The organism is Chitinibacter sp. FCG-7 (assembly GCF_040047665.1).
Classification (GTDB): domain Bacteria; phylum Pseudomonadota; class Gammaproteobacteria; order Burkholderiales; family Chitinibacteraceae; genus Chitinibacter; species Chitinibacter mangrovi.
Window position 1 is genome coordinate 2,003,020 of the sequence record NZ_CP157355.1, and the last position, 230,686, is coordinate 2,233,705.

At 53.9% G+C, this 230,686-nt stretch carries 210 protein-coding genes, 5 tRNA genes, 4 rRNA genes, 1 riboswitch and 1 other annotated feature (2 of these 221 running past the window's edge); of the genes, 132 read left to right on the forward strand and 87 right to left on the reverse strand.

Features of this window, described 5'->3' with window-relative positions:
• On the reverse strand, positions 1–9 hold the start of the coding sequence (locus tag ABHF33_RS09520; protein WP_348943746.1) for a hypothetical protein. 198 nt of this gene lie to the left of the window's left edge; 9 of the gene's 207 nt are visible here — the first part of the coding sequence; its start codon is at positions 7–9; the stop codon falls past the left edge of the window.
• A 293-nt stretch (positions 10–302) separates the two neighbouring features.
• Here ABHF33_RS09520 and ABHF33_RS09525 point away from each other — a divergent pair.
• The 6 genes from ABHF33_RS09525 (at position 303) to rrf (ABHF33_RS09550) (ending at position 5,915) form a co-directional block, all read left to right on the forward strand.
• A 16S ribosomal RNA gene (locus tag ABHF33_RS09525) occupies positions 303–1,836 on the forward strand.
• 119 nt (positions 1,837–1,955) lie between these two features.
• Positions 1,956–2,032, forward strand: a tRNA-Ile gene (locus ABHF33_RS09530).
• 38 nt (positions 2,033–2,070) lie between these two features.
• Positions 2,071–2,146: transfer RNA gene (locus tag ABHF33_RS09535), tRNA-Ala, on the forward strand.
• A 381-nt stretch (positions 2,147–2,527) separates the two neighbouring features.
• A 23S ribosomal RNA gene (locus tag ABHF33_RS09540) occupies positions 2,528–5,414 on the forward strand.
• Between the two features lie 160 nt (positions 5,415–5,574).
• Positions 5,575–5,688, forward strand: a 5S ribosomal RNA gene (rrf, locus tag ABHF33_RS09545).
• Positions 5,689–5,801: 113 nt separating this feature from the next.
• Positions 5,802–5,915, forward strand: a 5S ribosomal RNA gene (gene rrf, locus ABHF33_RS09550).
• Together the 16S, 23S and 5S rRNA genes with 2 tRNA genes alongside form the textbook arrangement of a ribosomal RNA operon.
• Positions 5,916–6,024: 109 nt before the next feature.
• Here the strand turns inward: rrf (ABHF33_RS09550) and ubiT are convergent.
• Together ubiT and ABHF33_RS09560 are read right to left on the reverse strand one after the other, a co-directional pair.
• A complete protein-coding gene (gene ubiT, locus ABHF33_RS09555) occupies positions 6,025–6,456 on the reverse strand; it encodes a ubiquinone anaerobic biosynthesis accessory factor UbiT (protein WP_348943747.1) in 432 nt (143 codons plus the stop codon).
• On the reverse strand, positions 6,453–7,334 hold the full coding sequence (locus ABHF33_RS09560) for a U32 family peptidase (RefSeq protein WP_348943748.1): 882 nt from the start codon (positions 7,332–7,334) through the stop codon (positions 6,453–6,455). Before ABHF33_RS09560 ends, ubiT begins: the two co-directional genes overlap by 4 nt.
• Positions 7,335–7,601: 267 nt before the next feature.
• Here ABHF33_RS09560 and ABHF33_RS09565 point away from each other — a divergent pair, with 267 nt between their 5' ends.
• Positions 7,602–8,225 carry a hypothetical protein gene (locus tag ABHF33_RS09565; protein WP_348943749.1) on the forward strand — a complete coding sequence of 208 codons (624 nt, stop codon included), beginning with the start codon at positions 7,602–7,604 and terminating at the stop codon, positions 8,223–8,225.
• Here ABHF33_RS09565 and ubiU read toward each other — a convergent pair.
• Entirely contained in the window at positions 8,222–9,229 is a 1,008-nt protein-coding gene (ubiU, locus tag ABHF33_RS09570; RefSeq protein WP_348943750.1) for a ubiquinone anaerobic biosynthesis protein UbiU, read from the reverse strand. The two genes, ABHF33_RS09565 and ubiU, sit on opposite strands and share 4 nt — an antisense overlap.
• Before the next feature lie 325 nt (positions 9,230–9,554).
• On the opposite strand from ubiU, the gene gnd reads away from it, so the two are divergent.
• From gnd to ABHF33_RS09590, 4 genes are all read left to right on the forward strand, one after another.
• Positions 9,555–10,466, forward strand: coding sequence for a phosphogluconate dehydrogenase (NAD(+)-dependent, decarboxylating) (gene gnd / locus ABHF33_RS09575; RefSeq protein ID WP_348943751.1), 912 nt, complete (start codon positions 9,555–9,557; stop codon positions 10,464–10,466).
• A 126-nt stretch (positions 10,467–10,592) separates the two neighbouring features.
• Positions 10,593–11,108: an AAA family ATPase gene (locus ABHF33_RS09580; protein WP_348943752.1), complete on the forward strand. Its 516-nt coding sequence runs from the start codon at positions 10,593–10,595 to the stop codon at positions 11,106–11,108.
• Between the two features lie 105 nt (positions 11,109–11,213).
• On the forward strand, positions 11,214–12,212 hold the full coding sequence (locus tag ABHF33_RS09585) for a succinylglutamate desuccinylase/aspartoacylase family protein (RefSeq protein WP_348943753.1): 999 nt from the start codon (positions 11,214–11,216) through the stop codon (positions 12,210–12,212).
• Positions 12,213–12,389: 177 nt separating this feature from the next.
• The gene (locus ABHF33_RS09590) at positions 12,390–13,130 is read left to right on the forward strand and encodes a hypothetical protein (protein WP_348943754.1); all 741 of its coding nucleotides are present in this window, start codon (positions 12,390–12,392) and stop codon (positions 13,128–13,130) included.
• Positions 13,131–13,185: 55 nt separating this feature from the next.
• Here ABHF33_RS09590 and ABHF33_RS09595 read toward each other — a convergent pair whose 3' ends face one another.
• A complete protein-coding gene (locus ABHF33_RS09595; RefSeq protein WP_348943755.1) occupies positions 13,186–14,442 on the reverse strand; it encodes an Hsp70 family protein in 1,257 nt (418 codons plus the stop codon).
• Between the two features lie 234 nt (positions 14,443–14,676).
• Between ABHF33_RS09595 and ABHF33_RS09600 the strand changes: the two genes are divergently transcribed.
• Both ABHF33_RS09600 and ABHF33_RS09605 read left to right on the forward strand, forming a co-directional pair.
• Complete coding sequence (locus tag ABHF33_RS09600) at positions 14,677–15,366, forward strand: metallophosphoesterase family protein (RefSeq protein WP_348943756.1); 690 nt, start codon at positions 14,677–14,679, stop codon at positions 15,364–15,366.
• 116 nt (positions 15,367–15,482) lie between these two features.
• Positions 15,483–15,911, forward strand: coding sequence for a hypothetical protein (locus ABHF33_RS09605; RefSeq protein ID WP_348943757.1), 429 nt, complete (start codon positions 15,483–15,485; stop codon positions 15,909–15,911).
• Here the strand turns inward: ABHF33_RS09605 and ABHF33_RS09610 are convergent.
• Both ABHF33_RS09610 and ABHF33_RS09615 read right to left on the reverse strand, forming a co-directional pair.
• Complete coding sequence (locus ABHF33_RS09610; RefSeq protein ID WP_348943758.1) at positions 15,908–16,768, reverse strand: lipid A biosynthesis lauroyl acyltransferase; 861 nt, start codon at positions 16,766–16,768, stop codon at positions 15,908–15,910. The two genes, ABHF33_RS09605 and ABHF33_RS09610, sit on opposite strands and share 4 nt — an antisense overlap.
• Positions 16,765–17,667, reverse strand: coding sequence for a lysophospholipid acyltransferase family protein (locus tag ABHF33_RS09615; protein WP_348943759.1), 903 nt, complete (start codon positions 17,665–17,667; stop codon positions 16,765–16,767). Before ABHF33_RS09615 ends, ABHF33_RS09610 begins: the two co-directional genes overlap by 4 nt.
• A 59-nt stretch (positions 17,668–17,726) precedes the next feature.
• On the opposite strand from ABHF33_RS09615, the gene metK reads away from it, so the two are divergent.
• The 8 genes from metK (at position 17,727) to ABHF33_RS09655 (ending at position 24,085) form a co-directional block, all read left to right on the forward strand.
• Positions 17,727–18,899, forward strand: a complete 1,173-nt coding sequence (metK, locus tag ABHF33_RS09620; RefSeq protein WP_348943760.1) for a methionine adenosyltransferase — start codon at positions 17,727–17,729, stop codon at positions 18,897–18,899.
• Between the two features lie 48 nt (positions 18,900–18,947).
• Positions 18,948–19,268 carry a hypothetical protein gene (locus tag ABHF33_RS09625; RefSeq protein ID WP_348943761.1) on the forward strand — a complete coding sequence of 107 codons (321 nt, stop codon included), beginning with the start codon at positions 18,948–18,950 and terminating at the stop codon, positions 19,266–19,268.
• 9 nt (positions 19,269–19,277) lie between these two features.
• Entirely contained in the window at positions 19,278–19,733 is a 456-nt protein-coding gene (locus tag ABHF33_RS09630) for a hypothetical protein (RefSeq protein WP_348943762.1), read from the forward strand.
• Positions 19,734–19,792: 59 nt separating this feature from the next.
• A riboswitch (S-adenosyl-L-homocysteine riboswitch) is annotated at positions 19,793–19,879 on the forward strand.
• Between the two features lie 95 nt (positions 19,880–19,974).
• A complete protein-coding gene (gene ahcY / locus ABHF33_RS09635; RefSeq protein WP_348943763.1) occupies positions 19,975–21,411 on the forward strand; it encodes an adenosylhomocysteinase in 1,437 nt (478 codons plus the stop codon).
• Between the two features lie 280 nt (positions 21,412–21,691).
• Positions 21,692–21,964, forward strand: a complete 273-nt coding sequence (locus ABHF33_RS09640) for a Rho-binding antiterminator (RefSeq protein WP_348943764.1) — start codon at positions 21,692–21,694, stop codon at positions 21,962–21,964.
• Positions 21,965–21,979: 15 nt separating this feature from the next.
• The gene (locus tag ABHF33_RS09645; protein ID WP_348943765.1) at positions 21,980–22,798 is read left to right on the forward strand and encodes a dienelactone hydrolase family protein; all 819 of its coding nucleotides are present in this window, start codon (positions 21,980–21,982) and stop codon (positions 22,796–22,798) included.
• Between the two features lie 111 nt (positions 22,799–22,909).
• Positions 22,910–23,272, forward strand: a complete 363-nt coding sequence (locus tag ABHF33_RS09650) for a VOC family protein (protein WP_348943766.1) — start codon at positions 22,910–22,912, stop codon at positions 23,270–23,272.
• Positions 23,273–23,341: 69 nt separating this feature from the next.
• On the forward strand, positions 23,342–24,085 hold the full coding sequence (locus ABHF33_RS09655) for a helix-turn-helix transcriptional regulator (RefSeq protein ID WP_348943767.1): 744 nt from the start codon (positions 23,342–23,344) through the stop codon (positions 24,083–24,085).
• A gap of 34 nt (positions 24,086–24,119) precedes the next feature.
• Here ABHF33_RS09655 and ABHF33_RS09660 read toward each other — a convergent pair whose 3' ends face one another.
• From ABHF33_RS09660 to ABHF33_RS09695, 8 genes are all read right to left on the reverse strand, one after another.
• Positions 24,120–24,977, reverse strand: coding sequence for an iron-siderophore ABC transporter substrate-binding protein (locus ABHF33_RS09660; RefSeq protein WP_348943768.1), 858 nt, complete (start codon positions 24,975–24,977; stop codon positions 24,120–24,122).
• Positions 24,974–26,923 carry a Fe(3+)-hydroxamate ABC transporter permease FhuB gene (gene fhuB, locus ABHF33_RS09665; RefSeq protein ID WP_348943769.1) on the reverse strand — a complete coding sequence of 650 codons (1,950 nt, stop codon included), beginning with the start codon at positions 26,921–26,923 and terminating at the stop codon, positions 24,974–24,976. The genes ABHF33_RS09660 and fhuB overlap by 4 nt, the downstream gene beginning before the upstream one ends.
• Entirely contained in the window at positions 26,920–27,684 is a 765-nt protein-coding gene (locus ABHF33_RS09670) for an ABC transporter ATP-binding protein (protein WP_348943770.1), read from the reverse strand. Before ABHF33_RS09670 ends, fhuB begins: the two co-directional genes overlap by 4 nt.
• 317 nt (positions 27,685–28,001) lie before the next feature.
• Entirely contained in the window at positions 28,002–28,721 is a 720-nt protein-coding gene (locus ABHF33_RS09675; RefSeq protein WP_348943771.1) for a siderophore ferric iron reductase, read from the reverse strand.
• Positions 28,722–28,736: 15 nt separating this feature from the next.
• Positions 28,737–30,554 (reverse strand): IucA/IucC family protein, encoded by a 1,818-nt coding sequence (locus ABHF33_RS09680; RefSeq protein ID WP_348943772.1) that lies wholly within the window; start codon positions 30,552–30,554, stop codon positions 28,737–28,739.
• Positions 30,551–31,159: a GNAT family N-acetyltransferase gene (locus tag ABHF33_RS09685; protein WP_348943773.1), complete on the reverse strand. Its 609-nt coding sequence runs from the start codon at positions 31,157–31,159 to the stop codon at positions 30,551–30,553. Before ABHF33_RS09685 ends, ABHF33_RS09680 begins: the two co-directional genes overlap by 4 nt.
• Positions 31,146–32,318 (reverse strand): MFS transporter, encoded by a 1,173-nt coding sequence (locus tag ABHF33_RS09690; protein WP_348943774.1) that lies wholly within the window; start codon positions 32,316–32,318, stop codon positions 31,146–31,148. Before ABHF33_RS09690 ends, ABHF33_RS09685 begins: the two co-directional genes overlap by 14 nt.
• The gene (locus ABHF33_RS09695) at positions 32,309–33,616 is read right to left on the reverse strand and encodes a lysine N(6)-hydroxylase/L-ornithine N(5)-oxygenase family protein (RefSeq protein ID WP_348943775.1); all 1,308 of its coding nucleotides are present in this window, start codon (positions 33,614–33,616) and stop codon (positions 32,309–32,311) included. The genes ABHF33_RS09690 and ABHF33_RS09695 overlap by 10 nt, the downstream gene beginning before the upstream one ends.
• 169 nt (positions 33,617–33,785) lie before the next feature.
• Here ABHF33_RS09695 and ABHF33_RS09700 point away from each other — a divergent pair, with 169 nt between their 5' ends.
• The 3 genes from ABHF33_RS09700 (at position 33,786) to ABHF33_RS09705 (ending at position 38,795) form a co-directional block, all read left to right on the forward strand.
• Positions 33,786–35,918 carry a TonB-dependent siderophore receptor gene (locus ABHF33_RS09700; RefSeq protein WP_348943776.1) on the forward strand — a complete coding sequence of 711 codons (2,133 nt, stop codon included), beginning with the start codon at positions 33,786–33,788 and terminating at the stop codon, positions 35,916–35,918.
• A gap of 288 nt (positions 35,919–36,206) precedes the next feature.
• Complete coding sequence (locus tag ABHF33_RS17015) at positions 36,207–36,380, forward strand: helix-turn-helix domain-containing protein (protein WP_432803932.1); 174 nt, start codon at positions 36,207–36,209, stop codon at positions 36,378–36,380.
• A gap of 42 nt (positions 36,381–36,422) precedes the next feature.
• Positions 36,423–38,795 (forward strand): DNA polymerase II, encoded by a 2,373-nt coding sequence (locus tag ABHF33_RS09705; protein WP_348943777.1) that lies wholly within the window; start codon positions 36,423–36,425, stop codon positions 38,793–38,795.
• A 408-nt stretch (positions 38,796–39,203) separates the two neighbouring features.
• Here the strand turns inward: ABHF33_RS09705 and ABHF33_RS09710 are convergent.
• From ABHF33_RS09710 to ABHF33_RS09735, 6 genes are all read right to left on the reverse strand, one after another.
• Positions 39,204–40,423, reverse strand: a protein-coding gene (locus ABHF33_RS09710) for an IS3 family transposase (RefSeq protein ID WP_348943778.1) whose coding sequence is annotated in 2 segments (ribosomal slippage) — positions 39,204–40,144 and positions 40,144–40,423 — 1,221 coding nt in all. Because the reading frame shifts where the segments join, the coding sequence is not laid out codon by codon here.
• Positions 40,032–40,148: a sequence feature (AL1L pseudoknot), on the reverse strand. It overlaps the preceding gene by 117 nt.
• Before the next feature lie 47 nt (positions 40,424–40,470).
• The gene (locus ABHF33_RS09715) at positions 40,471–41,040 is read right to left on the reverse strand and encodes a hypothetical protein (protein WP_348943779.1); all 570 of its coding nucleotides are present in this window, start codon (positions 41,038–41,040) and stop codon (positions 40,471–40,473) included.
• A 239-nt stretch (positions 41,041–41,279) separates the two neighbouring features.
• A complete protein-coding gene (locus ABHF33_RS09720; RefSeq protein WP_348943780.1) occupies positions 41,280–41,984 on the reverse strand; it encodes an SIR2 family NAD-dependent protein deacylase in 705 nt (234 codons plus the stop codon).
• Between the two features lie 550 nt (positions 41,985–42,534).
• A tRNA-Met gene (locus tag ABHF33_RS09725) sits at positions 42,535–42,610 on the reverse strand.
• 89 nt (positions 42,611–42,699) lie between these two features.
• A tRNA-Met gene (locus ABHF33_RS09730) sits at positions 42,700–42,775 on the reverse strand.
• 105 nt (positions 42,776–42,880) lie between these two features.
• A tRNA-Met gene (locus ABHF33_RS09735) sits at positions 42,881–42,956 on the reverse strand.
• 105 nt (positions 42,957–43,061) lie between these two features.
• Here ABHF33_RS09735 and ABHF33_RS09740 point away from each other — a divergent pair.
• The 3 genes from ABHF33_RS09740 to ABHF33_RS09750 all read left to right on the forward strand — a co-directional run bounded on the left by ABHF33_RS09740 (position 43,062) and on the right by ABHF33_RS09750 (position 45,091).
• Positions 43,062–43,919, forward strand: a complete 858-nt coding sequence (locus ABHF33_RS09740; protein ID WP_348943781.1) for a threonine/serine exporter family protein — start codon at positions 43,062–43,064, stop codon at positions 43,917–43,919.
• Positions 43,920–43,930: 11 nt separating this feature from the next.
• Entirely contained in the window at positions 43,931–44,389 is a 459-nt protein-coding gene (locus tag ABHF33_RS09745; RefSeq protein ID WP_348943782.1) for a threonine/serine exporter family protein, read from the forward strand.
• A 96-nt stretch (positions 44,390–44,485) separates the two neighbouring features.
• Positions 44,486–45,091 (forward strand): histidine phosphatase family protein, encoded by a 606-nt coding sequence (locus ABHF33_RS09750; protein WP_348943783.1) that lies wholly within the window; start codon positions 44,486–44,488, stop codon positions 45,089–45,091.
• A 121-nt stretch (positions 45,092–45,212) separates the two neighbouring features.
• Here the strand turns inward: ABHF33_RS09750 and ABHF33_RS09755 are convergent, their stop codons facing one another.
• The 11 genes from ABHF33_RS09755 to ftsY all read right to left on the reverse strand — a co-directional run bounded on the left by ABHF33_RS09755 (position 45,213) and on the right by ftsY (position 59,071).
• A complete protein-coding gene (locus tag ABHF33_RS09755; RefSeq protein WP_348943784.1) occupies positions 45,213–52,094 on the reverse strand; it encodes a putative Ig domain-containing protein in 6,882 nt (2,293 codons plus the stop codon).
• A 121-nt stretch (positions 52,095–52,215) separates the two neighbouring features.
• On the reverse strand, positions 52,216–52,779 hold the full coding sequence (locus ABHF33_RS09760) for a hypothetical protein (protein ID WP_348943785.1): 564 nt from the start codon (positions 52,777–52,779) through the stop codon (positions 52,216–52,218).
• A 60-nt stretch (positions 52,780–52,839) separates the two neighbouring features.
• Positions 52,840–53,364 (reverse strand): phage tail protein, encoded by a 525-nt coding sequence (locus ABHF33_RS09765; RefSeq protein ID WP_348943786.1) that lies wholly within the window; start codon positions 53,362–53,364, stop codon positions 52,840–52,842.
• Between the two features lie 11 nt (positions 53,365–53,375).
• On the reverse strand, positions 53,376–53,909 hold the full coding sequence (locus ABHF33_RS09770; protein ID WP_348943787.1) for a phage tail protein: 534 nt from the start codon (positions 53,907–53,909) through the stop codon (positions 53,376–53,378).
• Between the two features lie 9 nt (positions 53,910–53,918).
• Positions 53,919–54,437 carry a phage tail protein gene (locus ABHF33_RS09775; protein WP_348943788.1) on the reverse strand — a complete coding sequence of 173 codons (519 nt, stop codon included), beginning with the start codon at positions 54,435–54,437 and terminating at the stop codon, positions 53,919–53,921.
• Positions 54,430–55,014, reverse strand: a complete 585-nt coding sequence (locus ABHF33_RS09780) for a GNAT family N-acetyltransferase (RefSeq protein WP_348943789.1) — start codon at positions 55,012–55,014, stop codon at positions 54,430–54,432. The genes ABHF33_RS09775 and ABHF33_RS09780 overlap by 8 nt, the downstream gene beginning before the upstream one ends.
• Positions 55,015–55,018: 4 nt before the next feature.
• Positions 55,019–55,498 (reverse strand): DUF6916 family protein, encoded by a 480-nt coding sequence (locus tag ABHF33_RS09785; RefSeq protein ID WP_348943790.1) that lies wholly within the window; start codon positions 55,496–55,498, stop codon positions 55,019–55,021.
• Positions 55,499–55,650: 152 nt separating this feature from the next.
• Positions 55,651–55,983 (reverse strand): DUF6916 family protein, encoded by a 333-nt coding sequence (locus ABHF33_RS09790; RefSeq protein ID WP_348943791.1) that lies wholly within the window; start codon positions 55,981–55,983, stop codon positions 55,651–55,653.
• Positions 55,984–56,023: 40 nt separating this feature from the next.
• Positions 56,024–56,926 carry a permease-like cell division protein FtsX gene (ftsX, locus tag ABHF33_RS09795; RefSeq protein WP_348943792.1) on the reverse strand — a complete coding sequence of 301 codons (903 nt, stop codon included), beginning with the start codon at positions 56,924–56,926 and terminating at the stop codon, positions 56,024–56,026.
• A 12-nt stretch (positions 56,927–56,938) separates the two neighbouring features.
• The gene (ftsE, locus tag ABHF33_RS09800) at positions 56,939–57,592 is read right to left on the reverse strand and encodes a cell division ATP-binding protein FtsE (RefSeq protein WP_348943793.1); all 654 of its coding nucleotides are present in this window, start codon (positions 57,590–57,592) and stop codon (positions 56,939–56,941) included.
• Positions 57,593–57,841: 249 nt separating this feature from the next.
• A complete protein-coding gene (gene ftsY / locus ABHF33_RS09805) occupies positions 57,842–59,071 on the reverse strand; it encodes a signal recognition particle-docking protein FtsY (RefSeq protein ID WP_348943794.1) in 1,230 nt (409 codons plus the stop codon).
• A gap of 65 nt (positions 59,072–59,136) precedes the next feature.
• Between ftsY and rsmD the strand changes: the two genes are divergently transcribed.
• From rsmD to rpoH, 8 genes are all read left to right on the forward strand, one after another.
• Entirely contained in the window at positions 59,137–59,709 is a 573-nt protein-coding gene (gene rsmD, locus ABHF33_RS09810; RefSeq protein ID WP_348943795.1) for a 16S rRNA (guanine(966)-N(2))-methyltransferase RsmD, read from the forward strand.
• 88 nt (positions 59,710–59,797) lie between these two features.
• Complete coding sequence (locus ABHF33_RS09815; RefSeq protein ID WP_348943796.1) at positions 59,798–60,049, forward strand: YfhL family 4Fe-4S dicluster ferredoxin; 252 nt, start codon at positions 59,798–59,800, stop codon at positions 60,047–60,049.
• A 150-nt stretch (positions 60,050–60,199) separates the two neighbouring features.
• Positions 60,200–61,261 carry a tetratricopeptide repeat protein gene (locus ABHF33_RS09820; protein ID WP_348943797.1) on the forward strand — a complete coding sequence of 354 codons (1,062 nt, stop codon included), beginning with the start codon at positions 60,200–60,202 and terminating at the stop codon, positions 61,259–61,261.
• A gap of 266 nt (positions 61,262–61,527) precedes the next feature.
• Complete coding sequence (locus ABHF33_RS09825; RefSeq protein WP_348943798.1) at positions 61,528–62,478, forward strand: sodium-dependent bicarbonate transport family permease; 951 nt, start codon at positions 61,528–61,530, stop codon at positions 62,476–62,478.
• A 9-nt stretch (positions 62,479–62,487) separates the two neighbouring features.
• On the forward strand, positions 62,488–62,790 hold the full coding sequence (locus tag ABHF33_RS09830) for a P-II family nitrogen regulator (RefSeq protein WP_157314434.1): 303 nt from the start codon (positions 62,488–62,490) through the stop codon (positions 62,788–62,790).
• Positions 62,791–62,873: 83 nt separating this feature from the next.
• Positions 62,874–63,623, forward strand: coding sequence for a GntR family transcriptional regulator (locus ABHF33_RS09835; protein ID WP_348943799.1), 750 nt, complete (start codon positions 62,874–62,876; stop codon positions 63,621–63,623).
• An 11-nt stretch (positions 63,624–63,634) separates the two neighbouring features.
• Positions 63,635–64,981 carry a GGDEF domain-containing protein gene (locus ABHF33_RS09840; protein ID WP_348943800.1) on the forward strand — a complete coding sequence of 449 codons (1,347 nt, stop codon included), beginning with the start codon at positions 63,635–63,637 and terminating at the stop codon, positions 64,979–64,981.
• A gap of 153 nt (positions 64,982–65,134) precedes the next feature.
• A complete protein-coding gene (rpoH, locus tag ABHF33_RS09845; protein ID WP_348943801.1) occupies positions 65,135–65,992 on the forward strand; it encodes an RNA polymerase sigma factor RpoH in 858 nt (285 codons plus the stop codon).
• Between the two features lie 98 nt (positions 65,993–66,090).
• Here rpoH and ABHF33_RS09850 read toward each other — a convergent pair whose 3' ends face one another.
• The 3 genes from ABHF33_RS09850 to ABHF33_RS09860 form a co-directional block, all read right to left on the reverse strand.
• Positions 66,091–68,043 carry an EAL domain-containing protein gene (locus tag ABHF33_RS09850; protein ID WP_348943802.1) on the reverse strand — a complete coding sequence of 651 codons (1,953 nt, stop codon included), beginning with the start codon at positions 68,041–68,043 and terminating at the stop codon, positions 66,091–66,093.
• A 17-nt stretch (positions 68,044–68,060) separates the two neighbouring features.
• Positions 68,061–69,581: an O-antigen ligase family protein gene (locus ABHF33_RS09855; protein WP_348946628.1), complete on the reverse strand. Its 1,521-nt coding sequence runs from the start codon at positions 69,579–69,581 to the stop codon at positions 68,061–68,063.
• A gap of 122 nt (positions 69,582–69,703) precedes the next feature.
• Positions 69,704–70,249: a hypothetical protein gene (locus ABHF33_RS09860; RefSeq protein WP_348943803.1), complete on the reverse strand. Its 546-nt coding sequence runs from the start codon at positions 70,247–70,249 to the stop codon at positions 69,704–69,706.
• A 574-nt stretch (positions 70,250–70,823) separates the two neighbouring features.
• On the opposite strand from ABHF33_RS09860, the gene ABHF33_RS09865 reads away from it, so the two are divergent.
• The 9 genes from ABHF33_RS09865 to ABHF33_RS17020 all read left to right on the forward strand — a co-directional run bounded on the left by ABHF33_RS09865 (position 70,824) and on the right by ABHF33_RS17020 (position 78,931).
• Positions 70,824–72,179: an undecaprenyl-phosphate glucose phosphotransferase gene (locus tag ABHF33_RS09865; protein ID WP_348943804.1), complete on the forward strand. Its 1,356-nt coding sequence runs from the start codon at positions 70,824–70,826 to the stop codon at positions 72,177–72,179.
• Positions 72,180–72,192: 13 nt separating this feature from the next.
• Positions 72,193–72,891, forward strand: coding sequence for a WecB/TagA/CpsF family glycosyltransferase (locus tag ABHF33_RS09870; RefSeq protein WP_348943805.1), 699 nt, complete (start codon positions 72,193–72,195; stop codon positions 72,889–72,891).
• Positions 72,892–72,893: 2 nt separating this feature from the next.
• Positions 72,894–74,093, forward strand: coding sequence for a hypothetical protein (locus tag ABHF33_RS09875; protein ID WP_348943806.1), 1,200 nt, complete (start codon positions 72,894–72,896; stop codon positions 74,091–74,093).
• Positions 74,083–75,027, forward strand: a complete 945-nt coding sequence (locus tag ABHF33_RS09880; protein ID WP_348943807.1) for a glycosyltransferase — start codon at positions 74,083–74,085, stop codon at positions 75,025–75,027. Before ABHF33_RS09875 ends, ABHF33_RS09880 begins: the two co-directional genes overlap by 11 nt.
• Positions 75,028–75,050: 23 nt before the next feature.
• On the forward strand, positions 75,051–76,277 hold the full coding sequence (locus ABHF33_RS09885; protein WP_348943808.1) for an O-antigen ligase family protein: 1,227 nt from the start codon (positions 75,051–75,053) through the stop codon (positions 76,275–76,277).
• A complete protein-coding gene (locus ABHF33_RS09890) occupies positions 76,270–77,091 on the forward strand; it encodes a glycosyltransferase family 2 protein (RefSeq protein ID WP_348943809.1) in 822 nt (273 codons plus the stop codon). Before ABHF33_RS09885 ends, ABHF33_RS09890 begins: the two co-directional genes overlap by 8 nt.
• 68 nt (positions 77,092–77,159) lie before the next feature.
• Positions 77,160–77,951 (forward strand): nucleotide sugar dehydrogenase, encoded by a 792-nt coding sequence (locus ABHF33_RS09895; protein ID WP_348943810.1) that lies wholly within the window; start codon positions 77,160–77,162, stop codon positions 77,949–77,951.
• A complete protein-coding gene (locus ABHF33_RS09900) occupies positions 77,882–78,439 on the forward strand; it encodes a UDP binding domain-containing protein (protein WP_348943811.1) in 558 nt (185 codons plus the stop codon). Before ABHF33_RS09895 ends, ABHF33_RS09900 begins: the two co-directional genes overlap by 70 nt.
• Before the next feature lie 141 nt (positions 78,440–78,580).
• Positions 78,581–78,931, forward strand: coding sequence for a VanZ family protein (locus ABHF33_RS17020; RefSeq protein ID WP_432803979.1), 351 nt, complete (start codon positions 78,581–78,583; stop codon positions 78,929–78,931).
• A gap of 190 nt (positions 78,932–79,121) precedes the next feature.
• Here the strand turns inward: ABHF33_RS17020 and ABHF33_RS09905 are convergent, their stop codons facing one another.
• The 6 genes from ABHF33_RS09905 to ABHF33_RS09930 all read right to left on the reverse strand — a co-directional run bounded on the left by ABHF33_RS09905 (position 79,122) and on the right by ABHF33_RS09930 (position 85,921).
• Entirely contained in the window at positions 79,122–79,835 is a 714-nt protein-coding gene (locus tag ABHF33_RS09905) for a transglutaminase-like cysteine peptidase (RefSeq protein ID WP_348943812.1), read from the reverse strand.
• A gap of 13 nt (positions 79,836–79,848) precedes the next feature.
• Positions 79,849–80,493, reverse strand: a complete 645-nt coding sequence (locus tag ABHF33_RS09910; RefSeq protein WP_348943813.1) for a hypothetical protein — start codon at positions 80,491–80,493, stop codon at positions 79,849–79,851.
• A complete protein-coding gene (locus ABHF33_RS09915) occupies positions 80,490–81,212 on the reverse strand; it encodes a tyrosine-protein phosphatase (RefSeq protein WP_348943814.1) in 723 nt (240 codons plus the stop codon). Before ABHF33_RS09915 ends, ABHF33_RS09910 begins: the two co-directional genes overlap by 4 nt.
• 372 nt (positions 81,213–81,584) lie before the next feature.
• Positions 81,585–83,762, reverse strand: a complete 2,178-nt coding sequence (locus ABHF33_RS09920; protein WP_348943815.1) for a GumC family protein — start codon at positions 83,760–83,762, stop codon at positions 81,585–81,587.
• Positions 83,763–83,825: 63 nt separating this feature from the next.
• Complete coding sequence (locus ABHF33_RS09925; protein WP_348943816.1) at positions 83,826–84,494, reverse strand: polysaccharide biosynthesis/export family protein; 669 nt, start codon at positions 84,492–84,494, stop codon at positions 83,826–83,828.
• A gap of 137 nt (positions 84,495–84,631) precedes the next feature.
• On the reverse strand, positions 84,632–85,921 hold the full coding sequence (locus tag ABHF33_RS09930; protein ID WP_348943817.1) for an outer membrane beta-barrel protein: 1,290 nt from the start codon (positions 85,919–85,921) through the stop codon (positions 84,632–84,634).
• A 371-nt stretch (positions 85,922–86,292) separates the two neighbouring features.
• Here ABHF33_RS09930 and ABHF33_RS09935 point away from each other — a divergent pair, with 371 nt between their 5' ends.
• Entirely contained in the window at positions 86,293–86,601 is a 309-nt protein-coding gene (locus ABHF33_RS09935; protein ID WP_348943818.1) for a hypothetical protein, read from the forward strand.
• A gap of 62 nt (positions 86,602–86,663) precedes the next feature.
• Here the strand turns inward: ABHF33_RS09935 and ABHF33_RS17025 are convergent, their stop codons facing one another.
• Positions 86,664–86,828, reverse strand: coding sequence for a protein MIGRI (locus tag ABHF33_RS17025; RefSeq protein WP_432803933.1), 165 nt, complete (start codon positions 86,826–86,828; stop codon positions 86,664–86,666).
• Between the two features lie 346 nt (positions 86,829–87,174).
• Between ABHF33_RS17025 and mraZ the strand changes: the two genes are divergently transcribed.
• The 19 genes from mraZ to msbA all read left to right on the forward strand — a co-directional run bounded on the left by mraZ (position 87,175) and on the right by msbA (position 108,271).
• Positions 87,175–87,612 carry a division/cell wall cluster transcriptional repressor MraZ gene (gene mraZ, locus ABHF33_RS09940; RefSeq protein WP_348943819.1) on the forward strand — a complete coding sequence of 146 codons (438 nt, stop codon included), beginning with the start codon at positions 87,175–87,177 and terminating at the stop codon, positions 87,610–87,612.
• Positions 87,609–88,553: a 16S rRNA (cytosine(1402)-N(4))-methyltransferase RsmH gene (rsmH, locus tag ABHF33_RS09945; RefSeq protein ID WP_348943820.1), complete on the forward strand. Its 945-nt coding sequence runs from the start codon at positions 87,609–87,611 to the stop codon at positions 88,551–88,553. Before mraZ ends, rsmH begins: the two co-directional genes overlap by 4 nt.
• Positions 88,550–88,852 (forward strand): cell division protein FtsL, encoded by a 303-nt coding sequence (gene ftsL, locus ABHF33_RS09950; RefSeq protein ID WP_157314412.1) that lies wholly within the window; start codon positions 88,550–88,552, stop codon positions 88,850–88,852. Before rsmH ends, ftsL begins: the two co-directional genes overlap by 4 nt.
• Positions 88,853–88,899: 47 nt before the next feature.
• On the forward strand, positions 88,900–90,702 hold the full coding sequence (locus tag ABHF33_RS09955; protein WP_348943821.1) for a peptidoglycan D,D-transpeptidase FtsI family protein: 1,803 nt from the start codon (positions 88,900–88,902) through the stop codon (positions 90,700–90,702).
• The gene (locus tag ABHF33_RS09960; RefSeq protein WP_348943822.1) at positions 90,699–92,207 is read left to right on the forward strand and encodes a UDP-N-acetylmuramoyl-L-alanyl-D-glutamate--2,6-diaminopimelate ligase; all 1,509 of its coding nucleotides are present in this window, start codon (positions 90,699–90,701) and stop codon (positions 92,205–92,207) included. Before ABHF33_RS09955 ends, ABHF33_RS09960 begins: the two co-directional genes overlap by 4 nt.
• Positions 92,207–93,658 carry a UDP-N-acetylmuramoyl-tripeptide--D-alanyl-D-alanine ligase gene (locus ABHF33_RS09965; protein WP_348943823.1) on the forward strand — a complete coding sequence of 484 codons (1,452 nt, stop codon included), beginning with the start codon at positions 92,207–92,209 and terminating at the stop codon, positions 93,656–93,658. Before ABHF33_RS09960 ends, ABHF33_RS09965 begins: the two co-directional genes overlap by 1 nt.
• Positions 93,659–93,660: 2 nt before the next feature.
• Positions 93,661–94,734: a phospho-N-acetylmuramoyl-pentapeptide-transferase gene (gene mraY, locus ABHF33_RS09970; protein WP_432803980.1), complete on the forward strand. Its 1,074-nt coding sequence runs from the start codon at positions 93,661–93,663 to the stop codon at positions 94,732–94,734.
• Positions 94,735–94,831: 97 nt separating this feature from the next.
• Positions 94,832–96,277, forward strand: coding sequence for a UDP-N-acetylmuramoyl-L-alanine--D-glutamate ligase (murD, locus tag ABHF33_RS09975; RefSeq protein WP_348943825.1), 1,446 nt, complete (start codon positions 94,832–94,834; stop codon positions 96,275–96,277).
• On the forward strand, positions 96,277–97,464 hold the full coding sequence (ftsW, locus tag ABHF33_RS09980; protein ID WP_348943826.1) for a putative lipid II flippase FtsW: 1,188 nt from the start codon (positions 96,277–96,279) through the stop codon (positions 97,462–97,464). The genes murD and ftsW overlap by 1 nt, the downstream gene beginning before the upstream one ends.
• Positions 97,461–98,534, forward strand: coding sequence for an undecaprenyldiphospho-muramoylpentapeptide beta-N-acetylglucosaminyltransferase (murG, locus tag ABHF33_RS09985; RefSeq protein WP_348943827.1), 1,074 nt, complete (start codon positions 97,461–97,463; stop codon positions 98,532–98,534). The genes ftsW and murG overlap by 4 nt, the downstream gene beginning before the upstream one ends.
• Positions 98,535–98,599: 65 nt before the next feature.
• Complete coding sequence (murC, locus tag ABHF33_RS09990) at positions 98,600–100,003, forward strand: UDP-N-acetylmuramate--L-alanine ligase (protein ID WP_348943828.1); 1,404 nt, start codon at positions 98,600–98,602, stop codon at positions 100,001–100,003.
• Positions 100,004–100,005: 2 nt separating this feature from the next.
• Complete coding sequence (locus ABHF33_RS09995; protein ID WP_348943829.1) at positions 100,006–100,911, forward strand: D-alanine--D-alanine ligase; 906 nt, start codon at positions 100,006–100,008, stop codon at positions 100,909–100,911.
• A 192-nt stretch (positions 100,912–101,103) separates the two neighbouring features.
• A complete protein-coding gene (locus tag ABHF33_RS10000) occupies positions 101,104–101,856 on the forward strand; it encodes a cell division protein FtsQ/DivIB (protein ID WP_348943830.1) in 753 nt (250 codons plus the stop codon).
• 90 nt (positions 101,857–101,946) lie between these two features.
• Positions 101,947–103,179 carry a cell division protein FtsA gene (gene ftsA / locus ABHF33_RS10005; protein ID WP_198314463.1) on the forward strand — a complete coding sequence of 411 codons (1,233 nt, stop codon included), beginning with the start codon at positions 101,947–101,949 and terminating at the stop codon, positions 103,177–103,179.
• A 44-nt stretch (positions 103,180–103,223) separates the two neighbouring features.
• On the forward strand, positions 103,224–104,396 hold the full coding sequence (ftsZ, locus tag ABHF33_RS10010; protein ID WP_348943831.1) for a cell division protein FtsZ: 1,173 nt from the start codon (positions 103,224–103,226) through the stop codon (positions 104,394–104,396).
• A 210-nt stretch (positions 104,397–104,606) separates the two neighbouring features.
• Complete coding sequence (lpxC, locus tag ABHF33_RS10015; protein WP_157314401.1) at positions 104,607–105,521, forward strand: UDP-3-O-acyl-N-acetylglucosamine deacetylase; 915 nt, start codon at positions 104,607–104,609, stop codon at positions 105,519–105,521.
• Between the two features lie 4 nt (positions 105,522–105,525).
• A complete protein-coding gene (locus ABHF33_RS10020; RefSeq protein WP_348943832.1) occupies positions 105,526–105,711 on the forward strand; it encodes a hypothetical protein in 186 nt (61 codons plus the stop codon).
• A 5-nt stretch (positions 105,712–105,716) separates the two neighbouring features.
• The gene (locus ABHF33_RS10025) at positions 105,717–106,448 is read left to right on the forward strand and encodes a 16S rRNA (uracil(1498)-N(3))-methyltransferase (RefSeq protein ID WP_348943833.1); all 732 of its coding nucleotides are present in this window, start codon (positions 105,717–105,719) and stop codon (positions 106,446–106,448) included.
• 80 nt (positions 106,449–106,528) lie between these two features.
• Positions 106,529–108,271 carry a lipid A export permease/ATP-binding protein MsbA gene (gene msbA / locus ABHF33_RS10030; protein WP_348943834.1) on the forward strand — a complete coding sequence of 581 codons (1,743 nt, stop codon included), beginning with the start codon at positions 106,529–106,531 and terminating at the stop codon, positions 108,269–108,271.
• 256 nt (positions 108,272–108,527) lie between these two features.
• Here msbA and ABHF33_RS10035 read toward each other — a convergent pair whose 3' ends face one another.
• Positions 108,528–109,295, reverse strand: coding sequence for a glycosyltransferase family 2 protein (locus tag ABHF33_RS10035; RefSeq protein ID WP_348943835.1), 768 nt, complete (start codon positions 109,293–109,295; stop codon positions 108,528–108,530).
• A 75-nt stretch (positions 109,296–109,370) separates the two neighbouring features.
• Between ABHF33_RS10035 and ABHF33_RS10040 the strand changes: the two genes are divergently transcribed.
• The 10 genes from ABHF33_RS10040 (at position 109,371) to ABHF33_RS10085 (ending at position 118,214) form a co-directional block, all read left to right on the forward strand.
• A complete protein-coding gene (locus tag ABHF33_RS10040; protein WP_348943836.1) occupies positions 109,371–110,234 on the forward strand; it encodes a hypothetical protein in 864 nt (287 codons plus the stop codon).
• Positions 110,235–111,500, forward strand: a complete 1,266-nt coding sequence (locus ABHF33_RS10045) for an O-antigen ligase family protein (RefSeq protein WP_348943837.1) — start codon at positions 110,235–110,237, stop codon at positions 111,498–111,500. It begins immediately after the preceding gene.
• Positions 111,501–112,460 carry a glycosyltransferase gene (locus ABHF33_RS10050; protein WP_348943838.1) on the forward strand — a complete coding sequence of 320 codons (960 nt, stop codon included), beginning with the start codon at positions 111,501–111,503 and terminating at the stop codon, positions 112,458–112,460.
• A 33-nt stretch (positions 112,461–112,493) separates the two neighbouring features.
• Positions 112,494–113,627, forward strand: coding sequence for a homoserine O-succinyltransferase MetX (gene metX, locus ABHF33_RS10055; RefSeq protein ID WP_348943839.1), 1,134 nt, complete (start codon positions 112,494–112,496; stop codon positions 113,625–113,627).
• A complete protein-coding gene (gene metW, locus ABHF33_RS10060) occupies positions 113,627–114,247 on the forward strand; it encodes a methionine biosynthesis protein MetW (RefSeq protein ID WP_348943840.1) in 621 nt (206 codons plus the stop codon). Before metX ends, metW begins: the two co-directional genes overlap by 1 nt.
• 159 nt (positions 114,248–114,406) lie before the next feature.
• Positions 114,407–115,366: a Gfo/Idh/MocA family protein gene (locus tag ABHF33_RS10065; protein WP_348943841.1), complete on the forward strand. Its 960-nt coding sequence runs from the start codon at positions 114,407–114,409 to the stop codon at positions 115,364–115,366.
• Positions 115,367–115,400: 34 nt separating this feature from the next.
• Positions 115,401–115,754 (forward strand): DUF2185 domain-containing protein, encoded by a 354-nt coding sequence (locus ABHF33_RS10070; RefSeq protein ID WP_348943842.1) that lies wholly within the window; start codon positions 115,401–115,403, stop codon positions 115,752–115,754.
• 16 nt (positions 115,755–115,770) lie between these two features.
• Positions 115,771–116,334 carry a hypothetical protein gene (locus ABHF33_RS10075; protein WP_348943843.1) on the forward strand — a complete coding sequence of 188 codons (564 nt, stop codon included), beginning with the start codon at positions 115,771–115,773 and terminating at the stop codon, positions 116,332–116,334.
• Between the two features lie 28 nt (positions 116,335–116,362).
• Positions 116,363–117,505 carry a M14 family metallopeptidase gene (locus ABHF33_RS10080; protein WP_348943844.1) on the forward strand — a complete coding sequence of 381 codons (1,143 nt, stop codon included), beginning with the start codon at positions 116,363–116,365 and terminating at the stop codon, positions 117,503–117,505.
• Between the two features lie 184 nt (positions 117,506–117,689).
• Positions 117,690–118,214, forward strand: coding sequence for a hemerythrin domain-containing protein (locus tag ABHF33_RS10085; protein WP_348943845.1), 525 nt, complete (start codon positions 117,690–117,692; stop codon positions 118,212–118,214).
• Here ABHF33_RS10085 and ABHF33_RS10090 read toward each other — a convergent pair.
• The 9 genes from ABHF33_RS10090 to purE all read right to left on the reverse strand — a co-directional run bounded on the left by ABHF33_RS10090 (position 118,211) and on the right by purE (position 124,681).
• Complete coding sequence (locus tag ABHF33_RS10090) at positions 118,211–118,609, reverse strand: protease inhibitor I42 family protein (RefSeq protein ID WP_348943846.1); 399 nt, start codon at positions 118,607–118,609, stop codon at positions 118,211–118,213. The genes ABHF33_RS10085 and ABHF33_RS10090 overlap by 4 nt on opposite strands.
• A 223-nt stretch (positions 118,610–118,832) precedes the next feature.
• Positions 118,833–119,570, reverse strand: coding sequence for a dienelactone hydrolase family protein (locus ABHF33_RS10095; protein ID WP_348943847.1), 738 nt, complete (start codon positions 119,568–119,570; stop codon positions 118,833–118,835).
• A gap of 34 nt (positions 119,571–119,604) precedes the next feature.
• Positions 119,605–120,426, reverse strand: a complete 822-nt coding sequence (locus ABHF33_RS10100; protein ID WP_348943848.1) for a hypothetical protein — start codon at positions 120,424–120,426, stop codon at positions 119,605–119,607.
• A gap of 70 nt (positions 120,427–120,496) precedes the next feature.
• Complete coding sequence (locus ABHF33_RS10105; protein WP_348943849.1) at positions 120,497–121,375, reverse strand: phosphoribosylaminoimidazolesuccinocarboxamide synthase; 879 nt, start codon at positions 121,373–121,375, stop codon at positions 120,497–120,499.
• A gap of 105 nt (positions 121,376–121,480) precedes the next feature.
• Complete coding sequence (locus ABHF33_RS10110; protein WP_348943850.1) at positions 121,481–121,981, reverse strand: GNAT family N-acetyltransferase; 501 nt, start codon at positions 121,979–121,981, stop codon at positions 121,481–121,483.
• A 126-nt stretch (positions 121,982–122,107) separates the two neighbouring features.
• Entirely contained in the window at positions 122,108–122,794 is a 687-nt protein-coding gene (locus ABHF33_RS10115) for a DNA alkylation repair protein (RefSeq protein WP_348943851.1), read from the reverse strand.
• The gene (locus ABHF33_RS10120) at positions 122,795–123,940 is read right to left on the reverse strand and encodes a 5-(carboxyamino)imidazole ribonucleotide synthase (RefSeq protein ID WP_348943852.1); all 1,146 of its coding nucleotides are present in this window, start codon (positions 123,938–123,940) and stop codon (positions 122,795–122,797) included.
• Entirely contained in the window at positions 123,924–124,196 is a 273-nt protein-coding gene (locus ABHF33_RS10125; protein WP_348943853.1) for a hypothetical protein, read from the reverse strand. Before ABHF33_RS10125 ends, ABHF33_RS10120 begins: the two co-directional genes overlap by 17 nt.
• Positions 124,193–124,681: a 5-(carboxyamino)imidazole ribonucleotide mutase gene (gene purE, locus ABHF33_RS10130; RefSeq protein ID WP_348943854.1), complete on the reverse strand. Its 489-nt coding sequence runs from the start codon at positions 124,679–124,681 to the stop codon at positions 124,193–124,195. Before purE ends, ABHF33_RS10125 begins: the two co-directional genes overlap by 4 nt.
• Positions 124,682–125,204: 523 nt before the next feature.
• Here purE and ABHF33_RS10135 point away from each other — a divergent pair.
• Genes ABHF33_RS10135 through ABHF33_RS10145 form a run of 3 tightly spaced genes read left to right on the forward strand, consistent with a single transcriptional unit; the run spans position 125,205 to position 127,741 of the window.
• On the forward strand, positions 125,205–126,077 hold the full coding sequence (locus ABHF33_RS10135; RefSeq protein WP_348943855.1) for a TIGR02285 family protein: 873 nt from the start codon (positions 125,205–125,207) through the stop codon (positions 126,075–126,077).
• A gap of 12 nt (positions 126,078–126,089) precedes the next feature.
• Positions 126,090–127,175: a PAS domain S-box protein gene (locus ABHF33_RS10140; protein ID WP_348943856.1), complete on the forward strand. Its 1,086-nt coding sequence runs from the start codon at positions 126,090–126,092 to the stop codon at positions 127,173–127,175.
• A 17-nt stretch (positions 127,176–127,192) separates the two neighbouring features.
• Entirely contained in the window at positions 127,193–127,741 is a 549-nt protein-coding gene (locus ABHF33_RS10145; protein ID WP_348943857.1) for a diguanylate cyclase, read from the forward strand.
• 115 nt (positions 127,742–127,856) lie between these two features.
• On the opposite strand, the gene mnmE is transcribed toward ABHF33_RS10145, so the two are convergent.
• The 7 genes from mnmE to rpmH form a co-directional block, all read right to left on the reverse strand.
• Positions 127,857–129,203: a tRNA uridine-5-carboxymethylaminomethyl(34) synthesis GTPase MnmE gene (gene mnmE, locus ABHF33_RS10150; protein WP_348943858.1), complete on the reverse strand. Its 1,347-nt coding sequence runs from the start codon at positions 129,201–129,203 to the stop codon at positions 127,857–127,859.
• 67 nt (positions 129,204–129,270) lie between these two features.
• Positions 129,271–129,774, reverse strand: a complete 504-nt coding sequence (locus ABHF33_RS10155) for a DUF6803 family protein (RefSeq protein WP_348943859.1) — start codon at positions 129,772–129,774, stop codon at positions 129,271–129,273.
• Positions 129,775–129,945: 171 nt separating this feature from the next.
• Positions 129,946–130,266 carry a hypothetical protein gene (locus ABHF33_RS10160; RefSeq protein WP_348943860.1) on the reverse strand — a complete coding sequence of 107 codons (321 nt, stop codon included), beginning with the start codon at positions 130,264–130,266 and terminating at the stop codon, positions 129,946–129,948.
• Between the two features lie 218 nt (positions 130,267–130,484).
• Positions 130,485–132,137 (reverse strand): membrane protein insertase YidC, encoded by a 1,653-nt coding sequence (gene yidC, locus ABHF33_RS10165; RefSeq protein ID WP_348943861.1) that lies wholly within the window; start codon positions 132,135–132,137, stop codon positions 130,485–130,487.
• Between the two features lie 38 nt (positions 132,138–132,175).
• Complete coding sequence (gene yidD / locus ABHF33_RS10170) at positions 132,176–132,385, reverse strand: membrane protein insertion efficiency factor YidD (protein WP_348943862.1); 210 nt, start codon at positions 132,383–132,385, stop codon at positions 132,176–132,178.
• The gene (rnpA, locus tag ABHF33_RS10175; RefSeq protein ID WP_157314375.1) at positions 132,358–132,735 is read right to left on the reverse strand and encodes a ribonuclease P protein component; all 378 of its coding nucleotides are present in this window, start codon (positions 132,733–132,735) and stop codon (positions 132,358–132,360) included. The genes yidD and rnpA overlap by 28 nt, the downstream gene beginning before the upstream one ends.
• 33 nt (positions 132,736–132,768) lie before the next feature.
• A complete protein-coding gene (gene rpmH / locus ABHF33_RS10180; RefSeq protein WP_081986631.1) occupies positions 132,769–132,903 on the reverse strand; it encodes a 50S ribosomal protein L34 in 135 nt (44 codons plus the stop codon).
• Positions 132,904–133,142: 239 nt separating this feature from the next.
• Between rpmH and dnaA the strand changes: the two genes are divergently transcribed.
• The 3 genes from dnaA (at position 133,143) to gyrB (ending at position 138,391) form a co-directional block, all read left to right on the forward strand.
• Positions 133,143–134,561: a chromosomal replication initiator protein DnaA gene (dnaA, locus tag ABHF33_RS10185; protein ID WP_348943863.1), complete on the forward strand. Its 1,419-nt coding sequence runs from the start codon at positions 133,143–133,145 to the stop codon at positions 134,559–134,561.
• Positions 134,562–134,767: 206 nt separating this feature from the next.
• A complete protein-coding gene (gene dnaN, locus ABHF33_RS10190) occupies positions 134,768–135,874 on the forward strand; it encodes a DNA polymerase III subunit beta (RefSeq protein ID WP_348943864.1) in 1,107 nt (368 codons plus the stop codon).
• Positions 135,875–135,973: 99 nt separating this feature from the next.
• A complete protein-coding gene (gene gyrB, locus ABHF33_RS10195) occupies positions 135,974–138,391 on the forward strand; it encodes a DNA topoisomerase (ATP-hydrolyzing) subunit B (RefSeq protein ID WP_348943865.1) in 2,418 nt (805 codons plus the stop codon).
• 218 nt (positions 138,392–138,609) lie between these two features.
• On the opposite strand, the gene ABHF33_RS10200 is transcribed toward gyrB, so the two are convergent.
• The 3 genes from ABHF33_RS10200 to ABHF33_RS10210 all read right to left on the reverse strand — a co-directional run bounded on the left by ABHF33_RS10200 (position 138,610) and on the right by ABHF33_RS10210 (position 142,383).
• Positions 138,610–139,479, reverse strand: coding sequence for a DNA adenine methylase (locus tag ABHF33_RS10200; RefSeq protein ID WP_348943866.1), 870 nt, complete (start codon positions 139,477–139,479; stop codon positions 138,610–138,612).
• Positions 139,480–139,500: 21 nt separating this feature from the next.
• On the reverse strand, positions 139,501–141,411 hold the full coding sequence (locus tag ABHF33_RS10205) for an ATP-binding protein (RefSeq protein WP_348943867.1): 1,911 nt from the start codon (positions 141,409–141,411) through the stop codon (positions 139,501–139,503).
• Positions 141,412–142,182: 771 nt separating this feature from the next.
• The gene (locus tag ABHF33_RS10210) at positions 142,183–142,383 is read right to left on the reverse strand and encodes a hypothetical protein (RefSeq protein ID WP_348943868.1); all 201 of its coding nucleotides are present in this window, start codon (positions 142,381–142,383) and stop codon (positions 142,183–142,185) included.
• A gap of 391 nt (positions 142,384–142,774) precedes the next feature.
• Here ABHF33_RS10210 and ABHF33_RS10215 point away from each other — a divergent pair, with 391 nt between their 5' ends.
• On the forward strand, positions 142,775–144,007 hold the full coding sequence (locus ABHF33_RS10215) for a Fic family protein (protein ID WP_348943869.1): 1,233 nt from the start codon (positions 142,775–142,777) through the stop codon (positions 144,005–144,007).
• A 134-nt stretch (positions 144,008–144,141) separates the two neighbouring features.
• Here the strand turns inward: ABHF33_RS10215 and ABHF33_RS10220 are convergent, their stop codons facing one another.
• Positions 144,142–145,593, reverse strand: coding sequence for an MFS transporter (locus tag ABHF33_RS10220; RefSeq protein WP_348943870.1), 1,452 nt, complete (start codon positions 145,591–145,593; stop codon positions 144,142–144,144).
• 143 nt (positions 145,594–145,736) lie between these two features.
• Between ABHF33_RS10220 and ABHF33_RS10225 the strand changes: the two genes are divergently transcribed.
• From ABHF33_RS10225 to ABHF33_RS10320, 20 genes are all read left to right on the forward strand, one after another.
• Positions 145,737–146,639 carry a LysR family transcriptional regulator gene (locus ABHF33_RS10225; protein ID WP_348943871.1) on the forward strand — a complete coding sequence of 301 codons (903 nt, stop codon included), beginning with the start codon at positions 145,737–145,739 and terminating at the stop codon, positions 146,637–146,639.
• Positions 146,629–147,282, forward strand: coding sequence for a nucleotidyltransferase family protein (locus ABHF33_RS10230; RefSeq protein WP_348943872.1), 654 nt, complete (start codon positions 146,629–146,631; stop codon positions 147,280–147,282). The genes ABHF33_RS10225 and ABHF33_RS10230 overlap by 11 nt, the downstream gene beginning before the upstream one ends.
• Before the next feature lie 297 nt (positions 147,283–147,579).
• The gene (locus tag ABHF33_RS10235; protein ID WP_348943873.1) at positions 147,580–148,746 is read left to right on the forward strand and encodes an efflux RND transporter periplasmic adaptor subunit; all 1,167 of its coding nucleotides are present in this window, start codon (positions 147,580–147,582) and stop codon (positions 148,744–148,746) included.
• Positions 148,746–150,701 (forward strand): MacB family efflux pump subunit, encoded by a 1,956-nt coding sequence (locus ABHF33_RS10240; protein ID WP_348943874.1) that lies wholly within the window; start codon positions 148,746–148,748, stop codon positions 150,699–150,701. Before ABHF33_RS10235 ends, ABHF33_RS10240 begins: the two co-directional genes overlap by 1 nt.
• A 12-nt stretch (positions 150,702–150,713) precedes the next feature.
• Positions 150,714–152,117, forward strand: coding sequence for an efflux transporter outer membrane subunit (locus tag ABHF33_RS10245; RefSeq protein ID WP_348943875.1), 1,404 nt, complete (start codon positions 150,714–150,716; stop codon positions 152,115–152,117).
• Between the two features lie 121 nt (positions 152,118–152,238).
• Positions 152,239–152,874, forward strand: a complete 636-nt coding sequence (locus ABHF33_RS10250) for a HugZ family protein (RefSeq protein ID WP_348943876.1) — start codon at positions 152,239–152,241, stop codon at positions 152,872–152,874.
• Positions 152,871–153,599: a two-component system response regulator RstA gene (rstA, locus tag ABHF33_RS10255; RefSeq protein WP_157314364.1), complete on the forward strand. Its 729-nt coding sequence runs from the start codon at positions 152,871–152,873 to the stop codon at positions 153,597–153,599. The genes ABHF33_RS10250 and rstA overlap by 4 nt, the downstream gene beginning before the upstream one ends.
• 187 nt (positions 153,600–153,786) lie before the next feature.
• Positions 153,787–155,091 carry an ATP-binding protein gene (locus tag ABHF33_RS10260; RefSeq protein WP_348943877.1) on the forward strand — a complete coding sequence of 435 codons (1,305 nt, stop codon included), beginning with the start codon at positions 153,787–153,789 and terminating at the stop codon, positions 155,089–155,091.
• A gap of 149 nt (positions 155,092–155,240) precedes the next feature.
• On the forward strand, positions 155,241–155,756 hold the full coding sequence (locus ABHF33_RS10265; protein ID WP_348943878.1) for a hypothetical protein: 516 nt from the start codon (positions 155,241–155,243) through the stop codon (positions 155,754–155,756).
• Positions 155,757–155,842: 86 nt separating this feature from the next.
• Entirely contained in the window at positions 155,843–156,646 is an 804-nt protein-coding gene (locus ABHF33_RS10270; protein ID WP_348943879.1) for a trypsin-like serine peptidase, read from the forward strand.
• Between the two features lie 104 nt (positions 156,647–156,750).
• A complete protein-coding gene (locus ABHF33_RS10275; protein ID WP_348943880.1) occupies positions 156,751–158,007 on the forward strand; it encodes a glutamate-5-semialdehyde dehydrogenase in 1,257 nt (418 codons plus the stop codon).
• Positions 158,007–158,282, forward strand: a complete 276-nt coding sequence (locus ABHF33_RS10280; protein WP_348943881.1) for a chorismate mutase — start codon at positions 158,007–158,009, stop codon at positions 158,280–158,282. The genes ABHF33_RS10275 and ABHF33_RS10280 overlap by 1 nt, the downstream gene beginning before the upstream one ends.
• A gap of 10 nt (positions 158,283–158,292) precedes the next feature.
• Complete coding sequence (nadD, locus tag ABHF33_RS10285) at positions 158,293–158,919, forward strand: nicotinate-nucleotide adenylyltransferase (protein ID WP_348943882.1); 627 nt, start codon at positions 158,293–158,295, stop codon at positions 158,917–158,919.
• A 10-nt stretch (positions 158,920–158,929) separates the two neighbouring features.
• Complete coding sequence (gene rsfS, locus ABHF33_RS10290) at positions 158,930–159,316, forward strand: ribosome silencing factor (RefSeq protein ID WP_157314356.1); 387 nt, start codon at positions 158,930–158,932, stop codon at positions 159,314–159,316.
• A gap of 190 nt (positions 159,317–159,506) precedes the next feature.
• Positions 159,507–160,433: a sulfate adenylyltransferase subunit CysD gene (gene cysD, locus ABHF33_RS10295; RefSeq protein WP_348943883.1), complete on the forward strand. Its 927-nt coding sequence runs from the start codon at positions 159,507–159,509 to the stop codon at positions 160,431–160,433.
• A 231-nt stretch (positions 160,434–160,664) separates the two neighbouring features.
• Entirely contained in the window at positions 160,665–162,098 is a 1,434-nt protein-coding gene (gene cysN / locus ABHF33_RS10300; RefSeq protein WP_348943884.1) for a sulfate adenylyltransferase subunit CysN, read from the forward strand.
• Between the two features lie 254 nt (positions 162,099–162,352).
• A complete protein-coding gene (gene gspL / locus ABHF33_RS10305; protein ID WP_348943885.1) occupies positions 162,353–163,396 on the forward strand; it encodes a type II secretion system protein GspL in 1,044 nt (347 codons plus the stop codon).
• Entirely contained in the window at positions 163,393–163,866 is a 474-nt protein-coding gene (gspM, locus tag ABHF33_RS10310; protein WP_348943886.1) for a type II secretion system protein GspM, read from the forward strand. Before gspL ends, gspM begins: the two co-directional genes overlap by 4 nt.
• Positions 163,863–164,606 carry a type II secretion system protein N gene (gene gspN, locus ABHF33_RS10315; RefSeq protein WP_348943887.1) on the forward strand — a complete coding sequence of 248 codons (744 nt, stop codon included), beginning with the start codon at positions 163,863–163,865 and terminating at the stop codon, positions 164,604–164,606. The genes gspM and gspN overlap by 4 nt, the downstream gene beginning before the upstream one ends.
• A gap of 116 nt (positions 164,607–164,722) precedes the next feature.
• Positions 164,723–166,555 carry a hypothetical protein gene (locus tag ABHF33_RS10320; protein ID WP_348943888.1) on the forward strand — a complete coding sequence of 611 codons (1,833 nt, stop codon included), beginning with the start codon at positions 164,723–164,725 and terminating at the stop codon, positions 166,553–166,555.
• A 480-nt stretch (positions 166,556–167,035) separates the two neighbouring features.
• Here the strand turns inward: ABHF33_RS10320 and ABHF33_RS10325 are convergent, their stop codons facing one another.
• Complete coding sequence (locus ABHF33_RS10325) at positions 167,036–168,004, reverse strand: polysaccharide deacetylase family protein (RefSeq protein WP_348943889.1); 969 nt, start codon at positions 168,002–168,004, stop codon at positions 167,036–167,038.
• A 210-nt stretch (positions 168,005–168,214) separates the two neighbouring features.
• On the opposite strand from ABHF33_RS10325, the gene ABHF33_RS10330 reads away from it, so the two are divergent.
• Positions 168,215–170,548, forward strand: a complete 2,334-nt coding sequence (locus ABHF33_RS10330) for a hypothetical protein (protein ID WP_348943890.1) — start codon at positions 168,215–168,217, stop codon at positions 170,546–170,548.
• A gap of 92 nt (positions 170,549–170,640) precedes the next feature.
• Here the strand turns inward: ABHF33_RS10330 and gspE are convergent, their stop codons facing one another.
• From gspE to ABHF33_RS10345, 3 genes are all read right to left on the reverse strand, one after another.
• Positions 170,641–172,110 carry a type II secretion system ATPase GspE gene (gspE, locus tag ABHF33_RS10335; protein ID WP_348943891.1) on the reverse strand — a complete coding sequence of 490 codons (1,470 nt, stop codon included), beginning with the start codon at positions 172,108–172,110 and terminating at the stop codon, positions 170,641–170,643.
• Between the two features lie 2 nt (positions 172,111–172,112).
• Positions 172,113–174,143 (reverse strand): type II secretion system secretin GspD, encoded by a 2,031-nt coding sequence (gspD, locus tag ABHF33_RS10340; protein WP_348943892.1) that lies wholly within the window; start codon positions 174,141–174,143, stop codon positions 172,113–172,115.
• An 83-nt stretch (positions 174,144–174,226) separates the two neighbouring features.
• A complete protein-coding gene (locus tag ABHF33_RS10345) occupies positions 174,227–175,042 on the reverse strand; it encodes a type II secretion system protein N (RefSeq protein WP_348943893.1) in 816 nt (271 codons plus the stop codon).
• A gap of 235 nt (positions 175,043–175,277) precedes the next feature.
• On the opposite strand from ABHF33_RS10345, the gene gspF reads away from it, so the two are divergent.
• From gspF to gspK, 7 genes are all read left to right on the forward strand, one after another.
• Positions 175,278–176,480 (forward strand): type II secretion system inner membrane protein GspF, encoded by a 1,203-nt coding sequence (gene gspF, locus ABHF33_RS10350; RefSeq protein WP_348943894.1) that lies wholly within the window; start codon positions 175,278–175,280, stop codon positions 176,478–176,480.
• A 105-nt stretch (positions 176,481–176,585) separates the two neighbouring features.
• Positions 176,586–177,086: a GNAT family N-acetyltransferase gene (locus ABHF33_RS10355; protein ID WP_348943895.1), complete on the forward strand. Its 501-nt coding sequence runs from the start codon at positions 176,586–176,588 to the stop codon at positions 177,084–177,086.
• 61 nt (positions 177,087–177,147) lie between these two features.
• The gene (gspG, locus tag ABHF33_RS10360; protein ID WP_348943896.1) at positions 177,148–177,564 is read left to right on the forward strand and encodes a type II secretion system major pseudopilin GspG; all 417 of its coding nucleotides are present in this window, start codon (positions 177,148–177,150) and stop codon (positions 177,562–177,564) included.
• A gap of 409 nt (positions 177,565–177,973) precedes the next feature.
• Positions 177,974–178,483 (forward strand): type II secretion system minor pseudopilin GspH, encoded by a 510-nt coding sequence (gene gspH / locus ABHF33_RS10365; protein WP_348943897.1) that lies wholly within the window; start codon positions 177,974–177,976, stop codon positions 178,481–178,483.
• On the forward strand, positions 178,480–178,848 hold the full coding sequence (gene gspI / locus ABHF33_RS10370; RefSeq protein ID WP_348943898.1) for a type II secretion system minor pseudopilin GspI: 369 nt from the start codon (positions 178,480–178,482) through the stop codon (positions 178,846–178,848). The genes gspH and gspI overlap by 4 nt, the downstream gene beginning before the upstream one ends.
• Before the next feature lie 4 nt (positions 178,849–178,852).
• Entirely contained in the window at positions 178,853–179,461 is a 609-nt protein-coding gene (gene gspJ / locus ABHF33_RS10375; protein WP_348943899.1) for a type II secretion system minor pseudopilin GspJ, read from the forward strand.
• Positions 179,458–180,351: a type II secretion system minor pseudopilin GspK gene (gene gspK / locus ABHF33_RS10380; RefSeq protein ID WP_348943900.1), complete on the forward strand. Its 894-nt coding sequence runs from the start codon at positions 179,458–179,460 to the stop codon at positions 180,349–180,351. Before gspJ ends, gspK begins: the two co-directional genes overlap by 4 nt.
• Positions 180,352–180,481: 130 nt before the next feature.
• On the opposite strand, the gene ABHF33_RS10385 is transcribed toward gspK, so the two are convergent.
• Complete coding sequence (locus ABHF33_RS10385) at positions 180,482–182,728, reverse strand: alkaline phosphatase D family protein (protein ID WP_348943901.1); 2,247 nt, start codon at positions 182,726–182,728, stop codon at positions 180,482–180,484.
• Positions 182,729–183,014: 286 nt separating this feature from the next.
• Between ABHF33_RS10385 and ABHF33_RS10390 the strand changes: the two genes are divergently transcribed.
• Both ABHF33_RS10390 and ABHF33_RS10395 read left to right on the forward strand, forming a co-directional pair.
• Positions 183,015–183,518 (forward strand): glycine cleavage system protein R, encoded by a 504-nt coding sequence (locus ABHF33_RS10390; RefSeq protein ID WP_348943902.1) that lies wholly within the window; start codon positions 183,015–183,017, stop codon positions 183,516–183,518.
• Positions 183,515–184,477, forward strand: a complete 963-nt coding sequence (locus ABHF33_RS10395) for an ABC transporter substrate-binding protein (RefSeq protein WP_348943903.1) — start codon at positions 183,515–183,517, stop codon at positions 184,475–184,477. Before ABHF33_RS10390 ends, ABHF33_RS10395 begins: the two co-directional genes overlap by 4 nt.
• 90 nt (positions 184,478–184,567) lie before the next feature.
• Here ABHF33_RS10395 and ABHF33_RS10400 read toward each other — a convergent pair whose 3' ends face one another.
• A complete protein-coding gene (locus ABHF33_RS10400) occupies positions 184,568–185,740 on the reverse strand; it encodes a class I SAM-dependent methyltransferase (RefSeq protein WP_348943904.1) in 1,173 nt (390 codons plus the stop codon).
• Positions 185,741–185,858: 118 nt separating this feature from the next.
• Between ABHF33_RS10400 and ABHF33_RS10405 the strand changes: the two genes are divergently transcribed.
• Entirely contained in the window at positions 185,859–186,707 is an 849-nt protein-coding gene (locus ABHF33_RS10405; RefSeq protein WP_348943905.1) for an FAD-dependent oxidoreductase, read from the forward strand.
• 143 nt (positions 186,708–186,850) lie between these two features.
• Here ABHF33_RS10405 and ABHF33_RS10410 read toward each other — a convergent pair whose 3' ends face one another.
• On the reverse strand, positions 186,851–188,956 hold the full coding sequence (locus ABHF33_RS10410; protein WP_348943906.1) for an Ig-like domain-containing protein: 2,106 nt from the start codon (positions 188,954–188,956) through the stop codon (positions 186,851–186,853).
• Positions 188,957–189,236: 280 nt separating this feature from the next.
• Between ABHF33_RS10410 and ttcA the strand changes: the two genes are divergently transcribed.
• From ttcA to ABHF33_RS10450, 8 genes are all read left to right on the forward strand, one after another.
• Entirely contained in the window at positions 189,237–190,205 is a 969-nt protein-coding gene (gene ttcA, locus ABHF33_RS10415; protein WP_348943907.1) for a tRNA 2-thiocytidine(32) synthetase TtcA, read from the forward strand.
• On the forward strand, positions 190,205–190,993 hold the full coding sequence (locus ABHF33_RS10420; RefSeq protein WP_348943908.1) for a fused MFS/spermidine synthase: 789 nt from the start codon (positions 190,205–190,207) through the stop codon (positions 190,991–190,993). Before ttcA ends, ABHF33_RS10420 begins: the two co-directional genes overlap by 1 nt.
• A 131-nt stretch (positions 190,994–191,124) precedes the next feature.
• On the forward strand, positions 191,125–191,628 hold the full coding sequence (locus ABHF33_RS10425; protein WP_157314332.1) for an RNA pyrophosphohydrolase: 504 nt from the start codon (positions 191,125–191,127) through the stop codon (positions 191,626–191,628).
• A gap of 117 nt (positions 191,629–191,745) precedes the next feature.
• Entirely contained in the window at positions 191,746–193,329 is a 1,584-nt protein-coding gene (locus tag ABHF33_RS10430) for a sensor histidine kinase (RefSeq protein ID WP_348943909.1), read from the forward strand.
• Positions 193,313–194,689, forward strand: a complete 1,377-nt coding sequence (locus ABHF33_RS10435; RefSeq protein ID WP_348943910.1) for a sigma-54-dependent transcriptional regulator — start codon at positions 193,313–193,315, stop codon at positions 194,687–194,689. The genes ABHF33_RS10430 and ABHF33_RS10435 overlap by 17 nt, the downstream gene beginning before the upstream one ends.
• Before the next feature lie 55 nt (positions 194,690–194,744).
• The gene (gene ampD, locus ABHF33_RS10440; RefSeq protein ID WP_348943911.1) at positions 194,745–195,344 is read left to right on the forward strand and encodes a 1,6-anhydro-N-acetylmuramyl-L-alanine amidase AmpD; all 600 of its coding nucleotides are present in this window, start codon (positions 194,745–194,747) and stop codon (positions 195,342–195,344) included.
• A gap of 107 nt (positions 195,345–195,451) precedes the next feature.
• Complete coding sequence (locus ABHF33_RS10445) at positions 195,452–197,344, forward strand: potassium transporter Kup (RefSeq protein ID WP_348943912.1); 1,893 nt, start codon at positions 195,452–195,454, stop codon at positions 197,342–197,344.
• Between the two features lie 224 nt (positions 197,345–197,568).
• Positions 197,569–198,624, forward strand: coding sequence for a porin (locus ABHF33_RS10450; protein ID WP_348943913.1), 1,056 nt, complete (start codon positions 197,569–197,571; stop codon positions 198,622–198,624).
• Between the two features lie 78 nt (positions 198,625–198,702).
• Here ABHF33_RS10450 and ABHF33_RS10455 read toward each other — a convergent pair whose 3' ends face one another.
• The 3 genes from ABHF33_RS10455 to argB all read right to left on the reverse strand — a co-directional run bounded on the left by ABHF33_RS10455 (position 198,703) and on the right by argB (position 200,938).
• Positions 198,703–199,335 carry a pyrimidine 5'-nucleotidase gene (locus ABHF33_RS10455; protein WP_348943914.1) on the reverse strand — a complete coding sequence of 211 codons (633 nt, stop codon included), beginning with the start codon at positions 199,333–199,335 and terminating at the stop codon, positions 198,703–198,705.
• A gap of 53 nt (positions 199,336–199,388) precedes the next feature.
• Positions 199,389–199,835, reverse strand: a complete 447-nt coding sequence (locus tag ABHF33_RS10460; RefSeq protein ID WP_348943915.1) for a CBS domain-containing protein — start codon at positions 199,833–199,835, stop codon at positions 199,389–199,391.
• Positions 199,836–200,059: 224 nt separating this feature from the next.
• Entirely contained in the window at positions 200,060–200,938 is an 879-nt protein-coding gene (gene argB / locus ABHF33_RS10465) for an acetylglutamate kinase (RefSeq protein ID WP_157314324.1), read from the reverse strand.
• Between the two features lie 185 nt (positions 200,939–201,123).
• On the opposite strand from argB, the gene ABHF33_RS10470 reads away from it, so the two are divergent.
• From ABHF33_RS10470 to ABHF33_RS10500, 7 genes are all read left to right on the forward strand, one after another.
• Positions 201,124–201,756: a TetR/AcrR family transcriptional regulator gene (locus ABHF33_RS10470; protein ID WP_348943916.1), complete on the forward strand. Its 633-nt coding sequence runs from the start codon at positions 201,124–201,126 to the stop codon at positions 201,754–201,756.
• A gap of 2 nt (positions 201,757–201,758) precedes the next feature.
• A complete protein-coding gene (locus ABHF33_RS10475; RefSeq protein WP_348943917.1) occupies positions 201,759–202,859 on the forward strand; it encodes an efflux RND transporter periplasmic adaptor subunit in 1,101 nt (366 codons plus the stop codon).
• Positions 202,852–205,923, forward strand: a complete 3,072-nt coding sequence (locus ABHF33_RS10480; RefSeq protein WP_348943918.1) for an efflux RND transporter permease subunit — start codon at positions 202,852–202,854, stop codon at positions 205,921–205,923. The genes ABHF33_RS10475 and ABHF33_RS10480 overlap by 8 nt, the downstream gene beginning before the upstream one ends.
• Positions 205,924–206,149: 226 nt before the next feature.
• Positions 206,150–207,481, forward strand: a complete 1,332-nt coding sequence (locus ABHF33_RS10485) for a TolC family outer membrane protein (protein WP_348943919.1) — start codon at positions 206,150–206,152, stop codon at positions 207,479–207,481.
• Between the two features lie 92 nt (positions 207,482–207,573).
• Positions 207,574–207,891 carry an H-NS histone family protein gene (locus ABHF33_RS10490; RefSeq protein WP_348943920.1) on the forward strand — a complete coding sequence of 106 codons (318 nt, stop codon included), beginning with the start codon at positions 207,574–207,576 and terminating at the stop codon, positions 207,889–207,891.
• Between the two features lie 225 nt (positions 207,892–208,116).
• Positions 208,117–210,270 carry a UvrD-helicase domain-containing protein gene (locus tag ABHF33_RS10495; protein WP_348943921.1) on the forward strand — a complete coding sequence of 718 codons (2,154 nt, stop codon included), beginning with the start codon at positions 208,117–208,119 and terminating at the stop codon, positions 210,268–210,270.
• Positions 210,271–210,333: 63 nt separating this feature from the next.
• Positions 210,334–212,025 carry a response regulator gene (locus ABHF33_RS10500; RefSeq protein ID WP_348943922.1) on the forward strand — a complete coding sequence of 564 codons (1,692 nt, stop codon included), beginning with the start codon at positions 210,334–210,336 and terminating at the stop codon, positions 212,023–212,025.
• Between the two features lie 262 nt (positions 212,026–212,287).
• Here the strand turns inward: ABHF33_RS10500 and ABHF33_RS10505 are convergent, their stop codons facing one another.
• The 14 genes from ABHF33_RS10505 to ABHF33_RS10570 form a co-directional block, all read right to left on the reverse strand.
• Positions 212,288–212,935, reverse strand: a complete 648-nt coding sequence (locus tag ABHF33_RS10505; RefSeq protein ID WP_348943923.1) for a DsbA family protein — start codon at positions 212,933–212,935, stop codon at positions 212,288–212,290.
• Entirely contained in the window at positions 212,932–213,375 is a 444-nt protein-coding gene (locus ABHF33_RS10510; protein WP_348943924.1) for a disulfide bond formation protein B, read from the reverse strand. The genes ABHF33_RS10505 and ABHF33_RS10510 overlap by 4 nt, the downstream gene beginning before the upstream one ends.
• A 118-nt stretch (positions 213,376–213,493) precedes the next feature.
• Positions 213,494–214,522, reverse strand: coding sequence for a hypothetical protein (locus ABHF33_RS10515; RefSeq protein ID WP_348943925.1), 1,029 nt, complete (start codon positions 214,520–214,522; stop codon positions 213,494–213,496).
• A 92-nt stretch (positions 214,523–214,614) separates the two neighbouring features.
• A complete protein-coding gene (locus tag ABHF33_RS10520; RefSeq protein ID WP_348943926.1) occupies positions 214,615–215,871 on the reverse strand; it encodes an ABC transporter permease in 1,257 nt (418 codons plus the stop codon).
• Positions 215,864–216,565 carry an ABC transporter ATP-binding protein gene (locus ABHF33_RS10525; protein WP_348943927.1) on the reverse strand — a complete coding sequence of 234 codons (702 nt, stop codon included), beginning with the start codon at positions 216,563–216,565 and terminating at the stop codon, positions 215,864–215,866. The genes ABHF33_RS10520 and ABHF33_RS10525 overlap by 8 nt, the downstream gene beginning before the upstream one ends.
• Before the next feature lie 55 nt (positions 216,566–216,620).
• A complete protein-coding gene (locus tag ABHF33_RS10530; RefSeq protein WP_348943928.1) occupies positions 216,621–217,121 on the reverse strand; it encodes a ZrgA family zinc uptake protein in 501 nt (166 codons plus the stop codon).
• A 27-nt stretch (positions 217,122–217,148) separates the two neighbouring features.
• On the reverse strand, positions 217,149–217,808 hold the full coding sequence (locus ABHF33_RS10535; RefSeq protein WP_348943929.1) for a DUF3299 domain-containing protein: 660 nt from the start codon (positions 217,806–217,808) through the stop codon (positions 217,149–217,151).
• A gap of 97 nt (positions 217,809–217,905) precedes the next feature.
• Positions 217,906–218,571 (reverse strand): hypothetical protein, encoded by a 666-nt coding sequence (locus ABHF33_RS10540; protein WP_348943930.1) that lies wholly within the window; start codon positions 218,569–218,571, stop codon positions 217,906–217,908.
• A 65-nt stretch (positions 218,572–218,636) separates the two neighbouring features.
• Entirely contained in the window at positions 218,637–219,401 is a 765-nt protein-coding gene (yaaA, locus tag ABHF33_RS10545) for a peroxide stress protein YaaA (RefSeq protein ID WP_348943931.1), read from the reverse strand.
• Positions 219,402–219,477: 76 nt separating this feature from the next.
• Positions 219,478–220,095: a response regulator transcription factor gene (locus tag ABHF33_RS10550; RefSeq protein ID WP_348943932.1), complete on the reverse strand. Its 618-nt coding sequence runs from the start codon at positions 220,093–220,095 to the stop codon at positions 219,478–219,480.
• Positions 220,085–222,400 carry a PAS domain-containing sensor histidine kinase gene (locus tag ABHF33_RS10555; protein ID WP_348943933.1) on the reverse strand — a complete coding sequence of 772 codons (2,316 nt, stop codon included), beginning with the start codon at positions 222,398–222,400 and terminating at the stop codon, positions 220,085–220,087. Before ABHF33_RS10555 ends, ABHF33_RS10550 begins: the two co-directional genes overlap by 11 nt.
• A gap of 69 nt (positions 222,401–222,469) precedes the next feature.
• Positions 222,470–223,465 carry a 2-hydroxyacid dehydrogenase gene (locus tag ABHF33_RS10560; protein ID WP_348943934.1) on the reverse strand — a complete coding sequence of 332 codons (996 nt, stop codon included), beginning with the start codon at positions 223,463–223,465 and terminating at the stop codon, positions 222,470–222,472.
• A 4-nt stretch (positions 223,466–223,469) separates the two neighbouring features.
• Positions 223,470–223,730: a hypothetical protein gene (locus ABHF33_RS10565; RefSeq protein ID WP_348943935.1), complete on the reverse strand. Its 261-nt coding sequence runs from the start codon at positions 223,728–223,730 to the stop codon at positions 223,470–223,472.
• A 384-nt stretch (positions 223,731–224,114) separates the two neighbouring features.
• A complete protein-coding gene (locus ABHF33_RS10570; protein ID WP_348943936.1) occupies positions 224,115–226,124 on the reverse strand; it encodes a lytic transglycosylase domain-containing protein in 2,010 nt (669 codons plus the stop codon).
• A gap of 205 nt (positions 226,125–226,329) precedes the next feature.
• On the opposite strand from ABHF33_RS10570, the gene glyQ reads away from it, so the two are divergent.
• The 5 genes from glyQ to ABHF33_RS10595 all read left to right on the forward strand — a co-directional run.
• Positions 226,330–227,238 carry a glycine--tRNA ligase subunit alpha gene (gene glyQ / locus ABHF33_RS10575; RefSeq protein ID WP_348943937.1) on the forward strand — a complete coding sequence of 303 codons (909 nt, stop codon included), beginning with the start codon at positions 226,330–226,332 and terminating at the stop codon, positions 227,236–227,238.
• A gap of 19 nt (positions 227,239–227,257) precedes the next feature.
• On the forward strand, positions 227,258–227,749 hold the full coding sequence (locus tag ABHF33_RS10580; protein ID WP_348943938.1) for a surface-adhesin E family protein: 492 nt from the start codon (positions 227,258–227,260) through the stop codon (positions 227,747–227,749).
• 65 nt (positions 227,750–227,814) lie between these two features.
• Positions 227,815–229,893, forward strand: a complete 2,079-nt coding sequence (gene glyS / locus ABHF33_RS10585; RefSeq protein ID WP_348943939.1) for a glycine--tRNA ligase subunit beta — start codon at positions 227,815–227,817, stop codon at positions 229,891–229,893.
• 104 nt (positions 229,894–229,997) lie between these two features.
• Positions 229,998–230,534: a D-glycero-beta-D-manno-heptose 1,7-bisphosphate 7-phosphatase gene (gmhB, locus tag ABHF33_RS10590; RefSeq protein WP_348946629.1), complete on the forward strand. Its 537-nt coding sequence runs from the start codon at positions 229,998–230,000 to the stop codon at positions 230,532–230,534.
• Positions 230,535–230,577: 43 nt separating this feature from the next.
• Positions 230,578–230,686 carry the 5' end (the start) of a lysophospholipid acyltransferase family protein gene (locus tag ABHF33_RS10595; RefSeq protein ID WP_348943940.1) on the forward strand. 629 nt of this gene lie beyond the right edge of the window, so 109 of the gene's 738 nt are visible here — the first part of the coding sequence; it begins with the start codon at positions 230,578–230,580; its stop codon lies beyond the right edge, outside the window.

The window sequence follows — 230,686 nt, forward strand, 5'->3', positions numbered from 1 at the left end:
ATCAATCACTTAGCACCTTTGTTGGATTTTCTTCGCCGATAGGTGTTGACGACTTCTAGGGGCGTGGGTATAGTTCGGCCTCTCTGCTGATGACGCAGCGAAACGAAGTAGTCGTTTCTCTGGTTGTTCAGCCCGATCTTTAACAAATTACAGCCGATGAGTGTGAGTGCTTGATTCGTAAGTCAAATCAAGTGCTTGCACTCAATTGAAAAGAAAATTGAAAGACAAATTCTTCGGAATTTATCTCGCAGTTTCTTTGAGTATTGAAGTACAAGCCAAGTAGTACATTTAGCTTAGAGATTAAACGAAAGAGTTTGATCCTGGCTCAGATTGAACGCTGGCGGCATGCTTTACACATGCAAGTCGAACGGCAGCACGGACTTCGGTCTGGTGGCGAGTGGCGAACGGGTGAGTAATACATCGGAACGTACCCAGTAATGGGGGATAACTATCCGAAAGGATAGCTAATACCGCATACGCCCTACGGGGGAAAGAGGGGGATCGCAAGACCTCTTGTTATTGGAGCGGCCGATGGCTGATTAGCTAGTTGGTGAGGTAAAGGCTCACCAAGGCGACGATCAGTAGCGGGTCTTAGAGGACGATCCGCCACACTGGAACTGAGACACGGTCCAGACTCCTACGGGAGGCAGCAGTGGGGAATCTTGGACAATGGGCGCAAGCCTGATCCAGCAATGCCGCGTGCGTGAAGAAGGCCTTCGGGTTGTAAAGCGCTTTTGTCAGGGAGCAAATCCTTGTGGCTAATACCCACCGGGGATGAGAGTACCTGAAGAATAAGGACCGGCTAACTACGTGCCAGCAGCCGCGGTAATACGTAGGGTCCAAGCGTTAATCGGAATTACTGGGCGTAAAGCGTGCGCAGGTGGTTTGTTAAGCACGATGTGAAATCCCCGAGCTCAACTTGGGAATTGCATTGTGAACTGGCTAACTAGAGTACGGCAGAGGGGGGTGGAATTCCACGTGTAGCAGTGAAATGCGTAGAGATGTGGAGGAACACCGATGGCGAAGGCAACCCCCTGGGCTGATACTGACACTCATGCACGAAAGCGTGGGGAGCAAACAGGATTAGATACCCTGGTAGTCCACGCCCTAAACGATGTCAACTAGTTGTTGGGCTTTTCGGAGCTTAGTAACGCAGCTAACGCGTGAAGTTGACCGCCTGGGGAGTACGGTCGCAAGACTAAAACTCAAAGGAATTGACGGGGGCCCGCACAAGCGGTGGATGATGTGGATTAATTCGATGCAACGCGAAAAACCTTACCTGGTCTTGACATGTACGGAATCCTTGAGAGATCGAGGAGTGCCTTCGGGAACCGTAACACAGGTGCTGCATGGCTGTCGTCAGCTCGTGTCGTGAGATGTTGGGTTAAGTCCCGCAACGAGCGCAACCCTTGCCACTAGTTGCTACCATTCAGTTGAGCACTTTAGTGGGACTGCCGGTGACAAACCGGAGGAAGGTGGGGATGACGTCAAGTCCTCATGGCCCTTATGACCAGGGCTTCACACGTCATACAATGGTCGGTACAGAGGGTCGCTAACCCGCGAGGGGGTGCCAATCTCACAAAACCGATCGTAGTCCGGATTGCACTCTGCAACTCGAGTGCATGAAGTCGGAATCGCTAGTAATCGCGGATCAGCATGTCGCGGTGAATACGTTCCCGGGCCTTGTACACACCGCCCGTCACACCATGGGAGTGGGTTTCACCAGAAGTAGGTAGGCTAACCGCAAGGAGGCCGCTTACCACGGTGGGATTCATGACTGGGGTGAAGTCGTAACAAGGTAGCCGTAGGGGAACCTGCGGCTGGATCACCTCCTTTCAAGAGAAAGACCTGCGGGTCAAGTACTCACACTCATCGGCTGTAGATTTTGAAGATACAGAGAAAGTAGCTGAGCAATGAAGCAATTCATTGTTGGGTTACGGACTTGGTTGGAAGCTGGGTCAGTAGCTCAGTCGGTTAGAGCACCGTCTTGATAAGGCGGGGGTCGCTGGTTCGATTCCAGCTTGACCCACCATTGATTCATCAGTGGAAACAGCTTAGTAATGCCAGATTGGGGGATTAGCTCAGTTGGGAGAGCACCTGCTTTGCAAGCAGGGGGTCGTCGGTTCGATCCCGTCATCCTCCACCAATCAAACTGTGAGGTGTTAGGCGTGAAGAGTAAGGTGTAAAACCTGTTCCAAACTAGCTTAAACGAGATATCACAATTGAAGCAATTAACACCGTTAGTTGTTTGAATTCTGATTTCTTAAATCAGCGGCGATTTAATTGGCTGTATCGTTCTTTAACAAAATAGAAGAAGTAATATCTCCTAATTAAACAATGTAGGAGTGAAGTTGGGTTTGAGGTTTACGCCTCACGCCTTACGCCTCACTCCTTACAGTATGAAATTGGGTTGATTGTATCTGCTAGTCGAAAGACTAGCCGTTGAATAGCCTGAGAAACTATTCAACAAGTCGTAAATACCGATACTCTAAACCGAGATCACGGTAAAACGTGTTTGAGGTTATAGGATCAAGCGAATAAGTGCATCTGGTGGATGCCTTGGCGATGATAGGCGACGAAGGACGTGATAGCCTGCGATAAGCGTGGGGGAGCTGGCAAAGTGCTTTGATCCCACGATTTCCGAATGGGGAAACCCGGCCCTTTTGGGTCATCCTTGACTGAATACATAGGTCATGTGAAGCGAACGCGGTGAACTGAAACATCTAAGTAACCGCAGGAAAAGAAATCAACCGAGATTCCCAAAGTAGTGGCGAGCGAAATGGGAAGAGCCTGTACGTGATAGCAGTCGTGTTAATAGAAGGCAATGGAAAGTGCCGCCATAGTGGGTGATAGCCCCGTATATGAAAACACAATTGTGGTACTAAGCGTACGAGAAGTAGGGCGGGACACGAGAAATCCTGTTTGAAGATGGGGGGACCATCCTCCAAGGCTAAATACTCATCATCGACCGATAGTGAACCAGTACCGTGAGGGAAAGGCGAAAAGAACCCCGGGAGGGGAGTGAAATAGAACCTGAAACCGGATGCATACAAACAGTGGGAGCGGACTTGTTCCGTGACTGCGTACCTTTTGTATAATGGGTCAGCGACTTACGTTCAGTAGCAAGCTTAACCAAATAGGGGAGGCGTAGGGAAACCGAGTCCGAATAGGGCGCACAGTTGCTGGGCGTAGACCCGAAACCAAGTGATCTAGCCATGGCCAGGATGAAGGTGCGGTAACACGCACTGGAGGTCCGAACCCACTGACGTTGCAAAGTCAGGGGATGAGCTGTGGCTAGGGGTGAAAGGCTAAACAAACTTGGAAATAGCTGGTTCTCCTCGAAAACTATTTAGGTAGTGCCTCATGTATCACTGACGGGGGTAAAGCACTGTTATGGCTAGGGGGTCATCGCGACTTACCAAACCATGGCAAACTCTGAATACCGTCAAGTGCGAGCATGGGAGACAGTCCTGGGGTGCTAACGTCCTGGGACAAGAGGGAAACAACCCAGACCGCCGTCTAAGGTCCCAAATGATCAATTAAGTGGAAAACGAGGTGGGAAGGCATAGACAGCCAGGATGTTGGCTTAGAAGCAGCCATCATTTAAAGAAAGCGTAATAGCTCACTGGTCGAGTCGTCCTGCGCGGAAGATGTAACGGGGCTCAAATTGATAACCGAAGACGCGGATATGTACCATGTACATATGGTAGAGGAGCGTTCTGTAAGCCTGTGAAGGTGTCTTGAGAAGGATGCTGGAGGTATCAGAAGTGCGAATGCTGACATGAGTAGCGATAAAGGGGGTGAAAAGCCCCCTCACCGAAAACCCCAGGTTTCCTGCGCAACGTTCATCGGCGCAGGGTGAGTCGGCCCCTAAGGCGAGGCAGAAATGCGTAGTCGATGGGAAACAGGTTAATATTCCTGTACTTGGTATTAGTGCGATGTGGGGACGGAGAAGGTTACCTCAGCCAACGGTTGGAAGAGTTGGTTTAAGTGTGTAGGCGTGTGGCTTAGGCAAATCCGGGCTGCTTTAACGCTGAGGCATGATGACGAGTCTACTTGTAGACGAAGTGAGCGATACCCTGCTTCCAAGAAAAGCCACTAAGCTTCAGCTAATATCGAACCGTACCGCAAACCGACACAGGTGGGTAGGATGAGAATTCTAAGGTGCTTGAGAGAACTCGGGAGAAGGAACTCGGCAAATTGACACCGTAACTTCGGGAGAAGGTGTGCCTCTAGTCAGTGAAGGTGTACAACCGGAGCTAAATGAGGCCGCAGAGAAATGAGGGCTGCGACTGTTTATCAAAAACACAGCACTGTGCTAACACGAAAGTGGATGTATACGGTGTGACGCCTGCCCGGTGCTGGAAGATTAAATGATGGGGTGCAAGCTCTTGATTGAAGTCCCAGTAAACGGCGGCCGTAACTATAACGGTCCTAAGGTAGCGAAATTCCTTGTCGGGTAAGTTCCGACCCGCACGAATGGCGTAACGATGGCCCTACTGTCTCCTCCCGAGACTCAGCGAAGTTGAAGTGTTTGTGAAGATGCAATCTCCCCGCTGCTAGACGGAAAGACCCCGTGAACCTTTACTGTAGCTTTGCATTGGACTTTGAAGTGGTTTGTGTAGGATAGGTGGGAGGCTTTGAAGCTGGAACGCTAGTTTCAGTGGAGCCGTCCTTGAAATACCACCCTGACCCCTTTGAGGTTCTAACCTTGGTCCGTTATCCGGATCGGGGACCGTGCATGGTAGGCAGTTTGACTGGGGCGGTCTCCTCCCAAATTGTAACGGAGGAGCTCGAAGGTCGCCTAGGTACGGTCGGACATCGTACTGATAGTGTAATGGCAAAAGGCGGCTTAACTGCGAGACCGACAAGTCGAGCAGGTGCGAAAGCAGGACATAGTGATCCGGTGGTTCTGAATGGAAGGGCCATCGCTCAACGGATAAAAGGTACTCCGGGGATAACAGGCTGATTCCGCCCAAGAGTTCACATCGACGGCGGAGTTTGGCACCTCGATGTCGGCTCATCACATCCTGGGGCTGTAGCCGGTCCCAAGGGTATGGCTGTTCGCCATTTAAAGTGGTACGTGAGCTGGGTTCAAAACGTCGTGAGACAGTTTGGTCCCTATCTGCAGTGGGCGTTGGAAGTTTGAGGGGGGCTGCTCCTAGTACGAGAGGACCGGAGTGGACTGACCTCTGGTGTACCGGTTGTCACGCCAGTGGCATTGCCGGGTAGCTAAGTCGGGAATAGATAAGCGCTGAAAGCATCTAAGCGCGAAACTAGCCTCAAGATGAGACTTCCCTAGGTCTTTAAGACCTCTAAAGGATCGTTCGAGACCAGGACGTTGATAGGTCGGGTGTGGAAGCGCAGTAATGCGTTAAGCTAACCGATACTAATTGCCCGTGAGGCTTGATCCTATAACCTGAGACGCGTTATGCGATGAAGGTGCAATCGACCCGATTGCGAATTGTTGAATAAAGAGATGAACCGGAAGCATGCGAATGCGACTGATGAAAGATTACTTCTTCTATTGATTTCGAGTAGTTGTTTGAAAAAACAGCGACTCACCCAGTTTTGTCTGGTGACCATAGCGAGGTGGTCCCACTCCTTCCCATCCCGAACAGGACAGTGAAACGCCTCAGCGCCGATGATAGTGCGGATTGCCCGTGTGAAAGTAGGTCATTGCCAGACTTCCCTATTCAAGTACCCAGCTCGGTGAGCTGGGTACTTGTTTATTTGTGAAATACCCAGAATTTGGTGTTTTGTGAGCCAGTCCAGCGGACACAAAAGACTTACCAGTTTTGTTTGGTGACCATAGCGAGGTGGTCCCACTCCTTCCCATCCCGAACAGGACAGTGAAACGCCTCAGCGCCGATGATAGTGCGGATTGCCCGTGTGAAAGTAGGTCATTGCCAAACTCCCCATACTGACCCAGCTCGAAGAGCTGGGTCTTTTGCTATCTACGGTATAAAGATGTATGGAAAAAAGCCCAACTCGCTGAGTTGGGCTTTTTGTTTCATGCGAATATTAAATGCCGAATCGCAGGCGGATTGGCTGCGGGATTCTTTCGAATAGCGGTGAGAAATCGGTGGCATCCATCAGGTTTTTCAGCTGTAAACCCAGCTCGGTATCGCCAGCAATGGTCAGGCGGCGTTGGAAAAACAGCGTGTCGGGGTCTTCCTGTCGTCGGGCGATAATCCAGTAATCTGCCAGACTCGCGCCAAAGATCACATCTGGCGTTTGCGTGCTGGTGACAAAGCGCCCGCACTGAAAACTATACGAGAGCCCGCAGCCGATGTCGCTGGCTTGCAGGCGTACCGTACGACCTTCCAGCCAGCCGAAGTCTTCTTCTGGCCACAATTGATGGTGTACCAAGTTCAGCGTCGTCACTACCCCTAAGGCTGGCGGGGCTTCCGGTAGTCTTTGCAAAACACGAATTATGGCTTGGGGGATTTTCATTGCGAGGCTCCCTGCATGGATCGGATACCTGCCTGGCCATGCCAGTAACCATTGACTAGGCCTTCCGGATTGATCTGCGTCCAGTTTGCAGTATTTGCATGGGTATTGATCTGTGAATAATAAGCAGCAATGATTTCAGCTGTATACCCTGCTTGTGGGCTAATGCGCAGATAGTCGATATTGCGTAGTTGTGGCACATCGTTAATCAGCGCATGACAGGCTGCCGATTGGGTTTGAATGCCATTGATGCGTAGGAAATCCTGCCCCTCGCGGGTTTTTAGCAACATGCCATCGGCGTGTTCGATGCATTTAAACTCACACGCATCCTTGCTTAGATCAAAGTGACGGGCAGTGAAGCAGCGGGCTGAAAACGCCAGTGGTAAGCGGCCATGCGCAAAAATCTCGGTTTCAATCGCCACTGTTTTTTCGGCCAGAATTGCAGCTACAGTGTTTGCACTGGCTTCCAATGGGGCTACCCAGCGCGTTGCGCCTGCATTGGCGTGCCAATCGAGCGCCGGGCCGTTGTAGATATTCAAGTGCGGCCCGGCGATGTAGGCGATACCTGCCTCACGGGCGATGCGGATCGCGCCCAAATCATTCGCTTCCAATAAGCCGCCAGCTTGGGCGAGTTTGCGCAGGCTGGAGAGATCAGAGCCTGATTCCAGTACGGCTTGCGAGCTGTAGATAACTTGCTTGCCGCTTTGCGCCAGCTCGGTGCCCAGCGCCAGCCAGTCGGCAGTGCGCAATTCATGCCGCCGTGCGCAGACGACTTCACCTAAATAAATGCTGAGCACTGGCCAATCGGCTGCTTGGGCGTAAAAATCGAGCACCTGTTGTTTGGGCCAGTAATAGAGTAAAGGACCTAGGGTCAATTGCATATTGGTACCAATTGTGTGGGTTTATGGACTTTCTACAACAGTAATATTGGATGCGATTTCTACATGGCGAAGATTCGCCGTTATTTCGGTGGAAAATTAACGATATAAATCAATTGGATATATTTCAGTTTCCTGTGCAATACTCGAAAACCTGCATGTAATTTATGTTGAGTGAACTACGTCACACAAAATCCGCTGCGGCTTGCACTGCTGAAATGTTTTAATTTTGCAAAGCATGTGCTTAAAAAAACAGTAATGAGAAAATAAATGAGTGAAAGTTCATTGCGCGTCCTGGTGTTATTCCCGCATTTACTAGCTTGCTGCGTTGCCTTGGGTGCCATTTTATTGTCCGATGCCAAATTCCTGCTTAAACGCGGTGTACTTAATGATCAGGAACGTGCCGCATTGCATGATTTAAGCCGCGTTGCCTGTATTGCGCTGGGTTTTCTCTGGCTGACGGGTTTGAGCATTATTGCGATTGATTTTGGACATTTTCCTTCCTGGGCCGAATTAGTTAGCAAGCCTAAACTCATCGCCAAATTAACCGTGGTGATTATTTTGAGCATCAATGGTTATTTATTACATCGCTTTGTCCTGCCACATTTTGTGCAGAAAACCGATCTGAATCAGCTAGCGCACCGCCGTATTTATCTGATGCTAATGCTGGGTGCATTATCAGGTGCATCGTGGGTGTTTGCCGCTTTCCTGGGGATTGCCCGTCCTTTGACTGCCATCTTGGGTTACTCCGGTTTTATGGTGACTTATCTGGTGATCGTGCTGGGCGCAATCGCTTCGGCCTCACTGTTTGCCAAACATATCTTTATTCCATCCATTCCTACCAAGCCCGTGCGTCAGGCTCGCTCACGCAAAGGTCAAAGGGCTACCGCTTAGCGCCATGGCCGGCTATAGGCACCCAGTGTTTGCTGGTGGCCTTCTGACACCTTGTCCAGTGCCTGTTGCCACGCGGGCTTGACCGTGTAGCGCGGGTCAGCGGCGGCATCAAGCGCGGCGCGCAATGTTTTGGTGACTTCAGCGGTATAGGCCGGACTGCGCTGGCGGCCTTCCACTTTGATCGCACGCACGCCAATCCGTAATAGCTCTGGCAACACCGATAAGGCGTTCAGGCTGGTCGGTTCTTCCAGTGCATAATAAGTGGCGTCGTTCACTTCAAAACGCCCTTTGCACAGTGTTGGATAACCGGTCGGCTCACCAGCCTCGAAATGATCGATCAATATGCCATTGAGCCGTGTATCCATAGTATTGCCCTGCGGAAGCCATTGCACATGGCTTGCAGGCGAACACACCCCATGGGTATTTGGTGACTCGCCCGTTGCATAGCTCGATAAAATACAGCGCCCTTCGGCCATGACGCATAAGCTACCAAAGCCGAAAACTTCAATCTCAACCGTCGTGTTTTTAATCACGTATTCCACCTGCGGTAGCATCAGCACGCGTGGTAGCACGGCGCGGCGAATGCCAAAATAATCCTGCGCCAGATTCACCGCTTCAAAATTGGTTGCCGAGCCCTGCACCGACAAATGGCGATTGAGCTGCGGATGCACGCGCATTGCATAGTCAAGCAAGCCCAAGTCGGCCAGGATGACCGCATTAGCACCGGCGTCGGCGGCGGCATCAATCGCGGCATGCCATTCTTTGACGCGGCCTGCCTGTGCGTAGGTATTGATCGCCACCAGTACCTCTCGGCCACGCGACTGGGCGTATTCAATGCCGCTGCGGATTTGCGTATCGGTGAAATTGAGCCCGGCAAAATTGCGCGCATTGGTGGCATTTTTAAACCCCAGATACACCGCATCGGCACCGTGATCGACGGCGGCTTTCAGTGCGGGCAGGCTGCCGGCAGGGCAAATCAGTTCAGGCAGTGTGGCAGCGGACATCGCAATATCCCGATTTTCTAGCTGTATGCAGAAAGTGCAGCTTAGAGCCTGCGCGCCAGCATGGCTTTAATGCAGGTCAAATTTTGTGTCACTGCTTTTGGCTGAAAGGGAGTAGTTCCAAAGTGATGCATGGCCGATCAGCTGCAGGGATTTCGTGCCTATTTGCGGCAAAAACGCTGAATTCAGTAAATTAATTAGGCAATTAGTGCAAAACTGGCTTGGCGTGCGGCCTGTCTTGCTAGAAAATACGGGTACGAATGATTACTGGCTACAGGCACACTACGGGCTATCCGTCCGCAGTTGGACACCTAGAAGGGATTACACAATGAATATCGCAATGATCGGTTTGGGCAAAATGGGCGGCAATATGGCGCGCCGTCTCGCGCGTGGCGGAGCCAATGTGTTTGGCTTTGATGTCAGCGCTGAGACGCGTGAAGGCTTGGCAAAAGAAGAAGCCAACTTCCGTGCCTTTGCTTCTGTGCCTGAATTGATCGCTGCGCTGCCAACGCCGCGCGTGGTGTGGCTGATGCTGCCATCGGGTGATATTTCTGAAGCCGCGTTTGCCGAAATGAAAACCCTGCTCGCGCCTGGCGACTTGATCATCGACGGCGCGAACGCCATGTATAAAGACAGCCAGCGCCATGCGGCTGAATTGGCTGAGCTGAATATCAAATTTGTTGATGCTGGTGTTTCTGGCGGCGTTTGGGGCTTGCAGAATGGTTATTGTTTGATGTTTGGTGGTGATAAAGATGCCGCTGAAATCGCCACGCCATTTATGAAAATCTTGGCTCCCGATGCGACTCGCGGCTGGACGCACACCGGCCCTGCTGGCTCTGGCCACTACACCAAAATGCTGCATAACGGCATTGAATACGGCATGATGCAAGCGTTTGCCGAAGGCTTTGCAATGCTCAAGGCGAAGAAAGAATTCGATCTGGACGTGGCTGAAATCGCCGAAACCTGGCGCCATAGCTCGGTCGTGCGCTCATGGTTGCTCGACTTGGTGGCAGAATCATTCTCGCATGACGTTGAATTGGCCGATTTGAACGCCTACGTGCCTGATTCTGGTGAAGGTCGTTGGTCGGTGCTGGAATCGGTTGAGCTGGGCGTACCTGCCCCAGTGATGGCAACGAGCTTGTATGCGCGCTTTGCTTCACGCGGCAATGACGACTACGCAATGAAAATGTTGTCGTTGATGCGTAATGCCTTCGGCGGCCACGCCATGTCGAAAAAGTAAGCGATTACGCTTATTGAAAAGCCTGCGCGGGACTTCACCGCGCTGAGCTATCAGCCCCAAACGCCGTCTTTGACGGCGTTTTTTTACAAATGAATATTTAACTTAGCCACTATCGAGATTTCTGAGATGCCTATTGTTCGACTTATTGAAGGGCCCGTAGGTGCAGGCAAGTCTACCTTTTCAGGTTCATTAGTGACCGACACTAACGGCGTACATATTGCCCTTGATGAATGGTTCGCAAGACTGTTTAGTTCAGACCGTCCGGAGGGTGATTTCATTCCTTGGTATATTGCTCGGAAAGAACGCCTTTTGGAGCTCATCTGGACTCATAGCAAAACCATTCTCAATTCTGGCGCAGATGTGATTCTCGAGCTTGGGCTTATCCAGAGGCAGCAGCGAATGGACTTCTGTCGTCAGGTAATCTCTGAAGGTTACGCTCTAGTGATGTACGAACTCGATGCTCCTAGAGAGGTACGCAGAGCCCGAGTTCACGATCGCAATTTAAATCGAGGAGCCACGTTTTCTATGGTTGTCCCGGATCATATTTTCGAAATTGCCAGCAATATGTGGGAGCCTTCGGATGAGTTTGAACGCGATGAGTATGCAATTGAATATGTATCGTCAACTGTTGGTGATGAATGATGACCAACTCTCAATGAGGCAAGAATTTTCCGCCCCTCTTCTCGCCATTTCGCCGTAATACCGCGATAATTGCGACTCTTTGATTTTCTTTTTGGAATCTGCGCCATGCATCATCAGCACATGCTCAAATCTTATATATATCACGGCCTGACCGCTGGCCCCAAGCTGGTGGTGCTCGGCGCGGTGCATGGCAATGAGATTTGTGGCCCGATCGCGATTGAGCGCATCATGCGCGAGCTGGACGCGGGTGAATTGGTGCTGCAGCGTGGTCAGATTACCTTTATCCCCATCACCAATCCGCTGGCGCATGCCAAAAACGAGCGCAATGGTGATCGCAACCTGAACCGCAATCTGCGCCCGAATGCCTTGCCGCATGATTTTGAAGATCGCATCGCCAATATGCTGTGCCCGATTCTGGAGCAGCAGGATGTGCTGCTTGATCTGCATTCAACGACCAACCCGCCGGGCGAGCCGTTTATCATGCTCGGGCCAGAAAACAATGATGGTGAATTGTCGCCATTTTCCCGCGCCGCCGAAGAAGAAGCGCTCGCCGTGCGTCTTGGGCCAAAACGTATCGTTGAAGGCTGGCTGGAAACTTACGCCGAAGGCGTGAAAAATCGCCTCGCCCATAGCAATGCCAGCGAGCGCGCGCAAATGCTCAGTACCGACCCAAGCTACGGCGTCGGCACCACTGAATACACGCGCGCCCATGGCGGTATTTCGCTGACTTTGGAATGTGGCCAGCATCTGGATGCCGATGCGCCTGAAGTGGCCTACCAAGCCATTCGCAACACCATCGCCCAACTGCATTTGGCCGATTTGCCCGCGCCTGCGGTACAAACCGAGTTTGAGTTACTCAAACTCACGCAAGTGATTGATCGCCACGATGCCGGTGATGCCTTTGTGAAAACTTGGGCGAGCTTCGATAAATTACACGCTGGCGATGTGATCGGCCACCGCGCCGACGGCAGCGCCGTGACCGCGCCAGCTGATGGCTACATCCTGTTCCCGAATCCGGCTGCCAATCCGGGTAATGAGTGGTTCTACTTCGCCCAGCATAGCGACCGGCTGGTCGATGGGATGAAATCAACGCGGTATGCATGATGAGGTATTGCTCGCTAGGCCATATACAAATTGGTTTTGCGTGATATACATCAAAACCGCCAGTTCGCACTGGCGGTTTTTTTTGCGCACTCAGATGCAGCCTTCCAACACCCCGCGCTAAATCCTTCGTTTACGCTGGATGTAATGGTCTAATCATGTCATTCAAGGAGGGGATATATGCCAATTCTGCTATTGGGCTGGGTGGTACAGATTTTTCTAATTATCCACGTCGTGCGCACTGGCCGCCCTAACTGGTGGATTTGGGTGCTGTTCGCTGCGCCCTTTATTGGCGGGCTGGCGTATTTTGTGGTCGAAATCCTGCCGGGCAGCCGTACTGAACGCCAAGTGGGTAAGATCGGCAAGAATATTGTTAAATCAATCAATCCCGACCTTGATTTGCGCCGCCGGGCGCAAGAACTGGAAATCTGCGGCAGCGTTGATAATAAACGCAAACTGGCCGAGGAATGTCTTGAACGCGGCATGCCGCAAGATGCGGTGGCGCTGTATGCCAGTACGCTCAATGGCCCGTATAAAAATGACCCCCATCTGATTTTTGGTCTGGCACGCTCGCATTTTGCCAACACCGATGTGGCAGCAACGCAGCGTTTATTGAGCCAGTTGCAGCTGGAACATCCGCAATTTCAACGCGAAGAAGTGCAGTTGTTGCAAGCGCGCAATGCCACGTATGGCGACGATGTCGCAGCGGCTTTGCAGCAGCTTGAGGCCGTAACGGCGATTTATTCGGGTCTGGAAGCCGCGTTCCGGTATGGCGAGTATTTACTCCGTCAGGGGCACAATGCCAAAGCCAGCGAAGTATTAAATGGCCTGATTAATAAAGCCAAGCTATTCAAAATCCAGCATGAAGAAGAATTGTATTGGCTTAAGCAGGCGAAACGCTTGCTGGCTTCAATTAAATAATTAGCCAGGTATTGCCCTGCAGGTCAATTCCAGATTGACCCACAGGGCAATACATCTAACCATATCGCTGCTGTGCCACGACCGCCAAGCCACAGCCCACACTGCCAAAATGATCGCCCTCGACCGCGCGGGCGGCGGGGAAGGCGGCCGATAGCGCGCTGCGCAGCGCCGGTACGGCTGACGAGCCGCCGGTGAAAAACAACGTTTGCACGGCTTCAGGCGCGACGCCGGCCTGCTTTAAGGTATCGAGCGCCGAGGCGCACACGCGGCGGGTTTCTTGTGCAATCGCGTTTTCAAATGTGTCGCGGCTGATATTGGACAGCAGGCCTTTTTCGGCTTCGACCAGATCGAGCGCGACGCTAAGCTGATTCGATAAGCCGATTTTAGCTTCCTCAACCCGCATCGCCAGATGGTGACCTGCTTGCTGGCGAATCACGTTCAGCAGCCGCTCAAAGCGCACTTTATCGACCACTTCGGGCGAAATATCTTGGAAGGTGCGCCACATTTTGCGCGTGTAGGCAAAGTTGATCGTGTGCCAAGTGGCGAGCTGGAAAAACACGCTATTGGGAAATTCGGCGTTGTTCGTCAGCAAGCTACCCATGCCCAGCTCGGGCATCACGCCAGCGAGTGACAGGCGCTTGTCAAAATCAGTACCCCCGATATGTACCCCGCCACTCGCCAATAAATCCGAGCTACGGTCGGCCATACCCCGGAGTTCGGGCGAGAGGCGCACCAAGGAGAAATCGGACGTACCGCCGCCAATATCGACAATCAGCACCAATTCTTCTTTTTCGATGCGCTGCTCGTAATCATGCGCGGCGGCGATGGGTTCGAACTGGAAGCTGACTTCTTTAAAACCCAAACCGCGCGCGATTTCGGCCAGCGTGGCTTCAGCCTGATCGTCGGCGGCCTTGTCGTCGTCGACAAAATGCACCGGGCGGCCGAGCACGACGGCATCGAATGACGTGCCTGCCGATTGTTCGGCGCGGGTTTTTACCTCACCGATTAGATGACCGATCAGGTTTTTAAACGATAAATGCCGCCCGCCGATTTCAGTGCCTGCATCCATCAGACTGCTGCCGAGCAGGCTTTTCATCGAGCGCATCAGGCGGCCTTCATAGCCTTCCAGATATTCGGCCAGCGCGGCGCGGCCATAGGCCATGGTGTCTTCTTCAACATTGAAAAACACGGCGGAGGGCAGGGTGAGCTTGCCGTCTTCCAGCGCCAGCAGTTGCGCCCCGGTAGGCCTGACAATACCTGCGGTGGAGTTGGAAGTGCCAAAGTCGATACCGCAAGCGGATAATTGAGTCATGAAAACCTGCGGTTTGAGGGGCTAAGGAGGGCGTGGAAGACTACGCGGATTGGCAGCTGGCGTCAAATTGAGCGGCGCAATGCGCCGACTGCTGGCACAAAAATCCGCTTCGTTGGGTATAAAAAGACGTTCTGGCTGCCTTGAGCAGCGCTTGGGGCGCGAAAACGCACTCTTGGTAGGGGCGTTTTGCAATACAATGTAACTTGATTCCTATTTCGATTTTTTGGGCGAGCAATGATTTTTTTCTGTGGCGACACGCATGGCCGGTTTGAGCATGTGATCCGCGCGGTGCAGCAGCACCGGCCGGACGCCATTGTCTTGCTCGGCGATATTCAGGCGCCCAAGCCACTGGATGAAGTCCTGGCCGAGATTCTGGATCTAACCGAGGTGTGGTATATCCACGGAAACCACGATACAGATACCTTCTACGACTATACCCACCTGTTTGAATCCAAATTAGCCGATCGTAATCTGCATGGCCGCGTGGTGGAAATTGCTGGCAAACGCGTTGCTGGCTTGGGGGGGATTTTCCGTGGCCAGATCTGGATGCCGCCCGCGCATCCGAATTACCCGAGTCAGGCGCATTATCTGGCGCATTGCGGGCAAAGCAATTACTGGCGCGGCGGCTTGCCGCGCAAGCATCGCAGCACGATTTTCTACACCGATTATCAGGCACTGGGTCTGGAGCAGGCCGATATTCTGGTGACGCATGAAGCGCCGAGTTGCCATCCCTATGGTTTTCACGCGCTCGACCAGCTGGCGCACAAGCTGGGTGTGAAGCAATCTTTTCATGGCCACCAGCACGATTGCCTCGACTACCGTCCGCACGATCTGCGACTGGGTTTTCAGGCCTATGGCGTGACCTTGCGCGGCATTACCGATGAAAACGGCCAGATTATCGACGCCGGTATCCTGCCCGAATAAGCTACTGCCATCCCGGCCACCACAATTTTCTCCTTGGCCATCCGCACATTTTGCGGTTCATCTCTGATTCAGCTTGGCTCCTTGATAATGGGGCCATCTAACTCAGGAGAACGGCAATGTGGACTTTATCTATTCAGGCCAGTCTGGCAGCGCTGGCGCTGTCAGCCATCAGCTGGAGCGCGCAGGCGGCTGATGTAGGGGTGTCAATCCGTGTGGGCGATCCTGATTTTTACGGGCAGATTGAAATTGGCGAGCGTTTCAGACCCCGGGTGATTTACGAGCAGCCGCAAATCATCCACCGTACGCGCTATGTGTACGAGCCGGTCTATCTGCGGGTGCCCCCGGGCCATGCACGGCACTGGTCACGCCATTGCGGCCGCTATCGCGCGTGCGCACGGCCAGTTTATTTTGTTCAGGATGGCTGGTACCGAGACACCTATCGCCATCGCGGCCACTGGCGTGATCGCGACGATTGGCATAAGGATTATCGAGGCCGCCGTGATGACGCTCATCCACGCCACCACGGTCGTCATCACGATGATTAATAAGGGCTGGCTTCACCCTCGGGCCGCGTTTTAAACCGGCGGTGAAGCCAGAAATACTGGCTTGGATGGGCCAGCACGCGCTCTTCGATAAACTGGTTCATTCTGAGTGTGTCAGCTGCCATATCGCTGCTAGGGAAGTTTTCCCAAGCGGCTTCAAAACGTAGCAGAATGTGGTTTGCCTGCAATGTAGCAATCATTGGGATGACCGCCGCCTTGCTCATTTGCGCGATGCGCGATAGCGCAGGAATAGTCGCAGTTTGGACGCCGAAGAAAGGTACAAAGATCGATTCTTTGGGGCCCAAATCCTGATCTGGCAAATAATAAAACGCAATGCCTTGTTTTAACGCACGAATGATGGGGCGAATGCCTTCGGCGCGTGGCACCAGCAAGGGCTGGCGAAAACGGCGGCGGATACGTAGGCTGATTTCATTAAATGCCCCGCGTTGTGACGCCAGATAAGCCGAACCGTCATGTTCCATGGCATAGCGCACGCCGCCAAAATCAAGTGCCAGAAAATGGGGCGAGAGTAAAATCACTGGTCGCCCCTGATGGGCTTGCAGGTGATGCTCTCCCTCCACCTTCACTAGGCGACGAATCCGCTGCTCGCTGCCCCAGTACAAAATGCTATAGGCCAGAAACAGCTGGGCGGCCTGACAGAAATGCTGACGTAACACGCGGCTACGCTGGCTGGACGGCCAATCGGGAAAGCATAAGGCCAGATTGACCGCGCCGATTTTTCGGCGGCGCTTGAGCAGTAAATACAATGCATAACCGATGGGTTGCGCCAGCCAGCCCATGACGCGAAACGGTATCCAGTGGATGATCCAGAGCAAACCTGCCAGCAAGCGGGTGCTCATGGCTGCTGCTCCGGTGGTAGCGGCGCGCCAGCAGGGTGCTTGTAGCGGCTATAGCTCCAGAAATACTGTTCGGGTATCTGGCGGATCAAATCTTCGATGTTCTCATTGAGCAGGGCTGCATCGTGTTCGGCATCCCCAGTTAATTCGCCGGCAAAAGGCTGGACATGAAAGCGATAGCCACGGCCAATACCGAGCCGTTCGGTGTAACAGGGCAGCACGATGGCATTGCTGGCTCGAGCCATTTTGGCGAGCAGACCCATGGTGTAGGCTGGCTTGCCAAAAAAGGGTGCCCATGTGCCATCCCCATTACCCGGTACCTGATCCGGGAGCAGGTAAGCAATGCCGCCCTGTTTTAAGGTCTTCAATAAAATTCTGACGCCAGCGGCGTTGGCCGGGGCGGGCTCTGCACCGCCGCGCGAGCGGGAGTAGATCATCAATGGTTCGAGATAATTCTGTTTTGGAGGGCGGTATAGCCCTGAAAAGCCCTTCCCAGTTGAGCCAAACACATATACCCCGGTTAATTCCAGTGCACCCAGATGGGGTGACATAAAGATGATCGGCCGCCCTGTCGCTAGCGCCGCTTCGACATATTCCCAGCCGCGTTTTTCTTTAACCAGTGGCAGCAGCTCATTAATCGGCCTCATCCAGTGTGGCAAAAATTCTAATGCGGCAATGCCGTGCGCAGGAATACTTGACTTGATTAATCGGTTATAATCGGCCTTATTTTTTGCGATCGCACTTTGTTTTAGATTGGTTCGTAGCACGCGGCGGTGACGGGGGGAGCCCCACCAGACCAGCCAGCCGACGATCCAGCCTAGCGCTTGCAGCAAGGGCAGTGGCAATCGGGCCAATAATTTTGATAGCGTCAGCAGCATCTTGGTGTTGTGAATGTTTTTCAAATTCCGATTGTAGCTGCGATTGGCCCACAGGGGTCATGTAACCGAGGGTAATAACAGCAATGAAAGATTTTTTATTTACATCCGAGTCGGTATCCGAAGGCCATCCGGACAAAGTTGCAGACCAGATTTCCGATGCGATTCTGGACGCGATTTTAACGCAGGATAAAACCGCTCGCGTGGCGGCTGAAACGCTGGTCAACACCGGTTTGGTGGTGCTGGCGGGTGAAATCACCACCAACGCCAATATCGACTACATCCAAATTGCTCGCGATACCATCAAGCGCATTGGTTACGACCATTCCGACATCGGTTTTGATTACAAAACCTGCGCGGTGCTGGTGGCTTATGACAAACAATCTCCGGATATCGCGCAAGGCGTAAACGAAGGTCAGGGCCTTGATCTGGACATGGGCGCTGGCGATCAGGGTTTGATGTTTGGCTATGCGTGCGATGAAACGCCACAATTGATGCCAGCGTCAATTTACTACGCGCACCGCTTGGTACAACGCCAAGCCGAATTGCGCAAAGACGGCCGCCTGCCATGGCTGCGCCCCGATGCAAAATCGCAAGTGACGCTGCGTTACGACGGCGAAACCGGTAAGGTCAAAGAAGTTGACACGATTGTCCTGTCGACTCAGCACCACCCGGATGTGTCACACGCGCAATTGTCGGAAGCGGTGATCGAGCATGTGATCAAGCCCGTGCTGCCAGCCGAATGGATTACGCCGAATACCAAATTCCTGGTGAATCCAACGGGTCGTTTCGTGATCGGCGGTCCAATGGGCGATTGCGGTCTGACTGGCCGTAAAATCATCGTTGATACCTACGGTGGTGCCGCGCCACACGGCGGCGGCGCGTTCTCGGGTAAAGACCCGTCGAAAGTGGATCGCTCGGCAGCGTATGCAATGCGTTATGTCGCGAAAAACATCGTTGCAGCGGGCATCGCCAAACAGTGTCTGGTACAAGTGTCTTACGCCATTGGCGTAGCGCAACCGGTGTCGATCATGGTCGATACCTGGGATACCGGCGTGATTTCCAACGACAAAATCGTTGAATTGATCAAAGCGAACTTTGATCTGCGCCCGAAAGGCATTATCCAGATGCTCGATTTGCAGCGTCCGGTCTACAGCCGCACCGCAGCATACGGCCACTTCGGTCGCGAAGAGCCCGATTTCACATGGGAACGCACTGATAAGGTCGAACAGCTCAAAGCAGCGGCCGGTTTGAAGTGATAAAAAGGTGGACTTAGGTCCACCTTTTTTATTGCAAGCAACACGTGTGTGTCATTGCTGATGCCCCGTGTAGTTCAGTTGCTTGAATTGGTGGTTTTAGTGAAAACGACAATCAAATTTTTACTCGGTTTGGTGCTGATCTTTTTGGTCTTTGCGGGTGTGATTGCGCAACGAATTTATACCCGCGCAATTGAAGTCTCACCATTAGGTCGTGACATCGACTTTAATGGCGATAGCCAAATTTCATTCTTCGAAGCAATTGATGGTGCAGAGATTAAGTACAGCAATATCATCGTGAATGGTAAAAAATGCAAAGACTATTCAGAACCAAAAACAGGATCGACTTGGCGAGTAATTTGTGAAAAGTAAGAGGTTCCTATGCTGATTTCAACAAGACTGGCTTCGCCCCCCGAATACCGCAAACTGGCCAGTTGGTTTGCCGACGCAGGCCAAGCTGCACCGACGCTGGCTGATATGGTGTTGCTCGCGGAACAGAATGCCGAGTTGTGTGGCGCGCTGCGCGTGGTGATGGCGCGTGGCTTCATCCGGCTCGATAGTGTGATTGCGCGCGATGATGAGGTTTTGCAGCTCTTATTGCAGCAATCAACGCGCTGGGTCGGGCGCGAGGTGTGCTGGTCGCTGGCGTCTGTACAAGCGTTGCCGATGTATATGGCTACAGGCTTTATCCAACAAGACTCAGCGGCAGATACCCTGATGGTCGAGGCGAATGAGCGTGGTTTGCTGATTGTGATGCGCCCTGTGCCACCGGAAGCCGAAGCGACCGAAGAGATCGCCGTGGCCGCCAGTGCTGGCTCGGCCTTGCCGCCGGTCTGATGACAGGCAATTCACCACGACCGGGCTGCCAGACGCCGATTTTTACGCTAGAATTCGCCCACACCGAGGGGCGCTGCAGCCGCCGGCCTGATCAAGGCTAGGCGTTCAGGCTCGGTACTATCCAAACCCAACTGCGCTCACCTATCGTTAAACCCTGCCGGGTTCGATGACCGTCGCTACAGCTAATCAACATGCTGCCGACTCAAGGTGAGCATCGACCCGGCCACATGGAGTATTAATCGTGGCCGCTTCTCAAAACGTTCAAAACAGTTTCAAAGACTTTCACGTAGCCGATATCAGCCTTGCCGCCTGGGGCCGCAAAGAGCTGAACATTGCCGAAACCGAAATGCCGGGTCTGATGACCGTGCGCGACGAATACAAAGCGCAGCAGCCACTCAAAGGCGCGCGCATTGCCGGTTCATTGCACATGACCATCCAGACTGGCGTGTTGATCGAAGCACTGCAAGCACTCGGTGCTGAAGTGCGCTGGGCGTCGTGCAATATTTTCTCGACGCAAGATCACGCCGCAGCGGCGATTGCCCTGAATGGCCACAACGGCCAAGGCACGCCAGTATTCGCATTCAAAGGCGAATCGCTGGAAGAATACTGGCAATTCACGCACCAGATCTTCGAATGGCCCAATGGTGAACACGCGAACATGATTCTGGATGATGGCGGCGATGCAACCTTGCTGCTGCATCTGGGTGCGCGCGCTGAAACCGATCTGAGCCTCGTTGCCAATCCGACCAACGAAGAAGAAACCGTGTTGTACGCGGCGATCAAGGCGCAAATCGCCAAAGATCCAACATGGTACTCAACACGTTTGGCTGCGATCAAAGGCGTGACTGAAGAAACTACGACTGGTGTACATCGTTTGTATCAAATGCACGAGCAAGGCAAACTGGCTTTCCCGGCAATTAACGTCAACGACTCGGTGACCAAGTCCAAATTCGACAATCTGTACGGCTGCCGCGAGTCTCTGGTTGATTCGATCAAACGCGCGACCGACGTAATGGTAGCGGGTAAAGTGGCGCTGGTATTGGGTTACGGCGACGTGGGTAAAGGTTGTGCGCAATCATTGCGTGGCCTGGGCGCGACCGTGATGGTGACCGAGATCGACCCGATTTGCGCGTTGCAAGCAGCAATGGAAGGCTACCGCGTGGTGACGATCGACGACGTGGCTGACCAAGTGGATATCTTCGTAACGACGACCGGTAACGTTAGCGTGATCGCGCACGAACACCTCGTTCGCATGCGTAACAACGCGATCGTGTGCAATATCGGTCACTTCGATTCTGAAATCCAAGTTGCCAGCCTGCGTCAATACGAGTGGGACAATATCAAGCCACAAGTCGATCATATCGTCTTCCCGGACGGCAAACGCATTATCCTGCTGGCCGAAGGTCGCTTGGTGAATCTGGGCTGCGGTACAGGTCATCCATCATTCGTGATGTCAAACTCGTTTGCGAATCAAGTGTTGGCGCAAATCGAGTTGTTCACCAAGCTGGATCAATACCCGGTTGGCGTGTACGTGTTGCCTAAGCATCTGGACGAAATGGTTGCGCGTCTGCACCTGAAGAAAATCGGCGCGAAGCTGACGGTGTTGACCGATGAGCAAGCCGCCTACATCGGCGTACCGAAAGAAGGTCCTTACAAGCCTGCACACTACCGCTACTAATCGACTCGCTTTTTAAATCAAAACGCCCCTTGTGGGCGTTTCTGATTGATGACAAGCCCCACTCGCGAAGCGAGGCTCCCCTCAAGGAGGGGACGGGAGGGGTGGGAATAAAACATAAAGGCTGCGAATTCAAAGTCTTGTTTCCTAGGCTCGGCTTTGCCGAGACTTGAAAAATGTCAGAACCCACTTTGTCAGCAGCCTGAAACGCCCCTTGTGGGCGTTTTTGCTTTTTGGCGTGTCTGGAGCCAAACTGGAAAGCCACATTGTGAGTGGTCTCAGTATGAACTCAAACTATGTCCCGATTGCCTGCGATATTTATGATTATCTGGAAATTGCCGCCATGCATCGCGAGCCTTTGCGCATCGTGCTGCACAATGGCGCGGTATTTGAGGCGCAGGCTTGCAATGTGCTTGTGCGTGAACATATTGAGTATTTTGAAGTCAATTGTGCAGGTGTGCAGCGGCAGATCCGCCTTGATGAAATCAAGACGATAGAGTCAATTGCGTCTCCGCCGCACTTTGCACGTATCAGCATCAGCCCCCAACCCGAGTAAAGCTAAAGGATTGCCATGAAGATCGATACCCGTCGTGATTTTCTCAAGATCAGTCTGGCCAGCGGTTTTGCGCTGGCGGTGCAGCCGGTGGCTGCAAGTACGATTCAAACCGATAGTGAAGGCTTGCTGGCGGGCGAAATCCGCATTGGCGATATGCCGGGCTATCGGGCGCAGCCAGCGGGCACATCCGCTGCTTTGCCGACCGTGATTGTGATTCAGGAGATTTTCGGCGTTCACGAACATATTCAGGATTTATGCCGCCGTCTGGCCAAGCAGGGTTATCTGGCGATTGCGCCCGAGCTGTATTACCGGCAAGGCGATCCACGGACTTATACCGATACCAATGAGCTGGTGAAAAATCTGGTTAGCCAGGTGCCGGATGCACAAGTGATGAGCGATCTTGATCAGGTGGCACAGTGGGCGGCCAGTCATGGTGGGGATGCCAATCGTCTGGCGGTGACCGGCTTTTGCTGGGGCGGACGCATTACCTGGCTGTATGCCGCGCACAATCCGAAATTGAAAGCCGGGGTAGCCTGGTATGGCCGATTGATCGGGCAGGCCAGCGCCAATACGCCCAAACAGCCGATTGATGTCGCGCGGGAACTCAAAGCACCCGTACTCGGCTTGTATGCCGGGCAGGATAAAGGTATTTCGCTCGATAGTGTTGAGCAGATGAAAGCCGCACTCAAGCAGCAGCGCCAGCCTTTTGGCATGTCGGTCTATGAATCGGCCACGCACGGCTTTAACGCCGACTACCGGCCTAGCTATCATGAGGCGGCAGCGCGCGACGCGTGGGAGAGCATGCTCAAATGGTTCAGGCAGTTTGGTGTTTAAGCGTTAAGATGATAGCACCTTGGCTTCACCCTACTGACACGACGGTGTCAGTAGGGGGCTGGCATGCTGTGGGTACTGCAATCGGCAGTGATTTTCTCAAGGAGAAATACCATGCATGCACTGAACTGGTTTGAAATTCCTGTAGTTGATCTGGCGCGCGCCATCTCATTTTACGAGCAACTGCTGGCCAGCACGCTGCAGCGCACCCAGTGTGGTGGCGAGCGGGTGCTGCTGCCGCATCAGCCTGGTGCGGTGGGTGGCGAGCTGACAAAAACCGACGGAGTAAGCCCAGCAGCAGGCGGCGTTTTGCCTTATCTGAACGCCAATGGTCAGCTTGATGTGTTGCTTGAGCGCCTGCAAACAATGGGCGCGCAGATTGAGCTGCCCAAAACCGAGATTTCACCTGAAATCGGCTCGATTGCCATTTTCATCGACAGCGAAGGCAACCGCATCGGTTTGCACTCCGAGCCATGATGGATGCGGCATAATCCTTAGGTTCTATTGATGTATCGGTCTGTTGATGCTTAGGTCTGCGGATTGCGCTTGGCCATCAGCCCATCATCAGCAGACCATTCCCTCTACTTCAAAGCCGTATTTATGCGCCGCGCCGACCGTTTATATCAGATCACGCTTTTTTTGCGCAGCCGCTCGCTCACCACCGCGCGCTGGCTGGCGCAAACGCTCAGCGTGTCCGAACGAACCATTTACCGCGATATTGCCGATCTGCTGTGCACGGGGCTGGATATCGAAGGCGAGGCGGGCGTCGGTTATCGACTGCGGCAGCGTAATGAGCTGCCGCCGCTGAGCTTTGGTGCCGCCGAGCTCGATGCGCTGCGTCTGGGTTGCCGACTGGTCGCCCAGTGTGCAGATCCATCGCTGGTGCTGGCGGCCAGACAGGCTTTGGCGCGGATCGAGGTGGCGCTGCAGGATGCAGGCCAGCGCCTGCCTGAAACGGCAATTTTTGTTCCGGCCAGCGACGAAATGGCAAGCTTGCCTGCGCTGGGTTTGCTGCGTGAAGCCATCGCGCGGCGTCTGCTGGCGCATTTTGCCTACACCCGCGCTGACGGTGCAGACAGCGAGCGCCGGGTTCAGCCGCTGGGCCTGTTTTACTGGGGAAGCGGCTGGACGATGGTGGGCTGGTGCGATTTGCGCAATGATTACCGGCAGTTCAGGCTTGATCGCATGCTCTCGCTGGTGCTGACCGACCAGCCCTTTGCGCAGGTGAGCGGGCGCAATCTGAGCGATTATTTCCGCCGCGAAGGCATTCCAGCGGACTGCTTTCGTTAACTTCATTAACTATTCGCGCGCTCCGACGATTGCTTCAGTCCCGCTGGCTGCTTTGCAGCTGCGCGCTGATCTGGCGTGCCAGTCGCGAAATCGAATACATTCCGCCATTGGTCCACACAGGCGGCATGGCATAAACCCGCCGCTCCCGCACCACAGGCAACGCCTGCCATAATCGGCTGCGTTCCAGCTCGGCTTGCCGGGGAAATGGTGCAATATGCAGCAGCAAGCCCTGATCCAGCGCGGCCAGATCGGGGATTTTTCGCAGCCGGGTGCCCCAGGCGGTGCGCTGCTGCGGGCAGGCATTTTGCAGCCCCAGCGCGTGCATTGCCGCCTCGGGCAGCGAGTTTTCGCCGTAGACCCAAAAGCTGGCCGGTGAGGCAAAGCGGATCAGGCATACCGCGGGCGGCTTGGCGCCAAAACGCTGCCCAATCGTCTGGCGCAGCCTAGCCAGCTCAAGACCTTGCTGGCGCACAAAGGCTGCATGCTGCGCGAGGCGATCAAGCCGGACTGCCAGACGGCGCTGCAATTGCTCGGCGGCGCTGGCGTTATCGTGCTCGGCTCGGAATGCGTCGAGCAGCAAGGTGGGGGCAATCTTTTCCAGATTGGCCTGCATGCCCGCCAGCGCCGGGTTGATGACGATCAGATCGGGTTTCAGCGCGTAAATGCGCTCCAGATTAGGCTCCAGCCGGCTGCCCGCGTCCAGCACTTTGCTGGGTAGCGCCGGTTCAACGACCCATTGCTGATAGTCAGCACGGTCGGCGACCGCAATCGGCGTGACACCCAGTGTCAGCAGGTATTCGGTGGCTTCCCAGCTCAGCGCAATCACGCGGCTGGGCGCGGCCTGCAGCAGACTGCTCAAGACCAGCCCCAGTACCAAGGCAATGATTTTCATGTTCTGCTCCGTGGCGAACTCAAAAGGGCCAGCAGCAGCAAGCTGCCGCAGGCCAGCGAGCCCAAAGCACCTACCGGTAGCTGGTTGGGGAAAAACGCCGTGCGGCTGGCCAGATCGGCCAGCGCCAGCATCGCTGCGCCCAGGAGCGTGGCCAGACCAAGCTGGCTGCCCAGCCTGCGTGCGCCCAGCTTGATGGCCAGCTGGGGCAGAACCAGGCCGATAAACGCCATCGGGCCAAACTGGCTGCTGATCACCAGACTGAGCAAGCCCGCCAGCAGTAGCAATACCCAGCGTGCGTGGCGCACATCCAGCCCGGTGGCGCGGGCGTGCGCTTCACCCAGCGACAGGAGCGTCAGCACGCGCGCCGTGCCCAGCGTGATCAGCCCCAGCAGGGATACCAGCCCGAACAGGCTTGCCGCCTGTGCGGCCGTGGTGTGGTAGGTTGAGCCAGCCAGCCAGTTCAGCAGTTGAAAACTGTCGTTATTGCCCTGCGCGAGCACAAATTGCAGCACCGCTTCAAGCAGCGACGACAAGCCGATTCCCAGCAAAATCAGCCGTGCTGGGCTTTGGCGTGGTGCCAGCCAGCACAGCGCCAGTAATACCAGCGCCGCGCCTGCGGCAGAAAACAGCCACGGTGACAGGCTGGAGCCCAGCAGCAGACCAGCCAGCATGCCCAGACTGGCACCCGAAGAAATTCCGAGCAAATCGGGGCTGGAGAGCGGATTATTCAGCAAGCGCTGCAAAATCAGCCCGGCAATCGCCAGCCCCATGCCTGCGGCACACGCGGCCAGTAGCCGTGGCCAGCGCAAAGACCAGATGGCCGCTTCGGGCCAGCCCAGCACCCATGCGCCCCCGGCATCACGGCTGCCGAGCGCGCACAGCAGCAGGATCAGCAATCCGGCCGCCAGCCAGAAGGCCAGCGGCAGCAAACGGCGCGATTTGCCAGGGCTCGATAGCAGGGCGACGCCATCGGCCAGCGGCTGCTTCAGGCATAGCCAGATCAGCACTGGCGCACCCAGCAAGCCAGCCGCCGCGCTGCTGGGTAGTATGTCCGACAGCCATTGCGATGCATACATAGCCAGAGTATCGGCCAGTAGCAAAGTAATAGAGCCGATCAGCGCGGCATACCTCATATTGTCGGCCGGGCGGCTGGCACCGAGCAAACGGGCTAGCGCCGGAGCCAGCAGGCTGACAAAGCCGATCAGGCCCACCGCACTAATCGCCAGTCCATTGAGCCACAGCGCCAGCAGGCTGCCCACCAGCGCCAGCCGCAGTACATTCAGCCCGGCGGCGGCGGCGGCTTCGCTGCCCAGCTGCAAGAGCTGCAGCGGGCGGCAGAGCAGCGGCAATAGCAGCAGCGCGGGCAATAGCCGGGGTAGTACCCAGTGCACCCAGTACCAGTCATTCTGCGCCAGATCGCCTGCGCCCCAGACCAGTAGCGAGCGGCTGTATTGATCGTTCATCATTACCGCAATCGCCGCCACGCTGCCCAGCAGCAAATTCAGCGCCGTGCCCGCCAGCAGCGCGCCCAGACCGTGCAATTGCCGCCAGCCTGCCAGCGCACCCAGCAGCAAAAAGCTCAGCAAGCTGCCGCCCAGCGCCAGCCACTCGATGCCGATCGCGCTCCCCGGCCACAGCAGGCCGCCGAGCACAATGGCGCACCATGCGCCTGCCGATGTACCCAATGTCATCGGCGAGGCCAGCGGGTTGAGCGTCAGTTGCTGCAGCAGGCTGCCCGATAAAGCCATGGCTGCGCCGAGCAGCATCGCCAGAATTGTCCGGGGTAGATGGGCGTGCAGAAAGATCATCTCCTCGATCTGCCCGTCGCCAGGTTGGCGGATGGTCTGCCATTGCTCGCCCAGCGACAGCGGCGTGGCCAGTTGCAGGTGGCTGAACGCCAGCACGATCAGCGCCACGCCCAGCAGTGTCAGGCTAGGGCGCTTCATGCCACCACCGCCACGGCGTGTTTGCCCGCGCGCGGCAAAATATCGAGCGCGATGCCGTATAAATCGTGCAAATCGGCGTGGGCGAGCAAAGCCGCTGGCGTGCCGTCAAACCAGACTTGGCCGCGTTGCAGCGCGATAATCCGATCGGCGTAGCGCAGCGCCAGATTCAGGTCGTGCAGGATGGCAATGACGGCACAGGACTGGCTTTCCACTTGGCTGCGCAGCAATTGCATGAGCTGATACTGATGCGCCAGATCAAGCGCCGAGCTGGGCTCGTCCAGCAGCAGCATCGGCGAATTTTGTGCCAGCAGCATCGCCAGCCACGCACGCTGGCGCTCGCCGCCTGAGATCTCATCCAGCGCATGGCTGGCCAGATGTGCCACATCGGCCGCGCGCAATGCCGCGTCGACCTGCGCCTTGTCATCGGCCTGCCAGCGCGAAAGCCAGCCGCGCCAGGCAAAGCGCCCCAGCTCGACCAGCTCGCGCACCTGCATCAGCGCCGCTTGCGGAATCTGCTGCGGCATATAGGCCACCTGCCGCGCCAGCTCGCGCGGCGCATAGCGCATCACCTCGCGCTGATTCAGCAGTACCTGCCCCTGATCGCTTTTGAGCTGGCCCGCCAGCAGCTTGAGCAGTGTTGATTTGCCCGAGCCATTGTGGCCCAGAATCACCGTCAGCCCTTGCGGCGGGATACAGAGCTGCTCGATCTGCAGCAAGGTGCGGCCATTGCGGCTGAGTTTGACGTCTTTAAGTTGATACATGCGTTGGTATGCTTCTGAAGTTATTAGTAGTATTGGTCTGTATGGCTATACCCTAGGTGGGTTGGCAATGCTCTCAATTTGTGTTGATCATTTTTAGCGCCTTCGGCGCGATGTTTCACAGTCGCAATCCGCGACGGGGACTCACTTTTCTTGCTCCGCCAAGAAAAGTAAGCAAAAGAAGGCGGCCCCCGCCTGCGGCCCTCCGGGCTTCCCTCGGTCGGTCGTGAGCCAAACGATAAAACTGTTTGTCTCGCTCCACTCTCTCGGCGATGGGCGACAGGGGATTTCAAGCCTTAGATCCACCAGCGAAGCTCGGATCAACACGTATTAAGAACATCGTCGGTAGGCTCTAGCTCAAAGCTGATTTTTTCCAGCCGGGTTGCCATTGGCCAGCGCGGGCAGGTGCTGCAGGCTTCTGCACCAGGTAGGCGAAAATGCTGGCAGCAGCCCTGACGGTTCAGCGCCGGAACGCAAGCACCGGACGGTAGTTGCACCTGCATCAGCTTGCCGTGTTGCTGCCATTGCAGTGCGTCCAGCCAGAGATAGGTTTGTTCATCAAGCTGGTCTGCGCTCCAGTTGCAATGCCGTGCCGCTAGCAGCAGCGCCGACAGCACGCAATCGACACTCATGCAGGCCGCCTGTTTGGCCGAATAGCGGCTGAGCTGAACGAGCTGCTGGTAATGCTGCTGGTGATAGCGCAGCAAGGATTGCGCCGCCTGCGTGATCAAGGGCGTGCCCGCCTCGCTAATCACCGCGTCGGCGGGCAAGCTCCACGCTTGTGTGACGCCAGCGCTCGCCGTTTGCCAGAAATGCTGCAAATCCAGCGCGCGATGGGCGCAATGCACCGCCAGCACACTGGCGTAAGCCGGTTGCCACATCAGCATGCCCCAGCTGCGCGCACGCCAGTAATGCACCCCGGCCGCAGGCGTGCTGCTTTGCCAGTGTGCGTACAATTCGCCCGCCAGCGAATGCTGTTCGCCACGCGCAGGCCCGGTCTGCCCGTGCAGATACGGGCAAACGCGGGCTATCTCACTCAATACCGCCTGTAGCAATTACACCTCGCCCATGCTGGCCGGATCACGCCAGCGCGCCAGCGGATTGACCAGACGACCGGCCATTTGCAAGCCGCTGGCTGGGTCTTCCAGATTGAGCATGTGCTTGTTATTGGCCATTTGCAGACGATTCAGGCACGAATGCGCAAAGTCGGCGGCAAATAGGTCGTAGCGGGCAAATTGCGTGACCAGTTGCGGGTGTTCGGCCTGATAGCGATGCGTGCAGCGCGCGACGGCATGCCAGAATTGCTCGACGCTATAAGCGCATTGGTCGTGCAGAATGGCCGCGACATGACGCAGATAGCCGTCAAAGACGTCAATAAACAGGCACAGTGTCTTCATGTCGTCCGGGATACTCGTCGAGATGCGCTGGGCGACTTCCGGTAGCTCGACGGCTGGGTTGAGGATGGCGACTTCTTCGGCAATGTCTTTCATCAGCACGCGTGCGACGCGGTGATCTTTCAGAATCATGATCAGGTTTTCACCGTGCGGCATATAGATCAGATCGTGCTGGTAGAAGCAGTGCAGCAGCGGCGCAAAATAGGCGTCCAGATATTCGGCGACCCATTGATCGGTGCTGATGCCCGATGCGGAGATCAGCTCGGCGATCAGCGCACGGCCCTCGTTGTCCAGATGCGCCAGCGCTGTCATCGTCATCAGCTTTTCGCCCTGCTGCAGATGTGTGCTCGGGTTTTCGCGCCAGAGCGCGGCCAGCATTTTCTTGAAGGCGTTGTTTTCCTTGATTGCCGCTTCGTAATACGGGTTGCGATAGCCGATGGCGGCGACTTCGCGCAGGATATGAAAGCCTTTGCTTTGCAGATAGGCGTCGCCCTCGACCAGCGCATACACCCAGTCGTTGATCGCCGGCGTTGCCAGCATGTAATACGGCGACAGGCCGCGCATAAAGCCCATGTTCAGCACCGATAGCGCGGTTTTGACGTAGCGTTTTCTGCTATCGCTGACATTGAAAAAGGTCCGGATCGATTGCTGCGCCAGATATAAATCATCGCCCGTACCCAAGAACACAATCTGCTGCTGGGCAATTTCGGCTGCAAAGGCCATCGCCAGTTTGTTTTGCCATTGCCACGGGTGCGCAGGCATCAGCCAGTAGTCGCCATCGTTCAGGCCCAGCGCCTGTAAACGCTGGCGGAATGTGGCAAGCTGCGCTTCGCCCAGCTCTTCGCGCATCATCTGCTCGTAATCAAGCGTGGCCGAGATCGACAAAGTCGCGCGTTGTTTATGCACCGCCAGCCAGACAATCTGGAATGGGGTGGCCGCTTCCGGCGCGTAGCGGCGATAGTCGTTGGCGTCAAAGCCCAGCCGGCCATTATTGGCGACAAAGCACGGGTGGCCTTCGCTCATCGCGGTTTCCACGCGCTGGAAATCGGAATGAATCAGCTCGGCTGCGCTGGGCGCTGCGCGGTCATGCTTGTACGCACTGCCATAGAGCGTGCTGCTGATTTCATCCAGATAGACCGGCAGCACATGCTCTTTGAGCAGCAATTGCTCGCGCAGCTCAAGCATAAACAACAGCGCGTCCAGCGCCTGCGGCTGCTCGCCGCTCTGCTTGCTGATTGAATCGGCGGGAATGCTCCAGTGATTCAGCGCCAGCACTTCGGCGCGAAAGCGATAGCTGATTTCACCGTCATCGCTATGAATCTGGTATTGCCCATCGGTTTGCAGCTCCGGCGTGAGCAGGCCTTCGTGGGCAAATTCGCTAATGGCCTTGCGCACCAGCAAGCGGTTGACCTTCTGCCAGATGGCAGGATTCAGGTGGGCGCATTCGGCCAGAGTGGGGGCGGGCAGGCGAGTGGTCATGCGGTAGTCTCCAGTTCGGTAGCTTGCAGAAAAGAGGCGCGATCGCAAATGGCAAACCAGGCGGTTTTGTACGAAAGCTCGATGGTGTGCTGATAGCAAAAACCGGCGTCGCGATTGATCGGGTGGATTTTCTGGTTGTTCACATCCGGCTCGACCACCACGCGCAAATGGCGGCTCTGGCTAAACAGAAAGGCCAGAATCGTCTGCATCACCGCACGGGTAAAGCCATGTACGGCGGGGCCGCTGGCGGGGGCGACCAGAAAATGCATGCCGATATCGCCCGCTTGCACGGCGTAATGCTGGCCGAGTTCGTCATGCGCCGGATCGTAGGTTTCGAGCAAAAATGCGGGCTGGCCAGCGTAAAAAGCCAGATACGGCGCACAATGCGCCGACTCGATTTGCTGGCGATAGCAGTGTGCCACTTCTTCGGGGGTGGCCTGCTGCATGCCCCAGAAGCTGGCGCGCGGCGCGGTGACCCACTGGTGCAGCAATCCAAAATCGGCGCTGGACAGTGGCCGCAATTCAAATAGCCCCACGCCGCTGACGGTGTGGCAAAAAACCATCTCGGGTGTGGCAGCGGTCTCGTTCAAATCACGGCAGGACATCGGCAGTTCTCCGGGTGGGCAGCGCGGGGGCCGCATTGATCAAGGGATACAGCAGCAAGCTCAGCAAGAGCCCGGCGGCAGCGAGCCAGAACGGCGTGCTCAAACCGTGCAGGCTAACCAGCCAGCCTGCGCTGTAATACGACATCAGTACGCCGATGTTCTGAAACAGATTGATCTTGCTGTAATCGTGCGCGTACGCTGCCGGGCTGCTTTTTTCGAAAATCAGCGCATCAAGGCGCACGGTAAGCTGGAATGAAGCCCAGCCAAACAGCACGCGGCCAAAGAGCACCCAGCCGGTGAGCCCCGAGCCTTGCAGCAGCAAACCGGCCATGCCCAGAATCAGGCAGAAGACCGCATGGTTGGCCAGGCTCTGTAGGCCAAAGCGCTGGTTGAACCACAGCGCCAACAGACCCACCGCCGCCGGTATTGCGTACACCCACGCCGCCAGCTGCACGCCATGTTCGGGCTCGATCTGCTGCCAGTACTGCACAAAAAACGGCACGATCTGGTATTCGCTGAAATAAAACACCAGCATCAGCACGCCCAACGGATAAATCCCGCGCGAGGTGGTGACAGGCTGGGCCGTGTCTTCGGCCGGTGGTGCAGGCTGCTCCAGCCCGGCGTAAATCAGATAGGCGCAGACGCCAATCTGCACAATATCGCCGACGGCCATCAGCAGAAAAGCGTGTTCCAGCGGCCAGTGAGTGAGCGCAAAACCCCCCAGCACCGCGCCGGCAATATGCCCAAAGTGCACGACAATCGACAGAATGCCGATGGTATGGCCGTGATTGGCTTCGTCCTCCCCTGCCATCAGATAGGGGTAAATCAATAAATAGCTGGCCTTGAAGACGATCATCGCCAGCGACAAGACCCAGAACAGCCACAGGCTATCGGTAAAACTGCAGGCAATACACAGCAAGCCCGCGCCAATCTGCGTCCAGAGCAGTAGCCGTAAAGTGCCGCCGTGGCGCACCATGCGCGCCCAGAAGGGCAGCGCCAGCATGGCCACCAGACAAATCGCCGCGGTATACGTGCCGACGTGTTCGGGGTTGCTCACGCCAAAGCGCTCGGCAAAATACTGCGGATAAAACGGCAGCAACATCGTGTCGGCGACCACGGCCACCGCGGTCATGGCAATCAGCCAGAATTTCAAGCCCATGCCATTTCCTGCTGTTCGGTGGCGCTAAGGCCAAATTGCTGGAAAGCCACGCGTTGCTCGATTGGGTAGGGCGAATGCCCCAGCACTTCGTGCAGAATGACCGAATTGCGATGGCAGGCCATGGTTAGATCGGGCGCGGCCAGACCATGCGTATGCAGCTCGGCGTTTTGCACAAAAATCTCGTTGCCGTGCAGGTCAATGCTGTAGTTGCGGCGCACGGCCAGACGGCCTTGCGCATCGTGGCGGATGCGATGCTGCACGCCTTGCATAAATGCCGGTGCCTGGTAGCCATAGCCGCTGGCGATGACCAGCCCGTCGTAATCGGCGTGCTCACACTGGCCGGTTTCATGGTGGTGCAACTTCAGTGTGTAGTTGCCGTTTTTCAGCGTTAGCGCCTGCATTTCCACATTGCTGAGCAAGCGACTGGGCAGCTCGCCATCGAGCTTGAGGCGATACAACTCGTCAAAAATGGCGTTGATCAGCGTGCGATTAATGCCTTTGTACAGGCCTTTTTGCGATTCCAGCAGTGGCGAGCGGGTGTGATCGGGCAGTGCGTGGAAGTAGTCGATGTAATCGGGCGAGGTCATTTCCAGCGTGAGCTTGGTGTATTCCAGCGGGAAAAACCGTGGCGAACGAGTGATCCAGTCGATCTGGTAATCATGGCGACGCGCATCCTGCAACAGATCAAGGTAAATCTCGGCCGCGCTTTGCCCGCTGCCCACCACGGCGAGGCGTTTTTTCTGCTGCAGCTGGGTTTTGCGCGCCAGATATTGCCCGCTGTGAATCACCGGTACGCCATCGCAGCAGGGCGGCAATTGCGGCTTGGTGCCGGTGCCCAGCACCAGTTTTTTGGCTAGGTATTGGCTGCTAGCGCCCGTCCTGGTTGATGTGCAGGTCAATACATAGCAGGCCTGCTGTTCGTCGTAGCGCGCAAACTGCACAAACTGCCCAAAGCGCAGATTGCTTAGCTTGCCCGCCACCCACTGGCAGTACTGGTTGTATTCCTGCCGCAGCAGAAAGAAATCTTCCTTGATGTAAAAGGCGTACAGACGGCCGCTTTGCTTGGCGAAATTCAGAAAACTGTACGGGCTGGTCGGGTCGGCCAGCGTGACCAGATCGGCGATAAACGACGTCTGCATCGTCGCCCGATCCAGCAACATGCCCGGGTGCCAGTTGAAATGATCGGCCATATCAAAAAACAGCGTATCGAGCCCGGCAATCGGCTCGCTCAGGGCGGCCAGCCCCAGATTGAAGGGGCCAATGCCAATGCCGATTAAGTCGTAAATCTTGTTTTGCATGCTTATCTCCAAGCGTCAACAGCCCCTTATTGGCTGTCAGGTGCAATTCATCTGCATCAAAGAATGATCGCTGCGGACTATAACGTAGATGACAATGATTATCAATGGCATTATCATTCTCATCGCTTGGGGTATTTGAATCCCAACTCGATGAACGATGAGGATAGGTATGAAGCAAGTGAAATGGAGAGTGCATCCGCTGGTGCTGGCCTTATGCGCAGCAGGCATGACAATGAGTGCGGGGGCCGTGCTGGCCAGCGATGCTGCGCTATTGCAGGAGGTGGAAGTCGCGGCCGAGACGGCGGCGCAGGAGCGGAATGCGGGGAACTGGTCGGTGGGTGAAAGCCGTGCGGCGACCAAGACCACCACGCCGCTTAATGAGCTGGCGCAAGCGGTCAGCGTAGTCAGCCAGGCGCAGATCGAAGCGCAGATGCCGCGCACGATTGCGCAGGCGCTGGACTATGCGCCGGGTGCGTATTCAGGCCTCTTTGGCAATGCCATGCGCTACGACTACGTGGCCTTGCGCGGTTTTGCCGATACCAGCATGGCCAATACCACGCTGGATGGCATGCGGCTGATGTCAGATGCGGGCAGCTTTAGCGCCTTCCAGATTGACCCGTATTTTGTCGAACGGATCGACCTGGTGCGCGGGCCGATTTCGGTGCTGTACGGCAATGCCGCGCCGGGCGGCATGGTGGCGCTGATGAGCAAGCAGCCGCAAATGGCCAAGCACAGCGAAATCCGTCTGGAGCTGGGCAGCCACAATACGCTGGGTCTGGGCTTTGATCTGGCCGGTGGCCTGAGCGATACCTTGAGCTATCGCCTGACCGGCTTGGGGCGCGAAGCTGACAGCATGCAGGATCACGCCAGCGAAAAGCGGCTGGTGATCATGCCGCAACTGATGTGGCTGCCGTCGGAAAATACCGCCTTGCTATTGCAAGCCTACGCGCAGAACGACCCGGAAGGCGGGTATCACAGCGGCACGCCGTATGAGGGCTCGGTGATTGCACACGCCGGACGCAAAGTGAGCCGCGAGTTTTTTGACGGCGAGCCGAACAAGGATCAATTTGACCGCGAACAGCGCATGCTGGGCTATCAGTTTGCCCATCGTTTCAACACGGCCTGGCAAGTGCGGCAGAACGTACGCTACACCAACTCGGATTATGTCTCCAAGCAGTTTTATCAAAGTGGCTGGAGTAGCGATACCGAGCTATCACGGGGGTATAGCTTCTCGAAAGAGGAGCTGAAAGGCCTAGCGGTCGATACCCGTGTGCAAGGCACATTTGCTACGGGTGCGCTGATTCATGATGTTGTCGCCGGGCTTGATTATCAGGGGCGCAAAAATACCGGCTTCTGGGGCTGGGGCACGGTGGCGGGCATTGATGCCTTCCAGCCGGTGTACGGCAACACGACGGTTAGCAATATTGGCAAATCGAACTGGGTGCGTGAATTCAGACAGCTGGGCTACTACCTGCAAGACCAGATCACATTGGGTGCGTGGCGCTTGACCGGCGGGATTCGCTACGATCGCGCCAAGACCTCCACGCTGGATACCGACACCCAGAGCAAAACCGAATGGGACGGCGGCGAAACCAGCCGTCGCCTGGGCGTGCTGTATTTGTTCGACAACGGCCTGGCGCCGTATGCCAGCTATAGCGAATCGTTTGACCCCAGCAGCAATGTCGATGCAGCCGGTAAAGTTCTGCAGCCATCGCGTGGCACGCAATGGGAAGTGGGCGTGAAATATCAGCCTAATTCCGCCACCATGCTGACCGCCGCGCTCTACGATCTGCAGCAGAAAAATGTTGCCCGCATGGTGCCCGGCCAAGGCCATTTTGAATCAGTCGGCACGGTCAAATCGCGCGGGCTGGAGCTCGAAGGCCATCTTGCCCTGAGCAAGCAATTCAATCTGCAGGCGGCCTACACCTATAGCGATATGACCATCCGCAATGGAGAAGCGCAGGCCGAAGGCAAGCGCCCGCGCCAATCGCCAGAGCAGCTGGCATCGGCATGGCTGAACTACACGCCCGTCACCGGCGCCCGGATCGGGGTGGGCGCGCGCTATATCGGCAAGAGCTACGCCGATCTGGCCAACACCATGACCGTGCCAGCCGTCACGTTGTTTGACCTGTCGGCCAGCTTCGATCTGGGCGCCTGGCAAGGCCAGCTAAAAGGCGCCTCAGTGCAAATCAGCGCCAATAATCTGTTCGACAAAAACTATGTGGCAGCGTGCTACGGCGAAAATTATTGCTACTTCGGCAATGAGCGCAGCGTCAGCACCTCGATCAAATACAGCTGGTAAAACTCAAGCCCGAAGACCCACAAGTCTTCGGGCTTAACGCCGCGTATTGAATGGAGTGGCTGGGCAGGATGTATGCTGGGGCAATGGTCGCAATTTTGAGTGTTGCGATTAGGGGTATATGGCTGTAGGCATTGTTAAATAATGTTTTTGATAACATACTCATGGGGCACTCAGCTTGACGATGGTTTTCCGGCACTGGTGTAAGATGGCAACTATAGTCGTTTTGGGCCAAACAAGGACATCGTCGACGAGGTAAAACGGGTAGGTCTGTTTGGCGATCGATTTACATTGGTCGAAGTCGCAGAGTCTTGCGGGATAAACCGGATGACCTTGTCGAAAATTGCGGGCCAAAAAGACTGCAGCACGGTCACCGATCATATTGATAAGCTGTGCGCTTATTTCGGGTGCGAGGTTGGGGATTTGCCTGTCTATGTACCCACAGACGAAGAGCACAAAGACTAAGCAGACTATCCAGATAATTGAAACAAGGCCATATCCCAGAGCATGCTTCAAAAGGGATTTCTTCTCACTCGCCAATGGCGCGATACCGCGGCTGGGATCGAGCTTGATTTTTGGCTGGCAACTGATCATGGGCCACGCCACGTGCGCTTAACACATCAGACTTCAACCGCCTTTATTCCTGCCTGCCAGCGCGAGCAGACAGAAGCCATCTTACGCAACAAGAAGCATGGGCAGATGCGAGGCGCGGAGTTGCGCCCGCTTGCGCTGTCGGACTTTCAGCATCGAACAGTACTTGGCCTTTATACCCATCAATACAAGCATCTGGGCAAGCTCGAGAGGCAATTGCGTCAAGCTGGCATTGACGTCTACGAAGCGGATATTTTTCCTACTGATCGCTACTTGATGGAGCGCTTTATCACCGGGCCGGTCTGGTTTCATGATCAGCCCGACTGTGAAGTTAGCGTATTAAATAGCGACCTTAAACCTGAGTCAGGCTATCGCCCCCAGCTACGCTTGGTCTCGCTCGATATTGAAACCAGTGCTCGCGGCGAGTTGTATTCGATTGCGCTAGAAGGCTGCGGTCAACGGCAGGTGTATATGCTTGGCCCGCAAAACGGGGAGGATCAGGAGTTTGATTTCACGCTCACCTACTGTGAAAGCCGCCCTCAATTGCTGGAGCAATTAAATCGCTGGATTGTGACCTATGATCCAGACGCCATTATCGGCTGGAATCTGGTGCAGTTTGATCTGCGCATTCTGCAGCAACACGCAGAGCAATATCGCATCCCGCTGCGCCTTGGGCGCGACGGCAGTGTCATGGAGTGGCGAAAACATCCCCAGCAAGAGCATTTTTTTGCCAGTGTGGCAGGCCGGCTGATTATTGATGGCATTGAAGCGCTGAAATCCGCCACCTGGAGTTTTCCATCGTTCAGTTTGGAATATGTATCCCAAACCCTGCTTGGCGAAGGCAAGGCCAGTGACAACCCTTACCAGCGCATGGATGAGATCCAGCGCCGTTTCGAGGAAGATAAACCCGCGCTGGCAAAATATAACCTCAAAGATTGCGAACTGGTTACGCGCATTTTTGCGAAAACAGAGCTAATCCCCTTTCTGCTCGAACGTGCGACAGTCACTGGCCTACCGATAGACCGAAGTGGTGGTTCAGTCGCGGCATTTACCCACCGCTATCTGCCATTGATGCATCGCTTAGGCTATGTGGCACCGAATTTGGGCGATATTCACGGGCAACCCAGCCCGGGTGGGTTTGTAATGAATTCGCAGCCGGGGCTTTATGATTCAGTGCTCGTGCTCGACTATAAGAGCCTATACCCCTCAATTATCCGCAGTTTTCTGATAGACCCTGTGGGCCTGATCGAAGGCATGCTTCATCCTGAAGATGAGTTTTCGGTGCCGGGCTTTGTGGGGGCGCGCTTCTCGCGTACCAAACACTGTTTGCCTGCGATTGTCAGCCAAATCTCGCAAGGACGGGAAGACGCAAAGCGTGAATCCAATGCGCCGCTGTCACAGGCGCTGAAAATCATCATGAACTCGTTCTATGGTGTGCTTGGTTCTAGTGGTTGCCGATTCTTCGATCCTCGCCTTGCGTCGTCGATTACGATGCGTGGGCATGAAATCATGCACAAGACACGTCAGTTGATCGAACAGCAAGGTTATACGGTGATTTACGGCGATACCGATTCGACCTTCGTTTGGCTAAAACATGCCCATTCAGAGGCGCAGGCTGCGGACATTGGCCACCGACTAGCGAAACACATTAATCACTGGTGGCAGCAACATTTGCAATCGCAATTCGGTTTGGAAAGCGCACTCGAACTGCAATTTGAGAAACACTATTGCCGCTTCTTTATGCCCACAATTCGTGGCACCGAAGAAGGTAGCAAAAAGCGTTATGCGGGGCTCACCCTGCGCGCCGATGGCACGGATGAAATTGTCTACAAGGGGCTGGAAACCGTACGCACCGATTGGACGCCACTGGCCCAGCAGTTTCAGCAGGCGCTATACGGGCGTATTTTTAGGCAGCAAGCTTATCAGGACTTCGTCAGGGAATATGTTGAGCGCACATTGAATGGTGAGTTTGATGACCTGTTGGTTTATCGCAAGCGACTGCGCCGGCCAATAGCCGATTACCAGCGCAACGTACCGCCCCATGTTCGAGCGGCGCGAATCGCGGATGAGTACAACCGACAGCATGGTCGCCCTCAGCAATATCAAAACGGCGGGTGGATCAGCTATGTGATAACGGGCGCAGGCCCTGAGCCGCTCGAAGCCCGGCACCAGAAAATTGATTACGAACACTACATTACATCTCAGCTCAAGCCGATTGCCGATGCGATACTGCCATTGCTTCAGGATAACTTTGATAACTTAATCAGTCGCCAAAAAAAGCTATTCTGAGTCACTCATGCGAACAGAAAGTTTGGTCGATGCGTGCCGGTTGGCAAAAATAAAAGACCGCAACCAATCAGATTGCGGCCATTGAGCCTAACTATCGTACTTGTGCTGTTCGGCCTTAGCAGCCGCCGGAGAGCTTCGTGTATAAAACTCCAAAGTAACGCTTTGCGGCAGTTGGGTTGACCGATGGGTTAGTCATCTGACCTATTACTTAGTGCGATTGAGCTCGCTAATAAATGAACCTGGCACTTGCGGCAGCTCATTACCCTCCTTCAGTACTCCGATTAGTCCAGCGTCAATGACGACTTGGACACCTTGCGGAAGCGCCATGAATTTAATCAAGTCAGGGCGATCAATGGCTAATTGATAGAGTGAATCGCACCGGGTTTCGCGGAGGCTATTTGATTTGAGTCAGACCAACATGGCCTGCTCGCTTTGGTTACGATAATAGTTTGCTTCTGCTTCCGCAGGCGGGATATGGCCAATCGACCCAAGCAAACGATGATGATTGAACCACGAAACCCATTCCAATGTCGCTAGCTCCACAGATTCTAGGCTTTTCCACGGACCTAAACGATGAATTACCTCCGCTTTGTAGAGCCCGTTAATCGTTTCAGCTAGTGCATTGTCGTAACTATCACCGGTCGTCCCTACGGATGGCTCAATACCTGCTTCAGCCAATCGTTCGGTATAGCGAATCGACACATATTGCGAACCACGGTCGCTGTGATGAATCAGCGCCTCACGCTCTGGCTGTCGCGCCCACAACGCCTGCTCTAATGCATCCAGCACAAACTCAGTGTGCATGCTGCGACTGACTCGCCAGCCCACGATATACCGAGCGAACACATCAATTACAAACGCCACATAGACGAAGCCTTGCCACGTCGATACGTAGGTAAAATCCGACACCCAAAGCTGATTCGGTCGTTCGGCGACGAATTGACGATTTACATGGTCTCGAGGGCAAACGGCAGCAGAATCTGAATAGGTCGTTCGTACTGCTTTGCCACGAGTGACGCCGCGCAGACCAAGGCTGCGCATCAAGCGTTCAACGGTACAACGCGCCACCGTATGTCCATCACGTTTGAGCTGCCGCCAAACTTTTACGGCACCATAAACCTGATGATTCACTTTCCAGACGCGCGCAATTTCACTGCTCAGTTGCTCATCACGAATGGCTCGTTGGCAGCGCAACGCTGGATTGCGCTGCTGAGCGACATAACGTCGATAGGCAGACGGGGCGACCTGTAAGAGTTTGCAGATCGGCTCGACCCCGTGCTGCTCACGATGGGCATCGATGAATCCCCTGATTATTTCAAGCGGCGGTCGAGCTCCGCCTGTGCGAAATACGCACTGGCCAGGCGCAGAATTTCATTGGCCTTTTTAAGTTCGCGCACCTCACGCTCCAACGCTTTGATGCGTTCGCTCTCTGCTGCGTTTTTGTTGGCTGGAACGGCGTCGCCACCTTGTCGACGGCACCATGTGCGCAGCGTTTCGGGCGTGCAGCCTATTTTGCTGGCAATTGAAACGAGGGTTGCCCACTCTGATGGATATTCAGCGCGGTGTTCAATGACCATGCGAACAGCGCGTTCGCGGATTTCGGGGGAAAATTGAGTTGATTTCTTCATGGCACCATTCTCTCAAGAATTGGAGCCTCCGCGAAACCCGGTGCGATTCAGAGTGAGATTTTTGCAAAGTTCTTTGGATCTTGAGATCCCTTATCGTCGTTCAGGTCCGACAGCCACCATCCTGAATCCAACTCCTTTGGATCAATCCGACTAAACAAGATATGCTGGATTTTCTTGTAGTTTCGATGAACAACTACACTTTGCTGCAGGGAGGGAAATGACAGCGACTGGCTTGGTGAAAAACTTTCTACCGTATCTTTCTGAGACCGCAGTTGTTTCAAGGTGCTATCGATAGAATCAACAAATTGGATGGGAACCGACTTCATATCCGGCTCCATGATCTTGAGCGTCCCGTTTGACGTAGCCTCTAGCTTGGTTAACATCCAGCCCACTTGCATGGTTTCGCCACTTTTGAACCGCTCGCCAGCAGCTACCCTTTCTTCCAAACCGTTGAGAAACCAAACGATATCCACACGAGGGATCGTAGTACTGGTAACTTGAATTTGAAACTCCGGATGGCCGAATTGTTTGCACTTCGTTGTTGCGTAGGTATCTGCGACAGCAGCCTGCGTAATACAGAGAGAAAGCAACGATCCGAAAAGCGAACGAAGTATCATAGAGGGTCCTAAGATGGCTAACTTGATATAAACACCTGTACTGGCGTATTTCTGGTTTCTGGTTTGTCTGGTTGTGGCCGACTGCCGTCAGCTGACTATTGATTGTCACCGTGTACCGTAGCTGACGCAAAAGTAAGTTGCATGCTGTCTTTCGTTTTTGATTTCAGCCCAAGCTCTGCGACTTAGGTCGAACGTACTATCAGCCTAGATCAGTGAATGTATTAGCCTGTGAGGTTCCATCAATCTTTATTGGCCTCCAAAGAGGTTATCCAATCACAAACACCTTGCTGCGCTGGTGCAGCAATACACTCCGCACCATATTGACGTGCAGAATTGGGAATATTGGGGTCGATCATCACGATGCGCGGTAGTCGTTGCATCGAGCGGATTAGATAAATCGGGTCGACAACGTTCAGGCTAGTGCCAACGACGACAAAAATATCATCCTCAGTTAAATTGCTAGCAATTTGATAGAGGGTTTCGTATTGAGGCGCTGGCTCACCAAAAAAGACAATGCCCGGTTTAGTGATGCCACTGCCGCAGGCGGGGCAATCATCTGCTTGGAATGCCTCATCGCCAATGTGCCAGTAATGCAAACAAGCGGCACAGGACATTTGATCCACCTGCCCATGCAGGTGGATGACGTCTTGAGTTCCCGCTTTTTCATGGAGTAAATCAATATTGGTGGTGATGACCGTGACGGGCGTTTTCCGCTGCAATTGCGCGATGGCGGCGTAACCAGCGTGCGGTTGTGCGTCGCCATATTGAAGTTTCCGAGCATTGTAGAATTCACGCGTTAGCTCACGGACGTTCTTGTCGAGGCGATAGCGATCGAAATTGCAGACCAGATTAATATCATGCTTTTCCCACAGGCCATCACTCGCACGAAATGTTGGCAATCCCGAATCAGCTGCCATGCCTGCGCCAGTAAAGAAGTAAATCATGCGTGTGCCCTATCGATTGATCGCACCATTGTAAACTGAATGGTTATCCATCCACATTTAAGTCGAGGCGATGAAAATGGGATGCTTGTTGAATACGCTTGCATCGCCAAACAGCCCGTATTTATGCAAATGAAGGGGCCGAACGACAGGTGTGATTAAACCATCTCGGCGGAGTAGAGAAGTCACGACCGTTAAAAGCTACCCATAGAGGCTGGCAGAGGGGGCTTCTGTCCGAGCCGCCAATGGGCTCCCTGAATGCTCCCCAGTAACCCAGCAATGAAACTCATCCGAGCCAACATGGCTAAATACCGAAAATAAATAAAGTACTTTTATGTCCCAGGGCAGCATTTTTCGGTGATGTCCAAACGGCGAAAATGTGGCGTGCGCTGTAAAAAACGGCACAGGTGGGCGAAGGTCAAAAATGGCCTATTTCATCATGGTGCGTGTCACAGATTTGGCACAGAAAACGTCACAAATCGAGTCTGTGACCTTTTTGGCAAATTTTGGACGAAAAAAAAACCTAGGCTTGAGGCCTAGGTTTTTTCATTTTTGGTTGCGGGAATAGGACTCGAACCTATGACCTTCGGGTTATGAGCCCGACGAGCTGCCAACTGCTCCATCCCGCGTCTGTTTGCTATTTATTGGTCGACGCATCCAATAAATTCCCAGTTTCTATCATCAACGTCACAAGAAAATGATTGGAAACTGGCGGTTTTGGTTGCGGGAACAGGACTCGAACCTGTGACCTTCGGGTTATGAGCCCGACGAGCTGCCAACTGCTCCATCCCGCGTCTGTACTTGGCGATCAGTATTGCTACTGAGAAAAACCACTTGCTGCGTCACACATTGTCACAGCGACTAAGTTGCACATCGAAGCGATTTTTGAGGAATTTGTCTGGTTGCGGGAACAGGACTCGAACCTGTGACCTTCGGGTTATGAGCCCGACGAGCTGCCAACTGCTCCATCCCGCGACAGAGGGGCGAACTATATAGCCCAAGCAGTCCAGTGTCAATTTATATTTACTTTTCAGGGTTTGAACGGTACTTTTACCGCCGAGTGCTCGGTGGTGCGCTTTGATGCGCGGCAAGACTGGCGCGAGCGATTTGGCCTACAATCGCTGCATTCTTGTGCGTGCGGGTGCGGCGATCATGCAGACCATTTCCACTTCTCCGGTGTTGCCGCTGGACGAAATTCTAGCCCTGGCGCTGGACGCCGGGCTATTGATGCATCAGTCGGGCGCGGGCACGCACCGCACGTCATCGGCGATGCAGCGGATTGCCAGATCGTTGGGCGCGGCGCGGGTGGAGACGATGATTTCGTCGACCAATATTGGCGTGACGCTTGAGCGCGCTGGCGAGGCGGGCAATGAAACGCATACCGCCTTTCGCAAAGCGCCACATATGGGGGCAAATTTTGCGACGCTGTCGGCGGTGCGCCGTTGGCTGCACCAGCTGGAGCAGGGCGAGCTTGATATTGCTACCGCACGGATTCAATTGGCCGCTATTGCCCAGCGGGCGATTCACTATCCACGCTGGTTTGTCACCATTATGGTGGGTATCTCTTGCGGGGCCTTTGCTGCATTGTTTGGTGGCGATATACCTGCAATTTTGTTTACTACGCTGGGGGCCACTTGCGGGATGGCGGTGCGCTTTGCGCTGGTGCTGCGGCATTTCAAACCGTCGATTTTCGCCACGGCAGCGAGCTTTGTCGCGCTGCTATTGACCGGCCTGCTTGCGCAGCAAGGTAGCGCCACGCCGGATGCGGCGCTGGCCGCATCGGTGCTGTTTTTGATTCCGGGCGTGCCGCTGATTAATGGTGCGTCAGACCTACTCAATGGCAATTATCTGAATGGCATGGTGCGCTTTACGATGAGCGCGGTGATTATCTTTGGGATAGCAGTAGGGGTAAGTATTGCCCTGCGGCTGTTGAATTAAAAGGGCTGGCGATGAATACCTGGTTGCTTGAGCTATGGGCGGCACCGGCGGCGCTGGGATTTGCGCTGCTATTTAATGTGCCGCCGCGTACTTTGCTGATGTGTGGCGTGTTGGCAATTGCCGGGCATGCGTGCCGTAAGCTGGTGATGGTGGGCGGCGGCGATATTGTGCTGGGCACCTTGTGTGCCGGGCTGCTGATCGGCTTTTTCGCCGAATGGTGGGGCGCGCGGCGCGACGAACCGGGGGCGATTTTTGCGGTGAGCGCGGCGATTCCGATGGTGCCCGGTACTTATATGTATAAAGCGGTACAGGGTTTGCTGGGGATGGCCACTTTGCCGCATGGCGCAGATGGCACGCAATTATTGGTCAGTGCCGGAGTCAGCGGCATTACCGCCTGTATGATTGTGATAGCCTTGGCCTTTGGCGTGGCGGCCCCGATGTTATTGTGGCCGCGTACGGCGCATCACTAGTTATTTCTTACGCTTGCCGCATGCGGCGGTGCGGTAGTTTAAGTGGCGGCTGAATTTCTGTGGGGAAATTCAGCCGCAGGTTTTTTGGGAGTGTTGATGTCTCGTACGATTTATTTACTGCGTCATGGTCAAACCGAGCTCAATGCCGAGCGCCGGATGCAAGGCCATTGCGATTCGCCGCTGACCGAGCTCGGGCAAGCACAGGCGCGCGCGATGGGAGCGGTGCTGCGTCGACAGCTTGGCGATGCTCGCGATTGGCACGTTATCGCCAGTCCATTAGGGCGTGCGATGCAAACCGCCCGTTTGGTCTGTGAAGAGCTAGCACTGCCTGCCGAGGTGATTCAGGCCGAACCGCGCCTGATCGAGGTGGCGTTTGGCGAATGGGAAGCAGCGCAGGTTGAGCTATTACATGCTGAAATTCCGGTGCTGGCTACGCTGCCGAATTGGCACTTTAATGCCCCCAATTGCGAGCCATACGAAGCCGTGCTAGCGCGGATTGAGCAATGGTTAGCCGATCCCCTGTTGCCACACCAGCTCATTGTGGTCGCGCATGGCTTGCTCGGGAAAATCCTGCGCGGCGTGTATGCCGGTTTGGATTTTGACGCGCTGTGGGCTCAAGATATGCCGCAAGAGGCGTTTTATAAATTGCACAATGGCGAGTTGTTGCGGATCGAGTGCACACTACCCGTTCAACGTATTTGAATGTATTTGAATCGGTAGTTTCACGGCAATGCAGGCCGTGGAGCCCGATTGCCATGAATGATGGGGCGACAACTGTTGTCCAGCAAGGCCACCATAGATCAGCCGCAACGCGTTTAGTTTTTTATAGCCAGCCTTCAAATTGAACCACAGAGCCTATTGTTTTGATGGCCTCTGCACTGTTGGCAATCTCTACCGCTAGCCAATCACGGTTTAGCGTTTGCTGCTCTAGCTGTTGCACATGCGCATTCTGCTCACCTTGCGTGGCAGCGCGCCCCAGCGTGTTTTGATATAAGGTCTGCACATAGGCAGCATTGCCTAGGGCTGCCAGTCCCGGATTTTGGGAATGGAACCAAGCGAAAATCTTTTCTGCTGTCATGCTGCCAGCTTGGTAGGCCGCCACGGCCTGAGTGCCTTCCTGCCATTCAGTCATGCTCGCATCTCGGTTCAGGTAGACCTGTACCAGTCTGGCCAGCGTGGCTTCGATACCATTGCGCGCGAGCACCACGGTCTGCTGGCTGTCAAAGGCCAGCATTTCAGCATTCTGCAAACTGAACATCGCTCCATCGCTATAGCGGGTAATTTCCAGTGCGTTACCGTTCTTACCTAGGTGATAATCGCTGGCCTGACCTTGCAACTGCAGCACATCATGACCTGCATTGCCGTCAATCGTCAGACCCAACCCCATCGCTAGATAGCCTTGCTCGTTGGCTGAGCTTCCTACAAAGCGGGTGCTTGTGCTGATCTTCAGAATGTCGGGATTTTCTTCCGCAGTATGTACCTCGCCATAGCTTACTTGCAGATCATTGCCGCTGGTGAATTTGATGAGTTCAACATCAATCAATCGCTCGATTTCACCGAGCTTGTGGGTCAATACCACGGTGTTGCCTTCGGTACTGATCGTGTAGTCGTTACGGCCACCGCTCATCAGTGCCGTATCTTGGCCTAGGCCGCCATTGAGATGGTCATTGCCACTACCGCCACTGATTGTGTCGTCGCCAGCGCCACCATAAACCACATCATGGCCAGCCTCGCCATGAATCTGGTCATTACCGCCCAGCGAGCCAACAGTGTCGTTCCCCGCGCCGCCATGAATCAGGTCGTCGTCGGCTCCGAGCACCATAAATTGGGTTTGACCATCGCCGACGGCTGTATTCTGGCCTGCGCCGCCAATGGCACGAACTTCACCAATCACGGTGAGAAACTCGATGTCGTTGACCAGAATCACTGTACCTTTGGGTAGTTTACTGACATCAATAACCAATGCCTGCTGACCATCTTCTGGCCGATTTGAGCCTGTGATGATCAGCGGTAAGGCTGGTACGCCTGCCCCGGCAGGTAGTGTTGGGGTGATACTCTGGATCAGTAATCGCTCATCCGTTGGCAAGCCGCTTAAAAATGTTTTGAGCTCGGAGACAATCTGCTCGCGCGTGAGTGGATCATCTGATAGTGCGCGGGTAATGGCATCGCTCAGGGTACGATCAGCTGCAGCCGGGTTTTGTACGGCAGGTTGTCCGCTAATGATCAGACCAAAGCCTGCGGGCAGGCCGAGCTCCAGCACTGGCTGCCCATTGCCGTTTTTAAACAGCGGGATCTCGACATGCGAGGACGGCGTACCAGGGCGTTTATCAGGGATGACCGGAATGGTGATGACCTTGCTGCCATCGCTCTGCGTGACTTCGGTGACGGTTATGCCGTCGAAAGTGCCGACGGGTATCGGTGTTGGAGTTGGCGCGGGCGGTGACGGGGTAACGGTATTGATGCTGTAATTGGGCGATGCCACAGTGCCGCTACCGAGATTGCCCGCTAGATCATTCACGCCAGTCAAGTTTAGTGTGATGATGTTGGTGCTGTCGCTGATTTCGGCAGTTGGGGCGAAACTTGCAGTCCAGGTTTTTCCGCCATCATTGCTGCTCAGAGTGCCAAGCAGGCCATTTTCAATGGTGAGGTCGCTAGCGTCCAGACCCGTGATGGCTTCGGAAAATGCAAAACTGACCGATGCCACTGTGTCCTTGCCAAGGCTGTTGCTGCTGATGCTAACTGTCGCACTGGGAGCTTGTGTGTCGAGTGCATAGCTTTGAACTCTCTCCGGGCCGGTATTGTCAGCTTGATCGCTAACGCGCACGCGCAGTGTGTTATTGCCTGTCAAATTAATACTGTTCGACCAGGCCCCTGTCGCCGTATCGAGCGTGTCGGCCACTTGCCAGCTGCTGCCGTTATCCAGCGAAATCTGCACCGTATCAGTGGCGCTGAGTGCGCCGGTGATCAGGCCGGACAGTGTCTGTGCGCTGGTGCGGGTGACAAAGTCATTGGCGGAGCTGCCCGTATCGCTGGATAACTGCATGCTGGCAATGCTCGCCGTGGGGGCCTGGGTGTCCACAAGCAGCGCCGCATTGGCGCCGAGCGAGCCGCTTGCGCCGGGTGCCGGCAGGGTCAGGATGGCATCCATCAGTGCGGCATTGCGGATGCTGGCGCCATTGAGCGCCAGTGCGCCGGCAGACTGCACATCCAGATCCAGGCTTTCGTCGCCTGCCTGCACGGTATAACTGAAACTGAGGGTATTGCTTCCCGAGCCGCTCGTGTAAATGGCCTTGCGATCAATACCCCCGGTTTCCAACAGCAGGCTTGGCGTACCGCCGGCGGTGTTTACCGTGACGATCTGGTCGAAGGTGACGGTCAGCGTGAGGTTGGTGCCAGCCTTGTAGCTGCCATTGGCGCTGGTGGATTGCACACTGAGCACTTCCGGATTGAGCGGGGTGATCGCCAGCGCGAAGCTGTCGCTGACGTTGCCGCCGTGGCTATCACTGGCCATCAGCTCGATGTTCAGCGTGCCGATATCGCCGTCATCGGGCGTGCCGCTGAAGGTGCGTGTGGCGGCATCGAAGCTCAGCCAGGCCGGCAGCGCGCCGCCGCCAGCGAGTTGTGCACTGTAAGTCAGCGCGTCGCCGGCATCCTCGTCGGCAAAGCTGTTGCCGGCAAAGGTGAAGCTGAACGGCGTGCGGGCGCTAGCGTTCTGGTCGGCGATGGGATTGGCGACGCTAGGGGCGTCATTGGTGTTAGCGACCGTCAGCGTGAAGGTATCACTGATGCTGCCGCCGTTGCCGTCAGTCGTGATCACGTCAATGCTCAGGCTGCCGACATCACCGTTGCCCGGCATGCCGCTAAAGGTACGCGTGGCGGCATCAAAGCTCAGCCAGGCCGGCAGTGCGCCACCACCGGCGAGCTGCGCGCTGTAGCTCAGCGTGTCGCCGGCATCGATATCGGCAAAGGCATTGCTGGCGAACTGGAAATTGAAGACCGCGTCTTCGCTGGCATTCTGGTCGGCGATGGCATTGGCGATGGTCGGGGCATCGTTGGTGTTGGCGACCGTCAGCGTAAAGGTATCACTGATGCTGCCGCCATTGCCGTCAGCAGCGATCACGTCAATGCTCAGGCTGCCGACATCACCGTTGCCCGGCGTGCCGCTGAAGGTACGCGTGGCTGCATTGAAGCTCAGCCAGGCCGGCAGTGCGCCACCACCGGCGAGCTGCGCGCTGTAGCTTAGCGTGTCGCCGGCATCGATATCGGCAAAGGCATTGCTGGCGAACTGGAAATTGAAGACCGCGTCTTCGCTGGCATTCTGGTCGGCGATGGCATTGGCAACCGTCGGGGCATCGTTAGTGTTGGCGACTGTCAGCGTAAAGCTATCGCTGATGCTGCCGCCATTGCCGTCAGCAGCGATTACGTCGATGCTGATGCTGCCGACATCGCCATTGGCCGGCGTGCCGCTGAAGGTGCGCGTGGCGGCGTCGAAGCTCAGCCAGGCCGGCAGTGCGCCACCGCCGGCGAGTTGCGCGCTGAAGCTCAGCGTGTCGCCGGCATCCATGTCGGCAAAGGCATTGCTGGCGAACTGGAAGTTGAAGGCGGTATTTTCAGTGGCATTCTGGTCGGCGATGGCATTGGCAACCGTTGGGGCATCGTTGGTGTTGGTGACTGTCAGCGTAAAGCTATCGCTGATGCTGCCGCCGTTGCCGTCAGCAGCGATCACATCGATGCTGATGCTGCCGACATCTCCGTTGGCCGGCGTGCCGCTGAAGCTGCGCGTGGCGGCATTGAAGCTCAGCCAGGTCGGCAGTGCGCCACCGCCAGCGAGTTGCGCGCTAAAGCTCAGCGTGTCGCCGGCATCCATGTCAGCAAAGGCATTGCTGGCGAACTGGAAGCTGAAAGCGGTGTCTTCGCTGGCGTTCTGGTCGGCGATGGCATTGGCGACCGTCGGTGCGTCGTTGGTGTTGGCGACGACGAGGCTGAACGTGTCGCTAGCGGTCGCGCCACCACCATCGCGGGCGATGACATCAATCACCAGAGTACCGACATCGCCGTTGGCCGGCGTGCCGCTAAAGGTACGCGTGGCGGCGTCGAAGCTCAGCCAGGCCGGCAGTGCGCCGCCGCCGGCGAGTTGCGCGCTGTAGCTCTGCGTATCGCCGGCATCGACATCGGCAAAGGCATCGCTGGCGAACTGGAAGTTGAAGGCCGTGTCTTCGCTGGCATTCTGGTCAGCGATGGCATTGGCGAGGGTGGGGGCGTCATTGGTATTGGTGACGGTCAGCGTGAACTGGTCGCTCACAGTGCCGCCCGCACCGCCGTTGACGGCGGCAATGACTTCGATGGTGAGCGTGCCCACGTGGTCGTTCAGTGGCGTGCCGCTGAAGGTTCGCGTAGCGGCATCAAAGCTCAGCCAGGCGGGCAGCGCAGCGCCGCCGGCGAGCTGGGCGCTGTAGCCAAATACATCGCCAATATCCGGATCAAGGAAGGTATTGGCTGCAAAGGTAAAGCTGAGTTGGGCGTCCTCGGCAATACTCTGGTCGGGTATCGAATTGGCCAGCGTTGGCACATCGTTGATCGAGGTTGCCACCACCACGCTGGCCGTATTGGCCCGGCCCTGCTCACTGGCGTCTTGCGGCGTGAGCGTGAAGATGGTCTGCACCGTGACGCCAACGACGACCTGGTTGGCCGTTGGGTGGAACACCAGTGCGCGCAGCGCCGCGTTGAGGTCGGCCAGCGCCATGCCACCGGCGGCCAGCACATAATCACCAGCACTGCCCGACAGCCCTGCGCCGCTGAGTGTGCCGTTGGCGGCCTGATAGGTGATGCGGATGCTGCCGCTGGCCGAATCGGCATCGCTGACGGTGAGGTTGGCAAAGGGCGCAATGCTGGCGTTGTCGCCGATGGCGCCCTGGGTCATGAAATGGCCAGCCAGCGTGGGCGGCAGATTGCCGGGTTGGTTGAAGGCCTCGGCATAGGTCACGACCGAGACTTTGCCAGCGGTGGCGAGGCCTTCCGCGTTGTAGCTGGCCTCGGTGAGCCAGGCCGCTACAATGTTGCTGTCGGCGCCCAGTGTGGGGCTGCCAGCCAGCTTGCCCGCGTCGCCAACAATCTGGAAGGTGCTGCCGCCAGCAGGCTGGAAGCCATCAATGAACCAGGCGGTATTGCTGGAACCATCCGCGCCGCTGATGGCGAGCATGTCACCCGAAACCGATTTGCTGACCGATTTCAGCCCGGTCAGCGGCAGCACATCACGCACCAGCTGACCCAGGCTGCCATCGGCGCCGAGCGTCTGCAGATGGTAGGCACTGCTGGTGTTGCCGACGCCGGAGGCTGCATCGTTGCCGAACAGGTCAAAGCCGCCGCCATACATGGCGGTAATCAGCGCCGGCGCCTGGTAGTAGGCGGTGTCGATGGTGGCGACAAGCTGATTGGCGGCATTCCACAGTTTGACCTGGCTTTTGGTGTAGACATCGTCGGTGGCCACCGGAATGGCCAGATTGCCGTGCTGGTCTATGGCCGCACCCGCTATGTAGGGGGTGTGCGTGTCGGTATCAAAGGTGGTGCTGATCGTTGCGCCATTCAGGCTGCCATTGGCGTTGACGCGCTGGAAATTCAGCGTCTGGTAATTGTTCAGCGTCCACAGGACGACAAAGCCGCCATCGTCGGCCGCGAGCACCCTGACGTCGGGATTGAGGGAATTGGTCAGCGTGGCTATCGCAGACAGGCCGACGGCAGTGCCGGTATTGTCGTACATCTGGATGGCGTAGCCGTCATTGGAATATGACGCGACGACAAAGCCACCATTTTTCAGTGCGACCAGATTCGCGCCATCGTTGGTTTGCAGGTTGGCATCGGCATTGTGGGTAATGCTTGCATTATTGTTGACCACGCTAGCCACATTGCCGCTGAGCATTCTGGTGGTGACATTGCCCGCGCCATCGACAAGGGCAACCTGTAGGTAATCGAGGTTGGGCATGTCGTAATACTGGGCATGCGTATTGGCCAGCAGCACGGCGCGACCGCCATCGGACAACTCGACCACGCCCAGCACATTCAGCGGTGTCGTACCCGGTGTGGCCGATATGTAGTCGTTGCCGTTGGCAATCTGCACCTGCGCACTGGCGGCAGGTGCCGTGGCCAGCGTGTGGCCATACTCGGCCAGTGCCTGCGGGGCGTTCAGCGCGGCCGCACTGCTCAGGCTACCATCGGCCAGTGCCAGCACTTCCAGCGTCCAATCGCCGCCCAGCGCTTGCGCACCGCTCGGGTCATCCGATGCGGCAACCTGCAGGCCGGTTTCCTGCGCCAGCCGGCTGACAAAGGCTTCACCCTGCAGGCCGCTGGCCACATCGCAGCCATACAGCGCCAGCAGGCCATCTTGGCCTAGGCTGTCGGCCATTGCGGCGAGTTGCGCGCGGCTTTCCGGCTGTGCCAGCGCACGGGCATCGAGCACGCTGCTACCCAGCGTTACCCGTCCTGCGTTACCATGTGAAAAGACGTGAGCCACCGACATGCTGGGCGTATTAGCCAGTGTGTAGCTGATAATCTCTAGTCCATCGTGATCGGCAGGAATCGTAATCACTGACATAATCGGTGACAGTGCTGCTACTAGCTGTTCGTAATCGGCTAGCCGGGCATCAACAAATGCAATATTGCGCAGTAAAGGCTGATTTTTCTGGCTTGCAGTATGGATTTGCATATTCATTTGATACCCGGTTATTGCCGTAGGGCGTTGTGTTTAAAACTGTGTTCTTGAACAACTGATCAATCGTTGATGGCTAGGGGAGTGCAACGTACTGTGCTGCCGTACCCGCCTGCGTATTGCATCAGCGTTTGCTGCCTGCTTTTAACTGCATCCCGCCAAACGAGGCCGGTCCGGGAATGCTATATAGATGTAAGTCTCCATCAGCCACTTCTGCGCCGGAGATGGCTGTGACCCTGCGTTCGAGTTCAATCGTATTACTTGATGTTGCAATACTGATGTTGTATTGATTCTCCGTCAGATTAAGGGTGACGGGGTTTTTGATGATGGTTGTGCCCGAAAAACCGGTTAACTTGCTTGCTGCCTTGTTTTCCGGTTCGCCGTAGATGAAGTTGTACTGCACATCATTGTTACCTGTGAAGCGGATGGCGCAGTCTTTACCAGAAATCTTGACCGGATATATTTTCCCGGGTGTTAACGGCAGAGCTGCACCACTGGCAAATGCAGGGTCAGGTAGTCCGTCATAGCTCCCCTGTATGGCAACAAATAACTCCTTCACGGCGCCGGTACAAATACTGGCCGGAGTAAGAGTTACTTTGTCGACGCTCGACTCCCCACCACCGCAGGCGTTGAGTAGCAAAGTAATTACTAAAAGTGTGATCCGCTTTGAACATCGAATGTGCTTCATCTGAACAACCTTTATGCTGTATTTTGATTTTGCATTGTCCCGGCACGTGCGGGGATTGTCTTAGGTGCGAGGTGGAAATACGCCTTGTAGTGCAATTGCAAAATAACAGGTCAGGTAGGGCTGCATATTGTTGTGGGCTTGATCACCACCAGTGACAAACAGCGCCTCTGGGTGCATGGTTCCAGAGGCCGAGCTGGTCGGACTATACAGCGGCGTGGCTTTTGCACCAATCGCTAGTGCATTGTTTTGCGGTGAATTGCTGCTGCCGATCGCTGCGGTAGCCATCATTGCGTGGCTATGCGCAGGTATTTGCGCCTCGGTCAGTATGACAGTTTCACTGCCGCCCTGTTCACCCAGATCATGCAAAGAAAGGCCCGGCCCCTGACCCGGTTGCATGAGCGTCCGGCCTTGCAAATCAGGCAAGGCAAAGTTGCTTTTGCCATTGCCGCCATAGGTCGTGCCTAGTAGCGAGAATAGTGCCGTATTCTGAGAGAGCGGTAACAACTGCCCGTCGCACCAAGCCCAGCCTTTAGGTGCAAAATTGAAGGGGAAAATGCGAATCTCGGCAACAAAGGGATCGGCCATGATAGATATTCTCAAGTGGGGGACGGGAAAATCCCGTACAGCGAAATAATGTGGTTCACGCAAAGATAAGGCTGCATATTGCTGTGGGGCTGGCTACCGCCGCTACTGGTCAGCGTGACTGCATTCATTTGCGCAGCGGGTTGCAGGGGAGAGTAGGCCTTGATGCTTCCACTCGCTAGCAAGTGTCCGCCCTGTGCGCTGAAAGGTGCGCGGTGGGTGGCATTACCGGTGGCGGCTTGCACGGTGGCCTGTTTACCGTGCAGCACATGGTTGTGCGCCGGAATCTGCGACACGGTCAGCGTGACTTCTTCGACACCACCCGTTTCGGCTAGGATAAAGCCATTGCCCTGATGGACGGGAATGCGCCCACGCAGATCGGGCAGCGCAAAGGTGGATTCTCCGTCGCCGCCATAGGTAGTGCCGATCAGCTGGAACAGGGTTTCATTTTCTGAAATTGGCAGCAGTTGCCCTTCGCAGAACATCCAGCCTGCTGGGGCAAAATTGCCGGCAAAGATGCGGATTTCGCCAACATACGGTTGAGCCATGCTGTTTCCTCAGGTTGGAGACGGGAAAATGCCCTGCAGGGCGATGCAGAAATTCAGCGTCAGAAAGGGCTGCATGTTCAGATGCGCCTGCGAGCCGCCGACATTGCTGATGCTCGATGCATGCGCGGCAACCGAGGTTTCCAGTGCATTGCCAGGGCTGGTGTCGGAGTATTGCGGGCTGGGCGCCTGCCCGGGAATGCCGCCATGCGGGTTCAGCAAATTGGCCGGTGCATCCGCCGCCCTCACCAGGTGAGTGTGCACGGGCAGTTCGGCAATCGACAGCGTGTGTGCCTGCTCTCCGCCGCGTTCGCCCAGAGAATGCCCAGAGCCGACATGAATGGGCGTACGGCCACGAAAATCCGGCAAGGCAAAATTGACGCGACCATCGCCACCAAAGGTGGTGCCCAGCAGGGAAAAAAGTGCCTGATTCTGGTTGATCGGCAGCAGTTGTCCGTTGCACAGCGCCCAGCCTTTAGGGGCAAAGACAAAGCTGAAAACCCGTATTTCGGCCAAAAATGGTTCAGCCATCGGTGTTCTCCATAGGGTGATTAGTTTGATTCGCTGCCGTTAGTGGCGATTGATCACCGATTGTATTCGAGGGTAGCGATGAAATGGGAAGATCAGGTTCTCTGGCGACGAAAATATATGCGCCACGCTCTTCAATTTCTTGAAAACCAAGTCTGGCGTACCAGGCTCTGGCAGGATTGCCAAATTCGACATGGGCGGTCAATTTGGCTCTGACGCGACTCGCCTCTCCAAGTAACTGTTTCATGAAATAGCTGCCAATGCGCTGGTAACAATATTCGGGCAGCAAGCAGATATCCATAATGCGGATTTCGTCGGGGTGGCGATCAATATATAAACGGCCAAGCACAGTTTCTTCTTGCACAATGCAGCAAAAATCCGCCCTCGGATAATAAGTTTGATAATGAGTATGCTGAGCCATGAATTGCATCCGCAGGAACTCGGCCTTCTGTGGCTCCGAAAATGGGACTAAGTCCATTTCAGCGGCGCGGCTGGCAGCATAAATCTGCAGCAAAACGGGCATGTCGTCACTGTTGATAGGTCGCAGCTCTATAAGCTGATGATTCACTGCTAAATTCATTGGATTAGCCAAATACAGCCTGATAGTACGTTTTAGATGATTTCTGTATTGCGCCAACTGGATTCAGAAATAGATCAAGGTGCTTGATTGCTGCGTGCTGCACTGTGTAAATGGCATCAGGCAGGCGCTCACCTTCTTCAGCCACAAACAACAGACTAAAAGGGTCGCGTCGCCCATGTGTTGCTTGAGTAGATTCCGGCTGAGCGTATGATTGCGCATCAGTAAGTCGTAGCTTCGCGCTTTTATCTTGATTAAAAACGGTAAAAATCTGCCCTTTTAAAGAGGCAAAGTTATTCAATGAGATTGTGCTCGGACAGATTGCAGTCGCAGGCGATAAATCACTGCTACAAATGGCAGGTGCAACTTCTAATGCTTGTACAGAGTGAAGTGGTTGCCGCGAAGCGGTCAGCCCAGTTGCCGCTAAGGTCGCGGCGCTTCCGCAGATCAAAAAATTTCTGCGCGTCATTGCCGATTTTTCAGCCATCATCACTCCTTGCGAATTAAGCTCGATTTAAAAATATTCCTGACGAAAAATACAAGTGGCCTTGAGTCAAGATTGCGGGGTGGCTGACATATCTTGCATGTCGCCTAGCCCGGCAGTATAGGTTGTATTTGTAGAGTAGGGAATAGTCTAACTTATTGATTAATTATAGCTTCATATAACATTTGCCCAGTCTGCCGGTCTGGTCCGATTGGTACAATGAACAAGTCAAATCTGCCTAGCATGGCGTGAACAAAATGGTAGGTACATTGTGGCAAGTGGGGCGTTGGCTGCCCGCTGAAAATCAATGAAAAATGCCGAGAATCAGTGCTTCCAGGTGCTGGGTTTGCGCTGAGCAATTGCAATGCCCCTACGCTCTGATCCCCATAAAAAATATCAAAACCGGTGTCAGTGTGCTCTGAAAAGGCCTGCAGCTGGAATATATGCATGTTTTGCTCTGCTTGAATTGAATCCATGTTGTTCAACATTGCGTGTGCCGGATTTTTTCTGCGTGGTTTGGGTGTGCTATTAGCGATACTGCCGCAAATGCCGTGATACCGCGATCAGCGCGCCGAGCAGGCAGAGCGTGGCGATGGTGGTGCAGACGATGAAGATGGTCAGTGCATCCGGTGTTTGCAGGGCAAATTGCTGGCCGTATGATTTGGCCAGTGCTTCGATGGCGGGATTGGTGTGAGCAATTGCGCCCCATACCATGCCCACGGCAAATAGCCCGCCCGCGATGCCTTGCACAATGGCGCTATGGATAAACGGGCGGCGGATAAAGGCGTCGGTGGCGCCGATCAGCTTGGCCACTTCGATTTCGTCTTTGCGCGTCAAAATCTGCATGCGGATGGCGTTGCCGGTAATCAGTACTAAGGCCGAGCCTAGCATTACCAGGACTACTTCAAACAGGTTTTGCCCCAGTTCGCTAATGCGTGCCAGCCGGTGCGCCCATTCGGAGTCGAGCTGGATTTCTTCAACACCAGCTTGCGTGGCCAGCTCCTGTTTCAGCGTGGCCAGCAGCTGCGGGTTGGGGTCTTTGGCCTGCAGTACAAAGGCGTCGGGCAGCGGGTTTTCGCTGATGCCGGCCAGCAAATCGGCCGAGCCAAAGCTGCTTTGCAATTTTTTCAGCGCTTCATCTTTGGCGATAAATTGCACCACTTTCAGGCGATTATCGTTTTCCAGTTTTTGCTGCAGGGCCGCGACTTGGGCCTGATCGGCGCTGGGCACCATAAACACCGACAACTGCGGTTCAACCGAGATATTTTTGCTAATGCCCGCCAGACTGCTAACCAGCAGCCACAGCGCGAGCGGGAAAGCGGCCGTAATGCCGATGACCAGCAAATTGAGTAGGCTGCCAATGGGCTGGCGGAACAAGCCTCCCACCGAGCGGGTGAAGGCGAGGGTGTGCGAGCGGAACCAGGCTTTCATCGTGTTCCCTTTTTATGCGGTAAATTGGCCGTGTTTCAGGCGCAGAATGCGGCGGCCATAATCGGCCATCAGCGATTCATCGTGGGCGGAAATCACCAGCGTGACGCCAACCTGATGGAATGATTTGAATAATTCCAGAATATCGTGCGCGTAATCGCGATCCAGATTGGCCGTTGGTTCGTCAGCCAGCAGGATGGACGGGCGATGCACCACCGCGCGGGCAATGCACAGCCTTTGCTGCTCGCCGCCGGAAAGCGATACCGGATTGAGTTTTTCCTTGCCCGCCAGACCGACTTTATCTAGCGCCGCCAGCACACGACGGCGGCCTTTCTGATAATCAAAGCCGATAATATCAAGCGGCAGGCGCACATTGTCGAACACACTGCGGTCATACAGGATTTTGTGATCCTGAAAAATCAGCCCCAGATGACGGCGCACAAAGGGTAGCGAGCCACGGCTCATGCGGGCCAGATTTTGCCCATTCAATAGCACCGCGCCGCTGCTGGGCTTTTCGATCCCAGCGATGAGTTTGAGCAAGGTCGATTTGCCCGCGCCCGAATGCCCGGCCAGAAACACCAGCTCGCCGGTCGGGATTTCAAAGCTCAAGTTTTTGATGGCGTCAAAGCCACCGGGATAACTTTTACTGACTTGCTGAAACTGGATCATGTCGGTCCTTGTGCAGTTTGCTGGCGTCGAGTAGGTTTGTTGGTGATGTTCAGTGTGTTGATTACGCTGCTTTTTATGTCGCGTCGCGGTGGGTTACGCCCTAAGGGGCTAACCCACTCTACGATTCTTGTTATCAACGTGGTAGCTGAATATCAACTTTGGGTATTGCTTTGCAGGGTAATATGGCTGTGGCCTGCATGGCTATACCCCATGATTTAAACTTGCGCAGGAGGCAAGTTCAAACCGAGTTTATTCAAACAGCGCGTCAATATAATCTTTGGCGACAAAGGGGCGCAGATCGTCGATGGTTTCGCCCACGCCGATAAAGCGCAGTGGCACCGGGCGATTTTTGGCAATCGCCGCGATCACGCCGCCTTTGGCGGTGCCATCGAGCTTGGTCAGCACCAGGCCAGTTAGGCCCAGCGCGTCGTCAAATGATTTGGTTTGCGCCAAGGCGTTCTGGCCAGTGTTGGCGTCGAGCACCAGCATGATTTCGTGCGGGCCAGTCGGGTCGGCTTTTTGCACCACGCGTTTCACTTTTTTGATTTCTTCCATCAAATGCAATTGCGTTGGCAAACGGCCCGCTGTATCGACAATCACCACATCAATGCCACGCGCCTTGGCCGCATTCACCGCGTCAAACGCCACGGCGGCGGCATCGCCTGATTCCTGTGCAATTACGTGCACGCCATTGCGCTCGCCCCAGACCACCAGCTGCTCGCGCGCTGCGGCGCGGAAAGTATCGCCCGCCGCGAGCAATACGCTCTTGCCCTGGCTTTGGAAATATTTGGCCAGCTTGCCAATCGACGTGGTTTTACCCGCGCCATTGACGCCCGCCACCATCAGAATAAACGGCTTGTGGCCTTCGACATTGAGCGGGATCTGCAGTGGCTGGATCAGCTCAACCAGGCTGTCTTTCAGCGCGCCTTTGAGCTCGTTCGGGTCTTTCAGGCCTTTGAGTGACACGCGCTCACGCACGTCTTTGAGCAAATGTTGTGTCGCATCAACGCCCATATCGGCGGTCAGCAGCACGGTTTCCAGCTCGTCGTACAAATCGTCGTCGATCTTGCCGCCGCCAAATACGCTGGCCAGACTTTTGCCCAATTTATCGCGGGTTTTGGCCAGACCCATTTTCAGCCGGTCGGCCCAGGAGAGCTTGGGGCGCTCTTGCGGTTGATCGGTGTTGCCCAGTTTGGCTGGATCAGTCTCGATGTATTGCTCTGTAGGCTTTGCTGGCTCTGGCGTAGCGGGCAATACCTCTGGTTTTGCGACGACGGCGGCGCTGTACTCGGTAACAGCGGCTTGTGCTGGGGCTTCAGGCGTACTTGGCATGGCGGGCGCGGTGGAAGCTTCGGCCTCTGTGGCCTGCGCGGCTTGTTCTGCTTGCGCGGTCTGTGCTGCGGATGTGACCTGTGCAGGCGCTAAATCTTGCTCCGCTACGGTGTCAGCGGGCTTCTTTTTTTTGAAAAAACTAAACATGGGTTTGGCGCTCGGGCTACAAATCGCGGAAAATAATGAATTCACAGGATTTTACCGGAGCAACCGTGTCTGCACAGCATAAAAATCAGGTGCGTATTATTGGGGGCCAATATAAACGCCGACTTTTGAAATTTCCTGATTCGCTGGCGCTGCGCCCAACGCCCGACCGCGTGCGCGAAACGGTGTTCAACTGGCTGGGTCAGGATCTGACCGGGCAGCTGTGTCTGGATCTGTTTGCCGGTAGTGGCGCTCTGGGCTTTGAAGCGGCGAGCCGCAATGCCAAAAAAATCGTCATGGTGGAAATGGCCAAGCCCGTCCACGCAGCGCTCAAAGCCAACGCCGCCATGCTGGGCGCAGGCCATGTCGAGGTGATTCTGAGCGACGCTGAGCGTTTTCTGGCGCGCAATAGCCAGCAATTTGATCTGGTTTTACTCGATCCGCCATTTGCTACGCCATTGCTGGAGAAAGTGTTGCCGCTGGTCGTGCCGTTTCTGGCCGACGATGCGCGGGTGTATATAGAATGTGCCGAATGGCCGGATTTGACTGGCTGGGAGATGCTGCGCGAGGGCAAGGCTGGGACGGTGAAATATGCGCTCATCTGCCGCGCATCGGTCGATGATCAAAAAATAAGCGGCTAGATTGCAGAGTAAGGTTGTCGTTGCCGCGCGAAAGTGGGACAATTCTTTATATCTAGTTACTCGATTGTTTTGTTAAGGATTATCTATCATGGCTCTGATCATTACTGACGAATGCATCAATTGCGATGTATGCGAACCAGAATGCCCCAATAGTGCGATTTCTCAAGGCGAAGAAATCTATGTGATCGACCCCAACCTGTGCACGGAATGCGTCGGCCACTACGACGAGCCACAGTGCCAGCAGGTTTGCCCGGTTGACTGTATTCCGCTTGATCCAGAGCACAAGGAAAGCAAAGAAGAGCTGCAGCAGAAATATCTGATCATCTCGGGTCAAGCATAAATATTACAGTCATCTTCAGGCTGATAAGCGGGCTTATGCCCGCTTTTTTATTCCTCTATAATTAAGCACATAATAATATATAGATGTACTTGCAGCGCAAACACGACCAGCCCTCAGGGCGGCGTGAAGCAAGTCAGATGGAGTAAGACCATGGGCCAATATAATCTACGCGAGCAAATCAGCCAGACCCTTGATATTGCCAAAACCCTCATCCACCCCAGCCCGTTTGAAGCAATCCGCCTTGCCGATCAATCCGCCGAACGGGCCAATATCCTTGGCTACGGCGCTTTTGAAGCCGAAGCGGCGCTGATCAAATTGCTGGCCTACCGCGCCGAAGCGTCCACCCCGATTGATGTCATTGAAAGCACCGCCTTGCACACCATTGCGCTGGCGCAATTGCACCAGCAGGAGCATATCTGGCTGGAAGCCCTGAACTGGTATGCCGATATTCTATTCGGAATGAGCCAGTACGACGCGGCGATGGATTACTGGCTGCAACTGCTGGAAGTGGGCATTGACCGCAACTGGGCACAGGCGAGGGCGCAGGCGTATATCGGTATTGGCAAGCTGTTCTGGATTTTTGAAGACCACCAGTCCTGCCTTGAATACACGCACAAAGCCCAGCACGAAATGCAGCAGGTCAAGCAGGTGGAAGCCAAAGTTTGCCTGCTGATCAATCTGGCCGCTTATGCCTATCATCGGCGGCAATATTTATTGTCGCATCAGTACATTGATCAGGCGCAGGAGCTGGTGCTGGGTATTCCTTTCTGCGAGTACGAGCCAGAAATTTACTACTACCGTGGTTATCTGTTCCGGGCCGAGGGCAAAATTGACGCCGCCTGTGATCAGCTGAAACGCGCGCTGGTGCTCAATGCCCATAGCAGCAATAACTGGGGCAAGGCGGTCACCATGATCGGCCTGGGCGAAATCAATCTGGATGCCGGGCGACCCCATCAGGCTTTGTATTTTCTGAATCAGGCGCTGGAAGTCTCCAGTGCCATGCCCAACCCTTATCTGGTCATGCAATCGCACGAGCTGCTGGCGCGCTGCCACAATGCGCTAGGGCAAACCGATCTGGAATTCCAGCACTGGAGCAAGCATTTCGACTTGTCCGACGGGCTGGTCAACCATGTCATGAACCACCGATTGGCCAGCTTCAAGCGGCAATCGCTGCAATTGCGCGTACACGAGCTGGAAAATAGCGCGGCCTAGATGTTTGCCGCTGCATTGATGCAGTTGCCATTGGGGTATATGCATGAAAATCAATAGGGTATTGCCTTGGCGGGCAATACCCTTTGTTGTTTTGGTGTCTTGGAAAAATGCTCGCTGCTGCGTCTACTGCTAGCTGCTGTTGCCAGTGAAATCTGCCTGTCAGCAACATGTCTTGCAGAATATCCTCATTGTTTTTATGAGTTTTTTTGCATTGCGCTATGTAGTAAAGTTGCGCCATTACTCCAATAAACGTGAAACATTTCTACATGCAAATCGATCCCGTTGTGCTGTTTTTTCTGCTGGGGCTGGCTGCCGGGCTGGCCAAATCCGATCTGAAGCTGCCTAGTGCGCTATACGACACGCTATCGGTGTTTTTGCTGCTGGCCATTGGTATCAAGGGTGGGCTGGCACTGGCCAAGCAACCGATTATGGATGTGTTGCCGCAAGCGATGCTGGTGCTGCTGATGGGCTCCATCATCCCGCTGCTGTTGTATCCTTTGCTGCGCATCCGGCTGAGCCAGGTTGATGCGGCCAGCATTGCCGCGCATTATGGTTCGGCATCAGTGGTGACTTTTGCCGTGGGTGTGGCCTATCTTTCGCGCTTGAATATTAGTTACGAGTCACAAACCACGCTGTTTCTGGTCTTGCTGGAAATGCCCGCTCTGGTGGTGGGAGTGATTCTCTCGCGGCTTAAAGGCAGCGCAGCTGGCGCGGCCAAGCAGGCGGGTCATGGCTGGGGCAAGCTGCTGCATGAAGTGTTGCTGGGCAAAAGCGTGGTGCTGCTCATTGGCGGCTTGCTGATTGGCTTGATTGCTGGCCCGCAGGGCATTCAGCCGCTCGATCGAATGTATCTTGATCTGTTCAAACCGGTGCTGACGTTGTTCCTGTTGGAAATGGGGCTGGTCGTGGCGGGTAAATTCGGTATTTTGCGCCAGCACGGCGCGCTGGTGCTGGCGATTGGTGTGGGTGTGCCGCTGGCCTTGAGCTGGATCGGGATCGGTTTTGGCCTGCTGATGGGCTTGTCGCTGGGCGGGGTGGTGTTGCTGGCCACGCTGGCAGCGTCAGCCAGCTATATTGCTGCCCCTGCCGCGATGCGGATGGCCGTGCCGCAGGCCAACCCGGCCTTGTCGCTGGGTGCTGCGCTGGGGGTGACTTTCCCGTTTAATTTGCTGGTGGGCATTCCGGTGTATCACCAATTCACGATGCTGTTTTTTTAAGGACAGACAATGGCTTTCTATCCCAAATCCATGCTGACGCTGGTCACCGAGGCCGTCTTGGAAAACGATCTGGTCGAGTTATTCAATGAGCGCAAGATTCGCGGCTGGACCATCGTCGCGGCCAGAGGCAAGGGCGCTCATGGCGAAAAACGGGGCAATTTTGACGCCAATGAAAATATCCAGATCGAGCTAATCACCGATACCGCCAGCGCCGAAGCCTTGGCCGAGGAAATCATGCAGCGTTTTGGCGAGCATTTTGCCCTGGTGCAGTGGTTGTCCGAAGTGCGCGTATTGCGGGGCGAGAAATTCTGATGCGCTAGGTGATCCTCTGCGGCCACATTAGCAATTTGGCGCGGTACTGCTATGCTCAGAGCCTGTCACCGAGGATTTTTACCATGCAGTCCAATCCGCTTTCAGATCGCAAATTGCTGGCCCTCGCCCCCGATCCCAATTCCCCACAATCGCTGATGGTGCAGTTCTACCAGAAGCTGAAAATCGCGATCACGGCGGGCTACTGGTTGCCCAACGAATCCTTGCCCACCGCGCTGCAATTTGCTCAGTTGTTTGACTTGCCGCTGGCCACGGTGCAGGTGGTGTTTGACCGGCTGGTCGGTGAAAGCTGGCTGTTGCAAACCAGTACCCAGTATTACCAGATCACCCCCAAGATTGATCAGCCGATGTCGCATCTGAGCAATTTTTCCGATCTATTGCATGCGCGTGGCTTTAAAGCGGGCTCGGTCTGGCTCAAGCGCGAAACAGGCGAACCTGATCTGGAGGAAGAGTGGCGGCTGAAGCTGAAGACCGGCGAAAAAGTCAGCCGCCTGCAACGCCTGCGTACCGCCAACGATCAGGTGGTTGGCTACGAGTCAACGACCTTACCCAGCCATATTCTGCCCAACCCCGATGAAGTCGGCGCATCGCTGTATCAATACATGCACGAGCATCAATTGGTGATTGCCAAGGCGATGGAAGAAATTGACGCCTATATCTGCGATCAAGCGATGGCCGAGCTGTGCGGTTTCGTGCCCGGACAGGCTTTGCTGCGTCTGACCCGGGTCAGCTTTTTACCGAATGGCCGCGCTTTTGAATTGACCTACTCCTATTTCCGTAGTGATTATTATCGCTATGTGGTTGAGTACAATTGACCGGGGCCAGCATGAATCAAGACGATACCGATAGTGTCCATTTTGCCGAAGCGGCCTTGTTGCAGGCTTTACCGGTGGCCGCTTGGATCAAGGATCTGCAGTCGTGTTATATCTGGGTGAATCCCGAGCTGGGGCACTTGCATGGTCTGTCTGCCGAAGCGTTTCTGGGGCGCAGCGATGCCGATTTGTTGCCCGACTGGTTGTATGAGCATATCCAGTTTGAAGAGCTGGCCGTTCTGGCAACAGGCCAGCCGCGTATTGCCGAGCTGGAGCTGCCTTATCCGGGTGAAAATGCCCGTACGCTGCGCTGCCATCGCTCCTGCCTTTACGATGAAGCCGGGCAATTAAGCGGGATTGCCGGGTTTGCCGTCGATATTTCTGCTGAAAAGCAGTTGCGCAAGGAATTACAGACTCAGATCAACAGTCAGTCCAGCTGGCTGCGGGCGATGAAAGATCACGCACTGATTTCAATGATGAACCGCCAAGGGCGGTTTATCTATGTCAGTGAACAATACGGGCGTTTGATCGGTCAGTCCGCCAAAGCCATGCTGGGTCAATCGCGTGCCGAATTCGGCCTACAGCCGGAAGGCTTATCAGTTGGCTATTACTTGACGCTGGCCGAGCAGGGTACGCCGGTTACGCTGGAGTTTTCGGGGCAACGCCCGGACGGTAGCCCTTACTGGGCGCGCTCCCTGCTGATTGCGCTAAAATCGGCGGCGGATGCCGAGCAGATCTTTTTCGAGCTGGCGACTGATCTGACCGCAGAAAAGATGACGGCCAGCGCGCTCAATACCGTGAACGATAATCTGATCGAGCTGATCAATAAAAACACCGAGCTAATTGCTCAGCTGGAAGTGGTCGCCCGTACCGATCCGCTGACCGGCTTGCTCAATCGCCGCGCATTGTACGAACGAGCCAGGCAAGAGGGCGACCGCGCCAAACGCAAGCGCACGCCACTGAGCCTGATTGCGTTGGATATTGACCACTTTAAAAAAATCAATGATAGCTACGGGCATGAATGCGGTGATCAGGCGCTGGTGCAATTGGCTCGCTGGTGTGCTCAGGCTTTGCGCTCCAGCGATCTGATGGCCAGAACGGGCGGTGAAGAATTTATTATTCTGCTACCCGACACCGATCTGGAGCATGCATTGGTGATTGCCGAGCGCATCCGTGCCTTGGTGCAAAATAGCAAAGTCGTTGTGGAAGAGGGCGAACGGCATTTTTCCTATACGATTAGCCAGGGCGTTGCGCTGGTTGGCGCCGCCGAATCGGTGCAGGACGCCATGATCCGCGCAGACCGGGCGCTGTATCGCGCCAAATCCGAAGGCCGCAACCGCGTGTGCCAGGCCAGCCTGTAGAAAGACGAAATCTATCCATCCGATAGTAATAATTACCGTGCAGTATGCTGCTGTTCTGTGATTCAATCATTGAACTCTCAACAGATTTAGCACTCTAGCAATAAGAGTGCTAATATTGAGCAGTCAATGTATTTTTGGACAGGAGATCGAATCATGAGTACTGCACTAACGCTACCTGCACTATCTGTTGGTGACAGCATTGAGCGTTACGTTCAGCGTGTGAACGCGTTTCCGATGCTCACTCCGGAAGAGGAGCACGATCTGGCTACCCGCCATCAAGAACACAATGATCTGGATGCCGCCCGTCAGCTGGTGCTGTCGCATTTGCGCGTAGTGGTCTCGATTGCCCGTGGTTACAGCGGCTATGGCTTGCAGCAAGCCGATCTGATCCAGGAAGGCAATATCGGCCTGATGAAAGCCGTGAAACGCTTTGAAGCCAGCCGTGGCGTGCGCTTATATTCTTTTGCCGTGCACTGGATCAAAGCCGAAATTCATGAATACATTCTGCGCAACTGGCGTCTGGTGCGTATTGCCACCACCAAAGCGCAGCGCAAACTGTTTTTCAATCTGCGCTCGATGAAGTCCAGCTTTGCCGCGTTGACCCATACTCAGGCCAAAGAAATTGCCGATGATCTGGGCGTTAAACCCGAAGAAGTGCTGGAAATGGAAACCCGGATGACCGGGCAGGACGTCGCGCTGGTGGCTGATGATGGCGACGATGAAGGCTACGCACCGATTGACTGGCTGGCCGATAGCCATAGCGAACCGACTGCCGTGATGGCGCGTAATCGCCTGGATCAGCTGCAATCGGTAGGTATTGGCGCAGCGCTGGATTCGCTGGATGAACGTAGCCGTCGCATTATCGAGGCGCGCTGGCTGACTGATGAAGGCGAATCTTCGACCCTGCACGATCTGGCGGCTGAGTTTCAGGTCTCTGCCGAGCGTATTCGCCAGATCGAAGCCAAAGCCTTGCAAAAAATGAAGCAGGCGCTGCTGCCCGCCATGGTGTAAATACCTGTGGTGAATGCTGGCGAGTGCCGAAAATGACGCAGAAAAAAGGAGAACCTCGGTTCTCCTTTTTTATTGCTTGATGTACTTGGCGATGCGGCTTAAATCACTTCGCTTGGGCGGCCAATCAAGTAGCCTTGTGCGGCTTTCAGCTGCATGTCTTCCAGTTGTTGCCATTGTTGCTGCGTTTCCACGCCTTGGGCAATGGTCAGGATATTGAGCGAATCGGCCACTTGCAGCAGCGAGGCAATCATCTGGCGCGAATCCTGATGATCGTTCATATCCCGGATCAAGCGCCGATCAATCTTCACGTATTGTGGGCGCAGGGTTTGCATCAGCGATGCTGCGCTGGCGGAAAAACCGAAATGGTCGATGCCAAAGCGAAAGCCGCTATCGGCCAGTAGTTTGGCCAGCCGTTTGGCCAGCTCGGGGTGAGCCAGTAGCTGATGTTCCGGCACTTCAAATGCGATCCGGCTGGCGTAGGCTTTGATTTTATCCAGCTGCTGCAGAAAAATATCCTGCCCCTCTACCGTGCCCAAAGCGCCAAGCAGCCCCATATTGAGCGCGATGGATTCCCCGGCCAGAGTCGGGCTGGTTTTCAGCTTGCCGATAATCACCTCGAATAAAGAGCGCTCGGCTTCTTCCAGTAGGCCGTGGCGCGCGGCCATCGGCACAAACAGCGCGGCCTTGATCCAAGGCTGCTGATCGTGTTGCAGTGTGGCGGTAATTTCGTGGTGGAGTATTGCCTTGTGGGCTATGGTTTGCACTGGCTGCGACTGTATACCCCAGTGCTTGTTGCGAATGGCAGTTTGCAGCACTTCGCGCCATTCCTGCGAGCCACTGGGGTAGTCGTCGCCGCTGGTGCTGGCCGTGGTGCGCTGGATGCTTTCGCCACCGCCATACAAGGCCTGCTGCAAAGCTAGATCGACCGCGCCCAGCAGGCGGGATTTATTCATTCCGGCAGCAAAATCCACAATCGCCACCGCATAGCGGATCGGCTTGGGCATTTTGATGGTGATGCTGCGTAGCGAGAGCAAAATATCTTCGCTGAGCTGAACCAGCTGCTGCTCGTCCAGATCGTAGCGCAGCGCCAGCAGGGTGGTGCCATCGAGCCGTGCCACAATCTGCGCCTGTGGGCCGATGGTGTCGCGCAGTGCGCGGGCAAATTCGGCAATTGCCAGATCGCCATTCTGATAGCCTTCCTGCGTATTAAATTCGACCAGATTGGCCAGCTGAACGGCGATGGCCGCTGCGTTTTTGTCGTGCGGCTGGTTTTTCAGAATATGGTCAATCCTTAAATCTAGGCTGCGCCGGTTATCCAGCCCGCTGATCGGATCGGTAAAGGCCTGATGGCGGTATTCTTCGGCACGCTGCTGCTCAATGGCCAGAAACTGCCGTACGCGCTCAATCATCACGTTAAATGCTTCGACCACCCGGCGAAATTCGCGCGTGCCGGGCAGATCGCTGATCGGGTGAAACTGCCTTTGCTGTACTTGCTGCGCCGATTGCTCGATCTGGCGCAGTGGTTTAAGCAGCTGGCGCACCAGCACCACCATTAGTAGCAGGCTAATGATATAGACCAGACTCAGAATCGCCGTGGTGCGCGTCAGCGTTTTCCAGAGTTGCTGATACGCCAGCGCAGGATCGCTCACCACGACCACGCGGCCCATCTGTCGCCAGCCGTCGCTGATCAGCGCGCTGCCGGGCGTGAGCTCTAGCGGCAAGGCCGAGACAAACCAGGCGGGAACGCCTTCGATTGTTCTGGCCTGAGCCAGCTTGGCCAGGCTATTGCCGCGCACCGAAATAATCTCGATATGCAGGTAGTAGCCGCGATCAAGCAAGGCCTTGATCGCCGTTTCGGCCAGAATCACGTCGTCTTTGCCCAGCGCGCGTGCCAGCGGATAGGCTAGCGATGACGCCGCATCTTGCGCGGTGGCCGAGAGTTGCTCTTGCGCGTATTGGCGCGTACTCTGCACTCGCTCGATAAATAGCCCGGCCATCAGCACCGTAAACAATAAGGTGAGGCCGATTAAAAACTTGATCCGTAATGACATGATGGCCTTTGGCTCGATCAATCGGCCGCCGGGGGCGGCACACGGGTTAATGAAGGTGGCGCTTTATCGACCTGCGACGCACACCAGCCCAGCGCGATAATCACTGTAATCAGCAGCGCGTTGGCCGGAATCTGCAGATTGAAATCCACCGTGCTATGCAGCACGATCTCCAGCATCGCCATCAGTGCGCCCAGTGCAATGCCCTTGGCTACCGGGTGCGAGCGAGTCTGAATGGTGCGAATAATTCGCCAGAACGAGGCCAGAACCAGCAGTGCAAACAGGCTGGCGCCGATCACGCCGTAGTCTGTCAGGATTTCGACATAATCGTTATGAGCATGATCATAATAGCCGCGCGATTCGGCGGGGCGGTATTGCGGGAAAATCGAGTAGAAAGTCCCGGCTCCCGAGCCAAACCAGAAATAATCGGCAATCGCCGGGCGCGCATAGGCAATCGGCAGCGCGCGCTCTTCGACTGATTCTTCCAACCGGGGTTTGACAAAATTTAGCTCGTCGCTGGCTTGCTGCTGCGCCTGGGCGGCCAGCTCCTTTTTCTCGGCTTTGCTGATCTGCGTGGCCTCCAGCCGTGCCACGACCTTATCCAGCCCAACCCATTGCCCCAGAATCCAGATGTCGATGACGATCAGGCTGGCTAGCAGGACGAGCACCACTTTGCGTGTTTTCTGGCTATACACCGCGTATAGCGCCAGACTCAGCAGCATGGCGATGAAAAAACCGGCGTTACCCATGCGCGAGCGCGTCATCACCAGTGCAATCACCAAAATCACCAGCGCCAGTCGCAGCAGCATTTTCCGACTAAGCAGAAAATCCAGTCCATGCACCAGCCAGCGTTTGCTGGTGGCCGGGCTGGATTTTTCCAGCTGCACCAGAAACAGCCCAATCCCCACCGATAAACACATTGCCAACATGGCTGCGGTATTGTTGTGATAAACAAAAGTGCCGCGCATCCGGTCGTGCAGCACTTCGCTGGTAAACAGCTCGTACTGCGCCTCGACCGAAAACAGATAGCCGCCCAGTAAAGCCTGAAACAGAGCCATGCCAATCAGGGCATACGCCAGCGTATTCATCCGGCGGGCCGAGCGCACCAGCAACACCGTGAATAGAAAGGCCGAGGCGTAAATGAGGCACAAGGCCGCTTGCAGCTGGGTATGCGCGGCATTGAGCGACAAAGTTGCGCTGCCAAGCGGCGCAACGCGATGCCAAGTTTCCCCCACAGTGGGAGATAGTGTGGTCAAAATCGAATGAGGCAGGGGTATGGTCTGGAAAGTAATTACCAGTAATATACCCAGCAATATACCTATGGGGAGTTTGAATTGCAGGCAGCGCGCCCAAACCGCAGACCATTGCCCACGGAATATCCACACCGCACCCAGCCACAGCGCGCAAGTGAGCAAGAGCAAAATACCCACCGCCCAGGTACGATTGCTCGCCAAAGGCACGGGCGCCCAGACCAATTGCAGTATCAGCAGCCAGAACAGCGGCGCATCACGATCCGAACGGAGGTCGGCAGAATTGACCATCACGACAATACATCCTGAGCGTATCAACCGTTAGCAATGAGAAATGCGGCAGAACGATTGAACAACACAAAAAAAAGAAGATGCGCAAGGCATCTTCCCGGGTTTACCAAAAAAGGCACAAATTAATTACGCGAAACCGCAGAGCCGCCACCGCCGCCCAGTGAAGGCGCGCTAGGCAAGGCCAATACTGGCGCTGCAGCATTGCCAGCTGCAGGGGGAGCTGCGTTGTTGGCTGCAGGGTTGTCACCTGATGCTGTCGATTGTGCAAACTGTGCCGGGTCAAGACCTTTGCTCACGGCTGCTGCTGCAATGGCTTGCTCGGATACGCCTGCTGAAGCCAGGCCGCTGGCAATCTCGCTGCCTTTGGCACCTGCTGCTGACATAGCCGACATGATGGCATCGGTTTTTACGCCTGCTTTGGCCAAGCTGGCAGCCACGGCATCAGCTTTAAAACCCTGATTCAACAATGTCACCGCAACCTGATCAGCTGAAATGCCTGCAGCCAGTGCCGCCGCCGTGATGTCTTCGGCGGTTTTATTTTCTTTTTTCATGGTTTGCACCATGGCTTCGATCTGTGCAGGCGTCATTGTTTTATCAAACGCTGCAAAGGCAGTCAGGCTCAGCGACACTGATAGCGCCAGACCCAGAGCAATTGATTTTAAGTTCATGATTTTTAACCTATGAGGGTGAATACGTCATTGCCCCCGAGGGTAGTGAGATGGCACACAGTTGTCAACGTCATTTGCATGAAAAATGGGCAGGTGTGGGTGTTTTTGAGATTAAATTTTTCTTAAATTGAAAAACGCCGAACAGTATTCATTAAATTTGATTATTAGAATTTATTAATATTCAAATATATTGCCAATTAAATGTGCTGTTTTTGTAATTAATTAGACATGTAATATTTATGTTAAAATCATATGTAAAGATTAAACAAAAACAAGTGCATGCCGATTTGAAAAGTCGGGCAAAAGCGGATTGAGCCGCTACAGCAAATGCCTGCTGCGCCAAGCAATACAAGGCCTGAGCCAATGCCCAGCGGAGTGATGAACTGGGAAAACGGGCTAGCCACACTTCCACTCAATTGCCAATGGTATGAACTACCGCCAGCTGTGCTGGATGCGGACAGGCGTGTTGCTGCGCTATGCGCAAACTAGGGCTGCTGACTCAGCCCTGCGGCGCTATTGCCGCAAACACGAAATTTAAACCAAATTGAATAACCCGATGAGGCAGTAAGTATCAATGCGAAAAAGCGCAACTCGCCATGGCACAACCATTGTTAGCAAGCTGATTTTATTGTGCGACATGCTGGTCGTCTGGGGGGCTGCCTATGCTGCGGCCTACTGGCGGTTTGGCGACCCGAGTTTGCATAACAGCTATGCCACCCTAGTGCTGGCCACCAGCCTGATTATGGCGGGTGTGTCCTCGGCGGTGTACCAGTCTTTCCGCGGCGGCAGCTGGTGGGCCGTGTTTGCCCGCGCGAAGCTATGCTGGTTTGCTGTGTCCGTGCTGCTGATGGCCTGGCTGGTGTTCTCCAAAAGTGCCAGCGATTATTCGCGGCTGTTTATCGGCACCTGGATGGGGATAATGCTGATAGGGCTGCTGATCGAGCGCAGCAGCTTTATGCTAGTGCTGCGCTGGCTGAGCAAAAAAGGCTATCGCACCCGTGACGTATTGCTGGTGGGCACTGGCCCGATGAGCGCCGCGCTGAGCGATCGTGCCCGCCTATCTGCGTGGAGCGGCTATCGGATTAGCCAGATTGTGAATCCGCATGCACTGGAGCAAGTGGAGGATCTGGCCGATCACTATGACTTTGATGAGGTCTGGATCAATCTGGCTGCACACGACACCGAGCTCATCCCCAAGGTATTGCACGCACTGCGCCACAGCGCCGCCGATATTCGCGTGGTGCCCGATATGCTGACTTATCGCATTATCAACCACGGCATCACTTTCATCATGGGTGTGCCCATGCTGGATATTTCGGCCTCTTCGCTGGGCGGGATTAACAAGATCGTGAAGCTGGTGGAAGACTATATTCTGGCCATGCTGATTCTGCTGCTGATCAGCCCGATCATGATTGCCATCTCCATTGCGGTGAAAGCCACATCCCCAGGGCCGGTGTTTTTCAAGCAACGCCGCCATGGCTGGAATGGTGAAGAAATCACTGTATATAAATTCCGCAGTATGAAAGTGCACCAGGAAAGCGACGGCCATGTAAGCCAGGCCACCAAGGGCGACAGCCGCATTACCCCGCTAGGCGCATTTTTGCGCCGCACTAGCTTGGATGAACTACCGCAGTTTATCAATGTGCTACAAGGCCGCATGAGCATAGTAGGGCCGCGCCCGCACGCAGTAGAGCACAACCATCATTACAAAGAGCTCATCCCCCGCTACATGCTGCGCCACAAAATGAAGCCTGGTATTACCGGCTGGGCGCAAGTAAACGGCCTGCGCGGCGAAACCGATACGCTGGATAAGATGGAAGCACGGGTGGATTACGACCTGCATTATCTGGAGCACTGGTCTTTATTTCTCGATTTGAAGATTGTGTTTTTCACGATATTCAAAGGATTTATTAATAAAAATGCATATTAAGGCGTAGAGATTTATGCTCATTAATGTCAAAGGTGAATTTGATGTCACGACTGATATGGTCTGTGCTGATTATTCATTTCTTAATCTTGCCTCGTTATCTACAGCATTTGATTTTCCGCAGCAAGATATAAAGTATTTGTGCGATGGTATGCTGCTGTCTGCACTTTTTTCTATCCTAACTTTACATAAAGTTAGGCGATTTAGCTTCGATTTTACCTCCATTGCAGATCCTGTTTTTCGCACATGTGAAAATAATGGCCTGAGAGTTTTCTTTGTTGGTGGTAAAGATGCTGAGCTAGAGCGATTTATAGATAAAATCAAAAAACGTTATCCACTTCTAAATATCTCAGGATCCTCTGATGGGTATTTTACTAAGAGAAGAAGAGAGCAAGTAATTGAAGAGATTATTTCATCAGATTCAGAGGTGCTAATCGCAAGCTTAGGTGCAGGAATTCAAGAAGATTTTTTGAGGGATGTAAGGTGCAACGGATTTCAAGGCGTGGGTTTCACGTCTGGAGGTTTTATTCGACAAGAGTCATCTACAAGTACGAACTATTATCCTGTATGGGTTGATGTTTTAAAATTGAGGGCTTTTTATCGAATGTATAAGGAGCATCATACAATTAAACGTTATTTAATCAGCTATCCAGTAAATTGCTTTAGGTTGTTCTTTTATGTTTTATCATCAAAACTTAAAATAAGAATAATGTAGTCATGAAATCATTGTTAAAAGCTGTAGCAGGTAATGGCGGTGCTTCTTTAGCAAATCTAGCATTTGGCCTAGTTTTGCTTAAAGTACTGTCTGTTGAGGAATATGGCGTTTTTGCATTTTATGTGGTGTTGCAAGGGTTGGGTTTTGCTATATCGAATGCAGTATTCGGTTCGCCTTTGTTAAAGTATTCAGATTTTAACGATGAGTCGTTGAAAGTATTTTGCAATGTGAATTTGATATATACACTTTTTTTTGCCTTGCTAGTTTTCTTGACAGCATATTTTATGCTCGATGATCTCTATTCGGCTAGTGTACTTGCTCTTACATGTGTTTTTTCGTTGTTCAGATGGTTTCTAAGATTGTATTACGCGAACTTCGAGCGACATGAACCTGTATTTTATTGCGATTTGATATATTTTTTTATGGTGATGGGTTTTGCACTACTTATATTTGCAGTTGCCTCAGACAATTTTCAATTCGCCTGTTTAGGACTACTGTTGCCTGTATTCTTCTCTATGTTCTCGTTTGATCTCCGATTGTTACGTCATCATTTTGATTTTACTAATTTAAAACACTTTGATCTCTTTAAGAGAGGGTTTAAATCCCAAGGAAAGCATTCGCTTCAGGGGGTTATTGCTACTGAAGTAGTGAGTAGTGGACATAGTTATGCTCTAGCTGTATTTTTTGGCCCAGCGGCATTTGCGCCTATCGCATTTTTGCAGCTATTTTTCAGGCCAGTTGGAGTTGTTTTGACAGCCATTAGCCAGATAAAGAGACCTGTAGTTGCAAAGAAAATGCGTGATAAAGAATCATGCTGTACTGAATTAAAGCAAGGATTTATCCTTTCTTCCGCGTTTTTTTTAGTGAATTTTATCTTTGCGGCTATAGTTATTTTCTACTTTATTAATGCTTTTGAGAATAAGTTCAAATTAGATTCTGGAGTTTTGATTTTCTCCTTTTTACTTATCGCCCTTTCAAGCACTCTAAAGGTATTCAGGAATTCCTCGAGTATACTGTTGCAGGCTGCTGATCAATTTCGATATCTTGCTAGATCTACGTTACTGTCCGCGGTGTTGTGCATTTCGTTAGTTGGGCTAATGATTTATTTGAAGGAGCCCTATTTAACTTTAATTCCAATTGTACTAGCTGACTTTCTGCTTTATTTACTGATGAGAAATCGGGCTAAAAAATATGTCAACTAATTTTAAAATCTGTATCGGGGTTCCTACATTTAAACGTAAAGAAAGCCTCGAAGAGTTAATGGACTCTCTCAATAACTTGTCATTTAATTATCTCCCAATTGATGTATTCGTTGCAGACAATGACTCTGTTCAGCAAATGGGCGTAAAAACGATAGCTTCTATGTCGACATCGCTGACTAACCTAAAGGTAAGTACTTCAGTAGTTTTAGGCAAGGGTATAAGCGCAGTAAGAAATAGAATTATGGAATTTGCATTTTTTGAGAATGATTTCGATTTTTTAGTAATGATCGATGATGATGAGTTCGTAGATTCATCATGGTTGGTTGAGCTTATGAATACTCAAAAAACTTATAATGCTGATGTGGTCGGTGCTCACATCCTACCTGATTTTACTCATGTCAAAAAAAAATCATGGATGGAACATTTAAATATATATTTTGATAGCCCTAGGCAAGACGGTGCTACAGATCTGATTGAGGCATCCGGTGCTGTTCTATTATCTCGTAATTTTTTTAGAAAAAATCCAACTTTACAATTTGATTTAGAGTTTGGTCTCACAGGTGGAGAAGACAAAGATTTTTTTATTCGAGCTAAAAAATTAGGTTGCACATTTGCATATGCGCGAAATGCAATATGTTATGAGGCTATCCCTTTGGCTAGAGCAACTATTCAATGGGCATTTTGGCGATCTTATCGAATTGGTAGCTGTGATGCACGGATATCAATTAAATACTCTAGCAAACCAAATGTCCAAAAAGTAAAGATAATTGCGTATTCTACTTTTGCTGTGTGCGCTAATATTATCCTTTTAATTGGTGATTTGTTGAATCCTAGCCGAATGCCCAAGAGACTCTGTTCGATTGCTAGGCAGCTTGGAAAGGTATCATCAGTATTTAGATTGAATAAAAAATTCTATGGGGGTGATGTTTGTTGAATCAACAAAATTACGAGTCCAAATTGACAGAATGGTTCTCAATTATTGGGTATGTACTACTGATATATTCCTGTTCTGTAGGTTTTAAGCTATTTGCAGGTGAGGGCAATATCAGCGATTTGATTGAAACTGGGCAGGGTGATCTAGTTAAGCAGCTTGCATTTATAGCGTGCCTGTCATTAGCGATGTTGGCTATTTTTACGTCTAAAGTTAAAGCTCGCATTATTTACCTTCAGCCATATTTTTTATTTGCCTGTGTTATTTTTCTCTATTTTGGCTTGACATTGACTTGGTCAGAGGTTCCTGATGTCGCCTTCCGAAGGCTCGTCAATACTGTAATTGTATTTATGTGTGGTTATACCTTTGTATCAATACTTGGTATAGAGAAAAGTTTAAATATTTTGCAGTTGGTGCTTCTGATCTTAATTGGCTTGTCTTACTTATCTATTCCTATCGTACCGGAAGCTAAGCATACATATAGTGCACTTGACTTCGAGCTAGTAGGCAGTTGGAAAGGTCTGTTTCCCCATAAGAATGTATCCGGTATGCTGGCTTCCATTCTGGTTGGGTTACTTGTAATTGACTATTTTAGAGCTAAAAAAACATATCTATTGATTCTTGTTTTTTTATGTACTCTTTTTCTTTTAATGACTAAGTCGAAATCATCAATATATTTGCTTATTCCAACCTTGATTTATGCATTTTACATGTCTTCCAATTTTGATCGTCGAGTGGTGAGTTTCGTTGCTTCATTGAGTTTTGTTTTCTTGATATTTTTTGTGTTTCTTCTGTTTTTATTTGTGTTGAATAAAGTAATTTCCTCTGATGCATTCACAGGGCGTGGTGGTATATGGGAGGTTGTGTCTGCAATAATAGCTGATAATTATTTACTTGGCGTAGGTTTTTCGTCTATTTTTCATGTGGGTTTGAATTCGCCTCTTTATGATTATACGTCTGGATGGGAGGTCTTGGCAGCAAGTGCACATAATGGATATTTTGATATTGCAGCACAAACTGGATTAATTGGTTTTTTGTTGACTGTAATATTTTTGTATCTCATTGTTCGAATGTTAACCATGGATTGGGGCTTGAGAAATTTAGTTTTAAAAATGAGCTTCTTGTTTGTTTTTATGCTGCTTCATAATATCACTGAGTCTTCTCTATTTGATACAGCAAAATCTGGATGGTTGATTATGGTTTTGGTTTACTCTATGGTTGTTCAGCTTGGTCGAGAAAAAAATAATGGTTAAATTTTCAGTTATCATCCCTACCTATAATCGAGTAGATTTGACGCAAAGAGCCGTTGATAGTGTTCTATCCTGCCCAGGTAGTGAATATTCTGAAGTTATAGTAATTGATGACTGCTCATCTGATAGTTATCAATCTTTGAATTTGAGAAAACATGATAAATATTTTAGATTGAAAAGTAATCAGGGTGCCGCATTTTGCCGTAACTATGGTATGGATCTGGCCGTAGGCGAGGTTATATATTTACTTGATAGTGATGATTATTTTATATTCAGAGATTTTCAGGAAGACTATAATTTTATATTAAATTCAGATGCAAGCGCTTTCTATTGCGATATGAAGTCTGGTGCTTCATGCTCTAAATTTCCAAATAATGTTGACCATAGCAATTTTCTTGATTTTACTTTAAATCGACATGAAGGTATTGCAAATACATGTACTCTGGTTTTTTTGTCGGCTCGAAAGTTTCGCTTTACATCAGGTTTGCCAAGGCATCAAGATTGGGATTTCTTGTACCGTAATATATTCAAGAAAGGCGGACAACTAAAAAAGCTGGGAGGTTTTGTTTTTATTGATAGAAGTGATAAAAAATCGATATCAAGAGCCGGTACCCCAGAAAAATCATATATTTGGCTCGATTATATGCAAAATGAGTTAAGCGCAGATCAATACTGTAATCTTCGATACCATGTTCTATCGCATTTTTGCAGTGAATATTCTTGGCCTAGTTTTTTTAAATTAGGATTTAGATTGGTTCTGCAACGTAGATTGTCTGTGTTTAAGTTTATTAAAAGATTTGTGCAGAGATTTCTCTGATTGAAGATTGTTTTTTCTTGAATGATTTGATAAATTTTTAGTATCTAGTTTTTAAAGAGGTCTGCGTTATGAGTATTGTAGCTGTTTTAGGTTTGGGTTATGTAGGCTTGCCGTTAGTGGTCGAATTTGGTAAGAAAACGCGCACAATTGGCTTTGATATCTCTGAGCATAAAGTTGAGAAATGTCGGGAGGGTAAAGATCCTTCTTTTGAATTGTCTGATGAAGAGATGGCATCAGCGATCCATGCTGAGTACTACTCTGATCCTGCCGTTTTGAAGGATGCTGATTATATTATTGTTGCTGTCCCGACTCCGGTTGATGATGCGCATCGACCTGATTTCTCACCATTAATCGGTGCGAGCCAATTTATCGGTAGCTATTTGAAAAAAGGTGCAATTGTCATTTACGAATCGACTGTTTATCCTGGCGCTACAGAAGAAATTTGTATTCCTGAGATTGAAAGAACTTCAGGAATGAAATGGAAGGAAGATTTTTTTGTAGGTTATTCACCTGAACGTATTAATCCAGGTGATCGTGAGCGTACCTTAACTACGATTATGAAAGTAGTATCTGGTGATACACCTGATACTTTAGAAAAAGTAGCAACTCTTTATGAGCAGATTGTAAAACCAGGTGTACATCGCTGCAGCACGATTAAAGCGGCGGAAGCGTGCAAAGTGATTGAAAACACCCAGCGTGACTTGAATATTGCATTGATGAATGAGTTGGCTATTATTTTCGATAAACTTGAAATTGATACTAATGAGGTTTTAGATGCTGCAGGTACTAAATGGAACTTTCTCAAGTTCAAACCCGGCTTGGTAGGGGGCATTGCATTGGCGTTGACCCCTACTACTTAACTCATAAAGCTGAAATGGTCGGTTATCATCCACAAGTAATATTGGCAGGTCGACGCATTAACGATGGCATGGGTAAATATATTGCAGAACAAACGGTCAAGCAGATGATTAAGACCGGGAGCTATATTAAAGGTGCTAGAGTAAATATTTTAGGTTTAACATTTAAAGAAAATTGCGCTGATTTGCGAAATTCAAAAGTAATAGACATTATTAACGAATTGCAGAGTTATGGTGTTGAGGTGTCGGTACATGATGCTCAGGCTGACGCCGATGAGGCCTATGAAGAATATGGTGTTCGATTAGCTGATTGGACGCAATTACCCCGTGCAGACGCTACTATTTTGGCCGTTAGCCATAAAGAATATCTTGCCTTGGAAGCAGAGGATATCGCTCGACAAATTATTAGAGGGGGATGTGTTATTGATGTGAAAGGCGTTCTCGATCAAAAAGCGCTTGAAGCAGAAGGGCTTAAAGTATGGCGTCTATGATTTGCTAAAGAAACATTTGGCTATCTAAGTGAATTATTAATATTTAGTTCAATTACAATGTCAAATCGTGTAGAAGCAGGGTTGCTTGCTGCTTCATATTTTTATTGGATCTCATTCGATCCTTTATTAAATCAGGGGTATATGCATTTATCACTTGTGTTCAGGCTTGCACTCGTAACCGCAGTGCTGTGGCTGTTACGAGCTTGGCTTTCTTTGCCTGACGTCCGCTTGCTCTATCCTGTACCGATTGATAAATACGTCCATGCTGGTGTGTTCTTCTGTATTCCGTTTTTGCTCGCGTGGGCTACGCGATGGCATGTATGGGTATTGCTCTGTGGGCCAATCGCATTGGGCGCTTTAGAGGAATACCTGCAGCAGTATCAGCCGGGGCGCTCACCTGAGCTGGCTGATTGGCTGGCTGGGTCGACTGGTGTGGTGACCGCATGCTTGGTGATTGGAGTGTGGCGCTGGTGGCGGAGGCGGGCTGCTTAGTTTGTTGGCATTGTAGAAATCCCTTTGTCCTAATAGTGCAAAAAGCCCCCCTAGCCCCCCTTCGACGAAGGGGGGAACGACTGCGAAAAACTTCTGTAGTTGCTCATGTTCACACAGGGGAGTGCTGCTGATTGATCCCGCCTTTTTCCATGAGTCAAAATCCAGATTTTTACGTTAATGCTATTTCTGACTACATGGCCTGTTCGCGGGCCATTTTTTCTTTTAGTTCGCGCCAGAAGCGGATTTGGCTGGCGCTGCCTTTGCGCTGGGTGTTGCCGGTCCAGATGTCGTCGTCGTTAAAGCTGTATACCGGCTCCAGGTCGGTGCGCTGCGAGGCGGGTTTGATGTCGCCGATCAGGTTGTCCAGGATGAGGGGTTCGGCTTCCGGGGTGGGGTACCAGGCCAGTACCATATGGGCTTCGTTGCGGCGCAGCGCGCGCACATACACCATGCGCAGCTGGCCTACGGGGGCACCCAGCTCGCGCAGGCTAAAATATTTGCCTGCGGCGTAGTCTTCGCAATCGCCACCGTTAGACCCTAGCATTTCGATGGGGGTGGCCCAGTAGTCTTCCGTGCCCCAGTGCGTCTGGTCGCTGTAATAAGGAATGCGGTTAAAGAATGCGTTGGTGATTTTTAATGTGTTCAGGGTGGCGCTGTTATTGCTGCTGGTCCATTGGTTTTCCGCTTTGGGTTTTTGCTCCTGCACCACTTCTTGCCAGGCCAGCAGGCGCTGGTAGGCAGGCGTACCCCATTTCCGGCTTACTGCATTAAGCAATTTGCTGGAAAAATCAGTGAGCCCGGCGCTCACTGTTAGCGCGCAGGCCAGCCCCAGAGCGAGGGTGATCCACTTTAGCTGGCGCAGGCGAGGCGATTTGGGCTGGTGGTGGGCGGCTATTTGCGGCAATTGGGGCTGTAATTCAGAATGTCAGGTTGGGATAATTGGCCTGTAGTTTACGCACTTTTTGTTGCTGTTGCTGTAGCGCTCGGTTTTCCAGTTGGCGGATTTGGGCGTGCATTTCAGGTGTGAGGCGTGGCCAGTTCTGGTAGCCGGCATTCAGCAGTGTGAGCTGGATGTCGGCTTCATGTGGGGCTATGCGCTGCGCGCGCTGAAATAGCTGGGCAAATTCGGCGTCGGCTTGCCCCAGATACGCTTTAAATTGCACCAGATTGGCCATGCTGTGGATGTTGTTGGGTTGCACATTCAGCGCCATGCGGTAGTGCTCGCTGGCCTGCTGGTAAAACCGGTCGCGTATGGCGGGGGCTTGCTGTGCCTTGATGGCGCGAAATACCTGCAGCCGTGCCAGCTCAATGTGGTATTGTGCGACAGCAGGGCAGGCGCGGTTGGCTTCTTGCAAGGCGTCGCGCGCGGCAATCCAGTCTTCCAGTTCAAAAGCCTGTTGCGGGTTGCTGAGCCAGCGGTCTATCTGCTTGCGCGCTTGCAGCGTATGCAGGTCGTACCAGGCTTGCTGCAGGCTGGGCCAGATAATCAGTACGCTGAGCATCATGCCCAGCGCGATGGCGGCCATGCTGATCAGGTTGGTGATGCGTGGGCTCAGCTTCATGCCGGGTTTCCAATAATACGCTGCGGGTTGTCGATGACCAGCATATCGGCATAGTCCTGCCCGTGCAGGGCGCAGACTGCGGCGTGGCCTTGTTGCAGGTTAGGTGGGCGGTAATCGGCGTTGTGGCAGTCGCTGGCCATCGCATATACCCAGTCATTATCCATCAGTAATTCGGCGGTTTTTTTGGCGCTGCGGCCAAATTGGCCCAGCAGTGATCCGGCGGTGATCTGTAGCCAGCAGCCCAGATCGAGTAAGGCTTGCAGCTTGTCGGGCTTGGCCTGGATGGCCAGATTCCGCTCCGGGTGGGCAATCAGCGGGCGTATGCCGCGCTGCAAAAAATGGCGTACCAGTTGCTCGTTGCCTACCGGAACCAGCTTGTCGGGAAATTCCAGCAGCATGATCTTCATGCCATCTACTTCACCCAAATAGGGTATTTCATCGCGTTCCAGTAGCGGCAGTATGTCTTCACCCAGCCGCACTTCGCCGCCCAAGCGTATTTGCAGCGGTATTCTGCGGCTATTGAGGTGCAGCTGGAAAATCTCCAGCTCGCAGCGCAGCTGGGTTTGCTGGTTGTTCCAGCGGGCAGGGTAAATATGCGGAGTGAGCACGGCGGTGTGAATGCCGTTGGCTACCGCCAGTGCAGCCAGACTCAGCGCCGCCTCCATATTGCTTGGGCCGTCGTCAATGCCGGGAAGGATGTGGCAGTGTAGGTCTATCATGCTGCAGCGCGTGCCTTTATCAATATCTACGCAATCTCTTCATCATTATTTCCCCTGGGTGATGGGGGGATTTTGGCGTTATTAGAACAATATTTTACTGCCCAAATAAAGTGAAATCCCCCTTTGTCAAAGGGGGAAGTGGTCCATTTTACTGGCATACAGCGCGTATTGAGTACCTTGCTTGCTATTCTGTCGGGCGTTAATCATGCGTAGGGTGGCTTAGGCCGCCACGATCTTGCCTAAAACTACAAAAGGTTTTTCGGCCGTAACCCACCATCACGCTACTCTGATTAATATCACGCCCCGGTGGATACGCGGCATAAAACCGCCTATCCATCCTACGAACTCAGGGGTATTGCCCTGCAGACCAATCTAGCTGCCGTATGCCTTGCCATACTGCCCATAGGCTCCGTACTGGCCGTGGTAGCGTTCGGCTTTTTTGTAGTCCAGATGGCCTAGCGTCACACCCATGATATGCCCGCCCGCCTGACTGATGCGAGCCAGGCTCTTCTTGGCTAATGGATGCGCAGTTTCCTGTGCACGCGCTACAAAAATGGTGTTGGTACACAGCGGTGCGAGCACCAGCGGATCGCTCACCAGACCCACCGGCGGGGCGTCGATCACGATCATTTCAAATTGTTCGTTCAATTGCGCCAGCAGCTCGGCAAAGCGTTTGGACATCAGGATTTCCAGCGAATTCGGTGGTGCATCACCGGTGCCGATGCAGAGTAAATCGCTGCCGGGTACACGCTGCAAGCATTCGCTCAGCGTGGCAGTACCGGTAACCAGATTGGTCAGGCCTTTGGCCGCAGGATTCAGCCCCATTTTGCGCGCCATGCCCGGCTTGCGCAGGTCGGCATCAATCAGCAGCGTTGGGCGGGTGCTGGCCAGCGACAGCGCCAGATTGGCGGCGAACGTGGTTTTGCCTTCGTTCGGCAAGCTGGAGGTAATCAGCAGCGAGCGTTGCGTGCTGTCGATAGAAGACAGGGCAACGCCAGTACGCGCGGTGTAAATCGCTTCGGCGTAGATTGATTTGGGGTCTTCCACCACCAGACGGCCATTGTTGGATGCCTGCTTTTTCGGCAGCAGCGGCAGGGCGGCGAGCAGCGGCAAGCCCAGCAGGCGCTCTACATCGTCGCTGCTGTTAATGGTGTTATTGAGTCGATCCAGCAAAATAGCTGCTGCAGCTGCGGTGAGCAGGCCAAGCAGGAAGGCCATCAGGATGATTTGCGCTTTTTTCGGTTTGATGGGCTTGAGCGGGATGCTGGCATTGTCCACAATCCGCGCAATCGCCGATTGTAGATCTTGCGCAGCAGATGTTTCTTTCGCACGCTCCACAAAGCTTTCATACACTTGGCGGTTGGCAGCGGCTTCGCGTTCCAGTACGCCTAGCTGGACTTCTTTGCGGTTCAGATTGGATACATTGCCACGGGCTTGCCCGAGTACACCGGCAATCGCCTGCTCGGTGCCCAGTGCGGCCTGGTAGCTTTGGCGCAAGCTGCCCACTACGGCATCGACTTGGCGCTTGGCGTTGGCGCGGGCGGCTTTCAGCTCAGCTTCTGCCTGCACCATGCGCGGGTGCTCGGTGCCATAGCGTTGCGACAGCTCGGATACCTTGCGCTCTGCTTCAGCTTCTTGTCGCTTGGCGTCGGCGACTTGGGGGTTGGTAATCACGGCGGGTACGCTGCTGTAATCGCCATTTTTTACGCTAGTGACTTGGCGGTAGGCATTTTCAGCCTCGGCACGTTTCATTTTTGCCGCAATCAGTTGCTCGGTGGTGTTGCTGATCTGGGCTGCTGCGCCACCTTGTGCTTCCTTGCCCAAGGAGATAATTCCATTGGCTTCACGGTATTGTTGCAGTGCTTTTTCTGAAGCATCGAGCTTCTGGCGCAAGCCTCCCAGGCGTTCATTCAGCCATTTGGCGGCGGTTTGCGCCATTTGCATGCGCGCATCGCGATCGCTCTCGATATACATTTCGGCCAGTTTGCTCGGTACGCTGGCAGCCAGCTTGGGGTCGGTGCTGGTAAAGCTGATCTTGGCCAGTTGGCTAAGACGCACTAGCTCGACATCCAGATTTTTCTCGAACACCGGATACACTGCTGCAGCCAGGCTGTCTTCATTCCAGCTGATCTGCTCTTCATCCTGGGTTTTCAGAAATTGCGACCAGAAGGTTTTTTTGCTGGCGGCCAGGCGCGGGTCGTAGTCCGGGTGCTCCCAGAGTTTCAGCGCCTTGATCGTGCTGATGGCCAGATCGCGCGATTTCAAAATCTCGGCTTGCGTCTGGAAATATTCGCGGTTGGCTGATACGCCGGAATAGACTTCTTCGACCGACAGAATTTTCTGGCGGCTCGATTCGATCAGCACCGTGGTGGTTGAGCGGTAAGACGGCGCAATCGAGAACACCACCGCAGTGGCAACGGCGGCCACGGTCAGCGCAAATAAAATAATTGCCCATTTACGTTTGTTGAGGCTGCGCCAGTATTCAAGCAGCGGATTGGGTTCCGTGCCCGTGCCTGGCAGGGCGCCAAGAAGATTCTGAGCCTGATTCATATTACGTTTGATCCTTGTGGCAACACGGCAGCTGGCGTTGCTAGATTGTCAGTGGCGGTGATATTAGAAAAAGCTGTCTTGTACCGTGATAATGTCGCCCGGATAAATCGGGCTGGTGAGATCGACTTTTTGTTGTTGCTGGGTGGGGTCATCGGCACGGATTACAAAGATTTTGTCCTTGGAGGCGCGCTCTTTAAAGCCACCCGCCAGCGCAATCGCTTTGAGCACCGTCAAGCCGGGCTGGAATGGAAAGCCGCCCGCGTTATACACCATGCCGTTGATGTAATAGGGGCGGTATTCGTCAATCAGCACGGCAACGCGCGGGTTGACTAGATATTTACCGCGCAGCCCTTCGGTAATTAGCCGCTGCAAATCGCCCGTGGTCATACCCTTGATCACAATTTCGCCAATCACCGGATATTGCAATGTCCCTGCGTCGGTCAGGCGAACTCTTTCCCGGCTCAGCTCATCTTCGCCAAAAACACGGATGGTGACTACATCACCTGCGCCCAGCTTGTAGTTAGATAGAGAAATGCTACGCACAGGCGCACTGCTCAGGTGATCGGCGGTCGCGGTTGCTGGTTCAGGTGTCGGGCTTGGGCTATCAAAAATTGAAGCATGGGCGGGGGCAAACAATCCCAGCAGGCCTGCGGCCACAATGGCAGATAAAAGACGCATTGGGCGACATTTAGCCGATTGTTTCGGATGGAATAGCCAGATTGATTTCAACATCGATTGCTTTTCACTTGTAAATTGACTTGGGGCACGGTTTGGGGCATGCGAAATGCAGCCAGCTATTCCGTCGCTTTTTGTGGTGCATCAAGCACCTTGGCCAGCGACGGCAGAAGCCTGGCTGGTGTCTGCGCCGATTATAGCGAGCCGCTCAGATTGACCATATAGATGCCACGGGTGTAATCCGAGCTATTGATATTGGAATTGCGGTTTTCATAACGCAACTCAATGCCGGTTTTCAGCCAGCGGGTGAGCTTATAGTCGATATTGAACGCCGCATAGAAAGTATCATCATTCCGGGTTGCACCCACATAATCACTAGCGACGTAGCTCAATGTGGTGCGTGTGCTGGTGAAATTGCTCCAGGCATGATTCCACGCGACAGAGAACATATCATCAAGCAGATAGTTGCCTATGCCGGTTGATTCGGAAATGGTGCGTACCGCAGTGAAATCAAAGCTGCTGTAAGTGCGTGGCATAAAGCGCACCAGCGCTTCATAGCTGAAATCGTCATAGCTGCCACGACGGGCATCATCATACTTTTTGCTCATCATGCCGACTTTGGCCGAGCCGGTGAAGTAGGCGTCCGCATCCCAGGTTACGCCCGTATAGGCACGGTATTCCTGGCTATTCTGGCGGTTGCCTTCAAGGTCGTAGTTGATGTCCTGATAGCGCGCTTCAAGCAAAGCGCGCGTGCGCGGTGCCACGCGGTAGAAGAAACGGCCAGTCAGCCCCAGTGTTTCCTGGTCGAGCAGCGCAGTGCTGGCGCGATTATTCAGATAGCCTTTGTTGACGTAAGTGATTTCGCCTTCCAAGCGGCCTGTGGCATCCGGAGCGCCATAGCCCACCATACCGCGCAGGCTGTACTGACGGTATTGGTCGGGTGATTTGCTGGCACTATCGGTTGCACCTACCTGGTCTTCTGCTTGCAATACATTCGCAAATAGCAGGGTGCTCAGACGGGCGCTATAGGCATTTTGCGCCTGAAATTGCAATTCATGGCTGTCGGTATTATTCGCTGACTGGCCAAAGTAACGGGTGAAGCGGCCATTGTAGCCAACGACATAGCGATCCCCATTATTGACTAGATCGGCCACGATTGAAGGCGCAATCAGCGCTGCGCTTGAGCTGATCTCATTGCTGGCTGCACGCGTGATATTGTCGTCGTGACCAAAACTCAGGCCCAGGGTCGGGTAAATATAGAACGGGCCAGCTTCAATCGGAGCCGGGTTCTGGCGGCCAGTGTCGGCAAATTCCTTGGCACTAAAGCTGGATTTTTTTTGTGTTGCATTGGGTGATGCCAGATGATCGGCCAGCTCCGCGCTGGATACTGCCTGTGGCTGCTTTGGCTGTTCGTCGGCCAAAGCGGTGGTCGATAGCGCGCTAGATGCAAACAACAGGGTGATAGAGAGGGGGATATTTTTCATCATGCATTCCTATGCGGCGTAACCAGGGCAGTATTTAAAGGTGGCTGAAACAAGACAAGCCTATTTCAAATACCAGCTTAATAATAAGTGTTAAATGTTACGCCTAAGCTACAAATAATTTTTCGCGATTGTACATATAAAACATAGGCTTGTGTAGCGCGGGATTTCCTGGCTTATTCGGCTAAATATTCAAATTTCCTTATGTTTGATTTTTATTATATTAATAAATGATTATATTCTATCGGGGTTGTTGACAATATCTGCTGGTTTTGATGTTTGAATTGTGATGAATATGACTGGGTTTGGTATTTAAGAAATATGAAAAATAGCCGATACTTGTATTAAGTGATTGATATTTATGGTTAATTTTCATGTTTTTGACTAAAGCCCTACCTTCTCTTTACGAAGCCTCAGATTTGTCTGTCTCTGCATTGACGGCTTATGCCGGATTTGATGCCGGAATTCGTAAAAATGACCGTGTGCCGCGTCGTCCCGCGGCTTCTGGGGCTGAGGTGTGGAATGGTCATGAGCGCCGCCAAAACGCAGATCGTCGACAAGCTTCACGACGCCAATATCGCGCCCAGCCCTTGCTTGATACCAGAACCGAGTCCGACCGTCGTCGCGAAGGTAGAAGAGCGAGTGATGGTGCAGTGGTGCAGTTTATTGCTTGTAAGGTTTGAGCTTCTCGCAGTGTCGGTTGGCCATTGAAGGCGGCAAATCGTGTTGACGGATGTTGTGGCGATTAGCGCAAATGCAAAATCACTGCCACTACAGCGCTAATCAGCAGGCTGACCGCCGCTATCTTCGAATAGTGCCTCAGTTTGCTGCGCCTTTCTGCGCCAATCAGCTGCCAGCACAGTAGGGCCAGCAAGGCGAATGCTAAAACTTGATTGATTTTGCCGTTCATCAGGAAATTCACGTGTTTTTTGTAAGGCAGTGAGGCCGAGGCTGATTTGGGTGACGTTTGTCGCTAGGGAAAGTGATTGAATTTAAAGTAATACTTTAACTTTATCAGCTGGGTGTTTGATTTTTATGAATGTTAAATTGGCGTGTAGTTAAGCACTAAATCATTGTATCAAAACGGGAAATGGCCCGGCGCAACTTGTGCCGGGTTTTTTTTTACTCTATAGTGGGGCGCTGTGGGGGAAAGTGGGAAAAAGTGCATTTTTCTTCTCGATTGCAGCAAAAGTGGGGACAAAACCCCCGACGAGCAGATTGCATATTTACAGCGCCTAAAAGGTGGTAATTCGGTCATGTTTAGTGGTGTGTCTTCCTTGAATCTGGATAGCAAAGGGCGATTGGCGATACCTGCCAAGCATCGCGATACTTTGCTCGCCCAAGCTCAAGGCAAACTCATCATCACGGCTGATCCTGCGGGTTGCTTGCTGGTTTATCCGGAGCCAGCCTGGTTGCCGATTCGGGATCAACTGAATCAGTTGACTGGCGCGAAGGCGAATATCCGTCGTTTTATCGTCGGTCAGGCTGAAGAAGTCGAAATGGATGCGTCGGGTCGTGTTTTGGTACCGCCACGTCTGCGGCAGGTGGCCAAGTTGGATAAAGAAGTTGCTCTGGTCGGGATGGGCAATAAGTTCGAGCTGTGGGATGACGCGAGTTGGATCGCGACCACCGAGGCCATCATGGAGATGGATCCGCAAGAACTTGAGAATAATATGGAAGGAATTTTGTTGTGAGCGATACACAAAGCTTCGTGCATCGCACGGTATTGCTCGATGAGGCTGTGGATGCGCTCGCTATCCGGCCTGATGGTATTTATGTTGATTGCACTTTCGGTCGCGGCGGTCACTCGCGGCTGATTCTCTCCAAGCTCGGCCCGAATGGCCGTCTGATTTCATTTGATAAAGACCTGCACGCCATTGCCGAGGCGGCGACGATCACCGATCCGCGCTTCACGATTGTGCACGAAGGCTTTGTTACGCTGGCCGATTCGCTGGCCAAGCTCGGTATTACACAAATTGATGGTCTGCTGATGGATCTGGGGGTTTCCTCGCCACAGCTGGACGATGGTTCCCGGGGGTTTAGCTTCCGGTTTGATGCTCCGCTTGATATGCGCATGGATACCACGCGGGGTATGACTGCGGCTGAATGGATTAATTCGGCTGATGAAAAAGACATTGCAGAGGTGGTAAAAGATTATGGCGAAGAACGGTTTGCTCGGCAGGTTGCAGCAGCGATTGTTACGCGTAGGGCAGTCCAACCTTTTGCTACAACAGGCGAACTTGCCGCGGTCGTGGCAACGGCAGTCCGGACCCGTGAGCCGGGCCAGGATCCGGCGACGCGTACCTTCCAGGCTGTACGGATTTACATCAATCGTGAGCTTGAGGAGTTATCGCTAACACTGCCGCAAGCATTATCGCTCTTGAAAGAAGGCGGACGCTTGTCGGTGATTGCGTTTCATTCGCTCGAAGATCGCATTGTGAAACGCTTTATGCAGGATAAAGCCACCGGCGATCGCCTGCCATCACGCTTGCCGGTCATGGCCAGCGAAATCGCGCCGCCGCCGCTGAAAATCGTCTGCAAGCCGATTCGAGCTAGCGAAGCCGAGCTCAAAGCCAACCCGCGCGCGCGCAGCGCCATTCTGCGCGTGGCTGAGCGCACCGAGGGGTCCTTGTGACTCGTCTGAATCTATTTCTGCTCTCCATTCTGGTGGTGTGTGCCATGGGCGTGGTGACTAGCCAGCATAAGGCGCGCAAGCTGTTTATCGAGCTGCAAAAAGAAGATGCACTAACGCGCAAGCTTGACGTCGAGTGGGGGCAATTACAGCTGGAGCAAAGCACCTGGGCGATGCATTCGCGCGTCGAAGCCGAGGCTAGGCAGAAAATGGGCATGCAGGTTGCGCCCGCTAACCGCACCCAGGTGATTCTGGAGCATGGTCAGCAAGTGCCCAAACCCGTGGTGTCGGATCTGCAATGATTCGGCATGCGCGCGCAATCGCCGGACGGCGATCTGACAGATATGCGGTGAAACCCCGGCTGGAGCGCTGGCGCGTCTGGTTTGTGCTCAGCTGCTTGCTCGGTCTGTTTATTGTCCTGCTCGGGCGCAGTCTGTACCTGCAGGCCTGGAACGAAGATTTTCTGCAAAATCAGGGTGATGCCCGCTATCGCCGCACGCTCAAGCTTGAGCCTAATCGCGGGGTGATTACCGACCGCAATGGCGAGCCGCTGGCCATTTCTACGCCTGTGCAATCCATCTGGCTCAGTCCGCGCAGTATGCAGGTGCTGCCGATTGGTCAGAGTAGACCCAAAGACTGGAAGCAGGCCACCGAAGATGAGCTGGTGCCCATCTCGGTGGATGAAGTGAAAAAGCTGGCTGCCATGCTGGCCATTTCGTCCGATGAATTATTAAAGAAACTCAATACCACCCGGAAAAACAAACAGGGCGAAGAGGTTAAATCCGATTTTCTCTGGGTCAAGCGCCACATCTCACCCGCTGATGCCAAGCGGGTTTTGGCTTTGAATGTGCCCGGCGTCTACTCGCAAACCGAATATCGCCGCTATTACCCCGCGGCCGAGGTGATGGCGCATGTGGTGGGCTTTACCAATCTGGATGGCAAGGGGCAGGAAGGTTTCGAGCTGACCAAGAACGCCATGCTGGCCGGCAAGCCCGGCTCGCGCACGGTGATTCGTGATCGCCGTGGCTATATCGTCGAAGACGTCTCAACCATCGTGCCGCCGCAGGAAGGCCAGACGCTGCAGCTCTCGATTGATCGCCGGATTCAATACTTGGCGTATCGCGAACTGAAGGCCGCCGTAGACAATAGTCAGGCGGCGGGCGGTGCCATTGTGGTGCTCGACGCTCGGACTGGCGAAGTGCTCGCGATGGCCAATGCGCCGTCGTACAACCCCAATAGCCGCGCCAAAATCGACCCTGCACACAAACGCAATCGCGCGCTCACTGATCTGTACGAGCCGGGCTCGACGATGAAAGCCATTACCGTAGCGATGGCGCTGAACGCCGGTAAGGTGAAACCAACGACGGTGATTCAAACCGGTAATGGCACGATGACCATTGGCCCGGCGACGATTCGTGATGATCATCCGGTGGGCGCTGCGACGGTTGAGCACATTATGCAAAAGTCATCCAACGTCGGCGCGGTCAAAATGGCGCTGATGATGGAGCGCGAAGAGATGTCGAATTTCTTCCACGACATCGGTTTTGGCGAGAAATTGAATACCGGATTCCCTGGCGAATCGCCTGGCCGCGTGCGGCCGTGGAAAAACTGGCGTCCGATCGAGCAGGCCACCATGTCGTATGGCTATGGCGTGTCGGTATCGGTGATGCAGATGGCGCGTGCCTATCAGATCTTTGCCGGGAATGGCGAAGTGCATCCGGTGACCTTTACCAAGCTGGTGGCTCCTGCGCCGGGCAAGCAGGTGATTTCGGCCGAAACCGCGGCGCAAGTGCGAAAAATGCTCGAAATGGTGACTCTGCCCGGCGGTACCGCCACGCGTGCGCAGGTGGTGGGCTACCGTGTTGGCGGTAAAACCGGTACGGCTAAAAAACTGGTCAATGGTGTTTATTCGGATACCGCGCGGGTGGGCTCGTTTGTTGGCCTGGCGCCGATTTCGAATCCGCGGCTGATTGTGGCGGTGATGATCGACGAGCCTTCGTTTGCGCTGCGCTACGGTGGTCTGGTTGCCGCGCCGGTGTTTAGTAATGTGGTGGCGGGCAGCCTGCGTCTGCTGGGTGTACCGCCTGATGCTCCAACAACGAATATTTTACTGCCCGGCAATGGGGTGGAAGACGTGAAGGAAGACGCATGAAACCAGTGAGCTGGGCATTACCTGCCATCGATTTTGCCGCAATCACCGCGCTGACCCGTGGCCGAGCTGTCGTTGCCGACAGCCGCAAAGTCAAAGCCGGTGACGTATTTATCGCCTACCAGGGCGAGTATGTTGATGGCCGCCAGTATATTGACGACGCCATTGCCAACGGCGCTGCTGCCGTGATTTGGGAGGCAGACGGTTTTAGCTGGAATCCGACGCATGATGTTGCCAATCTTGCCGTGCCTGCTCTGCGCTATCAGGTGGGTATATTAATGGCAGCCTTGCTGGGTAATGATGCTGGGCATTTACCTGTGGTAGGTATTACCGGAACCAATGGCAAAACGTCGATTGCCAACTGGCTGGCGCAAGCCTTTGACGCCTTGGGTGGCAAAGCCGGGGTGCTGGGGACGTTGGGCAATGGTTTTGTGGGTGAGCTCAGCAGCTCGACGCATACCACGCTTGATCCGCTCAGCCTGCAACACTGGATCGCCCGCTTTCGGGCCGAAGGCGCGACGCAGGTGGCGATGGAAGTCTCATCGCACGGGCTAACGCAGGCACGCGCGCATGGCGTGCAGTTTCACACTGCCGTATTTACCAATCTGACGCGTGATCATCTCGATTACCACGGCGATATGGCCGCCTATGGCGCGGCCAAAGCCAAGCTATTCGAGTGGGAAGGCCTGCAAGCGGCGGTTATCAACGCGGACGATCCTTTTGGACGTGAGTTGATTGGCTTTACCACGGCCAAAAAAATCTATTCCTACGGCTTTAACGACGGTGATTTGCGCTGTGTGCAGCTTGAATCGTCGCTGCAGGGGCTGACGCTGACCGTGGAAACGCCGTTCGGCAATACGCGGATTCAGTCGGGTTTGCTGGGGCGTTTCAATGCCAGCAATTTGCTGGCCTGTCTGGGTGTGTTGCTGGCGCAAGGCGTGTCATTGAGCGATGCCACGGCTGCGCTGGAAAAAATCCGCCCTGCCGCTGGCCGGATGCAATGCCTGGGTGGGCTGATGGCCGATGGCAGCCGCAAGCCGCTGGTGGTCGTCGATTACGCGCACACGCCGGACGCGCTGGAAAAAGTGCTGATGACATTGCGCGAAGCCATGCCAGCGGGTTCGCGCCTGTATTGCGTTTTTGGTTGTGGCGGAGATCGTGACACCGGCAAACGCCCACTGATGGGCGAAATTGCCTGCCGTCTGGCCGATTCGGTGGTGATTACCAGCGATAACCCGCGCTCGGAAGCGCCCAAAGCGATTATTCAGGACATCGTCGCCGGTGTTGAAGGCGTGCCAGGCACTGGCGAAGCGCATTACTCGATCGAATCGGATCGTGCTGCTGCGATTGCCGACACCGTCGAGGTGGCGCATGCCAGCGACGTGATTCTGATCGCCGGCAAAGGACATGAAAATTATCAGGAAATCAAAGGCGAGCGTTACCACTTCGACGATGTGGAACACGCCGAAAAAGCATTGGCTAGAAAAGTCACAAGGAAAGAGAAGTAATGATGTTGAGTTTGCGGGAGGCCGCGCAAGCGCTGAAAGCCAAATTGCTGGCCAGCGATTCCCAATTGACGTTTAGCCGCGTCACCACCGATAGCCGCGATATTCGCGCAGGTGATCTATTCGTCGCGCTCAAGGGTGAGCGTTTTGACGCGCATGATTTTGTCCCTGCCGCTTTCGCGCAAGGTGCGGTGGCAGCGATTGTGCAAAATGACAGTCAGCCCGCCGAGCAAGCGCCTGCGGCGGGCAATTGCATTGTGGTCAAAGATACGCTCGCCGCACTGGGCGAGCTGGCCAAATACTGGCGCGCCAAACATGCGCATATCCCGCTGGTTGGCGTGACTGGCAGCAATGGCAAAACCAGCGTGAAAGAAATGCTGGCCTCCATCTGTAATGTGGCTTCTGGTGGCGAGCAGACCGCTACGAATGAAAGCTGGGTCCACGCCACCAAAGGTAATTTGAATAATCACATCGGTCTGCCGCTGACGGTATTGGGTATCCAGCCCGAGCATCGTTATGTGATTGCCGAAATGGGTATGAATCACTTTGGCGAGATCGACTATCTGACGCACATTGCCCAGCCCGACGTGGCACTGGTGAACAATGCCGGTGCTGCGCACTTGGAGGCTTTGGGGTCGGTGGCGGGCGTGGCGCAGGCCAAAGGTGAAATTTTTGCCGGTCTGGTTGCCAACGGTACGGCGATTATCAACGCCGACGATGAATTCGCGCCGCTGTGGCATCAGCTGGCCGCGCCACACGCGATTACCACTTTTGGTTTTAACGGCGAGGTGAGCGCGACAGCGCTCGTCTTGTCTGCAACAGGTAGCCAGTTTGTGTTGAAAACCGCGCACGGTGAAGTAGCTGTGCAGCTGGCGGTGCCGGGCGAACACAATGTGCGCAATGCGCTGGCGGCAGCGGCGGCGGCCTTGGCCGTTGGCGTGAGTCTGGAACACGTTGCACAAGGCTTGCAACGCTGGGCCGGGGTGAAAGGCCGTTTGCAAGCCAAAACTGCGTTTAATGGCGCGGCAATACTGGACGACACTTACAACGCCAATCTGGATTCGATGAAAGCGGCAATCGATGTCCTGGCGGCGATCGGTCAGCAGGGCAAACCCACCATTCTGGTGCTGGGCGATATTGGCGAAGTGGGCGATAGCGCTGAGCATTGCCACCGCGAAGTAGGTAGGTATGCGTCTGAACGTCAGATCAATCATGTTGTTGCGATGGGTACTGATATGCAGTATGCCGTTGAGGCGTTCAATCAGGCGGCCGGAACACTGCGTGCGCAGCACTGCAGCGATCATGCTGCAGCGATTGCAGCAGTGCGTGCGCTGATGACGCCCGACAGCCAGATTCTGGTGAAAGGCTCGCGCTTTATGCGCATGGAAACCGTGGTCGAAGGACTGATCGCGCAAGATTTGGATAACAAGCAAGGAGCACAGCCATGCTGCTGATGTTGATGCAATGGTTGGGCGAGTCGGTACGCGCCTTCAACGTCTTTAATTACCTGACTTTGCGCGCGGTACTGGCGACGATCACCGCCTTGGGGATTTCCTGGGTGCTGGGGCCGTACGTGATTCGCAAGCTGGCCGAGTTGAAAGTCGGCCAGGCGGTTCGCGACGATGGCCCGCAAACGCATCTGGTGAAAGCCGGTACACCGACCATGGGCGGTACGCTGATTCTGCTCTCGATTGGTCTGACCACGCTGCTGTGGGGCGATCTGAAAAACAGTTATGTCTGGCTGGTGCTGATTGTGACGATGGCGACCGGCGTGATCGGGTTTATTGATGACTACAAAAAAGTTGCGCTGAAAAACCCCAAGGGTTTGTCAGCCAAAGCCAAGATGATCGGTCAATCGGCCATTGCCATTGGCTCGGGTATTTTTCTGGTCAATATCGGCCCGGACGCGGCCAATACCGGCTTTATTATCCCGTTTTACAAAGAAATTCTGTATCCGTTTGGCGCAATCGGGTTTTGCGTGCTGACCTATTTTGTGATCGTTGGCACCAGCAATGCGGTCAATCTCACTGATGGCCTCGATGGCCTGGCGATTATGCCGGTGGTGCTGGTGGCGGGCGCATTCTGCATTTTTGCCTATGTTGCCGGTAACGTGAAGTTTGCGACTTACCTCGGGGTGCCTCATGTGGCGGGCGCGGGTGAGCTGATTGTGTTCTGCGCAGCCATGGTCGGCGCGGGTTTGGGCTTTTTATGGTTTAACGCCTACCCGGCTGAAGTCTTCATGGGCGATGTGGGTGCGTTGGCGCTGGGGGCTGGCCTTGGCGTTGTCGCGGTGATTGTGCGGCAGGAAATCGTGCTGCTGATTATGGGCGGCGTGTTTGTCGTGGAAGCGCTGTCGGTGATGATCCAGGTCGCCAGTTTCAAGATGACCGGCAAGCGCGTGTTCAGAATGGCACCGCTGCACCATCACTACGAGCTAAAAGGCTGGAAGGAAACGCAGGTGGTGGTGCGGTTCTGGATTATTACCATGCTATTGGTGCTGGTCGGTTTGGCCACGCTGAAACTGCGCTAGGTGTTAGGTGTAAGGAGAGAGGTGTAAGGCGTTGTGCCTCGCCTTTATCCTTGTTGTGTATTTAAGCGAAGTGTTCAAGTTAAAAATGGAATCGACGGTGGAACAATTGACCCCCCACTCCTCACTCCTCACTCCTTACCAGGACAAACATTGCATTGTCGTCGGTCTGGGTGACACCGGTTTAGCCACTGCCCGCTGGTTGGCGGGTAAAGGCGCGCGCGTCACGGTGGCCGATAGCCGCAAAACACCGCCCAATCTGGATAATCTGCGAGCCGATCTGCCGCAGGTCGAGTTGCGCCTCGGCGCATTTAATGTCGATACCTTTGCCGACGCCGAGATGCTGGTCACCAGCCCCGGCGTGCCTTTGGCGACGCCAGAAGTTGCTGCCGCGATTGCGCAAGGTATTCCGGTGGTGGGCGATGTCGAGTTGCTCGCCCAAGCCTTGGTGGGCGGACCGGATCAGTCGCGGGGCAAGGTCATTGCGATTACCGGCTCGAACGGTAAATCTACGGTCACCACCATGGTGGCGCAAATGTGCGAAGCCGCCGGGTTTAAAACCGTTACGGCAGGCAATATCGGCTTGCCGGTGCTCGCTGCGCTGGCAGACTGGGAAGCGCGTGGTGAATGGCCGGATTTTTGGGTGCTTGAGCTATCGAGCTTTCAGCTGGAAACGACGAGCTCACTGATGCCTGCGGCAGCCACGGTACTGAATGTGTCGGAAGATCATCTGGACCGCTACGCCGGGATGAACGAATACGCGGCGACCAAAGCGGGCATTTTTGCGGGTCTGGGCGTGCAGGTGCTCAATCGCGAAGATGGCTATTGCCGGGGTATGGCACGTCCAGGCCGCGATGTAGTTTGGTTTGGAGCTGATACCCCCCGTAACGGTAGCGAGTATGGCTTGGTTGAAATCGACGGCGATTTCAGCTTGCGCTGCGGTGATTTCGAGCTGATCAAGGCCAGCGAGCTGCCTGTGGCCGGGTTGCATAATGCCGTGAATGCATTGGCTTCGATTGCCCTGTGCCGTGCAGCTGGCTTGCCTACAGCGCCATTGCTGGCGGCTTTGCGCGCGTTCAAAGGCTTGCCGCACCGCGTTGAGCTGGTTGCCGAAGTCAATGGCGTGGCGTATTACGACGATTCGAAAGGCACCAATGTGGGCGCAACAGAAGCCGCACTGAAAGGCATGACACGCCCGGTGGTGCTGATCGCCGGCGGTGATGGCAAAGGGCAGGACTTTTCGCCGCTGCTTGAAGCGTGCGAGCGGATTTGCCGTGCAGTTTTGCTGATTGGCCGTGATGGTCCGGCTCTGGCTGATGTGCTGAACGAAGCGCATTCAAGCTTTCTGCCCGACGACGATGACAACTATCTGCCGGTAATGCAGCTACCAACGCTGGAAATGGCCGTGAGCGTCGCCAGCAATCTGGCCGAGCCGGGTGATGTGGTGCTGCTTTCGCCTGCGTGCGCCAGCCTGGATATGTTCCGCAATTACCATCATCGTGCTGAAGTGTTTATTGCTGCAGTGAAAGGCCTGGAGCAGCACTGATGCGCCAGATCTTCTATCAGGCCATGAGCCGCATGAAACCCACCATGAGCAGCTACGATCAGGCGCTGTTCTGGTGTGTGACGCTGCTGCTGTCAATTGGGCTGGTGATGGTGTATTCGGCGTCGATTGCGATGGCCGAGGTCGATAAAGACACCAGTTTTCGCTCGTATTACTTTTTGCAGCGTCACGCTGTATTTCTGCTGGTTGGCGTTCTGGCTGCTGTGGCCGCGTTCAATGTGTCGACCGAAAAATGGCGGCTCTGGGCGCCATCGCTGTTTATTATCGGCACGGTGTTGCTGGTGCTGGTGCTGATTCCCGGTATTGGCCGCGAGGTGAATGGTAGCCGCCGCTGGTTGAGCCTGTTTGTGATTAATCTGCAGCCTTCCGAGCTGATGAAGTTTTTTGTGGTCTTGTACGCGGCCGATTACACCGTGCGCAAAGCGCATAGCATGGATGCCAAGCTGGGCGAGAGCATTAGCAAAGTGCTGTTTCCAATGGCGTTGGTGATGGCGGTGGTCGGCGCATTATTGCTGCTGGAGCCCGATTTTGGTGCCTTCACTGTGATTACCGTGATTGCGATGGGCGCGCTGTTTCTGGGTGGGTTTAACTGGCGGGTTTTTCTGGGGCTGATCGCGATTCTGGGCGTGGCCTTTGTCGGTTTGATTGCCTCAAGTCCGTATCGTCTGGCGCGGGTGCTGGGCTTTCTGGATCCGTGGCAAGACCCGTATGGTAAAGGCTACCAGCTGAGTCACTCGCTGATTGCTTTTGGGCGTGGCGAATGGCACGGCGTTGGCCTGGGTGCCAGCGTGGAAAAATTATCCTACCTGCCTGAGGCGCATACCGACTTCTTGATGGCGATTATTGCCGAAGAGTTCGGCTTTGCTGGCATCGCTGTGGTGATCTGCCTGTTCATGTTTCTGGTTTTTCGCGCTTTTGCGATTGGCGTACAGGCGACCAAACTTGAGCGGCACTGGCACGCGCTGGTCGCGCAAGGTGTCGGGATCTGGATCGGCTTTCAGTCGTTTATCAATATGGGTGTGAACATGGGGCTAATGCCCACCAAGGGGCTGACTTTGCCGCTGCTGTCGTTCGGCGGCTCGGGCATTGTGGCCAATCTGATTGCGATTGGTGTACTGATGCGGATTGATTATGAAAACCGCCAGCTGATTCGGGGGTATCGCGTATGAGTAAGCGAACCTTGCTGGTGATGGCGGGTGGCACGGGTGGCCATATTTTCCCTGCTTTGGCGGTGGCCAATGCGATGCGTGACAAAGGCTGGGAAGTGGTCTGGCTAGGAGCCAAAGACGCGATGGAAACGCGCGTGGTGCCGCAGCACGGGATCGAGCTGGTGACGCTTGAAATTACCGGCGTGCGTGGCAAAGGCTGGCTGAAAAAGCTCTCGCAGCCGTGGGTGCAGGGGAAGGCTTTGCTGTCCGCCTTGAACCTGATTTTCCGCCGCCGCCCTGATGTGGCAATTGGCTTTGGCGGCTTTACCGGCTTTCCCGGTGGCCTAGCCATGCGCTTGTGCTGGTTGCCGCTGGTGATTCACGAGCAGAACTCGGTGGCCGGGTTGACCAATAAGGTGTTGTCCAAATTGGCCAATCGTGTGCTGTTTGCTTTTCCGAATGCATTTGCTGCATTGCCTGCCAAGCAGTGCGTTGGTAATCCGGTGCGTGACGAATTGAAAAATGTACCCGCGCCAGCCGAGCGTTTTGCTGGCCGCACGGGCGCACTGAAATTGCTTGTCGTCGGCGGCAGTCTGGGGGCGCAGGTATTTAACGAACAGGTGCCCAAGGCGCTGGCCATGATGCCGCTTGACGCGCGGCCGCAGGTGATTCATCAGGCGGGTGAAAAACACATTGAAGCCCTGCGCGCCAATTATGCCGCAGCAGGTGTTGATGCCGAGTGCGTGGCGTTTATCAGCGATATGGCCAGCGCTTACGCCGAGGCCGATCTGGTCTTGTGCCGTGCGGGCGCTTTGACCGTTGCCGAGCTGGCCTGCATTGGTGTTGCTGCCGTGCTGGTGCCGTTTCCGCATGCGGTTGACGATCATCAAACGGGCAATGCGCAATTTTTAAGCACTGAAAACGCGGGTATTTTGCTGCCGCAGAGTCAGCTGACAGCCGATTCGCTGGCGGCTTTGTTGCAGCAAACAAGCAGAGAACAATGTCTGGCGCTGGCAAGCAATGCCAAGCGTCTGGCCAAACCGGAGGCAACCGCGCAAGTTGTTGCCGTAATTGAAGAATTAGCTGGATAGGAGTATAGGGTAAAGCCCTGCAGAGTATATAATGCGCGCTCTCTGGTCTTATACCCTTCGTGGATATGAAGCATAAAGTTAAACGCATTCATTTCGTCGGCATCGGCGGCGTAGGCATGAGCGGCATCGCTGAAGTCTTGCTGAACCTTGGTTTTGAGGTCAGCGGCTCCGATCTGGGCGCTAACGCCACCACACAGCGCCTTAGCGCTGCTGGTGCTGTGGTGCATCAGGGCCATGCGGCCGAGTTTGTCGCCAATGCCGACGTGGTGGTGATTTCCAGTGCGGTTAAGGATGACAACCCGGAAGTCATCGAAGCGCGTTCACGCCAGATCCCGGTCGTGCCCCGCGCCATGATGCTGGCCGAGTTGATGCGCCTAAAGCAAGGGATTGCAATTGCCGGTACGCACGGCAAAACCACGACCACCAGTTTGAGTGCCAGCGTGCTTGAAGCGGCTGGGCTGGACCCGACTTTCGTGATTGGCGGCAAGCTGCATGCCGCAGGCTCGAATGCGCGTCTGGGGCAGGGCGATTTTCTGGTGGCTGAAGCCGATGAAAGCGATGCGTCTTTCCTGCTGCTCTCGCCGGTGATTTCGGTCGTGACCAATATCGATGCCGATCACATGGACACCTACGGCCATGACTTCGAGAAATTGAAACTGGCCTTTATTGATTTTCTGCACCACCTGCCATTTTATGGCCGAGCGATTCTGTGCATTGACGATCCGCACGTGCGCTCGATCCTGCCCAAAGTGACTAGCCCGGTTACAACCTATGGCACGGCGGCTGATGCCATGCTGCGCGCCGAAAACATCGTGGCCGCTAATGGCCAGATGAAATTTGACGCAGTCTGGCAAAACGGCGAAACGCGCCGTCTGGCCGTCACGCTGAATATGCCCGGCATGCACAACGTATTGAATGCGCTGGCGGCGATTGCCATCGGGATCGAAGTCGGTGCCGATGAAGCGGCGATTGTCGCTGCGCTGGAAAAATTTGAAGGCGTGGGTCGCCGATTCCAGCGTTATGGCGAAGTGGCACTGCCCGATGTTGATGGCCAAAGTCGTGGCTCGTTTACTTTGGTCGATGACTATGGTCATCACCCGGTTGAAATGGCGGCGACTTTGGCTGCCGCGCGTGGCGCTTTTCCTGGGCGTCGTTTGCTGTTGGCTTTCCAGCCGCATCGCTATACCCGTACTCGCGATTGTTTTGAAGACTTTGTCAAAGTGCTCAATACCGTCGATGGTTTGTTGCTGGCTGAAGTGTATGCCGCCGGTGAAACACCGATTGTTGCCGCCGATGGACGTGCGCTGGTGCGTGCTGTCCGTGTGGCTGGCAAGATCGAACCGATCTTTGTGGAAAACATTGCCGAGATGCCAGCGGCAATCTTTGCCGCAGCCAAGGATGGCGATGTGATTATTACGATGGGTGCTGGCTCGATTGGCCAGACCCCGAAGCAATTGGTGAGCGCATAAGCATGAATAAATTTGGCAAAGTAGCAGTGATCATGGGCGGCTCGTCAGCCGAGCGCGAAGTGTCATTGATGAGTGGTGCCGGGGTATTGGCTGCGTTGCGCAGCCAGGGCGTCGATGCCCATGCCTTTGATCCGGCCGATAAAGCGCTGACCGCCCTGAAAGAAGAAGGGTTTGATCGTGCTTTTCTGATTTTGCACGGTCGTGGTGGTGAAGACGGCACGATTCAGGGCGCGCTGGAATTCATGGGCGTGCCTTATACCGGTTGCGGCGTTATGGCCTCAGCCATTGCGATGGATAAATGGCGCACCAAATTACTCTGGGAAGCGGCGGGACTGCCGGTGCCAGAGTATCGCATTGTCGATAATGCGGCCGAGTTAAAGCTGGCCGCAGAAGAGCTGGGTTTGCCGATGTTCGTCAAACCCGCCAGTGAAGGCTCCAGTGTGGGCGTGGTAAAGCTTAAATCGCTGGCCGACGTTGATGCCGCTTGGGCTGAAGTGTCGCGCCATGATTCGGTGGTGTTAGCCGAGCGCAATATTGGTGGCGGTGAATACACCTGCGCAGTGCTGGGCGGCAAGGCGCTGCCTAGCGTACGGATTATTCCGCAGACCGAGTTTTACGATTACGAAGCCAAATACTTCCGTGACGACACTGAATACCGTTGCCCTGCCGGTTTGGGCGATGAAAAAGAAGCGCTGGCACGCTCGCTGGCCGAAAAAGCTTTCCGCGTACTGGGCGCGGCAGGTTGGGCACGCATCGATTTTCTGACCGACGACGACGGCACGATTTATCTGCTGGAAGCTAATACGGCTCCCGGCATGACCAGCCATAGCCTGTTCCCGATGGCCGCACGAGAATCCGGTTTGTCGTACGAAGATCTGGTCGTCCAGATTTTGGCCACGACCTTGTAAACAAAAGGTATTTCTAGTGAATATTTGTCCTCAAATGTGCGTAGCGAGCCGGCTTCAAGCAAGAAGTCAGCAGCGCAGCGACCGGAACGTACATCAAGTACGTGAGGATCGCGAGCAGCGCACGCCGCAGCGTGAAGTTGGCGCAGTAGCACAGTTGAGGTGCAAATAATGTGGGATAAGCCGCAGCTTTTAATGTGGATCGCCAATCTATTGACTGGTCTGGCCATGTTATTGCTGTTTTATTCGCTACTGTTTTTAGCGGTGCATTCGCCGCTATTTCCGGTGAAGCGAATTAAAGTCGATGGTGAATTGCGGCATACCACGCGTGAGCAATTGCAGTATGTAATTAAGAACGAATTAAAAGGGACGTTTTTCACGCTGGATTTAAATAAAACCCGGCAAGATTTTGAAAAATTGCCCTGGGTGCGCCGAGTTGAAGTGCGTCGGCGTTGGCCTGATCGGCTGGAAGTGAATATTGAGGAGCATCGCGCCATTGCCCGCTGGGGATCAAGCGCCTTGTTAAATCAGTATGGCGAACAATTTGATGCGGCGAGTAATGAAGCCTTGCCAGTATTGGAAGGCCCGGAAGGGGCAGAACGGGTGATGGTTGAGGGCCTATTGCGGCTCAATGAAATTACCCAGCCGCTGGGGAAAAAGCCCACGCAGATCTGGCTGTCCGAGCGGCGAGCTTGGCGAATGGAGCTGGATAAGCAGCTGATGATTGAAGTGGGGCGTGATGAGCCCATCGAGCGGGTCGAGCGTTTTGTCAAAGCCTATCCCAATTCCTTGGCGCTGCTGCAGCAGTCATTTGAATATATTGATTTGCGCTATCCGAATGGATTTGCCGTGAGGTTGCCTGATTATGTGCCGCTTGAGCCGGGCAAGCTCGATGCTCAGGGAAAACCGGTAGTCGTCAAACCGAAAGCCGTAAAGGCTTCGGCATGATTTATGCTTGTTACTCATTAAAGTAATTAAAAATATTAAGTTGGCGTGTTTTTTTAAAGTGAATTCTTAAGTTTTGTAAAGAGGCTGTCAGTGACTAGGGACGCAAAAAATCTCATCGTGGGGCTAGATATCGGAACGTCGAAAGTCGTTGCGGTGGTTGCGGACGTGACCGAGGACGGCTCGCTCAATGTTGTCGGCATGGGCTCGGCCTCATCCAAAGGCCTCAAACGCGGTGTCGTGGTTGATATCGAAAAAACCGTCGGTGCAATTCAGGCTGCATTGGGCGAGGCCGAATTAATGGCCGATTGCAAAATCAGTGAGGTCTACACCGGAATTGCTGGTAGCCATATCAAGAGCCTTAATTCACACGGTATGGTGGCCATTAAAGATAAAGAAGTCACTCAGGCCGATATTGACCGCGTGATTGAAACGGCCAGTGCGGTGAATATTCCGGCTGATCATCAGGTGCTGCATATTTTGTCGCAGGAATATGTGATTGATGGTCAGGAAGATGTGAAAGAGCCATTAGGCATGTCGGGTGTGCGTCTGGAAGTGCGGGTACATATTGTTTCTGGCGCGGTTTCTGCGGTGCAGAATATTACCAAATGCGTTCGCCGTTGCGGTTTGGAAATTGCCGAAGTGGTATTGCAGCCATTGGCCAGCGCGCATGCGGTATTAACCGATGATGAACGTGATTTAGGTGTTTGTTTGGTTGATATTGGCGGTGGCACCACTGATATGGCGGTATTTATTAATGGCGCAATTCGTCATACCGCGGTTATTCCAATTGCCGGTGATCAAATTACCAATGACATTGCCATGGCATTACGCACGCCAACGGGTGAAGCCGAAAATATCAAGATTCAGCATGGTGTGGCATTGCGCCATATGACTGATCCGCAAACGATGATTGAAGTGCCCGGAGTGGGCGAGCGTGGTGCGCGACAAATGAGCCGCCATACGCTGGCTGAAGTGATTGAGCCACGCGTTGAAGAATTATATAGCTTTGTTCAGGCCGAATTGCGTCGCGTTAATCTGGAAGATCGATTATCAAGCGGTATTGTTATTACCGGCGGTGCTTCATTAATGCCGGGAATGACCGAATTGGCAGAAGAAATATTCCATATGCCGGTTCGATTGGGTTTACCACGTTATGTGGGTGGATTGGCCGAGGTGGTTAAAAACCCGCGCTATTCAACTGCAGTGGGTTTATTGCTGGTGGCTCGGCAACAAATGCAAAAATCCCCTGGGCAAAGGGGTAAAGATGGCTCTATTGGAGACATTTTTGGCCGAATGAAGTCTTGGTTTCAAAATAACTTTTGAAATTTTCGGGTAAGCGGTAAAATCGGGTAACAGGAGAGAGAATCATGGCATTAACTATTGAAGTTCCAGAGGTATCGCATCACGTCAATATCAAGGTCATTGGTGTTGGTGGTGCCGGTTGTAATGCAATCAACAATATGATCGAACACCATATGCAAGGTGTTGATTTTATTTCTTCCAATACCGATGCGCAGGTATTGAAATTATCCAAAGCTGATAATGTGGTTCAGTTGGGCGCTGAATTGACTAAAGGTTTTGGCGCGGGTTGTAATCCCGATATTGGCCGTCAGGCGGCTGAAGAAGATCGCGAGCATATTGCCGAATTGATTTCTGGCGCAGATTTATTATTTATCACTGCCGGTATGGGCGGTGGTACAGGCACTGGCGCGGCGCCTGTGATTGCACAAGTGGCGCGTGAAAAAGGCATTCTGACCGTGGGCGTGGTGACCAAGCCAGGTCTGGACGAAGGTGGTCGCCAGAAAGTGGCGCAAGCCGGTATCGATGAATTGTCACGCTACGTTGATTCATTGATTGTCGTATCAAATCAGAAGCTTGAAGAAGTGCTGGGCGACGATGTCACCATCGACGAAGCATTCCGCGCTGCTGATGATGTACTGCGCAATGCCGTGGGTTCGATTGTTGAGATTATTCAATACCCAGGTTTTATTAACGTCGACTTTGCCGATGTTAAAACCGTGATGCGCGAAATGGGCATGGCGATGATGGGCTCGGCCTATGCGACTGGTCCAGATCGTGCGATTCGCGCCACTGAAGATGCTATTCGCAGCCCATTACTCGACAACATCAGCTTTAAAGGTGCGCGTGGCGTGCTGGTGAATTTCTCCGCATCGCGCGCGTCGTTGAAAAAATCAGAAACTCGCCAAGCCTTGGAAATCATCGAAGCTCATGTTGCTGAAGGTGCACTGGTTAAACATGGTGTGGTTTACGATGAGTCGCTGGGCGACGAGATCCGCGTGACGTTGGTGGCGACGGGTTTAGGTGGCGGTCGCGACATGAATAAGCCGCAACTGTCAGTCGTTAGCAGCCAAACAATGAAGACCGGTACGGATAATGTGGGCTATGACGACGCCTTGGATACGCCGGCAATCTGGCGTAACAATCGTCGCAATCCGGCACCGGAAGCAGCTTCAGCGCGTCCGGCAATGTCGAATATTGATATGGATATTCCGGCCTTTTTGCGCCGTCAAGCAGACTAAGTTGCAAACCAGAACTGATCACGCTGCGTGACTGCGCCTTGCCGTACGATTTGTACCGAGTGTTGCGTGTGCCTTGTGACAATTCTGCTGCTGTGAGCTAAGTGCTTGAATAAACGGTGCCTATGAGCCCGATTGTAATGATTCATCCAGAGCAGGACCCGAGGCTGGTAGAATTAAGACAATTGAAGCTGTGAGAAGGCAGGAATGGCCATGTTTTTACAACGAACCTTGAAAAGCACCATCCGTGCAACCGGCGTGGGTTTGCATTCGGGCGAAAAAGTGACCCTCACTTTGCGCCCCGCTGCCGCCGACCATGGCATAGTGTTTCAACGCTCTGATTTGCCCGAGTCAAAGCCCTTCAAGGTTGGCCCCGATCTGGTAAACGACACGCGACTCTCCTCGACGCTCGTCCAAGACGGCGTGCGTGTCGGCACCATCGAGCATCTGATGTCGGCGTTTGCCGGCCTTGGCATCGACAATGTACTGGTCGATGTCGATGCCCCGGAAATGCCGATTATGGATGGTTCTGCTGCACCGTTTATTTACCTGCTGCAAAGTGCTGGTATTCGCGAGCTCAATAAACCCAAACAATTTGTCCGTGTGCTCAAGCCAATCGAAGTGCACGATGGTGATAAATGGGTCAAATTTGAACCGCACGATGGCTATAAAGTCGCGCTGACGATTGATTTTCAGCATCCTGCCTTTAAAAAATCCGCCCAGAAAATCGAAATCGATTTTGCCCACACCAATTACATTAGCGAAATTGCCCGCGCGCGTACTTTTGGTTTTATCCACGAAGTTGAATATCTGCGTGCGAATGGTTTAGCGCGCGGCGGCAATATGGATAATGCCGTCGTGATCGACGAATTTCGCGTCTTAAACGACGGCGGTTTGCGCTTTGAAGACGAATTTGTCCGCCATAAAATTCTTGATGCGATTGGCGATTTGTATATTCTGGGCTTTCCGCTGATTGCGTCGTTTTCCGGCTATAAATCCGGTCACGCCATGAATAACAAATTGCTGCGTGCCATGCTGGCTGACCGCGACAGCTATGAAATCGTGACGTTTAACGACGATGATCATGTGCCATCGTCGTTCCATGACCTTCCTCCCCTGAGTATCTAGCGCTATGTTTGCGCTCTTGCGGATTCTGGTCATTGTCGCGCTACTCATTATTGTTTATGCCGGCTTTCGCTATGTTCGCGAGCGTGATCGGCGCTGGCTCAATCTCATCCGCTATGTTCTGTTTTCCCTGCTTGGTTTGGGCGTGATCTTCAGTATCGGCCTGTTTATCGAGCGCCTCACCCTAGGTTGATCCCGATGGCTTTACCCCGTTTTTATGTCGATACTCCGCTAGCATTGGCACAAGAGTTTGATTTACCCGAAGCCGTTGCGCGGCATGTGCAGGTGCTGCGGATGCAGCCCGACGAGAGGGTGACGCTGTTTAACGGTCTGGGTGGCGAATATCAGGGCATCATCACCGCGATGGGCAAGAAAAGTGTGACAGTGCAGGTGCAATCATTTGACCCAGTCGATCGCGAATCGCCTTTGCAGCTCACATTGGTGCAGGCCGTATCGGCGTCGGACCGGATGGATTACACGGTGCAAAAAGCCGCCGAACTCGGTGTGAGTGTTTTTCAGCCGGTGATTTCGCAATATTGCCAGCAGCGTTACAGCGGCGAGCGCGCCGAAAAACGCATCGCACATTGGCAAGGTATCGCTGCCAGCGCCGCCGAGCAATGCGGTCGCACGCGCTTGATGGCCATTCGTCCCATCATCACTTTTGCGCAATTTCTGGCGGCTAAGGACGAGAGTGAACTCAAACTGTTGATGTGTCCCACCGGGGCCATCCATCATTCGGCTTTGCCGGAAAAGGTGGAATCGGTCACCGTATTGGTGGGGCCAGAAGGGGGGTATTCGACTGAAGAAGACAATCAGGCTATCTCACAGGGCTATACCTCGCTGATTCTTGGGCCGCGGATTTTCCGCACCGAAACCGTTGCTCCGGTGATCGCCGGCCTGTTGCAGCTGCGCTATGGTGATTTTGCCTAGACGTCAAAAGTGCCGCTGACGGCCTGCGCTTTCGTTCAGCTGAAGCGGGTATAATCGGCCGCATGAATACAGATCCTTCCATGAATACCCGCGTCCTTTATCGCCGTCTGCTGACACATTTTCGCCCCTATCTGTGGGTGATTATCGCAACCATCATCTGTATGGCGCTGGCCTCGGCGGCTGAGGCTCTGCTCACGCTGCTGCTCAAACCCCTGGTCGACAATAATCTGAGCAGTGCCGATAGCCTGGTGAAACAGGCGGCGTGGATTGTGCCAGCGCAATTATTTGGTCTGGCCGTGCTGCGTTTTATCGGTAATTTCGGCAATGATTACGGCAATGCCTGGCTGGCTTCGCGTGTGATGCGCGATTTTCGCGAAAAAATCTACGGCAAATTGATGCGCCTGCCGACGCGCTATTTTGACCAGTCGTCCACCGGCGTGTTGCTCTCGCGGGTGACTTACGATGTCACGCAGGTGATGGAGGCGGGAACGTCAACGCTCACCGGCTTGGTGCGCGATGGCGTCGCCGTGATCGGTTTTCTGGCGGTGATGTTTTATTCGAGCTGGCGTTTAACGCTGTTCTGTCTGGTGTTGCTGCCGGTGGTGGCGCTGAGTATACGCGTGGTGGCCAAGCGCCAGCGCCGACTGGCGCGCGAAACGCAGGACAAAATGGGCGAAATGAATTCGCGGCTGGATGAATCGCTGTCCGGGCAGCGCATTGTCAAGGTGTTTGGCGGGCAGAATGCCGAGGTGCGCCGTTTTGCCGACGTGAATAATCGCGTGATGAGTCTGGGCATCAAGCAGGGCCTGATGGTGGCGATCAACTCGGGCACCATCGTGCTGCTGATCGGCATGACCGTGTCGGTGGTGCTATATTTTGCCAGCCTGCAGGCGCAAGCCGGGCAGCTGAGCGCCGGTTCCTTCCTGTCGTTTATCGCCGCCATGGTGGCGATCCAGGGGCCGGTGCGCAATCTGACCAAAATCAACGAGCGGCTGCATCGCGGTTTGGCGGCTGCCGAGTCGATTTTTGCCTTGCTCGATGAGCACGAAGAGCCTGATCACGGCCAGCATCGTGTCCAGCGGGTTCGCGGCGAGATTGAGCTTAATGCGCTGAAGTTCAGCTATCAGCCCGATCATAAACCGGCGCTGGATGGTGTGTCGTTGCACATTTCGCCGGGGCAAACCATTGCGCTGGTTGGGCAGTCGGGCAGCGGTAAAACCACGCTGGCCAATCTGCTACCGCGTTTTTACGACGCCAGTGAAGGGCAGATTACGCTCGATGGTGTACCGCTGGCCGATTATCAACTGGGCAATTTGCGCTCGCATATTGCACTGGTTGCGCAGGACATGGTGCTGTTCAATGACACGGTGACGGCAAATATTGCCTACGGCAGCGCAGAGGTCGATATGGATCGCGTACGCGCCGCTGCACAAGCGGCACACGCGAGCGAGTTTATCGACAAAATGCCGAATGGTTTTGACGAGCTGCTGGGCGAAAATGGCGGGCGGCTATCCGGTGGCCAGCGCCAGCGTCTGGCGATTGCACGGGCGATTTACAAAGATGCCCCGGTGTTGATTCTGGACGAAGCCACCAGCGCGCTTGATACCGAATCGGAGCGCAAAGTGCAGGAAGCGCTGGAGTTTCTAATGCAAGGCCGCACGACCTTGGTGATTGCGCATCGACTCTCAACGATTGAAAAAGCCGATCTAATCGTGGTGATGCAAAGCGGCCGGATTGTCGAGCAGGGCACGCACGCAGCGCTGCTGGCCAAGCAGGGTATGTATGCACAAATGCATGCAGTGCAATTCAGTATTGAATCCTGAGGCATGTGCAGATTCTGTGTTGATATGGCCGGATATTGTGATTTGACGATGAAAAGCGGTATTCGTAGGGTGGGTTAGGCGGTTTTATGCCGTAACCCACCGGGACGCGGTATTAATAAGAGTAGCGTGATGGTGGGTTACGGCCGAAAACCCTTTGTAGTTTTAGGCAAGATTGTGGCGGCCTAACCCCCCCTACGCATGATCCATACCAAATCTGAATATGCCCGAATCCTGATGGGTATATGTCTGTAGCGCTTTATTGCTCTTTGCTGTGGGCAGATACCCTGCCTAGTTGCTCTAGCTTTACAAAGCGGTAGAAAGTGGTTTCGGCATTCATCAGCGCAATCAGAAAGCCAGCCCGGCCATCCAGAAAGCCGCGCTTGAGCAGGTAGGTGCGCCAAAAAGCCCATAGTCCGCGCAGGATGGCCATGCCCAAACTGGCCTGCTTACCCTTGGCAAAACGCTGCGCCGCGCCCGCGCTGGAATAGCTGTTGATTTTGTTCAGCACGGTTTCAAAATCGTCATACGAGTAATGCAATAGCTTGCCCGTCAGCGGCTGCGCCGCTGCGCTGTGGACGAGGCGTTCGTGTACCAGATCATCCGAATAATGCGCCGCGCCGCGTTTGAATAGCCGCGCCACCCAGTCATTATTCCAGCCGCTGTGCGCAACCCATTGCCCGCAAAAAGCCGAGCGGCGTTCCAGCCGATAGACATCCGCTTGCGGCTCGGCGATGGCGTGACGAATCGCTTGTGCCAGCTCTGGGCTGACAATTTCATCGGTATCGAGCGCCAGCACCCAGTCGGTGTCCAGTAGGGCGATCGCCCGGTTTTTCTGGATGCCAAAGCCTGGCCAGTCGCTGGTTTGCTCAAAGCGAACGCCCGCCGCACGGGCGAGGCTTTCCGTCTCATCGCTACTGCCCGAATCGAGCACAACAATCTGGTCTGCCCAGCTGACGGCAGCGAGGCACGAAGCCAGATGCGCGGCCGCATTTTTGCTGATAATCGCAACGCCCAGTGTCGGCATGGAAATCTCTAAGGATGGAATCGGGCTGATATAATCGCGTTTTGAGCTTACTCATGCAAGCAATTCGGAGTCTGGATGAAAGTCAGTGGTTTTACATTTCTGCGTAATGGCACGATGCTGGGCTACCCGTATATCGAGAGTTTAAAAAGCTTGCTGATGGTCTGCGATGAAGTCGTTGTGGCCGTCGGGCAGAGTGAAGACGACACGCTGGCGCAGGTGCGGGCGATTAATGATCCGCGCATCCGCATCATCGAAACGGTCTGGAACGAAGGCATGGCGCAGCGCGGCTATGTTTACGCGCAGCAAAAGATGATTGCGCAGTTCAATTGCACCGGCGATTGGGCGTTTTATCTGGAAGGCGACGAGGCGATCCACGAAGACGACGCGCCCAAAATCCGCGCCGTGCTGGAAAAACACCTGAACAACCCCGAAGTCGAAGCCATTGCCTTTGATTACCACCATTTTTACGGCTGCCCCGATCTGGTGGCCAAAAGCCCGGCCTGGTATCGGCAAGCGCCAAGGATTATCCGCAATACCATCCGCTCCTGGGCGCCCGATGGCCTGTTCTGGGTGGTGATGGATAAAAACAAAAAGGGCCGCTATCCGCGCGCCGCTTTGGCGGGCTGCCCGATCTATCATTACGGCCATGTGCGCTCGGCTGCCAAAATGCAGGAAAAAAACCGTCAGGTCGCCAAATACTGGAGCCACGCGCCCAAAGCGCACGATTACTCGCAAATCGACGCCGCCATCCTGCAGCGATTTGAAGGAACCCACCCGCAGATTGCCCAGCAGTGGTTGCGCGAGATGGCCGAGCCTGCTTTTCAGCCCGATCCGCATTACACACTTTCCAAACGTGAACGCAGGCATCGGCTCTTAATGAAAATCGAAGCATTGGCTGGTTACGATCTCACCAAGAAACATTTCATATTGGTGCGATAAATGCAGATTAAGCCTTCTAGCTGGAACATCGGGTTGATTCATTGTCTGATGTTCCTGTTCCCTGCCGTGCTGGTCACGGTGCCAAAATCCTACGGTGTGATTGCCGCGAGCCTGATTTTGCTTGCCTTGATCAAGGGCCGTTGCCGCCTTTCAGGGCTGAGTAAACAGGATATTTTATTCATTGCGCTGATACTGATTTACCCCGCTTATTTATTGCTGGATCTGCTGTTTCACCGCGGTGAATGGGGTGGGGTTGATTACGCCTTGCGCGCATTGATTTGCGTGATTTTGCTGCTGTTTTGGCGAGAGCAGACTATCAAGCCGCGATATATGATGGCCGGGATGGTGGTAGGGGCAGTTTGGGGGCTGGGGCTGGCTTTATATCAGCTGCAGTATTGCGTGTCTGACGTTCTATTTTTAGCTGGGCAGGCTAATCAGGCTTTTTATTGTGGTGATGATCAGGGGCGGCCCGGGGGAATGACCAACCCGATCCCGTTTGCACAAATCATGGCCGTTTATGCGATGGTGCTGCTGATCTGGCGCAATCAATTGCCGCGATTCTGCTGGGTATTGGGCGTAGTGTGTGCCGGATTAACGCTGTTTTTATCCGGTACCCGTGGTGCCATGCTGGGGTTTATGGTGGTGGCGTTTGCCTTGCCCCTATTTATGGTGCGCTGGAATGTGAAAAAGTTGATTGCAGCTCTGGCCTTCTTGCTACTGGGGATGTTTGGGGTGGCCAGCTCGGGCTGGATGCAGCAAACAATCCGCATTACCGAATTCAAGGCCGACATGAGCCGCTATGAGCAGGGAGATGCCAATACATCGTCAGGGATCAGGCTGATGCTATGGCAACAAGCCTGGCAGGCTTTTCAGGAAAAGCCACTGCTAGGGTTGGGCAGCGGCCGCTTTTCTGCTTACCTAGCGGAGCGGGTCGAGCAAAAGCAGGCTCCTGCCTATCTGGCTCAGTTTGGGCATGCCCATAATCAATATCTGGAAACACTTGCCAATAATGGGGCGCTGGGGCTGGCGGCTTTGCTGCTGTCAATGCTCGGTAGCGCCTATCTGTTTATGCGGCGAGCCATTGAGCGGCAGGGGGCGGCTAGGGCAGCTGCATGTTCGGGCGGTGCGATGGTCGGCATGATGCTGGTTTTCAATCTGACCCAACCCATGTACGCCCACCATATTACGGCTGTGTTTTACTTTCTGATGCTGGCTGTGTTCTGGCACCTGTCCGGGCAGCAGGACACGAGCGATTCGGTGGCGTAAATGCGTTCTTCATCCGTATTGCGTATTGTCCTTGTCGTTGATCAGCCTGTGCCGGTTGCCAAATATGGTGGCACCGAGCGGATGGTGGTCTGGATGGCACAGCTACTGTTACGCCTAGGCCATCAGCTGATCCTCGTTGCGCCATCAAGTTCGGCGCTGCCTGGTGTTACGCACTGGCCAGCCAATACGCAGGCTCAGGCGCGCCAGATTTTATTGCAGCACCAGGGGCAATATGACCTGGTTCATCTGCATGGCTGGTACGGCGCAGGCGAAGGTTTGCCCGCTGTGGCCACTTTACATGGCAATATGCAATTGAATGAGTCATTTCCATTGCCCAACTGGGTGTGCATCAGTGCCGATCATGCTCGCCGTCATGGGCGGCGCACTTTTGTGCATAATGGTTTGCCGGTGGATGAATACCCGTTTAATGCCATCGCGCAACGTCAGGCCTTGTTTTTCTCCAAGGTCAAACGCAAAAGCAAAGGGATTGCCCGTACATTGAAAATGGCGCGGCAATCAGGTTGGCAGCTTGATGTTGCTGGTGGGCGTCGGCTCGATTTAATCAAGGCCGGGGGCTTGCTCGATAGCCTGTCACCGAAAATCCATTTTCATGGCGAAGTGGGTGGTGTGCGAAAGCTGGCTTTGCTGCAGCAGGCCGCGTTTATGGTTTTTCCAATTGAATGGGATGAGCCTTTTGGCCTCGCAGTTGTAGAATCAATGCTCTGCGGCACACCGGTGCTGGCCAGCCCGCGTGGTTCCATGCCCGAGCTGATTGTGAATGGTGTTTCAGGTCAGCTGTGCCAGAGCGATGCCGATTTTGCCCAGGCAGCCGAAAATGTCCCGCACCTGGATCGGGTGCGGTGTCGGCAGTTTGCGGCCGATACCTTTCCGATAGAGCGCTGTGTTGCGCGCTATCTTGAGCTTTATCATCGTGTATTGCAGGGCGAAGTATTAAGTTAAATCCCTATAAACAAGCTTTGCCAAGGGCCAAGTATGTCTAATGACAGTGTCGGAATTGTAATTCCGCAAAAAATCGAATTTAACGAGCCCATCACGCTTTCCTCCGGCGCAGTGTTGCCGCGCTACGAGCTGATGGTGGAAACCTATGGCGAACTTAACGCCGATAAATCCAACGCCATCCTGATCTGCCATGCCTTATCGGGCCACCATCACATCGCCGGCAAGCATGCCGAGAGCGATAAAGCCGCGGGCTGGTGGGACAATATGGTGGGTCCTGGCAAGCCGATTGATACCAACAAATTCTTCGTCATTGGCCTCAATAATCTGGGTGGCTGTCATGGCTCGACGGGGCCGTCGAGCACCAATCCGGAAACCGGCGCGCCGTATGGCTCGGCTTTCCCGGTGGTGCTGGTGCGCGATTGGGTCGAAACTCAGGCGCGCTTGGCCGATCGCTTGGGGATTAAACAGTTCGCCGCGATTATTGGCGGCAGCCTGGGGGGCATGCAGGCTTTGCGCTGGTCGATCACGTATCCCGAGCGAGTTCGACATGCTTTGGTGATTGCGTCGGCGCCAAAACTGACTGCGCAGAATATCGCATTTAACGACGTCGCGCGTCAGGCGATTATTACCGACCCCGAATTTCACGGTGGCGATTTTTACCAACATGGCGTCGTGCCACGTCGCGGCCTGCGTTTAGCGCGGATGTTGGGGCATATTACTTATTTATCCGACGACGGCATGGGCGAGAAGTTTGGCCGCATGCTGCGCAGCGGCGAGTATAAATACGGCTATGAAGTCGAGTTCGAAATCGAATCCTACCTGCGCTATCAGGGCGATAAGTTTTCGACGATGTTCGACGCCAATACTTATTTGCTGATGACCAAGGCGCTCGATTATTTTGACCCGGCTCGTCATTACGGCGGTAGTTTGGCCGAGGCGATGCGTCAGGCGCAGGCGAAATTCCTCGTCGTTTCGTTTACCTCCGATTGGCGCTTCGCGCCGTCGCGTTCGCGCGAGATTGTCAAAGCCTTGCTTGATGCCGATCGCACCGTGTCGTACGCCGAAATCGAATCGCAACACGGCCACGATGCTTTCCTGATGGAAGACGCGCCGTATATGGCGGTGATGCGGGCTTATCTGAATAATGTGGCGAAGGAGATCGCGTAATGGCTAATCACAACACTCTCCGCCCCGATTTGAAACACGCGCTTCGCGCCGACTTAAAACAAATTTCGGACCAGATCAAACCCGGCTCGCGCGTGCTCGATCTGGGCTGCGCCGACGGCGAATTGCTTGCGTGGCTGCAAGCCAATAAAGCCGTGCGCGGTATCGGCGTCGATGTTGATGTCATGTCGATTGTGAGCTGCGTCGAAAAAGGCCTGAATGTGATTCAGGCTGATATGGAAAGCGGCTTGCAAAGCTTTGAAGATGGCAGTTTTGATTATGTCGTGCTCTCGCTCACCATTCAGGCCATGCACAATATCGAGCTGATCCTGCAGGAAATGCTGCGCGTCGGCAAAGTCGGCATTGTCACTTTCCCGAACTTTGGCTTCTGGGAAAACCGCTGGCAAATCCTGATTGGCCGCATGCCGGTGTCCGAGACGATTCCATACGAGTGGTACAACACGCCGAATATTCACTTCTGCACCGTACATGATTTTGATCGTTTGCTCGGCAAGATGGGCATGAAAGTGGATAAACAGGTCGTGCTGCATCAGGGCGAAACGGTGGATTTTTTGCCGAATCTGTTTGGTAGCCTAGCGCTGGTGCAGTTTAGTCAGGCGTAGGGTGGCTTAGGCCGCCACAAGGTTTTTATTAAACGCAAAATGTGTCGGCCGCGTACCCACTGGATCGCCATGCTCACAAGTAATGGCAATACCTAGTTGGTGTATTGCTCTGTAGTTAATACGATGTCTGTTTTGCAGGGATATACCCAGAGGTTAAACATGATTCGTTTTGGCATCATCGGTACTGGCAGCATCGCCCAACGCTTCTTTGCAGGCCTCGCCCACGTCCCCGATGCCTCGGTGGTGGCGGTGTATAGCCGTGGCGGTGCCAAGGCGCGGCAGTTTGCAGCGGTGCACCATATTCCCACCGTCTTTGACGAAATCGACGATCTGCTCGCCAGCGACATTGATGCCGTCTATATCGCCACCCCGCATCCCAGCCACGCAGCACTCAGCATCGCTGCGCTCAAAGCGGGCAAAGCGGTGCTGTGTGAAAAGCCCGCCGCGACTACCTTGGCCGATTTTGACGCCGTGACCGCTGTTGCACGCGAAACCGGGCGGCTGTATATGGAGGCGATGAAGCCGCCGTTTTTCCCGCTCTATCAGCTGATACGCGAGCGCATCGGGATAGGTGCAATCGGTGATGTACGCTTCGTGCGCGCTGGCTTCGCAAATCCTAATGTGCCTGAAGGCCACGCCGTACTTGATCCGGCACAAGCGGGTGGCGGGCTGCTCGATATTGGCATTTACTCATCGTTTCTCGCCGTTGATTGGCTGGGCGCTGCCGGAGAAATTCAAACCTTGGGGCGAATCGGTGTGAGCGGCGTTGATACTTTTGCGAGCCTGAATGTTCAGCACGAGCGCGGCATTAGTCAGCTCTACTGCGGGCTTGACATTGCTGGTAGTGGCGAGGCCTTGATCGGCGGTAGCGCGGGTTATGTGATCATCCACGATAAATGGTGGAATCCGGCCAAAGCCACGCTGGTCAATGCGGTGGGCGAGCGCGAAGAATTGGCGATTGCGCCAATCGGTTCGGGGCTCAATTACGAAACCGCGCATTTCTGCGAGCTGCTGCGCGCTGGTGAGCTGGAAAGCCCGATCATGAGCCACGTCAAAACCCGCGCCGCCTTGGCGATGACTTTACATACACGAGATACATTGCTGGGTATTGCTCCTTAGGGCAATACCTGATTAATTTAGCGAGATATACCCTATGAAAGAATTTCTGCTCGACGAGCGCATTATCAAAAAAGTCGCCCTTGGGCACGGCAGCTGCATCGCCAGCGATGAAATCACCATCGAAGGCTATCCGGTCGGCCTGATGTACCGCGAAAAACCACAAAAAGACGGCGACAGCGGCTGGCGCTTTTTTTCGGGTACTGAAGATCAAAAATACTTAAACAACCCGAAAAATCACAGCGAATTTGATGTGAATGTGATTGCAAATTACGACAGCCACATCATTCCGCTACTCGCTTCGCCGGTGGGTAGCGTGTTCGAGCGCTTTGTCAAAAGTGAGGATGATGATGAATTCAAGCCTGTTACCGATTGGTCTCCGTTAAGTTAATTCTGAATGGATAATTATGTACAAAAAGCATGTAATTGATTTTTTTAAAATTCAGGATGATCTTTTAATTTTATTTAGCCTTGCCTCTGCAAAGGAAAAATTAGTTGTTGCTGTCAATAATTCAAAATATCATGATGGAAATATCAATCAGCTTAGTATGGATTACAGATTTTGGCTTGAAGATAAGGTTTCACGACTTTTAATTGATATTGCAACCCACACTCGGATAGCTCAGGACATCATTTATGATTGTGATGAAGCTATGTCAGGTCAGAACTCTAGTTTTAAAAGGTCTACGCTTTCAATTTCTTCGTGTGAATTAAGGCCAGCTAGTCTAGTCGGAATTAATCCAGAGCATAAGGATCCTATTCGAGAAATATGCAATAAAATCATTCATGCATTGAGTTTTGAGTTGGAGTATGTGGATTTTTGGAGTGGAAAAATATCTCTGAGAGGAATTCAACGTGGTAGTGCTTGGCAAGTTGAAGTGGATGTAAATGAGTTGTGCTTAAGACTGAGAAAATACATCGAATTATTGCATCAACAGTTTGTATATACGATGCAATTTTATGAAGTTTGAACGAATAATTTAAGCAAATGGAGTGTACGTGATTCTAATTACTAGTCATTTCGATTCTGGCTCAATCGACGTCATCGACGCGACTGACTCCGCCAATATCCGGCTGAAACTGCGCCCCGATAACGCGTCCGACTTTGCGCAGTGGTTTCACTTTCGTTTGAGCGGTGCGCGCGATGTGGATTGCACGCTGAAGATCGAAAACGCAGGGCAAAGCGCTTATCCCGATGGCTGGCCTGATTATCAGGCGGTGGCTTCGTATGATCGCGAAAACTGGTTCCGTGTCGAGACTGAATACGATGGCCAGACGCTGACGATCAAACACACGCCGCATACCGATGTGATGTGGTTTGCCTATTTCGAGCCGTATAGCTGGGAGCGCCATCAGACGCTGATTGGTAACGCGATCACTGCTGCGCCGTGGGTCAAGCTCGAACAATTGGGCGTGACGCCGGACGGGCATGATTTCGATCTGCTGCGCATCGGCGTGCAAAAAGGCTATTACGGCATTAATAAAAAGAAAGTCTGGATCACGGCGCGTCAGCATCCGGGCGAGAGCATGGCCGAGTGGTTTGTTGAAGGTCTGCTGGAAACGCTACTCGATCCGCAAAACGCCATCGCGCGGGCGCTGCTGGAAAAATGCGTGTTTTACGTCGTGCCGAATATGAACCCCGATGGCAGCGTGCGCGGTAATTTGCGTACCAATGCGCTGGGTGCAAACTTAAACCGTGAATGGCAAACGCCAAGTATGGAGCGCAGCCCTGAGGTGTATTGGGTGCGCGAGAAAATGCAGCAGGTTGGCGTGGATGCTTTCTTTGATATTCATGGCGACGAGAGTATTCCGCATAATTTCGTTGCCGGTTGCGAGAGCAATGAATCATTCTCGTGCCGTCAGCATGATTTGCAGGAAGCATTCAAAAAGGCGTGGCTGCTCGCCAGTCCCGATTTCCAGGTTGAACATGGCTATGAGGTCGGCAAATTCGGCCCCGAAACGCTGACTTTGGGCACTAACTGGGTTGGCAATGAATTCGATTGCTTGGCCTACACGGTGGAAATGCCGTTCAAAGACACCGCCAATCGGCCGCTGCCCGAGGTGGGCTGGAATGGTGAGCGTTCAACGCAGCTGGGTAGTAGTTTGCTCACTGCGCTGTATGCGATTGTTGAGCAGATCTGATCAGCTGCCCTGTGTAATTTGCGCACGCTGTGCGGCCATTGCGTCACACAGCGGAGGCGTAAATTCCTGTTACTTGCCAGAAGTCAAAGCGCTTGCCTTTGGTAACACAAAAACGCAGTAATACGCTTGGCAAAGCCAACCTGAAAGCGTAATTTGAAAGGCCGTCTTGCCCTGGAGCTTCGCCATGCTGAACCCTTTCGCTACGGAAACGGTGACATTTGAAACGCCGATTGCCATGCTGATCGCCTGTCATGATCGAGTGCGGCAATACGCGGCTTTGACTGAAACGCTGGTGAGCCATGTGGCGAAACATGGTGCCGATGCGGCGGCGATTGCAGGCGCGCAGTCGATTTTGCGCTATTTCGATGTGGCCGCGCCTTTGCACCATCAGGATGAAGACGAAGACCTGTTTCCGGCCATGCTGCCGCTGGCATCGCCCGAGCTGGCGCAGGTGATTACCGAGATTATGGCCGAGCACGACGAGCTGGGGGCATTGTGGCAGCAGGTGCGCGCCGCGCTGCTGGAGCTGGTGGCGGGCAATGATAATGAGCTGAGCGCCGAGCTGGCAGCGCAATTTGCCAGCCGCTACCCCGCGCACGCTGCGCGCGAAGAAGACGAAATTTATCCCTATGCCAAAGCCTTGCTGGATGCCGAACAGCTGCAACAACTGGGCCGCAAGATGGCGGCGCGGCGCGGGCAGAAAATTTAGCCTTGCCCTGACACCACCAGCCGGAATTCCCGAATATCCAGCGGCTCGATCTCGGGCCCTTGCCAGGGCTTGCGGTAAATAAAGCGCAAAGTCACGTCGCCCTCCTGCCGGGCAATAAATCGCCAGGTGCTGTCGCCTATCGGCTGGCGCTGGTTTTTATGGCGTGGAATAAAGCGCCAGTCTTGCGTCATATGCAGCGTGGTCAGTGCGCTGTCCGAGCTTTCCATAAACCACAAATAGCCGCTGCCGGGATCGGTAGGCAGCTTTACTGTGATGGTTTCTTTGGGTTTTAGCCAGATGATCTGCCGATGATCGAGCTGGGTTAGCACCTTGTCTGCCCAGCCATTCGGGCTTAGCCCCATGGCTGCGATGCAGCAGCATAAATAGCGGCGCATATTCACCCCCGTGTTTTCGCATAGCTAAAGCTTACGGGCAAGGGGGTTGCAATTCAGTGATGAACTACCATCGTGGCAGGGTGAAAATTGCCTATATAGGGTATTTGGTTGTGGAGTACATCTATGTTGGTCTGTAGAGCTATACCCTGCTATTTGCTTGAGCTGGTGGCATTATTGCCCCCGTTATACTGCTCAGCGTTGCATAACGGGGGGGCGCAGGCACTTACTTCAAATTGCGGCGGAATAGATCAAATGCGAGCTGGTAGCCCAGCAGTGCCAGTTGCGGATCATAGCGGTCGCCTTCATCACGCATAAACGCATGCGGGCCGTTAAATTCGTGCCAGGTGAAGGTTTTGTCTGCCGCCACCAGCTGCTGATACACCTGCGCGCGGCCTGCGGCTGGAATATGCGGGTCCTGCTTGCCCCAGATCATCAGCAGCTCGCCATTGATGTCGGCCAGGCGTTCCATGCTGTGCTGGCCCGGTAAATTAGGGATCACATTGGTGTGCAAATCGGTCGCGTAAAAACACGCGGTGGCTTTGATTTCCGGCTGCAGCGCGGCGCGGAAGGCCAGATGGCCGCCAATGCAGAAACCCATCGCGCCAAAATCGCCGTTGTGCCAGCTTTGCTGTTTCGCCCACGCAATCATCGCCGCGTTATCGGTGTCGTAGCCTTCGACCGATTTGGCCATTTTGTCGGCATTGCCTTTATCGCGGCCAGCATCGTCATACGCCAATACCGTGCCGATGGGGTTCAGCTCATGGAACACTTCTGGCACCAGCACGTTATAGCCGTGGCCAGCGATGATTTTCGCCGCGCGCTCAATCGGGCCGGTTTGCTGGAAAATCTCGGAATAAAACAGAATCGTCGGGTATTGGCCGTCAACGGCAGGGCGGTGCACATAAGTGCGCATCACGCCGGTGGTGGTGTTCAGATCGGTGATTTCGCTTTTGAGCATCATGATGGTGCACTCTTTTAAATATGTGGATTGATTATTAATAGTCGAATTCTGCAATTTTTATTGTGTTAGGAGGTTTTTTTGAATGTGTTATTTGTATAATTTTCAATATGGTTTCTTTAAGCTTTTCTCTGTCGAGATCTGCGACAATCATGGCTCGTAAGAAGTAATAATACAAAGGCTCTTTGCCTGTGAATGTATAGCAATAACCCTGATTGTTTTCATTGAAAGCTATTAATTCAAAAGATGTTCCCGTGTTCTTAAGTGGGGAGTACTTATCTCGAAAACGAATTCCAGATGCTCTTCCTTCTTCAATTTTGCTTGTAGTGTTGGTGTCTGATATCTCAATGCAGCAATTGTACATTTCTTTAGCGCGTAAGGTGTTTAATAATAATTCAGCTATCTCTACAGCCTTTATTGTCTCATCTATTGACGGTATCTCATAATCGTGCTCAATATTATTTCTTAGTGATCTAACTTCTTTTATAAGTAAAGAAGGAGAAAAGCCAAGAGCGCAAAAAATGCGGAGACTAGTAGGGTTAATGTTTTTATCCCATTCAGGAAGTACATCGTTACAGAACTCTAAAGCATGAGCGGGTATATTTCGTGGATCAATTGATAAGCTCTTGAGAGCAATCTCAATAATGGAATCAATGCTTCGTTTTGCATTGCTTAATGCATTTATGAGCCCTCTTGCCGATCCTTCTTTGAGGTCACTGTGGGCAAATCTTAAATAGTCTTCTGGCATCAATGGAAGGCGGTGCGTAAAGTTAATGTTGTCACTAGCACCAATTGACAGGCTGGAGGTATTTAGCTTTCTTATTTCAAATATTTCTTCAATACTTGCTACGTCTTTCATCTGCATAGGTTTAGGGAGTGTAAGAGTTGAAATGAAAAATAAGCCGATGTGAGTAACATCGGCTTATTTTTTACTTCGTCAATTTTTCTAATGCTTCGCGGTATTTCGCTGCGGTTTTCTCTGCCACTTCAGCAGGCAATGCGGGTGCTGGCGGCGTTTTATCCCAGCCGGTTGTTTCCAGCCAGTCGCGTACGAATTGTTTATCGTAGCTTGGCGGGTTGGTGCCGGGCTGGTATTGATCAGCGGGCCAGAAGCGGCTGCTGTCTGGTGTCAATGCTTCGTCCATCAAGCACAACACGCCGTTTTCATCGAGGCCAAATTCAAATTTGGTGTCGCCAATGATAATGCCGCGCGTGGCCGCGTATTCGCTGGCGGTTTTGTAGAGCAGGATCGCGGTGTCGCGTACTTTGGCGGCCAGCTCTGCGCCGAGGATTTCTTCGCACTGCGCGTAGCTGATGTTTTCGTCATGATCACCCACGGCGGCTTTGGTCGATGGCGTGAAGATCGGTTCTGGTAGCTTGTCAGCTTCTTGCAAGCCGGTTGGTAACTGGATACCACACACGGTATTACTCTGTTTGTATTCTTTCCAGCCGCTACCAGCGATATACCCCCGTACAATGGCTTCAACCGGAACGGGCTTCAGGCGTTTGCACACCACGGCGCGACCCTGTACTTGCGGCAGATCTTCGGCTGAGACCACGTCTTCGGGTTGATCGCCGGTGAAGTGGCTAGGCACCACGTCTTTCAGTTTGTCGAACCAGAAATTCGAGATTGCAGTGAGGATTTTGCCTTTTTCTGGAATTGGCTCGGCCAGAATCACGTCGAAGGCCGAGAGGCGGTCGGTGGCGATCATCAGCATGCGGGTTTCGTCGATCTGGTACAGATCGCGCACTTTGCCCGAGTAGATTTTTTTCAGGCTGGTCAGATTGGTGGTGGTCAGGCCGGTCATAGTTGCTCCAAAAACGTGGGCGCGGCCCACTACGGACATTTAAGGCGGTATTTTGCCTGAATGTGGCGCAGCCTGCATGCACTTACGTCGGCTTAGCCGAGCGGATTAGGTTGGCGTCGGGAGTGATTTGGTCAGGCGGAATACTTTCAGCGGCTCGCTGCGGTGGTCGATCCGGGTTTCCCAGCCTTCGTTCTGAAAGCCCAGCGTGGTGTAAAAATCGTAAGCGCCCTGATTATTGGCAAAGCAGATGGTGGCCATTTCTTTGGCACGATAGCGTTCCTGCGCGATGGTGGTCAGTGCGGTGACCAGATAGCGGGCCACGCCCATGCGGCGCGCGCGCGGGTTGACGATTAAATGGCCGATCCAGGCCCGGCCTTGCGGTTTGGGGTTGTACAGGCTGGCGTAGCCCAGAATGCGTTCGCTATCGCAGACCACAAAGCCTTCTTCGTGGTTGGCCAGATGCTCCAGCAGTTTGAGCGGCTCGGCTGGCCATTGGGCGCGCGGGAACAGGTAGCGTAGTTCGGTGGGCGTTTGCGGCCAGCCGACGACGCTGCTCAGATCGTCCAGTGTGGCGCGTCGCAAGTGGTAGCGGGTTTGTACAGCCATGGTGGTTGGCAGGGGCCGAAGCGGTAAAACTAAATCTTAACCGAATGTCTGTCAGCGAAGTGAAATAATCCGCTTTGTCCGGCCTGCCGCCTAGCGGGTGTGCCATTTATGACGACAGCGTTGCCGTCATTGGGCTTGGCAGTGTTTGAGCGCTTCGCGCTGCGACAGGGGCGAGAGCTGCGCGCGGTGTAGTGCGACAAAATCGGCAACGGCTGCTGGTGCTGTGCGGGCGTATTGGCGAAGCGCCCAGCCGATGGCTTTGCGGATGAAAAAATCGGCGTCGGCAGCATTGGCAAGGCAGGCGTTAAAGAGCCGCGCCTGATCGGTGTCGGCCTTCCAGCCTAGCTGGTACAGAATCGCCGTGCGGCGTAGCCATAGATTGTCGTGGCGAACCAGCTCGTCCATTTTCGCCAGCAGCGCAGGTTCGCGCTTGACCAGCGGGCCGACGATTTTGGCGGCCAGTGTATCGACGCTATCCCACCAGCTGTGCTGGATGATCAGTGCTTCAATCTGTGGCCAATCGGTGGCGCTCAATAGGCGATGGCAGCGATGCAGCAGATCCAGCGCGCAGTAATGATATTCGCGCTCGTTCTGGCTGTAGAGCAGGGCGGCCAGCGCCAGAAGCTGTGCGGATTTGAGTTCTTTTTTGGCGGCCAGCTCGATATGAGCCACCATTTTACGGCGATTGGGGGTAGGTATGCCGATTAAAGCAAAGTGGTGCTTCATGTACGCAGCCATACCCATGGCGCGTATTGGGTCTGCAGCGCTACTAAGCTGGGTTTGATAATCAGCCAAGTAGCGCGCGAGGTCCATTTACAGTGTTTCTTTAATCGCGTTGGCTTGCTCCAGCGCGTCTTGCGCGGTGTCGGCCAGCACATTGTAGTGGCCCATTTTGCGCCCCGGACGCGCCTGCTTTTTGCCGTACAGGTGCAATTTGGTATTCGGTGCGGTCATTAGCACTTCCCAGCGTGGCTCGCTGCCATCCTCGCCCCACACATCGCCGAGCAGATTGACCATTACCGCTGGTTTGAGCAGATCAGGCTTGCCCGGATACAGGCCACACATGGCGCGCACTTGCTGCTCGAACTGGCTGGTCAGCGTGGCGTCCAGCGTGTAGTGGCCGGAATTATGCGGGCGCGGCGCCATTTCATTGATCACCAGCGCGTCGTCTTCGAGCACAAAAAACTCCACCGCCATCACGCCGATGTAATCGAGTTTTTCCGCCAGCTGCATCGCCATTGCGCGTGCGCGTTCGGTCACCTCCGCTGAAATGCGGGCTGGCACAATCGACACATCCAGAATGCCATTCACGTGCTCGTTCTCGGCCACGGGAAAGCTCACCACTTCGCCCGCACGCGTGCGCGTGACAATCACCGAGACTTCGGATACCAGCGGCATCATTTTTTCCAGCACACAGGGCTGGTGCTTCATTTCGGCGTGCGCAAAGCGCGCTTCTTCAGCGGTTTTCACGCGAACCTGGCCTTTGCCGTCGTAGCCCAGCCGCGCGGTTTTCAAAATGCCGGGCAGGTAGGCGGCCAAATCGCCATCCAGATCGCCTGCTGTTTTCACTGCGACAAACGGCGCGACATCCAGGCCAGCATCGCGGATAAAGGTTTTCTCGGCAATGCGGTCTTGCGCAATCGCCACACAATCGCCCGACGGTGAAACCGGAATGCCTTGCGCGGCCAGCCAGCGCATCGAGTCAGCGTTAACGTTTTCAAATTCGGTGGTAATGGCCGCACAGTGCTCGGCCATATATTGCAAGGCTTCCGGGTCGGTGAATGATTTGCACAAATGCACATCGGCAAAATCAGCCGCGGGTGCGTGATTGTCCGGGTCGAGTACGGTCACGCCATAGCCCATGTTTTTGGCTGCGGCTGCGAACATGCGGCCAAGCTGGCCACCGCCCAGAATGCCCAACATCGCGGGTGGCAAGATGGGTTTAGTGTTGCTCATCATCGTCTTCCTTAAATTGCAGTCTTGCTTTAAATGCCTGATGCCGTGCAAAGCCCCATTGCCCAAAGCCGTATACCCCGCCAGCCATTGCTGCCATTGGGTTTGCAGCCAATACCCCTTCAAGTAAAGGGTAGGTGCCGCTGTAGTGCCACAGGGCGGCCAGCAGCAGTGAGCAGGTGAGCCCCCAAAATAAACAGCCCTTGACCAGTATGTAATACCAGCAAGGGCGGAGGGTGTCGGCAGCGGTGCTTGGCGTCATTCTACTTCAGGCAAATCCATCGCGAGCACGGTTTGTTTTTGTGTCTCGCGGAAATCGTTCAATTGTTGCGCCAGAGCCGGGTTGCTACCCGCCAGCATCGCCACGGCAAAAAGGCCAGCGTTGGCTGCGCCCGCTTCACCAATCGCAAAAGTGGCGACCGGAATGCCTTTGGGCATTTGCACAATCGACAGCAGCGAATCTTCGCCACGCAGATATTTGGATGGCACCGGTACGCCCAGTACGGGTACGGTCGTTTTCGCGGCCAACATGCCCGGCAAATGCGCTGCACCGCCTGCACCGGCAATAATGCAGGTCAGGCCACGCGCCGCCGCTTCTTCGGCATATTGAAACAGCAAATCCGGGGTGCGGTGAGCCGAGACGACTTTGCATTCAAACTCGACGCCAAAAGCTTTGAGCTGCTTGGCTGCGTGTTGCATCACATCCCAATCGCTGTTGCTACCCATTACTACGCCGACTTGAATCATCGCCGTCAACTCCAAACGCAAAAGCGGTCAATTTTACCGAAAAAACAAGCAAGTCCGATAGGGTTTTGGATAAAAGGTGTCGATATTGCCGTGCATTTTTGTGTATTAGTATTGACTAATGTTCTTATGTGCTGCATTATCGCGGCATGCACAGAGATAGGCCGCTCACGCGGCGGTGCTGTAGTGTTTTGTCTCCATCCTATGTCTTATTGAGCGCCGCAATCGATTGATTGTGGCGTTTTTTTTGGCTCGCAGAGAATTGTATTCTCCGATGCCCGTTCCACATCCCGCAAAAGTACAGCTAGGCTAAAGAAGCCGCTACAGTGAGGGACGCAACGCCACTCAATTTTTTAACTTCTGAGGACAGGATTAATGGTCTTCAGGAGTGTTGCGAGAATCAAATATTACTTGAATTCCTATTCCTTATTATTAGACTGACGCAGCTATAGATATAAACGTAATAAATTGGGCGTTCGGCTGTGGCCTGAGTCCTGATTCTTCACGAAGGAGGGAACGAATAAGAATGAAAAAACAGATTCTGTGCCTATGTACGATATTATTTTCTGCTGGCGCTTGGTCGACACCGACATCCACTATCAATTGGATACTGAACGATTTTCCACCTTTTATTGACGTCAGCGGTGAAATGCCAGGCAAGGGGATTGCCGATGAAATGCTACGCTTTATTATGCCGCGCATGCCGGAGTACACTCACCATTTTGAAGTGGCCAGCATTGCACGGGCGCATGGATTGATGGCGCAAAAGCAGCTGGTTTGTCACCCCGCGCTACTGATGAATGACGAGAGAAAGAAAATCATGGAGTTTAGCGACCCTGTGTTTTTCATCCTCACGCACCGCATCTTGATTCGCGAAGATAAACTGGCGCGTTTTAAGCCTTATATGACCGCCGATGGCAGCATTGATGCCCTGCGACTAGTCAAGGATTCCAGCCTGGTTACTGCAGTAACTGAAAAGCGCGGCTACTCACCATCGATAAACGCCGCACTGAGCAGCGTACAGGGAAGTCCACATATTCTGAAAGCTGGGGTGCAGTTTAGTGCTCCATTTAATCAGTTGACCTCAGGCTGGATCGATTATTTATTTTCCTATCCCGCAGAGTATGGCTGGTATCGCGAACAGAATGCCGAGGCGAAAAAGGTCAAAATGAAAACGCTGCGAATCAGCGGTGATCCAGAGTTTATCCTGGGTTATGTAACCTGCACCAAGGGTGAGTGGGGCGAGCAGGTGATCAAAAAGGTCAATGCCGCCATTAAATCAGCAGGGACAAGACCGCCTTGGGTGGATAAAACAATCTTTTACACTGAACGGAGCGAGGTGAAGAAATTTGAGAAAACCTTCAATCGCCATAATCCATATCGCAATGCAGTCAACTAACAGGGGTTGAAGTTGTCGGCCACCAAACCTTGTCACTCGATTACACCGCTTGCACGCCGCTTGTTATTCTGGGTACTGCTGATTAGTGCTTTTAATGCCTTGCTTGCCATTTCGGTGCAACTGACGCTCGATTACCGGCGTGATTTGGCCGATCTTGGCGACAATCTTAGTTTTATTCGTAAAAGCCAGAGCGAAAGTCTGGCCGCAGCAGCTTGGAATTTTGATCAGCCCTTGGTGCAGGTTCAGCTCGATGGCCTTGTCCAGTCCCCCTGGATTGCCGGAGCGATGGTTCGCTATGGCCCCAATGAGGGCGCGCACGCTTCGGCTGGCACTATCGATGAAAAACAGGCCGATTTGTTATCCTACCCCTTGGAGTTTGCCGCGGGAACGCGCCGGATCAAAGTCGGTCGCTTAATTGTTGCCCCAAATCTTGACCTTGTTTATCAGCGAACATTCGATCGTGGCATTGTTGTTGCTGCCACGCAGGGCATGAAAACGCTGATCTTTTCAATGGCCTTATTGATCTTGCTGCATTATCTAGTGACGCGTCATTTGTCGCGTTTGCTGGACTATGTACGCAGTTTTCAGTTGGGTGAGCAGATGAATACCTTAAAACTGGAGCGCGGCAAAAATGAATCGGAAGATGAGCTGACCACCCTCGCTGCCGCGCTGAATCAGAACTACGCCAAGCTAAACGAATATCATCTGGCTGAGCAGCGTCAGCTTGAGTATCTTGAGCAAGAAGTCGCTCGACGAACTCAGCACCTGGATCAGGCGTTACTCGAGCAGCAAGCGATTTTTGATAATTCGCTGACCGGCATTGCCTTTCTAAAAAATCGGGTCTTTATGCGCTGCAATCAGAGCTTCGAGAGAATCTTTGGCTATGAAGCCGGAGAGCTGATTGGGCAGTCGACTCGCACCTTGTACCCCAGCTATGAAGACTTCGAACTGGCAGCAAAGCATTTCATGCCCATTCTGCAAAGCGGGCAAGTCGCTGAAAATGATTTTCAGCTAATCCGTAAAGATGGCAGCAAGGTCTGGTGTGCAGCCAGCTTAAACAGATTGATATTAATGATCCAGAACAGGGCGCAGTTTTAACCTTGCAGGACATTACTGTGCGCCGCGAAACCGAAGATGCCATGGAAAAACTGGCCAAGCTTGATGGTTTGACCGGCATTGCGAATCGACGCACATTTGATGAAGCATTAAATATGGCTTGCCGGGAAGCTGTGCGCAACAATTCAGGGCTGACTCTGGCGATGCTGGATGTCGATTTCTTCAAGCAATTTAACGACCATTATGGACATAGCGCCGGTGATGAGGCATTGCGTGCCGTTGCCTGCGCTATTGCAGAGTCGGCCCGTCGCCCCTATGACGTGGCGGCCAGATATGGCGGAGAGGAGTTTGCCCTGTTGCTGCCGGGTTGTCTGGATGCCGCTAATTTGCTTGAACGGCTACGTTTATCGGTGCTGGATTTGGCAATCCCGCACGCGCATTCAACAGTGCAGAGTGTGATTTCTGTCAGCATTGGCGCGCTTTGCCTCACTGGAGAAGAGTGTCAACCAGACAGCTTGCTGCGCAAAGCCGATGAGTTGCTTTATGCCGCTAAGCATGCTGGACGTAATCGCGTTATGTGGCTGAGTGCAACGGAAAGAGCCAATTGAGAGTCCCTTGCCTATGAAGGGGTATTAATTGGCAGAGCATTTGCGGGCCAACCCGCTCCGCTGCCTTCTGAAGCAGAGGCATAATCAGGATATTTTTTGTCAGGGCGCGCGGCCACTATTTCCCAATACAGAATCGGCTGAAGATCACGCCGAGCAAATCATCGGAGCTAAATTCGCCGGTGATTTCATTCAGGCAATTTTGCGCCAGACGCAATTCCTCTGCCAAGATCTCAATCTGTAAATATGCCGCATCGGCGGTGTGTAAATGTTCGCGTGCGGCGCGGATGGCGGTGAGGTGGCGCTCGCGGGCGATGAAGACGCCATCGTTCATACCTCCCCATCCTATTTGCTTGAGGAGCTTGATACGTAATTCTTTCAGGCCTATACCCTGCTTGGCCGAGACATGGATTTCATCTTCAGCCACTTCGCCGGGCGTCTCGCCGGTTAAATCGATCTTGTTGAACACGCGCAGCACTTTCAGCGTAGGCGGCAGTTTGTTCAAAATATTCTGATCGTGTTCGGTAATGCCTTCGCGGCTGTCGAGCAGCAGTAGCGCCAGATCGGCTTTGTCGACCGCCGCCCACGTGCGCTCGATGCCGATTTTTTCGACGGTATCGTCGGTATCGCGCAGACCGGCGGTGTCGATCACATGCAGCGGTACGCCGTCGAGCTGAATCAGCTCGCGCACCGTGTCGCGCGTTGTACCTGCGATGTCGGTGACAATCGCCACGTCTTCACCGGCAAGTGCATTCATCAGGCTGGATTTGCCGACATTGGGCTGGCCGATCAGCACCACGTGCATGCCTTCGCGCAATAACTTGCCTTGCGTGGCGGTGGCGAGCGTGGTTTCCAGCTGCGCGGCAATGCCAGCAAGTTTGCCGCGCGCGTCGGCGGCTTCGAGAAAATCAATGTCTTCTTCGGGGAAATCGAGTGTGGCTTCAACCAGCATGCGCAGCGTGATCAGCTCGTCGACCAGCGTGTGTACTTCGCGTGAAAAAGCGCCGTCGAGCGATTTGAGCGCTGATTTGGCGGCGGCTTCCGATTGTGCGTCGATGATGTCGGCGACAGCTTCGGCCTGCGCCAAATCAAGTTTGCCATTGAGAAATGCGCGCTTAGTGAATTCACCCGGTTGCGCGTGACGTGCGCCCAGCTCAATGCAGCGTTTGAGCAGCATATTCATTACGACGGGGCCGCCGTGGCCTTGCAATTCGAGCACGTCTTCGCCGGTGAATGAGGCCGGATTGGGGAAAAACAGCGCGATGCCTTCATCGAGCGTGCTGCCATCCGCGGCTTTGAAGTGCGCAAAATGCGCAAAGCGCGGCTTCATGGCGGCCTGGTCGCGCCCGAGCAGGCCCGCAATCACTGGCGCAATGTATTTGCCTGACACGCGAATCACGCCGACGCCGCCTCGTCCGGGGGCGGTAGCAATGGCGGCGATGGTGTCGGTTACGTATAAAGTCATGATGAAAACGCGGTATCAGCAAACCGCCATGATACCGCGTCTGATCGGTGCTGGCTCTAGCCCGGACTTAATGGTGCATGCCTTCCATACCCGCCATCGGTGCTTCTGCCATCAGCAATGTGGGATCGAGCATGCCGAAAATCATCGCGATATGCGCCACGACCAAGAAGATCGCGACAAAGATCGCGTGCAGTTTCAGCTTGCGTTCATCGTCCCAAGCTTTGCAGATCAGCCCGAGATCGAGCAGCGCCATGCCGCCGAGCGGAATAATGCCGCTGAGATAAAAACCCACCGCAATCACGTCGGCCGCACCCAGCCAACCGCCGCTGGCGGTCAGTGGAATCACGGCGGTTTTCATCAGGTAAATGAACACGCCAGTGAAATAAATACCGCCGACGATGCTGGCAAAGCGATTAATCTGCCGCAGCGTGCCGTTCAGTTGCCGTGAAAACAGAATAAATAATTCGGTAATCGCAACGGTTTCGGCAAGGATCACCGGAATCGCCATAAACAGAATCAGATTCCACGGTTGATTGTCGGCCAATAGGGCCATGTAATGGGTCATATTCATGATTTTTCTCCGCAGGGGCGCAGCAAGGCGTGCGCCCAATTGAGTGCGTTTAAACAGGCTAACTAAGCCAAAAATTCCCACGCATCGTTACCTCGCCTCGCCGTACGTGTGTACTGTCTTCGGCTCGCAGCCTAGCGTGGAAAGTTTTGTCTATCTACTTATTTGCTGGGTTTAGACGGCGGAGAGCTTGGGTGGGGGCGAGGGTGGCGTTTGTACGATGCTGATAAAGCCAGGCTGGGGCAGGGCCGTGCGATGCTGGCGATATTGCAGCGTAGCTGGTGCGTAGGCTATCGGCGCTGGCAGCGCGCAATGACCAAGGCAATCAAGCGCTTGCTGCGGGCTGGTGGTGCTGGGACGGTTTTGATCGACACAATGACTGGCGATGGTCGGCGTCGCGTGCTGGCTGACGGCAGCAAAGCGCAGGCTGGCGCTAAAAAGTAGCGTCAGTGCGAGCAGCAGAATGCGAATAGAACGCCAGCTGGGTTTGAACATGATGCCATCGTTATCGATGAGATGGATTTGATTGTGAAAGCAAAACGCGCACAAGATATTGCGCCAGATCAGCCTTTGCAGTCTGGTGGGATGGCTTGATGAGTAGTTAAGGGGTATTGCCTGCTGGGCTAAGTTGGGTAAGGTCTGGTGGCGTATACCTGCCTTGGTAATAAAAAGCCACCTCGAAATGAGGTGGCTTTGTTGATTGCGCCTAGCGATTAGCTGTTCTTGGCGGCTGCAGCTTGTTTTTCAACCTGCTTGGTAATCACATACTGCTGAGCGATCGACAAGATGTTGTTCACGACCCAGTACAGTACCAAACCGGCCGGGAAGAAGAAGAAGAACACCGAGAAGGCAATTGGCATCCACTTCATCATCTTGGCCTGCATCGGATCAGGTGGCGGTGGCGACAATGACGATTGCACGTACATTGACACGGCCATGATCAGCGGCAGGATGTAGAACGGGTCTGGAATCGCCAGATCGTGAATCCAGAATTCCCACGGTGCCTGACGCAGCTCTACGGCGGCCAAGAGCATCCAGTAGAAAGCGATAAAGACCGGAATCTGCACCAGCATCGGCAGGCAGCCGCCGAGCGGGTTGACCTTTTCGGTCTTGTACATTTCCATCACCGCTTGCTGGAATTTCATGCGGTCATCGCCATGACGCTGTTTCAGCGCTTCCATGCGTGGCGCAAGCTGGCGCATTTTCGCCATTGAGCGGTAGCTGGCGCTGGCCAATGGGAAGAAAGCCAGTTTGATCAGTACCGTCACCAGAATAATCGCCCAGCCCCAGTTGCCCACAAAGCCGTGGATAAACTGCAGTACGGCAAACAGCGGCTTACTGAAGATGGTAAACATGCCGTAGTCTTTAACCAGGTCAAAGTCTTTGGCAACGGCGTCAAGACGCTTGGTTTCTTGCGGGCCGACATAGAGGCCGACTGATTTTTCCGCTTTTTGTCCGGTCGCAATGGTCGGGATATCAACGGTGGCGCTGACGGCAAACATATTGTCTGGCAGGGCTTTCATCTCATAACGGCAAGCGTTTGGTGTACATACACCTGCACCGTCTTTTGGCGAGAAAATCCAACCAGAAGCAAAGTAATGCTGAATCATCGCAATCCAGCCGTCTTTGGCGCTTGGGACGTATTTCGCTTCGCCTTTGGTGATTTTTTCAAAGTCCACTTTTTGGAACTTGCCTTCGTCGGTGTAAACCGCCGGGCCAGTGAAAGTGTGCGTGCCAAACATGCCCGGATTTTCTACTTTGCCGTCACGGATCAGGCGGTAGTAGGCGCTGGCCGTCACTGGCGCTGTGCTGGCGTTGACGATTTCATACTTCACGTCCACCACATACTGGTCGCGTTTGAAGGTATAGATTTTGGCAATTTTGACGCCGCTGGCCGTCACTTTTTCCAAGCGAACGGCCACTTCATTCTGGCCATCAGCCAGTGTGTAGCTGCTTTGTGCGCTGGTAAAGACGTCTTTGTGCGTTGGTAGGCCATCACCGAGCAAGCCGGTTTGCGCCACATAAATGTGCTCGCCTTCATCTTGCAGCAGGGTGAATGGCTTTTTCGGGTCTTTGCTGTCGCCGTGCTTGAGCAATTTCACTTCACGCAGGTCGGCACCATTGGTGTCGATCACCGCTTGCAGCAAGTCGGTGGTGACGCTGATGCGCTGGCCCTTGGCCAGACGGCCTGCTTCAGGTTGCGCAGCGGTGCTGGCTGTTGCCGTTGCAGCGCCCGAGGCAGTGGCAACGCTGGAAGCAACCGCAGGCTTTTTAATCTGCGGGTATTGCTTCTCCATATACTGCTGCCAGAAATACAAAATGCCGAACGACAGCGCAATAAATACGATGAGTCTCTTGGTATCCATTTTATACGGACGAGCTCCCAACTCAGATTAAGTAGAAATTAAGGTACCGGATCGTGGCCACAATCACCCCAGGGGTGGCAGCGGCATAAACGGCGTACAGTCAGATAGCTGCCTTTGGCTGCGCCGTATTTCTGTACGGCTTCAATGCTGTACTGCGAGCAGGTCGGCACAAAGCGACAGCGCGGGCCCAGCAGCGGGCTGATCATAAGCTGATATAGTTTCACGAATGCGATGATAAGGCGCGACATGAGCGTATTTTCTTGAACAAACTCAATAAAGCAGCTCGGGCAGCCGCACCTTCCTGGCGATTGAACGCCTTGCGCGATCGCACCACGATATCCAGGCCCGCCAATTGAGTGGCGTTCAGCCGGAAAGTTTCGCGAATCGTGCGTTTGATATAGTTGCGGCCTACGGCCCGCTTGTCGGTTTTTTTGCCGACAACCAGCCCTAGCCGGGCAGCCGAGCTCTGGTTGCGTTTGCCCAGAAGCTGGAAGTAGTCATTGCCCACTGACGCGCGCAAACTAAAAACGGATGAAAAATCATCCGTTTTTAGTAAACGCGCAGAACGCGTAAAGCGGTAGCGGCCAACGCTACTCATACTGTGACCTGCTTTCGCAAACTCAAGCAAAGCTTAAGCAGACAGTACTTTGCGGCCTTTAGCGCGGCGTGCGTTCAGAACGCGACGGCCACCTACAGTGCTCATGCGAACGCGAAAGCCGTGAGTACGCTTGCGTTTGATTACAGAAGGTTGGAAAGTACGCTTCATGATAAATCCTAGATTGACAAAGGTGCAGTAAACACGCGATTTAATCAGTGAACCAATCACCTTGTCAAGCCAAAATGTAATGCGCTGTTAGGGATTAAATGCGCCGGGGCTGTGGATAAGTTGCGTATAAATCGGTACAATCGGCCCCTTCCCATTACCAACATGAATCCATACACCTACCGCGCAAACGGCATGCATTCGCATTGCAGTCAACATGGCGTGGTGATGGACCGTCCCCAATGCAAATAAAAGTCTCGACTGAAGACCTGTGGTCACATTGTCTCAATGAGCTCCAGCAAAGCCTGGCGGCCAGCCAGTTTAATATCTGGATCAAGCCATTGGCCAATAGTGCGCAAGTGGTGGACGGAAGCTTGGTTATCGCCGTGCCCAACCAGATTTTTCTGCAGTTCATTCGTGATCGCTATCTGGGCATGATCGAAATGGCTGCCGCCAAGGTATGCAATGGCGTGCCGCCCCATATTGAATTAAAAGTCGGCGTTCTGGCTGCCAGTGCGCCCGCCGAGCGCAGCGCCAAACCGGCGACGCAAGAAACAGTTCAAGCAGCGCCCGCACCTGCGCCGGTGCAAGCAGCGCCCAAGCCTGCCAAGCGTTTTGATGCGGCAGGCTCAAATCACGAATTATCCCGCCTGAACCCCGGCCACACTTTTGATACGCTGGTAACGGGTAAAGCCAATCAGGTGGCGCGCGCTGCCGCCATGCAGGTGGCCGAGAATCCCGGTGTGAGCTACAACCCGCTGTTTGTCTATGGTGGCGTGGGCCTGGGTAAAACGCACTTGACGCAGGCAATTGGTAATTTTGTACACCAGCACAACCCGCAAGCCAAAATCCGCTATATCCACGCCGAAAAATACGTGCAGGACGTGGTGAAGGCGTATCAGCACAAGTCATTTGACGACTTTAAAAAATACTATCACTCGCTCGATGTGCTGCTGGTGGATGATATTCAGTTCTTTGTGGGCAAAGATCGCACGCAGGAAGAATTTTTCTATCTATTTAATGCGCTGCTTGAGAGCGGTAAACAGATTATTCTGACCTCGGACAAAATTCCGCGTGAGATTGAAGGCTTGCAAGAGCGTCTGACCAGTCGTTTTTCCTGGGGTTTGATTGTGCCGATCGAGCCGCCAGAAACCGAAATGCGCGTGGCGATTTTGCTCAAGAAAGCCGAGGCCGAGCACTTTAAGCTCGACGCCAATGTGGCTTTCTTTATGGCCAAAAATATCCGCTCCAATGTGCGCGAGCTGGAAGGTGCTTTGAAACGCGTGATGGCGTATTCGCGCTTTACCAATCAATCGATCACGGTCGATTCGGCCAAGGAAGCGCTGCGCGATATTCTGGCCTCGGGCAATCGCCAGGTGTCGGTAGAAAATATCCAGAAAACGGTGGCTGATTTTTACAAGATCAAAGTCGCCGATATGCATAGTAAAAAGCGCACGCGCGATATTGCCCGGCCACGCCAGATGGCGATGGCGCTGACCAAAGAGCTCACGCAAATGAGCTTGCCAGCCATTGGCGATGCCTTTGGCGGGCGAGACCACACCACGGTACTGCATGCCTGCCGAACGATTCAGGATTTTCGCCAGAGTGATCAGGAAATGGCGCATCAGTACAGTGTGCTGCTGCAGATGTTGCGTTCCTGATTTGGATGAAGTCGCGTGAAAATCCCGCAGGGATTTGCGCGCTGACTGGCCGGATAATTTGAAGGTTTATGTGGTCGCGGTGCGCAAAGCAGGATTTGCACACCCTATGGTGCTTTGCGCTGCCGTAATCTGATCAATTGCCCGTTTTCAGGTAGAATTGGGCTACTTTTTTTGTTAAACGATTTGGGACTCATAGGTGAGGGAAAATGCAACTGCTGCAAGCTGAACGCGATTCGCTCTTAAAACCGCTGGCTACCGTAACTGGTATCGTAGAGCGCAGACATACTTTGCCGATTCTCTCGAACGTGCTGATCAAAAAGGAAGGCGAGCGCTTGGTCTTTACCGGCACCGACCTTGAAATCCAGATTAGCAGCCAGCAGTTGGAAGGCTTTTCCGGCGGTGATTTTGCCATCACCGTGGCTGCGAAAAAGCTGTCGGACATTTTGCGTGCCATTCCCGATAAAACTGTCGTGTCGTTTGAAGAAGCTGAAGGCCGCTTGACGATCAAGGCCGGCAAAAGCCGCTTTGCGCTGCAAACCCTGCCAGCTAATGATTTCCCGCAATTGGCTGTCGATACCAATCTGCGCGCCACCGTGCGCATGCCGCAAGGCCAATTGAAAGCGCTGCTCAGCCGCGTGCAATTTGCCATGGCGCACCAAGATATTCGTTACTACCTGAACGGGATGTTCATGGTGACTGAGGGCAATTTGCTCAAACTGGTGGCCACCGATGGCCACCGCTTGGGCTTTGCTTCCACCGAGCTAACTAGCTCGTTTGATAAAAACGAAGTGATTTTGCCGCGCAAAACGATTCTGGAGCTGTATAAATTGCTCGCCGATGTGGACGACGAAGTCACCATCGACATCGCCAGCAATCAGGTGAAATTCAGCTTTGGCAATATCGTGATTCACAGCAAAGTAGTCGATGGCAAATTCCCCGACTACAACCGCGTGATTCCGCAAAACAATACCCGCCTGCTTAATGTTGACCGTCAGGCGCTGCTATCGTCGATGCAGCGTGCCGCCATTCTGTCGAATGAAAAATTCCGTGGCGTGCGTCTGGTGCTGACTGACAATATGCTCAAAATCCTGTGCAACAACAATGAGCAGGAAGAGGCGCAAGAAGAACTAGAGGTGGTATATGGCCACGAACCACTGGATGTGGGCTTTAACATCCAATACCTGCTGGATGTATTGACCAATCTATCGGTTGAAACGCTGCATTGCTATTTCGGTGACGTCAATTCCAGCGTGCTGGTCACAATTCCCGATAACGAGCACTTCAAATACATCGTAATGCCGATGCGTATCTAGGTGAGAGGTGTTAGGCGAGGGGTTGGAGCGGCCACGCTCACGACCCCTCTCTGACTGCACCTAACCCCTCACTCCTCACACCTGACATACAAGAGTCCTATGAGCGAAAATAATCTTCCCGAAGTGAATCAGCCTGAATATGGCGCCGACAGTATCCGTATCCTGAAGGGTCTGGAAGCCGTACGCAAACGCCCTGGTATGTATATCGGCGACACGGGTGATGGCACTGGCTTGCACCATATGGTGTTCGAGGTGCTGGATAACGCCATTGACGAGGCGCTGGCCGGGCATTGCGACACGATCAAAGTCATTATTCATGCTGATAACTCGATTTCGGTCGAAGACAATGGCCGTGGTATTCCCACGCAGATCAAGGAAGACGACGAATTCAAGCGCTCCGCCGCTGAAATCGTGATGACCGAGCTGCACGCTGGCGGCAAGTTTGACCAGAACAGCTACAAAGTATCGGGCGGCTTGCATGGGGTGGGGGTATCGGTTGTCAACGCGCTATCAGACTGGCTGCGCCTGACTATACGTAGGGACGGTAAAGTTCACTCGATGGAGTTCCGCCAAGGCGTAGCTGTATCACCGCTGAAAGTGATTGGCGACACCGACCGCCGTGGTACCGAGGTACATTTCTTCGCTTCGGTCGAGACTTTTGGCCTGATCGAATTCCATTTTGAAATCCTCGCCAAGCGCATTCGCGAATTGTCGTTCCTGAATAATGGCGTGAATATCCAGCTGCTCGACCGCCGCCACGGCAAGGAAGAAAACTTCAACTACACCGGCGGCGTGCGCGGCTTTGTTGAATATGTAAACCGCAATAAAACCGTCCTGCATCCGCATATTTTCTACGCCATCGGCGAAAAAGACGGTATGACCGTCGAAGTGTCGATGCAGTGGAATGATTCATACCAAGAATCGGTGCAGTGCTTTACCAATAATATTCCGCAGCGCGACGGCGGCACGCACATGACGGCGCTGCGCCAAGTGATGACGCGTACGCTGAACCAATACATTGACAGTCACGACTTTGCCAAAAAAGCCAAAGTCGAAACCGGCGGCGACGATATGCGCGAAGGTCTGACCTGCGTATTGAGCGTCAAACTGCCTGATCCAAAATTCAGCAGCCAGACCAAAGACAAGCTGGTTTCCGGCGAAATCGCCCCGGTGGTGAATGAAGTGGTGAGCCAAGCGCTGGCCGACTTCCTGCTGGAAAACCCGACCGACGCCAAAATCATTTGCGGCAAAATCGTCGATGCAGCGCGTGCGCGCGAAGCGGCGCGTAAAGCGCGTGAGATTACCCGCCGTAAAGGCGTGCTCGATGGCCTTGGCCTGCCGGGTAAACTGGCCGACTGCCAGGAGAAAAACCCGGAATTGTCCGAGCTGTATCTGGTCGAGGGTGATTCCGCCGGCGGCTCAGCCAAGCAAGGCCGTGATCGTAAATTCCAAGCCATCTTGCCGCTGAAAGGTAAGATTTTGAACGTGGAACGTGCGCGTTTTGATCGTATGCTGGCCAGCCAGGAAGTCGGTACGCTGATTACCGCGCTCGGTTGCGGCATTGGTAAAGACGATTTCAATATCGAAAAACTGCGCTACCACCGCATCATTATCATGACGGATGCGGACGTGGACGGCTCGCACATCCGTACACTGCTGCTCACCTTCTTCTACCGCCAATTGCCCGAGCTAGTCGAGCGCGGCTATATCTATATCGCCCAGCCGCCACTATTCAAAGTGAAGCAAGGCAAGCGCGAAACCTATCTGAAAGACGAGCAAGAGCTGAAGCAATACTTGCTGCGCGCCGCCATGGATGGCTCCGAATTGCTACCAAATGGTGCAGATCAAGACGGCATCTCTGGCGAAGCGCTGGAAACGCTGGCGAAACAGTATTTCGTCACCGAAGCGGTGATCGAGCGCGAAAGCCGCTTTATCGACCCGATGATTCTGAACGCTATGCTCACCATGCTGCCGCTCAGCCTGGACAGCGAAGCCGCCGCGCAAGACTCGGCCAACCGCCTGGCCGATGCCGTGAAGCACCCGGCCTTTACCTTTGTGGTAGAGCCGGTAGAAGCGGGCTACCAGATTCGCATCGCCCGCCACCTGCACGGCGTGACCACGATGCAATATATCGACAACGATTTCATCCTGTCGGGCGACTACGCGCAAATCAAGCGCATGGCCGAAATGCTGCTGGGCCTGATCGGCGACAAAGCCATCATCCGCCGTGGCGACCACACCCAGCCGGTGCGCAACTTCAAAGAAGCGCTGGACTGGCTGCTGGCCGAAGTACGCCGCAATATGAGCATCCAGCGCTATAAAGGCTTGGGCGAGATGAACCCCGAGCAGCTATGGGAAACCACGATGGACGTCACCGTGCGCCGCCTGCTGAAAGTAAACATCGGCGACGCAATTGCCGCCGACGAAGTGTTCACGACGCTGATGGGCGACCAAGTAGAACCCCGCCGCCACTTCATCGAGCAAAACGCGCTGGTGGCACGGAATCTCGACGTGTAATAGTTTTCGTAATTGCGCTTCAAAAATTCAGCCACCGCATGCGGTGGCTGAATTTTTGAAGCGCTATATTAGGCAAGTAGGTCGCAAATACTAACCTTTTAGAAAAATAATCATTTACAGTCATTCAAAGTCAGTTATGGATTAATTATCTGAGTTTTAGTAAATGAAGTTACTTTCTAAAAAATAATAAATCAAGGTAAGCAGGTCTGCTTATTGGATTATGGTGAGTGAGTTTTTAGTTGTGATTCAATCGGTTCGAGAACCGTGGGGCCGTAAATCATGATCTCTGCTCCTTTGGTTTTTTTATATGCGCAGTAACTCAAAGCATATTCGTCTTGACGATATATACTATATATGTCTTTTATCTGGATGCAACTATCGTAAGAGACAATCCACTTTCTATCTATTTTAGCTAGAGCTCTGCAGATGCTAACGTGATCATCATGAGTGTAGAAGTTTCTGTAAAGCCCTTGCCCTTTATTGTAATAAGGCGGATCTAGATAAATTAGTGAGTTTTCGGGGATGAAGTCAGTCACTTTATTAATTAAATCCACTGCGTTCTGATTATAAACATGGATTTGACTGGCGTGCGCTGAAATTTTTCTTATTCTAGCCGCAAGTTTTTCTTTGTTAAATCGTGCACAGAGTTTGTATATCCCATCTTGTTTTTTTCCACCGATAACTCCGCCTTTAAGAATTCCTGATCTATTTGTTCGATTCAAGAAAAAAGCAGCGAACCCAAGCTCTAATGTGGAGTGGCAGTGCGGCGCATTAATGATTTGTTTTTGTTTGTGCCATTCATTAATGCTAATAGGTGTTGAAGATAGTAAGTCAAGAAAATCTTTTGAGGTATTAACGATGGCATGCCAGAAAGAATAAATTGCAGGATCTAGATCATTTATGTGAATTTCTTGGCTATAATCATTAAAAAGTAGGTCTAATGCTACCCCAGCACCACCTGCAAATGGCTCTAAGTAATGACCCCCTTTCAGTTTGTTGCATTCAATAATTGACTTTATGAATGGCGCAAATGCCCCTTTCCCGCCAGGGTATCTTAACGGTGTTAGAGGTTTTGAGTGGCCAGCCATATATTACCTAATAATTAATGTTTAGCGTTTAACTGAGCATCGAGTTGCTGTATCAATTGCTGTCGTAAGTTCTGATATAAAGGTGTCGGTTGAGGTTGAGTTCTCGCTGCACCAAGATTCTACTATGCGTGCTTGACCTATAAAATCTCTGTTATGGTTAAACCAAGCCTTCATTATTTCACGATGTTTTTTATCATTTGTAGTGCTTAGATCAATGGTTAGCACCCGATCTATGACGTAATCGGTTGTGTAATCCTTATTGATATTATACCAGAAAGCAGCATTTTCAGATAGATTGAAGTCGGTTTTGCTTTTTAGATAGTTATAAATGATTGCCTCCGGCGTTCTTTCCTGTGGTGGCGTGTTCTCATTAAAAGCGTCATTTCCAGGTAGTGGGCAAATGTTCTTATTGTCTTCAATAAGTTTACGGTTTTTCTGTTCTGTAGAAACATCATTGTCTGGAATAATTACAACTTGCTTAAAATAACTGTCCCCAGCGCAGAGGTTCATTAATATATTTGATCCAACTGATAGTGGGATTAATTCAATGTCTGTTCCAAAACTAGCTTCGTGGTTTGATATTGACTTTGAGGAGAGAAGTCGCTCAAGAAAAAATTTGGCCTCGTCATCCTCCAAGTAAATCTTTATGATATTTTTGTCGGTTGACGGACTTACAAGTCCAAGCATGTCATATTTTATTTTTGTATAGGTTGGATTTTCCATCGCCCTTGGAAATCTGGTGTCTTGTAGGTAGATAACATTGTTGACCTTATTTCCAGGTCGATCATTTTCACTTAGAATTTTTTTAATTACCGTTAATGAATGCGTTGTTATTACTACTTGCAAGTTAAGTTCCCTTGCTTTTTTTGATAAAAGGTCTATTAATTTTTCTTGTGCCCGAGGGTGAAATCCTGCATCAACTTCGTCAATTACTAAAATTCCGCCCTTGTAATTTTCACTTTGTTCTCTTTTTAATTGATTAAAGGAGGCGAGAGCAGTGATGATTGAGCTTAATGAGTCTTGTCCAAGAGAAATAGCAAATGTATCATGATTGTCAAATGTTGGGAGATATGACTTCTTTCTCGATTTTGCAAAAGAGTGAAGTACCAAGTGGTCTTCAGCTCCTTTGTTGAAACTGAGGACATGATTAAAAGATTCATGAATGAAGTCTTTATCTTGCTCATTGAATTTTATTGCTTTTCTCTTCTCTATTTGATCGTCTTCAAATTCTCCAATTGGAGCCATTCTGCTCATTCCTAGATATAGTGTAGGAATTGGAATTTTTCCTGATTCTGAGCTATTTGTTTTTGTTGTACTAAGTTCTGATAGATAAAATTCATCACTTGGCTCATTGTCGATGTCTGTTGAAGGCGATTTTGCAAGAGTTCTTGGGATTATTCGCAAACGCCAAACATCTATTTGGTGGTTATTTTCTTTTTTTGTTGGGGTGGCTATACTTTCGTGGAAAAGGGCCACTGTCTCCATCGCACACTCTTGAGTGTTTTTCTCCCTTATCTTGCTTTCTTTGGGAACCTTTATCATGTGCGATTTGTATTGCATGGTTGAAATTGTTTTCTTTTGCAAGCTTACTGAGCAGGATTTTTGTAATTTGCTACCATCATCATTTGAATACTCTAATGTCACCTTAGGGATGTTTTTTTTCGGAGTGCTTGTGGTTTCTTGAATGTATTTATCGTAATCTGCAAAATAATCTAGATAAAATGCTTCTTGGAAGTTTGATTGGTAAGTAGTTCCAAATAGACTTTTTTCTCCTCGAGAAAGTCCTGAACAGTTAGCTATTAGTCCTAGTATCGTAGATTTTCCAATTCCATTGTGTCCAGCAATGACCGTTATCCTTGGGGCGATCTCAATTGTTATGTTTCTCAATTTTCTGAATGGCTTTTCTCCGAATTGAATTTTTTCTAGTTTCATTGTTTTTGCCTTTTTATCTTTGATGTATTTATTGCTTGTTTTATCTGGGTTTGTAGCTTTTATATGAGAGATAATGCATTGGTGTTAATTTCAATATATTTGAGATTTTTCATTTTGAGGGTGAAAACCATTATTATAATTCGACTATTGATTATTTTTGTTGACTATTAACAGCTTCGCGTACTGCTTTCGTTATATATGTATATGAGAGCTTACCTGTAACTTTTGAGGTGCTCAATAAAAATTAGAAGAAACTGTGACATGGCTTGTACTCAAGCGATTTCCTGCATAGAAGCAAAGAAATTCTTTGGGTAAATGATGTGGTATTGAAGTCTAGTGTTGGTTTGGCTTGCCAAAGATGTAGCGTTTCATTATTGCCATGATGGGCTGCCTCCAAGTCAAGTCCTGCTGCGGCATGCGATAATTCTTGCAGTTTAAAGTGCGTTGTTTTAGTTTGCGCGTGATTACGCCTTACCAATCAATCCCAACTCCTGAATGCTATTAACTTGTGAAATCATGGCTCGCACGGTAGCTAGCAGGTCAGTGATGGACACCTCGAAAAACCCCTGTTGGTATGGATAATTGCTCAGTAAATCATTGAATTTTAAAGGTTAACTTTCGAATTGAGGTTTTTCGAGTTGCCCATGCTGCGCATCCCTGTAATGGTTTGTGTGTCGCCGTTATTTGGTTCGTAGCCGCCAGAGCTTCTCAGCTACGCTTTTTAAGTAACTTTGTCCATGCCAACAAAATCAACAATTCTGACCACTATCTTCACCCAACCCTTGGGTTTTGGGCTTGGTCGAGGATGATGTCCATGCTCGTGAGCATCGCGTTCAGAATCTCATGCGGCTGATATATCCGGTTGCGGCTTTGTTGTTTCACTTTGCGCAAAATGCCCATAGTTTCCAGATCGCCTATCGCCTTGTTGGCGGCGGGGAAGGTGACGCCGAGCAATTTGCGGACTTCTTTCACTCTCAATACCGGGTGGCCAGGTAGCAGGCTCAGCACTTTGTAGATGGCCGCGTCCGCGCGTGGCAGGCGGCTGCCCTGCTGATTGAAATGTGCGTCAATACGGGCTGCTCAATCGATCTGCAATTCGTCAATCCGCTCGATGAGCTGGCGGGAATGCTCATAAGCCGCGCGCCGGTAATGCGTGTTCATATTCTTCACTGATAGTAAGGTGATGTTCTCGCTATACGTGCTGGTAAGAAGGTGCGAAAATTGCATAAATAATTTCGCCAAAATGTGCGAAGAAAAAACGATAAAAAAGCATTAACATGTTATAAAACATATGTTTAGCTCATAAAATTGTTCGCAAAAAACTTCGCCAAATTTTTCGCCAAATAATGCGACAGGAATTTCAATGTACACCGATCCAAACTCGATGATGCCGCTATTACCTAGTTCGAGCGCAAAAGGCTTGCGAGAACTGGAAGATAAGGCCGCCGAACTGGTACGCCGAGCAGACCGACAGGAAATACCTCGTGGCCTGCGAGCAGTGCTGGCCGAAGCATTGCGTCCAATGAACTCCTACTACACCAATAAGATCGAAGGGCAGCACACCCTACTCATTCAACAGGCGCTGCAGGAGGATTTTTCTGATAGGCCGGATGAGGCACGCAAACAGCGTGCCGCTGTGGCATGTATGCGGGCCGAGCAAGAAATCGAAGCTCGCGTCTCGGGGTTCGAACATTTGGGAGAAATTCCCGATTACTTCAATGCTGCTTTTATTCAGGCTGCGCACAGAGCCATGTACCAACATTTGCCCATTGAAGATCGAATGGCACACGGCAAAAAGGCAGATGGCTCGGACTGGAGCGAGGAAGTCCAGCCAGGTGTCTTCCGCCATCACGATGTTCAGGTCGGTCAGCACATTCCTCCAAGTCACCTGCACTTGGACAAATTCATTGTGAAACTATGGGAGGGTTATCGCTTCGAACAACGTGCGCCGCGTGCGCTGATCGCCATCTTTGCCGCCCATCATCGGCTAGCGTGGCTTCATCCGTTCGGCGATGGCAATGGCCGTGCTGTGCGCCTGCATTCGCACGCCGGATTGTTTGCTTTGGGTCTAACCAGAGGAGTCTGGTCACCCATGCGTGGATTGGCTCGCCAGCAAGAACGTTACTACCAGACACTGGCGCTGGCAGATCATCCGCGTGAGGGAGATTTGGATGGCCGGGGTAATTTATCCGAGAGGCATTTAATCGGCTTCATCGACTTCATGCTTGATGTTTGTCTGGATCAGGTGGAATTCATGGCGAGGATGCTGGATTTGCAAGGACTGGAGGAGCGCATCCACAAAATGCTGCTGGCCGAATCGATCTCCGCAGAGACGCCTTCCCTGATGAAGCTCAACAGCCTGACTGCACTCAAATACCTACTGAACGTCGGGCCAACATCTAAACCAGAGTTTCGCCAATTGCTTGGTGGGGACTCTGAGCGAACACAAGATCGTGTCATCAAAGACCTACGTACACTAGGCGTCATTACGTCGGAAGGACTGCAAGCGCCGTTTAAGCTCAATGTACCGATTCACTTGTTTCGTTACCTGTTTCCGGGCTTATGGGTCGAAGCTGAGGGTACTCAACATCCCTAATCACTTTATTTGAATCCTCGCATTTTCCTGCGGTACATCGACGAGGATTGCTGATGCATGCAAGGCTTTTCGATTGTTGCTCCGCATATCCTTGAATTGGCGCTCTCTTATTAAGATTGCTCCTTCGCTCACCATCAATCCCGCCCCCGCATCCTGAACGCAATTACCAGCGCTATCGCGACCAGTGCGGTGGCGAGCTGGAAGGTGGTGTGCATGCCGCTGGCGGCGGTTTGCGCGCTGGTGTGGCTGGCTTGCTGCGACGCCCAGGCAAATACGGCGGCCATGAGCGATGCGCCGCTGATCAGCCCCAGATTGCGCGATAGATTAAGCAAGCCAGAAATCAGGCCGCGCTGCGTGGCCGGTATATTGGCCAGTGTGGCGGTGTTGTTGCCCACCATAAAAAATGCGTAGCTGGCCGTGATCAGCACCACGGGCGCGATATAGCCGGCCAGCCCCCAGTGCAGCGGCATCAGCGATAGTGCCAGCGTGCCGCCAAATAGGCCCAGCAGCGCCAGCCGGGTGATTTTGGCCGCACCAAGATGATCCACCACATAGCCAGCGGGGACGCCGCACAGCGCTGCCACGGCGGGGCCGATGGCCAGCACCAAGCCGGTTTGTCTCACATTGAGCCCGAATGCCTGCGCCAGATAAAAAGGCCCAACCACCAGCAGCGTCATCACCAGTGCGGCCACAATGCCGTTCATGATCAGGCTGGCAGCCAGCGCGTGTTGGCGAAACAGCGCCAACTGGATCAGCGGTGCAGCGCTGCGTTTTTGCTGCCAGACCAACAGCGCCAGCCCGGCCGCCGCCAGCGTTAGCCAGCCCAGATTACTGCGGCCAAATTGGCCCTGCGTCATCGCCAGCGCATACGCGGCTAGTGTGGCCGCCAGCAGCAGGGTGCCGGTGTAATCAAAGCGGGATGTGGCCAGTTTTTCGCTTGGCGGTGCGGCGGGCAAATAGCGCCAGGCGAGCAGCAAGGCCAGCATACCCAGCGGTGCGGTGAGCAGAAAAATAGCCCGCCAGCCCAGCGCATCAATCAAGACCCCGCCCAGCGATGGCCCCAGCGCGGTGCCTACCGCCGACATGCTGCCCAGCAGCCCCATCGCGCGGCCTGCTTTGGTTGATCCGAGCGTTTCGCCAATCAGCGCCATCGACAGCGCCATCATCATCGCCGCGCCCAGCCCCTGCACAAAACGTGCGGCAATCAGCAGCGCCAGATTGCTGGCCATGCCGCCAGCCAGCGATGCCAGCGAAAACAGCAGCAGGCCAATCAGCAGCAGTTTGCGCCGCCCCAGCAGATCGCCCAGCCGCCCCACGCCCACAATCAGGCTGGTAATCGCCAGCAGATAAGCCAGCACCACCCATTGCACGGCTTGAAAAGAGGCTGCAAAAGCCTGCGCCAGCGCGGGCAAGCCCACATTGGCAATGCTGATGCCCAGCGAGGCCAGCAGGGTAGATAGCGCCAATGCCAGCTGGGCTGCGGCCAAGTGGTGTGCCGACTGGTGTGCGGGTTGGGGGGCGCATTGGTGGGGCGACTGGTGGATAGGGGCGGGTATCGCGTTGGGTGCAGAATCAGGCGTACTCATGATGAGCTCTCCGGTGGCTGGCTGATGGCTATAACCTTATCCGCCCGCCACAGCAGGCGGAAGGCGCATGGTTTGCACTTGATCCGTGCGTCTGGCGCTATCTTTGGGTGTTGTGCCGCCGCTGGCGGGATTAGAATAGGCGCATGACACCACCTGATTTCAATTTGCTGATTACGCTGGATGCCTTGCTCAGCGAGGGTAGCGTGGCGAGTGCGGCACGCCGCCTGCATTTAAGCCCGTCGGCCATGAGCCGCGCGCTGGCGCGCCTGCGCGACACCACGGGCGATCCTTTGCTGGTGCGCTCCGGTCGCGGCATGGTGCCCACCCCCAGGGCTTTGCAGCTGCGCGAATCGGTGGCCGATCTGGTACAGCAAGTCGAGTCCGCCTTGCGCCCGGCCACCGCGCCGGATCTGCACACGCTAACGCGGACATTTGCGCTGCGCTGCAGCGATGGCTTTGTGGAAAATTTCGGCCCCGCCTTGCTGGCGCGGCTGCATGCGCAAGCGCCCGGCGTGCGGCTGCGCTTTGTGCAGAAATCCGATCTGAACGACAGCGCATTGCAGCAGGGGCGTGTTGATCTGGAAACCGGCGTGGTCACCGTCCACACGCGCCCCGATCTGCGCACCCGCGCGCTATTTCGTGATCATTTTGTTGGCGTGGTGCGGCTGGGGCATGCTTTGAGCCAGCAGGACATCACGCCGCAGCGCTACGCTGCCGGGCAGCATATTCTGGTCTCGCGGCGCGAGCAGGAAACCGGGCTGGTTGATGAAGCGCTGCAGCTGCTGGGGCTGAGCCGGCAGATTGCCTGCTTTGTGGGCGGTTTTGCCACCGCGCTGGCGCTGGTGCGCGATTCCGATCTGATCACCGCCGTGCCCGAGCGCCACACCCGCCAGCTGCGCGCCGGGTTGCATACTTTTGCACTGCCAGTTGCGCTGCCGCAGATCACCGTGTCGATGCAATGGCACCCGCGCATGGATGCCGATCCGGCGCATCGCTGGCTGCGCAATGTGCTGGCCGAGGTGTGCGGTGAGCCCGATGCGAGCTGATCCGGCCTTGGCGGCCACGGGAAAACCGGCACCCAAAACCACGCCTGAGCAAACCCGCGCCGAATACGCTGCGCGCATCATCAGCAGCGTCAAAACCAGCCCCAGCCTGCTGGCCGCCTTGCACACCGCGCGCGAGCTGCAATTACCCCAGTGGTGTATTGCCGCCGGAGCTATTCGCAATCTGGTCTGGAGCCATATACATGGCATAGATTTTGAGCCGGATGAAATCGACCTGGTGTATTGGGATGCCGCCGACTCCAGCGCAGAGCGCGATCAGGCGCTGCAAGCCCAATTGGCGCAGCGCACGCCGCAGTTTGACTGGGATGTGACCAATCAGGCCGGGGTGCATCACTGGTATCGCGGCGAAGATGGCCGCCGCTTTGCGCCGTTTGCCTCCACCTTGGCCGGGATGGTTAGCTGGCCAGAAACCGCCACGGCGGTAGGTGTGTCGCTCGATGAGGCCGACCAGCTGCACATTTGGGCCCCTGTGCTGGCGCACGGCGACACCGGGCTGGCCGATCTATTTGCGTTGCGACTGCGGCACAACAGCGCCCGCGTTTCGCTGGCGCAGTTTCAGGCGCGTCTGGCGCAAAAGCGCTTCCTGCAACGCTGGCCTAGGCTGACCTTGGTCGACGCGGCATAAAACCGCCTAACCCCCTGCGATCATTATTTTTCATCAATAAATCACACCATCTGGCCATACCAACACACAATCTGAATATCGCCATCATGCGATGGGTATATGGCTGCAGATAAATCTGTAATTGATCTGCAGCCATATACCCATTCAACGTTGAATCTTGCTATTCCAGCTGCATTAAATGGTAATCTGGCACAGCTTTGCGCTGCACAATTGCGCTATGCTTTGGCGGCCGGTTGGTCTTGCGATGCAGCTGGTGCTGTGATCTGTTTGTTGTGTCAATCCTGTCTGGAGTAAACCATGTCCGTGTTGTCGCCTCTGGCCCGTGTGTGGGCTCGCCTTGGCTTTGTGCGCTGGCTGCTGCTGATTGCGCTGGCGGCGGGGGCGTATTGGTTGTTTGGGCGGGATAAAGTAGACCCGGCCAGCCAGGTGGTGAGCAGCGTGGTCAAGCGCGGCGATGTTGAGGTATCGGTGCTGGCCACGGGCAAGGTGGAAGCGGCCAAAACGGTCGATGTCGGCGCGCAGGCTTCCGGGCAGATACAGCGTCTGCTGGTCAAGCTGGGCGACAGGGTGAAAAAAGGCGATTTGCTGGCCGAGATCGACCCGAGCGTGTCGCAAAATGATTTTGACGAAGCACAAATGTCGATCGAGGGGCTGCAAGCGCAGCAAACCATCAAGCAATTGGCGCTGCAAGAAGCGCATCTTGAGCTGGCGCGGCAGAAAACCATGATCGAGGGCGATGCCACACCACGCCGCGAGCTGGAGGCGGCGCAGATTAATGTGAAAATGCGGCAAGCTGAAATCGTTCAGCTGGGCACCCAGCTGCGCCAGGCCGAGATCAAGCGCGACAAGGCCAAAACCAATCTGGGCTTTACGCGGATTGTGGCGCCGATGGATGGCGTGGTGGCGTCAATTGCGGTGAAAGAGGGGCAGACGGTGAATGCCATCCAGTCGGCTCCCACCATTCTGACGCTGGCCGATATGGACATGATGAAAATTCAGGCGCAGGTGGCCGAGGCCGATGTGGTGCGCATCAAGACCGGCACGCCGCTGTATTTCTCGGTGCTGGGCGACCCCGATACCAAAATCCGGGCGCAGGTGCTGGGGCTGGAGCCCAGCCCGCAAACCATCAATAACGCCATTTTTTATAATGCGCTGTCGCTGGTGCCCAATCGGCAAGGTGTGCTGCACCAGCAGATGACCGCGCAAGTGACCTTTATTCTGGCGCAGGCCAATAATGTGCTGACCGTGCCGGTGGGGGCGCTGGGCAAAAAAACCGGCGCAGGTGAGCAATACACCGTGAAAGTGCTCGATGCCGAGGGCAAAATCAGCGAGCGCCAGCTGCAGATCGGCTTGCGTAGCAATATTGTGGCCGAGGTGAAATCCGGCCTCAAAGAAGGCGAAAAAGTGGTGATGGGCGCGCCAGAAAGCTCGCCCCAGCCGCAACCTGAGCGGCGGGGCCGCTAATGTCGGTGCCGGTGATTGAATTGTGCGGCGTTACGCGCGAGTTTCCGGCGGGCGAGCAAACCGTGCGCATTCTGGACGATATCCAGCTGCGCATCGATGCTGGCGAAATGGTGGCCATCATTGGCCAGTCGGGCTCGGGCAAATCAACGCTGATGAATATTCTGGGCGGGCTCGATAGCCCGTCGGCGGGGTCTTACCGCTTTAATGGCCGCGAAGTGGGCGAGCTGAATGCGGACGAGCTGGCCGCGCTGCGCCGCGATCATTTTGGTTTTATTTTCCAGCGTTATCACCTGCTGGGGGCGATGAGCGCGCTGGATAATGTGGCGATTCCGGCCATTTATGCAGGCATGCCGGTGGCGCAGCGCCAGCAGCGCGCGGCTATGCTGCTGCAGCGGCTGGGCTTGGGCGAGCGTTTGCAGTATCGCCCGCGCCAGCTCTCGGGCGGGCAGCAGCAGCGCGTGTCGATTGCGCGCGCCCTGATGAATGGCGGCGAAGTGATTCTGGCCGACGAGCCCACTGGCGCGCTTGATTCGCGCAGCGGTGCCGACGTGCTGCAGATTCTGAAAGAGCTGCATCAGCAGGGGCATACCGTCATTCTGGTGACACACGACGCCAAAGTAGCGGCGCAGGCCGACCGGATTATCGAAATCCGCGACGGCAAAATCATTGCCGATCAGCCCAATCCGGTGCGCGATGAAGTGCGCCTGCCCGCCGATAGCCCGGCCCCGCCACCGCAGGACACCACGCCGCAGGCTTTGCTGGGGCGCTGGCGCGAGGCGCTGGCCATGGCTTTCCGTGCGCTGCTGGCCAACCGGATGCGCAGCTTGCTAACCATGCTGGGGATTATTATCGGCATTTCATCGGTGGTATCGATTGTAGCGCTGGGCGACGGGATGGAAGAATCGGTGCTGAAAAACTTCGCCAGCCTTGGCGTGAATAATCTCGATATTCTGCCCGGCACCGACATCAGCGATGACAAGGCGCAAAGCGTCACTTCCTTGCGCGAGGGCGATCTGGCGCTGATCATGACCGAGCCCTATGTGCAGGCCGTTACGCCGATTACCTCGCAGGGTATGCGCACCCGATTCAGAAGTGTCGATGTCGCCACGACCATCCATGGGGTGGCCCCGGCGTTTTTCAGCTTGCGCAATCAGGCCATGCAGCAAGGCACAGTGTTTAGCGATGACGATGTACGGCGGCAATCGCAGGTGGCGGTGATTGGCGCTGAAACGCAGAAAAAGCTGTTTGGCGAGGGTAGCTCAGGCATTGGCGAGGTGATTTTGCTAGGCAATATGCCGGTGCAGGTCATCGGGGTGGCCGAAGAAAAATCGATGGGCTTTGGCAGCAGCGGCATGCTGGAAGTGTGGGTGCCTTACACCACAGCGGCCAGCCGCATGTTTGGCCAGCAGCACTTTAGCCGTATTACCGTACAGATCAAGGCCGATGCGCCGCTCAAAGCGGCTGAAAACGCCCTGATGGCGCGCATGGCGCAATGGCATGGCAAGCAGGATGTGTACTCGCGCAATATGCAGGACATGATGGAATCATTCCAGAGCTCGGCCAATAGCATCAAATTGTTTCTGATGCTGATTGGCGTGATTTCGCTGGTGGTGGGCGGCATCGGGGTGATGAATATCATGCTGGTTTCGGTGACCGAGCGCACGCATGAAATCGGCATCCGCATGGCGGTGGGCGCGCGGCAAGCCGATATTCGTATCCAGTTTCTGATCGAAGCGATTGTGGTGTGCCTGCTGGGGGCGGCCATCGGTGTAGCGCTCTCGGCCTTGCTGGGCTGGGTGGTCAATATGCTGGTCAAGGATTTCCAGATGATGTTTTCGCTGGGCTCGATCACCACGGCGGTGCTGTGTGCCAGCGTGGTGGGCGTGGTGTTCGGCTTTTTGCCGGCCCGCCGGGCTGCGCAGCTGGCACCGATTGAAGCGCTGTCACGTGAATAAGCCGGATAAACAATGAAAATGCGACTTTTAACTTCTCTGGCTCTGCCGATATTGCTCGGCGCTTGCGCCTCCGCAGGCTGGCAAGTGCCTGCAGTAGCGCTGCCTGCGCAATGGCAGTCGGCGAGCGCTAGTACGCCTGCACCCGCGGCGACTGATGTGGCGATTGATCCGCTGATTGATCCGGCAGCGGATCAGTCTTTCTGGCTGGGCTTTGCCGATCCGCAGCTGATTGCGCTGCAGGGCAGCGCCCGGGCTCACAACGCCGATCTGGCGCTGGCTGCCATCCGCCTGCGGCAGGCTGGTTTTGCCGTCGACAAAGCCGGGCTGGCCCGGCGTCCCAATGCTTCGCTGGGGCTGAATCAGGGCGCATCGTGGGCGCTAGACCCTGCACGCTATCGTGGCGAATCCGGCAGCGCCAGTCTGGGCTTTTCCTGGGAAGTCGATTTATGGGGCAAGCTGGCCGATCAGCAGCAAGCGGCGCGCTGGCGCGAGCAGGCCAGCGCCGCCGAGCTGGCCGCCTTGCAGTTGACAGTGGCCACCAGCGTTGCCAGTGCCTACTGGGCCATCGCCCGCGATCAGGATGCGCTGCAATTGGCGCAGGATGATCTGCAGCGCGCGCGGGAGACGCAGTCCATGGTCGAGCGTCGCTACAGTGCGGGTGTTGTCTCCGGGCTAGATCTGAATCAGGCGCGCAGCAATACCACGCAGCAGGAAAATGCGCTCGCCCAGGCGCAGCTGGCGCTGGCCAAAAGCCGCTGGCAATTGGGCGTTCTGCTGGGGCAGGCCCCGCAGGCAGGCGCAGAGATTGCTGCGATGTTGCCCGAGCAGTTTCCTGCTATCGCGCTGGGTCTGCCTGCCGAAGTACTCGATCATCGCCCCGATCTGGCCGCCGCAACCGCCAGATTGCAAGCCAGCTTTGCCGATCTGCAGGTGGCGCGCAAAAATTGGTATCCGGCGCTATCGCTCACCAGCAGCCTGGGTGGCAGCAGTCAGCAATTGCTCAGCTTCATCGCCAACCCGGTTGCTTCGCTGGGCGCAGGATTGGCCTTGCCCTTTATCCAGTTCAATGAGATGGCACTGGCGCGCAAAAGCAGCGCCGCCGATTACGAAGCTGCCGTGATCGAATATCGGCAAAAGCTCTATCTGGCATTGCAGGAAGTCGAAAGCGCGCTGGCCAGCCGGACCCAGTGGCAGGCGCAAGTGCCTAGGCTGCAGTCTATCGCCAGCGAAACCCGGCAGGTCGAGCAGCAAACCCGTTTGCGCTACGCTGCCGGTGCCGTGGCGTTTGATGCCGTGCTCAATGCCAGCGCACGCCGACAAGCCGCTGAGCATGCGCTTGTGCTGCAGCGCTATCAGCTGGCGCTGGCCAGCGTTGAAGTTTACAAAGCGCTGGGTGGCGCGCCGCTCAGCCCCTAGTTCAGCGCCGCAGTCCAGCTGGCCTCGCACGATGTGTTGCCTGCATCACCCTGCTGGCGCGAAAGCGCAGCGCTGCGGCGCTGCTGTGAGTAAAATCGGCGCTTACTAAGGAGAAACCGCTATGTTGTGGCCCGAAGTCATGGCCCTGATCCGTCGCAGCCGCATGCTGGCTTTGGCGACTCATTCCGCGCACATGCCGGGCTATCCTCATGTGTCGTGGCTGCCCACGGTGGCCGACGAAGCGGGGCGACCGCTCGTGATGATCAGCCGTCTGGCCGAACACACGCAAAATATCCTGCAGGACCATAAAGTGAGCGTGCTGCTGCACGACGATGACATGGCCTTGGAGAAGGCCAGATTGACCATTCTGGGCGATTTGCAGCCTGTAGCGCCGGATGAGCTGCTCGCTGCGCGCTTGGCGCGTTACAATCCCCAGTTGGCCGCTTGTCTGGACATGAGCGATTTTTCCGTCTGGCGACTGTGGCCGCGTCGGGCGCGCCTGATTGCCGGATTTGGCCGCATGGGCTGGGTTGAGGGCGATGAATGGGAAAGTGCTGCGGCGCTGACGCTGGCGCAGGAGGCCGAGCTGATCGCCGCCAGTGTCATCGGCGCTGGCGAGCTGCTGGGCGTTGATCTGGCCGGGTGTGATATCCGGCTGGGCGAGCAGATCCGGCGTTTTGAATTTGCCACCATTTGCCATGATGCCACCGGGGTGGCACAGGCTTTGAAACACATTGCAAGGGATATAACTGCATGAACACGCGGGTATTGTTTGTTGAGGACGACGCTGATCTGGCCGAGCTGATTGGCGGCTTTTTACGCTCGTTCGAGTTTTCGGTGGATGTATTGCCCGATGGTTTGCAGGTGATTGATCGTGTCCGGGCTGATCCGCCCGAGCTGATTCTGCTCGATATCATGCTGCCCGGCAAAGACGGCTTGACGCTGTGCCGCGAGCTGCGCGAGTTTTACACTGGCCCGATTATCCTGCTGACTTCGCTCAATAGCGATATGAATCAGATTCTGGGCTTTGAAATTGGCGCGACCGATTATGTGGTCAAAACCACGCCGCCGTCGGTCTTGCTGGCGCGCATCCGCGCGCATTTGCGCCATGTGGGGCAAAAGGGCGCCGATTTGCTGGCGATTGCACCGGCGAAAGATCAGTCGGTGCTCAATTTTGGCAAGCTGCAGATTGATGCACGTAACCGCAGCGCCAAATACCGTGGCGCGCCGATGGGGCTATCGACCAGCGATTTTGACCTGCTGTGGGAGCTGGCCAGCCACGCTGGCGAGATTCTCAGCCGCGATCATTTGCTGAAAAAACTGCGCGGCATCGAATACGATGGGCTGGATCGCAGCATGGACGTGGCCATTTCGCGCCTGCGCAAAAAGCTGGACGACGATCCGCTCGACCCGCTGAAAATCAAAACCATCCGCAACAAGGGGTATCTGTTTGCGGCTGATATCTGGTGGCAGGAGGAGTGATATACGCGGCGGGGTATGTTGTTTTTTGCCATTGCAGTTCTCGGCAAAGCCGAGCCCTAGAGCTAATGCTGTCGATTGCCGCCTCATGCTCTATTCCCACTCCCCCCGCCCTCTCCTTGAGAGGGAGCCTCGCTTCGCGAGTTGATGTGGTCTGAATGGATCGCAGTGCAATGATTGAAATGAGTCCATGATGCGCCAAGTTTTCATCCGTTTTTACCTCACCGTCGTGCTGTGTTTTCTCGCTTCATCCTTGCTGATTGGCGGTTTTTACAAGCAGATGATCGAGCGCACCAATCAGCGCTATCTGAGCGATATGTTTCTGTCGACTGTATCGCTGATCGAGAAAGAGCTGGGCGATCTGCCGCAATCGATGTGGCATGACGAAGCATCGCGGCTGCGCGGCAAATTGCCGGTGCCGGTGGAGATCGAGGCGCTCGATGCCTATGTGCTGTCGGAAGAAAATCAGGCTTCATTGCAGCGCGGCGATATTATCTTATTGCGTGATCGCGGCCTGTATTTGCACCGTATTCATAAAACGCAGCAGATGGTCGTGCTGGGGCCGATTTCGTTTCTGGAGTCGCTCGACGGCATTTCATGGATGGATATTCTGGCGCTGGTGCTGATGTGTCTGGCGCTGGGGATCCCCACTTGGTTATGGCTGCGGCCATTCTGGCGCGATCTGATTCAGGTAATCCGGCAAAGCCGCCGGCTGGGTTCGGGCGATTTCTCCGTGCGCGTCAACCTGGAAGACAGCTCGCCGCTGGCGGCGTTGGGCTCCAACTTTAACCGCATGGCGCACGATGTCGAGGAGCTCACCGCCTCGCGCCGCGCCATGATTGATGCCGTCTCGCACGATTTGCGCACCCCGCTTGCGCGCTTGCGCTATCGGCTAGAGGCGATCAAGGCCGGGGCTAATAGTGAATCGCAAGTGGCTGGCATCGAGCGTGATCTGGGGCAGATCGATCAGCTGATTGACGAATGGTTGACGATGTCCAGCCTCGATAGCCCGCAATTGCGCATGGAGGTGCAGCCGCTAGAAATCGTACCGTGGCTGCAGCGTTTGCTGAACGAATATACGCTCGATGGCACCGAGCCGACGCTGGACAATGCCACCGGCCAGCCCAGCCCGCTGTTTGACGTGGATAGCTATTACTTTGGCCGCGCCGTAGGCAATCTGCTCTCGAATGCCCGCCGTTATGGTGGTAAACAGATTCATCTGACCTTGCTCTGGCAGGACGGTACGGCCACGCTGCATATCGACGATAGTGGCGAGGGCATCCCAGTGGAAGACCGTGCGCGCCTGCTGCAACCGTTTACGCGGCTGGAAGGCAGCCGCAACAAAGCCACTGGCGGATTTGGTCTGGGGCTGGCAATTGTGGCCATGATTATGCGCGGCCACGGCGGCGCAGTCAGCATTCACGATGCGCCCAGTGGTGGTGCGAGGCTGAGTCTGAGTTGGCCCACGCCGATGCGCTCGGGCGATGCCCTGTAAGATGATGTAGTGGCTGTAGTGGAACTACGTACTTTACGTTACACATCATCACTAAGTATGTAGTGCAGCCATCGTAGTAAAACTCCATAATTCGCCGCGTTGAGGTATCCACTTTCGGATACTGGTAAAAAGAATATCGGAGTTTGAAGATGAACAAGATTGCTGCTGGCGTTATCGCTACCGTATTTGCTGCTGCTTCAGTATTTGCTGTTGCTGCTCCTGCTAAAAAAGCTTCTGCTGCTTCTGTAGCTTCTAAAGCTTCTGCTGTACAAAAAGCACAAGCTAAAAAGGCTTCTGCCGTAGCTTCTAAAGCATCTACTGCACAAAAAGCACAAGCTAAAAAGGCTTCTGCCGTAGCTTCTAAAGCATCTGCTGCGCAAAAAGCACAAGCTAAAAAAGCTTCTGCTGTAGCTTCTAAAGCATCTACTGCGCAAAAAGCACAAGCTAAAAAGGCTTCTGCTGTAGCTTCTAAAGCTTCTACTGCTCAAAAAGCACAAGCTAAAAAGGCTTCTGCCGTAGCTTCTAAAGCATCTGCTGCGCAAAAAGCACAAGCTAAGAAAGCTTCTGCTGTAGCTTCTAAAGCATCTACTGCACAAAAAGCACAAGCTAAGAAAGCCTCTGCGGCTTCTGTAGCTTCTAAAGCTTCTGCTGTTGCAAAAAAATAATCCGGGATTCATTTTCCGCTGATTGAAAAAGGACGGCTTGCCGTCCTTTTTTTACGTTCTGTTTGATCTCCCCAGGAGCGTCGCCCATGCGTTTATCCGGTTTGCTGGTCGCCCTATTGTTGTCTGTACCTGTGTTGGCCCAGGATGACGCGCAGCTGCAGAAAGAGCGGCAGGCCCTGTTTTTTGGCCACGATGATCGCGTCCATATTGCCGCACCCTATGCGGCGCCCTATGCAGCGATTGGCCGACTGGAAGTGAAATCGGGCGGCACCTGTACGGCAACCTTGGTCGCCCCCAATCTGGCGCTCACGGCGGCGCACTGCTTTTTGATGACGCCACGCAAAATCGACGCCGGGCGCTGGTTTATGGCTGGGTTTCATCAGGGCAAATATCAGGCGCGCTATCGGGTCATCGAGCAGCTCTTTCATCCCAAATTTCGTCAGGGGCTTACCTATAAAGGCGATGATGTCTATATCGAGCCCAGCGCTGCGCCCTACGATATCGCCTTGCTCAAGCTGAAACTGCAAGATGGCATCGCGCCATCCCCCATGCCGGTATTTCGCGGAAACCGGCAGCGCTTGATGCAGGCCATTTTGCGCTCGCAGCAAAAGGTGAATCAGGGCGGCTTTGCCGAAGACCACGATACGATCTTGTCGGCCCATTTGGGCTGTTCGCTCACGCAGTTGCGTAGTAATGGCACGATTTTCCATCGCTGCGATACCTTGTCGGGCGATTCGGGCTCGCCAATCTGGCTTGATTTGCCCGCCGGACCCACGCTGATTGCGGTGCAAAGCTCGGCACCCGACTGGTTTAATCGCCAGCAGGCCGATAATGTCGGCGTGACCGTGCTGCAATTACCTGCAGGCGCGAGCAAACTTTTGTCAAAATAAAGCCCGGCTTGGCGGGTGGCTGGCTAAATCCGTTTCACGTCGCTTCTAGTAAGCGATACAATGTGCTGATTCGATTATAAAAATAGCTCCGGAAAGAAAAGACGATGGATATTCAAGCTTATATGCAAACCGTAGGCCGTCAGGCGCGCGCTGCCAGTCGTGCTATGGCCAAGGCCAGCACCGGCGCTAAGAATGCCGCACTGAACGCGATTGCCGATGCAATTGTGCGCGATGCAGCCAAGCTGCTCGCCGCCAATGGCCGTGATATGGAGCAAGCGCGTGCCGATGGTCTGGAGCCCGCGCTGCTCGACCGTCTGCAACTCACTGACAAAACCATCGCCACCATGGCGCAAGGCTTGCGCGAAATGGTGGCGCTGCCCGATCCGATCGGCAATATGGGTGATTTCAAATATCGCCCCAGCGGCATTCAAGTTGGCAAAATGCGTGTCCCGCTGGGCGTGATCGGCATTATTTATGAAGCGCGCCCGAACGTGACCGCCGATGCCGCTGGCCTGTGCATTAAATCGGGGAACGCCACAATCTTGCGCGGTGGCCGCGAAGCATTCCATTGCAATCAGGCGATTGCGGCGTGCGTGAAAGAAGGCCTGGCTGCAGCGGGCTTGCCAGAAACTGCGGTGCAAATCATCGAAACACCAGACCGAGCTGCGGTGGGTGAGCTGATTACGATGAGCGAGTTTGTCGACGTGATCGTGCCACGCGGTGGCAAAGGCTTGATCGAGCGCATTTCACGCGACGCGCGCGTGCCAGTGATCAAGCATCTGGACGGCATCTGCCATGTGTACATCGACGACGAAGCCGATCCAGCCAAAGCGATCCGCATTGCCGACAATGCGAAAACGCATCGCTACGCGCCATGCAATACGATGGAAACGCTGTTGGTGAACGAAAACGTGGCCGAAGTAATTTTGCCGGAGATTGCTGCGATTTACCGCGAAAAAGGCGTTGAAATGCGCGGCTGTGCTGCGACGCAGGCGATTCTGAACGACGCGATTGCCGCGACCGAAGAAGATTGGCGTACTGAATACCTCGCGCCGATTATTTCAATCCGTATCGTGAGCGATATTGATCAGGCGATGGATCACATCAACACCTACGGCAGCCATCACACCGACGCGATTGTTACCGAAAACTACACTAAGGCGCGCCAGTTCCTGCGCGAAGTCGATAGCGCCAGCGTGATGGTCAATGCCTCAACGCGCTTTGCCGATGGTTTTGAATATGGCTTGGGTGCCGAGATTGGCATCTCCACCGACAAAATCCACGCGCGTGGCCCGGTGGGTCTGGAAGGATTAACCAGCGAGAAATGGATTGTGCTGGGCGATGGCGAGGTGCGCGTGTAATGAGTGTGCCAGCCGAACTCCTCGCCTTGCGCGAGCAAATCGACGCGCTCGATCAGCAGCTGTTTAGCGTACTGGCCGAGCGTTTCAAAGTCACCGCCCAGGTGGGGCAGTTGAAAAAGCAGCATCAACTGCCAGCGCAAGACGCCACCCGCGAAGCCCAGCAATTGGAAAAAACCGCAGCGCTGGCGGCGCAAACCGGGCTCGATCCCGACTTTGCCCAGCGCCTGCAGCGGCTGATTCTGGACGAGGTCGTGGCACAGCATAAATTGTGCTGAGCCCAATTTGATGCAGAAAATCGGCATCTTTGGCGGCACGTTTGACCCAATTCACTACGGGCACATTGAATTGGCGCGTTGTATGCGTGATCAATTGCAGTTGGCTGAAGTGCGGCTGATTCCTACCGGTTTGCCGCCGCATCGCCCGCCATCACGCGTTTCTCCGCAGCAGCGTTTTGACTGGGTGCAGGCGGCCATCGCAGGCGAAGCGGGCTTGATTGCTGATGATAGGGAAGTTCGTCGTGAGGGGTATTGCTATACAATCGACACGCTGATTGAGCTGCAGCAAGATACCCCTAATGCCTTGCTGGTGTGGCTGATCGGCGCTGATTCGTGGCTGAATTTGGCTCGCTGGCACCGCTGGCGCGAGCTGCTCGACATCGGGCACTTGCTGATTGCGGCTCGGCCAGACTATGCTTTTGATGGCTTAAGCGCTGATTTATCAGAAGAATTTGCCATTCGGCACGTAATAGCCAACACCGACACCCTGTCTCGGGGTAAAATCAGCCTATTATCAAGCCCACTTATGCCTGTTTCGTCCACTTTAGTGCGGGAAATGCTCGCACGTGGGGAAGATGTTTCAGCACTCACCCCTGTGTACGAACAGATCGTCGCCAGTGGGCTTTACCGTTTTTGAAGGAAATACAATGAATGAAACTTTGATCGCGATGCGCGATATTGCCGTGAATGCTTTGGAAGACATCAAAGCGAAAGAAATCCAGGTGCTGGATACTGCCAAACTGACTGATCTGTTTGAATGCATGATTGTCGCCACCGGCGATTCAAACCGCCAGGTGCGCGCGCTGGCCAATAATGTGGCCGTTGATTTGAAAGCCAAAGGCTATGAAATCATGAGCACCGAAGGCGAAGAAACCGGCGAGTGGGTGCTGGTGGATGCCGGTAGCCTGGTGGTTCACGTGATGTTGCCAGCCGTACGCGATTACTACGATCTGGAGCAATTGTGGGGCGGCCAGAAGCCAACATTTAACCCTATGGGTCGTGCCTGGTCGGCAGCCAATACGGTTGACGAATAAGTTGTAATGGCAATGGATGATGGCGGCCATGGGTTGGATCAATCCTCGGCCGCCATTATTTTGCCCTTAGTGCAGGCCTGATCTGGCCTAGATGAAATTGATCTATGCATATAGCCACATGTTCTTTTTCCACGCGGAATTTAAGTTTAGATTCCGTCTCTATTGATTTTTAGCAGTGAAAGTCCACGCCATGAATACCTTGTCCGAAGCACGGCTGACGCATCTGAAGCAGCTTGAAGCCGAATCCATCCACATCATCCGTGAAGTGGCTGCCGAATTTGAAAACCCCGTCATGTTGTACTCGATTGGTAAAGATTCAGCCGTGATGCTGCATCTGGCCAAAAAAGCCTTTGCGCCGGGCAAGCCACCGTTCCCGCTGATGCACGTGGATACGACGTGGAAATTCCAAGACATGTACAAGCTGCGCGAAAAGCAAAAAGCCGAAGGCTGGAATCTGATCACGCATGTCAATCAGGAAGGCGTTGCAGCCGGCATCAATCCGTTTACTGCCGGTTCGGCCAAGCACACCGATGTGATGAAAACCGAAGGCTTGAAACAAGCTTTGAACAAATACGGTTTTGACGCTGCTTTCGGTGGCGCACGCCGCGACGAAGAAAAATCACGCGCCAAAGAGCGTGTGTATTCATTCCGCGATAAAAACCACCGTTGGGACCCAAAAAACCAGCGTCCAGAGCTGTGGAATATCTATAACTCGAAAGTCGATAAAGGCGAATCGATCCGCGTTTTCCCGATTTCAAACTGGACCGAGCTCGATATTTGGCAATACATCTACCTCGAAAACATCGAAATCGTACCGCTGTATTTCTCAGCCGAGCGCGAAGTGGTGGATTACAACGGCACGACCGTGATGATCGACGACGATCGGATCCTGCAATACTTAACGCCAGAGCAAAAAGCGACGATCACCAAAAAATGGGTACGCTTCCGTACGCTGGGCTGTTACCCGCTGACTGGTGCGGTGGAGTCTAAAGCGACGACGCTGCCTGAGGTGATTCAGGAAATGCTGCTGGCGACCACGTCAGAGCGCCAAGGGCGTGCCATTGACCATGATTCGTCAGGTTCGATGGAGAAGAAAAAAATGGAAGGCTACTTCTAAGCGTTAGCCTACTGCGCAAACCAAATTCTGCGTCGTGCGCGTTGCGCAATGCTCATGGACTTTGTGTCCATTCCGCTTGCTTACGGTGCTGGCTCCTTGCTTTTGGTTTGCTCGCTACGGCCTTGAATGAAATGGATACTCGTAGGGTGGGTTAGGCCAAAGGCCGTAACCCACCATGAATACCGCCGTTTAAGACCGTTTCGTACGAATTTGTGAGATTGGAAGAACACAATGTCAAATCAATCAGAACTCATTGCCAGCGATATTCTGGCGTACCTCAAGCAGCACGAAAACAAAGACATGCTGCGCTTTATTACTTGCGGCAATGTGGATGACGGTAAGTCGACTTTGATCGGCCGTTTGCTGCACGACTCGAAACTGATTTTTGATGATCACCTCGCGGCGATTCAGAAAGACAGTAAAAAATTTAACACCACTGACCAAGAAATCGACTTGGCATTGCTGGTCGATGGCTTGCAAGCCGAGCGCGAGCAGGGCATTACGATTGACGTGGCGTATCGCTATTTCAGTACTGAAAAGCGCAAATTCATCATTGCCGACTGCCCTGGTCACGAGCAGTACACGCGCAATATGGCGACCGGTGCTTCAACGTCAAACTTGGCCATTATCCTGATCGACGCGCGTTACGGCGTGCAAACGCAAACGCGTCGTCACAGCTTTATCGTGTCGCTGCTCGGTATCAAGCATGTGATCGTTGCGGTCAACAAAATGGACTTGGTTGATTTCAGTGAAGCGCGCTACAACGAAATCCGCGCGCAATATCTGGAATTTGCTAAAGATTTGAACATCAGCGATATCCGCTTTGTGCCGCTGTCGGCGCTGCGTGGCGATAACGTGGTGAACGAGTCAGACAAAACACCATGGTACGAAGGCGAGACTTTGATGGGCTTGCTGGAAAGCGTGCAAATCAATAAAGACGCCAAGCTTGACGCTTTCCGCCTGCCAGTACAGTACGTGAACCGCCCAAATCTGGATTTCCGTGGTTTCTGCGGCACGATTGCGGCGGGCCATGTGCTGCCAGGTGATGAGATTGTCGCTTTGCCATCAGGTAAAAAGTCGAAAGTCAAAGCCATTGTGACGTACGAAGGCGAGCAAACTGTCGCGTTCTCAGGTCAGGCAATTACGCTGACGCTGGAAGACGAAATCGATATTTCTCGTGGCGATATGATTGTTCGTGCGCAAGATGCACAGCCGCATGTTGGCAGCGCGTTTGACGCCCATGTGGTGTGGATGAACGAAGCGCCGCTGGTGATTGGCAAGGAGTATATCGTCAAACTCGGCGGTAAACAGTGCTTCGGGCGAGTTACCTCTATCCAGTATCGTATCGACGTGAATAGTTTGGAGCAGTTGAGCGTTTCAGAGTTGAAGCTCAATGAAATCGCCTTGGTGCGTTTCGAGTTGACCGCGCCAATCGCCTACGACAAATACAGCGAATGCCGTGGCACGGGTAATCTGATCGTCATTGACCGCCTGAGCAACGCGACCATCGCTGCGGGCATGATCGTTGCACCCGCCGAGGCGAGTGCAGGCAGCGCTGATTTGGACGAATTAAGCCGCCTGCGCGCATTTGAAGCCGACCTGAATGCCTTGGTGCGCAAGCACTTCCCGCATTGGGGTGCCAAAGACATCCGCGATCTACTCTGATGTTTTAGCCCCCTTCCATCTCTTCCTCGAAGAGATGCCGCCTTGGGTGGTGTGAGGGTGATTAAAAAAACGGCAGCGAAGGCTGCCGTTTTTTCGTTCCGGATAAAGCATGGATTTGCAAACTGCAGCAAATCAGCATTTTTTTGGCTTTAAGCGGCATAACGGTGTAAATCGTCATCGTTTTGACGGCACAATAGCGAACTTGAGATTTTCTTTCGCAAGCCGCCAAGCTTGCGACAATAGGTAAGCCCTGTATGGTTCAGCATGTTTCCCGGGTCGTTGTCAGAATTCAGACTACGCCATTGGCTATTTACGATTGGCTGGCATTTGATGCTCAAGGTGTCCAATGCGCCCATGGGCATGGCCAGCCCTGGCCCGATACGCAGCAGCTTGATCTGGCGATTCCAGCCGCCTGGCTAACCGCGCACCGGATTACTCTGCCCAAAGTCAGCGACAAACAACGCCAGCAGCTGATCACACAAGCACTGGAAGATCGCGTGCTTGGTCCTTTGCACGAATATCAATGGCTGGCGAGCGCGCAGCAGCAGGGCGTATCCGAGGTATGGGTACTTGCTACTGCCAGAATCCAGCAGCTACAGGCTTGGGTGAGCGCTCAGCATCTGGAAGTGCAGCGCTGGATTCCCGAATTTGCGCTGCTGCCAGCGACGGGTGATTGTGTCGCACCCGCAGTGCAAGGCTTGATGGCGCGGTGTGCTGGCGAGCTGATCTGGCTGAGTGATGAAAGCGAATTGCTGGCTCTGCCCACCTTACAGGGTTTAAGCCAACTGAGCTGCGAGCAGTTAAGCGCGCCTCAGCCTGCGACGGTCAGTTTCTATCGGCATAAATCCAAAGGAGTATCGCTGCAAAGCCTATGGATTGATTGGCGTTGGTGCATATATCTACTAGGGGTATGTTTTGGATTACTGTTGTTGAGCCAGATTTTGCAATGGCGCAGCTTGGCCAATCGCGAAGTGGCTTTGCGCCAGGAAATTCGCCAAACCTTTGCCAGCCTTTATCCCGGCGTACCGATTGTTGACCCGATGCTGCAATGGCAAAGCTTGCAAAAGCAGGGCGGGCATGTTAGCGGTGGCGACGCGCTGGATCTCTTGTACCGTGCTGTCGGCCAAATGAGTGGTGAGCTAGGTGCAGAAAGTATTGGTGTGAAAGAGGGCAAAGTGACCGTGATCTTGCCTGCCGCAGCGGGTAATTCTTTGCTGGCTCAATTGAATGCACAAGGCGCCAAAGTGACGAGCAGCACCTTACCCGATGGACGCATGAATCTGGAGTTGCAGCCATGAGCCATCCACTGATCGTAAAAGCCCAGAATTACTGGCAAGCGCGCAGCCCGCGCGAGCGCCGCGTATTACAAATCTGGCTGCTGCTGGTGGCCAGTGCGGCGATTTATTGGGGGCTCTATTCACCGCTGAGCGCTGAAATCACGCGCTTGCAGCGCGCCGTGCCCACGCTGGAAAACCAGCTGATCACGATGCGCGGTAGCAAAACCGAGGTCGCGGTATTGCAGCCGAGTGCGGCGCAACAAGACTTACGCACCGCAGCCTTTGCCGCGATCAGCTCCAAGCAGCTCAGCGCCGATATTCGCTCGATCACCCCGACCCAGCTTGAATTGCGCGCCAGCTTGCCCACGGTGAATGAGGCGCTCAATCTGGCGCACAGTCTGCGCAATGAGTTGGCCGCCAAAATTAGCGCAATTCAAATCAAATCAGATGCGCAAGGCACGGCTTTGCTCATCATCCTGGAGCGATCATGAGCCGCTTACGCAAATGGAGTCTTGGCCTGTTTATTGTGCTGGCGCTGTTGCTGGTCTTGATCGTGCGCATGCCGGTGGCCATGTTGCAAACCGTGTTACCCAGCTCGGTGTCCTTGGTGCAAACCAGCGGCACGTTGTGGGATGGTCGCGCCAGCGCCTTGGGGCTGGAAGGCATCGCCATCCAGCAAAACCTGCGCTGGCAATTTGAACCCAAAGCCATATTGGGTGGCCAGCTGGCCTGGAAACTCAACGGCCAAGCGGCGGGCAGTGAAGCCAATAGTCAGGCGCGTTTGGTGTTAGGGGTACGCGGCGCAGCGCTGGAAAACGTCGATGTCACGCTACCGCTTGAAGGCATCTTGCGCACCATCCCCAAAATCGCCAGCTGGGGCTTGGGTGGCACAGCACAATTGCGCAGCACTCGGCTATCCAAACAAGCGGGCGACAGCGCCGAGCTGACTATCGACCCGCTATTTAGCCAGCTGGTGCCCGCCCTGAGCCCACTGACCACGCTGCGCGCCACTCTGACGATGAACGACGGCGGAGCCAACTGGACGATCAACCCTGCAGGCGCCAGCGCCATCACGGTCAACGGCCAAGGCGCACTGCAATGGCAGGCTGGTGGGCGCGTGGGCTCACAAGGCGAAATCAATCTGCAGCCGGATGACAAAGTCAAACAGCAGCTTGCACCTTTGCTAATACAAATACCTGCGACTGCGAATGGGTATCAGCTGAAATTCTGACCTATTGGGCTGTTCGGCGCTTAAGCAAGATTTGATTTTTATTTACTCATCCTTTCTTTTTGCTTTCTCTGTGTGCGGCTTGTGCTACGCTCCCTCCTTTCAAAAAGGAGGTTTTCATGTCGTTCAGACATTGTTCTGCCTGGGTGCTGTCCCTGTCTCTGGTGGCATGTGGCGGCGGTGGTGCAGATACACCAATGCCAAGCCCGACTGCAGTGCCACAGTCGCCACAATCGGTTTCCGGGCTTGCAGCCTATGGCATGGCGCTGGCTCATGCGCAGATCATCATGAAAGATCGCCATGGCAATGTGTTGACGACACAGGCCGATGCCAAAGGGCAATGGTCGATTGCCGACGTCAGCAGTTTGACTGCGCCAATGGTGATTCAGGCCAAGGGGACGGTGGGTGGTGTGGGGCATACATTCTACAGTGTGCCTATTGGGCCAGTTGGTCCCACTTCAACGGCCAATATTAACCCGCTTACGACCGCGCTGCTGGCGCAGGCTGCGGGTATTTCTCCCGATGTGATCTTTGCCGATCCGGGCAGGCTGGCGTCACTTGACTCGGCTAAGCTGCAAGCGGCACAGCAAAAGCTACGGTTGGCGCTGGCTGGTTACCTCTCGGCTTTGGGGATCGAAGCCAAACGGCTAGACTTTATTGCGACAGCATTTACTGCAGATCATCAGGGGCTGGATAAACTGATGGATCTGGTCAAGGTTCATGCTATTTCTGTTGGCGAGCAGATGGCCATCACCGTTGACGACACCACGACTGACACTTCGGTACAGATTGTGCCGAATGAAATGCCAAAAGAGCTTGCCAGACCCGATCCCGCCACGCTGGCGCTTGATCTGGCCGCGATACCTTCAAGATTGTTGCAGTGGAATCAGTTGTTGAAAACCAAGGCCGGTGTTGATTCCGCAGCATTTGCCGCATTTTGGGATGAGGCGTATCTGGATACGGCCGGCTCCAGCGCTGATGAAATTACGAAACTCAGGAAAGAGTACGAGTTGGATCCAGGACTGGCTTTGCAGGCCTCACTGGTTTCAGTGCTGGGGTGCAAGCTCAAGGTCTGCCAGGTATTACTGTCACTGACAGATGCTAAAGGTGTGTCACGACTCAGTGAAAAAACCTATCTGAAGCAGGGGGCCGATGGCCAATGGCGGTTTTTTGGTGACCAGGGCCGATATGGTCCAGATTTTGCAGCCGGATTTTTCTCGCTGGCCGAGAAAAGGCAATCTCTCTATCGCTCAGGTGCGCCAGCCGCTGACTATCAGCAGCTGATCCAGCTGTTTGTACGGCACCCGTTTCGCGACAGCATAGGCTGCGCGCGTTTTTATGCCAAAGGTAAGGCTGATTCTGGCTGGAAAAAATACTATGAGATGAACGCTTCTGCGACGAATCCGGTGATGACGAGGCGCTGGTATAACCCGTCGGATGAAATCATTAATGAGCTGAATGCCAAAATTGATGCGGGTGGGGCTTTATACCGTGTTGAAACTTTTGCCAACGCTGATTGCACAGGGACAAGCCGTTACTACGATCAAAGCTTGACCCAGCGTTTTTATTCGGAGGCCGGGCTGGTCAATATTGCATTCCCTGATGCCATCGGATTAGGGGAAAATAAAGTCCGTTTTAATGCACAAGGAATCAACTACTTGCGCGTCACGATTGAAAGCTTGAAGAACAAGACGACGCTAGCCGATGTGGAATGGAAAGGGGAGGCGATCAAAGCGCTGGGTGGCGAGGTCTCGGTAGCCAAAGTTCAGGCAAGCCTGAATGGCAGCAGCGCAGACTGGAGCGATGCGGTGATTACTCGCTGGTATGCCGAAGCAGATCATCACATCAGCACTGCTTATACCTGGAGCAATTCCTGCAGTTATCTGGGCGTGTCTCTCAGTGCGCTCAATTCCTGCTTGCGCAGCCAAACGCTGGCTCAAACCGCTTGGTAAATTGGGAGTATGTTGGTGCCGTTTTTAACGGTGCAAGTCATAAAGAGTTCGCGCAGCCCGATAGAGCGAAGTGACAGTGATTGTAGGAAAAACCGCCAGATCATGCTGGCGGTTTTTTTTGTATCTGCGACATTCAAGCAAACGCTCTATTGGCAATGCGCCGCAGCACTCACTGGGCTTAGGAAGGCCATTGATCCCAGAGATGAATTTGCCACGGCTGCATGCTGCGCAATCTGGCACTGCTTGATTTGCACTTGATGATGCTGCAAGTCGGAGTATACATGGCATGGTATATGGCTATGGGTGTTGTATTTATTGTCCTGTATGAAAATACCCTTTAAAGGGTGCAATCTCCTCAATACGTGCTGATCCGAGCTTCACTGATGGCGCAACAAAAGCACGTCCGCCGTCGTGGATTGCGACTGTAAAACATCGCGCCGAAAGCGCTAAACACGATGGGCATGAAAGAAGGCGCATCGCCTATTTAAGGCAGTGCCTAGCCGGGTTCTGATTCAGTTGCTCCTGCAGTTTCTGCAATGGGGTATAGGTCATCGGCTTGATGCCACGCTCTTTGATTGTTTGGTGTAGCACCGGGTCTTGCCATGCTGCATAGTCGGTCAGGCGCAAGGTCAGGTCGGGGATGGCGGCCTGCGCTGATGGGCTGTCTTCCGCTGGATGAATGCCAATGGTGTGTACCCCACGCGGCAATTGCTTGATCAGCTCTAAATAACCCTGATACGCGACGCCACGCTGGCGCATGCCGGGGTTGTATTGCATCGAAAAAGTATCAGGCGTGGCAATCGCGTTTTCAGACTGAACCTGCCGATGCAGCTGGTACTGCTCTTTGAGCGAACCCTGAAAGGATTGAATCACAATCGGAATGCCCGTTTCTTTGGGCAGACTGGCGTAGATGTTGAGTAACTCGGGGGTGGCAGGCCAGAACACCATATGGGCATCCAGATGCGTGATTTTCAGGCCGGCGGCTTGCACTTTGGCGATCTGTGCGAGTAGCTCTTTTTTCACTTCGGCAGGTTTGGCGTGTGCCGCCAGCTCGGCCACCGTGGCCCATAAATTGCCTTGCGGATTGTAGAGCGAGGGCACTTCATCACGCGATAGCACCGCGCCCCACGGCTGCTTTTCCTGCCATTCATTCGTTAGCGTGAGATGCACACCCACCGCTAGGTTGCGCGCTTTGGCCCATTTGGCTGCTTGCGCAAAATTGGGCGTCGGCGGCATCAGCGACAGATCCTGAATTTGCCCCGCATCAATTAGCTTGAACGCTGCCTTATCCAGATCGGGATGCATGCCAATGTCGTCGGCATTGACGATCAGCGCAGTATCCTGATCACTCAGGCCAATACACCTGGCCAGCGGCGTTGCCAAAGCTGGGGTTGCGGCGATCAATCCACCGATAAATAAGATTGCTTGTCGTGTGGTTCTTGGCATCATCGTTCATCCAAAGTGATTGTTATGCCACAGTCGCTAAGCCTGAGCCACCTGTGGCGGAGGTGTATAAATCGCCGCGAGTTTTGCTGTTGGTAGTTTGCGTTCTTATTTTTTTACTGTCTTATTTCTGCATTTTTAAACAAGTGACCGAGTTTTTGCTGATTCAGTTGTCATGCGTTTGATACTATAAATGTTTTCGATTGGAGTAAGTTAATGTTGATTGATAAGTATGCTGGACTTTTGTTGTGTTTAAGCTTGGTCGCATGCGGTGGTGGCACATCAAGCTCATCGTCTTCTGGTGTTACGGACACAGTGCAAAATAGCGCGAAATCGGTTTCTGGCGTTGCTGCATATGGCATGGCACTCGTCAGCGCAGAGATCGTTATTAAAGGCGCTAATGGCAAAACCTTGACAACCACAACCGATGCAAACGGTAAGTGGACGGTGCAGGATGTCAGCAGCCTAACAGCGCCCATGGTGATCCGGGCGAAAGGAATAGTTGGCGGCGTAAGCCAGGAGTTATATAGCGTTTTGACGACGCAAGCCGCCGGAGGAGTTACCGCTAACGTCACGCCACTGACGACTGCGCTGTTGAGCCAGGCCACAGGCCTCGCCCCAGCGGCTTTATTTGCCGATCCAGTTAAAATCGCCGCAGTAAATCCAGCCAAAGTCGCTGCAGCTCAAACCAAGTTAGTTGCTGTACTAAGTGACTACATGGCGGCACTTGGCATTGATGTCAGCAAAGTTGATTTGATTGAATCTGCGTTTGAAGCGAATAACAAAGGCTTCGATAAGCTGATGGATTTGGTTAAAGTATCATCAAGTGGAATCGGTGATGCGACTGCAATAGTGGTGAAAGATAAAGCGTCTGGTGAAACAGTTGAGTTTAAAGTTGCAGAGCAAACAAAGAAATTAAGCAAGCCCAATGCAGAAACTGCGGCATTGGATTTGAGCGAAATTCGCACAATATTTGCTGAATATAATGCGATTTTAAAAACCAAGGCGGGTGTTGATTCAAAAGCATTTGCTGATGCATGGGATGATCAGTACCTGAATGGTGGTTTCAATAAAAATGAAAGTATTGCCGATATTCGAGCCGAGTATGCCAAAAATCCAAATCTCGCTCGGCAGGGTACTTTGATTGATATTCTGGGCTGCACAAGTAAAGTCTGCCAATTGAAAATAAAATGGACTAATAGTTTGGGCGAGGTTGAAGTCGATGATGATTACTTTATTCGCCAGGCGGCAGATGGTAAATGGAAGATATATGGTGATCAGCAGCTATTCAAAGCCAAGGTTCAAGCCTGGGCTCATAAGCGTGTGACTGTTGCCGCTGATGGTCGAATAGTGGCGACCGAATTTTTTGGCCCAATGATTAATGTGCATGCTAGGTCACCAAAAGATTCAAAGATTGCTTGTGCAAAATTTTATGCAAAGGGCAAATCCGATTCGGACTGGACTGAATACTCAAAAGAAGGTGTGTCGGAACCACATGTGTCACTGCCTTGGATTTATGAGGTTCCGGTAAATGTTGCCGATGAGCTTAATACAAAAATACAAGCCGGTGGTGCACTCTATAAAGTAGAGCTTTTTACCAAGAAAGATTGCTCTGGTATTAAGTCGAGCGTCATTCGCCCATTAACGAATAGCTTGTATATGGCCGATCAGTTACCTTCTTTGCCCTACCCGAGTATCAACACTGCAGATTTCGGGACAAATCAACTTCGCTATATGAGCTCAGCTAATTTGATTGAGGCATCCATCTCAATTCATAAGAAAACTGATTTATCTGAGATCTATCCAATTTCGGTATTTGAAGGAAAAGATTTATCAACTTATTCTGGAAAATTGACTGTCAAGATGGGAGAGGATCAAGAGAATGCCAGACTGCAACAGTATGAGCCAAATCAAAGATATGATTGGGCTGATGGTATTATTCTCTACGCCTTTTTGCGTGATGAAAATGGCTTGATTACTTCATATCGTCCAGAAGTATGGCCTGTAAAATTTTACACTTATGAATCCGGTGAGTTTAAATTTTTTGAGCGTGTGAGCAGTAATAGTTCGACTTCAGGTAGTTTCTATCTATATGATAAAGGTCGTATCAATCTTACTGCTACTGCAGGTGGTCATTTGACCATTTCAGGCTGGAATGGAAGCTGGTCACATGCGCTTGAATATCGCGCAATTATGTTATGTGAACCTGTGAACACAAGTAAATTCGTTCTATTAACTGCCGATAGAGAGGACATTTCTTTAAATGAACTAAAGGGCCGTACTTTTGAGTACAAGCAGGGGTGCGGTGCGGAAAGGTCAAGTGTTTCTGTTGCTGCAAATGGCCAGATTACATTTAGCAGCGGATTAACATTATCTACCGCCCAGTCTGAAGCTTCATTCTCGGCCGCTGGCTTGGATTTCGGAGATAGAATTATTTACAATAAGGCTTATAAATTGCCTGATCAGGATGGTAAATACTCGTTCGTTGTTGTTTCACGCACACATGTAAAAGCGGATGCTGCTAAGAGCTATCAGAGCTGGTGGCAATAAATCAGTTGGCTAATCCCCTAACTCAATCTGATCGAAAATAATCATTAAAGGCCACCAATCCTTGCATTGGTGGCCTTTTCTACTTGGATTATTTATCCGCGCGTAATTCTCAGCATCTCTTCCACACTCGTTACCCCGTCCAACACTCGTAATGCGGCGTCTTTGCGCAGGCTGTGCATGCCCAGTGTTTCGGCGTGGGCGCGGATGTCTTGCTCGTTGGCTGAGTTGTGGATTTGCCCTCGCATGGCTTCATCGACAATCAGCAATTCATGAATGCCGGTACGGCCACGGTAGCCGGTATGGGCGCAGGCGGGGCAGCCTACGGGGCGGTAGAGGGTAATACTCTGCTTGGTATCGGTCTCTAGCTCTTTTAGCTCATCCTCTGTAGCGATATACCCCTGCTTGCAGCTTGGGCAGAGCGTGCGTACTAAACGCTGCGCCAGTACGCCGATGGTCGACGAGGCGAGCAGGAAGGGCTCGATGCCCATATCAACTAGTCGCGTGATCGCGCTGCTGGCATCGTTGGTATGCAAAGTGGCGAGGACCAAATGGCCGGTCAGAGAGGCCTGAACCGCAATTTGCGCGGTTTCCAGATCGCGAATCTCACCGATCATAATCACATCGGGGTCTTGGCGCAGGATGGCGCGCAAGGCGCGGGCGAAGCTCATGTCGATGCGCGGGTTGACCTGCGTTTGGCCGATGCCATCGAGGTCATACTCGATCGGGTCTTCCACCGTCATGATATTGCTGTTTTTGGCATCCATGCTGCCCAGCGCGGCGTACAGTGTGGTGGTTTTACCTGAGCCGGTGGGGCCGGTCACCAGCACAATGCCATGCGGCGCGGCGAGCAGGGTGTTGAGCTCATTGAGCGTTTTTTCGCCCATCCCCAGCTTGGCTAGCTGCAGGCGGCCAGCCGATTTATCGAGTAGACGCAATACCGCGCGCTCACCGTGGCCAGTGGGTAGGGTCGAAACCCGTACGTCGACTGGGCGGCCGGCGATGCGCAGATTGATACGGCCATCTTGCGGCAGGCGTTTTTCGGCTATGTCGAGGCCGGCCATGACTTTAATCCGCGACACCAGCGCGGCATGCAGCGCGCGATTGGGCTCGATCACATCCCGCAGCGTGCCATCGACGCGATAGCGCACCACCGAGCGGGTTTCAAACGGCTCGATATGTACGTCGGAGGCGTTTTCGCGCAGCGCTTCAGTGAAAATGGCGTTGATCAGCTTGATGACCGGTGATGATTCTTCGGCCTCCATCAAATCAGACACTTCGGGCATATCCTGAATCAGCCGCGCCAGATCAGCCGATTCTTCAATATCGTCAACCAGATTGGCCGCGCCGCCTTGGTTTGAGCCAAAGCGCTGGTTGAGCAGGGCGTCAAATTCAGCCGCGCTGACGCTGTGCAATTTGCTATCGCTCAATTGGCGACGCACTTCGCCCACCGCGGCAAAATGCCCGCCTGCTCGCAGATAAACCGGTGTGACGCCGTGCTGGGGTTCGCCGTCCAGTACGCCAAATTCACGCGCATAGCTATAGGATACGATGCTCTGGCTCATGATTATTTCTGTACGATAGGTTGGGTATTGCTTTGTAGGGTAGAGCCAGCCTTGTTTTCAGGCGGATACATCGATGTTCCGGTGCTGGGTAATTGCGTCGGCAGCTGTATTTTCGGCATATCCTGCAAGAACCAGTGTTCACCCACTTTGTAATCACCCTGTTGCTCGCGTAAATACTGATAGCGATCATTGGATAGGCTGAAATTGGACGATGTATCCTTGATCAGCACCGGGCGCAGGAAAATCATCAGATTCACTTTCTGGTAGCTGCGGTTTTCGTATTTGAATAGCTCGCCAATGAATGGCAGATCGCCCAGCCCAGGCACCTGATTGCCCGTGTTGGATAAACGATCTTCAATCAGCCCACCCAATACCACGATTTGCCCATCATCGACCAGCACTTTGGTTTCAATTGTCCGCACTTTGGTGGCCAGACCTGCGCCATTGGTGTTGACCGAGTTATCAATGCCCGATACTTCCTGATAGACATTCAGCGTGATAATTCCGCCCTCGGAGACCTGCGGGCGAACACGCAGCTTGATCCCGACGTCTTTACGCTCCACCGTGATAAACGGATTGGGGTTGCCGCCAGTTGGCTGCTGCGAGCCGGTGATAATCGGGATATTCTGGCCAATGGTGATTTTGGCTTCTTCATTATCCAGCATCAGCAGATTGGGCGTGGACAGCACATTACCATTGCCACTACTCTGCAATGCCGAGGCAATCATGCCCAGCGAAGCGGTGCCTTTGGTCGGGTCGCCATTAAACAGGCCGAAAGTGGCACCGATTGGAATAGCCGCCGCATTTTTATTGACGATGGCCGAGGCAATATTGCCCAACGTATTGCTGCCTGTTGCCAGATTGGACACCATGCCGCCGCCAATCTTGTCATTGCCGCCACCGACGATCCACTGGAAACCAAATTCGGAGAGTTTCGAGAGGTTGACCTCGGCAATCATGGCTTCGACATAAATCTGGCTGCGGCGCACATCCAGTTTATCGATCACCGCGCGCAGATTGTTATAGATATTTTGCGGCGCGGTGATGATCAGCGAGTTGGTGACGCTATCGGCCTGTACACGTACCGTGGCTCCTGCTACTTGTACCGTGGTCGAGCTGTTGCCGGTTGGCGATGATGAATTATTAAAGCTGCTTTGCTGCGTGGTGTTTGAGTTGCCCGTCGAATTATTCGTATTACCCGAGCTTGCCGTGCTGCTGTCTTCCTGGCCGGTGAGCAGACCTTTGAGTGTGCTGGCCAGCTTGGTGGCTTCGGCATTGCGCAGATAAATCACATTGATGCTGCTGTCGTTGGTGGCCGCTTCGTCCAGTTGTGCCACCAGCGCACGCAATTGCGAAGTTTGCGCGGCATTGAGCGCGCGGATCATCAGCCGGTTGCCGCGTGGATCGGGTACAACAATCGAGCGGCGAATGCCATCAGGTGCAGGGAGGGCGCTGGCACCGTTCTGCACGCTCACTTCGGGCATCAGACGGGCAATATTCTGCGCGACATCCAGTGCCGAGGCGTGTTCGAGTTTCAGCGTAAAAATCTCGCTGTTTTTCGGCTGGTCGATATTGTCGATAATGCGGGCCAGACGGCGCACATTGTCGGCGTAGTCGGTAATCACAATGGTGTTGCTGGTGCCGGATTGGTAGGCGCTGATCAGGCTATTGGGCGTGGCGAGCGGGCGCAGCATGGTGGCCATCTGATTGGCGCTTTCATTATTCAGATTAAAAATCTGCGTAATGATTTGCTCACCGCTGGCGTTTTCTCCGCGCACCAGTGTTTTGTTGCTCAGCGATTTGCTATCGGCTTCAAGCTGGATTTTCACTGCGCCATTGCTTTGCACGGTAGAAAAACCGGCTTGGCGCAGCGCCGATTGCAAAATCGGGTATACCAGCTCTTTGCTCACGGGCTGCGTCGACACAATATTGATCGTGCCTTTGACGCGCGGGTCGAGAATGAAGTTTTTGCCGGTAATCAGGCTGATGGCTTTGACCGTGGTTTCAATGTCGGAATTCACAAAATTAAGCATCACTCTATCATCTGCAGCGGCCGCATTGGCGCTGCAAAGGAGGGTGCTAAGAAGTGAGCTGATCAGGGCTTGCTTGATGATTTTCATGGATTCACGGTGTAGCTGAGGGTTTGCTGTTGATCTTGGCGCATAATCTGCACCGATAATTGATTCTGCTGGCTAAAGGCCGCGTACAGCAGCGAGATGTCGTCCAGCTTATTCAGTGGTCGGCCATTCACTGCCTTGATCACATCGCCATCGCGAAGCTGTAGTACTTGTGCGAGCTGCTGCTCGCTGGCGCGCTCGATGCTGATACCGCCTGCTGCGCTGGTGCCCAGACCTTTGCTCCAGTTGGCCAGATTGCCACCTTGCAAAACGCCGGTAAGCTGGCCGCGCGTTAGGCCAATGGCCGTCGAGCTGCTATTGGCGGTGTTGGCGTTGTTCTGGGGTATTGCCGCAGAAGCATTGGTAGGGTTGGCATTTGGACTGATACCCTGTGGGTTAAGGTAGATTTTTCTTTGCTGGCCATTGAGTTCAAGCACGATATGGTCATGGTAGGCCGCAAGCAGCTTGCCATATGAACCCACCTCGCCACCGAGTTTGACCGCCACGGCGCTGGCTTCTACCCCATCAATAATCGCCACCCCATTACGGCCTGAAATCAGCGCCCGCAGGCTTAGATTGTTGCTTTCAGCGGCCACAGCATCAGTTGCGGCCTGACTGAACAAGCGGCTGACGCTTTCTGGATCGATCTGCTTCTGGCTGGGTGCTGCCTGAGGTAGGCGCAGCGTGCGACCATGCTGCCCTGGTGCTAATAATTGCCAAGTAACACCAGTCAGCAGCCACATCAGTAGCAGTACCAGCAGGCTTTGGCCAAGGCGCGGGAGCGATTGGCGCGGGAGTTTGGGTATGAAAAGCATATTTCTCGATCATCGCCACAGGCGAGGCAGAGCAAGGTTAGAAAGCAAAGAATGGGCTGGGCTGTGATTATTTATGAATTACGCTGTCGCATCCTGTCATATCAAAATGATTTTGCCATAGAATGTGGGCATTGAAGCACAGTTAGATGACTTCAATGTGGCGATGTACGACAAATTGAAATTATTTTGACCTCATAATGTCATTTTCCAGCTTTTTAACGCGATCTTAAAACCTGTGACTGCCTTTCGTTATCAAGCTATCTCCGCCGCTGGTGGCAAACCCCAAGCTGGTCAGATCGACGCCGAATCACTGCGGCACGCGCGCAGTCTGCTACGCGAGCAAGGCTGGCATGTACTGCAAATTGCCGCGGCCAGCGCAGAAACCCAGCTCGCGCAACGCTTGCGGCTATCAGGCCAGCAGCTGGCCACACTCACCCGGCAATTTTCGGCGCTGCTCGATGCTGGTCTAACCATCGATGAATTACTGGTGGTGCTGGCCGAGCAAGCCGATCAGCCCAAAGCGCAGCAAATTTTGGTTGGGCTACGTCAGGACGTAATGGCGGGCATGCCGCTGTCGCACGCGATGGACCAATTTCCGCGCGTGTTTCCACTGCTGTATTGCACCTTGGTTAAAGCCGGTGAAGAATCGGGCAAGCTCGCTGGCGTGATGCAGCGGCTGGCCGACTATCTGGAAGCGCGCGGCGAGCTCAATAGCAAAATCGCGCTGGCGTTTATTTACCCAGCGGTGGTGATGCTGGTGTCGGCCTTGGTGATTTTGGGCATGCTGACCTGGGTCGTGCCACAAATGGTGCAGGTGTTTGAATCGGCCAAACAGACGTTGCCACTATTGACCCGCGCACTGCTGTGGACTAGCGCGGCAATCAGCTCGGCAGGCATCTGGGTGGCGCTGGCTTTGGCGGTGGCGGGCGTGGCCGCGTATTACGCCTTGCAAAAGCCCGAGCTGAAATACCGCTTTCACGCCTGGCGGTTAACATGGCCGGTGCTGGGTTATCTGGATCGCATCGCCAATACGGCACGCTTTGCCAGCACCTTGGCGATTCTGGTTGGCAGCGGCGTGCCGCTGCTCAAATCGCTCGACGCCGCCGAAGGCGTGATGAGTAATCTGAAACTCCAAGCCGCCGTTGGCGAAGTGGCCGCGCAAGTGCGCGAAGGCGTGAGCCTCGCCCGCGCGATGAAATCAGCCAATGAATTTCCGCCATTATTATTGCATCTGGTCGCCAGCGGCGAAGCAACAGGCCGCCTCGCACATATGCTTGATCGCGCGGCGATTGAGCAGAGCAAAGAACTTGATCGTAAAGTCACCGCCTTTACCAGCCTGCTCGGCCCGGTGATGGTGCTGGTGATGGGCGCGGTGGTGATGATGATTGTGTTGGCGATTCTATTGCCGGTGTTTGAGATGAATCAGTTAGTGAAGTAGCGGCGCTGCGGCTATTGCCTGTAGGCTGAAATTAGATATTAACTCTCCTCAGGTGCGTTGCTGGGGCGCGATAGGGCAAGGCATAGATGGTTGAAGGTAGGTGAGATGGAAGAAATCGAAGTCAGACACAGCGTGATGGTCGACATGGAGGCCATTATTGCAGTGCATGCTGGCCCCAAAGCCTATGCCGGTACGCTCGACTTGCCTTATGGCAATCCGATGAAATGGCAAAAAATGCTGAGTGATTTGCCAGCCAATTCAACGAGTTTAGTGGCGATTCGTAATGGTCAAATCCTTGGTCATTTAATGATGGGCGTTGATATGAATATTCGACGTCGTCATATTGCGTGGTTTGGAATTTGGGTGCGTGATGATGCGCAAGGGCAGGGGGTGGGTAGCCGCATGCTCGCGGCGGCGATTGATTTGGCAGATAACTGGCAGAATATTCATCGCTTGGAAATCACGGTGTACACCGACAATGACGCTGCGATGGCTTTGTATCGCAAATTTGGTTTTGAAATTGAAGGCGAGGCTAAGGATTACGCTTTTCGGGATGGTCGTTATGTGAACGCTTATTACATGGCTAGAATTCGCCCGTCCTTATGATGTATTGCTTTGAATGTATTTTATAGATTGACTTGTGGGGCTATACCCCTGTGGAGTAAATATGAAGAAAAACCGTGGTTTTACGCTGATTGAGATTTTGGTGGTGGTGTCGATCTTGGCGATCTTGGGCGCGTTGATCGTGCCAAAAATTATGGATAGACCAAATGAAGCGCGAATTGTCGCGGCCAAGCAGGATGTGGCTGCGATTATGGCCGCGCTGAAATTGTATAAGCTCGACAATGGCCGCTACCCTACCACCGAGCAAGGTCTGAAAGCCTTGGTCGAAAAACCGCAAGCCGCGCCAGTACCGATGAACTGGAAATCCGGTGGCTATCTGGAGAAAGCCCCGAAAGATCCATGGGGTGCGGATTATGTGTATCTGAATCCGGGTGCGCATGGTGAGATTGATGTGCTCAGCTATGGTCCAGATGGGCAGGCGGGGGCGCCTGAAACGCAAATTGGCTCGTGGCAGCAATAAAACAGCGGCTGCGAGACTCGATCACTGCGTTAGAAAAGCACTCAAAATCCTCATGTACTGCAGTACATTCCGGTTTTTCGTGCTTTTCTGCCTTGTGCTCAAGCCTCTCGCTCGCTGTTTTCTTTGAGCGGAAAAAGAGCGATATGTGTCAGGTTGGGGCTTGAAGTCCCGTGTAGCGAAAACCGAGGTGAGGAGAGAGACAAACAGTATTATCGTTTGGAATCTTTTTTCGAAGGACGCGGCAAGGGCAACGCGGAGCGCTTTTCGCCCGGGTCGCCTTCTTTTGCTTCCTTTTTGCTACGCAGAAACTTCGTTTTCTTGGCGAAGCAAGAAAAGGGAGTGCCGCGGCGCATAGCCGCCAATCCAAGGCTCAATATTTGAAGCACGTTCTCGTGTCACAAGAGATATTTTGAAAAAAGCGCATCCACAATCCGGCTTCACCCTGCTCGAAATCCTCGTCGTCACGGCGATTATTTTGATTGCCACCAGCTTTGTGGCGTTCAAATTTAATCGTGGCAGCGGTGTGCCCGAAGCAGCGGAACGGCTGGCGCTGCAGTTTGAGGCCGCGCGGGATGAGGCCGTGGCCAAGGGGCGCTTGGTGGCGTGGACTAGCGATGGGGCGGCCTACCAGTTCTGGGTGCAAACCGAACGGCTGGAGTGGGAGCCGATCAATAATAATGATGCGCTGCGCAGCACCCGATTGGCTGACGAGGTGCGCATTAGTGCGCAAAGCGTCAATCAGCAGGCGCGACCATTGGGCGAGCGGATATTGTTTCCTAGCGATGGGGTGATTGAGCCGTTTGCGATTGAATTGCAGGGTGGCGAGCAAAAGCTGCGGGTGGTAGCCGATGTGATGGGGCGCTTTGCGCTCGATAGCGGTGTTGCTAGCGCGCCTGCCAAACAGCAGGTGGCACGATGAAGCGCGAACGCGGCTTTACTTTGGTCGAGGTTTTAGTTGCGCTAGCCGTATTGGGCGTCACTTTGGCGGCCGCTGCGCGTTTGGTGATCGGCAGTACCGATACGCTGATTGATTACCGCACACGCACTTTGGCCAGCTGGGTGGCGAGTAATCTGGTGAATCAAAATCTGGCAACGCGGGCTTTTCCGGATACCGGCTCAACGCAGGGCAAGGTCGAGCAAGGCGGCGAGCAGTTTATTTATCGGATGAATGTCAGCCCGACGCCCAATTACAGCTTCCGCCGCATCGAGCTGGCTGTGATGGCCGCCGATAAACCCGATTATGTGCTCTCGCTACAGGTCTTTTATGCATCCAGAGCAGAGTAATGCCATGCGGGCCAGGTCTGGATTGGCTTTTATAGCTATACCCCGTGGCAGTAAATTGCGAGGGTTTACGCTGCTCGAATTGCTGGTGGCGTTAGCGATTTTTGCGATCATGAGTTTGATCACCTATCGCGGTATTAGCATGGTGATTGATACGCGTAGCGCCGTGGTGAGCGAAACGCAATATTGGCGCGAGCTGACGCTGGCGTTTGAACGGTTGGAAAATGATCTCAGCCAAGTGGCGCCGCGCCCATGGCGCGATGAGCGCGGCGCGCTGCAGCCGCCGCTGCGCAGCGTGAGTAGTCTGCAAGTGCCGGTGGCGCTGGAGTTTATTCGTTTTGACGCCAATCGCGCCCCGCTGCATGGCGTGTACGAGTGTCGCGATCAGACATTGCAGCTCAAGCTGTACCCGCGCCCCGATTTAGCCGCTGGCGATGTGCCGGTGCCGTATGTACTGCTGAGCAATTTAAGCCAATGCGAGTTTGCGTTTATGGATAAAAGCAATCAATGGCTGCCGGGCTGGAATGATGCCACGACCCGGCCACGGGCGATTCGCGTGCGTTTGGCCGTGGCGCAGCGTGCGGGCAGCTATGAACGGGTGTTTTTAATTCCATGATCGCGATGCACAAAGGCCCATTGATTCGCCAAGCGGGCGTCGCCATTATTGCGGTGCTGATGGTGGCTGCCTTGGTGGCCTCAGTGGCGGGGCTGCTGATGTTGCGCCAGCAGCGCGCTTTGCAGCAGCTTGAAGTGCGCAAAGACACCGCCGAGGCGCGTGCCGCCACGTGGTCGGTATTGCAGCTGGTGCGCTTAACGTTGCGCGATGATGCGCGGCTGGCAGAGCCTGATCATTTGCTTAAACCGTGGGCGATCCCGATTCCGGAAATTCAAATCGAAAATGGTGCCTTAAGCGGGCGTCTGATTGAACTCAATGGCCGTTTCAATCTGAATAACCTCCTGACTGCTGAAGGCCGGATCGATCCCGCTGCGCTGACGGCCTATCGGCAGCTTTTGCTGAATCTGGCTCTGCCGGGGACTCTGGCGGATACCTTGCAAGTCGATTGGCTTAAGCGAGCCAGCCCGCAAGGTGCGCTGCCGCTGTTTCTGGATATTAGTGAACTGGCTGTAATTGATGGGTATAACGCCAGCGTCTTGCAAATTCTGGAGCCACATCTGGTGGCATTGCCGGGTGTCACGCCGATGAATATTAATTTTGTGAGTGCAGAAGTACTCGCTGCGTGGATGCCAAAGCTGGGGGTATCTGCTGCTGAGCAAGTATTATCAAGGCGTAGAAGTAAATACTTCTCAAATGTTGAGGAATTTATTGCGACTTTGCCCGAGCCTTTGCGTGCCGATGTACCAGTCAGCCGCTTGACAGTGAAAAGCACGTATTTCTGGACTGATTTGGGGGCGCGTTTTGGCGTGGTGTTTTTGCAGCATCGTGCTTTGCTGGATCGCTCGCAGGCCGATATGCCCAGCGTCCTGTGGATGAAGCGGGTTTACTAAGCGAGTTTGTTTTACGCTCAATTAAGTGCTGTTTCTGTGGAGTAGATAAAAGCCCCGGCTTCCGGCCGAAGGAGTGGCCGGAAGATTCGAGGCTGATGCTTTGCTGCAGTACTACTGAACGAATGCCGGGCTAGACGATTTTCACATCCACCACACCCGCTTTAACCTGCAAGCGGGTTTCTTTATTGAGCAGCTGTGATGGCATTTTGCCCTGCTCAAGCAGATTGATTTTGCGGAACGTGCAATCGAGTGCGCCTGGCGTGACCGTCACCACGGCATAGCCTTGCGCGTCGGTATCGGCATACCGCATCCATGGATTGTTGACGGGGGCATTGCCGCTGGCCTGATCGGCAAACGGGTTGAGCCAGCGTTGTACCTGCGCCGCCGGTACTTGCTCGGGCGTGATGCCCAGTTTGCTGGCGATTTGTTGCGCCACCAAACCATATAGCGTCATCGCGGGGATCGACTTTTTCTGCGCTGCCAAGCCGGCAATCAGTTTGGCAATGGTCTGACCCAGCTCGCCACCGAGTAAATCATTAAACGTATTTACTTCGGCTTTGCTCAAGTTGGCGCTGGCTTGCACTGCGGCTGCAGGCAATTTACCGGCCACAATGGCGGCGGTGACGGCGGCTTTGACCTGATTGCTATCGCTCAGATTGGCCACGCCTGCTTGCTGGGCAACCGCCATACTCAGCATTTGAATCGCAATTTGCTCGGCACCGGCCTTGCTGCTAAACACCAAAGCTTGCGCACTGGCCAGTAACGGGTCGCGCACTGCGTCGGCAAAATAGTGATAAAACGAATCGCTGCTGATGCCTGCCGTCACCAGATCTACCAGTGCGGGCGTATTCTGGCTGTAGTCGGCATGGGCTACACCAGCATAAAAGCTGTGAATATCGCCGGTAATCGCCACCACGTTATTGATTTTGTGATTGCGAATAAAGTTCAGCAAGTCGCTGCGCTCGGCATTAAAGCCATCCCATTGATCGGCGTTGAGGACAAAGTCTTGCTGCAGCTCTTTCGGTACGCCTGGCAAATTACGCGCATCCAGTCGCATTTTGAGCAAAGACACTTCATTGCCCCAGATTTTCCATTGAGCTGTGCTCGATTGTAATTTGGCTTTCCACCAGTCGCGCTGCGGTTTGCCCAAGATCGATACCAGCGCCAATTCATCACCAGCCGCTTTGCCGATAGTCATTTTCTGCGCTTCAGCACCGGCAAGGAGGGGGCTAGGCACCATATAACGGCTGCCGACCGATGAGCCGGCCGCCGCTTCTGGGATTACATGGTCGGCGCGGTATAGGCGCTCGTCGGTCATCACCAAGTGCAGTAATTTGCCAAATTGGAAGTCGCGATAGAGGCGTACGGTTTGAAAACCGGTGGCATTGGCGTCAAACGCAATATCGGCCGGCATAAATTCATACCAAGCCTGATTGGCCGAACGGCGGCGGGTGGTTTCGTGCTTGTTATCACCGCCGGTTTTGGCGTCATACGTACCATTGTCGTAAGTGCTGGCATCGCCCCAGCAATCGTCGGAAAACTCGTGATCATCCCAAATCGCAATCATTGCAAAACGCGCATGGACTTGCTGCAGGCGTGGATCGCTGCGGTATTGTTTGTATAGCGCACGGTAATCGGCCAGCGTGCTGGCGTAGCGGGCACCGCTATTGCCTTGTTTGAACGGGCCGTTGGGTAATTTGAGCGCCGGATGTGCCGCTTCAACTTGGCCGCTCTGGAAGCCTTCACCGATGGTTTCATAAATGTAGTCGCCCAGATGCACGATGAAGTCGAGCTCATCCTTGGCCAGTAGATCAAACGCACCCCAGTGATTGATGCTCCAGTCTTGGCAGGACAGAAACGCAAATTTGAGCTGCGCAATATCGGCGTTGGCCGCTGGTGCGGTTTTAAAGCGACCGATCATTGAGCGGGTATCGGCCGCGATAAATTGATACCCGTAGGTAGTATTGCTCTGCAGGCCAGATAGTTTGTGGCGTACCGAGTGATCCCATTCATGTATCGCATTCAGTGTCACGCTGGCAACGACCTTGCCAGTTAATGGTTGTGTGGTGCCGATCAGTGCGGCCGGATCACCCTCGGTCACGATCAAGGTGATGCTGCTATTCATGCTGGCATCGTGGCTATTGATCGGGTCAATGCCGGCAGGCAATACGCGCGTCCACAAAATAATGCTATCAGCACGCGGATCGCCCGAAGCGATACCTTGCGGAAATTGATAAGCTTTAGTTGATGGTGCTGGCGTGGTTTGTGCGCCTGGGTTGTTGGTCTCCGAGCCACCGCCGCAGGCGCTCAGTAGAATGGGGCTGGCTACGCTGGCGGTCATAAAGCCGGCCAGTCTAATAAATTGACGACGATCCATGGTTCTCTCCCTGAAAAGTGGCATCATCGCGGCTGCTTGTTACAAACGTTCGTTTGAAATTGGCTGCATAAAAGTGATAGCCAAATAAGGAGCAGGAAGGTGGTCGCTATGTCTTGAGATGGCGCAGCAAGGTATTAAGCGGCATAAATCAAACAGCGACAGGCAGGAAATAGGGTGCGGGCAATGATTTATGGTCAAATGAACCGACTGTTCTAATGATCGCTTGCCAGCTCGATGTGCTGGCGCATCAGAGTGACGAATAACGATAGCTAAAGAGGTTACGGCGATGACGATGAATGTCTTGGTGGTTTCGGTGCTGGGTAAAGACAAGCCCGGTTTGCTAGAGCAGCTGGCTGCGCTGATTTCTGCGCAGGGCGGTAATTGGCTGGAGTCGTCTTTTTCGCGGCTGGCCGGGCAGTTTGCCGGGATTGTCAAAGTGGCGGTGGAGCAGGATGGCGCGGGCTTGTTGGCGGCTTTGCAACAATTGCCCGATCTGGATATTCGCGGCGTGATTGATCAGGAATCCGAGCCGCAGCAGACGCAGAATTTTGCCCTGCAGCTGGTTGGGCATGACCGGATCGGGATTGTGAATGATGTGACCGCCATTCTGGCTCGCCATCAGGTCAATGTGGAAAAACTCACCACCTGGCTCGATAGCGCACCGATGTCTGGGGAAATGATGTTTCATGCCCAAGCGCAGCTATCGGCGCCGCAGCAGCTGGATCTGACCACGGTGCGCCATGCGCTGGAAGGCATCGCCGATGATCTGATGGTGGAATGGGGCGCATGATCCGCACCGCTCTGCGCGGCTTGGGATTTGCCTTGCTCATGCCCTTGGCTTTTGCCCTGCCCAAGGTGACGGTAATCGAGAGCTATCACCCGGAAAATAGCTGGGATCAGGCCTATTTGCAGGGGATTAAAAGCAAGCTTGATGGTGTGGCTGAGCTAGATTTTATCTCGCTCGATACCAAGCGTCAGCCGACTAGCGAGCATCTGCAGCAGGCGAGCGTGGCGCTGGAGCAGATTCAATCGCGCTCGCCCGATCTGGTGATGCTGGGGGACGATGCGGCGCTGGCTTTGCTGGGCCCCAAGCTGGCTCGGATGGCGATGCCGACGGTATTTCTGGGGATCAATGCCGATCCTACTTCGTATTTTTCGGGTGGTAAAATCCCACCAACCATCACCGGCATCCTTGAGCGCCCGCATTACAAACGCAGTCTGGCGCTGATTCGCGATATTCTGCCCGGTCAGCGCCGTATTCTGGTGCTGATGGATCAGGACCGCTCGGCGTATATTTTGCGCGATGACCTGCTCCATTTGGGTGATGCCCAGCTTGATGTGCAGCAGGTGGGAACTTTTGCCGCCTGGCAGCAGGCACTCGATGCGGCGCCAGCGAGCTATGACGCGGTGATCATCGCCACCTATCAGGCGCTGGTGGACGAGAAATTGCGCAATGTCGACGCCGCCCAGGTGATGCGCTGGAGCTCGGCCAATAGCAAAATTCCCCTGTTCGGTTTTTGGGATTTTCAGGTGGGGCGCGAAGCCACGGCCGGTGGTGTGGTGATTACTGGCTTTGAGCAAGGCGCGGTGGCGGGCGGCATGGCCAAGACGCAATTGCAAAAACCGGCCCAGCGGCAGGCGATTCGCTCTGGTAGTTCAGGGCGGGTGATGTTGAGCCGCACGCAGCTTGAGCGCTGGCAATTCAAAATCCCGGCGGCCATACAAGGGCAGATCAGCTGGTTGCCATAAATTGCCCTTGGTGACCTTGGTTTGGCCAAACCAATGTCAATAACTTGAGATGCACCAGCGTGCATTCAGATCGCGAGATCGGGCGCTTGATTACAGCTCGCCAGAGCGATCCTGCCCGCGAAAGCCCGGCGCAGTTGGCCCGCTTAAGCCGCGCGAGAAGGCGATGACTTTAAATAATTCGCCCATTTCAGCGTGACCGAGCAATTTCTGCAGCGCGGCAGCAGTGCGCAGATATTCAACCGATTGGCTATCGAGCTGCGCTGCTCGTTCCAGAATGCCACAATCGAGCAAATAGCTGGCCTGTGAGGTATAGCCCTCTAGCGCAAGGCCAGCTTGCTCTGCAGCGCTATACATCGCCGAAAAATCCACATGGCAGGTCAGGTCGGTCAAGCCTGGGTAGTGAAACACATCATGCACCGTGTGGTGGCGATAATGGCCGATCAGCGTACCCATACTGCGCTCGGGGTGGTAAAACTCGCCCATCGGAAAACCATAATCAAGCATTAAGATCATGCCGAGTTGCAGGCTGTTCGATAGCGCTTTGATAAAGCCTTGCGCCTCAATTTGGATTTCACTGGTGTAGCCCGGAATCTGCGGCCAACGCGCGCAAGTGGCCAAAATCGTCGCGTCTTTGATTGGGTCGAGCGCGCGGTTTTCCCATGCAAAACCATCGTCGTTGACCACAATTCCACGGCGTTGCCATGCACCACCCACTAGTTGAACGACTTCGCACGGCATTGCATCGAGCACTTCATTGCCCACAATCACGCCGACAAACTCGCTGGGTAAGGTCTCCAGCCACACGGCGCGCTCGGCCAGATGTGGCACCAGTGTTTGTAGTGTTTGCAATTGGCGCTCGCGCAATTCGCCTGATAATTCCAGAATGCCGTATTGCGCGGGCAGTTGATCCAGTCGCTCCAGCTCGGCCAGAATTTGCGCTGCCAGTTGGCCGGTCCCCGCGCCCACTTCAATCACATTCCCGCCACTTTCGGTCAACACATGCGCAATCGTTGCCGCCACACTGCCACCAAACAGCGGGGAAAGCCCTGGCGCTGTGATAAAGTCACCGGCGGTGCCAAATTTGGCCGCGCCGCCGCTGTAATAGCCCAAACCCGGCGTGTAGAGCGCTAGCCGCATATAATCGACAAAGGGCAGCCAGCCGCCCTGTGCCGCAATCTGCTGGCGGATGTGCAGGCAAAGTTGTTCGCTGGCAGCGAGTGCATCGACCCCGGGAGTTGGATATTGGGCTTGCGTCTTATTCATTGCAGTGGCAAAAAAGATTGGGATGCGCAATTGTAGCATGAGCACCTCAGCGGCTTTTTCCCGTGCTGTAAGGCCCTTTGATGATCGATGACCAGATCAAAATCGTGAGTAGCTGTGTATGTCGCAAGAAATACAAGAAATAGATGTACTGATTGTCGGTGGTGGTGTCGGCGGAATTACGCTGGCGCAATGGCTGACGGGGTTGGGGCGTTCCTGGCGGATTGTCGAGCAAGAGGGCGAGCTAGGTGGCGCTTTAAAGCACAGCGAATATCCCTTGAAATGGATCCCGGCCTTGCCCCAGATTTCCGGTGCGCAGTATCTGGCGCAGATGAAAGCGGCCATCGATCAGCAATATTGTTATTTGGCGCAGCAAGTGCAGAGTATTAGTCTGGCTGATGGCTTTGAATGTGGTCTAAGTTCCGGCCAACAAATTCGCGCGAAAAAACTCGTTTTTGCTTGCGGCGCTAGCCCCTATTCGCCATTCAAGGCGGCCGAACGCATTATTGTTGGTCCTGGACTAGCCCGTTTTAATGCCATCGAGCCAGCATCACGCGTGGCCGTACTGGGGGGCGGTGATAATGCGCTGGAGCACGCCTTGTTCCTGCATCAACGACATTGCCGGGTAGACCTGTATGCCCGCGATCAATTGCGCGCATCGTCGGCCTTTTTGCAGCAATTACAAGCAACGCGCATTCAGGTGTTTACACAATGCCCACAGATCGAGCTATTGCAACAGGGTGAAAAAGTCCTGCTCAATCAACAGCAATACGACTATGCCTGTGTGTACTATGGCTACGCACCATCCAATATTCTGACCAAATTCCCGCTCCTGAGCTTGCCCGATTCAGGCCTGCGCGAAGGAGTTCATCTCATTGGCGACATGACAAACGCCCCATTTCCCAGCGTCCTGCTCACCCAAGGCCAGGCAGCCCAGCTGGCCAAGCAGCTGGATTTTGAGCTGGGATGACAGATCGCGATATTTACGACTAAAGGTCGGAAGCCGAATTATTTTCTGGTTTCGTTTAGATAAATCAGATTATAAATCTCAAGCACAAAAAAACCGCCACGATCAACGCGGCGGTTTTTGTTTAAAGCCTATTGCAATGAGCTTTATGGGGTTGTCGGTGCAATTACGGTGTACTTGTATCCGTAAACACTCGGAGGCAGTGCTCCACCGCCATGATCTGGTGGTGTTACTGTAATCGTCATTGTGCCCGATTTGCAGCTTGGTTTGCCATCGTCGGCAATGCTGCCGTATTTAAAGTTGAAATCAAATAAGGTCTGCTTATAGATTATTGCCCCAGTATTAGGTGCTGCTGAAGGCACTATATGGCTGCTACCAAATGTAACTTTGCCATCACCATCTGTGGTCGCGATTGCAATCGTAGTCCCGGCTGGCAAAATATTCGTATTGATGTCTGGAATGTACGCCGTCAAGCTGTCGGTGGTATTGCAAGCACCACTCAATGTTTTGTCAATTTCTGGTCGTTTCGGGTTGTCGCTGGAAAAAATAAATGTGGCTTGACGGAATACATTCAGTGTTTTCTGGTTTGAGCATTTTGCAAAACCGGGGGCGCAGAGCGTGCCATTAAATTTGCCATCCGGGGCGTCATAAGCGTTATTGCCATTAAAGTCGACCAGCTGGTCAATGCCTTGATTGAATACGCCGTTTTCGTTGACGTCGATAAATGCTTCGCCAATATCGCTGGATACACCATTAATATCAACCAGTTCACTATCTTGGTCAGCGACAATATTGCTGTTCTTGTCAACATAGCTTTCTTCACCCACCGCATATGCAAGCACGTGCACTCGGCCATTGTGCGCGTTTACAGTGCCTTGGCGTGGGCGTGGCTCTTGCGAACTTAATTCGATCGTGCACTGGCTATCTTTCGTTGAGCAGCTACCTTGGGTTCCACTACCAATTCGGCCGCCATCGGTAATAAAGTTGATCGCTGTGCCATCCGGGATAGGGTTGTTGAAGTGATCGGCAAAGCGCATTGTGATTGACGCTTTGGCTCCATCATGACCCCAGCCATTGATATTGTACTTGTCCGCAGCAAAAGAAATCGAATCCTGGTCAGGGAAGCCCGAGCTGATGGCTAGTTTGCCCGATGTACTAACCAAGCTGCCTGCTTTTGCTGTTACGCGTACTGGTGTCGGCTGATTGCCTGCTAGCACAGTTGCGGTCGCTATACCGTTCGCATCCGTTGTAGCGGTGACAACTCCGCCGACCGCATTTTGCAATGCCACGCCGCCAACTGTGATATCGAGCGAGAAGGTGACTGGTTGACCAGAAATGGCTGCACCTGTCGCATCGACCAGTTTGAATGAAACCTGTGCCGTTTCCGGACGTGTAGCGCTACCGAACCCTTTGAGGGTAATGACCCCATCAGCCGGTGTAATCGTTGAAAATTGCAGTGATGTCGCAGCAGGAGGCGCAATATCAAAGGTTGTTGTTGCAAATTTGCCATTGGACAAAGTTGCAGTTACGGTGTCTTTCTGCCCGCATCCCTTGTCAGTAAACGAAGCCGTTGCTTTGCCATTGGAGTTGGTTACTGCTGTGGCATCAATTTTGGCTTTGCCTGATTGTGCACACTGTGACGAGAAGTTGACCACTTCGCCCGCAATCGGTTTGCCATTAACGCTGGCAACCACATCAATGCTGGTATTGGCATTGGCGCTAATGCTGGTTGCACCAACGCCGATACTGTCAATTTTTAATGTTGATGCGCCAATCTGGTAAGGGATGGAGTTCTTGACAGACTTGCTGGCTCCATTTGCATCTTTGTAGCTGGCTTCAACAGCGAGTTCTCCCACATTGCCGCTGGCGGAAATGCTGGCCACACTCAGTGTGGTTACTACTTTGCCATCCGCGCCAGTCAGACCTGAATTGGGGCTTAATAAGCCCAACTTTTCATTGGTTGTAAATTTGACGATGGCACCACTGACAGGCTTGTTGTTAGCGTCAACTACCATAGCAGTGACTTGAATCTGCTCACCTAAAGCCAAGGTCGCTTGGCTAGGACTTAGCGTTACTCGGCCTTCGGCAGGGATTGGGGCAGGGGTAACTTGTGGTTTGGGCTCTTCGCCAGGCAGCGTAAGACTGGTGCCGCCCCCGCCGCCGCAGGCTGTCAAAGTTGCACCTAAAGCCCCTATAATCACTGCGCGGATCATGGTTTGGCGGTATGGTAAATGGCTTACAAATTTGTGCATTGGTATCACCTTAGGTGTTTGGTTTCATGACGTGAAGCACGGCTTCACATGCAAATTGGCGAGTATAGTAATTATTTAACCGTATTCTGAAACGTGTTTAAATTTGTGACTATAAAAATTTGCTTAGATTGACTGTAAAGTCACACTAAATCCCTGTTTTTGCAGGGGCCGAGCCAAGACTAGTACATTTATATTCAATTTTGGATTCGATTTTTAGGGTAAAATCGTCGCCAATTCAATCACCTATCACGGGGCTCTTACCGAGCCCCGTGCGCATTTCATGACCGATACCCTGATTTCTGCCGACGCTGAGCAAGCGCGGCAAACCGAAGCTGCCAAAAAGCAGCAATACAATTTCAATAAACTCGCCAAGCGCCTGCGCCACAATGTCGGTGACGCGATCAATCATTTCAATATGATTGAGGAAGGCGACCGGATTATGGTGTGCCTGTCGGGCGGCAAAGACAGCTACACCATGCTCGATATTTTGCTCAGCTTGCAAAAATCGGCGCCGATTAATTTTTCGATTGTCGCGGTCAATCTCGACCAGAAGCAGCCGGGCTTTCCCGAGCATGTGCTGCCTGAATATTTGAGCAAAATCGGCGTTGAATACCGCATTGTCGAAGAAGACACGTATTCCATCGTCACGCGCGTGATCGAGCCGGGTAAAACGACCTGTAGCCTGTGTTCACGCCTGCGCCGTGGCATCTTGTACCGCGTAGCCGACGAGCTGGGTGCGACCAAGATTGCTTTAGGCCACCATCGCGATGACATTTTGGCGACGCTGTTTTTGAATATGTTCTACGGCGGCAAACTCAAAGGCATGCCACCGAAACTGGTGTCGGACGACGGCAAGCATATGGTGATTCGCCCGCTGGCCTATTGCAAAGAAAAAGACATCGAAAAATACGCGATCGCGAAAGAATTCCCGATTATTCCGTGCAATCTGTGCGGCTCGCAGCCCAATTTGCAACGTCAAGTGGTGGGCGATATGTTGCGCGACTGGGATAAACGCTTTCCGGGCCGTTTGGAAACGATGTTTTCCGCCACTTGTAATGTCGTGCCTTCGCATTTGAACGACCCAAAAATCTATGACTTTGTTGGTGCTAAAGCTGATGGTACGCCACGCGCTGATGGCGATAAGGCATTTGATAAAGAAGAATTCAAAGACCCGAGCCGTATTTCGATATTCGCGGCCAAACCAGTCGATAGCGGCTGCGGGAGCGACGACCTTGGGGGTGAAAAATAGTGCTGTTTCGCTCTAAACGATTTTCAAAAGCCAGTGACGACGATATTGTCATCGACGTATCGGAAGAAGGCGGTATTCGTAAATTGCATTTCGGGCAAGACGACACCCAAAGCGCGATGAAACTGAATGCGCCAAACGAATTGCTGCTGGCCTATTCGCGCTGCGTATTTGGCAGCCTGTTGTTTCTGGATCCACCCAAAGACATGCTGCTGATTGGTTTGGGCGGTGGCTCGATTGCCAAATGGGTACATGAATACTTGCCAGATACCAAACTCACTTGCGTTGAACTGCATCAGCAAGTGGTCAATGTCGCACGCAGCATGTTCTATCTGCCCGAAGATGACGAGCGACTGTTGGTGCTAACGGCTGATGGTGCAGCGCATGTGTACGGTATGGAAGACGAATCGGTCGATATGATTATGATGGATGCCTACTCATCGACCGGGATCGCTGCGCCGTTGGCGAATGCCGACTTTTTCCAAGCGTGCAAAAACAAGCTGACCGACAACGGCGTGCTGGCGGTGAATTTGTGGAGTATCGACCGCAAGTTTGATCAGTATTGCACACAAATTGCCGAGATCTTTGACGGACGACTACTGTGCCTGCCGGCGCGGCAGAAGGGCAATGTGATTGCGTTTGCGTTTATGCGCGGCCAGAACAGCCCGCAGTGGGAACGTTTGGCCGATAAAGCCAAGAAGCTGGAAGACAAATATGGCTTGGAATTTGGCGAATTTGTCAGCGATTTGGCCAAAATGAATCCGCATAATGATCGACGTTTGTTTATCTAAAACGTGAGCTTGCTTCGTGCAAGGTTTGCACTGAACGTGTCTCACCTTCATCTGGCGCAGATAATGGTTTGCAAGAGCGCGCGGATGTGAAAAAATTAAGGTAATCAACGAAATTTAACATAGGTAGTTTTATGCTCGACCGTGACGGCTATCGGCCAAACGTCGGCATCATCATTGTCAACCGCCAAAACCAGGTGTTCTGGGGTAAACGAGTGCGCGAGCACTCATGGCAGTTCCCGCAGGGTGGTATCAAGCAGGGGGAAACCCCTGAGCAAGCCATGTTCCGCGAGTTGGCCGAAGAAGTTGGCCTATTGCCGGAGCATGTTGAAATCGTCGGTCGGACGCGGGACTGGGTGAAGTATGATGTGCCGACCAACTGGGTGCGCCGCGAATGGCGTGGTACCTATAAAGGTCAAAAGCAGATCTGGTTCTTGTTGCGGCTCATCGGGCGTGATTCCGATGTGTGTTTGCGCAAGACAACGCATCCTGAATTTGATGCATGGCGCTGGAATGAATACTGGTCACCACTGGATGCGGTGATCGAATTCAAACGCGGCGTTTATGAAGCAGCACTGGGTGAGCTGGCGCGCTATATTGGCCAGACTCAGGATCCGCCGCTGCTGGGTGGGAATTGACACACGGGTGGCCTTGGCCGCCCGTTTTTTTATCTGTCAGTGATTAATGTATTGCCCAAGGCTACTCTGTCACGCCTGGCGTGACAGCCTTAAACTTTTTCCTTTCTGCGTAAAGCGATGACACAACACAGCCGCAGTATCAGTGATGCGCTTTGGCGCTCGTTGGCGTTTTTTAATGTTTTCCGCCTGCTGACCATTATTGGCCTGATGGTTGGCATTTTCATGCTCAGCCGCAGCCCGCTGGCGCAGTCGTCCGAATTGCTGGTGGTGGCTGCCATTCTGGGCTCGTATACGCTCTTTGCCATGCTGTTTACCTGGGGTATTGCCAAACGCTGGCCCGCTTTTGACAGCCAGCTCTCGGCGCAGGTGACGATTGATGTGCTGATGATTGTCAGCCTGATGCATCTGGGTGGTGGCATCAAAAGCGGTCTAGGGATTTTGCTCTTGCCCTATCTGGCGGCGGCAGGCCTGATTGCCCGTGGGCGGATGAGCCTGTTTCATGCTTCGGTCGCCACGATGGCCTTGCTTTTGCAGCTGGGCTGGTCTTACTTGAGTGGCGATATTGATGAAGTCAACCCGATGTCGAGTGCCTTGCTGTCGATTGCCAGCTTTGCCGTGGCTTGGCTGGCGTTTCGCCTGTCGCGTTATGCCGAAGAAAACCGGGTGCTGGCCGAGCAGCGCAGCGTCGATCTGGCCAATCTGGCGCAGCTGAACGAGCGGATTTTGCAGGATGTGTCGGACGGTGTTTTTGTGATTGACGAGCACAATCTAATCCGTCAATACAACGAGCAGGCCGCACGTCTGACTGGCCTGCGCCCGGCTCTGGGTTCGCCACTGGCTGCCGATGTCCCCGAGTTGGCCGCTTCGCTGGCCCGCTGGCGTAGCCTGCAGGATATGAAAACCGAGCTGGTTACGCTGGCTGATGGACGCAATACCTTGCGGGCCCGTTTCGTGCCCTTGAGTCACGATATCAACGGCAATGTGCTGATTTATCTGGAAGACATGGCGCGTCTGCGTCGTGAAGCGCAGCAACTCAAGCTGGCTGCACTGGGGCGGCTGACGGCCAATCTGGCGCATGAAATCCGTAATCCGCTGGGAGCTATCAGCCACGCCGCCGAGTTATTGCAGGAAGACTCGGCAGATAGCCCCTATCTGCAAAAACTGACGCGGATTATCACCGACAATAGTCAGCGTCTGGAGCGCATGGTTAAAGAGGTGCTTGAGCTCAATCGCCGTGATCGGGTCAAGCGGCATGACATCCGGCTGGCCGAGTGGCTGGCCACGTTCAACGAGCAATTTGTGCTGCAGGAGAAAACCGGCATTCCGGTGATGATCGAGTGCGATGCGCAGGTGATGATCCGTTTTGATTCTGGCCATCTGCAGCAGGTCTTGTGGAATCTGGCACGCAATGGCTGGCGCTATTGTTCCCAGCAATTGGGCAGTCTGAAAATGATCGTTAGCCGGCAGGATGAATTCTGGGTGCTCGATGTGCTCAATGATGGCCCGCCGGTGCCTGCCGATGCGCTTAGCCAGCTGTTTGAGCCATTCTTTACTACTGAAAGCAAGGGCACCGGGCTGGGCTTGTATATTGCCCGTGAAATTTGCGCTGCCAATGGCGCCTTGCTTGAATATATGTCGCCGCCAGCTGGCGGCACTTGTTTCCGCATCGTATTTGGATATACCGATGGCCAAAAAATCTAAAGTATTGCCGCGTGTGCTGGTCGTTGACGATGAAGCTGATCTGGCCGACTTGCTTGAGCTGACCTTGTTGAAAATGGGGCTGGACGTGGTCAAGGCCAATGGCGTTGCCGTGGCCAGAACCCTGCTCGATAGCCAGCGTTTTGATCTGTGCCTGTCCGATATGCGGATGGCCGATGGCGAAGGGCTGGAGCTGGTGCAGCATATTCATGCGCGCAAGCTGGATGTGCCGATTGCCATTCTGACCGCTTATGGCAGCACCAATAATGCTATTGCCGCGCTCAAAGCGGGGGCGTTTGATTATCTGGCCAAGCCGGTGTCGCTGGAGCAATTGCGTACGCTGGTGCGCTCTGCGTTGAAACTCGATGCGCCCGAGCCCGCCAGCCAGTCCTTACCGGTAGATAGTCCTTTGCTCGGCAGCTCGCCCGCGCTCTTGCATGTGCTGGCGCTGGTCGACAAGCTGGCGCGCAATCTGGCGCCGGTTTATATCACCGGTGAATCGGGTTCGGGTAAAGAGCGTGCCGCTCGGCTGATTCATGCCAAATCGGCGCGTGCTGACAAGCCGTTTATCGCAGTCAACTGCGGCGCGATTCCCGAAACCCTGATGGAAAGCGAGTTTTTCGGCTATCGCAAGGGCGCATTTACCGGCGCTAATGAAGACCGCGATGGTTTTTTCCAGGCTGCGCATGGTGGCACGCTATTTCTGGACGAAGTGGCCGATTTGCCGCTGGCGATGCAGGTGAAATTGCTGCGCGTGATTCAGGAGCGCAAAGTGCGGCAGGTGGGCGGTGTGGCCGAAGTGGACGTCGATGTACGCATTATCTCGGCCACGCACCAGAATCTGAGCCGTTGCGTCGAGGCAGGCAAATTCAGACAAGATTTGTATTACCGGCTCAATGTGATCGAGCTGAAAATGCCGCCGCTGCGCGAAATGGGCGAAGATGTCTTGCTGATTGCGCAAGCGGTGCTCAAAAAAATCGCGCAGCGCCACAATATGGACGAGCCCGTGCTGCAGTCCGACGCGCTCGTTGCATTGCGCCGTTATGATTTTCCCGGCAATGTCCGCGAGCTGGAAAACCTGCTGGAACGCGCATTGGCGCTCTCCGATGGTATGCATATTTATGCTGAAGACCTGCATATTCAGCACTCCACCGCTGATAAGGCCGAGGCGCAGGCGGCGAATCTGGGTGACACTTATCCCTTGCAGGATTATCTGGATCGCGTGGAAAAAGCTGCGATTCTGGCTGCGCTGGATAAAACCAATTTCAACCGCACCCAGGCGGCCAAATTGTTGGGCATTACTTTTCGCAGCATGCGTTATCGCCTTGATCGGCTCGGTATTTGTCAGGAAGGGGAGGATTGATCATGGGTATTGCTCTGTGTGTTAAATACAGCGTGGCTTGTGGAGGTATACCCCTGTGAGCCATTCTCCAGCCTTGCCTAGCCAGATTGACGATGCCGGCTGGTGCGACGCCGCACGACGTGTGCCCAGCCCCAATTGCGACGAACGTGCTTCCGATATGGCCGTGGATATGGTGGTGATCCACAATATCCATCTGCCACCCCAGCCCGCCGGTAGTCGCGAATTTGGCGGCAGCGATATTGAACGGTTGTTTACCAACAGCCTGAATCCAAGCACGCACGCGTGTTACGCCGAATTGTCGGCGCTGCGGGTTTCGGCGCATTTTCTGATCCGGCGCGATGGTGAGCTGCTGCAGTTTGTCTCCTGCCAGCAGCGCGCCTGGCATGCGGGCGTATCCAGCTGGCAAGGGCGGGAGAGTTGCAATGATTTTTCGATAGGTATTGAGCTGGAAGGCTCTGATTACGTGCCCTTCGAGGCAATACAGTACAGGGTATTGCAGTCTTTGCTGCAGGCTCTGGCCGCGCGCTATCCCTTGCAGCATCTGGTGGGGCATTCGGAGATTGCGCCGGTGCGCAAAACCGACCCTGGGCCGTTTTTTGACTGGACTTGCCTGCCTGCCGAGCTGGGCAAATTACGTCAAACTGGCACTATTTGATAAGGCGGTTTTTTTTGGTGCATTGCCGCAACGCAGGCGCTGAAATCATGCATTTGCCCTGAACGCGGGCATATAATCCGCTTCCCGCTTTGGACGAAAGACACACCATGACTACCGAGCAAACGCAAGACCCCAAGAAAATCGCAGGCCTGGTCGTTGGGGCGATCGGAGTCGTTTATGGCGATATCGGCACCAGCCCGCTCTACACGCTCAAAGAGTGTTTCAACGGGCATGTCCAGCTCGACCTGAATCCTTTCAATGTGATGGGTATTTTGTCGCTGATCTTCTGGGGGCTGATGCTGGTTGTTTCGCTTAAATATGTGGCGGTGATTCTGCAGGCCGATAATCGCGGTGAAGGCGGGATTCTGGCGCTGATGGCGCTGGCTTTGCGCAGCGCGACCGATAACCGGAACAAAGCGTTCAAGCTGGCGGTACTGGGCATTTTTGGTGCAGCGCTGTTTTCTGGTGAGAGCATTATTACTCCGGCCATTTCGGTGCTCTCTGCGCTGGAGGGGATCAGTCTGGTTTCGCATACGCTGGAACCCTATATCCTGCCGCTGGCGATTGCCATTATGGTGGCCCTGTTTGCCATGCAATCGCGCGGCACGGCGGTGGTTGGCAAGCTCTTTGGCCCGATTATGGTGACCTGGTTTGTCGTGCTGGCCGGGCTGGGGATTATGAATATCATCAAGGCGCCGCAGGTGCTGGCTTCGGTAAATCCAGTTTATGCCGTGCAGTTTTTTATGGCTCATCCTTGGGTTAGTTTTGTTCTGCTCGGTGCGGTGGTGCTGTGTTTGACCGGGGTTGAGGCCTTGTACGCCGATATGGGGCATTTTGGCCGTCCGGCGATCCGTTACGCCTGGTTTGTGCTGGTTTTGCCCGCCTTGCTGCTTAATTATTTTGGTCAGGGCGCCTTGCTGATCACCACGCCGGAAGCGATCAAAAATCCATTCTATTTTCTGGCGCCAAGCTGGGCGCATCTGCCGCTGGTGATTTTATCGACGATGGCAACGGTGATTGCGTCGCAGGCGGTGATTTCCGGCGCGTTTTCGGTGACTAATCAGGCTATTCAGCTGGGCTTTTGCCCACGCATGGATATTCAGCACACCTCCGAGCGTGAAATGGGGCAGATCTATATTCCGGGGGTGAACTGGTTCTTGCTGCTGTCGGTGATTATCCTGATTCTGGCTTTCCGCACTTCCAGCAATCTGGCGGCCGCTTACGGCTTTGCCGTGACGTGCACTATGGTAATGACCACTTTGCTCGCCTTTGTGGTGGCTGGGCATTATTTCAAGGGCCGCAAAAAAGCCGCATACTGGGCTCTATTGGCTTTTTTGCTGATGATTGATCTGGCGTTTTTCTCGGCCAATATTTTGAAATTGCACGAAGGTGGCTGGTTCCCGCTGGCGCTGGGTCTGGTGGCCTTTACGCTGATGATGACTTGGAAACGGGGGCGTGAGCTACTTGCGAGCAAATTGCGCGAAGGTGAAATGCCGCTGGCGGGTTTTGTGGAAAGCCTGGAATCGAGTCCGCCACAGCGCGTTGAAGGTTTGTCGATTTTCATGACCGCCAGCTCGGATTCTGTGCCGCATGCTTTGCTGCATAACCTGAAGCACAATAAGGTGCTGCACGAACAAGTGGTTTTCCTGACGCTGCAAACCGACGATATTCCTTTTGTGCCCAGTCGCGAACGCGTCGTGGTGCGCCGTTTGGGCGAGAGTTTTTATCAGGTGATTGCCACTTTCGGCTTTAAGGAAGAGCCCAGTGTGCCTCTGGTCTTGCAGCAGGTGAGCCAGCTGCAATCCGAATTGCAGTTTGACGATATGAATACCTCGTTCTTCCTGTCGCGCGAGACGATAGTCGAGGCCAAATACCCATCAATGAGCTGGTGGCGTCGTCGCCTATTCAGCCTGATGAGTCGCAATGCCACCCGTGTGACCAACTTCTTTAAGATCCCCCCCAACCGGGTGGTCGAGATGGGGATGCAGGTCGAGCTTTGATCTTAAGTTATTGATTACCCTTGAAAAACGCAGTTCGCTAGCCCGCGCACTGCGTTTTTTTTCGGCTTGGGTTAGCGGAATTGCCCAATTTCTGTTGTGAAATACTGCCACCCTATCCTGTGATTTTGTGCCACGAATACGGCCAAGCTTCCACATACACTGCACGGCATCTGCTTGGGAATGAAACCCCGGGCCATTTTTAGGTGTTAGTGGAGGTTGTAATCATGCAATTTAAAATCAAATCATCGCTGCTTGTTCTGTCATTGTCCTTAGCTGCGGGTTTTGCCCAGGCTGAAATGACTATATCCGGCGATCTGACTGGCGCTGTGAAGCTCGATGATCGTGGCTCGGATGACAAGGATGGCGTGTATATCGACGGGACCATTGCGCTCGATGGCAAAACCAATATCGGTACGATTCCGGGTAGTGTGGTGTGGCGTGTGTCAGGTGGGATCAATAACAGCGATGGCGGCAGCAAATTCAATGATTGGGTTTCGCTGAAAGACGCTTATCTGGGTTTGCAGGGCGATTATGGTACGGCACGTCTGGGCCGGATGCAGACTCCGAGCTATGAAGCACAGGATCTGTTGTTTACCGATACCGGCCTGTCCTGGTTGGCGGGTGACTACGGCGTAGGCCAAGGCTCGCGGATCAATAATATCGTCCGTTATGATTCTCCTACCATGGCGGGCTTTAAAGCGGGTGCAGCCTTCGGTTTCAAAGACTACAGCGACGATGGTAACGGCTCGGGCAAAACCTATGACGTGGCCGCCCAATACAAACTGGCAGGCCTGCAACTGGACGGTACTTATCAGAAACGCCGTGGTGTGACTGACGATATCGAAATCGCAGGCACAACAGCAACCAATACCTTCAATAGTGAAACTTATTATACCGGTGCTCGTTATGAATTCCAGAACGGCTTTGGTTTGACTGCCGGTTATAAACACCACGTTTTCAATCCGGGTGCCGAAGTGAAGCAGGGCCAGTGGTTAGCACAAGCGAGCTATAAGCAGAACCAGCATGCTGTTTACCTGAGCTACGCCAATCTGGACGATGTTAGCGTCAACGGTAGCAAACGCAGCGATAGTGGCGCACAAGCCTATGCTGCCCGTTATAACTATTCACTGAACCAGAACAATATCGCGTTTATTGAAGGCCGCTACGTGCAGAACGATACCAATTCGGCCATTGGCGCGGGTGATCATGCCTTTGATTACAGCGGCAAGGCTGGCCAGGATACTTCACGTGTCATGGTCGGTATGAAAACCGTGTTTTAAAGTTTGAATGGCCATCTCGCGATGGCCCTGCAGTAAAAAAACCGCGGCACTCGTTATGAGTTTCTGCGGTTTTTTGCTTTAGCTCTGGCAGTGTAGTAACTGATGCAAGTGCCGGATGCAATAATCGGCAGCCGGGTGCTGATGGTGGTGCGCTCGCAGCCAGACCGTGCTCATGCCCAGTTTTTTTGCACTGAGCAGATTGTCGATGCTGTCTTCCACCATCACGCATTCAGTGGCCAAAAGTCCAAATTGCCGCAGCATTTGACGAAACGCCGCCAGATGCGGTTTGGGTTGCAATTTCACGGTATCAATGGCCGCAATGCCCGCAAAATGATCGGCAATGCCCAGGATATCGAGCATCATCTCGGCATATGACAAAGGGCCGTTGGTGAACAGGTATTTTTTCCCGGCCAGTCTGGCCAGCGTGGATTTTAGACGTGGCATCGGGTGTAGTTCTTGTCGCAACGTCGGCAGTGGATGGCAGGCAGACAGAAAATGATGCGGGTTCAGGTGTTTGTGATGCTTGCGCAAGCCCAGCAGTGTGGCGCCGTAGCGTTGCCAGTACTCAAGCCTGAGCTGGTTGGCTTGCGCCGGGCTGATTTCTAGCTGGGTCGTTAGCCATTGCGTCATTGCCGCATCAATGACCGGGAAGGCGTGCCGGTCGGCATGGTGTAGCGTATTGTCGAGGTCAAAAATCCAGGTTCTGGGCATGAAAAAGGCCGGAAACAATGTCCGGCCTATTGTAGCTGATTTGCCTAGGCCCCCTAGTGGGCAATACGCTGATCGTAAATATAGTGCGCCATCTGATCGATAGTGAATTCCTGATCGGCAATTTTCTCTCTGACCAGATCGCCAATCGACAAAATACCGACGACTTTTTCACCATCCATCACCGGCAGGTGGCGAATGCGTTTTTCGGTCATCAAGCCCAGACAATCATCAACCGAAGCATTGGGCGGCACACACAGCAATTTGTGCGTCATGATTTCAGAGATTGGTGTACCTGCGGAAGTTTTCCCCATCAATACCACTTTGCGGGCGTAATCACGTTCGGAAAAAATGCCAGTCAGGGTCTCTCCATCCATCACCAGAATGGCGCCGATATTGTGATCCGCCATAATCTGTAATGCCTGATAAACCGTTGAATTGGGTGAAACGGAGATAATGCGTTGTTCGGCTTTGTCACCCAGTAATTGGCGTGCTGTTTTCATCGGTGGACTCCCGGCTGGTATGGGTATTACCAATGTAGTTGGCTTGAGGCAATAGGCAAGAAAAAGGGCCGCGCTGGCGACCCCTTTTTTCTTAATGCACTGATTTGTTGGGCTCAGGGATTAAATAGGTGGACAAAAGTTTTCACGCAAGGCACTGAGCCGAAGACAGTACAAGTAGTACGGCAAGGCGAAGTAACGATGCGTGAGAACTTTTGGTTTAGCACTTATTTGGCACGAATCATTGTGCCCACGCCTTGCTCGGTCAGCACTTCAAGCAACAGCGCGTGTTTGACGCGACCATCGATGATATGAACCGAGTTGACCCCCGATTTGGCTGCATCGAGTGCCGAGCCGATTTTGGGCAACATGCCACCCGAAATCGTGCCATCAGCAAACAATTCATCAATACGGCGTGCGGTCAGTTTGGTCAGCAGCGTGCCTTCCTTGTCCAGCACGCCGGGCGTGTTGGTCATCAGAATCAGTTTTTCGGCTTTCAATACTTCGGCCAGCTTGCCCGCGACCAGGTCGGCATTGATATTGAGACTTTCACCGCTGGCATCAACGCCAATCGGTGCAATAACCGGAATAAAGTCGGCCGCATCCAGATGCATCACAATCGCCGGGTCGATTTTTTCAATCTCGCCCACCTGACCGATGTCGACGGTTTCGTCGCCCGAATCGTCCTTGAGCATCATTTTGCGCGCGCGGATAAAGTGGCTGTCCTGACCAGTCAAACCGACTGCCTTGCCGCCGTGTTTGTTGATCAGCGACACGATTTCTTTGTTCACATGGCCGCCAAGAACCATCTCAACAACGTCCATTGTTTCGGCGTCGGTGACGCGCATACCCTGGATAAATTCGCCTTTTTTGCCGATCCGATCGAGCAGGTCATTGATTTGCGGGCCGCCGCCGTGCACGACAACCGGGTTCATGCCGACCAGTTTGAGCAAGACCACATCCGAGGCAAAGCCGTCTTTCAACTCTTCGTCGATCATTGCGTTGCCGCCGTATTTGATCACGATAGTTTTATCAAAAAAACGCTGAATATACGGCAGCGCTTCAGACAGGATTTCGGCTTTGGTTTGGGCGGTAATATCGCTCATGGCTGGCTCCGGCGGGCAGGTTGATTTGTGCGGCGATTGTACCGCATCTGTCTGTGAAATATCTGCCACTTCAATGCCTGTGGCGGCCATTTTCTGCGCTGCTGAGTTTGCTTAATTTGGGATTGACGTTGTCATGCCTTTGGTTTGATAATAAATGAACGTTCATTTATTTATTTGGCGGCATTATGAATTGCCCTATCAAACGCTGGACCCGCCGCAAAGAAGCCCGTCCGGAGGAAATCCTGCACGCGGCCTTGGCGCTGTTTGTCGAGAAAGGTTATGCAGCAACCAAGATCGAAGACATTGCCCGCGCCGCAGGCGTCACGCGTGGCACGCCTTATCTGTACTTTGCCAATAAGGAAGAGATTTTCAAGGCCGTGATTCGTGAGCTGTTGCTGCCCAAATTGCCGCTGGCGGGTGAAATGGTCGATTTATGGCCGGGCAGCGCGCGCGATCTGTTGCGGCAGGTGTTTTTTACCTGGTGGGAAGTGATGGGTGCTACCCAGCTGTCGGCGCTGCCCAAGCTGATGATTGCCGAGGCGGGCAATTTTCCCGATGTACTCAAGCTTTATCACGATGAATTTATTGTGCCTGGTGATGCGCTCATACGCCGGGTGCTTGAGCTGGGTGTGCAGCGCGGCGAGTTTGTTATTAAAGATATTGATTACGCATTGCACATTCTGTCTGCGCCGATTGTGATGGCCATGTTGTGGCAACACTCGGTCTGTCGCTGCATCCCGGAGCCGATCGAGCCGGGACGCTACCTCGATACCACGCTGGATATTTTATTAAACGGACTTTTGTTGCGGGATAATTAAACATGGCACGGATTCAAAATGCAGTGATGATCAGCGCGCTTCTGGCGCTGGGTTTAGCGGCTTGCCACAAACCGGCCGAGCCAGTGGCCGATATCCGGCCGGTACGCACCATGACGGTGGGTGCGATCAACGATCAACCGATTGGTGAGGTGTATAGCGGCGAAGTGCGTGCCAGACATACTGTGCCGATGGGTTTCCGGATCGGTGGCAAACTCAGTAGCCGCCCGGTGAGCGTCGGCGATGTCATCAGCAAGGGGCAAACCCTGGCCAGCCTTGATCCGGGCGATGTGCGCCTGTCGGCTAATGCGGCCCGTGCGCAGTTTGAATCGGCCAAGGCGCAGCTGGCGCAGGCCGAACTCGATTTTCAGCGCGGCAAGGAATTACTGGCGCAAAAATTCATTAGCCAGGCCGAAGTTGATAAACGATTTACGCTGCTGACCGCGGCAAGGCAGCAGCACGAGCAAGCCAGATCGCAGGCGCAGCTGGCACAGAACCAGAGTAATTACGCCGTGCTGGTGGCCGATGTGTCCGGCGTGGTGATTGCCACGCTGGCCGAACCCGGCTCGGTGGTAGCGGCAGGCCAGCCGGTGCTGCAGCTGGCTAAAGATGGCGAGCGCGAAGCGGTGATTGATGTGCCCGAAAGCAAGGTCAAGGCGTGGCGGGAAGGGCAGAAAGTCAAAGTGTCATTGTGGGCCGGTGAGCAAGCCGAGTTTGAAGGCACGATTCGCGAAGTGGCGCCTGCTGCCGACAGCCTGACGCGTACTTACCGGGTCAAGGTGACATTGCCTGCCTCCAATAATATCAAGATGGGTATGACGCTGCAGGTCTTTCATCAGAAGGTGTCTGGCGATATACCTGCCGGATATTCTTTGCCACTGCCGGCGCTGTTTGGCAAGGATCAGGCGCAGCGCGTCTGGCTGGTCAGCAATATCAAGTCTGGTCAGGGCGTGGTTAAAAGCCAGCCGGTGAATGTGGTCGGTGTGGCCGGAAATACGGTGAAAGTCAGCGGCGTGCAGCCGGGACAGGTGGTGGTGACCGCAGGTGCCAATCTGCTGCGCGAAGGCCAGCCAGTGCGTGTGCTTGCAGGAGCCAGCCATGACTAAGCGCCGTGAATCATTCAATTTGTCCGCTTGGGCGCTCACGCACCAATCGCTGATTTTGTACTTGATGGCTGTTTTGTCGCTGGCGGGAATTCTGGCCTATACCCAGCTGGGGCAAAAGGAAGACCCCGAATTTACCTTCAAAGCCATGGTAGTGCGCGCATTCTGGCCGGGTGCGTCGGCGTCCGAAGTCGAGCAGCAGGTCACCGACAAGCTCGAAGAAGCCGTTCAGGGTATTGGTTACATTGATTACACTAAAAGCTATTCGCGCGCCGGTGAATCGCTGATCACCATCATGCTGTACGAGCATGTGCGCGCCAAAGAAGTGAATGACGCGTGGTATCAGGTGCGCAAACGGATTAACGATGCCAAAGGCAAATTGCCACAAGGCGTTGCCGGACCGTTTTTTAATGATGAATTTGGCGAAACCTACGGCAGCCTGTACGCCTTTACCGCCGATGGTTTCACCGCCGCCGAGCTGAAAAAATACGTCGAACGCGTGCGTACCGAGCTGCTGCGCATCAAAGACATCAACAAGGTCACGCTGATCGGTACGCAGGATGAAAAAATCTACGTGCAATACAGCAGTGCCAAGCTGGCCACGATGGGCGTTACGCCATTTCAGATCAATCAGGTGCTGGCCGCGACCAATACGGTGAGCCCGGCGGGCGTGGTTGAAGGCCAGGACGAGCGTGTGTTCTTGCGCGTTTCGGGTGGTTTTGATGCGATTGAAACGATCAAAAACACGCCGGTGACGATGAATGATCGCACCTTCCGCGTTGGTGATGTGGCGCAAGTATTCCGCGCCAATATCAATCCGGCCACCACCAAAATGCGCTTTGCCTTGCAAGGCCAGACGAGTCAGGACGCGATTGGTCTGGGCATTTCAATGAAGCAGGGCGGCAATGTGCTGGAGATGGGCAAGCAGATCGACACTACGCTCAATAAAATGCGCAGCGATCTGCCGGTGGGCATCGAGTTTCATGCAGTGTCTGATCAGCCGGCAGTGGTCAAAAACGCGGTGCACATCTTTATGAAATCGCTGCTCGAAGCGGTGGTGATCGTGCTGGCAGTGAGCTTTTTGTCGCTGGGCTGGCGCACCGGCATTGTGGTTGCGCTGTCGATCCCGCTGGTGCTGGCGCTGACTTTCCTGTTTATGAAAGTATTCAACCTGGAATTGCAGCGCATCTCACTCGGTGCGCTGGTGATTGCGCTCGGGCTCTTGGTCGATGATGCAATCATTGCGGTCGAGATGATGGCGCTGAAACTCGAAGAAGGCTGGGATAAATTCCGCGCCGCTACCTTCGCCTACACCTCAACAGCGTTTCCAATGCTGACCGGTACTTTGATTACTGCGGCGGGGTTTCTGCCTGTAGGCCTTGCCAAATCTAATGCTGGTGAATATACCTTCTCTATTTTTGCCGTGGTGGGCTTGGCGCTGATCTTGTCGTGGGTGGTGGCGGTGTTGTTTACACCGTATATGGGCTACCACTTGTTACCGGAAAATCTGAAGCCGCATGGCTCGCATGATGCCCACGGCGGCAAGTTTTATACCGGCTTTCGCCGCGCCGTGACCTGGTGCATTACCTATCGCAAAACAACGATTGCGCTGACTGGCGGTGCGTTTGTATTGTCGGTCTTGCTGTTTGCGATTGCGGTGCCCAAGCAGTTTTTCCCGGCCTCCAGCCGCCCCGAGCTGATGGTCGATTTGTGGCTGCCGTACACCGCGTCGTTTGATGCGACCGAGCGCGAAGTCAAAAAAATCGAAGCAATTATGCTCAAAGACCCCGATGTGGTATCGGTCAGCAGCTATATCGGCGTCGGCTCGCCGCGTTACTACATGCCGCTCGATGAGCAAATGCCGAATTTAAACTTTGGCCAGCTCACGGTAATGACCAAGGACGAGCATGTGCGCGAAGACGTGCTCAAGCGCATCAAAACGTTATTTGCCAATGACTTTGCCAGCGTTCGTGGTCGTGTGACGCGGCTGGAAAACGGCCCGCCGGTTGGCTATCCGGTGCAGTTCCGCATTATCGGTGAAGACCAGAAGAAATTGAAAGAGATTGCCGAGCTGGTGGCAACTGAAATGCGCGCGCATCCGAATTTGCGTCAGGTGCATACCGATTGGGGCGAAAAGGTCAAAGTGGTGCGCCTCAATATCGATCAGGATAAATTGCGTCAGCTGGGCTTAACCAGCCAGCAGCTCTCGCAAACCTTGCAAATGGCCGTATCGGGTGTCACGGCCACGCAATTGCGCGAAGATAATTTGCTGATCGACGTGGTGAGCCGACTGGAAGATGGCGAGCGCACCCAGCTCGATTTTCTGGAAAATCTGCCGATTGCCTTACCCAATGGCCGTAGTGTTCCGCTGGCGCAAATCGCCAAGCTATCGATTGAAAACGAGGAAAGCATCATCTGGCGGCGTAATCGCGTACCGGCGCTGACCGTGCGTGCCGACGTGAGCGGCGCACAAGCGCCCGATGTGTCGATGGCGCTGTTGCCCAAGATGAAAGAAATCGAAGCCAAATTGCCATTGGGCTATCACATTGAAGCAGGCGGCACGCTGGAAGCCTCCAAAATCAGTCAGGATTCGATTGCCGCTGTGATGCCCTTGATGCTGATCGTGGTGATGACCTTGCTCATGCTGCAATTGCAAAGTATTCAGCGTATGTTGATGGTCTTGTTGACTGCGCCGCTGGGCATGATCGGCGTGACGCTGGCGCTATTGCTGTTTCAAGCGCCATTTGGCTTTGTGGCGACGCTGGGCGTGATTGCCTTGTCGGGCATGATTATGCGTAATTCGGTGATTCTGATGGATCAGATCGAGCAGGATATTGCAGCGGGTGCTGCGCCGTGGAACGCGGTGATTGATTCGGCGGTGCGCCGTTTCCGGCCGATTATGCTCACTGCACTGGCGGCGATTCTGGCGATGATTCCGCTGACGCGCGATACGTTCTGGGGGCCGATGGCGATTGCGATTATGGGTGGGCTGTTTGTCGCCACCGTTTTGACGCTGCTGTTTTTGCCCGCTTTGTATGCAGCGTGGTTCCGTTTGAAACCGGCTTGACCGACAAAACGACATTTGGCGCGGTCAACGCAATAACGCGTGGCCGCGTTGAAGTAGATGGTCGCTCAGTGTTAAGTCAAAAGCTTTCCAGCTGCGCCACTGTCGTCATGCCGTACTATTTCGTACTGTTTGCAACTCAGTGCCTTGCTGGAAAACTTTGGTACGGTGATTTATTGCTCGCCCTCCCAGAAAGCAGATCACGGCAATTAAAATAGGTAAACAAATCATGAAATTGAAATCGAGTTTAATCGCATTGAGTTTATTGGGCCTGAGTCAGGGCGTCTGGGCGACTGATTTGCTGCAAGCCTGGCAGGCTGCTGCGACTTTTGATGCGCAAATTTCTGCGGCTAGAAATGCCCAGATCGCCGGGCAGGAAAAAGCCACTCAAGGGCAAGCCTTGTTATTACCCAAAATTACCCTGAGCGGTAATACTGCTTATTCGCAAACCGATTACCACCCGGGGCGCGGGCCATTAACTGATACATCGGCCAATGGTCAAACCTACGGCTATTCACTCTCTGCCGCACAGCCCATTTATCGCGCCGAAGCATTTGCTGCCGCAGATCAATTGAAAAAACAAACCGATCTGGCCAATGTGCAATTTCGGCAAGCCGAGCAGGATTTAATTCTGCGGGTAGCGAAAACCTATTTCGAATTATTAGCCGCGCAGGAAAAAGTGCAGCTGGTGCAGGCACAAAAGCAGGCCGTTGGTGAGCAATTGGCTTTTGCGAAAAAGTCATTTGAAGTGGGCGTCGCCACGATTACCGATACCGACGAAGCACAAGCCAGTTACGACAGTATTCTGGCGGCAGAAATTGTGGCGCAAAATGATCTGGCAGTAAAAAGCAGCGCTTTTAGTCTGCTCACGGGTTTAAATGACAGCCAATTGGCCACCATCGGTGATCGCGTGCAGCCGCAACCACCTGTTCCTAACGATTTGGCTAGCTGGTTGCAAAAAGCGCAAAACAGCAGCCTGAGCAATACTGGCCAGCAATTGGCGCTGGATATTGCCAGCCGTGAAATTGATAAATACAAAGCCGTGAGCGCACCAACGCTTGATCTGGTGGCCAGTTATGGCAATGACTGGACGGGCAGCGGATTATCTCGTTCTGGTGGCACCGATCAGACTTCATCGGGAGCAATCAAATTGCAATTATCCATTCCGATCTATACCGGTGGCGACCGTTCTTCTAAATTGCGCGAAGCTGCGGCCAAAAAAGCCCAGCAAAGCGATACGGTAGAAGCGACCCGCCGCGATGTCGAGCAGGCGACCAAACAGGCTTTTCTGGGCGTTAATGCGGGTGCAGCACAAATCCGTGCCTTGCAGCAGGTTTTAAAATCGAGTGAAAGTTTGTTGGCCTCAAGCAAATTGGGCCGCGAAGTGGGCGTAAGAACAACAATTGACGTGCTTAATGCCGAACAGAAATATTATGCAACCCGTTATGATTTGATCGTTGCCCGTTACACCTACCTGTATGCGCGATTACTGCTGGCGGCATCGGCTGGTGAATTGGCAGAAAAAGACTTAATCGCCGTGAATGAATGGTTGCTTAAATAAGTTAATAGAAACATTAATCCTTGAATTATTTAAAAGGCCGCCCCATAATCACTGGGTATAAGTAAAAACACCGCCTATCTAGGAGTTATGCAATGGATTTATCTAACCTCGATTACCAGCAATTGGTTGAACTGCGCGCACAAGTTGACGTTGAACTGGTTCGCCGTAAAGAGCAGGAAAAAGCACGTATTCTGAGCCAATTGCAAAGCGCAGCAGCAGCTAGCGGCTTTACTGTTGCCGAATTGCTCGGCGAAGTGGCTTCAGGCAAAAAAGGCGCGAAAAAGCCAGTTAAAGCGCAATATGCAAATCCAAGCGACGCTAGCCAAACTTGGACTGGCCGTGGTCGCAAGCCACAGTGGGTGCATGATGCACTGGCCAATGGCGCAACACTGGACAGCATCCGCATCTAACGCTACTGCGAGCGTCAATTACTGCGTTAAAAATTGATTCAAAATCCTCATGTACTAAACGTACATTCCGGTTTTTTACCAATTTTTGCCTTGTACTTGGCGCTCTCGCTACGCGTTAGTTCGTTGAAATAATAGCTTGAATTGAAAAACAGGGCAGCTTAGGCTGCCCTGTTTTGTTTTAAGCGTTAATATAAGCAGCTCAAGCCTTAAACCGTAGAAAATCCCATGTCACATCCATTAACCGAAAAACTCAATCCCGAACAAGCTGCCGCAGTGCAATTGCCGGCTACGCATGCGCTGATCCTGGCGGGAGCCGGTAGTGGTAAAACCCGGGTATTAACGACGCGAATTGCCTGGTTATTATCAACCGGCGCTTGTAGCCCCTCCGGTTTAATGGCGGTGACGTTTACTAACAAATCAGCCAAAGAAATGCTATCCCGGATTACCAGTATGTTGCCATTAAATCCACGCGGATTATGGGTGGGTACTTTTCACGGTTTATGTAATCGTATGCTGCGTTTACATCATCGTGATGCCGGTTTGCCCGAGGCTTTTGCCATTCTGGATACGCAGGAGCAATTGGCGGCGATTAAGCGGGTATTGAAATTGCTCAATCTGGACGATGACAAATACCCGCCGCGGACGGTGCAGCAATATATTAATGGCCACAAAGAAAATGGCCGCCGTGCTGGTGATGTGGATGCGTGGGATGATTATTCGCGGCATTTGCGCATTGCCTACGAAGAATATGAAAAACAGTGCAATCGCGAAGGCGTGGCCGATTTTTCCGAATTACTGCTGCGCTGCTACGAATTACTGAGCCATAACGCGGCCATTCGGGCGCATTACCAGCAGCGTTTTGTGCACATTCTGGTCGATGAATTTCAGGACACCAACCGCTTGCAATACGCCTGGCTCAAATTACTCGCCGGTGATTCCGGGGCGATTTTTGCTGTCGGCGATGATGACCAATCGATTTATGCCTTCCGTGGTGCCAATGTTGGCAATATGCAGGATTTTCAGCGCGATTACGCCGTTAAGCATGTGATCCGGCTGGAGCAGAATTACCGCAGTCACGGCAATATTCTGGACGCGGCCAATGCAGTGATTGCCAATAATACGCAGCGATTGGGTAAGCAGCTCTGGACCGATGCGAGCAGTGGCGAACCCATCCGCGTGTTTGAAGGTGCTTCCGATTTTGAAGAAGCCAATTTTATCGTTGAAGAAGCGCAAACGCTGATCCGCGAAGGCATGCCTGCGTCCGACGTCGCAATTTTGTACCGCAGCAATGCGCAATCACGGATTATCGAACACGCGCTGTTTTCTGCCGCCGTACCTTACCGTGTTTATGGCGGCCTGCGCTTTTTCGAGCGCCAGGAAATCAAGCACGCGCTGGCTTATTTACGCTTAATTGCCAATCCGTCCGACGACAATGCCTTGTTGCGCGTGATTAATTTCCCGACCCGTGGCATTGGCGCGCGTTCAATCGAAAGTATTCAGGAAAAAGCGCGGCTTGAAGGCTCAACGCTGTGGCAAGCCGCCTGCGGAGTAGGTGGGCGCAGCGCAGCGTCGATTGGCAAATTTGTGCATATGATTGAAGCGATGCGCAATCAGGCCGATGGTCTGCCAATGACTGAAATCGTTGACATGATGCTCGATCTATCAGGCCTGCTCGAGCATTATAAAAATGAAAAAGACGGCGAAGAACGCGTTGCCAATCTGGAAGAGCTGATCAACGCCGCCGCGACGTTTAGCGTTGAAGAAGATCAAAATCCGCTGATTGCTTTTCTGTCGCACGCCAGCCTTGAGGCTGGCGATCATCAAGCCGGGGCGCACGAAGAAGCCTTGCAATTGATGACGGTGCACGCCGCCAAAGGGTTGGAATTTAAAGCCGTGTTTCTAACCGGGCTCGAAGAAGGCTTATTTCCGCACGACAATAGCATTGGTGATGCCCAAGGGCTGGAGGAGGAGCGCCGCCTGATGTATGTCGCCATCACGCGCGCGCGCGAACGGCTGTATCTGACTTTGGCGCAAAGCCGCATGTTGCATGGCCAGACGCGTTATGGTGTGGCCAGCCGTTTTCTGGAGGAAATCCCGCAGCCGCTGCTCAAATTTCTGAATCGCGGCTACGCGCCCAGTGGTTACAGCTCTGCGGGCAGCTATAGTGCAGGAACATCCTACGCAGCTCCGGCGCAGAAAGTGGCCAAATCAACGCCCGAACATGGCTTGAGCATCGGCACCCAGGTCGAACATCACAAATTCGGTCGCGGCGTGGTGACCGACCATGAGGGCGGCGCCAGCGGCAATGTGCAGGTTAATTTCGCCCAGCATGGCAGCAAATGGCTGGCGGTGGCCTATGCCAAGCTTACCGTGATCTAGGGGTATTGCCATGCAGGTCAATATGGGTAATTTCTGCAGGCAATTACATAGCTGGGGTATTTAATGGCTTCAAAAGTGCGTGCCTATTCCTTTGTTGATCGTGCTCCGGTAGAAACCCAAGAGCCGGCCATCAATGTGAACGATCTGTCGCAATTTAAAATACTGGTGATCGAGCATGTCGCCGAAATGCGCGCGACCATGGGCATGACGCTGAACCAGTTTGGCGCGCAATCGGTGGTGTACGCCAACCGTAGCGCCGAGGCCATTGCCATGCTGCGGCGCACCGCCTACGACATTGTGCTGTGTGCTTATGATCTGGGTACCGGCTTTGATGGTTTGTACCTGTTTGAAGAAGCCCGCCGCCACGCCCTGCTCAAAGCCAGCTGCGTGTTTATCATGCTCACCGGTGAGCGCCAGTCCACCAAAGTGATCGGCGCAGCCGAGCTGGCACCGGACGCGATTGTGCTCAAGCCGTTTACCGGCGAGACTTTATACGAGCGCATTGTGCGCGCGCTGCGCAAAAAGCAGCGTTTCAAACCGATTGACGACGCCAGCATTGCGCATGATTTTCTGCGCGCCATTTCGCTGTGCAATTTTGAAATCGAGCAAGGCGGCGACGACGCGCTTGATTTTATGCGGATGAAAATCCACCTGATGCTGCGGGTAGCCGATTGGGCCGGAACGCGCGATATGTGCCGTGGCCTGCTTGCCAAAGCCGATCTGGCCTGGGCCAAAATGGCGCTGGGCAAGGCGCAGTTTCATTTGCGCGAGTACGACGAAGCGCAGCTGATTTTCCAGCAGGTAATGAACGAGCACGAACTGGTACTCGAAGCCTATGACTGGCTGGCGCGCACGCAGCAGGCGCAGCACCAGATCAACGCGGCCAAGCTCACGCTAAGCCGTGCGGTGGAAAAATCGCCCTTTGTGGTCAACCGGATGCGCGAGCTGGGCGAAGTGGCCATGATCGCCGGTGATTTGCCGCTGGCTGAGCAATCGCTGACCGAAACCGTGCGCCTAGCGCGCTTTTCTTTCTGGCCGCAGGTGAGCGATTACAGCCAGCTCACCGAGGTGCAGCTCGCGCGCGGCGATGTGGCCGCTGCGCGCAAAACCACCGAGCATTTGCGCAAGGATTTTCGCAGCAGCAACGATAAAATCATGGCCGACGTGCTGGACATCGACATCACGCTGAAAATGGGCGACAAAGCCAAGGCGCGCCAGCAGCTGGACGCGGTCTTGCAAGGGGTTAAAGCCATCACCGAAGCGCCCGGCGCAGCGCTGGGCCTGGCGCTGGCCAAAAGCTGTCTGGCGCAAAACCGCCATGACGAAGCGCTGCAGCTGACGCGGCAAGTGCTGAAAAACCGCCATGACGACCCGCAGCTGGCTGCCCGCGTGACGCGCATCTACAAGGAGCAGGGGCGCGAGGAAGAAGCGCTCTCGCTGATTGAAACCACCGCTGCCGATATTGTTGAAATGAATAATGAAGCCGTGCGGCTGGCCAAAAGCGGCGATCTGCACGCCGCCGCCGAGCGCTTTTTGCAGGCCGCCAAAGACATGCCGTCCAATCTGCAGGTCTTGCTCAATACGATCAATGCCTTGCTCGCTTATGTGAATCAGAATGGCTGGCACGCCAGCTATATGCAGCGTGCCCACGAGTTACTGGCCAAGGTAAACAGCATTGATCCGGCCAATGGCAAGGCCTTGCAAATGGCCGAGATCTATCGCAAAACCCAGCGGCGCTTTGGGGTGAAAGCCTGATTGACCGGCTTCACCGCCTTCACCTTCCGATCGACGTGTTGTTGATCACTTAAGGCATAAGTATCTACACAAGTTTTTCGCATGAGTTCCCCCCTTCGTCGAAGGGGGGCTAGGGGGGATTTCTGCGCTATTTGAACAATATTAACGGCTGAAATAATGCCAAATCCCCCTTAATCCCCCTTTTACAAAGGGGGAAACAACTGCGCGAGCTCAACTTGCCGTGTTTTAAGTATGTAGTGAAGTTGTGTCGATACTTATGCACTTAAGGCGCACTCAGTGCCTTGTTGATCAAATCGCTCAGCTGCTGATAGCCAAAACTCTGCAAAGGCTGGCCATTCACAAAATATGTCGGCGTTTTATTCACGCCCAGAGTTTGCGCATCGGCGATATCCTGCTGAACGATGGCCGCAATCGCGGGTGATTGCATATCACGTTGCAATTGCGCCATATCCAGACCCAGCTGCGCTAGGATTGGCAAGGCGCGATTCACGTCGGCCTGATGGTTAATCGCCCATTGCGCCTGCGTTGCGAGCAAGGCTTCCAGCGCTTCCCAATACTTGCCCTGTTTACGCGCGGCTTCCAGCGCCATCGCGACCTGATCCGCGCCTTGATGCAGCGGCGCGTAGCGCACCACCAGACGAATCTGCTCCGGGTGTTTGGCCATAATGTCTTTCACAAACGGGTAAAACGCCGCGCACGCTTCGCAAGCCGGGTCGAGAAACTCGACAATCGTCACCTTGGCATTGGTCGCGCCCAGAATCGGCGAATGCATGCGCATCAGCGCGGCCTGATTGCTTTGCACTTGCTCAGCCACCTGCGTGTGCTGTTGCTGCTTGAACATCAGTGTGCCGCCAACAAAAAGCGCGAGCAGGGCGACGGCGGCGGCGATAAAAATCGTTTTCTGTTTCATGGTTTTTCCCGAATCAAGGTAGCAAGGAGTGAAATATTGATCGCTGCAAAAGCGCAGACCGACATCAACGGAATCGTCAGAAAGCCAAACCATTCTGCGCTGACTTCCGAGCACGAAGAGCCTTGGCTACACGGGCTGGCCGACGCCGGAATGATGCCCAGCTGTAACAGCCAGTGATAAATGGCAAAGCCCAGACCCAATAGAGCCAGCGGCAGCGCATAGCGAACGACTTTGGTGTCCAGCGGGAACAGCGCCAGCGGCAGGATAATCGCCAGCGGAAACATAAAGATGCGCTGATACCAGCACAAAGTACACGGCGCAAGCCCCATCACTTCGCCAAAGAAGAGCGCCCCAAGCGTACTGCCCGCGGCGATTAGCCAAGCAAAAAAGATCAAGCACCACGTGCTATTGAGTTCGTTGGAGTGGGGTTGTTGCGGCAAGATAAACCCTTAGCCCAGCGGGCAGCCAAAATAGGATAGACCGTGGATTGTAATTTGGGTTCTGAGAAAAAAAGAGGTAGTTTTACCTATGTCACTGGCGACTGCCGATAGTAGTGGTCTAGTTTTTCGATGGTAAGCTGGTATGAATATATTCAAAGTTCCAATTTGCAACTCCTTCGCAACCAGCCATGAGGTAATTGACTGGAACTTGAATGTGAGGGTGGGTCATTATGTGCATTCTTTCAATGATCTGCGCTTTCAAGTCGGCGTCAAGCCCATCCCACCATGAAATCCGCATTGCATGATTTTCGCAGCATGAAATTACAAAACGCAAAAGTGCATCCTCTAGTTTTTTGCCGTTGGCGACAATATTTGCTAATGATTGAATGAATGGAAAACATGTTTTGTTGCTGGAAACATGCCAGCCGAATCCAAATGCCCATCCGTTCTCCATAGGGGCGGAGAAAAAAGTAATAAGATCTAATCGTTCGGTTAAGACACCAAGATCTTGAAGGATTTTGCCCTCAAAATCGTAGTCTGGATAAAGTACACCTGAAAATTGTAATTGGCAGGGTGATGAGGAGGTGAAACAGATAAATTCGAATTGCTCAAAATCACTATTAAGTATGACTGAATCGAATAGGGATTTATGTCGTTGTAGGTTCGCAAGCGCATTGCTGTGACCCAAATGGCTATGCTTAAGGAAACTGAGTTGGTGTCGGTTAAGATCTGTATGACTTGTCATGTTACTTATGGTGGTAACAGCATTTTCTTTTACAAAGTATTCGCGACACAAACATCTAAAAGCATACAGAGCAATCTGCTCTTTTGTGGGTTCTAGTGGGTATTTGTCAATTGGTTCAAATAGTTGATTGTCGTGCAGCTTGCAGAAACCCAAAAAAGTCGAGGCCTGTTTTATACCAATCTTTTTTAGATCAGGGATACCGTTGTTTTTTCTTAAAACGGCTAATTCGTTATTCAACCGGTATACATGACCATTCTCGGCTATGAGGCTAAGTTGCCCACTTTTTTGAATCGAGTGGGCCTTAATAATTTTATCGCAGCGCTCTCCGTGCGAGTGGTGTAGGCAGCGCCCTCGTTGCATCTGTTTTTGAAACTCTAGGAGATAGTCATAAGCAAAGGGCAACTGCCTGATCCTTATTGAATGAAATTCAAAATCAAGTTTGTAAAAATCTAGTTATTCAGACATAAAAACTAGAGATTGTGCAATTGGGCGGGTTAATGCGGACTCAATCCATCACTCAGCGACATTCGATACGCGCGCCAAGCGGGGAGGGCGGCGATCAGGCATCCGGCCAATAAAGTCAGCCCCATCAATAGCCACTCCGTGGCGCTGGGCGTGGCAATCGCAATGTTTAGGCTATATACCTCATGTAGTATTGGCTTGCAGGCCAATAGCATTGCGTAGAGCAGGGCAATACCTGCTGTAATGCCTGCGCTCACCAATAGTAGTGTCTCGCCCATCACCAAGGCGAAAATCTGCCACGCGCGGGCGCCGACTGAGCGCAGGATCGCCATTTCACGTCGCCGCTCGTTCAAGCCAGTGAGCAGCGCGGTCAGCATGCCCATCAGGCCAATGACCAATACAAAGCCTGACACGACGCTGAGCGCTTGCTCGGCAATCTTCATTAATTGCCACAGCTCGGATAGCGCAACGCCGGGCATAATCGCCATCAGCGATTCATCACTGTATTGATTGACGGCGCGCTGGTAGCCGAAAATCGCCGTGCGCGATTTCAGTCCGACATAAAACGCCGTGATGCTGCTTGGCGGTGGCAGTGTGCGGTCTTGATCGGCCGCCAGCACGCCGGTGCTTGATAACAGCGACGCGCTGCCCGATTCCCAGCCTTCGTGAATCGCGGTCAGTCCGTCGAGCGAGACGTGCACGGTGTCATCCACTGGCGTGCCGGTGGGCGCGAGAATGCCGACGATGGTGAAAGGCTGATCATCGTGTTCACTCATCGCGCCTTCGCCACTGCCGTGGGTGAGGACAATATTTTGCCCTAGGCTGTAGCGCATTTTGGCTGCAACATTGGCGCCGAGTACCGCATCGTGCGTTTTCTCGAAAGGCTTGCCCTGGCTAAATTGCAGCTGGGAGTCTTCGCCATAGCGCAGGTATTTGAAATAATCGCCCGTCGTGCCGAGCACGGCAAAACCGTGATGACTGTCGCCCAGCGACACCGGAATCGTCCATGCCACGCGGCGATCTTTGGCGAGCGCTTGGTAGCTATCCCAGCCGATATTATTGGTCGCGTTGCCGACGCGAAACACGCTGTACAGCAGCAATTGCACCGAGCCAGTACGCGCGCCGACGATCAGATCGGTGCCGCTGACGGTGTTGGCAAAGCTGGATCGTGCCTCGCTGCGCAGGCGCTCGACGCCAACGAGCAATAGCACCGAGAGTGCGACGGTCAGCACCGCCAGCGCCACGGTGAGGCGACGATTGAGCAGGCTGCGCAGTGCAATCTTAAGCATTCTCCATCTCCACGCTGCAGCGATTGAGGCTACTCAGGCTAACGCTGCGATCAAACGCGGCGGCCAGTTGCGGATCGTGGCTGACCATCAGCACGGCGGTGTTGTGCTCATGCGCGCATTCAAACAGCAGCTCGATAAATGCGCTGCGCCGCTCGGCATCGAGCGCCGAGGTGGGTTCGTCGGCAATCAGGATTTCCGGTGCGCCAATCAAGGCGCGGGCCAGCGCCACGCGTTGCTGCTGGCCAACCGAGAGCGCGCTGACGGGCCGTTCGAGATAGGGCGTTAGATCGAGCCGGTCGAGCAGGTGTAGGGCTTGGGCCTTGGTGCTGCCGGAAAAAGCCTGCGCCCGCTCGCGGCGGATTTTGGAAAACTGGCACGACAGCAGCACATTATCGAGCACCGACAAATAGCTCAGCAGATTAAATTGCTGAAACACATAGCCAATGTGATCGGCGCGGAAATGGTCGCGCGCAGCATTTGATAGCGCCGCGAGGTTTTGCCCCAGAATACGAATTTCGCCCCGTTGCGGCAGATGAATGCCGGTGAGCAATGACAGCAGCGTGCTTTTGCCGCTGCCGCTGGGGCCATGCAAAAACAGCCGCTCGCCCGCCGCGAGCGAGAATTGCGGCATATCCAAAGTGGCATGCTTGGCGCCGCGCCAAGTAAATTGCACATCGGCCAGCTCGATTAACACAGCGAAATCCTTGCGCGTGGTGGTAGGCAAATGGCGCGTGCTTTGCAAACGCCGTTTATTTTAGATTCAGGTTTTGACCCGATTTGAGCGTAACTTGCTTTTGGCCTTTGTCGCTGGCGATATTGGCCGTTAGCTTTTTAAAGTTGGGGAAGTTTTTCCACAATGGCAGCGCAATGCTGGCCGGTACGCTGGTGCAGTCAAAGCGATATTCTGCGTCGATATCGCTATGCTCGCCTTTTTTAAAGCTCGGCATATTCACCACCGGGGTGGCAGCTTTGCATTGCGCCGCGGCGTCGGGGGCAAACAGCGCTGCGGCTTGCTTGAGCTGTTCGGTGACTGCTTTGAGCTTGGCTTTTTCGGCCTCGGTTTTGGGCGTGCGCTCAAAACCGAGCAAATTGTCGGCGGGCGATTCCAGTGCGATCAGCAGCGTTTTGCCTTCAATCGCTACATCAATTTGTGCCACGCCATGCACATGCGCGCCATGCGCATGGCTATGCTCTTTGGCAAAGGAAGCGAGGGGTATTGCGATGCAGGCCATTGCAATTAAATTCTTCATAGATATACCTTCGTATGTATATGGTGATTATTTAGCAGCAGATTTTTTGTATTCGCGCACTTCGCTGGCTTGCATTTGATAGCCGACCGCCACATCGCTGGCCCCATCGGCCAGTGCCAGATTGGCTTTGGTCGATTTGATCGTCAGCTTGCCGACGATGGTGACCGGCGCAAACAGTTCGCCCTGTTCATAGCCTTTCGGGTATTGCACGACGATCATCTGGTTGGGCGGTGGCGCCGGGACGTGAATACACGCGCCAATCACCGGCACCAGCAGAAATTCGGTTACTTTTTTGCCACTCTGCTTGAGCGGCAGCAAGTAGCCATCGAGCTGCACTTGCTGATTATTCAGCGCCGGGATCATCTCGCGCGTGCGCTTTTTTTCAAAGGCTTCGATTTCGTTAATCAGCGCCGAGAGCTCGCTGTGATTTTCCTTGATCAGCTTGATGTCGTTGGGCGTGAGTTCGGACGCTTTGAGCTTGCCGTTATCAAGCATGGCTTTGAGTTCGCGCTGCTGCACGGCGCGCATCAGCCGGGTTTTTTCTTCCTGCGTCATTTTATTGATCGTGGCGCGCAGGCTGGCCGAATCAGGCTGCAGGTCTGACCATTTGACCAGTTTGACGTCATTAGCCCAGACATTAAATGCCAGCAATGCACTGGCAATGGCAAATAAAAAACGCAGTGGCACGGTTGCTTCCTTCGCGAGGGATGAGGCGCTATTGTAACCAAGTTGCATTTATCGTGTGTGAAATTGCACGGGTTTGCCGAGAGGACTGTTTGCTGCTTTATTCGAGCTTGGTAATTTGCTGCTGAAAGCGCGCCAGCGAGCCGTCTTTCTGCATTTTCTCCAGCGCCCGGCTGAGTTTTTTGGCGACGGCCTGATGTTTGGGGTCCAACCAGATATGCGTGCCCATGCGGGCAAATTCGTCTTTTTTCAGCGCAGGCGTTGCCGAATGGAATTCGTGATCAACCGGCGTGCCCGAATTGAGCACGCAAACCTGAACCCGGCGGGCTTTGACCATCCGGATGCAGGCAGAAATACTATCGTTTGGGTTCAGATTGGCACGTCCGCCCAATTGAAGTTCGACGGTCACAATGCCGCGTGGATAGGCCACGTCCAGCCCGTACAGATCCGACCATTGCCGGATGTGCTGCTCATACGAGATGGCGTAAAAATACAGCGGGAAATACGAGGGCTCAACGCGGATCAGCTTGGGATAGCGCAGGCCAAATTCGGCGCTGCGGCCCGCATCGCCGTCAAATTTCTGCTCCTGCAATTCCAGCTCGGCGCGGCGGGCTGGGCGGTAGCTGAGGGTGTAGGGAATCTGACTGAGCTCAAACAGCGTCTTGATCAATTGCGCCTGAGCTTTGCCGATGGCTTGCTGCTGATCAACCGGCGTTACCAGATGAATGGTTTGCTCCGCCTGTGCCGTGGCGGTATAGATCAGCATCGCAATCGCCAGCCTGCGCATCTCTTTAGCCCTTATTCGAGTTCACGCAGGCTTTGCTGCGCCATCTAATCATGCAGGCGGCGGCGAAATAGCCAGCGCTGTGCATCACTTTCCTGCTCAATCCACTGATAGCCTTCCAGATCAAACGCTTTGAGCTGCTCGGCGTCTTCAATCCCGTTGAGGGCAGCATAGCGCACCATCAGGCCACGTGCGCGCTTGGCATAAAAACTGATGATTTTGTACTGGCCGTTTTTATAGTCTTCAAACACCGGCGTAATCAGCCGTGCGGTGAGCTGCTTGGGTTTCACCGCTTTGAAATACTCATCGCTGGCCAGATTGACCACGGTGTGGCCCTCCAGCGCGTTGATGGTGTCGGTGATTTGCGTGCCCCAGAAATGGTAAAGATGATCACCGCGCGGGTTGGTCAGCCGCGTACCCATTTCCAGCCGGTAGGGCTGCATCAGATCCAGCGGGCGCAGCAGGCCATACAGGCCCGATAAAATCCGCAGATGATAGCTCAGGTAGTCAAGTTGCGCTGGCGCAAGGCTTTTGGCCGCCAGCCCTTCGTACACATCGCCCATAAACGCCAGCACGGCCTGTTTGGCGTTGCCGGGGTTAAAGTCGCTGTGCCAGCTGTGGTAGCGGCCGACGTTCAGTACCGCCAGTTCGTCGGAAATCTTCATCAGCTTGGCGATGTCGGAGGGGGATTTTTCGCGCAAAACGGTGATTAATTGCTGCGACTGATCCAGAAAATCCGGCAGCGTAAAGTGCGCCGTAGTCGGGGGCGTGGTGTAGTCCAGCGTTTTGGCCGGGGAAATCAACATCAACATCTGGGCTTGCTCGGTAGGGTATATGAATAAAGGCCAATACTGGATTGGCCTTTGGGGTTATACATTCCAGGGTATTTTAGCTAACGTCAACGCCTGAATCGCGCAGGCGGGCAGCCAGCTCCATGGCGGTTTTAACCTGCATTTTTTCCAGAATGCGCGCGCGATGCACTTCAACCGTTTTCATCGAAATCGACAAATCATCGGCAATTTGCTTGTTCAGGCGGCCGGTGAGAATCAGCTTCATCACCTCGGTTTCGCGTGGCGTCAGACAGGCTAGTCGCTCGCCAACGGCGGTGCGGTTTTCCCATTCGCTGCGATTCATCTGATCCATCGACAGGCAACCTTCGACCAAATCGACGATGTCATTATCCGAAAATGGCTTTTCGATAAAGTCGGCCGCACCTTGCTTGAGCGCGGCCACCGCCATCGGCACGTCGCCGTGGCCGGTGAGGAACACCACCGGCGGCGTGTAGGCGCGCTCTTGCAGCTTGCTAAACAACTCCATGCCGCCCATACCGGGCATGCGCACGTCCAGAATCAGGCAGCCAAACGCATCCGGATTGTAATTGGCCAGCAGTTCTTCGGCGCTGGCAAACAGCTGCGCCGAATGATTGCGGGTTGAAAACAGCCACGACAGAGCGTCGCGGATGGCGTCGTCGTCATCAACAATGGCAATGTGGCGATTAAGGCTCATAGGCTTCGCTCTCTATAGAAAGTGGCAGTGTAAAGTGAAAACAGCTTCCGCCCAAGGGGTTGGCTTCAACCCACAGACGGCCCTGATGGTGTTCGATGATCGAGCGGCAGATATTGAGCCCCATCCCCATCCCGCTGCCCTTGGTGGTATAGAACGGTTTGAAGAGTTGTTCCATCTGTTCGGTGCTAATGCCGGTGCCGCGGTCGGTGATGCTGACCGCCAGCATTTCATCGTCGCGGCGTACTTTAACATCTAATGTGCGTTGCTTGACCGGCGTTTCGGCCATCGCTTCGATGGCATTTTTCATCAGATTGAAAATCACCTGCTCCAGCATGACCGCGTCGGCATAAATCGGTGGCAAGTGGCGCGTATCGCTGACGCTGAGTTTGACCTGGGCTTTTTTGATTTCGGCGCTAAGCAGCGTTTGTACCGTGTCGAGCAAATCGGCGATTTCGCAGCGCTTGCGATGCGGTGCGCGCCGCTGCACAAATTCGCGAATGCCGCGAATAATCTGGCCCGCACGCTTGGCCTGTGCGGCCATTTTCTCGATCGCCTGATCAAGCTGGGCAATATTGGGGTTGTCCTGTGATAAGACATTGCGACAGCCAGTGGCGTAGCTGGCAATCGCCGCCAGCGGCTGATTCAGCTCGTGCGCCAGGCTGGAGGCCATTTCGCCCATGCTGATCAGCCGCGTGGTTTGTTGCAATTGCTCTTTCTGCTGGCGCTCCTGCTCCTGCGCATTTTTGAGCATGGTGATGTCGGTGGCGATTTCCAGCCAGACTTCGGAGCCATCAACCCAGATGCTGCTGCGGCTTTTCACCTGATACCAATGCTGGTGGTAATCGTCAAACCACTCGCTATCGACTGGCGCGCCTTTGCTGCGGCGAACCAGCGGAATATTGCAATAGCGGCCATGCCGATCCGGGATATTGAACGCGCTATCAAAATGGCGGTTGGACAACAGTAGCTCGCCGCTCACCGCGTCGGAAACCGAAACGGCCGCGTCCAGACCATTGAGCACCGCCACGAAACGCTCGTGCGAAGCTTGCAGCGCCTCGCGCTCGCGTTGCAACTCGGTAATATCGTAAATCGCGCTGATCCAGCCGGTATGCACGCCATCGCCGTCGATCAGCTTGGCGGCATACAGGCGTACGTCAAAACGCTCGCCATTGCTACGCATAAAGCGCATCTGGTAGCCGGTGGTATCGGCGCGCCCGCTTAGAATGGCGCGATAAATAGCCATGCATTGCTCGATTTCTTCCGGTGGCCAGTAGGGCATGGGGTGGGAGGCGCCGAATAATTGCTCCTGGCTATAGCCGACCATCTCGCAAAAAGCGCGGTTCACATAAAACAGGCGGCCTTGCAAATCCATCGCGCGGATGCCGGTGACCAGCGAGTTTTCCATTGATTCGCGCAAGGCTTGTTCTTGACGCAGCTGGGCCTCGGTTTTTTGCCGCTCCTTGATATGCCGTCGTAGCGCCCAGGTGGACGCCAGCATCAGCAAGGAGAGCGCCGCCACCACAATGGTCAGCGCGGTTTGCCAGCTATCGCGTCGCTGGGCGTAGACGTGGGCGGTCAGCGTCAGCTGATTGGGCGGCCACGACAGATCAATGCTGCTATTGAATTTGCTGGCGTCGTGCGCGCGGTCAAATTTGCCGGCAATCAGCTTTTCCTTGTCCCACAGGCTGATCTGGTAGCGCTGCGAAATCCACCACGGCACTTGCTGCTGCAGCATGGTGCGCAAATTAAGCTGGGCAATCAGTACATGGCGGCCATTGAAATTCAGCCGGATCGGCACGGCAATCGCCAGCGTCGGGCTATCGGGTACGTCCAGAATAATGCGGCTATAGCTACTCGATTCGCCAGCCAGCACGGCGTCACGGATCGCGATAATGGCCGGGTGATGATAATCGGGCAGGCCGCCGGGATTGATTTCCGGTTGCCGCCAGCGCCGCTGGCCGGTTTCATCGACGTATTCGAGCGAGATGATTTCTGGCGAATCCTGCAGCAGCGACAAGGTGCGTGCGGTAAATTCAGCCGAGGCCAGCCCGTCGGTCGCCATGCTGGCGGCCACGGTGCGCAGCTGGTGCGTGAAGTTTTCCACTCGGGTATTGAGCGCCTGCTTTTGCCAGAGCAGATCCTGCGTCAGGCTGTGATTGCGCGCTGATTGCTCGCTGTAGGCGGTAAAAATCAGAAAGGCTGCCAGCGCCAGACTGAAGAGCGCGGCAGCAAATGAAGGCAGCGTCAGTAGCCAGCGCGAGGCCAGCGGCTTGCTTCTGAGCGAGGATTTGGGGGATTTTTTCATTGCTTCAAACAGTCAGGGTAAGCATGCAGCTGGCGGGGCATCGTGATTACCCCACCGCGTACTGAGCGGTCAAAGACCTGTTTTTACCTCATTGACCAGCGGCAGGCCAGCGGCAAAGTCGCTGATATTCTGCAGTGTGGTATTGGCGATGTTTTTCAGTGCCTCGTCGGTCAGATAGCCCTGATGCGAGGTAATCAGCACATTCGGAAAAGTGGTCAGGCGTGCCAGCGTATCGTCTTTGAGTACGCTGTCGGACAGGTCTTCAAAAAACACGCCTTCTTCATGCTCGTACACGTCCAGACCCAGGCCGCCAATCTGCCCGGATTTGAGCGCCGCAATCGCCGCCTTGGTGTCGATCAGCCCGCCGCGGCTGGTGTTGATAATCACCACGCCGGTTTTCATCGTGGCAATCGAGTGTGTGTTGAGCATATGGTGTGTGCTTTCAAGCAAGGGCGTGTGCAGCGAAATAATATCGGCCCGCGCCATCACTTCTTCTTGCGACATAAAAGTGCAATCGACATCGCAATGTGCAGGCGGAAACGGATCATACGCCAGCACGGTGCAGCCAAATCCACGCGCAATCCGCGCGGTGGCCAGACCAATTTTGCCAGCACCCAGAATGCCGAATGTTTTTCCGTGCAGATTAAAGCCTTCCAGCCCTTCAAGCAGAAAATTGCCCTCGCGCACGCGATTATAGGCGCGGTGCGTTTTGCGGCTGAGCGTGAGCAAAAGTGCAAACACATGCTCGGCCACGGCTTCGGGCGAGTAGGCCGGAACGCGTGTGACGGCAATGCCGAATTCGGCCGCAGCAGCCAGATCAACGCCATTAAATCCGGCACAACGCAGCGCAATCAGCTTGACACCCAGCTTGGCTAGCCGGCAGATGGTTTTGTGATCCAGGCGGTCATTGACGAAAGGGCACACCACGTCAAAATCTTCGGCCAGCGGCGCAGTGTGCGCGCCAAGACGTTCTTCAAAAAACACCAGCTCGTGGCCCACAGACTGATTGGCCGCTTCAAGCGTTGTGCGATCAAATCTTTTGCTATCAAACACCGCCACGCGCATGGGTTTACTCCTTGAAGTGGTGAGTCACCGTGGCATCCAAATCATGCCCCTGGTAATGCAGGCCGGAGAGCTTGTCGTCCAGCACCTTGCCCAGTGCCTCGGGCGTATCGTCCGGGTAGCGGACAATCGCCAGCGCATTGCGCTCGCCGTTGCCGTTTTCAACCCGGATTTCTGTTGGCTCAGGTGCGCCTAATTGCTGCGTCAACAGGGTGTAAATGTCTTCTGCGGTGCTCTCTACAGGCAGATTGCCGATGACTAATTGCATGCCAGACTCCTTGGGGTGGTGATGCTAGATTGCAGCTTTTTAGTGTTGATAGGTATACGGCTGAAGGCATTGATTCAATTGATCTACAGCCATATACCTGTTGTTTTTTTGGCATATTCAGATTTGGTGTTGATCATGCGTAGGGTGGGTTAGGCCGCCACGATCTTGCCTAAAACTAAAAAGGTATTTCGGCCGTAACCCACCATGAAGCTATTCTTATTGATACCGCGTCCCGGTGGGTTACGGCATAAAACCGCCTAACCCACCCTACGAATACCGCTTTTCATCGTCAAATCACAATATCCGGCCATATCAACACAGAATCTGAACATTGCCTGTTTTTTTATTGTGTTCAGATATTGTGTTGATCACGCGCAGGATGGCTTATTCCTTCACGCTAACACTATTTTTTCCTGCTACGGGTGGCAGGCGCTTCAGGATCTGGCTTGGGCTGCCGTTGTAGTAATGCGCGTAGTGGCTGGCGTTGGTGAGTACGGCTTTGACGTAATCGCGCGTTTCGCTAAATGGAATTGTTTCAATATAAATCGCGGCTTCCATTTCGTCATCGTCACGCCATTTGGCGGCGTTGCCCGGCCCTGCGTTATAGCCGGCGGTGGCCAGTACTGGGTTGCCACCAAAGCGCTCGTTCCAGTAGGCCAGATAGTAGCTGCCCAGCTGCGGATTGATTTCGGGGTCGCTCATGTCCGCCATCGTAAAATCGCTCATACCAAGTCGCTTGGCTACCCATTGCGCCGTGGCGGGCATCAGCTGCATCAGGCCGGTGGCGCCCGCGCTGGAGCGGATGTCGGCGATAAAGCGGCTTTCCTGCCGGATCAGGCCAAAGACCCAGGCGGGGTCAAGCCCGTAGGCTTTGGCGGCGGGCTCGACCGAATCGCGGTAGGGCTGCGGAAAGCGCAAGGTGAAATCCTGCATGCCTTTGGGGCGCATTGCCGAATAAATGCTGCGATCGTACATCCGGTTGCGCGAGGCCAGCTCGGCGGCGGCCAGCAATTGCTGATCGCTCAGGCCTTTCATCGCCCAGTTCCATTCGCGCGTGGCTTCAGTGCGCCAGCCTTGTGCGTTCAGTTGCAAGGCGCGTTGCACGCCGGGCAGGCTGTGGATGGCTTTGAGGTCTTCCGAGTTGGCTTTGTAAACCGGCGTTGGCGCGCTCAGAATCTGTCCGATTTCTTCCCGCGCCAACAGGCCGTAAAAATCGAGCTGATCGGACAAACCCAGCCACAAGGCATTGGCGGCCGCACTCTGATTGCGCGCGAGCAAGGCGCGGGCTTTCCAGTAGCGCCAGGCGTTGTCTTGCTGCAAATGTGCGGGCAGGGCATTGATGCGCTGTTCAACCATTTTCCAGTCGCTGACGCGCAGCGCGGCACGAATGGCCCACTCGCGATCATCGTCGCTGATGTCGTTCAGGTGAGCACGCTCAAGCCAGCGCGATGCTTCGGGCAAAAGGCGGCGTGCCGCCAGCAAGCCCAGCTGCTGCCAGGCAAATTGCTGATCTGCCGGCGCTAGCCAGCTGGCCGAGCTGATCAGACTGGCTGCTTGTTGCGGGTTCTTCCTGCCAATTTTTTCAACTGCATACAGCCACAATTCGCGGCCAGCGCGGCTATTGGTATTGATTTTGCCTATGCTTTTTTCCGGCGCGTTGTGGACGACGCTGACCGATTTGGCGCCAAGCTCGGGCGGGTTGCCCACGCGGGATGCCAACTGGCGTGCCAAGTCGGGCTGGCTCGTGCTGCTGTTGGCGCTACTGCTAAATGCCTGCCGGATGCGCCACCAAGCGTCTTCCTCACTCAGCAGGCCGTTGGCAAACAAGGTATCAAATAGCATATTGCACGCGCCGGGTAGCGCTTTGGCGTTAAACCACAGGTTTTTGTGATTGGCGATGCTTGAGGCGTCACCGCGCAGCAAGGCGGCCTGCTGCTTGAAGCAGATCTGTTCGGTATTGGGGCTATCGAGCCGCGTATAAAGCGCTTCGTACTCGGGCCAGCTCTGGCGGCGCGCCAGCTCTTTTAGCCATTCGTTGGTAAAGCGCTCGGCCAGTGGGCTAGGGCTGTAGCGCTGGATAAACTGGTTCGCATCGGCTGAATCGGTCTGGTTGATCTGGGTGCTGAGCAAATAAAACCGTGGATACATTTCCAGCGGATCGCCCGTGCTTTGTTCGCTGATCTGGGCCAGTGTCGCCAGATCACGGGCGCGGGCCGCTTCACGGACTTGGTCAAGGTTGATGCGGGCATTGGCGCTGGCTGCCAGCAGGCAGCTCAGGACGAGCAGTACGGATTTTTTCAGCATGGCGTGCAGCGTGTCGGATTTAAAAAGGTCAGGGGCGGCTGTTGTCGGCCAATATTGCTTACGCTGGCCAGCCCCGGAAGGCTTAAGCATAAACGAGCCAAGCGCTGATGTCTTGCGGCGAAGGCCTGATTTTATTCAGCTCGGCGTAGGTATTTTGCCGCAATTGCTGCATTGCAGCGTTGTTGCCGTGTTGCAGAGCGCCGCTTGTCGTGATGACTCATGGCTATTACCCGACAAAAACAAGTAGAATTGCGAACATTCAGAACGTAAACGCGCCCAGTGCGCCCAAAGAGCCATGCTGACTTTTCAGGAAATTCTATTAAAACTCCAGAATTACTGGAGCGACCACGGTTGTGCCTTGCTGCAGCCTTATGACATTGAAGTCGGTGCCGGTACATTCCACACCGCTACTTTCTTGCGCTCGCTTGGCCCTGAGCCTTGGAACGCGGCCTACGTGCAGCCTTGCCGCCGCCCGAAAGACGGCCGCTACGGCGAAAACCCAAACCGCTGCCAGCATTACTACCAATATCAAGTCGCGCTGAAACCATCGCCGGATAATATCCAGGAGCTGTATCTGGGCTCGCTCGAATACCTTGGTATCGACACCAAAGTCCACGACGTGCGTTTTGTCGAAGACGACTGGGAAAGCCCGACTTTGGGCGCGTGGGGTTTGGGCTGGGAAGTGTGGCTCAACGGCATGGAAGTGACGCAATTTACCTACTTCCAGCAAGTCGGCGGCCTCGATTGCAAGCCGGTATTGGGCGAAATCACTTATGGTGTCGAGCGTCTGGCGATGTACCTACAAGGCGTCGACAACATCTACGACATCGTCTGGACTGAATATCCGAACGGTCAGAAAGTGACCTACGGCGATATTTACCACCAGAACGAAGTTGAGCAATCAATCTACAACTTCGAGCAATCGAACGTGCCTTTCCTGTTTGATCAGTTCAATCACTTTGAATCCGAAGCACGTCGCCTGATTGAAGGCGGCCTGGCGCTGCCGGGTTTCGAGATGGTGATGAAATGCTCGCACATGTTCAACTTGCTCGACGCGCGGGGTGCGATTTCGGTGACTGAGCGTGCCGCCTACATTGGCCGCGTGCGCACACTGGCACGATTAGTCGCGCAAGCGTATTACGACTCGCGCGAGGCGCTGGGTTTCCCGATGTGTTCACCCGCTGAATTAGGTGCTGCAAAGTAAGTTGAACAAGGAGCTTTCCATGCGATCTCTTCTAACGGCTTCACTGCTGGGTTTATTGATCTTGCCCCTTGCGGGTTGCGGTAAATTTGAAGATGGCATGGAAGGCCCCGAGCCAGTGCCTTACAAAAAAACCGATTGGCGTAGTTACGGCAAAATGCCCGAGTTTGAAACGTTGGTTGATGTGAATTCGATCAAGCACGACGAAGGCTTTGCCGAGCAGAACTACACCTTTGTCTGGATGGTGCAGCGCTTTAACGAAGACCAGATTGATGGCACTTCCAAAGGCAAATACCGCAATAAATACACGCGGCAGGTGATCGATTGCCCATCGGGCAAAATGGCTGGCGTGGCGGTGTCGATGAATGACGAAAATGACGACGAAGTAGCCCGCTACGATGTGCCGGGTTTTCAGTGGGAATTTGCCAAGCCTGAGCCTGGTACTTTTGGCGAAGACTTTGTGAACCAGATTTGTAAAATGATGGCGGCCAAAGACGCTGCAGAAAACGAGTAAGCACAAAGCCCGATCAGGCGCTTTGTTCAACGATTAAGAGGTGGCTGCACAGCGGCCAAATAGACATGAATCCAACACTACTGATTGAACTCTTTACCGAAGAATTGCCACCCAAAGCGCTGCCCAAGCTGGGCGCGGCGTTTGCCGATGGTATTTTTGCCGAGCTGGTGAAACTGGGCTTTGCGCCTGCTGGTGCTGAAGCGGGGACCTTCACAAGCTATGCTAGTCCACGCCGTCTGGCGGTAACGATTAGCGACGTGGCGGCTGTGCAGCCTGAGCAGTCGATTGAAAAACGCGGCCCGGCGGTATCGGCCGGTATGAAAGACGGCAAGCCTAGCCCGGCTTTGCTCGGTTTTGCTCGCTCTTGTGGCCTCGCACCCGAAGCGGTTGATAGCCTCGAAACGGTTCATGACGGCAAGCAGGACGTGTATGTATTTCGTTCGGTCAAAGCCGGTGAAGCGCTCGCCGCCGTATTGAGCGACATCGTAGCCGCCACGCTGAAAAAATTGCCTGCGCCAAAAATGATGCGCTGGGCTGACCGCGAAGGCCAGTTTATCCGTCCGGTACACGGCCTGACGATGTTGCACGGCGCTGACGTGATTGCCGGTCAAGTGCTGCACCTCGAATCTGGCCGCACGACGCGTGGCCATCGTTTCCTGTCCAAAGGTGAAATCAGCCTGAACACGGCCGAAGGCTACGCACGCCAGATGCACGATGAAGGCAAAGTGATCGCCAGCTTCGCCGCCCGTCGCGCGCTGATTGGTGAAAAACTCAAAGAAGCCGCTGCCGCGCTGAACGCCACGATTGCCGCAGATGATGCATTGTTTGACGAAGTGACTGCGCTGGTTGAATGGCCGGTGGTACTGAAAGGCGAATTTGAAGCCGAATTCCTGCAAGTACCGCAGGAATGCCTGATTCTGACGATGCAGCAAAACCAGAAATACTTCCCGCTGCTCGACGCCAACGGCAAGTTGATGAATCAGTTCTTGCTGGTCTCAAATCTGCAAACCGACGACCCAAGCCACATCATCAACGGTAACGAGCGCGTACTGCGTGCGCGTCTGTCGGACGCGAAATTCTTCTTCGAGCAGGACAAAAAAGCCAAGCTCGACACCCGCGTTGGCAAATTGGCCAACGTGGTTTACCACAACAAGATTGGCTCGCAGCTCGAACGCGTAACGCGTCTGGAAACCATCGCCGGTGAAATCGCCAAGCTGCTTGGTGCTGATGTGTCAAAAGCCACCCGCGCCGCGTATCTGGCGAAAGCCGATTTGTCGACCGATATGGTTGGCGAATTCCCCGAGTTGCAGGGCATTATGGGTCAGTATTATGCCAAGCACGATGGTGAAGATACCGAGGTGGCGTATGCGGTTGAAGCGCACTACAAACCTAAGTTTGCGGGCGATACCCTGCCAGAAGGCGCGATTGCGCAAGCCGTTTCACTGGCCGACAAGCTAGAAACACTGGTGGGGATCTATGGCATTGGCCTGATTCCGACCGGCGATAAAGACCCGTTCGCGCTGCGCCGCGCTGCGTTGGGCGTATTGCGCATGGCCTTGGTTCAGCCATTGGATTTGAAAGTCTTGCTCAGCACTACTGCAGCAAGCTTTCCCGCTGGCTTGATCGCGGAAGGTACGGTGGAAGGCCTGTATGGCTTTATGCTTGATCGCCTGAAAAACCTATTGGCTGCGGAATACCCTGCGGCAGATATTGACGCAGTATTGGCGCTTAAACCGACCCAAATTAACGACGTCACTGTGCGTTTGGCTGCGGTGGCTGAATTCAAAGCATTGGCCGAATCGGCTGCGCTCGCTGCAGCGAACAAACGTATTCGCAATATCCTGAAAAAAGTCGAAGGCGAAGTGCCGGCGCTGAACGAAGTGCTACTGCAGGAAGCGGCCGAGAAAGATCTGTTTGCCGCTCTGCAAGCCGTACAAGACCCGGTGAATACTGCGCTGGCAGCGAATGACTTTACCAATGCATTGAAGCAGCTCGCCGCATTGAAAGCGCCGGTTGATGCATTCTTCGATGGTGTGATGGTGATGGCAGATGATCTGGCGGTACGTGGTAATCGTTTGGCTTTGCTGAGCAGCTTGGCTGAATTGATGAACCGAGTGGCCGAATTGTCTTTGTTGGCTGATTAATAGTTGGTGGCTTACGCCCCAAGGCTGCTTTCTTCAGGGTGCGCCTTGGGCTAAGCCACCCTACCTGATTGGGAAAACCGATGCCCGCTGCAAAAAATGATGCGATCAAGCTGTTGATTCTGGATCGGGATGGCGTGATTAATCATGATCGCCCGGACTTTATCAAATCGCCCGATGAATGGCTGCCGATTGCCGGTAGCCTGGAAGCGATTGGCGAGTTAACGCGCGCAGGCTGGACCATTGTCGTGGCCACCAATCAAAGCTGCATCGGGCGCGGTATTATCAACGTGGATATGCTCAACCAGATTCACGCCAAAATGCACCGCGCGGTGGTCAATGCCGGTGGACATATTGATGCCATTTTCTTCTGTCCGCACGCGCCCGATAGCGGCTGCGAATGCCGCAAACCCGCGCCGGGCATGGTGCTGGATATTGCGCGCCGCTTTCGCGTGGATGTGGAAGACTGCCTGATGGTGGGCGATTCGCTGCGTGATCTGCAAGCGGTGGCCAGCGCGGGCGGGCAGGCGATTCTGGTACGTACCGGCAATGGCGGCAAAACCGAAGCGGATCCGCAATTGCCTGCTGGTACTCGTATTTTTGACGATCTGGCCGCAGTTTGCGACGCCTTGCTGGCCGAATAATGGCCGGTGTTTTAATCCCTTCTGACTTTCAAAAAGTAGCTCAATGATCTGGTTTCGCTCCGTTTTATATAGCTTGGGTTTGGTGGTGTTAACGCCGGTATTTGCCTTGATTGCCTTGCTGATTTTTCCGCTCTCGGCGGTCAATCGCAATA

What these genes read in the sequence shown, in the direction of transcription:
- gspL (WP_348943885.1), top strand. Translation starts at nt 162,353, where the DNA reads ATGGTTCAGCATGTTTCCCGGGTCGTTGTCAGAATTCAGACTACGCCA.
- nadD (WP_348943882.1), top strand. Translation starts at nt 158,293, where the DNA reads ATGCAGAAAATCGGCATCTTTGGCGGCACGTTTGACCCAATTCACTAC.
- msbA (WP_348943834.1), top strand. Translation starts at nt 106,529, where the DNA reads ATGAATACCCGCGTCCTTTATCGCCGTCTGCTGACACATTTTCGCCCC.
- ABHF33_RS10240 (WP_348943874.1), top strand. Translation starts at nt 148,746, where the DNA reads ATGTCGGTGCCGGTGATTGAATTGTGCGGCGTTACGCGCGAGTTTCCG.
- ABHF33_RS09915 (WP_348943814.1), bottom strand. Translation starts at nt 81,212, where the DNA reads ATGATAGACCTACACTGCCACATCCTTCCCGGCATTGACGACGGCCCA.
- ABHF33_RS10105 (WP_348943849.1), bottom strand. Translation starts at nt 121,375, where the DNA reads ATGACCGGCCTGACCACCACCAATCTGACCAGCCTGAAAAAAATCTAC.
- ubiT (WP_348943747.1), bottom strand. Translation starts at nt 6,456, where the DNA reads ATGAAAATCCCCCAAGCCATAATTCGTGTTTTGCAAAGACTACCGGAA.
- cysN (WP_348943884.1), top strand. Translation starts at nt 160,665, where the DNA reads ATGTCAAATCAATCAGAACTCATTGCCAGCGATATTCTGGCGTACCTC.
- ABHF33_RS09835 (WP_348943799.1), top strand. Translation starts at nt 62,874, where the DNA reads ATGCAGTCCAATCCGCTTTCAGATCGCAAATTGCTGGCCCTCGCCCCC.
- ABHF33_RS09875 (WP_348943806.1), top strand. Translation starts at nt 72,894, where the DNA reads ATGAAATCATTGTTAAAAGCTGTAGCAGGTAATGGCGGTGCTTCTTTA.
- cysD (WP_348943883.1), top strand. Translation starts at nt 159,507, where the DNA reads ATGAATACCTTGTCCGAAGCACGGCTGACGCATCTGAAGCAGCTTGAA.
- ABHF33_RS10260 (WP_348943877.1), top strand. Translation starts at nt 153,787, where the DNA reads ATGATGCGCCAAGTTTTCATCCGTTTTTACCTCACCGTCGTGCTGTGT.
- ABHF33_RS09610 (WP_348943758.1), bottom strand. Translation starts at nt 16,768, where the DNA reads ATGAGCACCCGCTTGCTGGCAGGTTTGCTCTGGATCATCCACTGGATA.
- ABHF33_RS10040 (WP_348943836.1), top strand. Translation starts at nt 109,371, where the DNA reads ATGAAAGTCAGTGGTTTTACATTTCTGCGTAATGGCACGATGCTGGGC.
- ABHF33_RS10280 (WP_348943881.1), top strand. Translation starts at nt 158,007, where the DNA reads ATGAGTGTGCCAGCCGAACTCCTCGCCTTGCGCGAGCAAATCGACGCG.
- ABHF33_RS10215 (WP_348943869.1), top strand. Translation starts at nt 142,775, where the DNA reads ATGTACACCGATCCAAACTCGATGATGCCGCTATTACCTAGTTCGAGC.
- ABHF33_RS09565 (WP_348943749.1), top strand. Translation starts at nt 7,602, where the DNA reads ATGAGTGAAAGTTCATTGCGCGTCCTGGTGTTATTCCCGCATTTACTA.
- ABHF33_RS10230 (WP_348943872.1), top strand. Translation starts at nt 146,629, where the DNA reads ATGCGAGCTGATCCGGCCTTGGCGGCCACGGGAAAACCGGCACCCAAA.
- glyQ (WP_348943937.1), top strand. Translation starts at nt 226,330, where the DNA reads ATGCTGACTTTTCAGGAAATTCTATTAAAACTCCAGAATTACTGGAGC.
- ABHF33_RS10460 (WP_348943915.1), bottom strand. Translation starts at nt 199,835, where the DNA reads ATGAAAACAGCACGCCAATTACTGGGTGACAAAGCCGAACAACGCATT.
- ABHF33_RS09605 (WP_348943757.1), top strand. Translation starts at nt 15,483, where the DNA reads ATGTGGACTTTATCTATTCAGGCCAGTCTGGCAGCGCTGGCGCTGTCA.
- ABHF33_RS10075 (WP_348943843.1), top strand. Translation starts at nt 115,771, where the DNA reads ATGTACAAAAAGCATGTAATTGATTTTTTTAAAATTCAGGATGATCTT.
- mraZ (WP_348943819.1), top strand. Translation starts at nt 87,175, where the DNA reads ATGTTTAGTGGTGTGTCTTCCTTGAATCTGGATAGCAAAGGGCGATTG.
- ABHF33_RS09585 (WP_348943753.1), top strand. Translation starts at nt 11,214, where the DNA reads ATGCATCATCAGCACATGCTCAAATCTTATATATATCACGGCCTGACC.
- fhuB (WP_348943769.1), bottom strand. Translation starts at nt 26,923, where the DNA reads ATGAAGCGCCCTAGCCTGACACTGCTGGGCGTGGCGCTGATCGTGCTG.
- ABHF33_RS10065 (WP_348943841.1), top strand. Translation starts at nt 114,407, where the DNA reads ATGATTCGTTTTGGCATCATCGGTACTGGCAGCATCGCCCAACGCTTC.
- ABHF33_RS09640 (WP_348943764.1), top strand. Translation starts at nt 21,692, where the DNA reads ATGAACTCAAACTATGTCCCGATTGCCTGCGATATTTATGATTATCTG.
- ABHF33_RS10265 (WP_348943878.1), top strand. Translation starts at nt 155,241, where the DNA reads ATGAACAAGATTGCTGCTGGCGTTATCGCTACCGTATTTGCTGCTGCT.
- ABHF33_RS10155 (WP_348943859.1), bottom strand. Translation starts at nt 129,774, where the DNA reads ATGAATATGACCCATTACATGGCCCTATTGGCCGACAATCAACCGTGG.
- ABHF33_RS10115 (WP_348943851.1), bottom strand. Translation starts at nt 122,794, where the DNA reads ATGGACCTCGCGCGCTACTTGGCTGATTATCAAACCCAGCTTAGTAGC.
- ABHF33_RS09890 (WP_348943809.1), top strand. Translation starts at nt 76,270, where the DNA reads ATGGTTAAATTTTCAGTTATCATCCCTACCTATAATCGAGTAGATTTG.
- ABHF33_RS10120 (WP_348943852.1), bottom strand. Translation starts at nt 123,940, where the DNA reads ATGATGAGCAACACTAAACCCATCTTGCCACCCGCGATGTTGGGCATT.
- rsfS (WP_157314356.1), top strand. Translation starts at nt 158,930, where the DNA reads ATGAATGAAACTTTGATCGCGATGCGCGATATTGCCGTGAATGCTTTG.
- dnaA (WP_348943863.1), top strand. Translation starts at nt 133,143, where the DNA reads ATGCAAATAAAAGTCTCGACTGAAGACCTGTGGTCACATTGTCTCAAT.
- ABHF33_RS09870 (WP_348943805.1), top strand. Translation starts at nt 72,193, where the DNA reads ATGCTCATTAATGTCAAAGGTGAATTTGATGTCACGACTGATATGGTC.
- ABHF33_RS09630 (WP_348943762.1), top strand. Translation starts at nt 19,278, where the DNA reads ATGCTGATTTCAACAAGACTGGCTTCGCCCCCCGAATACCGCAAACTG.
- ABHF33_RS10110 (WP_348943850.1), bottom strand. Translation starts at nt 121,981, where the DNA reads ATGGCTGTACAAACCCGCTACCACTTGCGACGCGCCACACTGGACGAT.
- ABHF33_RS09830 (WP_157314434.1), top strand. Translation starts at nt 62,488, where the DNA reads ATGGCTTTCTATCCCAAATCCATGCTGACGCTGGTCACCGAGGCCGTC.
- ABHF33_RS09900 (WP_348943811.1), top strand. Translation starts at nt 77,882, where the DNA reads ATGGAACTTTCTCAAGTTCAAACCCGGCTTGGTAGGGGGCATTGCATT.
- ABHF33_RS10560 (WP_348943934.1), bottom strand. Translation starts at nt 223,465, where the DNA reads ATGCGCGTGGCGGTGTTTGATAGCAAAAGATTTGATCGCACAACGCTT.
- ABHF33_RS10235 (WP_348943873.1), top strand. Translation starts at nt 147,580, where the DNA reads ATGTCCGTGTTGTCGCCTCTGGCCCGTGTGTGGGCTCGCCTTGGCTTT.
- ABHF33_RS10320 (WP_348943888.1), top strand. Translation starts at nt 164,723, where the DNA reads ATGTCGTTCAGACATTGTTCTGCCTGGGTGCTGTCCCTGTCTCTGGTG.
- ABHF33_RS09850 (WP_348943802.1), bottom strand. Translation starts at nt 68,043, where the DNA reads ATGTCATTACGGATCAAGTTTTTAATCGGCCTCACCTTATTGTTTACG.
- ABHF33_RS10550 (WP_348943932.1), bottom strand. Translation starts at nt 220,095, where the DNA reads ATGAGCCTTAATCGCCACATTGCCATTGTTGATGACGACGACGCCATC.
- gspD (WP_348943892.1), bottom strand. Translation starts at nt 174,143, where the DNA reads ATGCTTAATTTTGTGAATTCCGACATTGAAACCACGGTCAAAGCCATC.
- ABHF33_RS09755 (WP_348943784.1), bottom strand. Translation starts at nt 52,094, where the DNA reads ATGAATATGCAAATCCATACTGCAAGCCAGAAAAATCAGCCTTTACTG.
- ABHF33_RS10480 (WP_348943918.1), top strand. Translation starts at nt 202,852, where the DNA reads ATGACTAAGCGCCGTGAATCATTCAATTTGTCCGCTTGGGCGCTCACG.
- metX (WP_348943839.1), top strand. Translation starts at nt 112,494, where the DNA reads ATGTCTAATGACAGTGTCGGAATTGTAATTCCGCAAAAAATCGAATTT.
- ABHF33_RS10520 (WP_348943926.1), bottom strand. Translation starts at nt 215,871, where the DNA reads ATGCTTAAGATTGCACTGCGCAGCCTGCTCAATCGTCGCCTCACCGTG.
- ABHF33_RS09760 (WP_348943785.1), bottom strand. Translation starts at nt 52,779, where the DNA reads ATGAAGCACATTCGATGTTCAAAGCGGATCACACTTTTAGTAATTACT.
- murG (WP_348943827.1), top strand. Translation starts at nt 97,461, where the DNA reads ATGAGTAAGCGAACCTTGCTGGTGATGGCGGGTGGCACGGGTGGCCAT.
- ABHF33_RS09660 (WP_348943768.1), bottom strand. Translation starts at nt 24,977, where the DNA reads ATGAAAATCATTGCCTTGGTACTGGGGCTGGTCTTGAGCAGTCTGCTG.
- ABHF33_RS10095 (WP_348943847.1), bottom strand. Translation starts at nt 119,570, where the DNA reads ATGATGCTCAAAAGCGAAATCACCGATCTGAACACCACCACCGGCGTG.
- ABHF33_RS10450 (WP_348943913.1), top strand. Translation starts at nt 197,569, where the DNA reads ATGCAATTTAAAATCAAATCATCGCTGCTTGTTCTGTCATTGTCCTTA.
- ABHF33_RS09740 (WP_348943781.1), top strand. Translation starts at nt 43,062, where the DNA reads ATGCGCGGCAAGACTGGCGCGAGCGATTTGGCCTACAATCGCTGCATT.
- murC (WP_348943828.1), top strand. Translation starts at nt 98,600, where the DNA reads ATGAAGCATAAAGTTAAACGCATTCATTTCGTCGGCATCGGCGGCGTA.
- ABHF33_RS09880 (WP_348943807.1), top strand. Translation starts at nt 74,083, where the DNA reads ATGTCAACTAATTTTAAAATCTGTATCGGGGTTCCTACATTTAAACGT.
- gnd (WP_348943751.1), top strand. Translation starts at nt 9,555, where the DNA reads ATGAATATCGCAATGATCGGTTTGGGCAAAATGGGCGGCAATATGGCG.
- ABHF33_RS10135 (WP_348943855.1), top strand. Translation starts at nt 125,205, where the DNA reads ATGAAAAAACAGATTCTGTGCCTATGTACGATATTATTTTCTGCTGGC.
- ABHF33_RS10090 (WP_348943846.1), bottom strand. Translation starts at nt 118,609, where the DNA reads ATGCGCCGCTATTTATGCTGCTGCATCGCAGCCATGGGGCTAAGCCCG.
- ABHF33_RS09895 (WP_348943810.1), top strand. Translation starts at nt 77,160, where the DNA reads ATGAGTATTGTAGCTGTTTTAGGTTTGGGTTATGTAGGCTTGCCGTTA.
- ABHF33_RS09580 (WP_348943752.1), top strand. Translation starts at nt 10,593, where the DNA reads ATGCCTATTGTTCGACTTATTGAAGGGCCCGTAGGTGCAGGCAAGTCT.
- mnmE (WP_348943858.1), bottom strand. Translation starts at nt 129,203, where the DNA reads ATGACTTTATACGTAACCGACACCATCGCCGCCATTGCTACCGCCCCC.
- ABHF33_RS09790 (WP_348943791.1), bottom strand. Translation starts at nt 55,983, where the DNA reads ATGTTGAACAACATGGATTCAATTCAAGCAGAGCAAAACATGCATATA.
- ABHF33_RS09700 (WP_348943776.1), top strand. Translation starts at nt 33,786, where the DNA reads ATGAAGCAAGTGAAATGGAGAGTGCATCCGCTGGTGCTGGCCTTATGC.
- ABHF33_RS10160 (WP_348943860.1), bottom strand. Translation starts at nt 130,266, where the DNA reads ATGTTCAAACCCAGCTGGCGTTCTATTCGCATTCTGCTGCTCGCACTG.
- ABHF33_RS09825 (WP_348943798.1), top strand. Translation starts at nt 61,528, where the DNA reads ATGCAAATCGATCCCGTTGTGCTGTTTTTTCTGCTGGGGCTGGCTGCC.
- ftsX (WP_348943792.1), bottom strand. Translation starts at nt 56,926, where the DNA reads ATGAAAGCCTGGTTCCGCTCGCACACCCTCGCCTTCACCCGCTCGGTG.
- ABHF33_RS10405 (WP_348943905.1), top strand. Translation starts at nt 185,859, where the DNA reads ATGTCGCAAGAAATACAAGAAATAGATGTACTGATTGTCGGTGGTGGT.
- ABHF33_RS10580 (WP_348943938.1), top strand. Translation starts at nt 227,258, where the DNA reads ATGCGATCTCTTCTAACGGCTTCACTGCTGGGTTTATTGATCTTGCCC.
- ABHF33_RS09750 (WP_348943783.1), top strand. Translation starts at nt 44,486, where the DNA reads ATGTCTCGTACGATTTATTTACTGCGTCATGGTCAAACCGAGCTCAAT.
- ABHF33_RS09960 (WP_348943822.1), top strand. Translation starts at nt 90,699, where the DNA reads ATGAAACCAGTGAGCTGGGCATTACCTGCCATCGATTTTGCCGCAATC.
- purE (WP_348943854.1), bottom strand. Translation starts at nt 124,681, where the DNA reads ATGATTCAAGTCGGCGTAGTAATGGGTAGCAACAGCGATTGGGATGTG.
- ABHF33_RS09780 (WP_348943789.1), bottom strand. Translation starts at nt 55,014, where the DNA reads ATGAATTTAGCAGTGAATCATCAGCTTATAGAGCTGCGACCTATCAAC.
- ABHF33_RS10385 (WP_348943901.1), bottom strand. Translation starts at nt 182,728, where the DNA reads ATGGATCGTCGTCAATTTATTAGACTGGCCGGCTTTATGACCGCCAGC.
- rpmH (WP_081986631.1), bottom strand. Translation starts at nt 132,903, where the DNA reads ATGAAGCGTACTTTCCAACCTTCTGTAATCAAACGCAAGCGTACTCAC.
- ABHF33_RS10390 (WP_348943902.1), top strand. Translation starts at nt 183,015, where the DNA reads ATGACGATGAATGTCTTGGTGGTTTCGGTGCTGGGTAAAGACAAGCCC.
- ABHF33_RS09720 (WP_348943780.1), bottom strand. Translation starts at nt 41,984, where the DNA reads ATGATTTACTTCTTTACTGGCGCAGGCATGGCAGCTGATTCGGGATTG.
- ABHF33_RS10470 (WP_348943916.1), top strand. Translation starts at nt 201,124, where the DNA reads ATGAATTGCCCTATCAAACGCTGGACCCGCCGCAAAGAAGCCCGTCCG.
- ABHF33_RS10565 (WP_348943935.1), bottom strand. Translation starts at nt 223,730, where the DNA reads ATGCAATTAGTCATCGGCAATCTGCCTGTAGAGAGCACCGCAGAAGAC.
- ABHF33_RS10355 (WP_348943895.1), top strand. Translation starts at nt 176,586, where the DNA reads ATGGAAGAAATCGAAGTCAGACACAGCGTGATGGTCGACATGGAGGCC.
- gspE (WP_348943891.1), bottom strand. Translation starts at nt 172,110, where the DNA reads ATGAGCCAGAGCATCGTATCCTATAGCTATGCGCGTGAATTTGGCGTA.
- ABHF33_RS09590 (WP_348943754.1), top strand. Translation starts at nt 12,390, where the DNA reads ATGCCAATTCTGCTATTGGGCTGGGTGGTACAGATTTTTCTAATTATC.
- metK (WP_348943760.1), top strand. Translation starts at nt 17,727, where the DNA reads ATGAAAGATTTTTTATTTACATCCGAGTCGGTATCCGAAGGCCATCCG.
- ABHF33_RS10445 (WP_348943912.1), top strand. Translation starts at nt 195,452, where the DNA reads ATGACTACCGAGCAAACGCAAGACCCCAAGAAAATCGCAGGCCTGGTC.
- ABHF33_RS09925 (WP_348943816.1), bottom strand. Translation starts at nt 84,494, where the DNA reads ATGTTGAAATCAATCTGGCTATTCCATCCGAAACAATCGGCTAAATGT.
- rpoH (WP_348943801.1), top strand. Translation starts at nt 65,135, where the DNA reads ATGAGTACTGCACTAACGCTACCTGCACTATCTGTTGGTGACAGCATT.
- gspJ (WP_348943899.1), top strand. Translation starts at nt 178,853, where the DNA reads ATGCGGGCCAGGTCTGGATTGGCTTTTATAGCTATACCCCGTGGCAGT.
- gspG (WP_348943896.1), top strand. Translation starts at nt 177,148, where the DNA reads ATGAAGAAAAACCGTGGTTTTACGCTGATTGAGATTTTGGTGGTGGTG.
- ABHF33_RS10325 (WP_348943889.1), bottom strand. Translation starts at nt 168,004, where the DNA reads ATGATGCCAAGAACCACACGACAAGCAATCTTATTTATCGGTGGATTG.
- ABHF33_RS09965 (WP_348943823.1), top strand. Translation starts at nt 92,207, where the DNA reads ATGATGTTGAGTTTGCGGGAGGCCGCGCAAGCGCTGAAAGCCAAATTG.
- ABHF33_RS10270 (WP_348943879.1), top strand. Translation starts at nt 155,843, where the DNA reads ATGCGTTTATCCGGTTTGCTGGTCGCCCTATTGTTGTCTGTACCTGTG.
- ABHF33_RS10070 (WP_348943842.1), top strand. Translation starts at nt 115,401, where the DNA reads ATGAAAGAATTTCTGCTCGACGAGCGCATTATCAAAAAAGTCGCCCTT.
- ABHF33_RS10330 (WP_348943890.1), top strand. Translation starts at nt 168,215, where the DNA reads ATGTTGATTGATAAGTATGCTGGACTTTTGTTGTGTTTAAGCTTGGTC.
- ABHF33_RS10020 (WP_348943832.1), top strand. Translation starts at nt 105,526, where the DNA reads ATGTTTGCGCTCTTGCGGATTCTGGTCATTGTCGCGCTACTCATTATT.
- gspM (WP_348943886.1), top strand. Translation starts at nt 163,393, where the DNA reads ATGAGCCATCCACTGATCGTAAAAGCCCAGAATTACTGGCAAGCGCGC.
- ABHF33_RS10050 (WP_348943838.1), top strand. Translation starts at nt 111,501, where the DNA reads ATGCGTTCTTCATCCGTATTGCGTATTGTCCTTGTCGTTGATCAGCCT.
- yidD (WP_348943862.1), bottom strand. Translation starts at nt 132,385, where the DNA reads ATGTCGCGCCTTATCATCGCATTCGTGAAACTATATCAGCTTATGATC.
- ABHF33_RS10410 (WP_348943906.1), bottom strand. Translation starts at nt 188,956, where the DNA reads ATGCACAAATTTGTAAGCCATTTACCATACCGCCAAACCATGATCCGC.
- yaaA (WP_348943931.1), bottom strand. Translation starts at nt 219,401, where the DNA reads ATGTTGATGTTGATTTCCCCGGCCAAAACGCTGGACTACACCACGCCC.
- ABHF33_RS10530 (WP_348943928.1), bottom strand. Translation starts at nt 217,121, where the DNA reads ATGAAGAATTTAATTGCAATGGCCTGCATCGCAATACCCCTCGCTTCC.
- ABHF33_RS09770 (WP_348943787.1), bottom strand. Translation starts at nt 53,909, where the DNA reads ATGGCTCAACCGTATGTTGGCGAAATCCGCATCTTTGCCGGCAATTTT.
- ABHF33_RS09855 (WP_348946628.1), bottom strand. Translation starts at nt 69,581, where the DNA reads ATGGTCAATTCTGCCGACCTCCGTTCGGATCGTGATGCGCCGCTGTTC.
- ABHF33_RS09560 (WP_348943748.1), bottom strand. Translation starts at nt 7,334, where the DNA reads ATGCAATTGACCCTAGGTCCTTTACTCTATTACTGGCCCAAACAACAG.
- ABHF33_RS10220 (WP_348943870.1), bottom strand. Translation starts at nt 145,593, where the DNA reads ATGAGTACGCCTGATTCTGCACCCAACGCGATACCCGCCCCTATCCAC.
- gspI (WP_348943898.1), top strand. Translation starts at nt 178,480, where the DNA reads ATGAAGCGCGAACGCGGCTTTACTTTGGTCGAGGTTTTAGTTGCGCTA.
- ABHF33_RS09765 (WP_348943786.1), bottom strand. Translation starts at nt 53,364, where the DNA reads ATGGCCGATCCCTTTGTTGCCGAGATTCGCATTTTCCCCTTCAATTTT.
- ABHF33_RS09715 (WP_348943779.1), bottom strand. Translation starts at nt 41,040, where the DNA reads ATGATACTTCGTTCGCTTTTCGGATCGTTGCTTTCTCTCTGTATTACG.
- rnpA (WP_157314375.1), bottom strand. Translation starts at nt 132,735, where the DNA reads ATGAGTAGCGTTGGCCGCTACCGCTTTACGCGTTCTGCGCGTTTACTA.
- ABHF33_RS10225 (WP_348943871.1), top strand. Translation starts at nt 145,737, where the DNA reads ATGACACCACCTGATTTCAATTTGCTGATTACGCTGGATGCCTTGCTC.
- lpxC (WP_157314401.1), top strand. Translation starts at nt 104,607, where the DNA reads ATGTTTTTACAACGAACCTTGAAAAGCACCATCCGTGCAACCGGCGTG.
- ftsE (WP_348943793.1), bottom strand. Translation starts at nt 57,592, where the DNA reads ATGATCCAGTTTCAGCAAGTCAGTAAAAGTTATCCCGGTGGCTTTGAC.
- metW (WP_348943840.1), top strand. Translation starts at nt 113,627, where the DNA reads ATGGCTAATCACAACACTCTCCGCCCCGATTTGAAACACGCGCTTCGC.
- ABHF33_RS09995 (WP_348943829.1), top strand. Translation starts at nt 100,006, where the DNA reads ATGAATAAATTTGGCAAAGTAGCAGTGATCATGGGCGGCTCGTCAGCC.
- ABHF33_RS09685 (WP_348943773.1), bottom strand. Translation starts at nt 31,159, where the DNA reads ATGTCCTGCCGTGATTTGAACGAGACCGCTGCCACACCCGAGATGGTT.
- ABHF33_RS09910 (WP_348943813.1), bottom strand. Translation starts at nt 80,493, where the DNA reads ATGAAGCTGAGCCCACGCATCACCAACCTGATCAGCATGGCCGCCATC.
- ABHF33_RS09695 (WP_348943775.1), bottom strand. Translation starts at nt 33,616, where the DNA reads ATGCAAAACAAGATTTACGACTTAATCGGCATTGGCATTGGCCCCTTC.
- ABHF33_RS10395 (WP_348943903.1), top strand. Translation starts at nt 183,515, where the DNA reads ATGATCCGCACCGCTCTGCGCGGCTTGGGATTTGCCTTGCTCATGCCC.
- ABHF33_RS09785 (WP_348943790.1), bottom strand. Translation starts at nt 55,498, where the DNA reads ATGGCTGAAAAATCGGCAATGACGCGCAGAAATTTTTTGATCTGCGGA.
- ABHF33_RS09865 (WP_348943804.1), top strand. Translation starts at nt 70,824, where the DNA reads ATGCGAAAAAGCGCAACTCGCCATGGCACAACCATTGTTAGCAAGCTG.
- ABHF33_RS10430 (WP_348943909.1), top strand. Translation starts at nt 191,746, where the DNA reads ATGACACAACACAGCCGCAGTATCAGTGATGCGCTTTGGCGCTCGTTG.
- ttcA (WP_348943907.1), top strand. Translation starts at nt 189,237, where the DNA reads ATGACCGATACCCTGATTTCTGCCGACGCTGAGCAAGCGCGGCAAACC.
- ABHF33_RS09670 (WP_348943770.1), bottom strand. Translation starts at nt 27,684, where the DNA reads ATGTATCAACTTAAAGACGTCAAACTCAGCCGCAATGGCCGCACCTTG.
- ABHF33_RS10200 (WP_348943866.1), bottom strand. Translation starts at nt 139,479, where the DNA reads ATGGCTGGCCACTCAAAACCTCTAACACCGTTAAGATACCCTGGCGGG.
- ABHF33_RS10485 (WP_348943919.1), top strand. Translation starts at nt 206,150, where the DNA reads ATGAAATTGAAATCGAGTTTAATCGCATTGAGTTTATTGGGCCTGAGT.
- ABHF33_RS17020 (WP_432803979.1), top strand. Translation starts at nt 78,581, where the DNA reads ATGCATTTATCACTTGTGTTCAGGCTTGCACTCGTAACCGCAGTGCTG.
- argB (WP_157314324.1), bottom strand. Translation starts at nt 200,938, where the DNA reads ATGAGCGATATTACCGCCCAAACCAAAGCCGAAATCCTGTCTGAAGCG.
- ftsY (WP_348943794.1), bottom strand. Translation starts at nt 59,071, where the DNA reads ATGTTTAGTTTTTTCAAAAAAAAGAAGCCCGCTGACACCGTAGCGGAG.
- ABHF33_RS10455 (WP_348943914.1), bottom strand. Translation starts at nt 199,335, where the DNA reads ATGCCCAGAACCTGGATTTTTGACCTCGACAATACGCTACACCATGCC.
- ABHF33_RS10000 (WP_348943830.1), top strand. Translation starts at nt 101,104, where the DNA reads ATGTGGATCGCCAATCTATTGACTGGTCTGGCCATGTTATTGCTGTTT.
- ABHF33_RS09920 (WP_348943815.1), bottom strand. Translation starts at nt 83,762, where the DNA reads ATGAATCAGGCTCAGAATCTTCTTGGCGCCCTGCCAGGCACGGGCACG.
- ABHF33_RS10275 (WP_348943880.1), top strand. Translation starts at nt 156,751, where the DNA reads ATGGATATTCAAGCTTATATGCAAACCGTAGGCCGTCAGGCGCGCGCT.
- ABHF33_RS10085 (WP_348943845.1), top strand. Translation starts at nt 117,690, where the DNA reads ATGCTGAACCCTTTCGCTACGGAAACGGTGACATTTGAAACGCCGATT.
- gspK (WP_348943900.1), top strand. Translation starts at nt 179,458, where the DNA reads ATGATCGCGATGCACAAAGGCCCATTGATTCGCCAAGCGGGCGTCGCC.
- glyS (WP_348943939.1), top strand. Translation starts at nt 227,815, where the DNA reads ATGAATCCAACACTACTGATTGAACTCTTTACCGAAGAATTGCCACCC.
- ubiU (WP_348943750.1), bottom strand. Translation starts at nt 9,229, where the DNA reads ATGTCCGCTGCCACACTGCCTGAACTGATTTGCCCTGCCGGCAGCCTG.
- ABHF33_RS09745 (WP_348943782.1), top strand. Translation starts at nt 43,931, where the DNA reads ATGAATACCTGGTTGCTTGAGCTATGGGCGGCACCGGCGGCGCTGGGA.
- gyrB (WP_348943865.1), top strand. Translation starts at nt 135,974, where the DNA reads ATGAGCGAAAATAATCTTCCCGAAGTGAATCAGCCTGAATATGGCGCC.
- ABHF33_RS09815 (WP_348943796.1), top strand. Translation starts at nt 59,798, where the DNA reads ATGGCTCTGATCATTACTGACGAATGCATCAATTGCGATGTATGCGAA.
- ABHF33_RS10555 (WP_348943933.1), bottom strand. Translation starts at nt 222,400, where the DNA reads ATGAAAAAATCCCCCAAATCCTCGCTCAGAAGCAAGCCGCTGGCCTCG.
- ABHF33_RS09705 (WP_348943777.1), top strand. Translation starts at nt 36,423, where the DNA reads ATGCTTCAAAAGGGATTTCTTCTCACTCGCCAATGGCGCGATACCGCG.
- ABHF33_RS10205 (WP_348943867.1), bottom strand. Translation starts at nt 141,411, where the DNA reads ATGAAACTAGAAAAAATTCAATTCGGAGAAAAGCCATTCAGAAAATTG.
- ABHF33_RS09860 (WP_348943803.1), bottom strand. Translation starts at nt 70,249, where the DNA reads ATGAACTTAAAATCAATTGCTCTGGGTCTGGCGCTATCAGTGTCGCTG.
- ABHF33_RS09820 (WP_348943797.1), top strand. Translation starts at nt 60,200, where the DNA reads ATGGGCCAATATAATCTACGCGAGCAAATCAGCCAGACCCTTGATATT.
- ABHF33_RS10025 (WP_348943833.1), top strand. Translation starts at nt 105,717, where the DNA reads ATGGCTTTACCCCGTTTTTATGTCGATACTCCGCTAGCATTGGCACAA.
- ABHF33_RS09595 (WP_348943755.1), bottom strand. Translation starts at nt 14,442, where the DNA reads ATGACTCAATTATCCGCTTGCGGTATCGACTTTGGCACTTCCAACTCC.
- yidC (WP_348943861.1), bottom strand. Translation starts at nt 132,137, where the DNA reads ATGGATACCAAGAGACTCATCGTATTTATTGCGCTGTCGTTCGGCATT.
- ABHF33_RS10475 (WP_348943917.1), top strand. Translation starts at nt 201,759, where the DNA reads ATGGCACGGATTCAAAATGCAGTGATGATCAGCGCGCTTCTGGCGCTG.
- ABHF33_RS09600 (WP_348943756.1), top strand. Translation starts at nt 14,677, where the DNA reads ATGATTTTTTTCTGTGGCGACACGCATGGCCGGTTTGAGCATGTGATC.
- ABHF33_RS09690 (WP_348943774.1), bottom strand. Translation starts at nt 32,318, where the DNA reads ATGGGCTTGAAATTCTGGCTGATTGCCATGACCGCGGTGGCCGTGGTC.
- ABHF33_RS10570 (WP_348943936.1), bottom strand. Translation starts at nt 226,124, where the DNA reads ATGCTTAAGCCTTCCGGGGCTGGCCAGCGTAAGCAATATTGGCCGACA.
- ABHF33_RS10425 (WP_157314332.1), top strand. Translation starts at nt 191,125, where the DNA reads ATGCTCGACCGTGACGGCTATCGGCCAAACGTCGGCATCATCATTGTC.
- ABHF33_RS10125 (WP_348943853.1), bottom strand. Translation starts at nt 124,196, where the DNA reads ATGACGCCAAGCACCGCTGCCGACACCCTCCGCCCTTGCTGGTATTAC.
- dnaN (WP_348943864.1), top strand. Translation starts at nt 134,768, where the DNA reads ATGCAACTGCTGCAAGCTGAACGCGATTCGCTCTTAAAACCGCTGGCT.
- ABHF33_RS10250 (WP_348943876.1), top strand. Translation starts at nt 152,239, where the DNA reads ATGTTGTGGCCCGAAGTCATGGCCCTGATCCGTCGCAGCCGCATGCTG.
- ABHF33_RS10540 (WP_348943930.1), bottom strand. Translation starts at nt 218,571, where the DNA reads ATGCTGATCTATACCGCCACGGCACAGGCGGAGCAAACCATTCATCTG.
- ABHF33_RS10435 (WP_348943910.1), top strand. Translation starts at nt 193,313, where the DNA reads ATGGCCAAAAAATCTAAAGTATTGCCGCGTGTGCTGGTCGTTGACGAT.
- ABHF33_RS09650 (WP_348943766.1), top strand. Translation starts at nt 22,910, where the DNA reads ATGCATGCACTGAACTGGTTTGAAATTCCTGTAGTTGATCTGGCGCGC.
- ABHF33_RS09840 (WP_348943800.1), top strand. Translation starts at nt 63,635, where the DNA reads ATGAATCAAGACGATACCGATAGTGTCCATTTTGCCGAAGCGGCCTTG.
- ABHF33_RS17025 (WP_432803933.1), bottom strand. Translation starts at nt 86,828, where the DNA reads ATGAACGGCAAAATCAATCAAGTTTTAGCATTCGCCTTGCTGGCCCTA.
- ftsW (WP_348943826.1), top strand. Translation starts at nt 96,277, where the DNA reads ATGCGCCAGATCTTCTATCAGGCCATGAGCCGCATGAAACCCACCATG.
- ABHF33_RS10035 (WP_348943835.1), bottom strand. Translation starts at nt 109,295, where the DNA reads ATGCCGACACTGGGCGTTGCGATTATCAGCAAAAATGCGGCCGCGCAT.
- ftsZ (WP_348943831.1), top strand. Translation starts at nt 103,224, where the DNA reads ATGGCATTAACTATTGAAGTTCCAGAGGTATCGCATCACGTCAATATC.
- ABHF33_RS10245 (WP_348943875.1), top strand. Translation starts at nt 150,714, where the DNA reads ATGAAAATGCGACTTTTAACTTCTCTGGCTCTGCCGATATTGCTCGGC.
- rstA (WP_157314364.1), top strand. Translation starts at nt 152,871, where the DNA reads ATGAACACGCGGGTATTGTTTGTTGAGGACGACGCTGATCTGGCCGAG.
- ABHF33_RS10490 (WP_348943920.1), top strand. Translation starts at nt 207,574, where the DNA reads ATGGATTTATCTAACCTCGATTACCAGCAATTGGTTGAACTGCGCGCA.
- ABHF33_RS10345 (WP_348943893.1), bottom strand. Translation starts at nt 175,042, where the DNA reads ATGCTTTTCATACCCAAACTCCCGCGCCAATCGCTCCCGCGCCTTGGC.
- ABHF33_RS10500 (WP_348943922.1), top strand. Translation starts at nt 210,334, where the DNA reads ATGGCTTCAAAAGTGCGTGCCTATTCCTTTGTTGATCGTGCTCCGGTA.
- ABHF33_RS09935 (WP_348943818.1), top strand. Translation starts at nt 86,293, where the DNA reads ATGTTTTTGACTAAAGCCCTACCTTCTCTTTACGAAGCCTCAGATTTG.
- ABHF33_RS10045 (WP_348943837.1), top strand. Translation starts at nt 110,235, where the DNA reads ATGCAGATTAAGCCTTCTAGCTGGAACATCGGGTTGATTCATTGTCTG.
- ABHF33_RS10505 (WP_348943923.1), bottom strand. Translation starts at nt 212,935, where the DNA reads ATGAAACAGAAAACGATTTTTATCGCCGCCGCCGTCGCCCTGCTCGCG.
- ABHF33_RS09680 (WP_348943772.1), bottom strand. Translation starts at nt 30,554, where the DNA reads ATGACCACTCGCCTGCCCGCCCCCACTCTGGCCGAATGCGCCCACCTG.
- ABHF33_RS10100 (WP_348943848.1), bottom strand. Translation starts at nt 120,426, where the DNA reads ATGAAAGACGTAGCAAGTATTGAAGAAATATTTGAAATAAGAAAGCTA.
- ABHF33_RS09775 (WP_348943788.1), bottom strand. Translation starts at nt 54,437, where the DNA reads ATGGCTGAACCATTTTTGGCCGAAATACGGGTTTTCAGCTTTGTCTTT.
- ABHF33_RS10400 (WP_348943904.1), bottom strand. Translation starts at nt 185,740, where the DNA reads ATGAATAAGACGCAAGCCCAATATCCAACTCCCGGGGTCGATGCACTC.
- gspN (WP_348943887.1), top strand. Translation starts at nt 163,863, where the DNA reads ATGAGCCGCTTACGCAAATGGAGTCTTGGCCTGTTTATTGTGCTGGCG.
- ABHF33_RS10495 (WP_348943921.1), top strand. Translation starts at nt 208,117, where the DNA reads ATGTCACATCCATTAACCGAAAAACTCAATCCCGAACAAGCTGCCGCA.
- ABHF33_RS09930 (WP_348943817.1), bottom strand. Translation starts at nt 85,921, where the DNA reads ATGAAAAATATCCCCCTCTCTATCACCCTGTTGTTTGCATCTAGCGCG.
- ABHF33_RS09645 (WP_348943765.1), top strand. Translation starts at nt 21,980, where the DNA reads ATGAAGATCGATACCCGTCGTGATTTTCTCAAGATCAGTCTGGCCAGC.